Raw genomic sequence first — 207,509 nt, forward strand, 5'->3', positions numbered from 1 at the left:
CTCGTCCATGATCTCGCCGGCGGCAACTTCCTGGCTCATCAGCGCAATGTCGTCCTGGTCGGAGGCACCGGGACCGGCAAGACCCATCTTGCCATCGCGATCGCCCGGGCCTGCATACGTGCCGGCGCTCGCGGCCGCTTCTTCAACGTCGTCGATCTCGTCAACAAGCTCGAGGCCGAAGCCCGCGCCGGCCGCCAGGGCCGCATGGCCGACTATCTCGCCCGCATGGACTTCATCATCCTCGACGAACTCGGCTATCTGCCCTTCGCCCAGTCCGGCGGGCAACTGCTCTTCCACCTGGTCAGCAGGCTCTACGAGCAGAGCTCCGTCATCGTCACCACGAACCTCGCCTTCGGCGAATGGCCGTCCGTCTTCGGCGACGCCAAGATGACCACCGCGCTCCTCGACCGGCTGACCCATCACTGCGACATCGTCGAGACCGGCAACGAAAGCTGGCGCTTCAAGAACAGGCTCTGAGTTCCCCGCACACCACCGATCCGGAGCCGGCGCGGCTGCGCAATCCAGACCAGCTCCGCCGCGCCGCCTCCTCGCCGTGAAGCATACTCAAGGGGGCAACATTGGACGCCGATCGGGGGGCAACTTTGCGGGCCGTTTGACAATATGTCGAGTGAAGCGATTTCGGAAGAACCAGCCGAAGCTGCTTTGCCCGCATTTCACTTGTCTGGTTTTCCGAGATACCGGGCTCCAGCGTCAGCAAGTGCTTTTCGCGGATCCTGTGGGCTTCGGAAAGTACCTGACGCCAGCGATCCTTCAGCGTCGATTTCGACCCGAGCATGGTGAGGCGCGCAGACGGGAATGCCGGATTCCGGTACTCCTCCTGGCTGGGAAAAAGAAAGTCCGGCTTGTTGCGATTCTCCGTCTCGACCTCACGGTCGAAACGCACCGCGTGGGCAGAAAAGACCGCCTCAAGGTGATGTTCAAGCGCCAGGCCCGCACGCTTCTTGCGGCGGTTCTGGACGCTTTTCGAGAAGCCCATAAAACCGTCGACATCCGTGCCTTCGTCGGAATGAAAACCGCTCTTGATACGGTCCGCCACCACATGCCTTTCCAAGCGACGAAACAACTGTTCTTCCCTGTCAACCCAAGCCACCAAGGCGGTATCCGGATCATCCGCGGCCGAAACGTCAGGAAGTGAAGTCCGCGCGAGCTCTGACAGGACGCGGGTTGGCGGGAATACCAGCCCGAATTTTTCGATCAGCGTATCGAGGCGGTCAGCTTCCGGCTCCTCAACCTCGATCCCCAGCTCGTCGAGGATATATCGCGCGGTAAAATCCAGCTCGGCGGCATTGTCCTTGCTGATCTCCAGCGCTTCAAACTGTAAGGCCGGTTGCTCTTCAAGCCCGAACAGCCACAGCAACTGGTTCTGGATAGTGCTGTCCCCGGGGACGATGATGGCCATGAGCGTGTTATCGGTGCGTCTGGCGATAAACAGGACATCGCCTTCGGCTGCAGCCTCGCACACCGCATTTGTCGGAAAATAAAGCCTGTGCTCGCTTCTCGGAGGCTTCCGGGACTGGTACCAGGTCAGAAATCCTTCTTCGGAAAGCGCCTCCTGCTCGCCGCCGATCCAGATGAACATTGTCTGGTATTGCACCCGGGCGGGCGTCCCGAGCAGGCTCTTGAGCTGCTTCGAACTGTTGAATTCGTGCTGGTTCGAACGAAGGATGTTAGCCTCCACAGCGCTCAAGCGTTTGACCGCCACGCCGTCGAAATAATCTGAAAGCAGCCCCCGCCGCATAACCTATGCGCTTCCCCTGATTTCGAAAAAAGGAACATCAGATTGAAGCCAGGACGCGCATTCGGCAATCACGGTCTCAATCGGCAACCTAGCCTTACCTTTCAGTGCGCACTCCCAGACGATTCCCTGCCGCCAGCCTGCTTCCTGCAAGGCGGCCAAGGCAAGCGCATCGACCTCACGGTTCCGCTGAATCTTGGCTAGCCAGAAGTCTGGTCTACTGGAGGGCCATTTGAACAGATGGCAATCGTGCCCGTGCCAGAAGCATCCGTGAGCGAAGAGAGCAGCCCTGTATCTCGGAAAGACGATATCAGGCTTGCCCGGCAGGGCGCGATCATGCAGCCGGAACCGGAACCCGGCTGCATGCAAACCACGTCTCAGCATAAGCTCCGGTTTGGTGTTCTTACCCCGAATGCCGGCCATCATCCGGCTGCGCACTTCCGGGGTAACGATGTCAGGCATGGACTGCTGCCGCAGGCATATCTGGACGTGTGACCGCAGGAACCGGACCTGACAGCACGGGATACTGCCTGCCTTTCGAAAGCGCGGTCTCGATGTGGCTTTTCATGGCCTCCGCAACAAACTCGACGACCGGAACCACAACGGCATTGCCGAACTGACGATAGGCCTGGGTATCGGAAACCTCGATCCGAAAGCGTCTTTCGCCCCGGTCGAATCCCATCAGCCTGGCGCACTCAAGTGGCGTCAGCCGTCGCGGCCGCTTACCCGGCTGGTCGATCAACACTTCCGACCCGTCCTTGTAGTAACGGGCCGAAAGGGTACGGGCTACATCATCAGGACCGAACAGGCTGTATCCGAACCCATTGCCTTTCGCCTGATGCTTTTCCTTGTAGGCTTGCAGATACTCCCAGAGGCGCGGAGTGAGTGTATATTTCGGGTCAACCTCGTCATGTGGCTGGAGAATGCTCCCGAGCTTCGGGCCGCTTTTCGCAGACGGCAACTTCAGCCCCTTGAAATCGAACTGCGACGGCTCGCGGAACCCCACAATAAACACTCGTTCCCGCTTCTGCGGGACCCATGGTTCAGAGCTGATAACGCGGTGCTGGACATGATAGCCTAGCTCGTTCTGCAAAACGTTCATGATGGTCGCAAACGTGCGCCCCTGATCATGGCTTTCGAGATTTTTGACGTTCTCCAGAACGAATGCGGCTGGCTTGTGATGGGCAATGATCTGGGCCGTATCGAAGAACAGGGTCCCCTGCGTGTCGCAGAGGAAACCATGTGGTCGCCCGAGTGAGTTTTTCTTGGAGACCCCCGCCAGAGAAAACGGCTGGCATGGAAAGCCGGCGAGCAGGACGTCGTGTTTCGGGATCAGGCCCGGACTTTTCGAGAATTCCCGCACATCGCCGTTGACCCGATGGTTATCAGGGAAGTTCAGCGAATAGGTCTGCTGACTGTGTGGATCCCATTCAGAGGTGAAGACGCAGCGACCTCCGATACTTTCAAAGCCCAACCGTAGCCCACCTATCCCGGCGAAGAGGTCGATGAAGCGAAAATCTGCCTTACCTACGTCACGTACCTTGAGGCGACGATCGGCTACATCCTTGAGTGTCTTCAGGGCCAGGCGGGGGACCCGCGACGTTCCATCCTCGTATCGATAGGCAGTGCGAGGTGAAACCTCCAGAAGCGCGGCGGCCTCATCGAGCGTCAGGCCAGCCTGCTCCCTCAATCTGTTGAAATCAGTGCGTTTTCTGCTTCGCATGATACGGCTCGAATCATCGTCTGGGTCGATTTTTGTCAGATTGACATTATTGATCCTTACAGACAATGAATGTTCATCATATGTTCTGTTTTTTTCGCTTCCTTGCACAGCTTGTCCCGAGATCGCCGTGCCTTTAACCGAGCCAATGGGCCATCGACATGGCCGTCATGCGATCTGCCTCGCCAACGCCTTGTCGGCACCCCTGCCATCGCCATGCGCCGGAACGCACATGGCGTGAAGATGGGCCGATCGCCATCGCTCGGCTGAAGCCGCGCTAGCTCCACATCTTCTCTGCGAACATTCTTTCGTCCGGCCCGCTGACATCGCCATAGATCGCGGTGGTCCGCATCGAGGCGTGCCCCATCCACTTCTGCACCAGATGCGGCGGAACGCCGGCTTGGAATGCAGCGACCGCGAACCCGTGCCGCAGCGCCTTTGGCATAGCTCTCGCTCCCACCAGACCGCAGGCAATCAGGCTTTCGTGGACCTGCCGCCACGCGGTCGTGCGGCTGAACTCCCACAAAGGCGAAGCTGAATTCTCTGCCCTCTGGCAGGACGCCAAGCCGAAGAACGTGTCGAGAGCGACGATCAGATCCGTAGGAAGAGGAACTTCCCGGACAACTGGCCTTCGCCTCTTGAGAGTGACGAGCGAAACCAAACACCGATCGAGATCCAAAGCCACAGGCGTTACCGCAAGAGCCTCGGAAATGCGCGCGCCGCTGAGTGCCAGGAACCGGCAAAATAAGCTGATTTCGGTCGCGCGCGCATCCAGCGTGGCGAGATAGCGTTTCCGCTCCGCCCCGTTGAGGTACTTGCGGCCACCCTCTGCCGCGTGGAGCGGGCTTGAGGCCATGCGCAACGGTATTGCCGATATTGTTTCACGCTCGAAAAGCATCGTCAGGCCAGCGGGTTGGAGGTGAAGCGGCCAAGGAGCAACCGCAAACACAAGGCTTAAAAAGCACTTTTCGCCTTTAAATTCAAGCAACTTAACAATATCGGCAAAAGCGTTTCAAGAAATATGCCGTCGACGTGCAACAAAATACACCATAGCGATACTAATTGCACTCCCATGTACCGTCATGATCCTTGCCGCCGCTAACGATCCGCCGTCTGCACGCTCTCTCGCCGAAGGCGATCTCCGACGCGTGAACCAGGATCTGAGGGGGCAGACCGAACGGTTTGCGCTTGTACTAGGGGATTCCCATGCAGTCGGTCTCGCAGCCCATATGCCCTGCCAGCGCGTGAGCGCAGCGGTTGGAGGTTTGAAGGCTGCTGATGTTGCCGAGCAGGTCCGCCGTCTCGACATCCGAAAGCCGCCGGCTGCGGTTCTGCTGGCCGTGGGGACAAACGATATGTTGCGCAAGCACAGGCCGCTCCAGAGCCGCAGGGATTGGGTGTCGAGCTTGCAGAAAGCGGTCGCCCCATTTCGCGGCCTCGGAGCCCGGGTGATTGTCCTGGCCCTGCCGCCGATCGGTCGCGAACTGGATCGTGTTTTCGAACAGAGCGCGGTTGCTCCCTATTCCGAAGCCTTGGAGGAAATGTGCCGAGCCGATGGCTGCATCTATGCCGATCCCTGGACCGACGCGCGGTCGGACAAATTTGGCCAAGGCCGTCCCGAAGCCATGTCCGATAACCTGCACCTTGACGATTATCGCCCTGCGATGAAGGCGTTGGAGCCACTCGCTTGTGGTTGAGCCCGCGCTTGTGGGCGCAAAAGCCGGGCCCGCCGCTGGCGCGACGGGAACTTGTTCTGGGTGGCCCTCCGGCTCGGTACGGCGCGATGGGAGCGCGCGTTCGCCTCCGGGCCGACCGCGGCTATCGCCGCGGCGATAGCCGGTTCAACCCGCTATCGCATGTCCTTTACGCAGGTCAGGCCCTTTTCACGTGTATTTCAACGTGAAGTGCCTCTTTTGGTTAGATTTGCGCGGGAATCCCGGCTCGTGACGTATTTTTCTCGTATTGGGGCGCAGTAGTATGACCGAAGATGCATTTTCTGTTTCAGAAGCGCTGATTGATCGGGCTGGGCGCGCCGCGTCGAACCGGGATATCGATGCGCTTGCGGCTATCATGCCGCAGATCGCCTCAAGTCTCGTCCGGTTTCACATCCTAGTTGGCGACCCTGCGCAACTCAGTCCTTGCGAGCGCGCGGCCATCTTTCACCAATCTTCGATTGTCATAGCCAAATTACGAACGATCATACAATTGACCATCGAGAACATGTCGACGCTATCCGCCGAATTCAATGAGAAAATCAAATGCCTGCTCCTTCAAAGATCGAGAAGTTAGCGCTTATGATTGTATCGGCGTCGATTGTGTCTCGCTTCATTCTGAGGTTATTCGTGATTTCATGCTTGTCATGGCTGGCTCTTCGGCTGATTTTCAGCTTGTGACCCGGTGATAATTGCGTGTCTCCCTCGTTGCTGGAATCGGTTCAAGTCCGAGACATCGCCAATGAACATCTCTGCGAATGACGCGTACAGAGCTTATGGCTCCAGGCCACCTGCGATTGGCGGGATGACATTTGGCTTAGGCACCGGCTCTTGGTATGGCACCGCTACCCCCGGATTCTGGGATTATTGGCGTGCGGGCGCTGCCGAGCTCAGGAAGATCGGATTCCGCGTCACTCGCGTTGGCTCACAGAAGTATGGCCACTGGCAAGTCACGTTCGACGGCCACCGCGCGACCCAAGAGCAGATCGAGGCTGCTCTTGTTCGGGTCCGCGCGGCGATGGCCAAGGCCGGTTGAGATCACCTCTGCCAGGGGTTGGCCGAATATCGGCCAGCCCATTCATCGACGTCGAAATAACTCGCCTTGGACAAGAGGATTGGCCGCTTGCTGGTGGCCCCGCTCTCCCCGGTTACGACGGCCACAACGACGTCGTCGGGCAGCCGCGCCACCTCTTCCACGCGCAAGAGCCGGCGCGCCTGGTCCCGGGTCGACAATCCCTTGTTCCGCGATCCGGTTTCCAGGCCTCGGCTCGACCGGCTCTCTGATTCATCGTCGACGGTCACGGTGAACTCGCCCAGGATGGCGGAGACGTACTCCGCCGTCTCGCGGTCGAAGCTGCCAACATTCATGAAGGTGGTCACCGCTGCATTAGCCACCCAGAGCTTCAACCCGTCGCGACCATAGGCGCTCTCGAGCTGGCTGAGAGATTGGACGATCGCCCAGATCCGGATCCCCGCGGAACGGCCGAGCGTCAATGCCCCGACGCCGTCGCTGTCCGCAATGGCGTCGAGCTGGCCGAGGGCCGCCATCTCGTCGAGCAACAGCACAACGTCGCGAGGCGGCCTTCCGCCATCGATGATGTGTGCCGAGATCGCGGTGACGAAGACGCGGATAAGCGCCTTGTTCATCGACATGAACTGCTGGGGTACGCATAGAAAGACATCGATGGGCGAGCGATCATCGCGTAGATCGTCCAGCGAGAAGGTTGATTTCTCGCAGGCCCGGCGCACGCTGGCGTCGCCAAAGCAGCCCAGGAATCGCATGATCGTCGAGAACTGGCTGCCTTTTTCGTCGCTGCCGATTTTGGCCCAGGTCGTTGTCGCCGCCCGGGCCAAGCGATCGCCGGGCTCGCGTGGATCGGTCTCGATCGCTTTGAAATTCTGCTCCAACTGATCGGTGCCACCTGTGAAGAAATCGAAGACCCCCGGCAGGGAGGGAGCGACCTTCTGCACGGCATCGGGCCAGATGCCGCGCTTGTTTGCATCGACCACGAACGAAATCACGCCCGCGATGATCGAGATCGCCGACTCCTCGAAATGCGGGTTCGACTGGCCCGAACTCGATTTTTCGACCACCGCCCCCGCGACGCGCCTGCAATCCGCTGCGAACTTGTCGCTGCCATGCCTAACATAATCGAGCGGATTCAGCGCATCGGTATCCTCCCCGAGCTGCACGATCCCAAACGGATTGATGATCTTGACGCTGTGCCCGAGCAACCGTCGCGCCTTGGCCGCGACCGCTGCGTTCTCGCCCTTCGGGTCGTGGATGATGATCGGTCCCGGATAGTCGATCAGGGTCGGAATGACGATCGAAGAGGTTTTGCCTCCGCCCGGCGGGGCGAAGGTCAGCAGCGAACCTGCGCCGCGCCAGCGGATGATCGATCCATTTTTCCCTGTCGCGACACTCGGCTCGGCGCCAAGCTGAGCCGCGAGCCTCGCCGATTTTTTCGTCCAGCGGCCGAGAATGAAGCCGGGCTGATCACCACCGATCATATGCGTGACCTCGCGCCAGCGCGCGAACCGGGCGCCACCGAGGTGATCGCGCGATGACCGATCGACGCTGGGGCGGCGCCGTAGCGTGGTCGTCAAATGCAAGATTGCCAGCCAAATCAGCGCAATCATGCCGCCAGCTAGCAGCGCAAGAATCAGAGTTTCGGCTTTCGGATCGGGCAAACGATAGATCAGGACCGCGCGCCAGAAACCGCTGGTCGGCGCCCATGGGACGACATAGTAGAACGCCGCTGCCAGGCTTGCGGCGAGGCCGAGCAGTCCAAGCTTCGGCCAGTGCCGCCATGCCATGAGGAGGCTGAGAGCTTGGCAGAGCACCGCAGGCAGGAGCGGAATAAGTGCCGCGCTCCAGCCCATGCTTTGAAAACTCATTGTCCAATATCTCCGTCAATATAACGCAGCGCCATCGAAAGCGCGCCGATTGCAATCGCGGGCTCCAAGATGCTCGGATCAATTCCGGCTCTCAGGATGTGATAGCCGGCGGCTGCGAGCTGGTTGGTCTGGTAGTTTGATTTCGGCCGGGCCGGCCCTGCATTCAGAAGCGAAAACCCGACGCGCCTTGCCTGCCGTTCCGTCGCCGGAAGCAGGATGATGTCGAAGGCCTTGGACGCGATGCGCTCGACAAACAGGACGTCGGACAGATCGACGCCGGCAACAATCGCCACGCCAGCAGCTTCGATTTTCCGGCGAAGTTCCCGGTGCTTGCCGATCCGAGGCGCATCCTTGCGTCGCTTAATCCGCGACGATCGCGCCAGCCTGCTCACCTCCCGTCGCGCTCGGACCAGGCGCTTGAGGCTGCGGCCTCGACGGCCGGCCGCGCCGGCGCGACCTCCCGGCAGCCCCGGGAAATCGGACCAGGTAGTCGGCGGCGAGTGGCTTCAGTTCATCTCGATCGCGGGTGTAGCGATCGACTGCGCCGAGCAGGACGCCGCCGAGAATATCGTCGGGAATTGTCAATGCACCGACGCGCTCTGCGATTTCGGCGATCTCCGCGCGCCTCGCCGCGGTCGCGCTTTCGAGCTCGCTCCGAAGGGCATCCTTCTTGGCCTGCGCCTCAGCGTCGATCCTGGCTAATTCCGCCTCACCGTTCATGAGCGTTCGTATTGTTACAGTCATTGTGGCCTCTATATTTAGAATAGAGGTACATTTTACGCGTTTATGTCGCTTCTCTCAAACGAATTATTGCGCCATATCGACAGTGATATTTGCGGTTTCAGTAGTGCTCACATATAGCAAAATGATATTTTGCATCGTTCGGCCCTGCCGGCGGCTATTTCAGGCGCGCGACTAGCGCGAATTTCCATGGCGAATGACGTTCACAGATTGCACATGCGCACGGATTTCGTGTCGCGTTCAGGCGGCGCCGGAACCGTCGCAACCGCGGCGTATAACGATCGCACGGTGTACCAGGAGCAGGCGACGGGTCGCATTTTCGACTACGCCTCGGACGTGCCGCCGCTCGCGGCTGCCATCCTCGCACCGGACGAATTTTCGCTACCCAGGCTCAAGAGTGATCCGGCTGCGTTCTGGAATGCGGTGGAGGGCCACGAAACCGCCGCCCTGCTGCACCGCTACAGACGTGACCCGGTTCGCGCCATCGAGGCGGTCGAGAATGCGCAGACAGCGTTGAAGGGGCGCTTTACGTTATCCAACGCCCTGCCGCGCGAGATGCTGCCCGAGGTCGCGGAGAGCATTTTGCGGCGTGCGATTGTCGATGAGCTGCGCGGCGTGGTGCATTATTCGATCCACGCCGACGCCGGCAACTACCACGTCCATTTCATGATCGCCGGCCGCAAGGTGTCGGTCGATGGCGCCTTTGGATCGCGGATATTCCGACAGCCCCAGCAGATCAAATCTTGGACCCAAGGATTCCGTTCGATTGCGGCCGACGAGCAGAACCGGCGGCTAGCGGCCCTCAACCTGGCGAGCCATGTCGAGCACCGTTCCAATGCGAGCCTTGGAATTTCCCTGCGGGCCACCGTCCATGTCGATCACGCGACCGCGGCCACATCAACCAAATCCCCCGATCCCGACATCGGGATTTCAGGCCATAATGCCCGCGTCCAGGCAGAAAATGCCGAGGTGATCCTGTCGAACCCGCGCGATGTCGTTGAACTCCTTTTCGTAGGCCATCGGGATGAATGGGGCAGGAGCGAAGGCCAATTGTGCCGCGACAATGCCACGCTCACGGCGCGCGACATCAAATCGAAAATCGTCAAGCTGACGGGTGGACGCGACGACATCGCGGACATCGCCTTTGACCGGCTTTTACACGATAGGCGGCTCGTCGCACTCGGGCAGGATCTCCGAGGCAATGAACGCTACACGACGCGCGAGTATCTGGATCGCGAGGCCCGGCTGGTCGAAGCTGCAAAATCGCTCGACCGCCGGTCCTCATTTTCTGTTCGCGGCGAGCTGTGCGACGGCGTCATCGCCCAAAAGTTTGCCTGGCTGAATGCCGAGCAGAAGGCCGCCGTCAGGCATATGACGGGAGCAGCTGATATTGCACTGGTCCAGGGCCGGGCTGGTGTCGGAAAGACCACAATAATGCAGGCCTCCCGCGAGATTTGGGAAGCGTCCGGTTATCAGGTGCGCGGCGCAGCCATTGCTTGGAAAGCCGCGCGGCTGCTGGAGGCAGAGGCAAAAATTCCATCGGCCTCGATCGCCGCTATCGTCAATGCCGAGCGCCAGCAGCGTGACCATGGCACATGCGCGCGCCCGGAACTGTTGTTGAAGCGCGGCCAGGTGCTGGTGATCGACGAGGCCGGCATGGCCGATGTCCGATCCATGGAGATACTGGCAACGGCAGCGGACAGGGCGGGCGCTAAGATTGTCGCCATTGGCGATAGTGCGCAGTTCTCAGCCATCAGCGCAGGTCCCGCCTTTTCGATCTTGCAGGACACGGTTGGCGCGGCCCAGATCAACACCATCATGCGCCAGACTGCCGACGCCGAGGACATTTTCGTCGCCAAGGGGCAGGCGAGGCACGACGCGATATCGAGCCTTGCCGGCGTCTCGCTCGTCGAACGGCGCGCCGTCGTCAAACGGAATCTGGAGCTGGTGGCCGACATCAACCGGGGTGCGGGATCGATCTGGCGACGCGAGGCCGCGCAATTACTTGCGGCCGGCAACACTGCAGACGGCGTAGGCGAGTGGCAAAGGCGCGGTTTTGTCACCGCCTCGGAGAATCACGACGCGACGATCCGACAGGTCGTCACTCGCTATTTCGAGCTTCGCGACCAGGGCGAGGCAGCGCAGGCCATTTACGCCTCCACCAATCGCGACGTCGACCAGCTCAACCGGGGAATCCGGGCTGGCCTTCAGGAGCGCGGCGAACTGGTCGACGACACCGTCGGCATTCGGATCGGCGGAAAGTCGTTCGTCGCGGGCGACCGGATCTCGTTCACGGCGGGCGATGTGACTGGGCAGATCGTCGCTGGCGGCGTGGTCAACGGCGACGGCGGAATCGTTGTGATGGCCTCTCCGGAGCGCGTCACCATTTCGCTCGACGATAAGAGGGTTGTCGCATTCGATCCCAAGGCGTGGACCGATATCAATCACGCCTACGCGACGACACACTACAAGGCCCAAGGCCAAACCGTCGACGGCACCGTGCACGTCCTGGCTGATCGCTATCTGCGGAGCGATGGCGCCTATGTCGCGCTGACCCGGTCGAAGCAAGACACGTTCGTCTATTATTCGCGCGAGGAGTTCGCGAACTACAACGAGCTCGCCAAGTCGTTGTCGCGCGCGCCCGAGACCTTTGCGGCCCGGGACATCACCCGCGCTAGCGGCGAGGTGGCGGATTCCGTGCGTAATGTTGTGCTCGCCGGCCGGCGCATGGCTGACCTCTTGCATGCGGCCGACGCCAGGGACAGGGACTTGGGCGACGCAGAGCGCGACGAACTCGGCCGCCTGCGGGCCGACCGTTCGGCGGCAGCTCAACGACTGGTCACGGCGGCAGATCGTGCGGATGTCATCAAGACAGCGCGCCATGCCGGCCTCTCCTGGGCGCGCCTCGAGGAAATCGCCGGCGTCCGCGAGCCTGTCCGCTCACCCGCCCAGATGATCGTTGATGCTGTCGCCCGCGAGTGGCTGAAACTTCACGATCGCGCACGCGAGCTCTGGCATCGCATCCGGGGCGATGCACCCGGCCGGGAGCGCCAGCACCCCGATTATCCCGCCTACAGCCAGGAGCGAGACAGCCGAAACAAGCTCGCTCTGGCGCTGAACGCCCAGGCCGCTGTCGCGCGAGACTCCCTCCGCCACCTGGGCCGAAGGGGCGATTGGAAGGCGGCTCGAAGCCAGGCAGCGGCGGCCGAGCGCGAGATTGAGATGATCCTGCGCCAGACGGCAAAAGACCAGCAGGAGCGCCCGCAGCCGCTGAGCAAGATGCAAGCGTCGCTGGACAGGCACCTGGCGCCAATCATCGCCGAAAAGCTCCGGGCCGTCGGCGGCAACATCAAGCGCGCGGCCGAGGTCGGCCTCGCGACCCACCAGACCGCCGCCGGGCTGTTTCTGAGTGACGCCAGGACGCCGGAGCTTCGCACCTCGCTGCGCGCTATCTTGCACCAGATTCAAGCAGCGAGGGCAGTGCAGGCCCCGGTCGCAGCGGAGAAGGTCGCCGCGACTGAGCATGAAAAGGCTGGTCCGAAGCAGAAGCTCTGACCGAGGCGCTCCTACCGAACTCTGGCGGCAAGATTCTGCAGCGCCGCAAGCGCGGCGCCGCCCAAGCCGTTCCCGCCGTATCCGAGCCAATGCGTTGCCGCCTCCGACCATGCCTCGCAGCGCTTCATGATGAACAGCGCTAGGCACATCGCTCCGACCACAGTGATGAACATCTCCAGCGGAATCGCGCCGTCGTTGAACATCTTGCCAAAAACATCCGCGCCGGTAGCAAATCCGTAGGCGTCCATGACCTGCTTGATCGCCGCATTCAGGATGGTCGCCACCATCGTGATCAGGACCAGATGCACGGCCGGTTGTGCAATCATCTTCACCGACCACCAGGACATGGGACGCGACTTGCGAAACAGCGCGGCAGGCAAGGTCAGTGGCAGCGTCGCAGCGCCGATCGCCACCTGGAACATCGCGACGACAAACAGGATGCCCAGCACTAGCGTGTAGGCGATGTAGGCGAGGAAGATCACGATCGTCTGCAGGATGAGCGGTATGTTCGAAAATCCGCTCCACAGGCTGCTTTTCATGTTCTTCTTGACGCCCCACCACGCATTGGAGAGCAGGTTGTTCGGCTGCGCAATTGCTGCACGGATGCTGCAATCGGCCGCGGTCACGATTTGTGAAATAGCGCCGCTGCCGCCGGCGCCGACGTCCTCAGTCGCGCGGCCTGGTGCCACCGAGCCTTCTGAGCCGCCGAGCTGATCCGAGGCTTGGAGCCGGCGCGCGATGTCGTATGATGCTTCGTCCGGAAACCGAAACTCCGGCTGGCCATTGCCGGCTGGATTTACGTTGGTGCAGGCATAGCCGCCGGCTGACCCGCCGGGGCTTGCGACGAACTCGCTTCCGATTGCGATCGCCGCATTGAAAATCGGGGCACCGACGTTGCCCCATAGCCAGCCAGGGCTACTCAACAGCGCCGATATGACGGCCAGCCCGAGCAGCAGCTTGCCGAGCTCACGCCAGTTCGAAAGCACGCCAAGCATGGCGCCGCCGGCCAGGACCAGGGTGCCGAAGCCGGCGAGCATCGAGGCGATCCAGACGCCGTGAGTTTTGCCGATCTCGTTCCCGCGGGCCAGGAATGCATCGAGCGGTACTGCGATCGGCTGGAGTATCTTGCACGGCCAGCAGCCGATTTCCTCGACCGAGCCCTGATTGGCAGACCCGCCGGATTGAGCTGTGTTCAATCCGTTCGCATTTCCGCGGTCGGCGCTGTCCTGCGGCTTGAAGCCCTGCAGGCTCTCGGCCTGCTTCGTGAACTGGGAGACGTCGTATCCCGCACCCTTCTTCATGTATTCGGCAACACAGATGCCGTTGCCGTCATTGGTCGCCGTTCCTTTGCCCGGCATGCAGTTTCCGCCGTTCTCAAGATAAGCTTTGACCTTTCCGACACCGAATTGCGACGCAAAGATAAGGCCAGAATCCGTGACGACGGTGCCGTCGGACATTGTCTTTCCGGAAAATGACGTCAGGTTTAATCCTTGCATCGTCTTCCAGTTTTGCGCCTGGTATGACTCCCAAGCATTGTTCTGTGCGGAAGTGTTATTCAGATAATGATTTAGCGTGTAAACGCCATCCTTTCCGGTCCAGTTATATGGATTGTTCATGGCAGAGTTATCTTTGCTGGGCGTACCCTGCTTGATATACCCGGCGTCGATAAGCGCTGCCGTACCCATCTGATACAGACCGGCATATCCATACTGGTTCACGACCGTCGCATTATTGGCGCTTTCTCGCTGTGCCACGGCCTGTTTGAAGTCAGCCCAGCCGCCGCGCGATTGTGCAACGGCTGGGATGGAAGCTGCTGCCAGCGCGATCGCGACGACCACACATCCTCGTAATTGCAATGTCATGATGAAATCCCACGAAATATCAGTTCAGTTCAATATCCTGATCGCAAATACGGAGCTTGCCGCCATCGGATGAAATGGCCGCTCTATCGATCAGATCGCAGGCATCAACCGTAATGATATTCCGGTCCTTGCGGATGATCGCCCAGCTACATTGGTTTTGCGAACACGTCGCATGCGAATTGACCATGAAAACATAGGTCGGAGCACTGCGCGCCCCCAATGTCGCAAGCCAGACTCCATTTCCTGGCCGAGCCGGTTTGCTTCCGGCGACGCCTTCGACCGTGAACGGCGCGGCATAGCCGAGCCCGGCGATATCGAGCAGCTGCGCAGCGAACTCAGATTTTTGCTGGCCATATCCGATCTGCTCGAACCGGAGTGCCGCGTAGCCAGCCGGTGGCCAGGGCGCTTGCGGCTCCTGCGCTTTCGCCGAGATCACGCTCAGCGAGGCGGCAATTGTTAGAATAGAAAACGCTTTCATCGACAGAACTCACTTTGAATAGTCAATGGTCAGCGGGCACGGAACGGGTGCTCGCGATTGAAATGCTCGCTGCATGCAGTCCTTCAGCCGAACATTGTGGTTCAGCCAAAGGTAGACGGCCATGTTTCGCTCCTGGCCGTGCAGCCCAAAGCCGTATTCATTGACGGCGGCATATGTCGTCCCGCCGAAGAAGCCGATCAGCGGCAAAAGCACGGCGAAGATCGAGCCGGCGACTAGATTGCGGTTCGTCAGGGTCCGACGCTGTTGAGGGATGGCGGAATGTGAAATTACGTCCGCTAGTATCGATCGAATTTCTCTCAGCTCGCGCTCTACACGCTCCGGCTCGTTCGGTCTTGCCCCCGCCTCGATCCGCGATAGGGCTGTTTGGATCTGGCACGTCTGTGCCAGAAGATTGCCAACGCCATCCGCAATCGCGGTGACCTCGACCGCCAGCGCGTCCGTCAGCGCTGGCTGCTCATTGGATCCGTATTCCGTCATGTGGCTTTCACTCTGGCCGCCAATCGGCAGCGGGGAAGCGGGAGGGGCGCCACCAGCCGTCGCGTCCGGCATGGCGCGAGTGCTGGGGCATTCCCGGCTTTCCGGCGGTGCGATAGGCTCGATCCCAGGCGTCGAATTCGTCGGTTCCGACGGCGACAAAAACATTGTTGCCACCAGTTCGCAGTCCCGCTGCGCCGTCGTGCGAGATCGTGAAGTCGACAAAAAGCCGCTCGCGAAGGAACGATTTGAGATAGTTGCGCTTTCGGCCCGCGCGTGCCCGGCTCGCGATGTACTCGCCTGCGACGGCCAGCGCGTGGCGCTGGTCGACCGGGCTAAGCCGCTTGAACGCGGTCTCAGCCTGGGTCCGACTCTCGCCGGGCTCCCAGTTCCACTCGTTGGCCAGAGCCCGCCAGCGATCGCCTTCGGCTAACGAGCGTGCAGACGGCGGATCAGAGGGGAAGGGGGTGTGTAGTTCTTGTTCTGACTCAGTTCTTATTATGTCGTCCTGATTTGCCACCTCTGGCAAAGCCGCGTCTGGCAAATCAGGACGTGGCTCTTTCAACTCGTCGCAAGCCACGTCCCCGTTTTCATGACCTGGCGTTTGGCCTTGCGTGGTCGTGGAGGACGCCTCGTCGAGCACGACATACTCGATTCCAATGAACGCCTTGGTGACCGGGTTGCGCTGGCGCTCCCGCGTTACCCAGCCGGTCCCGACCAACTCGCGGACCAGGTTGTGGATCTTATTGCGTCCGATCTGGAAGCGTCGGCGCAGATGCTCGACTGAGAGCGCCCAGTTGTCCGGTCGCGAGCGCAGCCAAGCCAACAGGCCCATGGCCTCGAGCGAAAGCCGTTCGTCATCAAACAGTTCGTTGCTGATGATCGTGAAATTCCGCGTGACGCGGCGGCGAATGATCATGCCGCACCGTCAATTCTTGCGCTGCGTGTCGGCCGGATCTTCCATCCCGGCGGACACCCAATCAATGAGCGCTGTGCGCATGTAGTAGATTCGCCGGCCCCGCCGTGCGTACGGTGGGCAAGCGCCGCTCTGCCTGGCGCGGCGAAGCCTGAGCGCGGTCGGCGAGCAGCCTAGTAGTTCCGCAGCTTCGTTTTCGCTGAGGATTTCTCGTTGTGTTGAAAAAACAGACATTTGGCGCACCAACTCGTGCGGTCACCCTTCACGGTGACCGTCGAATTTGACGCCTCGCGCGTTTGCGCCCTGAACGCCGGGTGCTGCACTGGGTGGAGCTGACCGTTTCGCCCTTGAACGAAAGCGAAACATAGTCAATCTAGGTGACCTATTTCGATTGATCAAGATTGCTCACGATGGAAATCGTCATCCAGCCTCTCGCGCATGATCTCCTCCAATGGGCCGAGCTTTTGCCCATACTTGAGGGTAATCCCGGGACGTATTTCCAAACGAGATGGCCGTATGCCGAGCTCGAGAAGCCGCCTCGCCCTGAGGTGCTACCTCGGCACCCCACGCCAGACGAGCTGTCGTACAATGAACTCAAGCTCGCGTCGGCTCTCAATGCTGGTCAGCGACTTGATAAGAAACCGAGCGAGCGTGTCCGTGCCATCGCTCAGTTCATCAAATTCGGAGTGGCGCAGGTGGCCCAGGCCGAGCGCCAGCGCCAATATGATCGCGACCGTGAGAGTTTAAAAACAGGGATGGCGCTCGCACACGACATCCTTGCCGCGGCATGGGCTGATCCAGATCTTAAAGCCCTGGCCCGCGGTCAGATCTCTGACCATCTCAAAAAGCTCGAAAAATTGCAGCGCCGCGCAAAAATGGGATAATTCATGGGATTAAAAAGTTATCAACACATAAGATATTGAATTATAAAGAATTTGAGTTCCGCCCCTGGGCACCATTCCATCTCCCTGTCGTCGAGATGCTTGGCTTTTGATTTTCCCACCGGACACAACCGTCCTGGGAAAGTGGGAAACATCCGCTCAGGCTTCTTCACTCACCAACTTGCCCCGCCGCTCCGCGAGTTCGAAGTCTGGATGCCTCGCTTCCTGAACCGCTCTGCTCGCAACGGCATCACGGGTTCCGTCAGCGCTTTGCAAAGCAGCCAACGGCGATTGCGCCGACAGCCCGACGGCCGGCGGCGCGCTCATATCCGCTCCTCCGCAAGTTTTTGGGCGGCAGGCCACGCCCATGGGCGATGGACGCGACCTGCCGCCACCCGCGCTGTTTGATCAGCGGGACCTCGCCGATGGCTGACTCCGGCTGTCATGGGCCGCGGCTCGATGGGAGGACCGCGGCATGATGGTTCGGCCGTTGTCGTTATCCGCCCAGTAAGAGATCTGGTTGTCCAAATCGGCAATCTCGGCTTTCAGTTGCCTTCGTTTTTCTTTGAAACGCTTAAGCAACAGAGAAAGACGCAGGGCTTTTGCCTACCTAGACATGGCAGCCTCTAAAATTATTGTTGTCTTTTTGGGTGAACTTAGGCTTGGTGTCCCAGATTAAGACAGTTTTTGAGGCAATTTGCAACGATTTTGATTCGCACGACGTTGCGTCAAGCTAGAGACGAATTCCAACATCAAATGAAGCCCTTTCGGCGCTCATCGGGCCTCGGAATCCTGAACCGCCGTGATCTCGGCTGTGATCTGTTGCAGGCGAAGCGTAGCTTCGCTGAGCGCCGCATCATCGCCCCCGAGCGAACCCTTCTTTGGTAGTTCCAGGGCATCGATCGCAGCGATCGCGACCGACCGCGCCTCCCCGAAGAGTTCGCGCAGCTTTTCGTGCAGAGCCTGGTTCATGGCACCAGTGTAGGCCCCTCGCCCGGCACCGGCTCTGTCAAATCACGGTCTCTTGCCAACCGACTTCCCGGCCTGCGCTTTCCCGACGCGGCGCGCGCCGGTCACGCGGGGCAGCCTATGTCCCCACGCCAACGCCGGCGCGCCGCAAATCACGAAGGCGTCCGCCCGGGCCCAGAGGATGCCCGCGCCTCGCGAGAACGGGCAAAGCCCCTACCAGGCAGCACCTTCCAGCGCGTCCAGCGGTATCTTGAGGTAGCGGCGGCCATTCGCCTCCGGCTCAGGCAGCCGTCCGCCGCGGATGTTCACCTGGAGCGCGTGCAGGATCAGCTTCGGCATCGGCAGCGTCCGGTCGCGCACGTTGCGCAGTTCCACGAAACGCTCCTCGGTCATGCCGACGACATGCGGGTTGCTGCGCTTCTGCTCGGCGACCGTGCTTTCCCATTTCGCGGCGCGGCCGCCCGGCTCGTAGTCATGGCCGGTGAAGAGACGGGTCTCGTCAGGCAAGGCGAGGATCGCCTGGATCGAGGCCCACAGCGCCGTCGCGCTACCGCCCGGGAAATCGGCACGCGCAGTGCCTGAATCCGGCATGAAGAGCGTGTCGTGGACGAAGGCGGCATCACCGATGACATAGGTCACCGATGCCAGCGTATGGCCCGGCGACAGCATCACGCGCGCCTCGAGGTTTCCGATCTTGAAGCTGTCGCCATCGGCGAAGAGGCGGTCCCATTGCGAACCGTCCGTCTTCAACGCCGGCCAGTTGTAGATCGGCTGCCAAAGCTCCTGGACCGAGGTGACGCGCGCACCGATCGCCATCGGCGCGCCGGTCTTCTGCTTGAGATAATGCGCAGCGGAGAAATGGTCGGCATGGGGATGCGTGTCGAGGATCCACTCGACGACCAGCCCTTCCTTCGCGATGTAGGCGAGGATCGCATCGGCCTGCGTCGTGGCGGTCGCGCCGGACTTCTCGTCGAAGTCGTGGACGGGGTCGATGATCGCGCAGCGCTTCGTCGCCGGGTCGGACACGACATACTGGATGCTGCCGCTGCGCGGCTCGTAGAAGCCTTTCACCAGCGGTGCCTGCATGGCACGCCGGGAGAGCCAGCGCGCCGCCCCCGAGAGATCGAAGCCGAGGGAGCGGCCATAGGCCTCGACCGCCTCGGCCTTCATCCGTCCGTCCAGCACCTCGCCCAGGACATGCAGCGTCAGCGACCGCGTGCCGCTGCGGCAATGGGCGTAGACCGGTCCCTTCGTCCCGGACACCGCCTTCTGGAAGGCGCGGATATCGGCCTCCGTGATCGTAGCCATCGTCACGGGGATGAAGCTGTAGGCAAGGCCGGAATCCCGGGCGGCCTCCTTTTCAGCCGCGCCGGTGACCTGGCCCGGCTCCTCACCATCGGGCCGGTTGTTGACGATCGCGACAAAGCCCTGATCGGCGAGGCCGGCCAAGGCCTGCGCGCCCGGCTGGCCCGCGATCGTCAGTCGGTCATTGATTCTGGTGAAGCTCATCGGGATGTCTCCCAACGTGATGGGGGCCTGCACCGAAACACGTCTTGTGCACGGAGCCCCGTATTGGCGCGTTGCCAACTCCGCAGCAAGCAGGCGTCCCGCCGCACCGGAGGCGACGGGATCGCCGGACACCCTCAACCCGTCGAGCGGGCGCCACAAGGGCTCGTTGCGGCACCCACTCTTCGCCGCTGCGCTCGCGGGCCTTGCTCCAACCGATTGCCGGCTAGTTCACGGCAACGATGAAGAATGTCGCCAGGATCGCGGCAGACGCGGCCATGGCACCGAACAGCAGTGCCTGGAAAAACCCCGTGCTGAAGGCGCCGGCGGCAAGCGCCGCCACCAACGCCAGAGAGATGATCGTCAAAAAGGCCCTGGTGCGCGCGCTTTCAGTCAACATGAGCTGTTCCCTTTCGGCGGACAGCATTTAGCCGGCCGGCAGGGACCTTCTTTGCGCCAGGTCAAGCAGGGCGGCATTCGCCTGCGGCCGGGGCAGCCCGGCAACAAGTCGTCGGGCTTACGTCGCGAGACCGGGGCGCGACGGCGAGCCGGCTATCTCGCGGCGCGGCCGACGTCAGTCTCACGACATCGGCTTGCAACGCCGGCTCAGCGCGTCGATGGTCTCCGCGTTCGGGCAATAGCCGTCGTCAGGCAGGGCGCCCCCCTGATGGTCGAGGTCGCGTCGGCAGCGCCGCGTCATCAAGCATCCGGAGCAGATCACCGCCATGTCTCGCATGACGGCGGCTTCCTCATGGGCCAGTTGCTCGGGGGCGATTCCCTCGCGTCGGAGCCGCCGGCCCAGCAATGCGGGGTTGGTGTCGCCACGGAAGGCGAGGCTGTGGAAGTCTGCCTCCGCGATGGCGTTGTCCCGGGCCAGTTCGGCGATCGTCGCCCGGTCGAGCGCCTCGAACTCTCTCCGGGAGGACCGCACGCGCCACCATTGACGAACGGATTCAGCAAAATGCATGGCCACCTCCGCATCCCGGCGGGATTATCGGCTCATCGGCCGCGGCCTTCATTGCGCCAGCTCAACTTTGAAAGCGGAGGGATGTCCCCGTCGGAGCGACCTCCAGGCCGCGAGCCTGGCGTTACCGAGCCGGTGGAAGCTCGGACGCGCAGACACCGATATCTGTCGAGCGAGCGGCTACGGGCGGCCCTTGGGGCTACAGCACAGGCCGGCTCACCCCGTGAGGCAATGCCTGCCGGCCCTCTCGAAGCGCGCAGCGTGCAAGAAGGCGCCGACAGAGCGACGGCGCCTCCTGGCCGGCAATCAGGAAAGCCTACGGTCCCGCATGTCCGCGATGCGTTCGAGGATGCCGCGGTGCTCCGCCAGAAGCTCTTCCAGCGGGCCGATCGGCCGGAACGCACGCAGGTCGTGCTCTTCCTCGCCCGCCTGCCACCAGGCCTCGATCGCCGCGTCGGCGGCTGCGACTTGCGCCTCCGACAACCCGCCGCTCACCGGCGTGCCCGCCTCCTCGGCGAGCCGCTCGGCGATCCTGCGGCGCAGCGTCTGCTCGCAGGCGATTACCGCGTCGAGTTCGTCGGTATGACGCATCGCCGAGGCTTCAATGCACCGTCGCCAGATCGTCATCGTCCGGGTCGATCAGCTTCGCCAGGCCGAGCTGCTCGACGCCCTCGGTGAATTCCGCGAAGGCCTCGGCGTCGGTGGCGAAGGAATCCTGCCAGACGGTCGAGCCGCCCTCGGCATCGACGACCTCGAGCGTCCAGCCTTCCGTGCCGTCGACACGATAGATCTCGACTCGGACGGTGATGCCATCCTGCGTGACGTTCTGCGACAGGGGCGAGCGAATGATGTCGGGAAAGTCGGTCATGCCCTACCCTAGCAGGCTGTGGCCCCGCATGCAGCAGGGGATCGCGGAGAACCAGCCGTCCTCGCCTTTGCCAGGCTCTCGCCCCAAAACGGCCATGCGGTGCTTCATCCTGACGGCATGAGGATCGTCTTCGCATCAGCCATCAGCCTGGTTCTCAGCGCCTGCGCGAGCTCCCAGAACCCCATCGTCGAGGACCGGTCGCGCTGCGATGCCTATGGCTTCCAGCGCGGGACGGATGCTTTCGCCAACTGCGTCATGACCGCGGATCGCGACCGCGAGCGGCGCCATGAACGCCGCGTGGATCGCGACGGAGATCGCCAAGCCTATGGCTACGGCGCCGCGCAGGAATAGCGCGACGCCCGATTCGCCTCAGTCCTCGCGATCGCGCGGCGGCGGTGCCTCCTCCGCCTCGTCGACCGGCTCGCCCGGAATCACGTAGCCGCCCTTCAGCCAGCGGCCGAGGTCGATATCGGCGCAGCGTGAGGAACAGAACGGCTTGAAGCGCGCCACCGCGGGCTTGCCGCAGATCGGGCAGGGCCTGGCACTGGCTGCGGGCTTGTCGGTCTCAGTCATATTTGAGCGTGATGCCTCCATCGACGACGAGTTCGATGCCGGTGACATAGCGCGCCTCGTCGCTGGCGAGAAAGAGGGCCGCGTTGGCGACGTCCCAGGCCTCGCCCATATGCCCCATCGGCACCTGCGCCGCGCGCGCCGCCCACATCGCCTCGATATCGCCTTCGCCATAGGCCTGGGCGAGCCCGGCCGAGTGCTCGACCATCGGCGTCTTCATCAGCCCGGGGAGGATCGCGTTCACCCGAATCTTCTGGGGGGCGTACTGCACGGCGGTCGTGCGGGTGAGCTGGTTCAGCGCGGCCTTGGTCGCGGAATAGCTGGCATAGGGTACGCCGGTGTGGCGGATCGAGGCGATCGAGGAGATGTTGATGATCGAGCCGCCCTCGCCCGTCTCCTCGAACTGGCGCTGCATCACCGGGACGACGTGCTTCATCGCCAGGAAGGCGCCGGTGAGGTTGACCCGGAACACCCGGTCCCAGACCTCCTCCGGCAGATCCACCACGCTGCCGACCTCGGCGATGCCGACATTGTTGTCGAGGATGTCGATCCGGCCGTAGCGGCCGAGCGCATGCGCGACGAGCTCGGCGATCTGATCCGCCTTGGTGACGTCGGTGCGTATCGCGAAGGCTTCGCCGCCCTCGTTGCGGATGATGCCCGCCGTCTCCTCGGCCGCGTCGCGGTTGATGTCGGCGCAGACAACCCGGGCGCCCTCGCGCGCGAAGATCGTCGCCGTCGCCTTGCCATTGCCCCAACCCGGGCCGATCGACCCGGCGCCAGCCACGATCGCGACCTTGCCGCTCAGCCGTCCCGTCATGCCTGCCTCCTCCGTCAGCGCCGCAGCCCGGCGCGGCGGGAGGATCGGGCGCCCGCAACGAACAGGCAAGCCCTGCCGCTCAGACGGCGTTCATCCAGCCGAAGCGGATCGGGAAGCCTTCGCCGCCGAGCAGGCTGACCGTCTCGTAGAGCGGTAGGCCGACGACGCCGGTATAGGAGCCGACCAGCTTGATGACGAAGGAGCCGGCGATGCCCTGGACGGCGTAGCCGCCGGCCTTGCCGCGCCATTCGCCGGAGGCGAGGTAGTGCTCGATGTCCTCAGTGGAGAGGCGCTTGAAGCGCAGGCGCGTCTCGACGATGCGGTCGCGAATCGTGCCGGACGGCGTCACCACCGCGACACCGGTATAGACCCGATGGGCCCGGCCCGAGAGCAGACGCAGGCAGGCGGCGGCTTCATCGACGATCTCGGCCTTGGGCAGGATGCGCCGCCCGACCGCGACGACCGTGTCCGCCGCGACGACGTAGCAGCCCTCCAGATCGGTGCGCGCCTGGGCCCCTTCGCGCGCAGCCTCGGCCTTCTCCCGCGCCAGACGGCGGGCGAGATCGCGCGGGCGCTCGCTCTTGCGCGGGGTTTCATCGAGATCCGCCGGCAGCAGGGCATCCGGCTTCAGACCCGCCTGCTCGAGCAGAGCGAGACGGCGCGGCGAGGCCGAGGCCAGAACCAGCATCGGCCGCCAACCGGGATGCTTGGGGGAGGAGAAGAGACTCAACTGGACTGCCCGACGTCGTTTTCGAACGCCGAGAAGGCCGGCGCGCGTTCAGCCTTAGAGCATTTCGGCAGCCCGATAAATCCGCAACCGCAACGCGCAGAGCGCACGTCAACCATCTCCGACGGCTCCAGTTCTGCGTTTGATGCATGAAACTTGGGCGGGAGAACTGGTATACCACCAATTGAAAAGACCGGCCGACGACGGCAGACTTCGTCCCCCCACGGCATATTGCCGCATCATTCATATTCCTGGAGCTTGTCCATGCCGAATCCGCGCAGGTCATCGCGCGCTTCCGTCACGGCGGAAGCGGATGCTCAGCAGCTCGCTGCGCGCGTCCTGACCATGCAGGCCGAAGCCGGCTTCACCATCGCGATGCGCATGCCGATGCTGGTCAAGGGCGCCTTCGGCGACAGCCGCGGTCAGCGCGAGGCGGCCAAGGCCGTGCTGGAAAAGGTCTCTGCGGTGGTGGAGAGCAGCATGGCGGCGACGCAGGCGGCCACGACCCTCTGGTGGAGCCTGGCGCTGAACCCCGCCTGTCACTTCGATTTCGCGGCCGCCGCGGTCAAGGTCGCGGACAGCTCGCTCGAGCCCTTCGCCCGGCGTACCCGGGCGAATGCCGCCAGGCTGGGCGGTTCGCGGCGCTGAAGCCTACCGCCCGGCCAGGCGGGCTCAGACGGCGTTCGGCGGAACGTCCCCCGCCGGCGCGGGCAGGCTGTGGGCGCGCTCGAGTTTCCGATAGCGCGCGACGCTGACCGGGATGAGCGCGAGATAGGCCACGACCACGAAGGTCAGCACCTCGAAGGGGTAGGCGAAGAGCAGTCCCGCCACGACCACCACGGCGACGAAGATCGGCAGCACCCGATCGCGCGGCACACGCGTGCCGAGCGTCTTGCCGGCGTAGCAGGGGATGCGCGAGATCGTCAGGAAGGCGATGAACAGGATGTAGAGGCCGACGAAGAGCGCGCCATATTCCTGCACCGGCACGCCGATGATGTGCAGATAGACCGGCAGCATGGCGGTGATCGCGCCCGCCGGCGCCGGCATGCCGACGAAGAAGTCCTTCTGCCAGTCCGGCCGGTCCGGATCGTCGATCATGACGTTGAAGCGGGCCAGACGCAGCGCCATGGCGCAGGCCAGCGTCAGCACGATAATCCAGCCGAACGACTTGAGGTCGTGCAGCACGAAGATCCACAGCACATAGCCGGTGGCGACGCCGAAATTGACGAAGTCCGAGAGCGAATCAAGCTCGGCGCCGAAGCGCGAGGTGCCCTTGAGCAGGCGTGCCAGGCGCCCGTCGACGCCGTCGAGGCCCGCGGCAACGAGGATGCAGATCGTCGCCGTCTCGAGCTTGCCCTCGACGACGAGGCGCATCGCCGTCAGGCCGAGGCAGAGCGCCAGCAGCGTGATGACGTTCGGCGCCAGCAGCCGGAAGGGGATCGGCTTGAAGCGGGCGCGCTTGGACTCGACGCGCTCAGGCTCGAAGGGGGGAAACAGGTCGCTCATGCGAGCCGAAATACGCGGTTTCGCGGGCGGGCGCTAGCGGCGCCTGGGGAGAGTGATGCACGGGCCCGAGCCGTGCATCTCCTGCGGAGCATTCTCCCCCGCGAAGGCTCCGACGGGAGCACCCCCGGGCCACCTCGCGGGTACCCGGGAACGAGGCGCCCTGCTCTCAGATGCCGCGGAAGCTGCGCGCCACAGCCTCGTTGCCCGTCAGGTCGGCCAGCACGGTCTCGCCAGCGATCGCGGTCTGCCCCTCGCCGATCAGCGGCACGACATGGGCCGGCAGATAGACGTCGACGCGCGAGCCGAAGCGGATCAGTCCGAAGCGCTCGCCGGTCTCCAGCGTGTCGCCCTGCTTGACGAAGGGGACGATGCGGCGGGCGATCAGCCCGGCGATCTGGACGACGCCGACGGTGCCGGAAGCGGTCTCGATCGCCAGCGCGTTGCGCTCGTTGTCGTCGCTCGCCTTGTCGAGCTCGGCATTGAGGAACAGGCCCGGCGTATAGGCGATCTTGGAGATGCGCCCGGGAACCGGCGCACGATTCACGTGGCAGTCGAAGACGTTCATGAAGATCGAGATGCGCGTCATCGGCTCGGCCGGCAGCTCGAGTTCCGGCGGCGGAAGAGCCTGGGCGATCTGGCTGACGCGGCCATCGGCCGGCGAGATCACCAGCCCCTCCCGCTGCGGCGTGATGCGAACCGGGTCGCGGAAGAAATAGCAGATCCAGATGGTGATGATCGCGCCGATCCAGCCGAAGGGCGACCAGAGATTGGCGAGCACGATGGTCGCCACCAGACCGATCGCGATGAAGACATAGCCTTCCTTGTGGATCGGTACGATCACCTTGCGGACGGAGTCGACGAGAGACATGGGCGGGATCCGTTAGGCTCGGCGCGCCGGGCGCGCGTGAATGGCTTTGCCGCGGCTTCGATGCCGATCGCGGACGTCGCGCTGATTTAAGGGGTTCCGTGCTGCAGGAAAAGCCCGGAAAGTGCGACATTGCGGCCGATGCACCGCTCTCTGCATGCGAGACGGAACCCGCCCTCCCCGCGCCCGTTCACCAGCCAGCAACGGCAACCGAACGGAGACGACCATGGCCAAAGCGACAGCGAAGAGCGGAACGACGGGGCGGGTGGCCGCCGCCGTCAGGCAGCAGCGGCGCATCCAGAAGCAGGTGGCACAGGCCGAGCGCGCACGCCCGAGGGCTAAGACCGGCGCCATGCAGGCCGGCGCCCGCGCCTATCCCAGCCCGCCATTTCCGAAACAGCACCAGGCCAAGCCGGGCAGCGAGGCCAGGCTCGACCCGGCGCCGATGTATGACGCCCCCTTCTACAAGGGGTCGGGCAAGCTGGAAGGTCAGGTCGCGCTGATCACCGGCGGGGATTCCGGAATCGGCCGGGCCGTCGCGGTGCTGTTCGCGCGCGAGGGCGCCGATGTCGCGATCCTGCATCTCGACGAAACGCAGGATGCCGCCGAGACGGTGGAAGCCGTCGTCGCAGAAGGCCGCAACGCGATCGCCATGAAGGGCGATGTCCGCAATGCGGCCTTCTGCCGGAAGGCGGTGGCCGAGGTGGTCGAGCGGCTGGGCAGGCTCGACATCCTCGTCAACAACGCCGCCTTCCAGGTCCATGCCACGGATTTCGAGGAGCTGACCGAGGAGCATTTCGACACGACGCTGAAGACCAATCTCTACGGCTATTTCAACATGGCGAAGGCTGCGGTGGAGCATCTGCCGCATGGCGGCGCCATCGTGAACACCGGCTCCGTCACCGGGCTCGACGGCAGCAAGGACCTGATCGACTACGCTACGACCAAGGGCGGCATCCATGCGTTCACGCGCTCGCTGGCGGCACATCTGGTACCGCGCGGCATCCGGGTGAACGCGGTGGCGCCCGGGCCGGTCTGGACCCCGCTCAACCCGTCGGACAAGACGGCCGAGGATGTCTCGCAGTTCGGCGCGAAGGTGCCGATGAAGCGGCCCGCGCAGCCGGAGGAGATCGCGCCGGCCTTCGTCTTCCTCGCCTCGCGCCAATGCTCCAGCTACATCACCGGAGAGGTGCTGCCCATCATCGGCGGGTACTGAGCGGAGAGGCCAGCCGCCTCCTGTTTAGGCGGTGAGCCTCGGCATCTGGACGAAGCGCACGGCCGCCTTCCAGGTTAGGAAACCGAAGACGAAGAGCACGAAGGTTTCGGCGATGGCGAAGGGCGGCTCCGACTGGGTCGGCGCCAGCGCCCGCAGGGCGGGAATCTTGCCGAACATTTGCGCCACCAGCACGAACATCAGCAGGTAGAAAGACAGCATCGCGGTGATCGCGTAGGTGCGGCGCCAGCCACCCTCCAGCCGCCGGCCATAGAGCGCAAACGCCGCGATCGCGACCAGCACGATGTGGATCCCCCCGATGATATGGGACGGCAGGACGCCGTTGAAGGGGAAGCCGAAGCCCGTGGCGCTGGTGGCGAAAGCTGTGGACAGGAACACCCCGGTCCAGCGCGGCCGCGTATGCCCGTGCAGCAGCCCCGCTGCCACCGGAAACCCGGCGACGATGGCGATCAGGCTGAGCCAGGTGTGAAAGCCTACGAATGTCGTCGGATCGAACATGGCAGCCCCCCATGGCGTGGCCCTGCCTGAAGAGCATGCAGGAAACGCACCGAAGTTGCGAGGGATTTCAAACTGGCTGGAAGGCCAGGCGACGACTGCCCTTGTCGTCATGGTCGGGCTTGTCCCGACCATCCACGTCTTCGTCAGCGGTCGTGTTCGAGACGTGGATGCTTGCCACAGCGGCGAGCATGACGGGCGAGGCTAATCCCGCCTTATGACAACGTCACCCTGACGCTCTCGCCCTCCGCCTCGGTCGCGCGCTGGAGCGTGGCCTTGGCCTCGTCGACCTCGCGCTGGCGGTTCCACATGGCGGCGTAGGTGCCGCCCGCCGCGAGCAGATCGAGATGATGACCGCGCTCGACGATGATGCCCTTGTCGAGCACGATAATCTCGTCGGCGTTGACGACGGTGGAAAGCCGGTGCGCGATGACCAGCGTGGTGCGGCCTTCGCTCACCCGGTCGAGCGCGTCCTGGATCTCCTTCTCGGTGAAGGAATCGAGCGCCGAAGTCGCCTCGTCGAGCACGAGGATCGGCGGGCCCTTCAGGATGGTGCGGGCGATGGCGACGCGCTGCTTCTCGCCGCCGGAAAGCTTCAAGCCACGCTCGCCGACAGAGGTGTCGTAGCCTTCCGGCAGCGTACGGATGAAGCGGTCGATCTGGGCGAGCCGCGCCGCCTCCTCGACCTCCTCCATCGTCGCCTCGGGGCGGCCGTAGAGGATGTTGTATTCGATGGTGTCGTTGAACAGCACCGTGTCCTGCGGGACCATGCCGATGGCGGCACGCAGGGAGACCTGCTGGACATCGGCGATCGGCTGGCCGTCGATGAGGATGCGGCCGCCCTGAGGCTCGTAGAAGCGGAAGAGCAGGCGCGAGATCGTCGACTTGCCCGCGCCCGAGGGGCCGACGATGGCGACTGTCTTGCCCGGCCCCACCTTGAACGAGACGCCGCGCAGGATCGGCCGCTCCGGGACATAGGCGAACTGGACGTCCTCGAAGGCGACCTCGCCGGCGGGGACCTGCAGTGGCCTGGCGCCGGGCTTGTCCTGGATCTCGGGGTCGCGGCCGATCAGCGAGAACATCTGGGCGATGTCGAGCGTCGCCTGCTTGATCTCGCGATAGACCGTGCCCATGAAGTTCAGCGGCAGATAGAGCTGGATCAGCATCGCGTTGATCAGGATGAGATCGCCGACCGTGTTGGTGCCGGCCTGGAAGCCCCGCACCGCCATCACCATCGACAGCGTCAGCCCAACGGCGAAGATCGCGGCCTGCCCGAAGTTGAGCCAGGCGAGCGAGGTGTAGGACTTGACCGAATTGCGCTCGTAGAGCGCCATCGAGCGGTCGTAGCGGGCGGTCTCGCGCGCCTCGGCGCCAAAATACTTCACCGTCTCGTAGTTGAGCAGCGAGTCGATCGCCTTGGCATTGGCGTCGGTATCGGACTCGTTCATCGCCGAGCGGATGGCGATGCGCCACTCCGTCGCCTTGATGGTGTAGGTCATGTAGGTCGTGACCATCGCGACCAGGACGACGACGTAGCGCCAGTCGAACAGGTAGAGCAGCACCGCGATGATCAGCACGACCTCGATGATCACCGGCACAAGCTGGTTGAGACCGAGGCGGACCATCTCCTCGATGCCGTTGCGGCCGCGCTCCAGCACGCGGGTGAGGCCGCCGGTCTTGCGCTCCAGGTGGAAGCGCAGCGAGAGATGGTGCAGGTGGCCGAAGGTCTGCAGGGCGAGCGTGCGCACCGCATGCATGAAGACCGGCGCGAAGATGGCATCGCGCATCTGCACGAAGGCGGCCGAGCCGACGCGGGCGAAACCATAGAGCACCGTCAGCGCCAGCGGTGCCCCGACCAGCCAGGGCAGCCAGTTCTCGAGGTTCGAATAGGTCCCGGCGAGAGCGTCGGTCACCCATTTGAAGGTGAACGGAACCCCCATCAGCACGAGCCGCCCCGCCACCATCAGCGCGAAGGCGGCGACGACGCGCCCGCGCAGATCCGCACGCGCCGTCGGCCAGAGATAGGGCCAGAGCGCGCGGAAGGTGGCGAAGAAGCCGGAGCCCGGCTGGATCACGGTGGAGCGGGAGAAGCTCGGCGCCGCGGGCGGCGCTGACGGCACGGACATGTTTCGAACGATTCCAGTTGGTGCGCTCATATAGGCCGAATCGCGCGCCATTGCATGGGAGTGTCGTTGCATGGAGGGCATGTGACCGGGCTGCCCGAAAGCTGCCTTGCTCTCGTCCCAAGCCGAGTATCTCATCCGTGGCGGAGCGCGAGACGCTCGTCATCGGGGAAAGAGACCATCATGAGAGCTCAGTACCTTGTCGCGATGGGTGTCGGCGCCTCGCTCGTGCTCGCGGCCTTGCCCGCGGCAGCGCAGGGCAAGCCGCACGCGCAGATCACCATCAGCAACCAGCGCAGCGTCCCGCTGAACAGCTTCGAGATCGCGACCGCCGGCGAACAACCCCGCCTCGTCGCCAAGCTCGCCAAGCCGCTGGCGCCGGGCAAGAGCGTCGCGCTCAAGCTCAACAAGCCGCAGGGCTGCTCCTATACGGTGCAGGGAATGTTCGAGGACGAGGCCGCGAGCGACGCCGATATGGATCTGTGCCGGGACCGCGTCATCCGCCTGACGGAGTGAGCTCCGTCATTCTCGGGCGGAGCGAAGCGCAGACCCGAGAATCTCAGGACGATAGAGGCTCCTGCGCCTCCCCCTTCACAAGATGCTCGGGTCAAGCCCGAGCATGACGGCGCGGGGCCTCACGCTGTCGCGCCGGCCTTCACCAGCTTGTAGGTGATCGAGTCGACCAGCGCCTGGAACGAGGCGTCGATGATGTTGGCGCTGACGCCGACCGTGGTCCAGCGGTCACCGGTCTCGTCGCCCGACTCGATCAGCACGCGCGTCACCGCATCGGTGCCACCCTGGAAGATGCGGACCTTGTAGTCGACGAGGCGCAAGCCCCCGATCAGCGACTGGTAGCGGCCGAGATCCTTGCGCAAGGCGATATCGAGCGCGTTGACCGGGCCGCTGTCTCCCTCGGCCGCCGAGATCAGCAGTTCCTCGCCGACCTTCACCTTCACGATCGCCTCCGAAAAGGTGACGAGCTCGCCCAGCGCGTTGTAGCGGCGCTCGACATTCACGGCGAAGCGCTCGACCGAGAAGTACTCCGGCACCTCGCCGAGGATGCGCTTGACCAGCAAGAAGAAGGAGGCGTCGGCGCCCTCGAAGGCATAGCCCTGCGCTTCCTTGTCCTTGACCTCCTGCAGCACCCGGTTGAGGCGCGGATCGTCGCGCCCGAGCGTGACGCCGATGCGCTCCAGCTCGGCGACGAGGTTCGACTTGCCGCCCTGGTCGGAAATCAGCACCTTGCGGGTGTTGCCGGTCGCCTCCGGCGCGACATGCTCGTAGGTGCGCGGGTCCTTGAGCACGGCCGAGGCGTGGATGCCGGCCTTGGTCGCGAAGGCGGAAGCGCCGACGAAGGGCGCATGACGGTCCGGTGCGCGGTTCAACACCTCGTCGAGCGCACGCGAGACATGGGTCAGCTCGCCGAGCTGGTCCTCGCTGACGCCGAGCTCGAAGCGGTCGCGATAGCGCTCCTTCAGCTTCAGCGCGCCGATCAGCGTCACGAGATTGGCGTTGCCGCAGCGCTCACCCAGCCCGTTCAGCGTCCCCTGGATCTGGCGCGCGCCGGCCTCCACCGCCGCCAGCGAATTGGCAACGGCGCAGCCGCAATCATCATGGGCATGGATGCCGAGATGCTCACCGGGCACCACCTTCGCGACCTCGCGCACGATGGCGCCGATCTCGTCCGGCAGCGTGCCGCCATTGGTGTCGCAGAGCACAATCCAGCGGGCGCCGGCCTCATAGGCGGTGCGGGCGCAGGCGAGCGCATAGTCCGGATTGGCCTTGTAGCCGTCGAAGAAGTGCTCGCAATCGAGCATCACCTCGCGGCCGGCGACCTTCGCCGCCGCCACGCTCTCGGCGATGCCGGCGAGATTCTCCTCGAGCGAGGTCTCGAGCGCGACATGGACATGGTAGTCCCAGCTCTTGGCGACGAAGACGATGGTGTCGGCCTTCGCCTCCAGCAGTGCCGCGATGCCGGGGTCGTTGGCGGCCGAGCGCCCTGCCCGCTTGGTCATGCCGAAGGCGGCGAACTTCGCCTGCCGCGTCGCCTTCTGCTCGAAGAAGGCGGTGTCGAGCGGGTTGGCGCCAGGATAGCCGCCCTCGACATAGTCGACGCCGAGCCGGTCGAGCAGCGCCGCCACGGCGCGCTTGTCGTCGAGCGAGAAATCGACGCCGGTCGTCTGGGCGCCGTCGCGCAGCGTCGTGTCGAAGAGATGGATGCGGGCCGCGGTCATGGCTCGCGCCGGAGCTTGAAGCGGACGACGCGCGGCACGACCATCGCCAGCATGACCAGCTTGATGGCGAAGGAGAGCGAGCCCGCCGGGCGGATCTTCGGGCTCATCGCTTCATCTCCCAGCTGGTCGTCGGCTCGCCGGTGGCGGGGTCCTTGCCGTCCTTGAGGGCGATGCCCATGGCGGCGAGTTCGTCGCGGATGCGGTCGGATTCGGCGAAGTTCCTGGCGCGACGAGCGTCCAGGCGCGCGGCGATCAGGCGCTCGACCGCCGGATCGACGGCGACGGGCGCAGCGACTTCCGGCAACCCGATCCCGAGCAGGTCGAGGCCTGCCAGAAGCGCCGGCAAGTCGCCGGACTTGCGCAGCGCATGGAGCTCGGCCAGCACGCGGGCGGTGTTGAGATCGTCAGCCAGCGCATCGAGCAGTTCGTCGGAAGGCCGCGAAGCCGTCGCACCCTGGGCAGCATCGGCCCAGTCCTGCAGCGTCTTCTCCGCCTCCTCCAGCGCCTTCACCGTCCAGTCGATCGGCTGGCGGTAATGCGTCTTCAGCATCGCGAGGCGCAACACCTCGCCCGGCCATATCCGGCCGCCGAAGGCATCGGTCGCCAAGAGCTCGTTGATGGTGACGAAGTTGCCGAGCGACTTCGACATCTTCTCGCCTTCGACCTGCAGGAAGCCGTTATGCATCCAGATATTGGCCATGAGCGGCTGCCCTTCCGCCCCGCCGAAGGCGCAGCAGGACTGGGTGATCTCGTTCTCGTGGTGCGGGAAGACGAGATCGATGCCGCCGCCATGGATGTCGAAGACGTTCTTCATGGGATCGTCGCAGGAGAGACCGCCGCCGAAGGGCGAGAGCAGCTTCGCCATCGACATGGCCGAGCATTCGATATGCCAGCCGGGACGGCCGGGCGTGGCGATGCCGGCCGGAGACGGCCAGCCCGGATCGATACCCTCGCGGCTCGGCTTCCAGAGCACGAAATCCATCGCGTCGCGCTTGTAGGGCGCCACGTCGACACGGGCGCCGGCCAGCATCTCGTCGAGCGAACGGCGCGCGAGCGTGCCGTATTTCGGCGCCTTCACGAGATGGGCGACGGCCGGAACGTGGAAGAGCACATGCTCTTCGGCGACATAGGCGACGCCGCGCGCGATCAGGCGCTCGATGATCGCCTTCATCTCCTCGATATGCTCGGTGGCGCGCGGCTCGGTCGTGGGCCTCAAGCAGCCGAGCGCATCGACATCGTGGTGGAATTGCGCCGTCGTCGTCTCAGTGACCTTGGCGATCGCCTCGTTCAGCGGCAGGCCGGGAAAGTCGCGCGCCGCGCGGGCGTTGATCTTATCGTCGACGTCGGTGAGGTTGCGCGCATAGGTGACGTGCTCCGCACCGTAGATGTGTCGCAGCAGCCGGTAGAGCACGTCGAAGACGATGACCGGGCGGGCATTGCCGATATGGGCGTAGTCGTAGACCGTCGGCCCGCAGACATACATGCGCACATTCGACGGGTCGATCGGCGCGAAGTCCTGCTTCGTCCGCGTCAGCGTATTGTAGAGCCTCAGGGTCGGCGACATAGGGGCTAAATCCTGGAACGAACGAAACGGAGAGACGTGCAACAACGACCTGGCCGCTGGCCGGGGCGCTTTTGTCGGTTCGTTTTCAGGACGAGGACGTGAGCAGCCGGCCAGCGAAAGCTAGCGGCAAATAATGCAAATCCGGTTGTTGATGGCGGCTCGCGTCATGACAGAAAGTGATTGCCTGTCCACAGCGCCTGCGTCAAGAGGGCGCTCCGTTTGCTGCACCGCAACATTTCGGCCGCAATTCACTCAAATTTAACCGGCCGGAACCATCCTCCCGATTCACGGGTTCTCCGCCCGCCCCCCCTCAGGAACCTTCCCCATGCGCCGCGCCGTGGCCTTCGTCGGACTGCTCGGGATCGCCGCTGCAGGTATCTCGCTTTCGATCATGCCGACCAGCCGCTCGGCCGCGGCTGCCAGTGAAGCGCGCACCTTCCTGATCCCGGCGAGCGACGGCTACGGCGTCGCCGACTGCATCTCCTCCAGGGCCGAATGCGGCCAGATCGTCGCGAATGCCTGGTGCGAATCGCAGGGCTTCGGCAAGGCCGTCGCCTTCGGCGTCGCGAACCGCGAGGATTTCACCGGCACCGTCGCGCGGCCGACACCCGCCCAGCTCGCGGAGCAGCCGCTCAGCATCACCTGCGGCGAGTGATCGCCACCCCGATCAGCGAATCCACTCCGAACATTTCGGCGTCTCGCCCGAAGCGCCCCAGGGCATGATCGGCACGGTCGAGGTCGAATTCTGCGGCGAACCGTCGATCAGCTTGTCGGTATAGACGAGATAGACCAGCACGTTGCGCTTGGCGTCGCAGCCGCGGACGATCTGCATCTTCTTCCAGATCAGCGAACGGCGCTCGCGGAAGACCACGTCGCCCTGCCCCGCCTTCTCCTTGAACTTGATCGGCCCGATCTGGCGGCAGGCCAGCGAGACCTCCGAGACCTCCTCGGCCACGCCGAACATGCCGGAGACGCCGCCCTTCTCGGGCACGGTGTAGTGGCAGGCGACGCCCTCGACGATCGGATCGTCGACGCCGTAGACGGCGAGCTTGTCGTTCGGGGTCAGCATCTTCCAGACCGTCGACTTCCGGAAGATCAGGTCCTCCTGCGCCGCCGCCGGCGACAGCAGGCCTCCTGACAGGGTGAGGGCCAGCGCGGCCAGGACCCAACGACGAAGCGGCATTCCCATTCTCCCCGGCGCATTCCAGCTCGGCGCCCGGCACGATATGGGAAACAGGCAGCCGTTGCACCAGAGTTTTGCAGTGCAACAGCCGCGAACCGGAGAGATCGGATGGCCCTGCCTGAACTGGAAAGCGCAAGATTGCTGCTGCGGCCGCGCCGCCCCGTCGATCTCGACGCCATCGTCCGGATGAACGCCGACCCGCAGGTGATGCTCCACATCGCGGCCGTCGGAGATCCTGCGATGGGGCGGGAGGCCGTCGCCTCGCGCAGCTTCAGCCATATCGCACGCGGGCTCGGCTATTGGTCGGTCTTCGCCAGGGAGGCGCCGGCGGATTTCACCGGCTATGTCGGCCTGATCCCCGATGGCGACGCGGTGGACGAGATCCAGCTCAGCTACCGCTTCGAGGCGCGCCATTGGGGCAAGGGCTATGCCGGGGAGGCTGCCGCCTGCCTGCTGCGCCACGGCTTCGGCACGCTCCGCTTCGCGAAGATCGGCGTCACCACCCACCCGCTCAACGCAGCCTCGCTGCGTCTCGCCGAACGGCTCGGCTTCGAGGCCGCGCCGACCGATCCGGACATCCTGATCGGCGATCCGCCTGTGCCGGCCTCGCGCCTCCAGCTGACGCGCGACGCGTGGCTGCGGCTCACGCTGCCAGAGGCCTGAAGACGAGATAGGCCGCGACGAGCGCGCCGGCGACGCCCAGGGCGAACAGGACGAGCTTCAGCCGGGTCATCGTGCTGGCGAAGGCGACATTGCCGCCATCGACCTGCGGATAGCGATCGAGCAGCCGGGCCACCGCGAAATTCTCGGCGACGTCGCAGAGCCCGCCCAGCAGCCAGCCGCCGCCGCAGAGCGCCGCGACCCACCAGGGCTGGCCGCGCATGGCGAGGCCCGCGATCAGCAGCGCGCCGACGATGGCATAGGTGAAGGCGCAGGCGACGTCGGCCGGAAGGACGCGGTTACGATAACGTGCCCGCCGCTCGTCGCCATAGAGCGTGAACAGCTTCTCGACATCGGCGACGTTGTAGCCGTCCCAGTCGCTCTCCAGCATGCGCGGCACGCCCTGCCGGCTCGACCAGAAGCCGACCGCCCAGAACAACACCACGACCAGCACCGGCCCCCAGATGAAGAAGGCGAGCGGGATGGTCGTCGAATAGAACGGCACGGTCTCGGTCATGGCGGCTCGACTCTCAGGGCAGGCATCGGCGCTGCATAGTGAGGTTATCCGGCGTGCGGGCCGCCGCCAAGCACGGGAAACCCGGCTTCGATGGCACAGACCGTCAGGAACCTCCAGCCCTCATCCTGAGGAGCGCCTTGAGGCGCGTCTCGAAGGGTGACCCAGATCTCTCCGGAGCCTCCTAGAACATCCTTCGAGACGCCATTCCCGACGGAATGGCTCCTCAGGATGAGGGCTCAGTGCACGTTCAAACGATCACTCACAGCAGTTCCTCCGGCGGCAGCAGGTCGAGCCGGCGCAGCTCGACGCGCGTCTGCTGCGAATCGTGCAGCAGGAAATACTCGTCGAGCTGCGGCGGAGCGACCGCGGTGCCGGCGAGCATCGCATGCGCCTGGCCGCGGTGATGGATCTGGTGCTGGAAGAGATGCGCCAGCAGATCGTCGATCCGTTCCTCGACGGCGCCATGCTCGCCGCGATCGGTGGTGACGGTGGCTTCGAGGGCGGCGTCCGACAGCCCGTCGCAAACCGCGATCAGCCGGCGGTCGGCCGCAGCCTGGGCCTGGAACAGCTCCGCCATGCCGAAGGGCCGGAAGCGCGCGAACACCTGCCGGCCGAGCCCGCCGCGCTCGAGCGCGTCGATATAATAGAGATCGACCATTAGATTATGGTTCAGCGTCTCGTGCAGCGAGGGGAAGAAGCTCGTGCGCGCAGCGCGAAAAGCCTCTTCGTCCAGCTGCCTGCAGGCCGAGAGCAGCCGCCAGTTCGCCCAGGCGTTGTTATGCGCCATCTTGCGGAAATGGGCGCTCAGCGGCCCGCGGTGGCCGGCTCCGTCAGGCATAAGAGATTTCAGACATGGGGCAGGATCTCCTGTTCGATCGCGCCGAAGATGGAATGCCCCGTCGCATCCTTCATCTCGATGCGGACGGTGTCGCCGAAACGCAGGAAGGGCGTCTTCGGTTCGCGCCGCTGAATGGTCTCGACCACGCGCTGCTCGGCGATGCAGCCATAGCCCAGGCCGCCCTCCGCGACCGGCCGGCCGGGCCCGCCGCCGGCATCCCGATTCGAGACCGTGCCGGAACCGACGATCGTCCCGGCCGAGAGCCGACGGGTCGCCGCGGCATGGGCGATCAGCGTGCCGAAATCGAAGGTCATGTCGGTGCCGGCATCGGGCTTGCCGAACAGGTTGCCGTTGACCTGCACCAGCAGCGGCAGATGGAGCTTTCCGTCCCGCCAGGCGGGGCCGAGCTCCTCGGGCGTGACGGCGACCGGCGAAAAGGCGGAAGAGGGCTTCGACTGAACGAATCCAAAGCCTTTCGCCAATTCGCTCGCAATCCGATTCCGCAGGCTCACGTCGTTTGCGAGCATGACGAAGCGGATCGCGGCGAGCGCCTCCTCCCGGCTTGCCCCCATCGGTACGTCGTCGATCACCACCGCGATCTCGGCCTCGAAATCGATGCCGTCCTCCTCGCTGCGGGCGAGGACCGGCTGGCGCGGGCCGAGCGGGGCGTCGCTGCCGCCCTGGTACATCAGCGGATCGGTCCAGAAGCTCTCCGGCATGGGGGCGCCGCGCGCCTTCCGAACGAGATCGACATGGTTCACGTAAGCCGAGCCGTCGAGCCACTGACAGGCGCGCGGCAGCGGCGCGGCGCAATCATGCTCGTGGAAGCGGAAGGAAGGCACCGCGCCGTGCTCCAGCCCCTCGGCGAGGTCGGCGAGGCGCGGCCCATGACGCGGCCAGTCGTCGAGCGCGGCCTGCAGGGTCGCGACCACGGGGAAGGCGTCGGTGGCCCGCGTCAGGTCGCGCGAGACGACGACGAGCCGGCCATCACGGCCATGCGCGAGAGAGGCAAGCTTCATCTCTTTTCATTCCTCCCTGGAAGCGCCAATAAGGACGCAACGAGCCTTCGGGAGGAGACCATATGGAACGTCGCAGCTTTTTGAAATCGGGCGCTCTCGCCGCGGCCGCGACCGGCATCGCGATGCCGGCCGTCGCGCAGACGCAGCCCGAGGTGAAATGGCGCCTGACCTCGAGCTTCCCGAAGTCCCTCGACACGATCTTCGGCACGGCGCAACAGTTCTCGAAATACGTCTCCGAGGCGACCGACGGCAAGTTCGAGATCCAGGTCTTCGCGCCGGGCGAGATCGTCCCCGGCCTGCAGGCGCTCGACGCGGTGTCCTCCGGCACGGTCGAATGCGCGCATTCGCCGACCTATTTCTACATCGGCAAGGACCCGACGCTCGGGCTCGGCACCGGCATCCCCTTCGGCCTGAACGCCCGCCAGCAGCATAGCTGGTGGTATTTCGGCGGCGGCGAGCAGGTCGTGAACGGGGTGCTCGACCGCTTCAACGCCTATTCGATCCCCTGCGGCAATTCCGGCTGCCAGATGGGCGGCTTCTTCCGCAACGAGCTGAAGAGCATCGACGACCTGAAGGGGCTGAAGTTCCGCATCGGCGGCATGGGCGGCGCCGTGCTCGCCAAGCTCGGCGTCGTGCCGACGCAGATCGCGCCGGGCGACGTCTATCCCGCGCTGGAGCGCGGCACCATCGACGCGGCCGAATTCGTCGGCCCCTATGACGACGAGAAGCTCGGCTTCATCCGCGTCGCGAAATACTACTACTATCCCGGCTGGTGGGAGGGCGGCGCGATGCTGCATCTCATCATCGGCAAGGACGCCTGGAACAAGCTACCGAAGCACTATCAGGCGATCGTCCAGAACGCCTGCGAGGCGGCCAACAACTGGATGCTGGCGAAGTACGACTTCGTGAATCCGGGCGGCCTGCGCCGGCTGGTGGCGCAGGGCGCGCAGTTGCGCGGCTTCCCGCTGCCGGTGATGGAGGCGGCGCTCAAGGCGGCCGAGGAGTACTACGCCGAGACCGCGGCGAAGAGCCCGGACTTCAAGAAGGGCTACGATTCGATGGTGGCGTTCCGCGGCGAGAACCTGCTCTGGTGGCAGATCGCGGAGCTCTCCTACGATACCTTCATGAACCGGCTGAAGGCGCGCTGAGGCGGCCGCCGCGGGCGCTTTTCGCCCGCCATCGCCACCGGATCCGGATCAGGCCAGCCTGGTCCGCGGGGGCGGATTGCACTCCATTGCGGTGCGCAGGTGGGCGCCGGCGCTCCTGGGGCGGCGATCGAGGAGGCGGTCGGCCAGGCGGGCCGCCTTCTGCCGCCGCTTGCCGATCTCGCGCTCGATCCTGTGCAGCACCCGTGCATCGTCCTCGCCCGCCGGCGCGCCGGCCAGATAATTGCGGGCGAGGTCGAGATCGAAAACGTGACCGAGATGAGTGCGCAATCGCTCCGCCGCCTCCGCCTGCTTCCGCAGCCGCGCGGAGCCGGACGACTGGAAGAAGCCGCACTGATACCCCAGATCGACGACCGCACTGCGCCAGCGATGTAGCCGCTTCAGGCCCATCCGGCGTGGATCGCGGCGGGCGCCTCGCCGCGCGCGCCGGTAGCTGCGCCGGTAGGCAAGCACCAGGAAATCGCCGGTCTCGCCCGCGACCGACCATTGCTCCATCGCCGCCGATAGCCGTCGCAGTTCGGCACGAACGGCGTCGCCCTGCTCGCGCAGCAGCTTGCCGGCCTCGACCGCCGCCTCCTCCGCGGGCGGGATGCGCTCGAATCCGACGCGCTTCAGCGCCGCGGCAATGACCGTGGCGTCACGGGCCGCGCCAAAGGCGCGACGCAGGCGTCCGATATCGGCCCGGACCTCCCCCGCCCCCTCCGCGAGCCTCGCCGGAGCCAGCCGCAACAAGGCTCGCCACGCCTTCATCAGGCGGCGGAACTCGTGGACACGCTTCTCGAGCGACGGCGCACCGCGGTCGAGCACCGCCAAGGCGCGAACCGGCATCTGGCGGCAGGAGCGCAGCCAGTGCCGCGCCCAACGCCGCATCATCGCCGCTTCGGCGGCCGGTTCGCTCGCATCTGCCTTGGCCATGCTGGGCTCCGCTTCGCATCGGCACTCGATCGGCATTCTACCACGCGTCCGGCTTCGTCGGATCGAAGCGCTTCCTGAGTCCGTCCCAGCAGGCGACATAATCGGGCTGGCGATGGGGAGAGCGTGCCGCATAGCCGGTCAACCTCTGCGCGAAACGCGTCTCGAACATGAAGGCCATGGTGCCGGTCAGCTTGACCGGCTTCTGCTCGCTCGTGGAGGCATGCTCATAGGCCGAGGCATCCGGGCCGTGCGGCAGCATCATGTTGTGCAGGCTGAAGCCGCCCGGCGTGAAGCCCTCCGGCTTGGCGTCGTAGACGCCGTAGATCAGCCCCATGAACTCCGACATGATGTTGCGGTGATACCAGGGCGGCCGGAAGGTGTTCTCGGCCACGGCCCAGCGCTCCGGGAAGATGACGAAGTCGACATTGGCCGTACCGGCCGTCTCCGAGGGCGCCGTCAGCACCGTGAAGATCGACGGGTCGGGATGATCGAAGGAGATCGCCCCCACCGGCGAATAGTGCCGCAGATCGTATTTGTAGGGTGCGTAGTTGCCATGCCAGGCGACCACGTCGAGCGGAGACTGGTCGATCGGCGTGGCGTACAGTTCGCCGCCCCATTTGGCATGGAGGGTCGAGGGCTCCTCGCGGTCCTCATAGGCCGCCACCGGCGTCAGGAAGTCGCGTGGATTGGCCAGGCAATTGGCGCCGATCGGCCCGCGGTCCGGCAAGGTGAAGGAGCCGCCATAGTTCTCGCAGACATAGGCCCGGGCCGGCCCACCGAGGAGTTCGACGCGGAAGACGACGCCGCGCGGGATGACGCAGATCTCGCCCGGCTCGATCTCGATGATGCCGAACTCCGTGAAGAAGCGCAGCCTCCCCTCCTGCATCACGACCAGATACTCGCCATCGGCGTTGAACATGTATTCGCGCTGCATCGAGGCCGTGACGAAGAGCAGATGCGCCGCCATGCCGGCCTGGCTGTCGGCGTCGCCGGCGGTGGTGACGGTGTGCAGGCCGGTGACGAAGGTCAGCACCTCATGCGGGATCGGGACCGGGCTCCAGCGCAGCTGGCCGATCGGCAGATCGGCCTCGTCGCGGCACGGGGCGGTGCGGATCAGCCCCCGGTCGACCTTGCTCCAACGGCCGCCATGCTTGACGCTCGGGCGGATGCGATAGAGCCAGGAGCGCTCGTTGGAGGACCGCGGCGCGGTGAAGGGCGAGCCCGAGAGTTGTTCGGCATAGAGCCCATAGGCTGGCCGCTGCGGCGAGTTGCGGCCGACGGGCAACGCGCCCGGCAAAGCTTCCGTCTCGAAGGAATTGCCGAATCCTGACATGTAGCCCGGTGTCACGCCGACGCCCTGGCGCGCGACAGCATCGGTTTTCGGCTGTATGGTCATCGCTCTCTCCCGCAGATGGCCGCCGATCGCGTCGGAGGTAGGCGACTGCGATCCAGACGTTGCCCCGGGCCGAGAATTAGTTACAAGCGCAACCAATGTCAACGAAACCCCTGCCTCAAAACCAGAACGAGACGCTCCAGCTCGAGCGCTTCCTGCCCTATCGGCTCAACGTCGTCGGCACCCTCGCAAGCCGCGCGCTCGGGCGCATTTACAGCGAGCAATTCGGGATCGGCATTCCGGAATGGCGCGTGGTCGCGCAGCTGGGCGAATTCGGCAAGCTCACCTCGCGCGACATCGGCGAGCTCGCCCAGATGCACAAGACCAAGGTCTCGCGCGCCGTCTCCGAGCTCGAGAAGCGCGGCTTCGTCTCGCGCGCCGAGAACCGGCAGGACCGGCGCGAGGCCTTCGTGACGCTGACGGCGGCCGGGCGCCGGGTCTATGAGCAGATCGTGCCGCTCGCGCTCGGCTTCGAGGCGCGCTGGGTCGAGGGCATCTCCCCCGACGAGCTCAAGCTGTTCGAGCGCGTGCTCTCGATCCTGACCGAGCGCGGCCGCCACCTTGCCGGCGGCTATCGCGGCGAAGACGGCGCCTGAGGCGGGAGCGCCTGGCGCGCCCGTCATTGCGAGCATAGCCAAGCAATACGGAGCGAACCGGGGCGAACGCTTCGCCCGGTCCTTCCTGGATTGCTTCGTCGCTTCGCTCCTCGCAATGACGCGGAGGCTGAGTCCTCGTCAGAAATACCGCGCGAGATTGCGCCGGATGCGCTGCAGCGGGTCCTCGCCCTTCGGAGGATAGGCGAAAGCCGTGCCGGTGATGGCCTCGAAGGCGCGGACATAGACCGCCGAGGTCTGGTCGACCAGCTCCTGCGGGATCGGCGGCAGCGCCTCCTTGTAGGGGTCGCAGCGCGCCACCACCCAGTTGCGCACGAAATCCTTGTCGAAGGATTCCGGCTTGCCGCCGGCCGCGAAGCGGGCCGGATAGCTCTCGGCAAACCAGTAGCGGCTCGAATCCGGCGTATGGATCTCGTCGGCCAGCAGGATGCGGCCCTCGGCGTCGGTGCCGAACTCGTATTTGGTGTCGGCGAGGATGAGGCCGCGTTCGCGGGCGAGCTTCTGGCCCCGCGCGAAGAGCGCGAGCGCATAACCGGAGACCGTGTCCCACTGCGCCTGCGTCAGCAGCCCGCCTTTGACGATCTCGCGCTCGGACAGCGGCTCGTCATGGCCGCCGTCGAAGGCCTTGCTGGTCGGCGTGATGATCGCCCGCGGCAGCTCCTGGTTGTCGCGCAAGCCGTCAGGCAGGGTGATGCCGTACATCTCGCGCCGGCCCTGCTTGTAAAGCGTCAGGGCCGAGGTGCCGGTCGTGCCGGCGAGATAGCCGCGCACCACGATCTCGACCGGCAGGATCTCGAGCCGCCTGCCGACGACGACGTTCGGATCGGGATATTCGAGGACGTGGTTGGGGCAGATGTCGGCCGTCTGCTCGAACCAGTAGCGCGCGGTCTGGGTCAGCACCTGGCCCTTGAGCGGGATCGAGGCGATCGCCCGGTCGAAGGCGGAGAGCCGGTCGGTCGAGATCAGGATGCGCCGACCGTCCGGCAGATCGTAATTCTCGCGTACCTTGCCCCGATAATAGTTCGGCAGCTCGGGGATAACGGCTTCGTGAAGAGGCAGGAAATCGGACATGGCGGGGCTTGCCTCTCTGGTGATCGCGACGACCGGCGATGCTGCGCCGTCCCAGGCTTCTAGAACATGTTCTGCCGGAGGGGGAGTTTTCCACCACGGCCGCAACCGAGTCTTCCCCCGGATTGCTGCGATTGCCCGAATATGGCATGCGGAAGCGCGTGCTTGGAGCGGAGCCCCACCCGTGGGAACGCAGGCCGCTCCATAGTTCCGTCGTGTTTGGCGGGTGTTCTTGGCAGATGTTCTTAAAGGCAGGGCCGCTGGCCGACCCGCCTTTCGACACCGGATGACGTGACCCGACCTGCGATGATCCTGCGAATTTCCCGACGGTTCGGCATGGCCCTGCTTGTGCTGGCGGCCCTGAGTGGCGCGGCCGCCGCGCAATCGCCGGCCTGCAACGCCTGGCGGGCCGAGCTCGAAAGTCTGCAAGGGCGCAGCGGCGGCGATCCCCGCGCCGCGCAGGCCGCGCAACGCGTCGGTGGACAACTCGCCCAGCTCAGCAACCAGTACCGTGCCATGGGCTGTGATCGCGGCTTCGGCTTCTTCGACTCGGCGCCGCCGCAATGCGGCGCCATCCGCGGGCAGCTCGGCCAGCTCCAGGCGCAGTACGACAACCTGCAGCGCCAGGCCCAGGGCGGCGGCGTCGAGCAGCGCCGCGCCCAGCTCGCCGCGGCGATCAACAACAACTGCAGGGCCCAGCCGCGCGGCTTCTTCGAGACGATCTTCGGCCTCGATCCGCGCCGCGGCGAGATCGACTCCACCCTGCCCGAGCTCGACCCGGAGGAGCCGACCGAGCCGGCGAAGCCGCGGCTCGGCGGCCCGCAGACCGTCTGCGTCAGGACCTGCGACGGCTATTTCTTCCCGCTCTCCAACAACAGCGGCAATGCGGACGAGATGTGCCAGGCGCTCTGCCCGGGCACCGAGACCCTCGCCTATGGCATGAGCAGCGGCGGCGACATCCAGAACGCCGCCTCCCGCTCGACCGGCCAGCCCTATGCCTCGCTGCCGAACGCCCTGAAATACACGCGCAGCTTCGACGCGGCCTGCACCTGTCGCGGCCAGGGCGAAAGCTGGTCGGCGGCCCTGCGCAATGCCGAGTACCTGCTCGACAAGCGCAAGGGCGACGTCATCCTGACCGAGCAGCGCGCGGCCGAGCTCTCGCGCCCGAAACCCGACCCGAAGCGCAAGGCCACGGCGCCGCAGCCGACGCCGGCCGCCCCCTCCACCCCCGACATCGCCGAAGAAAAGCCGATGCCCTCGGAGAATTCGCCAACGTCGGGAACTGAATCCGCAGGCGTCGGCCCCGACACGGTCGGCGAGAAGGTGCTCGACAAGCAGGACGGCCTGAAGAGCGAGTCGCGCAGCGTCACCGGCGAGCGCCGCTCAGTCAGGATCGTCGCCCCCAATCTCGCCCCGAACCTGAGCCCCCAGCTCGTCAGGCCCTGATGCGGAAAAGTTCCATGCGACATCGGCATGGAGGACGGGACGCGATGACTGAGACAGGCCATGGACGCATGGCCTGATCTGACGCATAAGAAGTGATCTAGCCGCCCTCCGGGAGGCCGCCAGACCCGCCCTCGCGACGCTACGTGCCGCGCTCGCCTCTGACGCTCCCCAGTCTCAGCAGGCCGCCATGTCCGACACCGCCGCCGCCCATACTCCGCATCCGATCGAGCTTTCCGACGCGAAGCGCCGCATCAAGGCGATCTTCATCGGCTCCGTCGGCAATCTGGTGGAGTGGTACGATTTCTACGCCTACACCGCCTTCGCCCTCTATTTCGCCCCCCACTTCTTTCCCTCGCACGATCCCGTCGTGCAGCAGCTCAATGCCGCGACGCTGTTCGCGGCCGGCTTCATCGTGCGTCCGGTCGGCGGCTGGCTCTTCGGCCAATTGGCAGACCGGTATGGCCGGCGCCTGTCGCTGATGGTGTCGGTGCTGATGATGTGCTTCGGCTCGCTGATCATCGCCTTCACGCCGACCTATGAGACGATCGGCTTCGCCGCCCCGGCGCTGCTGGCACTGGCGCGGATCATCGAGGGCCTGAGCCTCGGCGGCGAATACGGGGCGAGCGCGACCTACCTCACCGAAATCGCCGATCCGGAGCATCGCGGCTTCTATTCGAGCTTCCAGTACGTGACGCTGATCGGCGGCCAGCTCACCGCCATCCTGGTCCTGCTGCTGCTCCAGAACGTCTTCCTGACGCATGAGCAGCTCGTCGCCTGGGGCTGGCGCATTCCCTTCGTCATCGGGGCCCTGCTCGCCATCACCGCCATGTTCATGCGGCGGCATATGCAGGAGACCGAGGCCTTCGAGGCGGCAAAGGGCACGATGAAGCGCGAGAGCTCGCTGAAGGGCCTGCTGCGCTATCCGCGCGAGGTCGCGATCGTGGTCGGCCTCACCGCCGGCGGCACCGCGGCCTTCTACACCTTCACCACCTATATGCAGACCTTCGTGAAGCAGACAGTCGGGCTTTCCGACATCGTCACGACCTATGTCATCGCCGGCTCGCTGATCTTCGCCTCGATCCTGCAGCCGATCTACGGGCTGATCTCCGACAAGATCGGCCGCAAGCCCGTCCTGATGTTCTTCGGCATCGCCGGCACGCTGCTCACCGTGCCGATCCTGACCACGCTCGCCGGGACGAAATCGGCCTGGATGGCGTTCCTGCTGATCTGCGGCGCCTGGATCTTCACCGCCGGCTACACCTCGATCAACGCGGTCGTGAAGGCCGAGCTGTTCCCGACCGCGGTCCGGGCGACCGGCGTCGCCGTACCCTATGCCGTGACGGTCTCGATCTTCGGCGGCACGGCGCCGGCGATCGCGCTGTTCTTCAAGCAGCAGGGCCACGAGCAGTGGTTCTTCTACTACCTCGCCGGCATGATCTTCATCTCGTTCCTGGTCTATGCGCTCATGCGCGACACCAAGCACGCCTCGGCGATGAACCGGCACGAGTGAGGGCACGGCTTCCTCTCGTCATGGCCGGGCTTGTCCCGGCCATCCACGTCTGCCTTCATCGAGACCCGTGTTCAGGACGTGGATGCTCGCCACAAGGGCGAGCATGACGGTGTGCGCATCTTCAGGCGCTCTCGCCGGCCAGCCGCTTCAGCGCCTTGTCGCGCCCGATGAGCGGCAGCAGCGCCGCCAGCTCCGGGCCGTGATCCAGCCCCGTCAGGGCCTGGCGCAGCGGCATGAACAGCGCCTTGCCCTTGGTTCCGGTCGCCGCCGCGACGGCCTGCGTCCAGTTCTTCCAGGTCGTGGCGTCGAAAGGCTCCGGAGGCAGCAGGTCGGCCGCCGTAGCGGCGAAGGATACGTCCGCGATCACCGGCGCGGCCGGTCCCTGAACGACCTGCCACCACAGCGCCGCCTCATCCAGCCTCGCAAGGTTGCCGCGCACCGCCAGCCAGAACGCCTCGCCACCGCCCACGCCCAGCGCCGCCAGCCGGTCGGCGACCGCCTCGAACGGGAAATGATGGAGGGTGCGGGCGCTCAGCGTCTCCAGCTCATGCTCGTCGAATTTGGCCGGCGCCCGCGAGACATGGGCAAGCTCGACCAGCCCGGCGAGCTCGTCGAGGCTCGAGACGGGGCGCACGGCATCGGAGGTGCCGACGAGCGTCGCCAGCGCCGCGACCGCGAGCGGCTCGACGCCGCTCTCGCGCAGGCCGCGCAGCGAGAGATGCCCGAGGCGCTTGGAGAGTCCCTCACCGCTCGCCGTGGTCAGCAAATTGTGGTGGCCGAAGGCCGGCAGGCTCGCGCCCAGCGCCACGAAGATCTGCGCCTGCACGGCCGTGTTGGTGACGTGATCCTCGCCCCGGATGACATGGGTCACGCCCGTCTCGATGTCGTCGACCACCGAGGGCAGCGTGTAGAGATAGCTGCCGTCCTCGCGCACCAGCACCGGGTCCGAGAGCGAGGCGCAATCGACATGGGAGGGGCCGCGAACCAGATCGTCCCAGGTGATCTGGCCGGGCTCGAGGAGGAAGCGCCAATGGGGCTTGCGCCCCTCCGCCTCGAAGGCCGCCTTCTGCTCGGCCGTGAGCTTGAGCGCGGCCCGGTCGTAGATCGGCGGCAGGCCGCGGGCGAGCTGGCGCTTGCGGCGCCGGTCGAGTTCGTCGGCCGTCTCGTAGCAGGCATAGAGGCGCCCCGCCCCGCGCAGGCGCTCCGCCGCCGCATCGTAGATCGCGAGCCGCTCGGACTGCTTGATGACCAGATCGGGCGCGATGCCGAGCCAGCCGAGATCCTCGGCGATCGCCTCGGCATATTCGGCCTTCGAGCGCGCGAGATCCGTGTCGTCGTAGCGCAGCAGGAACCGCCCGCCATGGCGGCGGGCAAACAGCCAGTTGAACAACGCCGGCCGGGCATTGCCGATATGGAGGTAGCCGGTGGGCGACGGCGCGAAGCGAACCAGGGGCGATGTCATGGCGCGGCTTATCGCGCGTTTGCGGCCGGCCGACAATCGCGTCCTTGACCGCGTTTCCCCATCGTTAACCGCGTATCAGCGTAGAAGCCGCCAAGCAATTGGCGCTGTTTCACTCGCGTTTGCAGCGTCAACCAGAACGGGCGCGTACGAAGCGAGAACCGGCAAGAACGCTGAAAACCAGACTCAACCCCTCTCCTTCCCCAACCGGACCTCCTCCCATGGGTGAGCGGGCGCACACTCCGGGGCGGGGGCGGCCCATCCTGTTCAGCGCGCCGATGGTGCGCGCTCTGCTGGCCGGCACGAAGACGCAGACGCGGCGGGTTTTCGTTCCGCCTGCGCCTTATGCGCCGACCGATGACATCAGCGTCGGGGTCGCTGTCGGCAGCATTGCGCCGAAGATCAAGGTCGGCGACCGCCTGTGGGTGCGCGAGGCTTGGCGCACAACCGGTTGCGATGGCCGATCGGACTATCTGCCTCCGCGCGATCTTCAGCCTCACCCGGCTTGGTACGAGGCTAACGGCACCGCCCCGGCTGGTGAACTAGTCGGCAAGCTCAGGCCCTCGATGTTCATGCCCCGCTGGGCCTCCCGCCTGACGCTGACCGTCACCGATGCCCGCGTGCAGCGGCTTCAGGATATCAGCGAGGAGGATGCCGAAGCCGAGGGCTATCCGTCGAAAGAGCAGCGCGCGACCAGCGGTGTTGCCGAGATCCGCGATGCCTATCCGATCGCTTGGTACTCGTGGCTTTGGGAGCAGATCAACGGCGTCGGCTCATGGGAAGCAAACCCTTGGGTCGCGGCCTACAGCTTCACCGTCGAGCGCCGGAACATCGACGCCCCCGCTACCGCCGCCAAGACTGGAGGCGAATGATGGGGGAGAGACGGACCAAACGGACCGTGCCTGAGACTGGGTTAACATCCTCCCCCGGCTTCAGCCTGGGGATTTTCGGGGAGAGGAAACTCCCTTCCAGTTCGCACTTCGCCGGGGGGCTTATGCCCTTCCTCCATGCGCATAGACGCCGTGTTCCGGCGCAGAATATTGATCGCAGCGTTATGGTCGGCATGGGCGCGGAATCCGCAATGCTGACAGACAAAGGCCGCTTGGCTTTCGCGGCTCTGACTCTCCACGGCTCCGCATTCCGAACATGTCTGCGAGGTGAAGGCGGGGGAGACCTTCAGAAGGCGTCCCCCGCGTTCGTCGAGCTTGTAGGCGAGGATGGTTTCGAAACCGAACCAACCCTGGTTAAGGATGGAGCGGTTGAGCCCGCTTTTCTGCCGAACCATGCGGCCCGGCTCCTCGATCGTTCCTCGTGCCGAGGCGGTCATATTGCGGATGTTCAGGTCTTCGAGAACTACGCAGCCGAAGCTCCTGCTGATGTCGAGTGCGGCCTTGTGCTGCCAGTCGCGACGGATGCGGGCGCGGCGGGCGGCCAGTCTCGCGCAACGTTGAAGCTGCCGAAGTCTGCGCGCCGATCCTTTCTTTCGACGCGCCAGTGTGCGCTGAGCAACACGCTGTCGCCGCTCGATAGCTTGGAGGCTTGCCGGGACGGACATCCGTTCACCGGTCGAGAGCGCGAGCGTGTTCGCTACGCCGCGGTCGATGCCGACGGGCGGGCAAGTATTGGCCGGGGCAAAGTGCTCAATTTCGCAGGCGAAGCTGGCGTGCCAGCCGAGTGCGTCGAGCGAGACGGTAACGTTTTTGACCGCGCCGCGCAGCGGGCGCGTGTCGCGGAATTTCACCCAGCCGATCTTGGGCAACCGAACAGCCGACCATTTGGCACTGACCTTCTCGACCTCGACTTCCCGCCCCTGAAAACGGAACGCGTCATTGATGCCCTTCTTCCGCGGGGTCGGATAGCGAGAACGGCCCCTAAGGAAATTGCTGAAGGCCTTGTCGAGGTCACGCAAGGCCTGCTGCTGGCAGGTTTGTGTGACGGCGGCGATCCAGTCGTATTCAGCGCGGAGCCGTGTCAGCTCTCGGCATTGGGATGCATAATTGAAATGCCGCCCAGTCTCGCTGTTGTATTGCCGCCACCAGTCGCGACGCTGCTCAAGGGCGAGATTGTAGACCAATCGGCAGACGCCAGCGAACTGGCGGAACAGAGCCTCCTGTTCGGAGCTGGGAGACAGCTTGTAGCGGAGGCCACGATTGATCACTCGCCGATTCTAGCAAGCCTTTCAGAATCTTCAACTTGGCGCAGGGCGACAACCTACCCCCATCAGGAGGTTGGACATGTTTGATCGTGCCTCATTGGTCGAGAGGACGGCCCGCGAAAGCGACCCTCAGACCATCGCCAAGCAGGCCGTCCTCGACGCCCTCTCGGCCAAGGACCGCGAGCTGGCGGAGGCGCGGGCGACCAAGGACGGCGCCTACGCCGAGCGAAACCAGTGTGTTGCGCTGATCGCCAAGTTCGCTTGGGCGCACGGTTGCCGCGTCGGTATCGCGAAGACGGCCATCGAAGGATGGGACGAGGCTTGGCACGGCTGCGTCTACATCGACCTGCCGACCGGGCAGGTGTCATGGCACTATCACGATAGCGACGCGCACCTCTTCGACTTCCTGGCACCGTATCAGGGCGAATGGGACGGCCACTCGACGCCCGAGAAATACGCTCGCGTCAATGCCGCCTATCCGATCCGGCCAACCGTCCTTGAAACCGAACTGGCGGAGGCGCGGGAAGAAATCGAGAGGCTGAAGGGTCTTCTGAATGCGAACGGCAAGCCGCGCTTCAATGAAGCGATGCGCCGTCTCGAAAAGGCCGAACGCGAGCGCGACGAAGCCATGGCCGCGCTGCGGGAGAAGGAGGAGGCGCATCTGTCAGGGCTCGCGTCGGACATCGCTCGCGAGATTGAAGCGCACGACCTGTTCGATTGCCCGGAGGGAACGACCTACGTCCGCGCCGCGCAAGCTATCGCTGACCGCTTAGTCGAGCGGTTCGGCCGCGCCATCTCCGTCCCACCTGTTTCCGGCTCGCGTGAACAGCGCGGGAACGAGGAGGGGTGAGGATGGCTGACATCCCAGCCGAAGACCTCAAAGTCGAGGCGTGGCCTTACGGGAAGAGCCCCGGCGGCCAGCGGTGCGGCACGCATCCTGGCGTGAGGGTCACGCACATTCCGACCAACACCACCGCGACCGTCGAGTGCGCCGGTTCGCAGTTCCGCAACAAGGAGATCGCGCTGGAGATGATCCTGGCGGCGGTCACGCACCTGAGGTTCCGCCCATGACGTCTCCCAACCCGGCGCGCGATGGCTGGAAGCTGGTGCCCGTCGAGGCGACGCTTGACATGCAGCACGCCTATTTCGACGAGATCGACCGCAACATGAAGCGCGTCGAGACTGACGCTACGTTTGGCCGATACAGCAACCACCGTCTGGCCTATGCAAAAATGCTCGCCGCTGCTCCCGCCGCCAAGCCCCCTGCGAGCGGGGTGGATGCGGTGGCGGTGAAGGCCATCGCTTGGCTCCGCGCCCGAAGTGAAAACATCTCCTACAAGGCGACCGTCCGCGACATCGACGAAGCAATTGCAGCTGTTTCCCTCTCCCCGGCCGCGACGAGCGGGTCGGAGGCTGGGGGCGAGATGCGAGCGCAGATCACGCCATTCTCAAGCGTCGTGGGGCAGTCTGTCTTGCTGACCGATGAGACTGGCGCGGCGCTGGCGCAGCTCAGCATCTCCATTCCCGACCCGAACAAGCCTTATCGCGAAACGGCGGAGGAGATCGCCCGCGTCATCGAACTGGCGATCAACCAGCCGCCATCGGAGGAGGTTAAGCGCCTGCGAGTTCGTCTGGGCGATCTGATGATTGAGGACGCCAAGCGGATGGCAGCCCTCGCCAAGCCCGCCTCCTCGCCTGCGGGCGGGGATGTGGACGATCTGCGCAGGTCGCTCGACCAACTCATCAGCTACTGCAAGCCGGTCTCTGAGGCCCACGTCCAACGGGTCTCGAAATGCATCGATCGCATTTGTGCCCTGTCTCCGCCCACCTCTGCCGCTGAGCCGGTGGCGTGGATCGCGAACTGCTGCCATTGCGGGCGGATCGTCGATACCCGCGAGGAGAAGGAAGGCGGCGACAAGTTCGGCTGCGAGCTGACCGATGGGCGCTGGACCTGCTCGCCGGAATGCTGGGATGCCGTCGTTGAACCCGACGCCACCCCACCCGCTCCCGCTGCGGTGGACGGGCAGAGGGTGAAGGCTCCGCTGGACGCAGAAGACGAGATGGACCCCGCTGGCCGCATCCGCGCCTGTCTCGCCACCGATAAGGAGGGGGGCGATGTCTGACCTCGCGAAGTTCGACGAGGCCGTGCTTGCTGCCATCAGCAAGGCACCGGGCCGGGCCACCTACGTCCTGCGCAACATGATGACTTGGCCAAACGATCACTGGAAGGTCGGCTTTTGGCCGGCGCTCGAAACGTCCGCGGTCCTCCGTGCCTGTCGCCGCCTCCAAAAACGCGGGCTGATCGAGGAATCCCCAACTGCCTATGCCGTCATGAAGTGCTGGCGTCCGACCCACCCCCGCCAGGAGAGCGGCCATGGCTGAGAAGATGAAACTCCCGGACTTTGACCGAATGCTGTACGGCGGGCTCACATTTCTTCGTCAGCCGGATAGCCTGCTGATGACCGACGCGATGCGCGGAAAGCTGCAGGCCGCTGCAGAACCGATTCTGGTCAGCAAGTCTGAGGAAGCCGCATTTCGATACGCGGGAATGGAAATCCTCGCCTACCCGGTTGGCACCGTTGTTCTGCACAAGCGGACAGGCCAGAAGATGGTCATTGAAGAGAATTCGGTGCTGACCGCCATCCGAGAAGATGTCGTGATCGCGTTGCCCGAAAGCCGCGCCGCCCTTCAACAGGAGCCCCGACATGACCGCGATTGATGAGAGGGCGCTGGCGGCGGCTTTCGATATCCTCTGGCCAGCTCAGGAGTGGAACGGCGAGGAGCGCGTTTGCAGGGCGGCTACACGCGCTACCATAACCGCCTACCTCCAAGCCCTCCGCCCCGGCTCTACCGGAGAGACGGAGGGGTGGGTGCTTGTGCCGAAGGAGCCGACGATGAAGATGCTCGAATCCGGCATGGCTGCAATGAGGGTAGCACTATCCGACGGCCTGCCGCGCGATCAACGTCAGGCGGCCGGCTACCGCGCCATGCTCGCTGCGGCGGGAGGGCGCGATGAGTGACTGGGCTCAGATCAGAAGCGCTCCGAAAGACGGGCGAGATATCGAGGTCCTGACATCAGGCGGCTTTGAGATGAAAGCCCGTTGGGAAAGCCGCGGCTTCATCAACGAAGCTGGCGAGGATTGCGGGGCCTGGGTCGCCAGTGAGGAGGGCAAGCACCCGCCATGCTGGTCCGAAGGTGCCTGCTGGGAATCCAATGAGGACGAAATGCCCTCAGACCCGCCTATCATGTGGAGGCCCTCCCCATGACCCGCCCCACCGGCTTCACCATAGCGACCACCTTCCTCGCGCTTCTCGCTATGGCTGCATGGGGATGGTGGAGCGGGGAATGGCGGTAGGATGCGCGTACACCCGACCCTCATCCTGACAGCCGCCATGATGGCGCTAGGATTCGTGCTGATCTACGGGTGGCTGACAGGGGCTTGGCGCTAGGTCCAAGCTCCGTTTCAAAGCATGACGGCTGTTAGACCTTCGGGGGCAGGCTCCCACGGTCAAAGACCGGGACAGATTCCGTGGGCACTCCGGGACGACTGCCTACTGGAATATCCTCTGCGGCCTTACGCACGGCTTCTTCGGATTCGGTCAGACCATCGGGAGTATCGTTTGCATCGCTCCCTTCGTCGTGAACATTGGTGCGCTCGCTTTTTCGCCGGCCGGTTTGCACTGGATCCGAAGCAAGCGGGCTCTCCGTTGGTGTGACGACCTGCCTCTCATCTTCAAGCAGTGCTGGATTTTCTCGCTGCTTTGGCATGGCGCTCTCCTTCATTGGAGTAAGCCATGTAGCTCGCGGTTTGTTCCTTGGCGGTTAGAGTAAGGCAGCCTGTGCCGGGAGCTCGTCTTCGCCGTTGTCCCCATCCTTCTTGCCGCCGCGAGCAACGATATCGAGAGAGCCGTCGGGCAGAGGTCGTTGTAACGCCCTCGCCTGCTCCCATGGCGCCGTCATCCAGGTCTCGCATTCTTCGGGCGTCGTCAGTATCACCGGCATCGCCTTGGGGTGGATTGCACCAACTTCGGCATTCGGTTCCGTCGTCAGGAAGGCGTAGAGGTCGATCGTCTCTTCGCCTGTCTTGATCTTGCGCACGCTGGTCCACTGAGGAGCCCAGATCCCGGCGAAGAACGCCGTCGGCCGCTCCTCACCGAACGCAAACCAGTGGTTCCCACCCGGGCCCGGTTCAGCGAATGAATTGAACGGCACCAGACACCGGCTCTCGACACCGAGCCAGCGCTTCCAATGCGAGCTCGAGGTGTTGCGCACGTTCGTCGTCCCGCCATCGGGTTCCATGCGCAGAAGCTGATCGAAGTCGACCTCTTGGCCCTTCGCCCGCAGCTTGTCGGCCCGCTTGGTCGCCGCGTCGAGAAGCGCCTTCTTAGACGAAGGCATGCCCCAGCGTGTCATAGCGAGGCGGGGGCCACCGGCATCATTCCGGACGATGGGCGCAGCGTAGTCCGGGAAGATGCCCGGCTGCGGCGGCATGTTCACACCCGCTGCGTCGAACTTCGCGAAGAGCTTTCTGATCGCCTCGACGTTGCGGGTATGGCTGTAGAGGTTGCACATGGTGTTCGCCTCTGGCTCTGATCGATGATGTTCTGCGGCAAACGCGCGCCAATGAACAGTCGGGCCGTCTCATCGGCTGTCAGGATCATGCCGCCGTGCTCGTCGACGAACGCCACGGCAAGGCCGAAATCCGTGGTCCGGATGTGGATCGCACCGAGATCAAGGTACTCCTCGACGCGAAAGCCCGTCCCCGTCTCGTCGAGCCAGGACGAGAACTCGCGCGCCGCCGTCCTCACCTCCGAAGGAGCCAGCGAAACCACAACGCCGTAAGGCCATTCCGGCAGGATCAGCGCCTCCTCGATCAGATAGTAGTTGCCATCGTCGCTCGCTCCGTTGAACGGTCCCGAGACCTCACAGCCATAGCTTCCGGCGGTCTCCCTCAACAGATCGAATGGCAGATTGAGCTCGAGCATCGCGCTCTCGGCGATGACGCAGGGCTGTCCGGTTTTGATCGCTTCGGCCGCCAAGGCGGCGACCAGTTCAATCCCCTCCGACACGGCGCCGGCGCGGCTCTTGTGAAGGCGCGGCTGGGAGTTGGTCATCCTTCCCTCCTTCGATCAGGGTGAGTTCCGACAGCGATGGCGGCAGATCAGGCGGATCGGTCCGCCGCAGATCCGGGCAATAGGCCCCGCATTTGGCGCCGTATTTCTGGGGCTTCCGGGCCGGGTTCCACGGTGAATAGGCGCAGGTCCCGATGAAGGCGATCACTATCCCGCCAACCGAAATCCGGCTGCCGTGTTTCGCCGCGATGTCCGCGACCCGATAGCTCCCGCCCCGCCGGCAGTAGTGGCAACTCAGGTGCAGGACGGTCCACGGGAAGTCCCGCAGCTCGGTCGCTTCTGTCGGCCTGAATGTTCGATTTTCCTGTCCCATGGTGCTTCATCGCTCAGGCTCCCGTATCGGCCTGGCGCCCCGCGAAAACAGGCCACGCACGAAGCCGAACGATACCGAGCGATCAGCATCGCTCAAGGCCGCCGTGTAAGCGGCATTGGCCTCCTTCAAGGCGCGGTAGGTCGCGCGCAGCGCGGCTCTGTCGGTTCCAAATTCGTCGACAAGCTCAACGATTTCCCATTCGAATTCGTCGGCTTCCGGCGGCTTCTGTAGCGGCTCGGCTGACATGGTTCTCGTCCTCGGATATGAGAACAATATGAGAACAAAACAGAGCTTCGAGTCAATGCCCTGGATTCGCCCGGGGGATGTGGCTGGGGGCGCAAGGACCATCGGGCAGCATCTTTCGAGGGGGTTCTGCCTCGTCGAAATCTGGTGCCTCGAATGCATGTCCATGGGCGAGATCATGGTCCACGACCTGCCGCCCGGCATGGCAATCGCCAAGGTCTGGAAGCGCTACCGCTGCAGCGACTGCGGCGGAAAAAACCTGTGGTCCGGCGTGAGTTGTGCTGAGATCGTAGCGCGCGATCAGGCGGGCCTGTTGGGCCGGCTCTGACCAGCGCAGGTGGAGGTCTCGAATGCAGATCGCTACGCAGGCAGAATACGACGCAGCCATCGACCGGATCCAGGCCCTGACCGGAGCGCCGGAAGGTAGTCCCGAAGAGAAGGAACTCTTGAAGCTCGTCCTGGCTGTCGAGATCTGGGAAACGAAGCACCGGATCGGCTAAGCCGGGATCTCATAGACTGCTGCCTCATCGGCCTCCTCACGCAGGCCTTTGAAAGAGGCGTGCCGGAGCTTGCCATCGTCGGTCCAGGCGCGAAATGCGATCTCGGCGACCAGGGCCGGCGCGATCCAGCGATAGGTTTGGCGCCGGCCTTGCATCGAAACGGCAGGCTTTGGAGTGGCGAGACTGTCCATCTGATTGCGGAGCGCGGTGGCGCTGGCCTGGGTGAAGCCCGTGCCTACGCCGCCGACATAGACCAGCCCGTCGCCCTTGCGCGCGGCAAGCGCCAATCGCCCAATGCCGCCAAGGGCCACGGTCGAAGGCTCATAGCCAATGATGACGAAGCTCTCGGACTGAACGCATTTGATCTTGAGCCATTCACCGCCCCGGCCAGACCGGTAAGGCGCCCTGCGGCTCTTGGCGATGATGCCTTCCAGGCCCATCTCGCAGGCCGTATCGAGCAACTCGGCGCCAGTGGCCGCGATGTCCTCGCTGAAGCGGATCGGACCACCCAAACCAGAAAGGAGATGGCTCAGCAGCGCGCGGCGCTCGACCTGCTCCATGCGGCGAAGGTCATGGCCGTCGAGATAGAGGAGGTCGAATGCATAAAGCATTGCCTCACCCGCGTTGCGCTTACCGCCTCGGCCGCCCAGAGCACGTTGCAAAGCGCCAAAGTCAGCGCGGCCCATTTCGTCGAGGACGACTGCTTCACCGTCGAGGATTGCGGTGTCGACGCCCAGGCGCTTGGCGCCGGCCACGATCGATGGGAAGCGATGCGTCCAATCATGGCCGCCGCGGGTTACGACGCGGACGTTCGCGCCGAGCTCGACGTGGACAGCCAGCCGGTAGCCATCCCACTTGACCTCATAGGCCCAATCCGGTCCCGCCGGGACCTTGCTCGCCAGCAGAGCCAGGCACGGCTCGACGCGATCAGGCATAGGATCGTGGAAGAGATCCGGGAGCGCGTCATTCGGCCGGGTGAGCGCCCCCTTGACCGTATCGCCGCCCAGCCCGGCCCTCAGAACCCGACGCACCATAGACGCAACTCCCGGACGGCACCGAGTTGCAAACGGGCCGCAGCGCGATTCGTTCCCCCTTGCCGAAGCTGGATCGTGGCGCTTTAATGGCGAAAGGGGGAGCTACGCCCCTTCCCGCGATCATCAATTTCGGCTTCTCAATGGCTTTGAGGAGGCGGTCATGCATACCGGAAAAGGGTCCCTGATCCTTCGCGGTGGGCGCAGGATCCCTGTGATCTATCGCTTTGGCAGCAACCACGGTGATACACGGGAGGGCTTTCTTGATTGCGACGTCTCGGAGATCGATCCAGGCGTTTTGCTCGATCGTCTCACCGTCATCTGCGACGATGGAACTAGCGTCATCATCGCCGTGATGCATTCCAGCGACCGGTATTTGGCGGTGATTGGACGGCTCGGAGGCCCGTAGACTTCGCCTTGCGACACTATCAGAAAGCCGGATTGCAGCGCCTTCTTCTCCGTTGCCCCGATCGGCGTAACGAGTTGCTGCAGGCCGCCTCAATGCCAGAAATGGCCAAGCTCTGCGAATCCTACGAGCAGGCCTGGCAGGCCGCTCTCTACTGGGCCGGTGTTCCGGGGTGGGATGCCGCCGAAATCGCTGCCGATTTTCGGCGGCTGATCACAGCGCTCGAAGAGGAAGCCTTGAGGATTACCGAATTGCGCGTGAAGCGGCTGGCGTAACGCTGAACAAAGCCGCGCCCCTTCTTCGCTCGCTTGTGTCGATCCGGAACAGGCAATGCAGCAAGCCGGTTGTCCCAGCGGAGGGACGTCTTTGGCAAGCGGTGAGACATGCACCCCGTTCTGCATCAGAAGCTGCGTGAGCTATTCAGTGAGGCAAGCACGGCGGTGGCCGCCGCGCAGCACGCGCTTGGTCCGGAAGAAAGCGACTTGATCGCGGTCGATGACCAAGCCTTAGTCGAGGCAACGCTTCGCCTGCAGCAGATCATCGCTGAGGTCACAGCAATCCAGGATTCCGAGGCGAGGTGAGCGCATTTCTGCCCTGCTGTCGCTAGTTCGGCGGCGGGCCTGAGCTGATATCTCAGAATGAGGGTTTGGATTTCATATTGAGTCTTCTTTGCGCTCAATCCAAGCTTCCAACTCGGCCATGGACACGAGAAGCATATGACAATTGCGGCGATTCTCCCGCTAGCTCCCTCTATCGATCAAATTGGACGTATCATTGCGACCGTTGCTGCTCCGGCCTTTCTGCTCGGGGCGGTCGCAGCGTTTATTTCCGTGATCATGGTCAGGATAAATCGAGTTATCGATCGATCGCATTACATACATGGCATCTCTGAGCACGACACCAGAGCTTACCTCAGAGGCGATCTTCCGCGATTGCGGCATCGCGCGTCCCTTTTAAACAGAGCATTGTTTAGTGCTGTTATGGCTGCAATTATGACGTCCTTGATAATCATTATAGCTTTCGTTAGCGCTCTGTTTCATTTTGCGCATGAGTATGGCGCCGCGATTCTGTTTGTGGCGGCGCTTATTTTATTTTGTGCAGCGCTGATTGATCTCGCGCGAGAGACGCGTATCGCGCTTCATCAAAACGATCTTCATGGGTAGCCGACCGTTCCTCGATCGCAGCCGTGCAAGCGGATCGCGGCGCCTTGCCTTGGCTTTTGCGTGAAATCAAAGACCAAGGAACAATCTATCGCGCAAAGGCGAATTCAGCTTCAATAGCTGTGGTGTATGTGTTCCGGGGGGAGTCATGCAGTTAGAAGTTGATGATTCTTACGCCAACAAAATATTAACCTCACTCAAACTCATGCTTCCCGACTGCCTTATTTGTGGCGCCCCAACGCTACTCGACATTGCCAACATGACGGGAACTAGCGCGCGAAGCCTCCAACGGAAGCTTTTGATCGTCGGAATGACATACTCAAAGTTGCTCGAGCTCGCTCGATACGAGAATGCCTCCGCTCTCCTGAGCAACAGCGATATGAAACTGATCGAGGTGGCTTTTGCGGCGGGTTACACGGATCCGGCGCATTTTTCTCGTGCTTTTCGCCGCATGAGCGGGATGACACCCCGCAGCTTCCGAAGCGAGCGACGCAGCGGCAAGAACGGCCCGGCCCGTTTTCCCGGAGCCGGGCCAATACGACCGGCATCGCGCACTGACGATCGGCATCGAATCGCGACAGAAGGGAGCCGTTGATCGGCTTTTCGCGGAAGGTCTGACCAAGCTGAAAGCGTTCATCGCCCAGGCGAATGTAGAGATTGCGAAGCACCAGCTAACGCACTGAGACACCGTTTCGAAGTCCCACATAGGAAAGGAGCCGCCGTCGCGAGAGCGGCTCCCTTCCGGCGACGTCCTTGGGACGATCGCCGCCACGGTCCCCTTGGTATTGGGCTGACCTATGCGGGACCGTAGCGTCGAGACAACCCCCGGCAACCAACGCGGTTCCTCAAATTGCTCGGCAGGCACATCCTCGTCCGGACCTGCAGTGAGGATCGAAGCTCGGCCGCGGGCAAGACATTCGATCGCCGTCCAACGAAAAAGCCCCGCGAGCAGGAGCCAGCGGGGCAAGTCATGTGGGTAAAGGAACAGACGCGGAGGACTGCTCCGGTGCCTCGGTCCGCTAAGGCGGCTTGAGGTCGCCCTGCAGACGCGGCTGAAGCTGCCGGGCCTCGATCACGCGGTCAAGGTGTTCATTGACACTGCCGACGTCACTGCCGGTCAAGGCGAAAGAGCTAGCGGTCTTTGAACGCCAGCCTCAGGAATGCGAGCGCGCCAGCCAAAAGACAAGCAGTCAGAGCTCCGGTGAACAGGTCGAATATGATCCACGCGACGACGCCTAGCGTCGCGGCAAAGCCCAAATGCAGAGCAGCCAAACCCAACGCCCCCCAAGCAGCCGCTTCGGGACAGTAATTTCGTATGGGCTGGAACGCAAAAAGCCGCACAGCCCAGAAGGGCTGAGCGGGCCGAGTCTTCCCTAGATTCCGAGTTCGAGATGATCAGGAGTGGTTCACCTCCGTCCATGTTGGACGCCGGCAGCCGTTGCCCGTCGGCATTTCTGTCAACGGGCGATGCTGAAGCCTTTCGCGATGGCGGCCAGCACAGCGGCGACGATGGCGGTCACGATGACCTTGCCGACAATGCCCGAGGTCTTGTCGATGGCGAGGCGCAGGCGCCGCACGAACCGGAAGTCCTCCCTCGCCTCGCTGACGTGATCGGCCTCTTCGACCATCAGGCCGATATGGTCGAGCTCCGCGCGAACAGCAGTGCGGATGATCTGAGAAAGCTCGTCTCGCGTCATGGAGATCGTGACCTGATCGCCGCCGCTCATGGACGTCGCCCCGCGTAGTGCGCGCTGAACCATTCTTTAGCGGTGTGGCCGCCCATGTAGAGGGTAAGGTAAAGGCCGGTGAAGGCGACCAGATCGGCCATAGGCACCGTGATGCGGAAGAACGGGGCCAGGATCACGGCAAACGGCCACATCGCCAGAACGAGCCACATCCCGGCCGGGCGCCAGGCCGTGTAGAACCATCCGCGCACGGCATCCTGCGAGATGATGGCCGCGTAGTTCTCAGCCTCTTTCGCGAGGAGCGAATAGAGCTCCGGCCCCTTGACCGCCTCGACCTGCTTGACAATCTCGATCGCGCCCGGCTTCGTCTCGATGGCCTGCTTGACGGCTTCCGGGGTGGCGGGCGTGCCCAGCGCTTCCGCCAGAGCACCGATTGCGGCGCCGGCCAGCGTACCAACAGGGCCACCAATGACGGTCCCCAGCAACGGGCCGCCCGCCTTGATGACGGCTTTGATCAGATCGTTCATGCGGCACCTTTCAGACGGCGGAAGAGAGCGGAGAGGAAGCGGGCGAAGAACCCGGGCTCGCCGGTGGTCGGATGTTCTTCGGTAAGCGTGGGTTCCGGCTTGGACGGCGCTACGGGGGCGGCCGGTAGCGGCTCAAAGGTCCACGGCGTGTCGGGGATGTTTCGCCACCAGTTGAAGCGCTCGGACAGCTTCGTGTGGTATCCGTTCTTCTCGTAGCCGCCGCCGTTGTAGCCCTTGGCAAAGGACCGCCAATCGTTCGGCATCGAGCGCGTCATCCGGTCGACCGCGCGTAGCGTGCCGTCCAGTTTGTTCGCCGCGGCGAAGCGCACGATCGCTTCAATCTGCGCCGCTTCGCTCGCCATGAACGCCGAGACCATGGCGTCTACACTGTCGAACCCAACCATCTTGTGGTTGAAGCCCATGATCTGTCCGCGCCCCCAGGAGCAGGATCGCAGCGCCGCCGCGCAGTCGATTTCGATGGCCCGCGCAAGCTTATCGTATTGGCCACCCTCGGAGCCGTAGGCGCCAGATTTCCAGTTCCGATAGGCCAGCCCTTCGCGCACGGCGCGATCACGCTTCGGCCCCGGCCCGAGTTCGCGGTAGAAGATGTGCGGCTCGAACAGGATGCGCGGCCGGCCCTGAGCATCAAAGCCGCTCTTCGGCGCTTCAACATCCATGACGGCGTGAAGCACGTCCTCACCGACGCCGATGATCGCGCCGATGCGAGGCAAGTCGGTATCGGTCAGGCGCCTCGCGGCCCCCTTGAACGAGCTCGTCATGTTTTCTCCGGGCATGAAAAACCCGCCGGTCAGGGCGGGTTGCGAAAGCTCAGATTGTTGACGTCGCGTCGGGGGCCCCGTGGTCCCGAAGCAGCGATCGAGGCACTGCCGGCCGCTTGCCAGGCCCCCCGGTTAGCGGCCGGCAGACTGGCTCATGCCGCGCCGCGGCAATCAGACCGCAAAGGCCGCATTGATTTCCGCTGTCGTGGTGATCGTTCCCGCCTCGATATCGGCCTTGACCGCTGCGAAAGTCGCAAAGCCGATATTCACATGTGCCTGCACTTCGTCGCTGATCGCGATCATGGCAGCGGCATCGACCGGGTATGTATTTCCATCGGCGCCGTGCCAGACGGTCGACCACTGAGGATCGACTGTGGCGGCGACGCGGGCCCCGGTGATCATCACCTTGGCGCGGTCATCGGTCGCCACGGGAACGCCCGCGACGGTGATGCCACCGACCTCCTTTCGCCACCGCAAATCGGCCGCATAGGCCAGCAACACCGACTTGCGGGCCGAAGGCAGGTCAGCCGCGAGCGCTTGCACTTCGGGAGCAAACTCTTCCGCGACATGGATCAGCGCGCGTGCCGCGCCATCTGGAGGCTGGTAGAACGCGGACATGCGCGCTGGCTCGGTCAGAGCCTGCATGACGAGGATGGCGTCATCCGCCGAGGTGAAGGGAATCTCGATCATGCTCAGGCTCCGAGGCGAACAGCATTGAGGCGGCCGGAGATCACCTGGCTCGCACCGACGATCTGCCTGGCGGTGAAGCGCATGTTGTCGCCGGCGACGAAGCGCTTGACCGTAATAGCCGTGCCGGACGGGGCCGATTGCGAGGTCTGCGCCGTGGCGGCGCCGAGCGATCCGGAGTTGTTGAAAATATTGGAGAGAAAGAGGTCGGTCGTCGCGCTCACGGAAACGCCCGAGAACGAGATGAGCCAGAGCCCGGCCGTCTGCGCGCCGAACGTGAGAATACCGCCACTGAAGGTCGAGTCTCCCAGATTGGCCGCGCCTTCGCCCCCGTAGGCGCTGCCGGTCAACGTCGTGATGACGTTGTTGGCGAGGTTTTGCGACCAGATCCAGTTGCCGCCGACCGGCGCGGCAGCGGCAACCGCGGCAACCGCATCGCTCGGCAGCGGCGTCAGGATGCGGATGTTCGTGCCATCGTCGATGGTAGCGTACACGCGGCCCGCAACGAGATCGCCAACAGCAGGATCACTGCCATCCGACTTCTTGACCCGTCGGTTCCCGAGGCCGCTGATGTCCGCATTCACGGTTGTCGACGTGTTGGTCGCAGGCGCGATGACGTTGAGCACGCGGCCGGCGGCGTAGGCCGGCACGGCGAGACTTGGCGCAACCACCCAGGCATTCGCGGTGCCGGTTGCGACAGCATAGGTCGATTTGCCGGACTGGATGGCCTGCGCGAGCCGCGGTAGGAGCGCGCTGTCGACGGTCAGACCGCCCTCGGTGATGGCCGTCGCGATCTGACCCGTCAGCCACCATTCAAGCCAATCGAAAAGCTGCTTGTCGGCGTCGCCGCAGGGAAATCCGTTCGCGAGCTCGTCCGCATTGGGCGCGCGCTTCGTCGCGCTCGCCGCGAAGGGCAAGTTGATGGCGGCCATGGAGGCTCCTCAGATCAGGCGCAGGTGTAGGTGTTGGGATCGGTAGGGCAGATGAATTCCGCGCTTTCGCAGAATCCTCCCCACCCCGCTCCGAAGCCGAAGATCGGGCCGGTCCCGTAGTGAATCAGGCCTTTGATGCCCGGAGCAATTGGCAGGACACGGAAGGCCACCGGGACGAGCATGGTCTCGAAATCGCTCAGTGCACGGCCCGGCGCGAGCGTGACACTGCCGACTTTGCTCGAAACGACGGACGCCGCGTTCCCCCAGATATGTCGCGCCGCCGCCTGCAGCGATGCGATGTCGTAGAGGCCGAGCGCCTGATACCGGCGCGCCTTGACGAAGCCGCGGAAGATCTCGTCATCCGAGATGCAGATTTCGCCATTGCCGAGCGATGGGCAGGAAGACCAGGTCGTTCCGTGCTCGCAGAAGCCGGCGATACGATCGGATGAAGCGAAATCACCGCATCGGAAGCCGAAGACCATCGGCGCTTCGCAGACGCAATGGCAGCGCTGGAGGCCGAGCCATTTCCCGATGATGGTCAGCTGGTCGCCGACGGCGCTGTCGATGTCGAAAAAATCCGGCAAGGCGCAGAGCTTGATCGCCGCATCCTCGGTTTGCGCGAGGTAGGCGCGAACCATGCCGAGGAATTTGGCCGCTTCGCGATACTCGGTCGCGACCTTATCGATCTCCTCCTCGACAAGCTCTCCACCGGTTGGGCAAGCGCGCTCGGTCACTGCGGGATTACCGTGATGCGATCAGCCGAAACGGCCATGATCTCGAAGAAGTCGATGGCGACCGGGACCGCTCCGACCGCCGCCGGCGTCCTGCTCGCGCGGACGGCCACGACGCGGATGTTCGGGTATCGGCTCTCAATCGCCTGACGGGCCAGGAACTCGGTAACATCCTGCCCGTTGCGCGGCCGGCTGGTCCCAGTGAGCGACTGCGCCAGGCCTGAGGCAATCGCCAGGGCCGAAGGAGGCGGGCAGCCGTTCCGATCCGGCTGAGCCTCGACGTCGACCTCGATCGTGACGTTAACGACGGCAGGGCGGATGATCTTGATCGATCGACAGAACCCCTCGATCGTCGTCTCGAGCGTCGTGTTCCCATAGGTGCCGATCCCGGGCACCACATAGGCGCGCACTGTCTTGGCAATCTCGTCGTCATCCCCGCCGAGGATGGCGACCGCAACGCTATGGGCATTGATCCCGTCGGCGTCCGCTGCATCGCCATCGTTCACGTAGGTCTGGACCCAGGTCACGCCCGGCAGCGCAGAGAGGGCCTGCGACAGATCGCTCATATCGATGCGGGCACGGCCGGCGTTCGTGATCGCCTGCCGGAAATCGATGTCGCTCTCGCCAGGCGCGCGCGTCAGCAACCGCAGCTTCGCGACCTGATCGAGGCGAGCGCCCTCAGCCTGATCGGGGTCGAGGCTCTGATAGACAGAAAGCGCGAGCTCCCAAAGCGAAGCCGCGAGGTCGGCATGCAAGCCGTTGAGCTGGCCCAGAGGAGACTGATCCGTCTGGATCACGCCGGGCCCAAAGGTAGCGATGTTCGCCGCCTGGATATCGGCAAGGATCTCCGGCAGCCGCTTCAGATCGAAGCCGCTTGGAACGACGCCATAGGCCATCGGAACCTCAGAACTGGATGTCGACGATATCGTCGAAGACGGTTGCGACCTGACAGCGCTCAATGCGCAGGCCGCGCGATGCACGGTCATAGACCGCGCTGAATTCGAGGATCTCGGTCACGCCGGGCGTCGCCGCGATCTCGGCTTTGATGATGCTCTCGGCAAGCGGGAGCTCTGAGGGTGGCCGGCCGAGGACGTACTTCGTCCATTCGACGCCAGCGTCCTCGTTCAGGAACCATTCCCGGCGCCAAAACATGACACGCTGCCGGATGTGCTCGCCGATCGCCTCCGCGTCGAAGACGAGAAGCGGTGAGCCGGTCTCATCGAGGCGAAGATCGTTGTGAGGCTGGATCGACAGCCCGACGAACTCAGCCATGGATGGCATCCAATCTGGCGATGATGGCGTCGGCCGCAGCGACGTAGGGGCTGTCGAGCGGGTCGCCGGCATTGGTGTGGTTGCGGAACACTTCGGCCAAATCGCGGATGATCTGGAAGAGGCTGTCGCCGTTCTCGCCTTTCAAGTCGATCTTGCCAGCGGCAGAGACGGTCAGCTTGTCGGAGCCACTCGGCCCGCCGACGATCGCCGAAGAGCCCCCTGCCCGCGTCTGCAACCCGCTCTTGCCGTCCTTGGAGCCGAAGTGAGCCCCGCCGGCCGGCATGTTGTCCATCTTGACCGTATCAGCGCCGCCGCCCGGGAAGGCGATGCTATCGGAAAGGTCGTGCATTCGGCCCGGCGCGGCGTTGGAGTCGGAACCGTCACCCTGGCTGGTGTCGGTACTGCGCATGCGCGCATGGCCCACGACGGGGTCGCCGGGCTGCATATCGTAATGCACGCCAAAGCCGCCGCCGGCCGGCATCGAGATGCGGACCTTCTCCAACGGGGGAGCAGTCAACTCCTTGTCGCCGAACTTGCGTTTCAGTTTCGGCTGGATCGTCGCGAGCTGCGTCGTGCGATCATAGCTGACGATCGTCGCGTCATAGGTCGTGTTGACCTCGCGAATGCCCGCTTCGACGGAGCCAGCAATGAACTCCATGAAGTCCTTGCGGGTCGCGTTGCCTTGATAGCCGGCCATCACTTCACCGCCTTGCCGCCTTCGACACGGCTCGCCTCGGCTTCGACATAGAATTCTTCGCCCAGGTTGCTGCCGCTGAACGTGACCTCGGAAACGCGGAAAAGCCCGCCGCCGTCGTCCGTCGCCCGCTTGTCTCGGGCGCTTTCCTCGTCGAGGAAGTCCGAGCGGACGTCGATCTGCCGGCCCGGCGCGATATTCGGATTGAGCAGAGCCTTCACACGGACGCCCTTGTCGGTGACGGTCGGAATGCCGATCATGCCGGTCTCGCTCGAAATAACCGTCGTTCCCGGTAGAACCTCGTCGTTGCGGACGGCCTGAACTTCACCGCTCTGGATGCTCCAATAGAGCTTGTGCTCTCGGCCGATCTTGTCGAGCTCCGATGCTGCCCACCCGTAGACCGTCACAGGCCGCTTGTAGGCCGGGAGGTCGTCGACGCCCTTGAACTCGCCCTTGGTTACGCCCGGCATTTCGCCGATGACATATTCCATGATCTCCTTCGGCTTCGTGCCGGCCGGAAACGTGCGGCTAACCGCGCCTTTCTGGGTCGCCTCGTTTCCGTCTCCGCAGGTCATCTCGGACTTGACGTCGGCGCCTTCCTTGGAATGCTCGACGTCTTCGATGGTGCCTTTGAAGATGGTGGACACGGGACCACCCTTGTAGCCGGCCTTCAGCTCGATCTTGTCGAACTCCTCGCCGAGTTGCCGGCGATGGCTCTTGGTCAGGTTCCAGATCGAGATCGTCGCGGAGTTGTTCTTCGAGCCGATCGTCTTGGTGATGCTGAAGTCGATCTTGAGGTCGCGGATCGTGAGCGTTCCGGCCTTTCCCGATACGGTCAACTCAACGTCTCGAAGCCACTGACGAACGCTCATGCCACCTCGATGTGGAAAAGACGGACGCGGCCGGAGGGGAGCTCCGTGCGGCCGGGCTCGGCCTCGTCGTCACCCCAAGAGGCTGCGACTAAGCTGCCGATGCCGAGATTGAACGGAGCGATCAGGTCGACACCAAGCACGATCTTCCGCCCAGAGAGAACGCGGACACCGTCGACGTCGAGGTCGAAGCTCCAACGGTTCGCCCAGGCGCTGAAGTTCACGACGAAGTCGCAGCGCTTGCTGGCAAGCGTCGTCGTGAACGCCTGGGACGGAGCGTCGAGGATGGTCAATTCTCTGGTGATCACTGCGCAACCGCCGCCTCGATCGTGGACATGGTCTTAGGCGGCGGGCTCGAGCTCCGGGCCGCGACCTGACCGCGGCGTGTCGTCCCCTGGGCCTTATCGTCCGAGCTGGAACCGCCGCCGGCGCTGGCCTCGGTATTGACGATTTTGACTTCGCTGCACTCGGCCTCAAATTTGAGGACGCGCGAATATTCCTTGTCGCGGCTGACCGTAATCCGCTCGATCAGCATGTTCTCGTAGACCTTCAGCCCGGTTACGAGGCTGAATGGCTCGGCCTCTTCCTGGACGGCGAGCAACTGCTCATAGGCCGACACCGATCGGGATTGATCTACGACGCCCTCGAGGATCACTCGTCGGCGCTCTCGCCAGGCATGGTCGCTGATCTTCGCGCCGCGCTCCACAGGGTGCTCTGCGATCGTCAATGACGACTCGTGCTCTTCAGAAATGACGACGTCGACAAAGACACCGCCAATCGCGCGGCTGACAAGGACGCAGCTCATGAGATTCGACTCTTCCGCAGCGGAATGCCAGCGTCAGCCGGCGACCTCGGGAGACTGTGAATGTTCAATAAGGCCGAGCTCACCGTTCCGTGCCCAGACTGCGGCCAAAAGCACACGAAGACGATCGGATGGATTCAGACGCACGATCAGTTCACCTGCGAGCGGTGCGGTGAGCGGATCCATCTCGACCACGATCATTTGCTCGCCGGCCTCGAAAAGCTCGACAAGACCATCGCCGATCTCCGGAAATCGCTCGGCAGCTTCGGCAAGAAGCGCTAGATCGCGCTCGAACTCCGACGCATCAAAGCTAACGGCCACCTTCATGGCGTCCCTGCCCCCGCAGTGGCGGTATTCATCCGGATATTGCCAGCCGCGGCCTTCACGCCGCGCTCGGCAGCCGCAGCGACCCCTTCAAGGCCCGAGGCGTTGACCGTCACGCCGCCGAAGTTGTTGTTCTGCTCATAGCTCTGGTTGTTGACCGTCGACGCAGCGCGATCCGCCGCCACCTTCGGCGCAACGGAGTTGATCGAAATCTCGGCCTGCTTCTTGATCAAGCCCTGGATCATCTCGCCGGCCTTGCGGCCGCCTTCCTTGGCGGAAACCGGGACCTGCTGCTGGCCCAGGAAGTTGAATCCGGGGATCGACTTGAGCGCTTCGGCGAGGCCGACAACGGCCTCCTTCGCGGTGTTGGCCGCGGAGGCGATGGAGCTGAAGAAGCCGCCGAGAGGGCTCTCCTCGCCGCTATTCCAGCGCTGGAGCTCCGCGAGGAGCGCCAACAGCCCGGTGATCGCGGCCGAGATGACGACGAGGGGGTGGCTTGAGGCGAGCACAGCCGTGCCAACCGCTGCCATGATTGCTGCGAGTCCGATCGCCAGAGTCTTCAGCCGGCCACCAGTAGCCTCATCGATCTGAGCAGCCGCGGAAACGATAGCCGAAATCGCATCGCCGACCTTGCTGAGCACAATGAACCCGCCTTCGCGAACTCGAACCAGGAAGTTCGCGATAGTGCCGGCAAATGAGCGCAGCCGATCTCGGTTCTCGTCGGTCGCCACGCTCGCGACGGCGTCACCGAGCTTGCGGAACTCGGAGGCGAACGCCGCCATCAAGCCGGAGCCGATTGCGTCGGTGAAGCCCTTCAGAGCCACCCCGAGACGCCCCAACGCATCGGTGATATCGCCGGCATTGAGGATATCGCCGGGCGACAGGTTGCCGCCACTCTTGCGGGTGTCGGCGACGAGCTTCTGCCAGGTCTTGAAAGCGCTCGTGGCCTGGAGGAGCTTGGCGATCAGCTCATCGGGCGCCCCCTCAAGAGCTTCGGTCAGAAACTCACGCCGCTTGTCGCTGTCCTTGATCTTGTCTGCGGCCTTCAGAACGTCATCGATCACCTGGGAATACGACTTCGCCCGGCCCTTGGCATCCTTCAGGCGAACGCCCTGTTTTGCGAGAGCATCCGACCAGTCTCCGCCCTCGCGAACGCCATCGCGGACCTTCTGAGCAAACTCCCCGATCCACTTCTGTGCATCCTTAGCGCCGGCGCCGACCCGCACCATCAGGTTCTCGATCAGGGCAAGCTGCCGCGGATCGATTCCGTTGACGAACGCTTGGTCGATGCTCGCCTGCCGCGCTTTCGCGAAGCCGGCCGCCAGCTTCATCAGTGCAGCCTGGGCAGCCGTCGCAGCGCCAGTGATCAGCGCCGACCGTGCGATGAACGACGCACCGAACTTCGCCAACCTGCCGGTGACGCGCGCCAAGATGACGGCCACGCGACCGAGCCGCTTGGCGATCGCCATCGCGAATGCGGCAATGGCTCTTTGAAGCCTCTGGAACATCTGCGCAGCACGGCGCAGCTTTTCGAGCCCCTCGACCGAAAAGCCGAGGCGCGCGACAAGTTCCTCAACGATCATTCGAACCCCTTTTGGGTGGCTATTTCTTTGAGAGAAGGCCTTTGCGGACTATCCCGTCCGGGCCGAATGCATCCCAGAGCTGACCGCAGCGGCCCTGTAGGGCCGCTTTTCCTTCCGACGTTGTCTGCGCTGCGGCGTTGGCGCCTTGCCAGACCATGCTATGCAGCGCGAAGTCTCGATCAAGCGCGCCAGAATGCGTTGGATCGTCCCTTTTGAAGCCGCTGGCTGCCAGATGAGCATCGATCTGAGAGCGATCGACGGTGAAGCCGCAAAAGCTGGCGCCCGCGGTAATGTCAGCGACGGAGCCGATTACGGCGTCGCGAGCCCATTTTTCCTGCCCGCAGGCCACCCCAGCGACCACCATCATCCCCGCAACCACGATCGCGCGCATGCTCACCTCCCGTTTGCGGCAGGATGCGGCGACGGGGCGGATTCGGGAAGGGGATCAGCCCGTCGGTCGTCCCGTCCTCTCCGCCGCCTTCGCCGCCAGGTGCTCTTTCAGGTCGAGCACCTCATGCAGGTCGGCGATGTCGTCAATCGTCAGGATGGTCTTGATCTCTGCCAGGGAGCAGAGCGGCGGGTCGGCCATGACCGGACGGAGGAGCCAGGACCGCTCGACCAGGTTGGGAGCGACGCGCTTGAACTGGCTCGGCGTCAGACCTTGACCAGGGACGGCCGGCCGCCCGACTTGGCCAAGCTCGCGCCCAAAAAATCGCGAAACTGGACCTCCAGAACCCAGTAGGCCACCTGGAAGATCTCGCCGATGTCCTGCGGGGTCACACCGAACACGGCCGGCTCCCCATTGCAGCGGCACATACCGATCAGGTCTTTGACGTAGGCGATCGCGTCGTCCTCGTCGAGCTTGCCGATGAACTCCGCGATGGCGCTCATCGACATGCTTTCGGCTTTCGCCTTGTCCTTCTCCGTCAGCGCGATCATCACCGCCGAAGCCGGGCCGAACATCTTCGACGTCCTGATCAGGAGACGGATGCCGGTTTCCGCGTCGACCTTGTCACAGCGATAGGTGTCGCTGCCGAACTTCTTCTCGGCCATGAGGCTCCCTGCGGGTTATGGCGCGGATGCGATCGCTCTCGCGCGCGTGGTCGATGGCTTCGCGGACGGATGAAGCCGCGGTCCGGATCTGGCCGCGAGCGGCCTTGACGGCAGCGTCTTTCAGCGCTTGGCGCGCAGCTAGGCAGCGGGAACAGGCCACGGGACGACTTCTCCGAATGTCCCGTTGCGAAATCCCGAGAGATCCGCTTCGATGACCTAGGGGAATTTCAATAATGGGTTCTGGGGCACAGGATGGGGAAAGACGACGATGTCCGCTGGCTGGCGGTCCAATCGATACTCGCCGCATTGCTACACGAGTTGGATAAGACCGGGCAGCTCGGAGTCGGACGGAACGAGATCCTGAGGAGGTCGAAGGCTCTTGTGAAAACCTGCTTGAACCCACGCATGGACCGCGCAGCGGCCGATAAATTCATCTCAGGCGTCAACGAGGTAATGCATCAAATCCGATGACTGACGACACGACCGAACGGCTCGACCGCCTCCAGCAGGAGGTCTCGCAGCTCCGCGAATTCGCCATCATGCAGACGGCGATCATTCAATGCATCGCCGTCAAGCTGGGGATCGCGCCCCAGCAGATGAGCGGCCTCAGCCCGATCCCGATACCGACGCCGTTCGACCTGATGGCAAGCCTGAAGCCGAAGGATTAGGCCGCCGGGTTGTAGGAGATGTCATTCTCCTGCCAGCAGTTGCAGAAGATCTGCCACTCGCGTTCGGTCGCGGCAGCGCCCCACGACTTCGACGGTTCGCGGATGACGACTGCCGCCGAGCAGCCGCCGCCCTCGCCCGTCGAAGTATCGCGGATGGCGATGTTCAGCAGGCGCTGCGAGCCCATGCGGACCAGCTTCACAGCCTGCTCGAGATAGGCGTTCATCGCCGAGTTCGGCTGCAGCTTCAGCGTGACGGTGGCGGACTGGTCCGCAGTGATCGAGACCACTGAGGCGCCGTCGGCCCCGGTCAGGGCTGAGCCCAGGTCCGTCGGGCGCTCGACGACGACGGCGTCGTCCCCCTCCCACAGGCCGATGACCTGGCGACCGTCGATCGTGACGACCACGTTGCGGAAATCATAGAGCGTCAGGGGCGCGCAGTTCACGGCCATGGGTCAGGCTCCCTTCAGAACCGAAGCGTGATCGAGGCCGAGGCGTAATGGATCGCGCCGGCGTAGCGGAAATCAACCTTGATGTCGGGGGCGATGCGGTTGCGCCGCTGCGAGGCCGGGATGTTCTCGACCCGATCGACGCTGATCGTGTACTCAGGAACGATCTCGGTCGCGTCCTCACCGAAGTCCGATGCGACGACCCCGGCGGCGACCGCCCGGCGCATGACGCCGTCGACCGTGTTCGTCAGGATGCCGACACCGGGATTCGTGTACGGAACGCGGGGGTTGTTCGCGAGCGTGGAGAGCAGCGCTTCCTGCATGCGGGCCACGATCCAGTCGGAAGCATGGATCTCGTCGATGAAGGCACCGGAACCAACCGAGCCCTCGACGACCATCGGCAGGCCGCCGATGTCGACATAGGTGTTGGCGAAATGTCCCTGCGCCGGGTTTAGGCCGAGGCCGGGCACGAAGCCAGTGATCGCTTGCGCGACCGCCGAGCTCTTGTTCAGCGGCGTGATGCCGGCGAGCTTCTTGAACTTGGCGGTGTAGGCGTTGCCGCTGTTGATGTCGCCGCGCTGGGCGGCCTGCAGGTTGCCGCGATCGAGGTCGCGGGTCGAGCAGAAGGCGGTGAGCGCCAGGGCCGGATAGAGCGTCGCGTCGGTATGGTAGAAGACGTGCGAGCGGTCGTACCCCTTCGACTTGATGTATTCGGCGATCGAGCCGCCGTACTGGGGCGAGGTCGCGGTGTGAACGCCGCTCTGGCTGCCGGTCGTGTTGATCGCCGAGCCGCCGGGCGTGGCGGAAAGCTGGAAGGTGCCCGGCAACGCGTTGACGACGTAGTAGCTCGTTCCAGCCGTGAGCCCGCTCGGCAACGCGCCGGTCGTGGTGAGGATGACCTGGTCGCCATCCTGCAGTGTGTGCGCCGCCCAGGAGACGACGCCCGGCGTTGCGATGGTGATCGTGACCGTCGCCGTCTTGTCGGGCTCCGCCGCAGGCGTCTCGGTGCTGACGTCGTTCGATTCCAGCCCCATCAAAACCGGCTTGCCTTCGGCCCAGTCGGCGGCGAGTTGCTGGTCGATCGTGTCGCGGATCTCCGCGGTGAAGCCCATCCAGTAGAAGTCCGGATCGGCCGCATAGATCGCATTGAGCTCGGAGGTGATCGAGTTGGCCGGGTTGCGATAGCCGATCTTGATCTGCCGAGGCCGCGGATTCTGCGCGAACATGGCCGCAGCCGCCTTGTAGGCGTCGTCGCTGTCCGCGAAGTCGGCCGCCACCTCAAGCAAGGTCGAATAGAGCTTGGTCCGGTGCGTCGCATCCAGGATGCCCGCAACCTCATCGGTCTGCACGATCAGCGAGACCGAGAAGCCGGTCGCAACGGCAAAGCGGTCCTGCCGCGTCAGCGTGACATCGACGACGCGGGAATACGGCAAGCGCGCCATGTGCGGCTCCTACGGCTTGGTGAAGGTGAGCGAGCGAGTGACGGTTGCCCCGCCCTGCCCTTCGAAGGTGACCTCGCCGGTCTCGATGACGTCGACGAGCAGTTGATCGGTGGCGATGGTGCCGACGGTGACGTCGAACTGGGCGCGCCCCTCTGGTGTCTGCTGGACCATTTCAGGTGCGCGGGTGGCCTCGCCGACCTCGCGCACCAGGAACGGAGCCATCCAGACGGCCGCCTCGCCGCTGCGCAGGCCCGCCAAGAGCAGGCCGGCATAGTCAACCGGGCGCGGGGCGTAGACGTGCACCCGGAAGAGAAGCTCAACGCCGCGGTGCTTGGACAAAACGACGCGATCTTCGCCGCCGATCTGCCGGTTCTCGTAACACTCGCCGTCGATCTCGCCGGTGTCGCGATCCGTCAGGAACTGGATCATCGCATACGGGCCCTTCGGCCGCGGCGCGTTCTGGTTGTCTCGGATGATGTCGACGAGCTTCTCGCGGGTCGGAGTGATCAGCGAGGCGTTGTCGTCGACCCGCTTAAGGTAGGTGCGGAGGCTCCGGTACGCTTCGTCCTCGATCATATTTGGTCAGCCTCGCGATCGCTCTGTAGAAGCCGGCCTCGGTACGGTGCAGGACGCGGACGATGCGAAAGGCCTCGCCTGCAGTGTTGATGATCTCGTCTGTCCGGGTGGCGTCGTCCTCATCGGCCGTGTTCAGCGGCGATCGGGACCAGACCGTCACGAGGCCCTCGGTCCGCTCGCCTTCCGGCAGGCTTTCGAGATCCCGGGCGGACGGAGCCTGCATCGCGGCGCGGATCGGCGTCTCGACGACCGCGCCCTGCGTCCACTCGCCCTCGACGTAGGTGCCCGGCGGGTTGGTCCGAAGCGTGTGGGGCGTTGCCGCGAGATCGACCGCCAGGCCCGCAAGCGCGAACAGGCTCACTTGTCGATCTCCCAGGTCACGCTCTGGCGCATCCGGCCGGTATCGATCAGCGTGGCGGTCGAACCCTTTTGCCGGATCGTCGAAGGCGCGTTCGGGGGCGGCGTGTTCGCGGCGATCTGGTCTTGGATCTTGCCGGCACCGAGCGCCCCCAGCTTGGGCATCTGGACCGCAAGCGGCGTGCGGTTCTCGACGGCGCCCTTCGCGATCTTGCGCAGAGCGGCGCGGATCTCGCGTCGGTTCTTGAACATGGCGATCGTGATGAAGGGCCGCGGCGGGATTCCGCGCGAGGTTCCGAAGTGGTTCCAGATCGCTATCGAGACGACGTCGGCGTCGGCCTTACCCTTCGGGAAGCCGACCTTGACCGCCTTCGGCCCCTCGACGCCCTTCTCGATCTTGGCGATGTGGTTCGCCAGGTTGCCGCGCCGGCGCAGTGTCACCTTCGTCCTGATCTGAACCATGACTCACACAAGTGCGACGGCAGGCTGGTTGCGGCGGAGGAGATCCCGGTAGCGGAGGCCGTAGGGCGTGCTCGCCAGCCCCGAACCGCTGCCAGCTCCGGAGCCGCCGGACGCTGATCCGGCCAGCTTCACCTGTGCATCGCCAACCTTGGCTTCGGAGACGAGCCCGGCGCCGATGACGCCGCCAATCGACCCGAGATCGCCATACAGCGCGCCGTCGACCGTCAGGATATGCGCGGCGAGATAGAGGATCGCCGGCCGATAGTCGGCCTCGATCCAGGATTGATCGACCGAAGCCGACGCCTCCTGGATCGCCGCAGTGATGGTGTCATCCGCGACGCCCGCGAAGGTCGGGAACTTCGTCCGGAACTGATCGAGCGTCGGGAGCGCGTAGGACATCAGTCGGCCTTGGCCTTCTTGCCGGCGACGGCCTTGCCGTCGGGATCGGTGACCTTGAAGCCCTGCCCAACCAGCGCCAGCGCGGTCTCGGCGCTGATCGCGAGTTCCTTGGACAGCCCGGCGTCGATCGGCTCCTTGCGGACGCCGATCATCGCGAACCGGGGCTCCTTGGCCGGGTTGGTCACGGTGTAGAGCGGAGCCTTGGGCATGGCTCAGTCCTTCTTGAGGAAGGCGGCCTTGTCCTCGTCGGACAGGGCATTGAAGGCTTCGGCGTCGTCCTTCGACATGGCTTCGCCGAGGGGAACGTCGCCATCCATCACGAAGTAGCGGCCGCCGCCGCGGTGCTGAGCCACCGGGCCGCTGGGCGCCGCGGGCTTGGCGTCGCCTTCGGAGACTTCGACGCCATCCCGCTCAAGCGCCGCCAGCATTTCGTCGCTGAGCGGATCGAGCGTCTCGACAGTGCCCTGGTCTCCGGCACGCACGATCTCGTGCCCGCCGTAGACCTTGAAGGCCTTGTCGACGTGCGAGCCGTTCTTGATGAGATAGACCGGCATGATCAGGTCCTCGTCGCCTTGCGGAGCACATCCGGCCGCTGGCAGAAATACAGCGGATAGGAATAGAGCTCGCCGCGGGTCCAGGCCTGACGGTCGCGATCGGGAATGTTGATCGCGTAGGTGTCGAGACCGAGCGTGTTGATGTAGGGGCCGAACTCTGCCGGCGCCTGCGCCTTCTTGAAGACGTCTCGAGCTCCGACCGGGAAGAACTTCGCCTCGTCGGTCGGGATGGCGACCGTCGAGTTGTCGTCAGTCCCGCGGTAGTTGTGCCAGGCGATCCCGCCATAGACGAAGGTCTGCCACGACCGATCCTGGCGGAGGTCGGCAGCCGCCGCCCAGTTCAGGTAGGTCTTCTCGACCTCGGGGTGCGAAATCAGCCCATCATAGAAGCCGTCACCCGCCAGCGCGTGCACGGTGGTGGACGGCGTGAAGGCACCGCCCGCCGAACGAGCCATCGAGCGGATGACCGACGCACACTTCAGCCGAACTGCCCCAGGCGCGGGGTTCGCGTTGTCGAGATCGAAATCGATCGCGGCCGGGGCGCTGACGCCGAATTCGGTGAAGTAGTTGTAGATCACCGTCGTGCCGTCAGCGTCGAGAAGCAGACCCTGGAGCGCACCGAGGCGGTGGTACTCGTGGGTGAGGTCCATGTCGTCGCGCACCTTCGCCATTCGACGGAGGTACTCGGCCTGGACCTGAGCGAACTCCGACTCGGAGCCGAAGGCGCGAATGCCCTGGATCTCCTCGGCGTAGAGCGTGAAACCTTCGGCGAGGCGCACCGTCTTCAGGGGCACGGCATTGCGGGGATCGACGACCAGCTCCTTCGGCGGAGCGCCGACCGGGCTGGAGGGGATCAGAACCAGCTTGTTCTCGCGCCGGTCGACGAACACCGACCGAGTGCGAACCGGCATGGGTTCGAAGATGCCGAGCTGACCGAGCAGCTGCGGCTTGTAGCCGATCTTCTCGACCGCGCCGGTCAGCGAGGTCATGGAGAAGGCCGACGAATTGAAGATGTCCATGGATGCCATGTCGTCGGCTCCTTCAGCGAACGATGATGCCAAGGGCCTTCAGGGCCGCATTGGCGGTCGCTTTCGCAGCGTCGTTGGCGCCGGCCTGATAGACCAGGTGAGCGCCGTTGACCTCGCAATCGCGGGTGATGATGGTGCGTTTGACGGTGCCGACCGCCGCCTCGAAGAGGATGCCGGCGATATCTTCCGCGCCCGTCGTTACGGCCGGGTCGTAGGCGACGTAGTTGCCGCCGCTGTCGAGCTTGCCGAGGATGGTGCCCGGCTGAAGACCAGGCGCTGCGCCCGCGGCCACGGTCCCGACGTCGCGGGAGCGATACATGCCGTTCGCCTCGGAAACGAGGAAGTTGGCGGTGCCCCGGTTCTCGTTGAGCTGTGCCATCGTTCACGCCCCCTTCTTCATGGTGACGCCGGCCGCGGCGAAAGCGTTGTCGCCCCAGGCGTCGTTGGCGTTGACCTTGATGCCGTCCTTGATGACGCCGCGAACCGGATCGGCATCGCCGAGAGACGCGCGCAGGGCCTTGAAGGCGCCGTCGATGGCGGCGTCATCCATGCCCTTCGCAGCATCGCCGAGCTTGGCCTCGACGGTGGCACGGCGGATGTCGACGTCGGTCTTGCCGTCGGCGGTGATGTCGGCGCCGGTGATGGCCTTGGCGTCGGCGATGACCGCCTGGCGCGCCTGGACGGCCGCGTCGATCTGGGCCGGCGTCATCTTGCCGTCCTCGACCTGCTTCTTGAGCACGGCGATCTCGCCGTCCTTGGTCGAAACGGCGGTGTTGAGCTCGCCGATCTTCTTGTCCTGCGCATCGACCGTCGCCTTGGCGTCGGACAGCTGCTGCAGGACCTTCGACACGACCTGAACAGCCGTATCGGACATCTCGACGGTGATCCCGTCGACCATGAGCGTCTTCATGCTCAAGGGCTCCTTGGTTGGTGAGAGGTCCGCCCAGCTGTCGCCGATGCGGCATTGAGGACCGGCGCGGCCGGCATCGACAATCGCGAGATGGTTCCCGCGAATGTTCTTCTGAATGGCGTCGTAGGCTTCGCCGGCCGGGGTGGTGCCGGCTGTGAAATCGAGGTCGCAGGCGTAGCCCATGGAGAGCTCGCGCTTGCCGGCCTCGACGGCGTCGATCGCCGCCTGGTCCATGACGGTCATCGGCACGCGGACGAACTCGCCGTCGCGGGCGATATCGCCGCCCGTCATGCCGACGCTGTGCTGCTTCCAATTGCGGGCGCCGACAGCTTCGGCGGGGTGGTCATTCGTGACGGGCCGATGTGCGAACGAGGCGAGCGCCTTGTCGCTGAACACCTCGGCCTCGGGCCGGAACACTCGGACCTGCTCCATCTCAGGCTTCCCGACCTCGCGGCCGAGATAGATCTGGATGCCTGTGCGGGCGACGCGGGCATCGGCCACAAGGTAGCCGTCCCCGGTCCGGCGCGTGCCGGATAGGGCGATCTTGTCGGTGAAGAGCATGGATGCCTCTCGGGCGAAACTCGGAGGGGCCGACGAGGACAAGGCCGCCCGTTGTCCCTCGTCGGCAGGGCCCTGCCTTGCGACCTTCCCCGGTTGTCGAACGGGAGGTTCGCTCAGCGCCCCTGCGCGTCTCAGAACTCGATGACCGCCCGCGCGGTGCAGCGGCAGTTGATCGGCTGCCCGGGATGGCCGTCAGACGGCGGCTTATCCCAGCGGAACGTCTTGCCCTCGCGCGCCCAGTGGGACGGGCGAGCGTTCGGATATTTGCCCTCAGGATTGCCGCGGACGCGCTCGTCAAGGGATGTCGACCAGACGTATTCCGTGACGCCCATGGCGGTCTGCCGAATCCGGTTCAGATCGCCGTTGAAGCTGCCAGCCTGATCTCGGGCGATAAGCTTGGCGCGCCGGCGGGCGATGCCGAACTCGGTCGTGATGATCTTCTCGATCTCGCGGTTGTTGAGGCCGCGGGTCAGACCGTCGAGCAGCTTGGCCGAGAGCCGCTTGGCAACGTCCTGAGACAGACCGCGCACCAGGGAGACGTTGCGGAGCACCGCCGCGTCGATCGTGCCGCCGATGCCTTCAGCTTGAAGCACGGCGCCGAGGTCGATGCCGATCGCAGACCGGACAGCCTCGTTCCACTTCCTGCGGTTGCGCCCTTCCTCCGTGTCGAAGGCGTCGCGCCATTCGGAGCGGAGCCCATCGACGAAGCCGTCTGCGAAATCCCGCAGCGCCCGCATGGCGCGCTCGAACCAGTTCAGGTCATCACGCATCATCTGGCGCTTGGCCGAGATCGTCGCCGGCAGGACATCCTGGGCGACCTGGGCGGCCATCCGCTTCAGGATTTTGTTCGTCGGCGCCAGCAAGGCAGCCTCGAACGCGTAGGTGGCCGAGATCGGGCGGAGGACGACCCGCTTGCGCTTCGTCGTCGTCGCCTCGCGGATCCAGTTCTGGACGTTCATTCGCTCGCGCCCTGCTGCTCGGCATTGAGGCGCTCAGCTTCCTCGTCGGCGTCTTTGTCGTCCGGCTCGTCGCCGAACTCGTCGAGCGCCGCGTCAAGGCCTGGAAATGTCCCATCCTCGACGAACATGTTCTGCACGCCGCGGGCGAAGGCCGGATCCGGGATCAGGCCGGTATCGGCGACGTCCTTCACACCCTTCGCCTTCTTGGCGAAGACGTCGGCCTTCTCGGGTTCCGTCATCTGCCAGAGCGGCGCCCATGTGTAGTGGACGTCCGCTGGCCGGCTGCCGAGGGCTGATCGGATCAGGACCTCGTCGAGGCGGGACAGCGCCGGCCGCAACTCGAGGTTCTGCCCCGCGCTGATCCGGTCATAGTAATTCCGGATATCGCTCTGCCCGGTCGACTGAAGCCCGCCAGGCGTCTGGCCAAGCAACCGCGTAGCCGGGATGTCGGCGGCGCCAGAAGCGATCTGCAGATAGGTGTTCAGCACCTCCGGCAGCGTCGCAAAGCTGATCTGCTTGGACGACCATTCTTCGTCGCCATCGAGCATCAGCGTGTTGGTGATCGACTTGCCGGTGTTCGCCAGCTGATAGCGCTGGAGGATGCGGCTCCGGTATTCCTCGGTCGCCAGGCTCTCCATGAAGCCGGGAACCTTGACGATATCGACCTTGGCCTCTTGCAGCATGGCTGCGATGGCGGCGGCCGCGCTGCCGGCCTGCATCACGGCGTCATAGACAGCTTGCAGGACCGTATCGCCCCAGCCGTCATAGGCCATGACGCGATCGGGCAGCTCAGCCCCGACAAAGCGGACCACCCGCGAGGGATGGACATCGACCATGCTGGTCTTGCCCGCCAGCGTGTACTTGATCGGCTCTCCGTAGAAGGGGGAGAGCGGATCCTGATCGAGCTCGCCGGCGATCATCTCGTGCCGGCTGAAGACATGCAGGTATTTCAGCCCACCAGCCTTCACCCGTTCCGGAACGAGCGGCTGCATCGGGTCGGCATCGCCGGTTCCAATGAACAGAACCGCGCCGCCGTAGAGCCGCGCCAACTTGCGGGCCCGAGCAACCTTGGACTGCACGCCGAGCCGCGCTTCCTCCGCCTCGAGCTTCTCGATCTGCGGCTTCTTCGCCTGCCAGTCGCGCCACTCCCGCGTCTCGTCAAAGGCCGGGACGTCGACGATCTTCCGAGCGATCCAGTCGCCACGGTAGGCGTTGTCGACCTGGCCCTTGTCGAGCAACGGCAGCGTGAACATGCTGCCGGTAACCTTGTCGCGGATGGTGCCAAGGCCGGACGTCAGATTCATTAGCGTGTCTGACGTCAGGGCCATGCATCAACTCACATTCGCCAGCGTGAAGCGCGAGCGGTCGAGCAGCGCGTTGAACGCCCTGCTGGTGCTGTCCGCGTCGTCGTCATGGGCGGCCTCTGGGAAGCCCTCCAGCGCTGAGAACCAACGCTCATTCCATTGCCCGCGCAGGACCAGGACGTTTCCGGCTTCTGCCTGTGCGGAAAACGGCCGGAACCGCATTTCCTTGTCGCCCGATTCCGGCGTGGCGCGCGCCGTGTAGCCAGCGAGCAGCTTGACCAGGTTCTGAACCTGCGACTTGCCGGCCTGGCCTGGGTCCTGCGGCAGCGAGATATGAACCTCGCGGCCGTCCGCCGAAGCGGTGTTCTTGATCAGTGTCTCGACGCCGGATGGCGAGAGGAAATTCGAGACATGGTCCGCGACGATGTAGCGGCCATCCGCTAGCAGCCCGATCTTCGTTCCGGCGGTCGCGTCGGGGTCGTTCCCCTCGGTCTTCGGGGTTCCCGCCAAATCCCATCCGCGCATCCAGCGGACGATCTTGGCCGGGACCGCGTCGACGACCTCGCACCATCCCCGCTTGAATAGAAGTCCAGCTGCCGGCCGAATCTTCCAGTTGCCGCCGAGAAGGCGCTCGCGCTCGACCGTTGGCAGCGCCATCAGGTTGGCGACGTAGCCGGGGTCGGCAGCCATCAGAGCGCGATTGTCGCTCAGCTTGGCCGGGATGAACGTGACCGACTTCGGCGGGATCGGCTTCTCGTCGCCGTTCTCATCCGGCGCCGTGTAGCCAGCGAGTTCCTCAGGGCGATCAGCCCAGATGATCTTGTCGCCGATGCGGACGAACCAACGAAGGACGCCGGCTCGCTCGGGGATGGCGAACCCCGTATCGGGATTGATCCACCACGCGATGAACTCGGCGACCCAGCTATCCGCATCAGGGTTGCAGGTAGCCCGAATATACGGCCGAACGCCGCTCATCGAGCGGTTGCGGCTGACCATGTACCAGAACTGTTTCGCGCTGAAATGCGTCAGCTCATCGAAGCAGAGCAGCGGGATCTGCGAGCCCTGCCAGTTCAGGACGGTCTTGTCGTGCTCGAGGTGAGCGAAGCTGACCGTGCACCCACTCGGAAATTTCCACTGCAGGTCCGGCGCGCTGCGAGGCGAGGCCCTGAGGTCGGGATAAAGCTTCTCGCTTTCGTCCCAGAGGCCACCCTCGTTGCGGACCTGGACCAACGTGCGGCGAAAGAACACCGCGCCAAACTCTGGATTCGCGACATGGCGCAGCGGTTCCATGAGCAGCGCCCAGGTCTTACCGCCACCAGCCGCGCCGCCGTAGATCGCGATATCCGCCGGGCTGGCGAGGAACTGCGTCTGCGGTCCCGGCTGAGGCCGAATGATCTTCGGGGCGCCCTGCCCCTTCTCAGCCTCTGCCATTGTCGGGAAGCTGGAAGATCGTAACCGGCGTGACCGGCAGGTCCTTTCCATCCTTGCCGGTCAATTCGACCTTGTCCTTGAACATGCCGAGATGCTTTCCGAGCTTCTCCAGGGCACCGAGCTTGTCGTGGAGCTTGAATTTGATGCGCCGGACGTCACGGGCATCTTCGCCGCGGCCTTCCTTGAAATCTTCGACCGTCACCTCAGCGAGAGCAGCCTTCTGCTCGTCGGTCAGCTCGGCATAGACGAAGAACGGATCGCCGGAGGTCGTGGCCTTGAGGAAGTCGCCCATGTTGGCAAAGCCGACCTTGGCCAGCTCGGCGACGATGCGCTCGATCGTCACACCGGCCTTCTCAGCGCCCTCCCCGAGCAACTCCTCAACGCGCGAACGAACCTTCTCATTCCCGCTCAGGCGCGATGCGTTGCTGTCGCTCTTGGCGTATCCTGCTGCGACATATGCGGCAGACGCGCTGGACCCCTTAGCCAGTTCCTGAGCGAACCGCTCATGTTTTGGATTCGAGAGGACAGGCACCAACTCTACTCGCGACAAGGAATGAGGGGGCGGTGATGAGCGACGAGCGAACCGAAATTGCAGTCGAGGCTGCGGCTAAGGCCTTTCATGAAACCAGCCGTGAGAAGCGGCAGTTTCGATGGGAGCAGTCCAGCGAGGAATGGCGCCGAGACGTCAGGGCGTTTGTCAGACCGATAGTTGAAGCGGCGCTTACTGCGTCCGACGCCTACATGGCAGCGCTGGCAGCTGTTCTGCCGACACCGCGGAAATGATGGCTCCAAAGATCGCGCTTGAGATCAGCGTGGCCGCTGTCACAGCATAACTAACCCTTGCAATTCGAACACAATCGGCGCTTATACAGGCGCATCGGTCGGGCTCAGTAGCCCGCTTCAGGCGCAGTGAAGCGCCTCGCACGTCTTTCGAACCGTATCGAATGCTGAAACGCCGCGCGACAGCGCCAGGCGCAGCCTCGCCTCTCCCCTTACTACCGCGGCTTCGTCGCGGAAGAATGGAAACCAATGAACGATCAGACACTGTTGGACGAGTCCGCCCTTTCGACGGCGGCCCCCCAATTTGATATTAATCTCCCCAAGGCGGATCCGAACTGGAAGCCGCAATCTTGCGGGCACTCGCGGGAAGAGCTGCGCGCCATCCTCGATGAGGTGATGGCGTGACGGCATGCCCGCCTCGTTCGCCGATCCAACAGTGATATCGTTTTTCCAGCGATTGGCGGCTTCGCTGAAGCTTGCCGGCCGCGGGGGATTTGATTTGCAAAGTCGATCGGGCGAGCGCGACGAGCCTGCTTCTCTGAATGAGATGCAATCGGTCTTTGATCAAGCTTGGGAAATGCTCCAGACGACTGGGGCCGCCATGCCTGAAAATTATACATCACAGCGGGAAGAACTCGCGGGAATTGTGATAAAGCTGATGCGAGACGGGCAGAACGAAAGCGCCAACCTAGCGCAAGACGCCGTTGACGTATTCATGTCCGCGCATCGGCGCGCCAACTAATCGACCCTGTGCCTGCGCCAGTGTGCGAGAAAGCCCGACCTCTCGGCCGGGCTCCTGTTACCCTTGGCGCTGGTACATCCGCAGTCGCCGGGCAAAGCTTCGCTTGAGGCCGCTTGTTAAGCGGCACGGGGGTCGGGGAGCATCAGCACAAGGCGAGCACACACGCCGAACAAACCATGAATATCGTATTGCACGGATCGTTGAGCAGTGCAAGCCCACCTGAATAACTCACGCGACGCCGCGATAGGCTGATGCCGTTTCATCGAAACGTGTCCAGCCTTCCTCGCGATACTGGGCCAGGCGGGCGTCGCGATCGATCGGCGTCCCGCCGTCCATAATCGCTTCAACCTCTCCGGCATGGACGTCCTCGGCTCGCACCGAGACGACTGTCCCGCCGCGGCGCACCGTTTCGGCATAGTAGTGCGCGTCCTCTTCGCTGACGCCCGCGCTCGTAAACGAGCCGATCAGGCCGCCTGCCGCTGCACCGGCGACAGCGCCTGCGGCAGTCGTTGCGAGCCAGCCCGCGGCGACGACAGGGCCGATGCCTGGAATTGCCATGATGCCAAGGCCAGCGAGAAGCCCCGCGGCACCACCAAGGCCGGCTCCGATACCAGCCCCCTCGGCCGCATTGCTCTCCTCTGTGGCGCGGGGATCCCGCCCGATGATGCTGATGGCAGAATCGGACACGCCAGCGTCCTCGAGACGTTCGACGACGGCACGAGCGGTGTCATAATTCTCGTAGCTGCGGGTGATGGTGATGGTCATGTGCCCTCTCCTGAATGCGATTTCGTGATGCACCGGTCAGTTGCGGGTGATGTTTCCTCGATAATCGACCGACACGTTCACCTGCTTCCCAGAATGGGTTGCCTTGCCCTTCCAGACGCCGTTATCGTCCTTGGTCAGCTTGCCGACGTTGGAATAACCATTGCTCTCGAGGCGGCTCTTGGCTTGCCCCTCAGTGAAGCTGTTGGCGCCGGGAAGCGGGGCGTTCTTGTCGGCATCGGCCTTCGGGGCCGGCATCGGGGAGGTCGTAGAAGTCTGAGCCCCCGCACTGAGGGTGGTGGCGCAAACGATGGCTGCGGCGAGCATCAAGCGTTTCATGGAGCGTCTCCCGATTTGCAGGATGTGAGTGCCCATGCAAACGGCAGCGCGGGGAGTTAGTTCCTGCTTCGGGGGGATTTTCCTATGCCGCCTGGAGGGCAGCGACGCTCATCGTCGCCGGGATCTCGTTTCCAAACGACCGGATCAGCACCTTGGCACTGTGCAGGCCGATCGCTTCGACGACCGTCGCCTGGAATGCCATAAACGGTCCGTCGATGATGGTCGCTTCGTCGCCGGGCGCGAACTTGGGCTTCGGCACCTTCGGCCTTTCGGGCGCGACTTGGTTCTGAAAGTCGGCAATTGCCTTGATCGCGGCGTTCGGCACCCTCACCCAGCCGCGGCTGTTGCTGAAGACGTCCTGGATGCCGTCGATGTCGAACACGCTGCTGATGGGCTTCCCCTTCACGACGAATTCCTGCGGCTCGCCTTCGCCGGTCAGGAGCGGACCGCTTGCGAACAGGTAGCGCGTGAAGGTCGCGATATCGCCATCGAAGGTCGTCCGCTTGCCGACGGTGACGACCTTGTGGCTGCTCGGCCAGAAGGTCTGGCAACCCGCTTCCTCGAGGCCTGCAGAGGCGCGGGCTTCCCCTCGCGGCGACGTGTAGATCAGAAACCACTTCCGCTTCGGGCTGAGATCGAGATCCGCTGGCGCCGGATTGAGCGTGATGACCTCGCGCCGCTCCTTCGGGCCCGGCGGCTTGGCCGCGGCTTTCACCGTCGCCTTCTTGGCCTTGTCCTGTCGACGGTTTCGCTTGCTCATGCGGCTTTCTCGATCGATGGCGGGAGGAGCGTCGGGAAGTACCAGCCCTCCGCACGGTGCTCCGGATAGAACTTGGACAGGGGCTCCTTACCGCGGTGACGGGCCCAGGCGTCCCATTCCTCGCTGCCTCGGGCGACGAAGACCGAGGCCGGCTGCTGATCAGAGGGCGCCGGCTGGTAGTCATGCCAGCGGTCCTGGTTGAGCCAGGTCACGGCCTGGGCGCACTTCTCGGTGCCGGCTCGCCCTGCCCTGAGCTCTATCTCGGCGAAGCGCTTGGCGCCGGCAATGATGGCTTCCGGATCGGCGCCACGCTTCACGGCTCGGTCGAATTTCTCCCGCGCCGGCTTCTTCGGATCCGAGGCCTCGCCACGGTGGGGATAGGCCTTCCAAAATTCCTCGAACTTCTCATCCGCCGCTGGTCGCGTCGGCTTGCCGACCGACCGAACGTTGGTCGTAGAGCTCTTGGATTCAGGACTATCCTTCTTCCCTTCCCTATCCTCTCCTAATAGCTCGACGTCCGCTGAGCGATCGTTGAGCGTTCGTTCAGCGTTCGCTTGCCGGGCTGCGACCGATGCGCGAGCGGACGCTTTCGCCTTGGCGGATTTCTGCTGAGCGACCGATAGCTCCTGGTCGATGCGGGCATGGCGCCACTCACCGTCCTGCTCCTCGAAGAACTCCGAGAGGTTCAGTTTGGCGTCCGACCACTCGACATCGGTCATGCGCGCGATCCGGGCGAGCTTGCGGTCGTCCGCCGGCAGAGGCTTCTCCCGCTGCCAGTAGTTCATGATGAGCAATAGATAGGCGCCATGCTCGGCCGCGCTGAGGTGCGCGGTGTCCGCGAGATAGTCCGCAACGAATAATGGCATGTAGGGCGCGCTCATGCCGCCCTCGCAAAACTGTGGAGGCGCGACGCGGCTGGCTTGCCGTGCGACCGACGTATCGGCAGCGTCCCACCATGAAGCAAGACAATTCCCTTGCGGTAGCTTTCTTTGCCCTCGTCATGGGCGGCACCGTGGCGTGGGCAATCGCGAGCGACGTAGCAGCGCCGATTTGCTCGGCCTTCAAGCTCGCCTCTCAGAAGGCTGACAAGCCTTACCTTGGGTGCCTCGAATTTTGGTTCGAGCGATACCAAGCAAGCATCGCGGCGATTATCGGCGCTGGGGTCGCCTTGGCTGTTCTCAGACCAGCGTTTCTGCAGATTCAGTTTCTCAAACGGGAATCGGCCGCGCGAATGAAAGAGATCGTCGAGCAGTCGGCTCGATCTCTTGAAGGCGAGCGGCCGATGATCCGAGACATTCGCGACCTGATGCGTGAGGCGAAATCCTTGCTCTACATTTATCGAGAGACAGATTGGGCCCAAAGCTATCGATCGTGGGACGATCCGGAGGAGCGGTTCCGTAGCGGCATAGACAGAGTTCTCCTCGCGCTGTTGGAGAACGAGGCGAAGTTCGGCTCCGATGGCCAGGTGGGAGAACTGCGATCGAAAATGGCTGATGGCCTCAACCGGCTCAGGGCAGCAATTGGGCAACTCACCCTTGCATTCATATCCGGCACGACTGGCCTCGACCCCGAATATTTCGAGGACTTTACCGGCCCGCAAATGGATGCGGCTCGCGACGAAGCGGTGGCGAGTTTCGAAGGCCTCGAGGACATAATTAGCTCGTTCGTTATCAAGCACGACGCCGAAATTCGAGAGAGCTGGAGGAGAGCCCGCGATCTCGCCAAGCTGGCTTATGACTGAGCGGACCGCCGTCATGTCAGCACCTCGACATCCTCAGGCTTGAGGCTCGCGACGCTCCAGCCGGGGAGGCAGCCGTCGAGCTCGATCATCACCCGATCAGCCGTGGCGATGCGCTGACGGAAGGAGTTGACCGCCCTGCCCTCGCGACCGGCCATGGGGCCACGGAGGACGCGGACGCGACGTCCGACGATGGGGTCGCGGGATTCGACTGGCTTGGCGGTGGGGCGGCTCATGCTGCCACCTGCAAGGCATAGTCCCCCGGCCGCTCCAGCTTGCGGCGGCAGGGCGGGATCCAGACCATCGCCGGCACGTCGTTGGCGTCGGGCTTGTGCGGTCGGCAGCGCCAGATGATCCAGCAGTAGGATGTGGCCGTGCTGCCGTGCTCCTCGACTCGGCCCTTGTGCATCGGGACACGCTCGGTGAACTGCAGGATGGCGGCGGGCTTGCGCTGAGAGAATAGGCTCTTGTAGCGGCCAACGCCTTCCAGGAAGCTCGTGCGAACAAGGATCGCGCAGCCCTCGACGGCGCGGTCGATCATCGTATGCGCGAATCGCTCAGCGAGGCGGAACGGCGGGTTTGTGATCAGCCAGTCGAAGGACGGCTCGTCGCCCGGGAACAGGAAGTCGCGGACCGCGCCCGCCCCGTAGTCGTGGGCATCGGAGGAGTAGACCAGCCCGAAATACTCCGACAGCGCGCGCGCCATATGGCCCTGCCCGCAGGCCGGCTCCCAAACGCGCTTGGTCGAGAGCTTCGGGTCGGCCTGTAGGATGAACTCGCACAGCGCTCGAGTTGCCCAGAGTGGGGTCGGGAAGAAGTCGAGGGAATCGGCGGCCTCGATCCGCTGCGCCATGACCGCGTGCGAAGTGTTCTGGCTCACGCTGCCGCCCTCCGCTCTGCATTGCGAGCGCGAGCGATGCCATTCGCCGCTGCGGCGGGAGTGCAGCCGAGTTCCCAGGCGATGGCGACATTGTCGAGGCCGGAACGGAACAGGCGGAGCGCTGCGGCCACGCCAAGCTCGTCGAGCTCGTCGTCTCGGAGCGGCGTCCCCGTGCCGATGATCAGCACCGGCCGGCCGTGCGTGCGCACGGGCAGCGGGCGCAGGCTGAGGTTGACGGCGGCGACGCTCATGCAGCCCTCTTGAAGATGAAGGAGCGGGTCTTGCGGTCGAGGCTATCGGTCCGACGGGGTTCATAAGCGAGCGTCGAGCAGTGGTCGCAGAAGACCTTGCCGGGAGCGGTTTCGGAGCCGCAGTAGCGCTTTTCCGAATAGGGCGTGGCCTTGGACCAGAGCGGCCAACGGCACAGACCGTCGCGCAGGTCCATGATGGTAACGTTGTGCGGGTCGTAGGGCAGCGGCGGCCGGGTATCGACGATCTCGATCGGCTCGGCGGCCGCCAGCTTCCCGCGCTTGGCGGCATAGCTCTGGCGGGCGGCGGCGCGCCGGTTGGCGGCTCGCTGGATCGGCTCGACACGCGGGACGATGTAGGAGCTCAGGCTGATGCCGCGCCGGGCGCAGCGGCCGATGACAGCGTTGCGGGAGCAACCGAGCTTGCTGGCGATCTGCGCGGCGGTGAACTCGGCCGCCATCTGCGCGAGGCTATGGTCGCTCACCTTCGACCAGTCGAACCCGGCCTTCATGCGCGCCACTCCGAAATGAGATCGCGGCCGGGGATCTTGCCCTGGCGGATCATGCGCTGATGGATTTCACGGATGCGGGCGACGCCTGGGGCTTCGGCCCGGTAGCGAATGCGGGCACTGATGCGCCGCAGCGGGGCCGGCTCGTCGGCCGGAGCCGGCGGGAGGTTCAGCAGTGGCAGCGTGATCGTCTTGAGAAGCGCGGGGGCTTCCGGCTCCTCAACCACAGCGCGCGGAGCGGAGCGAGGGGGAATTACCCGCTTGCCCATCGCAATGCGCTTCGCATTGTGGCGGTCCAGCGCGCCGTTGATGTTCAGGTTGATCCTGATGGCGTGCTCGCTTTTACCGATCTCGCGGGAGACGCTGTTCACGGACATGCCGGATGCGATCAGCTCGCGGGCGGTGTCTCGCCAGTCGCTCATGCCTGCTCTCCGAAGGAAGGATGGTTGCCGCCGTTGGTCCGGCGGAGGAATGCGGGGATCTCGATGTCGATCTCGGCGCGATCGGCCTTGGGCGCGGACGGCTGAGCGGCGCGGGCGGCGATGGCGTTGGCAGCCGCGAGGCCCTTGATCGGTGCATCCGCCGCCGGCGAGGGATCGGCAGGCGTTGCGGCGCCCTCCCCCTCACCGGACGACGTGACGAATTGAGCGGATTGCGCGGCAATGACTTCACCATTCCCCGACGCGCGTTCATCCGCCCCTTGTTCCGGAATCGAACCGGCCGCCGCTTCGCTCTGCGCTGCGGTTTGAAACTCGGGGGTGGCATCCTTGGAATCTTGGGCGGCCTCTCGCGTACGCGCACCCGCGTCCCGCGCCACGTGCGCACGTGAGGGCCGATCAGCAGAGAGGTACGACTGGAGGTACAGATCAAAGATCGCGTCGAACTCGGCGGCCTCGTTCTGATCCTTGCCGAGGTGCTTAACGACGGCGCGCAGAACCTTGACGTCGTAGCCATTGCCACGAGCCTCCGCGTAGACCTCCTTGATGTCGTCTTCGATCGTGCGCTTCTCCTCCTGGAGGCGCTGGACGCGGTCGATGATCGACTTGACCTGGCCGTCGTCGCTCATGACGCCCTCCGCAATTCATCGACAGAGCGAAGGCGGGCACTGGTGCCCTGCATTTGGTTGGCGCGCTGAATGAGCTGGGAGAGTTCGTCGCAGATCGCGGCATGATCGTTCGGCGAGATGCTGCCGTCCTCGATTGCCTCACCTACACGGGAGGCGACATCCGCGAATTCATCGCTGAGCTTGCCGAAAGCTGTGACCATGCATTTCGGCGGCGTCGAGCCGTCCGAGCGGACGAGATGGTTCCCGCATTGCGCGGCCATGACCTCAGTGATGCAGGGCAGCCCGCATTCCGCCTCGAGCTTCATCGCCGCTGAGAGCGTGATCAGATCTGCATGCGAGGGATCAGCCCAGCGATGCATCTGCGATTTGGCGACGCCGGCAATCAGACCGGCCGCCTCATGCGTGCCGATCATTTTCACCAGCGCTCTGGTCGCTGTCTTGATCCGGAAGAACCATTCGTCTTTTGCCATCGGAGCCTCGAAATCAGGGGATCGGGCCTGGAACTGTCCCGTCGCGGGAAGGCGGCGAACGCGCGACTGCTCAGGCACAGTGGCGTTGCAGGAGTGGCGTTCGGTGGAGTGGGAGTTGATCGGAGTAGCGGGTCGCCGGCTGATGGAGAGGCTGGCGACCCGCGTCGGGCCGAGAGCCGCAGCTAACGACAACGTCGAGGTTCAGCTCGACATGTTCAGCCGAGCCGAGGATGAGCTTCGTGAGATCGCCGGAAAGCGCCGGCCCAATCGGCGGAAGCGTCGAGCGAGATCGAAGGGTTGAGGCCATCAGGCGGCCCTCACTGCTTGCCGTGGGATTTCGCCCGGCCAAGCCAACGCCTCGGGCCAGTTGTCATCGAACCAACCGACAGCTCGGTCGTAAGTCCGCAAGGTGATGGTGCTCTCGGAACGAAGACGTTCCTGGAAGGCTGGATCGTTGATCGCCTGTCGCCAGACGGTCGTTACGCCGATGCCAAGCGCACCAGCATAAGCCTCGACGAGGGACAGTAGGTGTCGCTTGAGTTCCGCTTCCATGTCTGTGAGGATAGTTGGAGAAATCCAACTTCACAAGAGGAAATTTCCAACTCGCAGCGACGTGGCGACATGTGGGATATTTCCAACATGTCCGGCCTCAAGGAATTCACTCAGGAACGGCTGCGCGTCACCGGCCGCAACCCCTTCGAAGCCGCCAAGATCGGCGGCCTCGAACGATCATTCGTGAACGACATTCTGATCGGGAAAAAGCAGTCCGTCAGGGGTGCAAAGATCACCCAACTCGCGGAGGCGTTGGACACCTCTGTCGAGGCAGTAATTGTTGCGATGGTCAGACACCCATCGAACTCTTCCGGAACGGCAAGGAACGAATTGCCTTCAGAGGTGGGCGCACGCATTCCCCTAACTGCTCACCCTCAAAAGGGAGGCAGGCCCGACTTGGCAGTTCGCGGCATTGCGCTGGGCGGGAAGGAAGGCGACGGCGATTTTCAACTCAACGGCGATGCCCTTGATTACATCCCTCGCCCGGCCGGACTGATCGGACGGCCCGAAGCTTTCGCTGTCATCATTCGCAACACCAGCATGGAGCCGGTCTACAAGCATGGCTGGCCGATCTTCGTGGATCCGAAGGGCCGAAAGCCCGTCGAAGGTGAGGACGTTCTGATTGAGCTACTTGGCGAGGGCGGCGAGAACGGTCCCGCCTTCATCAAAACCCTGGTCGCGCGCCGAGGCGGCCAGCACGTCCTGAGCCAATATAATCCACCACCCGAGGAGCTTCGCTTCGACTCTGCGCGTGTGAAGAACCTCTACCGCGTCATCCCCTACCCCGAGGCCATGGGACTGGCGGTGTAGTCGAGCCAACGCGCCGAGCAGAAGAGGCCGGCAGCAGCAGGAGACACAGCATGAGAAAGTTGCTTGTAGCCACTTGTTGCGTGTTTCTGTCGGGATGCGCCGGCTATGTCCCGCCGGAGGAAGCCACGGTGCCGAGGCTAAGCTACCGCGAAAGCATGCGGTACTATCGACCGCTGCCGCGCCCCGAGCGCCTAGTGTCCATATGCGATATGAATGAGACGACCAAAATCGTCACATGCCGTTAGGCCGCAAGGCGCTCGATGATGGACAAGATCGACCACGTCGCCGCATCGGAAATGGTTTCAGCTTCGATGCTCGCTGCGCTGGTCGCAAGGCTGCGGCGGATCGGCGTCCTCTCCGCGGAGGACGAACGCGAGCCTTATGAGCACGCGCTGCTGCTGTTGGAAGAGCAGTCCGCGATCGCGCCACCTGAGATGCAGCCCATCCTGAAGGCTACCCGCGAGGTCGTCGAGGAGGATGTTGATATCGAGTGGGTGGCGCCCGTTAGAATGCTGGTTCCGCCGTAGTCTGGATGCAGCGGCGGAATGCTGCAAAGGCAAATCACGGGGCGCAGGGGCGCCCTTTTTTATTAGCATTGCGCCATTTTCTTTCCTAGCATATGCTCGATTCAGCATCGAGCATATGCTAGGGAGTCCCCACGATGGAAGACGAAGTCAGCCCGGCCTCTGAAAAAGCCCGGAAAGCCGCAGAGGCGCGTTGGGCCAAACGAGCCGAGGACCGACCAGAGGAATCCACCTTGACGGCCGAAGAGGCCGCTGAAGTCGATATCGAAGTGATTTCGGAGGCCGGGGGGCTCCCGGTCGCTGTTCACCGAGGCGAACTCGACATCATCGGGATGGCCGTCCCGTGCTACGTGCTCAACAACGGAGTCCGCGTTATCGGGAGGACCTCCGCCACTGAAGTTCTAACTGGGATTAAGGGCGGCGGGGCGCTCGAGAAATACATCGCGGTGAGAGCGCTTGAGCCCTTTATTCCCAAAGACTTAGTTCTCGAGAGAATGGTCCCGTTCCGCCTCCCTGAGGTCGATGGCCTCGAGAAGGCAGTTAAGGGCTTGCCGGCAGACCTCTTTATCGATGTCTGCCAAGGCTTCGTCAGCGCGCTCGAGCACCATTTTCGAAGGGATTCGCCTCACCCGAAGCTTACTGCTCGGCAGCAACAGATGGCGATGCAAGCCAGTCTGTTTCTCTCAGCTTGCGCCAAGATCGGCTTGGAAGCACTTATCGATGAGGCGACCGGCTATCAGTATGAGCGCGAGGCCGATGCCCTGCAGGTCAAACTCGCTGCATTCCTGGATGGCGAAATGCGTAAATGGGAAAAGACGTTCCCAGATGAGCTATGGCAGGAGTTCGGCAGGCTGACAGGTTGGAAGGGCCAACTTTCGAAGCGCCCGAAATACTGGGGGAAGCTCGTAATGGATCTCATTTACGAGAAGCTCGACCCCGATGTCGCGAAATGGCTTAAGGAACACGCTCCAACGCCACGGTATGGTCAGAACTATCATCAGTGGCTGAGCGGCCAATATGGCTTGAAGAAGCTCACCGAGCACATCTGGATGGTCATTGGCATGGCCCGGACATGCGAGACGATGCGGGATCTGCGCGACAAGGTGAACGCGCTCTACGGGTCCGAACCCGTCCAATTGAGATTGTATCTTCCTAGGCCGGATCGGCAAAGCTGACAGTCGAAGACCCCGCCCCACCAGGCGGGGTTTTCGTTTGCTGTCACTCAGCGGCCCGGCTTCCACTTTCGCGAAATGCGCCGGATATAGGCCACGAGCCCATCAGTCTCGTACGAGAGCAACTGGAATTCTGGCATGCCCGGATGTCGAACGACAGTTCCATCGATCAAGACAGGAGCGGGGTTCCCGCCTGGATAGCGCTCGGCGATTAATGGGAAGCGGGGGGACTTCGGATTTGGACTGTGACCAGTCGCCCCGATGGCATGGCAACCGCTGCAGTAGCGCTGCGCCACTCCACGCCCCACCTCGGCACTTTCAACGTTATCGGGGCGCTGAGCATCGGCCGGCATCGCGAAGCTCACGCGGGCTCCCGCAGTGATGGCCACGATTGACGCGGCTACGAAAATGGCTTGAGCAGATCTGATCATGACCAATCGGTACGTGAGAACCGAATAGCAGCAATGATCTGGGTCAAACTCCGGTTGGCCTTCCAGGCGGCAACCCTCGATCCACCCAGGGAGTTTCAGTTGCCTGCTACGACAGCCCCGTTCTGCCGAAGTCGAAGTCTTCCAAGACGGTCTCGATCTCGCGGATCTTGAACTCTGACGGTGGCGCGAACATCCGACTGGTCGGGCCACCGACCGTCCCACACATGGGCATGACGCTCGCCCCCTCGTAGAGCCCCGTATCCGCCAGCTCGAACTCGAGCCCGGGGAACACCTGCCGCAGATGGGCGCCGATCCGCTCTTTTGAGGCCTTGAAGGCGAGTTCCTGGCCAAGCGGCGGGAACACGACGAACTGCTTCGTCTCCGGCAGGCCATGGTGCCAGGGCTTCATCACTCACCTCGCTTAATTGGATAGACGCTGACGTTCTTGCCGAGGCCGCCACGGTCACGGCAGACGGCGCAGTGCAGTTTGTCGTGCAGCCCGACGAGGCTGTAGACGCCCTTCGCAACCTGCGCCCGGATCTCCGCGGGTTGCATCCGCTTACCACGGCCGCAGTCATCACACCTGATGTCGATCGCTCGAAACAGCGACAATTCCGGCCGCCAGATTCCCTCGGTGAAGGCTAAGCTCATTTCAACGCCACCCAGCTATTGTTCTCGTTACGTTCCTATCGATTCCAGAGAACGGGTGGCCTGTCGAGTCGGGGATGTCCGCATCCACTGCCGCGGTATGTCAGTAGGAGATTTCCAACTTTCTCATTGACAGTTGGAAATCTCCAACTCATATTCTCTCCAACAACGGAGAGACGCCATGTCCCGCCACACCCACAGCCACTTCATCGAAATCGGCCGCGAAGAGGTCGAGGCCCGCATCAGCTTTACTGTCGACAAGGGCTATGCCGGCGATCGGATCGATCCGCCCTGCCCGCCTTCGGCTGAGATCCAGTCCGTCGAGATCGTCGTCAAAGGCCAGAAGCACGACTGCCCCAAGTGGCTGTCGGATCTGCTGAGCGCCGACGAGGGCATTCACAACGACCTTCTGTTGGAAGCCGGCGAGGACGAGGCCGCATGGGCTGACGAGCGCGACGAGATGCGCCGGGAGGCCGCGTGATGAAGCGATCCGCCACCCGCTTGCGCCAGGAGCGCTTCGCCAAGTCCTTCAATGGCGTCCAGGGCCTCGACTGGTCCGCTGCCCTTGATCGCCTGCTCGCCGAGCGCGGCCTCTCATTCTTCACCGACGAGCAGATGGACGAGCTCGCGTCCGAGATGGTCCGGCGCGCCCGGTTCTCCCAGCGGATCCGCGTCCGCAACCGCATCGCTCTCCGGAGGGCTGCCTGATGACGATCTATTACATCCCGACCGCCTCCGAGGACGCCGCCCGGGCTGTGGTCGCCGGGATCGTGTCGAAGCGCATTCCCTGCCTGCCGGAATACACCGACGCCGAACTGGCTGCGGCGAACTTCGACAGCTACCCGCGCGGGTTCAAGCATGGGCTGCGCCTCTGGGCGATCGAGCAGCGCACGGTTGACGACGGCCGGATCTTCAACGTCTGGCCGGTCGGCGATGTCGCCGCTGCACTGCTGATCGTTTTCGGCGGCTGCTGGCTGGTGGGCTGGGGGACGCTGCTGTGACCCGTTTCCTCGCCAGCCGCGCCATCGCTGCCTTCATGTCGGTCCTCGCCAAGCGGCGAGAAGCGAAGGCCGCCGCCCGCATCGATCGCCGTCTCCGCGTCGCCAACCCGGAGATCGTGATCCTCCGCGAGAAGCTCGCCCAGGAATCCCGCCGTCACCGGAAGGTCGAGCCCCTGCGCGCCCAGCTCCAGAACCTCGTCAACGCCCAGCTCGCCAAGGAGCAGGGCCGTTCCCTCCCCGAAAGGATCTCGTCATGAGCGAAGCCGCTCTCATCATCCGCGACGAGGAGCACACCCCGGCACCCCAGAACGCCGGGTCCTCAAACGCCCTCACCCCCATGGCGATGCTCAGCCAAGCCGTCGAGCGCGGCGCCAGCATGGAAATGCTTGAGAAGCTGATGGCCCTCCAGGAGCGCTGGGAGGCGAACCAGGCGCGCAAGGCGTTCGACGCTGCGCTCGCTGCCGCCAAGGCGGAGATCCCGGTCATCACTAAGAACCGCCAGGTCGGCTACGAGACGAAGAGCGGCGGCAAGACCAGCTATCAGCATGAGGATCTGGGTGAGATCGCTCGCACGGTCGACCCGATCCTCGCCAAGCATGGCCTGTCCTATCGGTTCCGTACCATCTCGGAACTGAACCAGCCTGTTCAGGTCACCTGCATCGTCGCGCACCGTGACGGGCACAGCGAGACGAACACGCTGACGGCCGGCCGGGATGAAAGCGGGCAGAAGAACCTGATCCAGCAGATCGGCAGCACCATCACCTACCTGTAGCGCTACACGCTCAAGGCCGCGCTGGGGCTCGCCGCAGCGGCTGACGACGACGGCCGCTCGGCGGGCGCGGAGCCGGCGGAGTTCATCACCGAAGATCAGGTCCTGGAGCTGCGCGACCTCATCGCGAGCGTGGATGGGCAGGAGGCGTTCTTCCTCAAGATCATGAAGGTCGAGAGCCTCGGCGCGATCTACGCGACCAAGTTCAAGGACGCCGTCGCCCTGATCAAGTCCAAGGGAGGGCGCCAGTGATGGAGCAAGGCACCGCAGAATGGAAGGCTGCGCGCCGCGGCAAGCTGACCGCCTCGCGCATCGCTGACGCAACGGACCTGCTCAAGAGCGGCAAGCCGGGCGCCAAGCGCACGTCCTATCTCGGCGAACTGATCGCCGAGCGCCTCACCGGCCTCGCGGTCGACAAGTACCTGAACGACCTGATGCGTTGGGGCACTCTGCAGGAGCCCGAGGCGCGCGCCATGTACGAGTTCTTCAACGGCGTCGAGGTGCAGGCCGTCGGGCTGATCGACCACCCGTCGATTGCCATGGCTGGTGCGAGCCCTGATGGACTGGTCGGCGCCGACGGGCTGATCGAGATCAAGTGCCCGAGCACCAGCACCCACGTCGATACCCTGCTCGCCCAGGCGATCCCCGAGGAGTACGTCAAGCAGATCGACTGGCAGATGGCCTGCACCGGCCGGCGCTGGTGCGACTTCGTCAGCTACGACCCGCGCCTGCCGCCGCACATGGCGATGTTCGTCTGCCGGCGCGAGCGCGACGAAGAAGCGATTGCCGCCCTAGAATCGGACGCCCGCGCCTTCCTCGCCGAGATCGACGCGAAGGTTGAGGCGCTGAACGCGATCTATTCGCGGAAGGAGGCGGCGTGAAAGCCGTCATCCCCTTCCGCTGGAACGGCGACACGATGGTCCCCCTACCAGGCTTCCAGCGGCGCTGCGATGCCGAGTTCGTCTGTGGCGAGGTCTACAATCTTGAGGCCATCGAGCAGCGCTCGGCGAAGTCGCACGCCCACTTCTTCGCCTCGGTCAACGAGGCGTGGCAGACCCTGCCGGAGAACCTCGTCGAGCAGTTTCCCACGAGCGAGCACCTCCGCAAGTGGAGCCTGATCCGCGCCGGCTATGCCGAGCATCGGAACATCGTCGCGGCCAGCAAGGCAGAGGCTCAGCGTCTGGCAGCCTTCGTCAAGCCCATGGACAGCTATGCGGTCGTCACCGTCCGCGACAGCGTCGTCACCGTCTACACGGCCGAGAGCCAGTCGATGAAGGCGATGGGCAAGCAGCGCTTCCAGGAATCGAAGGACGCGGTCCTAAGCTTGCTCGCCGCGATGATCGGGACGGACCCGGTCGAGCTCGGGAGGGCCGCGGCGTGAAGAAGTCGGCCTTTAATCTCGATGCCTTCAAAGCATGGCTGACGGACTGCGGCGCTGTTCTCATTGCCCCGACCAGCCAGTGGGAAATCCTCCGCGTCCAGACATGCGACGGGGTTCAGGTCGTCTATCGCAACGCCAAGGACGTTCAGACTTGGCCGGAACCGCTGGTCGTGGCTCGCGAGGCGTTCGAGCGCGGCAACCGCATGAGCCTTTCGCCCGACATGCGGGCGCGGAAAAAACTGCGGCATCTGGTCGAAGAGATCGCTGCGCGAGACGGCCTGTGGTGCTGGTTCTGCGAAGCCGGATTTCTTGGGCCAGACAGCGGCGAGGTGACCATCGAGCACTTAGTCGCGAAATCCCACGGCGGCCCAGATCACCTCTCGAATCTCGTGATCGCCTGCAAGGGCTGTAACGGGCTCGTCGGACACATGTCAGTGTCGGAGAAGGTCGCTATTCGTGATCGGAAGCGCGGCTACGCGGCGGTGGCGGCATGATCCGACGCCACATCCCCACGACCGAGCGTACGCGCATCTGGGAGCGGTTCAACAGGACCTGCCAGATGTGCTTCCAGCCGACCGACATCACCGGCGTCGACTTCGATCATCACATCCCGCTCGAAATCGGCGGCGATGACACCGAGTCCAATCTGCGCCCGCTCTGCCGGCCGTGCCATCGCCTGAAGACGAAGGGAGACGTGAAGGACATTGCGCGGGCCAAGCGGCGGGAGGCTGCCCATCGTGGCCTCAAAGCTCCCTCGTCCCGCCCCCTGCCCGGCTCCCGCGCCTCCGGCTGGAAACAGAAGCTCTCTGGCGAATGGGTGAGACGATGAGCGCAACCACAGCATGGAAGCGGCAGCGCACCAGCCGGACGGCCTGCGTCGACGTCGACCTTTCCGACTTCGACACGGAACAGTTGCTGCAGGCTCTGATCGACGATGGCTCCATAACTGAGGGCGAGGCGTCAGCGATCAAGGCGCGGGGCGGCGTGCGAGAGCTCGACAAGCCATCAGTCATCGGCGTCCAGCCCGACTATGTCGAAGACGCTTGGAACGAGATCATCCGCGGCCGGAAGGGCGAGGCTCTGCACTGCATTGAGCGCGCGCTGGGCAACCAGTGGCTGGGGCGGCTGTCATGACCGACTACGACCACATCGCCGCGGCGCTCATCGTCCTCATCGGAATCGTCTCGCTGATCTGGCGAGCTCTCGATCGCCGGATCTACGGGCCCGACCCGCAGGCAAAGCCGCACGGCGACTGGCCGCACATCGACAGGAGGAGGTGATGGCGCGCGCGCAGATTCATCCCGTCTTCGTCGACCGCAAGACCGCGGCCGAGCTGCTGATGATCAGCGTCGAGACCTTTGATGTGTGGGTTCGCGCCGGCTTCCTGCCGCAGGCCCACATTGACCGCGGACAGATCATGCGGTGGCATTGGCCATCGCTCGAGGCAATGTTGGCTCACCTCGACGGAGAGCCGGCGCACTCAGACCCGTTCATGGAAAACATCGCCGATGTCTTCGGGAAAAAAGCGAAGGGCCGCAATCGTGCCGCTGCCTGAAGGGGTGTTCCGCATCAAGAAGCCGTCCGGGAAGGTGTATTTCTATCACCAGACTGGGAGGCACTTGGAGAAGGCCCTTCGCGGTACGCTGACGCGCATCCCCTATGAGCCGCGTGAGGCGGAATTCTGGAGCTTTTGCGCGTCCCTGAACGGGAAGAGCGCTGCCCCGAAGAAGGGCACGTTCAAAGCGATCATCGAGCTCTACAAGGCGTCCTCCAAATGGGCGGGGTTCAGCCCGAAGACACAGGACGTCTACGACTACTATCTCGGCCTGATCGAAAAGGCGTGGGGCAACCAGATCGCTGACGATCTGACGCAGGCGGCCATTTCCGCCGCGCGTGACGCGCTGGCCGCTACTGCTCCCGTCTCTGCCAATCTGCTGGTGCGTGTGCTTCGCGCGATGTGCGCCTGGGCGATTGGCGATGGGCATATGACGCGCAACCCGGCGCGGGATGTGCCGCAGGTCGAGACCCAAGTCGAGACGACTGAACCGTGGCCTGAGGCCGTATGGGCAGCCGTCGTCAGGCACGGGCCCGCTGATCTCTCGCGCCTGGCCTATCTCGGCCGCGCCACCGGCCAGCGTGTCGGCGATCTGGTCAAGTTCTGGCCGGCGATGCGGCGCGGCGACGGCCTCGACATCAAGATCAGCAAGCTCCGCGGCAAGAAGCACTTCCTGCCGCTCTCTCCGGCCCACCTCAAAGAGATCGATGGCTGGAATGTCGGCGAAATGACGCCCTACCTGACGAAGCCAGACGGCAAGCGTCACACCGAGGCTTCTATCCGATACCGGCTCCGCACTTGGCTTGGGGAGAGCGCCCCGGAGAGTATCCGCGGGGCCGACGTGAGCCCCCATGGCTTACGCGCCCTCGCCTGCTGCGATGCTCGCCTTGCAGGCAGGACGCATCAGGAGATCGCCGCCCTCTTCGGCATGTCGATCCAGATGGTCGAGCGCTACACGAGGCACATCGACCAGGAGACTCTAGCCCGCAAAGCCCGCTCTGGGATGGACTAGAAACGGAACACCCCTGCAAACTTTCTCTAATCAATCTGCAAACCAGACCGCGAAAACACCGACAGAATAGGGCCTGACAGCGATGGAAACGTTAACCGCGTATTAGGGTTACCGAGGCATGAATATTCCCGGAGCAGGACGATACGGGTGGGACCGCAGCGCTGCTCGGGGAGATCAGGATGCGCATCCGTTCCATCGTGCCAGCGCTCGGAGCCGCGGCCCTCGCGACAAGCCTCATGGCCGTCCCTGCCTCGGCGGCGGACTATCCCGTTCTGCGCGGCTCACAGATCGAGGACGCGCCGCCGCCTCCGGATATCAACATCAACTGGTCGGGCTTCTATTTCGGCGCCTTCGCCGGCGGAACACAGACGCGCTTCGAGAGCGACAACGGTGTCCGGGAGCTCGCCGATTTCGCGATGCTCAACACGACGATCGCCACCCGGGTCAACATTCGGGACATGACGGCGACTCGGCCACGCCGCGACAGCGGCACCGTCTTCGGCGGTTATGCCGGCTACAACTGGGCCTTCGGCGACGTCGTGATGGGCCTCGAGGCGGACTATACCCGGATCGACCAAGAAGCCCCCTCCTCCCGGGTGGAAAGCCGCCGCATCGGCAACGAGTTCATCACCATCGGCTCGACCCAGGGCGCGCGGATCAACGACTATCTCTCACTGCGTGCCCGCTTCGGCTACGCCTATGGCCGCCTGATGCCCTATTTCACCATCGGTGCCGCCGCCGGCCGCTTCGACACCAACGTCTCCGTCTATACCGATTGGGGCCCGACCGATGCCAATGGTGTCGCCCTCGGCAGCTATGTCGGCTGGCCGCGCATGGTCGGCGGGGCGAAGAAGGATGTCTGGGGCTATGGCGCCGTGATCGGCGGCGGCCTGGAAGCCGCGCTCGCGGACAACCTCATCCTGCGCGCCGAATACCTCTTCACCCGCTTCAACGATGTCGAAGGCGTGACCGCCAGCCTGAACACGGCGCGCGTCGGCGCCGCGCTGAAATTCTGACCACGGCTGCACGCGCAGAAACGAAAAGGCCGGGGCATTGCCCCGGCCTTTCTGTTTGATCGATCGATCTGGCGAGCCCTTACTCGGCCGCCTCGACCTCGGGCCGCGCCCGGCCAGAGCGCTGGCGCTTGACCAGCTCGGCGACGATGAAGGCGAGCTCCAGCGCCTGCTCCGCGTTGAGGCGGGGGTCACAGAAGGTGTGGTAGCGGTCGTTGAGGTCCGCATCCGTCATGCCGCGCGCGCCACCGGTGCATTCGGTGACGTTCTTGCCGGTCATCTCCAGATGCAGGCCGCCGGCATGGGTGCCCTCGGCCTCATGGACGGCGAAGAAGTTCTTCACCTCGCCCAGGATCAGGTCGAAGGGCCGGGTCTTGTAGCCGCTGGCGGCCTTGACCGTGTTGCCGTGCATCGGGTCGCAGGACCAGACGACATTGCGGCCTTCGCGCTTCGTCGCCCGCACCAGCGCCGGCAGATGGTCGAAGACCTTGTCGGCGCCGAAGCGCGCGATCAGCGTCAGGCGCCCGGCCTGATTCTGCGGATCGAGCACATCGATCAGCTTGAGCAGGCCGTCGACCGTGGTCGAGGGGCCGCATTTCAAGCCGATCGGGTTCTTGATGCCGCGGAAGAACTCGACATGGGCATGGTCGATCTGGCGCGTGCGATCGCCGATCCAGAGCATGTGCCCGGAGGTGTCGTACCACTCGCCGGTCGTCGAATCCGTGCGCGTCATCGCCTGCTCGTAACCGAGCAGCAGCGCCTCGTGGCTGGTGTAGAAGTCGGTCGTGCGCATCTCCGGATGAGTCTCCGGGTCGATGCCGATGGCGCGCATAAACTCCAGCGCCTCGGTGATGCGCTCGGCCACCTCCTGGTAGCGATGCGACTGCGGGCTATCCTTGACGAAGCCGAGCATCCAGCGATGCGCGTTGTCGAGATTGGCATAGCCGCCGGTCGCGAAGGCGCGGATCAGGTTCAGCGTCGCCGCCGACTGACGATAGCCCTCGAGCTGGCGGCGCGGATCGGGAATGCGCGCCTCGGCCGTGAACTCGTTGTCGTTGACGATGTCGCCCTTGTAGCTCGGCAGCTCGACGCCGCCGATCGTCTCGGTCGGGGCCGAGCGCGGCTTGGCGAACTGGCCGGCGATGCGGCCGACCTTCACCACCGGCGAGCCGCCGGCGAAGGTCAGGACGACCGCCATCTGCAGGAACAGCCGGAAGAAGTCGCGGATGTTGTCGGCCGAATGCTCGGCGAAGCTCTCGGCGCAATCGCCTCCCTGCAGCAGGAAGGCCTCACCGGCGGCGACCTTGCTCAACGCCCGTTTGAGCTTGCGCGCCTCGCCTGCAAAAACGAGCGGCGGAAAGCCGGCGAGCTGCTGCTCGACCGCCTTCAAGGCTGCCTGGTCCGGATATTCCGGAATCTGCTGGACGGGCTTGGCCCTCCAGCTCTCTGGCGTCCACCGCTCGGACATGGGACTTCTTGCTCCTGACTGTGAGATCGCGCGTCGTTAACCTCTTGGTAGCGCGAAGGGGCGGCTATACACCCATGCTCGCGGAATGGCCACCATCTGGCTGACCGTCCGTCACGGCGGGGCCGGGCGGACCGCCTCCGCCTCAGCGCATGGCTGGGATTGCCGCCCCGCTCAGCCGGCGCGGGGCGTGCGCATCGTCACGAGTTCCTCGGCGGCGCTCGGATGCAGGGCGACGGTGCGGTCGAAATCCGCCTTGGTCGCCCCCATCGTCACCGCGATGGCGACCGCCTGCACGATCTCGCCGGCATCGTGTCCGAGGATATGGACGCCGAGCACCTTGTCCGTCTCCGCGTGGACGACGAGCTTCATATAGGTACGCTCATGGCGGCCGGAGATCGTCGCCTTCATCGGGCGGAAGCCGGACTCGAAGATCTTGACGGCATGGCCTGCGGCCACCGCCTGCGCTTCCGAGAAGCCGACCGTGCCGATCTCGGGGGTGGTGAAGACGGCCGAGGCAATCGTGGCGTGATCCACCGTCCAGTTCCTGCTGCCGAAGGTGCTGTCGGCGAAGGCTTGGCCCTCGCGGATCGCGACGGGGGTCAGGTTGACGCGGTTGGTGACGTCGCCGACGGCATGGATCGAGGGCACGCTGCTGGTCGACGCCGCATCGACAATGACCTCGCCGAGCGGGCCGAGTTCGACGCCGGCCCTGTCGAGACCAAGGCCCTTCGTGTTCGGCCGGCGGCCGGTGGCGACGAGGACGACATCGGCCTCGATCGGATCGCCGCTGGCGCAATGGGCGCGGCGCGAGCCGTCCTCAAGCTGCTCGATGCGCTCGACCGTGCAGCCGAGCCGGAAGGTGATGCCGGCATGGGCCAGCGCATCGCGCAGGCGGGTGCGAAGGTCCTCATCGAAGCCGCGCAGGATGTTGTCGCCGCGGTGCAGCACCGTGACCGCGACGCCGAGGCGCGCGAACAGGCTCGCGAACTCCAGCGCGATATAGCCGCCGCCGACCACCAGCATCCGCTTCGGCAAAGCTGGCAGATGGAAGATCTCGTTGGAGGAGATTGCGAGATCGCCGCCGGGGATGGGCGGATCGAAGGACGGCCAGCCGCCGGTCGCGACCAGGATGTGCCGGGCGCGGACGAGATGCCCGCTCTTCTGCAAGCGAACCTCATGCGGGCCTTCGACGACGGCCCGCTCCTCGCGGATCTGCGCCTTCACGCCTTCGAGCCCCTTGCGATAGAGGCCCGAGAGGCGCGTGACCTCGTTCGCCACGGCGTCGCGCAGCGTCGGCCAGTCGAAGCTGGGCTTGGCGCCCAGCGTCCAGCCGAAGCCCGCCGCATCCTCGAAATCCTCGGCGAAGCGGCTGGCATAGACGAAGAGCTTCTTCGGCACGCAGCCGCGGATCACGCAGGTGCCGCCGATCCGGTCCTCTTCCGCGATCATCACGCGAGCGCCGTGGCCGGCCGCGATCCGCGCCGCGCGCGTGCCGCCCGAGCCTGCCCCGATGACGAAAAGATCGACGTCGAACTCAGCCATGGTCTTCTCCTTGTGGCGCCGCCGCGCCGGGACCGAACCAGAGGATCGCGGCCCCCAGAACGGCAATCCACCAGCCTTGCCAGGCGCCGTGCCCGACGACGGAGATCGCGAAGGCCCCGGCGAACAATGCAAGGCGCGGCGCCATCTCACGTGCCGGCAAATGGCGCAGCCGCCTCAGCAGAAGCAGGCCCGCCAGGACGAGGATGCCCGCCCCGATCATCCCGGTCTCGGCCCAGGCCTGCAGCGGCATGTCGTGCGGATGGCCGACGCCGAGCAACGTCCTGTGCTCCGGCGCAACCGCCGCCGCCACGGGATGCCGCTCCATGGAGGCCGAGGCCCCGAAGCCGGCACCGGCGACCGGCCGCACCCACACCACCTCGCCGAAGCTCCGCCAGATATCGATGCGGGCCTGGCCCGTCATGGCGGAGAAACGATTCAGGATAAGCGAAGGCAGCCAGTTCTGGGCGGCAACGCCGAGCACCGGCGCCATCGTGAAAGTCAGGACGAAGGCGCAGCCGACGGCCGCCAGCGTCAGGCGCGGCCAATAGACCGCCAACAGCCAGCCAATCGCGCAGACGGCGACGCCCAGCCGTGCCGACGCGCTCTCCGAGCGCAGTGCACAGGTGGCGACTGCCAGCGCGAGGATCACGGCCAGGATCCGGTCGGACCGGCGCCCCGCCGGGAGGTTCCAGAGGCCATGGATCGTCGGCATGGCCAGCACGAGCGCGGTGATCGCCGGGCGGTTGAAGACGAAGCTCATCAGCTTGCCGATGCCGAGCGTGGCGCGTTGCGACATGCCGGAGACGAGCTCGATGATCACCAGGACGCACGCAAGGATGATCGCCAGCGCCAGCGCCCTCAGCCAGGCCGGCCGCGGCCGGAACCAGCCGGAGGCGGCGATGAGGAGACCGCATGCAAGCGGGATCGCCAGTTCGCCCCACATGACGAGGCTGGCGATGGGTCGGTGGCTCCACAGGATGGAGACCAGCGACCAGAGCAGGAAGGCGCCGAGCGCCAGGCCTATCGGAGTCAGCGCCAGATCGCGCAGACGCCGCAGGAAGGCCGGCGCGCCCTGGTCCGCAAGGGCCGCGCCCAGGAAGCAGAGCGCCGCCAGCCCCAGCATGAGCGGCGCCGAGCGATTGGCGAGCCACATCGCCAGTGGCAGCAGCACGAGCAGGAGATTTCCCGCCCGGGCGAGGCGCAGCGAAAGGGCCGAGGCGGCCGGCATCGCTTGGCTGGAAGCGATCGATTGGCTCATGGCCTGCGCTTACGCGATCAAGCCGATGCCCGCCAGAGCCTTCTCGCAACCCGCCCGGGTGGTCGTAGACCAAAAGATGCAGAAGATGTCGCGGAAGGCGCCGGCGACCGAAAATTCTTGACTTCCGATTATGCAATCAGGCGCAATTGACGACCGGCGCGGCGAGGTGCCACAGGCGGAGCCGCCTTGAAAAAACCCGCGGCAATGCCCGCAAGCGGAGGAATTCATGCTCACATCCATCCTGAAGCGCGCAGCCGTGACCGCCGTGGCGCTCGCCGCCCTCTCCACCGCGGCCTTCGCGCAGCTGAACGAATTGAAGATCATGGCCCCCGCGGCGCCCGGCGGCGGCTGGGACGGCACGGCACGCTCGATGCAGCAGGCGCTGACGGCCGCCGGCATCGTCAAGAGCGTGCAGGTCACCAACGTCACCGGCGCGGGCGGCACCATCGGTCTCGCCCAGCTCATCGGCGCCAAGGGCGACGGCCACCAGCTGATGGTCAACGGCTTCGTCATGGTCGGCGCGATCCTGCTCAACAAGTCGCCGGTCAACCTGACCCAGGTGACGCCGATCGCACGCCTCACCGCCGAGGCCGAGGTCATCGTCGTGCCGGCGGATTCCCCGCTCAAGACCGCCAAGGACCTGGCCGAGCGCCTGAAGGCCGATCCGGCCAAGGTGACCTGGGCCGGCGGCTCGGCCGGCGGCACCGATCACATCCTCGCCGCGCTCTTCGCCCAGGCCGTCGGCGCCGACGCCAAGAAGATCAACTACATCCCGTTCTCGGGCGGCGGCGAGGCCCTCGCGGCGATGCTCGGCGGCCGCGTCACGGCCGGCGTCTCGGGCTATGGCGAGTTCGAGGGCCAGATCAAGGCCGGCAAGCTGCGCGTGCTCGCCGTCTCCTCGCCCAAGCGCCTGCCGAACGCCCCGGACGCTCCGACGCTGAAGGAGCAGGGCATCGATCTCGAGCTGCTGAACTGGCGCTCGGTCGTCGCCCCTCCCGGCCTCTCGGCCGAGCAGACCAAGGCCCTGACCGACACCGTCGAGAAGATGGTCAAGTCCAAGGAGTGGCAGGAGATCCTCCAGGCCCGCGGCTGGGATGACTCCTTCCTTGCCGGCGCCGCCTTCGAGACGTTCCTGAAGAACGAGATCGAGCGCGTCTCCAAGGTCATGACCGAAGTCGGCCTGGTGAAGTAAGCCAGACGCCACTGCCAGAAGCGACGGGGGCCGGGAGACCGGCCCCCTTTTCTCACCTCAAGAAGCGCCTCGAAGGCGCCAGCCTCACCGCAGGAACGCCATGACGAACGAGTCTCACAGGCACGGAGCCAACAAGCCTGCCCTGATCGTGGGCGTGCTGCTGCTGATCGTGGCCGCTCTGGTCGGCTACGACGCCTCGCAGCAGACCATCACCTCCACCTACGGCGTCGGCCCGACGGCCATGCCCTATGTGGTGGCGACCGGGCTCGTCGTCCTCGGCCTCGCTCATTTCGTCGTCGCCTTCCGTGAGGGGTTGCCGGAGCCGGAAGAGGCGGACAGCAAGGCCCTGCTGTGGATCGCCGGCGGCCTGATCTTCCTGATCGCCTGCATCGGCCTGGGCGGCGGCTTCATCATCGCCATCGCTGTCGTCTTCGCCTGCACGGCGCGCGGCATGGGCCGGCAGGCGCTGCTGGTCGACGCCGCGATCGGCTTCGTGCTCGGCCTCGCCATCTTCCTCGTCTTCGCCAAGGTCCTGACGCTGATCCTGCCGTCCGGCCCGCTCGAACGCCTCTTCCTGTGAGCGAGGGCTGAAACCATGGACACCCTGCTCTCCCTGCTGCACGGCTTCTCCGTCGCGATCGAGCCCTCCAAGCTGCTGTTCTGCCTGGTCGGCGTCTTCCTCGGCACCGCCGTCGGCGTGCTGCCCGGCATCGGCCCGGCTCTGACGGTCGCGCTGCTGCTGCCGGTCACCTTCAAGCTCGACCCGGCCGGCTCGCTGATCATGTTCGCCGGCATCTACTATGGCGGCATGTATGGCGGCTCGACCACCGCCATCCTGCTCAACGCGCCGGGCGAAAGCGCCTCGCTCGCCACCGCGCTCGAAGGCTCCAAGATGGCCAAGGCCGGCCGCGGCGGCCCGGCGCTGGCGACCTCGGCGATCGGCTCCTTCGTCGCCGGCCTGATCGCCACGATCGGGCTCGCCTTCCTGGCGCCCTGGCTGGTCGAGCTCGCCGTCAAGTTCGGCCCCTGGGACTATTTCGCGCTGATGATCGTCGCCTTCGTCACGGTATCTGCGACCTTCGGCGACTCGCCGCTGCGCGGCCTCACCAGCCTGTTCATCGGCATCACGCTCGGGCTCGTCGGCATCGACAAGCTGACGGGCCAGGCGCGGCTGACCTTCGGCGTGCCGGAGCTGCTCAACGGCGTCGAGGTCACCACACTCGCCGTCGGCCTCTTCGCGGTGGGCGAGGCCTTCTACGTCGCCTCGAAGCGCTTCCGCGACCCAGAGGAGATCATCCCGATCAAGGGCTCGCTGTGGATGACCAAGCAGGACTGGAAGCGCTCCTGGGCGCCCTGGCTGCGCGGCACCGCCTTCGGCTTCCCGATCGGCGCCCTGCCGGCCGGCGGCGCCGAGGTCCCGACCTTTCTGAGCTACTCGACCGAGAAGAAGCTCTGCAAGTACCCTGACGAGTTCGGCAAGGGCGCGATCGAGGGCGTCGCCGGGCCGGAGGCCGCCAACAACGCCTCGGCCGCCGGCACGCTGGTGCCGCTGCTGACACTCGGCCTGCCGACTTCGGCGACGGCGGCGATCATGCTCGCCGGCTTCCAGCAATACGGGCTCAACCCCGGCCCGCTGCTCTTCGCCGAGAAGCCGGACCTGGTCTGGGGCCTGATCGCCTCGCTCTTCATCGCCAACGTCATGCTGGTGATCCTGAACCTGCCGCTGATCGGGCTCTGGGTCCGGCTGCTCGCAATCCCGCAGCCCTGGCTCTATGCCGGCATCCTCGTCTTCGCGACGATGGGGACGCTCGCGGTCAACAGCTCGCCGGTCGAGCTCGCCATGCTCTTCCTGTTCGGCTTCGTCGGCTATCTGATGCGCCGCTACGACTATCCCGTGGCGCCGATGGTGGTCGGCCTCATCCTCGGGCCGATGGCGGAGCAACAGCTGCGCCGCGCGCTGCAGATCAGCCTCGGCGACCCGATGATCCTGCTGGAGAATCCCGGCTCGGCAACGCTGCTCGGCATCGCCTTCCTGGCGCTGGTGGCGCCCTTCGTGATGAAGGGGTTGAACCGCTTCAAGGCCTCGGAGGACTGACGAGGCCAAGCGCAAACAGGCTCTCGCCGGTCGCGACGAGGGCCTGCGCCGCCGGGCGCGGCTGCCAGCCCAGCATGGCGATCGCCTTGGCGCTGGTCGCATTCTTCAGGCGGCCGAGCTCCGGCGTCGCCGCCTGCCGCGCCGTCGCGCTGAAGCGGGCGGCGAAGCGCACCAGCCAATCCGGCAGAACGCGCGTCGAAACACCGGCGGCGCGCGCGCCGAGGCCGTCCTTCAGCACCTGGGCAATGGCCTGCATCGTCATGAAATCGCCGGCCGTGGCGAGGAAGCGCTCGCCCGCCGCCGCCGGGTCCACCATGGCGCGCAGATGCAGATCGGCGACGTCCCGGACATCGACGACGCCGAACATCAGCCGCGGCACGGCCCAGAGCCTGCCCTCCAGCATGGTCTTCAGCAGCAGGATCGAGGCCGAGAGGTCCGGCCCCAGCAGCGGGCCGAAGATGCCGACCGGATTGACGACGGCAAGCTCCAGCCCCTGGCCCTCGCCGTCGACGAAATCCCAGGCGGCGCGCTCGGCCAGCGTCTTCGATTTCGGGTAGGCGGCAAGGCCGGGCGCGTCCGCCTTGGTCCAGTCCCGCTCGTCATAGGGGCGCTTCAGCACGCGCCCATAGCCGATCGCCGCGAAGGACGAGGTCAGGACCACGCGCTTCGCGCCGGCCCGCTGCGCCGCCCGCAGCACGCGCAGCGTGCCCTCGCGCGCCGGGCGGATCAGCTCGTCCTCGTCCTTCGGCGCGGCCGCGGCCAGCGGCGAGGCGACGTGGAGGACATGCGAACAGCCCTTGGCCGCCTCGTCCCAGCCATCGTCCCGCATCAGATCGGCGATGGCGACCTCGAGGCGCGAGCCGGCATCGACGCCCGCCTTCGCCAGGGCGGCCCTCAAAGCGGCCTCGCGCGCCGGCGCACGCAGCGTGACGCGGACATCGTGGCCGGCCCGCAGCAGCTGCAGGATGCAGTGCCCGGCAAGGAAGCCGGAGCCTCCGGTCACGAGAACGGGTTCGCTGGTCATGATCCGGGCTCCGGAGCTGCGGCTTGGACGCCCGCACATAGGGCGAGTTTTCTGCGGATGCCAGCGCCGCCAAACCCACCGCGCACCCGGCAAGGGCTGAACAAATACGGCGGAAACCTGTTGTCCCAGAGCCGGCATCGCCTTCGATGCCGCGGCAGAGGGAGACTATCGATGAGCGATACCACGCTTGGCGAGCAGGCCGGGACGACCGGCCAGCCCGCCACCGAGCCCAGCCTGCACCGCGTCATGGGGCCGTGGCTGCTGCTGCTCTTCATCGTCGGCGACATTCTCGGCACCGGCATCTACGCCCTGACCGGCCAGGTGGCCAACCAGGTCGGCGGCGTGGTCTGGCTGCCCTTCCTCGTGGCCTTCGCGGTCGCGATGATGACAGCCTTCAGCTATCTCGAACTCGTCACGAAATACCCCAGGGCCGCCGGCGCCGCGCTCTACACGCATAAGGCCTTCGGCATCCATTTCGTCACCTTCATCGTCGCCTTCGCGGTGATGTGCTCCGGCATCACCTCGGCCTCGACGGCCTCGCGCGCCTTCGCCGCCAACCTGTCGAACGCCTTCGAGCTCGGGCTCTCAGGTGTCGGCATCACGGCGATCGGCCTCGCCTTCATGGCGCTAGTCGCGATCGTCAACTTGCGCGGCGTCGGCGAGAGCGTGAAGGCCAATGTGGTGCTGACCTGCGTCGAGCTCACCGGCCTGCTGATCATCATCACCATCGGCATGATGGCGATCGCCGCCGGCCAGGGGGACGTCTCGCGCGTCATGCAGTTCAAGACCACGGCCGATGGCGGGATGTTCTGGCCGGTGATCGCGGCGACGACGCTCGCCTTCTTCGCGATGGTCGGCTTCGAGGACTCGGTCAACATGGCCGAGGAGACCAAGGACCCGACCCGCATCTTCCCCAGGATCCTGCTCGCCGGCCTCGCCATCACCGGCGTCATCTACGTGCTGGTCTCGATCTCGTCGATCACGCTGGTCCCGCCCGAGCAGCTCGGCGAAGGCGAGACGCCGCTGCTCAAGGTCGTCCAGGCCGGAGCGCCGAATTTCCCGCTCTGGATCTTCGGCTTCATCACCATGTTCGCGGTGGCCAACAGCGCGCTGATCAACATGCTGATGGCAAGCCGGCTCGTCTACGGCATGAGCCGGGAGCACGTGCTGCCGCCGTTTCTCGGCAAAGTGCACGAGACCCGGCGCACGCCCTATGTCGCGATCGGCTTCACCAGCCTGCTCGCCTTCGCGCTGATCACCTTCGTCGGCGAGGTGCCGGCTCTCGGCGGCACGACGGCGCTGCTGCTTCTCTGCGTGTTCACGGTCGTCAACGTGGCCGTGCTCGTCCTGCGCAAGGACAAGGTCGAGCACGAGCATTTCCGCACGCCGACCTTCCTGCCGGTGATCGGCGGGCTCTCCTGCGCCTTCCTGGCCGGCCCGTGGACCGGCCGTGCCTCGGTCCAGTACTCGATCGCCGGTGTGCTGATCGGCGTCGGCATCGTGCTCTGGGTCGTCACGGTCCTGATCAATCGCAGGACCGGGACCCGGGTCAGCGACCCGCTGATGGAGGACATCGGCGGCACGGGCCCGGTGAACTGACCCGCGCAAACGAAGACGCCTCCCCGCTTGCGGCGGGGAGGCGTCTTCGATGCAGTACCCGACCTGGCGCAGCGCGGCGTCAGAGCGCGTGGCCGCGCTTGCGCATTTCCTGCGAGAAGCGATCGAAGAGATAGTTGCTGGTCTGCACGCTCCAGGGCTGCAGCACGGTGAGAAGGTCGTCCATGGCGTCGCGGCGCAGAGCGTTGTAGCGCTGGCCGACAGGCGACTTGAAGAAGGCCGCAACCTCCTTGAGGTCGGCCTCGGTCATCTTGCTGGCGAAGACCGTCGCCGCCGTCGCGGTCATCTCTTCGGCGCGCTTGTCGGACTCCGGCTTGAGCGCGGCGACGACCTCCTCCATGTCCTTGAGCAGCTCAGGCCGCGTCGGCCCGATGAGCTCCTTCGCGTTGTCCTTGAATTCCTTGTAGATGTTGTCGATGCTCTGCGACACGCCGGTCAGCTCCACGACCTCGCGCGCAGCCTGCAGATGGGCCGGCGTCGGCGCCTGTCCCTGAGCGAGAGCCGGCGCGGCGCAGAGGAGCGCCAGACCGAGGATAGCGCCGGCGAGAGAACGACGGATCATACGTTGAAACCCCTTCATCGTTGAACGAACCGGCCGGAGGGACCCGGCTACGCCGCCGGCCGCGCCGGGCCGGCTTTCATGGCGCGTTCCTTAGCGTGGATCCGGCCGAAATGGAATCACTCGATCCCGCCGAGGATGGTCAGCCCGCCCTCCCCGGCCAGGATGGCTCCGGCCGCGAGCCCGATGAACAGGCCGTGCTCGACGACCCCCGGCACCACGTTGAGCGCCTGGGCCAGCAGTTCCGGCCGCTCGATCGCGCCGAGATGGGCGTCGAGGATGTGATGGCCGCCGTCGGTGACGAGAATGGCGCCGTCCGGGCGCCGGCGCAGCACCAATTCGCCCGCCGCCCCCGCCGCCTCCACCGCCTGCGCCACCGCGCGGCGCGTGGCCTCGAGGCCGAACGGAACCACCTCGATGGGCAGCGGAAAGCGACCGAGCTTCTGCACCAGCTTGCCGTCGTCGGCGATCACGATCATGCGCGCCGAGGCGGCGGCGACGATCTTCTCGCGCAGCAGCGCCGCGCCGCCGCCCTTGATCAGGCGCAGCTGCGGATCGACCTCGTCGGCGCCGTCGACGGTGAGATCGAGCTCCGGGGTTTCGTCGAGGGTCGACATGGGGATGCCGAGGGACAGGGCCTGGGCCTGGGTCGCCTCCGAGGTGGCGACGCAGATCACCGAGAGCCCGGCCGCGACCTTGGCGCCGAGCAGGTCGACGAAATGCTTCGCCGTCGAGCCCGTGCCGAGGCCGAGCCGCATGCCCGGGCGCACGAGCTCGAGGGCGCGGGCGGCAGCCTGCTTCTTCAGATCGTCGGCGTTCATGGTCCTGCCCGGTTCGGTCGCGGAGATTAGGCCGCTATCCACCGCGGATAGCGGCGCAGTCCTGCCGCGACCGGGCTTCGGAGTCCAGCGCCGCGCCGCCGCCAGGCGTCATTTCACCTGCGGCGTGCACACAGTCTTGTCGTCGAAGACGTAGCAGATGCTCATTTCGCCGGTACGCAGGTTGACGCGGAAGATGCCGCCTTCGCGCTCGTGCCGCGACGGCATCAGCGAATAGTCGGAGGGCGTCTGCGGGCCCGCCCCCTCGCCGGATGGGAAGCAGACCGTCAGGCCGACGCCGCCCTCCTTGAGCTGGAACTGGCAGGCCCCGACCTCGCCGGTCGCCCGGTCGACGCGATAGACGCGGTTGAGGTCGGTCTGCGGCGACGGCGCGAACTCGAAGGGTCCCGCCAGGACCGGAGCCGCAGCCAGCAGCCCGAAGCCCGCCCCCATCGCAGCGCCCAGCACGCGGCCCCGTCTTCCCAGGATCTTCACCATGATTGTCTTCCCTGTCGCCCCGCGTACGGCGAATCGTGCAGACGATACCATCATGCGCGGCGAATTTGCGGCCATGACGGCGGAAGGCTTGCCGCCCGCGCAGGAACACCTTTAACCAAGACTCCTGTAACCAAGACTCCTGTTCCTCTCCGGATGCCCCGCCATGAGCCTGCTTCCCATCGTCGTCTTCGATCTCGACGGAACGCTCGCCGAGACGGCACCGGACATCATGCGCGTGCTCAACGTCATCCTGGTCCGCGAGGGCCTCGCGGCCCTGCCATTGGAGCGGGCGCGCGAGCTCGTCGGGGCCGGGGCGCGGGCGCTGATCGAGCGCGGCTTCAAGGTTTCCGGCCGGCCGCTCAATGCGGCGACGCTGGAACGGCTGTTCGAGGATTTCCTCACGATCTACGCCGAGGACGTCGCCTCGCAGAGCCATCTGTTCGACGGCGTGACGGATGCGCTCGACAGCCTTGCCGAGGAGGGCTACGCGCTCGCGGTCTGCACCAACAAGCCGATCCTGCACACCCGCCTGATCCTCGACCATTTCGGTATCGCCGGGCGCTTCGCCGCGGTGGCCGGGCGCGACAGCTTCCCGTGGTTCAAGCCGGACCCGCGCCACCTCACCCTGACGATCGAAGCCGCACAGGCCGATCCGCAGCGCGCCGTGATGATCGGCGATTCGCGCACCGACATCGCCACGGCCCGCGCCGCCGGAATCCCCTCGATCTGCGTGCCCTTCGGCTATACCGACGTGCCGATCGAGACGCTGGAGCCGAATTTCGTCATCCAGCATTTCGGCGAATTGCCGGCGGCGGTCGCCCGCGCGCTCGATCCGGTGCCAGCACGTCCTTGACGGCATGAAGCGCGCCGACTAGGAGAGGGCCGGTCCGGGCGGCTAGCTCAGCGGTAGAGCACTCCCTTCACACGGGAGGGGTCACAGGTTCGATCCCTGTGCCGCCCACCAAACACTCATGCAATTTACGAGTGTTTGCCTTCGTTTGCGATAGCGGCCTGATCTCAAAGGGTTGCCGACCACAAGCTTGTGGAGCCCCGTCTCCGCCCGATTCGTGCCGGCCGTTTCGGCCTCGTTCTCCAGCCCGTCTCCGTGACGCTGATTTCTTTTTCCGCGCGTTTGTCTGTATCGCCCGGCTGAGACCGGTTCGATCGGCAGCAGAGACGCCGTTCGCTTCCGCCTTGCCCGGCCTCGCGGCTACGCCGGATATCGCCGGCTCGCTGCACAGCGAGAACGGCACCGGATGGCTCCGGTGCCGTTTCGTGAGTTGTCGTTCGGGAGGAGTGTCAGTTTGCGGCTATCGTATCCCGGATACCGAGGGCGCGTCGCTGCGCGGCCCAGTCCATGGGGAGGTCGCTGAGGCGGGTGAGGCCGAGCGCCCGCGGCAGGAGCCCGGCGATGGCGGCCTCGACGATGTCGGGAGCAAGGAAGGCGAGCGAGAGCCGCATCCGCACCGCCCGCTCGCTGCAGCCCTCGCGACGAGCGATGCCCGCCGTGTCGATCGCTTCCCCCCGGGTCAGCTCGGCCAGCCAGGCACGGGCCTGCGCGAGCGCCCGGATCAGCTTCTGCCGGTTCTCCGCCTTCATCGGTGCTGCCGCCCGGCCTTCGCCCAGCCCCGCGACGGCGATGACCTCGCGGCGGCGCGTCGCCGATGGCGGCGTCCAGGGGATGCTCAGAGCCCGGGGCTGGCCAGCGGGACCGGCTTCGGCTCGGAGACGGATGCTGATCTCGCTACTGCCAAGGACGACCTGCTCGACGAGCTCCTCGATGAGCCCGGCATCGGAGCGCGGCGGTTGCTGATCCGCCGGCGGCCGCATCGTCGCCAGTGGCCTGAGGTGCTGGAGCACGATGCTCTCGATCGGCTCGGCGGCGATGCGCGGACGCGAGCCGGCTTCGGCCTTGCGCCCCTGCAGAAGGGCCTGCGAGACATAATAGCGATAGCGTGCCCCCTTCTTGAGCGCATGGCTCGGGCTCATGGCATGGCCGCGATCGTCCTTCAGGAGGCCCGTCAGCAGGGCCTGCGAGGTGACGCGCAGGCTGCGGCGCTTGACCGTGTTTGCCGCCATGATCGCCTGCACCGCAGCGAACTGCTCGGTTGTGACGATCGCCTCGTGTTCGCCCGGGTAGCTGTTGCCGCGATGGTTGATCTCGCCGAGATAGATCCGGTTCCTGAGGATATGGCCGAGTGGCCCGTTGGTCAGCGGCACCCCGCCGATGCTCGTTCCAGCAGTCCGCATCCGCACTCGCGAGCGGATGCCCTGAAGCCGCAGCGCCTGCTGCAGAGCAGGGATCGAGCGCAGTTCCTGATACTGCGTGAAGATGGACCGGACGGTCTGCGCCTCCTGTGGATCGATCACCAGCTTGCGCGCCTCAACCCGGTAACCGTGCGGCACCGGCCCGCCCATCCACAGGCCCTTGCGCTTGGAGGCGGCGATCTTGTCGCGGATGCGTTCACCGGTGACCTCGCGCTCGAACTGGGCGAAGGAGAGCAGCACGTTCAGCGTCAGCCGACCCATGCTGCTGGTGGTGTTGAAGGCCTGGGTTACCGAGACGAATGAGGCCCCCCGCGCATCGAAGCGCTCGACCAGCCTGGCGAAGTCGGTGAGCGAGCGGGTCAGCCGGTCAACCTTGTAGACGACGATGATGTCGATGCGTCCCGCCTCGACCTCACCGAGCAGGCGCTGCAGAGCCGGCCGCTCCAGCGAACCGCCCGAGAAGCCGCCATCGTCATAGGACTGGGGCAACAATCGCCAGCCCTCGTGAGCCTGGCTCCTGATGAAGGCTTCGGCCGCCTCGCGCTGAGCGTCGAGCGAGTTGAAATCCTGTTCCAGGCCATGATCGGTAGAGACGCGGGTGTAGATCGCGCAGCGCAGGGGAGTGGGAGCAGACCGGGTCATGAGCGCCCTGCGCGGTCGAGCCCGAAAAAGCGTGGCCCGTTCCAACGGGTGCCGGTGATCGCCAGAGCGACCCGTGACAGGCTGGCATAGCTCTCGCCGCGCCAGGCAAAGCCATCGGCCATGACCGTGACCTGGTGCATCACCCCGTCATGCTCGCGCACCAGCAGTGTGCCGGGCTTCAGCACACGCTGTGCAGCCACAGACGCCGCTGCCGTTGCGCCAGCCCCGCTCCGATCCTCGCCCTTCCCTGCCTTCGCCTGCTGGTCGAGCAGTCTTTGGCTCCGGCGGCTGAGATCGCCCTGCCGCTTCGCCTGCTGCTGATAAGCCAGAATGCGCAGCAGCAGGCTGTTCGGCATATGCCCTGGGATCGGCTTGCCGACTGTCCGCCGCCAGGCCGCCCGCAGCCCGTCGGGGCCGAGAGCGGCCAGTTCGGCATCGATGCCCCCCGACGCGATGGCACCTTCGGATTGTACGGTCTTTACCATGGCGCGCGGCCTCACGCCGCCGGCGCAGTGGTCGTGGTCTCGGCAGCCCCGGAGCTGTTGAGACGGTAGCGGCTCACGCCATCGGCCCCACGATCGCGCTCGATCGCATGTCCCTTCTGGCGCAGGCGCACCACTGCGGCCCGCACCGTATGCGGTTGCCAGCCCGTCGCTGCCGTCAATGTCGCGAGCGTGGCGCCCTGCATGCAGGACATCTGCTCAAGCAGCAGCGCCAGCTTGGTTGCAGGACGCGCCGCCTGGGCCGCGGGCTCAGCCGCTGTGCGATCCGCCTCGCGCTCGATAGCGACGACGTTCCGGCCGGCCGGCGTCAGCACCAGCCCATAGCAGGTTCCATCCGCACCCTTGCGCCAGGGCCTGACGCTGGCGCCATCGACCACGACCTCCTGGGCCCAGCCCTTCACGAGCAGCCTGGCGTTGAAGGCCCGAACGGCAGCGCCACGCCAGCTCGCCGGCAGGACGATCGCCCCATCGGAACGCTCGCAGGCGGCACTCAACGCAGCAGCCTGCATCTCGGTCAGATCAATCATCATCGCTCTCCATCGCGCTCGCGACGGCCCATCGCCGTCACCAGCGCAAGCCCTGGCCGGGATCACCCGGCAGGGCTGCTGGAGAGGCTCAGGCGCGTATCCAGCGCCCGGCCGACAGCAGGTTTGCTCCGTTCCACAGCTAAGTCCAGTCGACTGAGCGGAACCTGAAACGCCCGCTTACCGAGCGCTGAAGCGCATTGCTGCGCGGCGCCACGCCGACCGAGTGCGTTCCCTTCTTCGGGAGCGCCGTGTCATCGACGATGAGCCAGGCGTCTTCCCCGCCGATCATCCTGCCGGCCTCGGTGAGCAAGATCTTCTCGCGCGGGGCGGCGTCCCAAACACCGCTTGCGATGAATGATGAAGCTGGTCATAGCCAACCCCATTGGCGCGCGCCGCCATCGGCTGGACGATGTTGCTACCGCCAGCACCGATCAAGCAGGCGGCGTCACAGTCAGGTCGAGGCGATCCAGCGGGCTTTGCGTCCTAGCCCGGATCATTCACCGGGGCGGCTCATTGAGCTGGCGGATGCAGCGTAAGCTTTTGATGTAACGTAGGATTCGGTTGTTGAAGCCAATCCTTCCCGTCCCTCCTCGGCTGCCACATCCGCCATGACCGACGATACAGTTTCGCCGTTCTCGTTTCCAGTCGTGGGGCGCAAGAAGATCACAGCTGCCTTCGACGGCGGACGCCTGTCGTCGGATGGCGGCGTGATGCTGCTGGCCCAGGCTGAACGCCGGCTCGGCATTGCCAGCCGGCTCGCCGCGCTGATGCCCGACCGGCGAGCCCCGGCACGGGTGACGCACGCGATGGCCGACATGATCCGCGCCCGCATTTTCGCGATCGCCTGCGGGTATGAGGACTGCAACGACTTCGGGCCGCTGCGGGCTGATCCGGCCTTCAAGCTCGCCTACGGTCAGCTACCCGAGAGTGACCCGGACCTGGCGTCGCAGCCAACCCTATAGCGCCTGGAGAACGCGCCCACGGTGCGCGACGCCATCCGGCTGACCTATGCCCTCGTCGATCAGTGGATGGCCAGCTACGATCGGACGCCGGCCGGCGTCACCCTCGACATCGACGACACCTGCGACGTCGTCCATGGTCATCAGCAGTTGTCGCTGTTCAACGCCCATTACGACGAGCGCTGCTTCCTGCCGATCCACGTCTACGACACCGCGACGGGCCGTCCTGTCGCCATCGTGCTCAGAGCCGGCAAGACGCCGTCGGGCGTCGAGGTCCGCGCCCACATCCGCCGCTTGGTGCGGCACATCCGCGGACGGTGGCCGACGACCCGCGTCACCTTCCGCTGCGACGGACACTATGCCCGATCCGAAGCCATGGACTGGTGCGAAGACAACGGCGTTACCTACCTCTTCGGGCTCACCGGCACGCGACTCCTCACCGCCAAGATCGAGGCGACCGCCGATGCCGTGCGCACCCGACGCGTGGTCGAGAACGCCGATCGGGTGAGAGACTTCGCCGAGGCCCGTCACAAGGCCAAAAGCTGGCGCCGCGAGCGCCGGGCCGTCGCGCGCATCGAAGCGACCGGACGCGGGCTCGACATCCGCTTCGTCGTCACCAACCTCGCGGCCACCAGCCCGCGGATCGTCTATGAGACCCTCTACAGCGCCCGCGGCCAAGCCGAGAACCTGATCAAGGCGCACAAGGCCCATCTCGCCTCGGATCGCACGTCGTGCCGAAGGGCGGTCGCCAACCAGGTTCGGCTCGTCCTTCACACCGCCGCCTACTGGCTCCTGCTCGCCGTCCACGACGCCGTCCCGGCCGCCCGCGATCTGGCGAAGGCTGAGTTCTCGACCCTACGACTGCGCCTCGTGAAGATCGCCGTCCGGGCCCAGGAAACCATCAGTCGCATTCGGCTCTCCTATGCGACCTGTCATCCCGAGGCCGATCTGTTCCAGGGGCTCGTCACCGCGCTCGCGCCACGGCCACGTGGCGCCGCCCCATAATCGGCGTCGGCGGGGCCGTGAGCGCCCCGACGAACTGAAGCCCAATCCTCCAACGCATTCTTCAAGTTCACTCCGCCGATGCGGTGAAAAACACGCAACGGCTTGCCGCGCCGTCGCCCCAGATGCTCATGCAGACAAGCCTTCATGAATACGATGGGCTAGCGCACCGATAAGCTATCAGCGATACTGGTGAGGGCATGCTCAAAAACGGTGCATCGACCCGACGGACTACAGCTCTTCGATGATACGGCCTTGAGGGCTAGATGCGCAGCTTGCTGATTTTGGTTTGGTGCGCTTTCGCCGCCTGGGGAACAGCCGGTGCCCATGCGCAGGAACAGGATGCAAGCCTCCCTGCCCAAGCCAAGGAGCTGTTACGACTGCTCGAAGATCCGAGCGTGCGACGCTGGATCCAGCAGGCCGGCAAGACCGAGCCAGCCCCGGCTTCCACAGAGGCCGCAACTCTGGAGCCTCCGCTTTCCAATCGACTTGCGGCCCGGCTCACCAGCGTACGCGACCACATCGCTTCAACCGCTACAGCAGTTCCGCAGTTGCCGACGCAGCTCGCGCGGGCCGCCCGCTTGCTGGGTGATGAGCTGGGGACAACCAGCACGGCTCGGCTGACGCTTTTGCTTTCGACCTTTCTGATCCTCGGTCTCGGTGCCGAGCGACTGTGCTGGGCCTTGAGCGCCCACTATCGGGCCTCACTCGGGAACAGGCCAGTCCTTTCGGTCAAGGAGCGTTTCCGCACCGCGGGGCTGCGGCTGGCGACACTCATTGCCGGCATCGCGATCTTTGCCGCGGGCAGCCTGGGCGCCTTCCTGCTGTTCGCCTGGCCACCGCTGCTGAAGCAGATCATGCTCGCGCTTCTCGTCGCCGTTCTCATCACGCGGGGCGCGCTGGCCCTGCTGGATTTCGCGATGTTTCCGCCGAAGCCCGTGGCAAGCGATTGGTCTGATCAACAGATCGTTCCGGTCAAGCCTGACCACGCCACCTATTGGCGGCGGCGTATCGGGCTGTTCGTTGGCTACTTCGCATTCGGGTGGTCGATCGTCGGCATCCTGGTTGATCTGGGCTTTCCCAGCAATTTTCGATTCGCCGCGGCCTATCTTCTAGGTCTCGGCCTTCTGGTCATTGGTTTGGAAGCAATCTGGAGCAGACCGAACGACAGTGCTGACATCACTCCGGGTTTCTCCAGGATTGTGAAGAGCATCGGCTTGTCCGCCTATGGGGTCGCCTTGTGGTTCCTTTGGGCAGCCGGGCTGCTCGGCATGTTCTGGATTGCCGTTTTCGTGACCTCACTGCCCAAGGCTATCTCGATCGGAAAGGCAGCTGTCGGCCATCTCCTGAGACCGATCGAGGGTGCCGCGTCGGCGCCGATTAGGCACAACATCGCGGAGGTTTGCCTCGAGCGCGGGGTGCGGCTGGTCATCCTTATCGCCGCGACTTTCTGGTTGGCCCATATTTGGCATGTCGACCTGGTCGGGCTGACGAACCGGGACAACCTGCTGATGCGGCTGTTGCGCGGTGCCCTGGCCAGCGTCGTCATCCTCCTGCTGGCCGACTTCGTGTGGCAGATCATCACGGCCGCCGTCGACGGTACCCTGGCGGACCCAGTGGAGAACACCGCTCCCGGTTCCAACGAAGCTATCCGCCGGGCGCGGCTTCGCACCCTGCTGCCGATCTTCCGAAACGTTCTTTTCGTGGCCATCGCGGTGATCGCAGGCCTGACGGCACTCGCTGCGCTCGGTTTCGAGATCGGCCCGCTCATCGCCGGGGCCGGTGTCCTAGGAGTCGCCATCGGCTTTGGCGCTCAATCCCTGGTCAGGGACATTATCAGCGGCATGTTTTACCTCCTGGATGATGCATTTCGTGTCGGCGAATACATCCAGAGCGGTAGCTTCAAGGGGACAGTCGAGTCGTTCTCGCTCCGGTCCGTTCGCCTACGCCATCATCGAGGCCCAGTCTTCACCGTGCCCTTCGGGCAACTCGGCGCCATTCAAAACATGAGTCGCGACTGGGTCATCGATAAATTCATGATCAATGTCACCTACGACAGCGACTTGGAAAAGGCGCGGAAGATCTCCAAGAAAGTCGGTCAAGAGCTTCTGGCGGATCCCGAATTGGCGCCTGACATCATCGAGCCGATGAAGATGCAGGGCGTCGAGCAGTTCGGCGATTATGCCATACAGCTTCGCTTCAAGATGACGACTCGGCCCGGCCAGCAGGCGGGCGTCCGTCGGAAGGCGATGTTGCGCCTCAAGACGGCGTTCGACGATGCCGGTATCAAGTTCGCCCATCCGACAGTGCATGTCGAAGGCCGCGGAGAGGACGCCGCTGCCGCGCAGCAGATCATAACCGCGGCCAAGGTCGAAGCGGCGAAAGCCGAAGCGGCCGACACGGCGGGCAAGTAGCGCGCGCCAGTAACGCTGATGTGCGTCGCCGGCGCCGCAGCATTGTCCGGCGCCCCACAACACAGTGGAAGCCCTGGCCGCAATCGGCGATGGCCGCTTGGTCAGTCAGGCTGACGACCATGGCAACCTGACCAGCCCGGGCCGGGATGGCCTACGCCCTCTGGCGGGGGGCAAGAATATGCGGTGGGAAGGGCCTGACCACTGGATCTCGTTCGCCATCGACTTCAACAATGTGGAGACCGCCTTGACACAACAATACGTACGTACTTATTTAGCGCCATGCCAAAGCTATCGAACAGAGATGCCATCAAGGCGGCCGGCCTCCGAGTGATGTTCCGGCAGGGGTATCACGGCTCCGGCGTCCGCGACGTGGTGGCCGAGGCCGGGGTGCCTCAGGGCTCATTCACCAACCACTTCCGCTCGAAGGAGACCTTTGCGGCGGAGGTGTTGGACGACTACTTCGCCCACACGACGAAGCTGGTCGAGCAGGCCCTCGGCGATGCGAGCCTTGCCCCGCGCGAGCGCCTGCTGCGCTATCTGGAAATCATCACCGCGCGGCTCGCGGCGGACGATTTCACCCGCGGCTGCCTGATCGGCGACTTCAGCCTCGAAACCGCCCAGGCGAGCGAGTTGTTGCGCCAGCGCCTGGCCGAGATCTTCGCCGACTGGCTCAAACCTTTTGCCGCCTGCATCGCCGCGGCCCAGCAGGCCGGCACCATTCCGGCCCGCTTTGCCCCGGATGACCTCGCCGAATTCCTGCTCGCTTCGTGGCAGGGCGCGATTCTTCGCATGAAGGTAGAGCGCAGCCGCGCTCCGCTCGACCGCTTCCGCCGCATCGCCTTCGAAACAACCTTCCGGGAGACGCCGCATGACTGAAGATACACGTTTGCCGACTGTCGAAGTGCTGGGTTCCAGCATGGCCTACCGCAGCGCCGGAGAGTCGGGCGGTCCCGTCGCCCTGTTCCTCCACGGCAATCCGACCTCGTCCTACATCTGGCGCGACATTATCCCCGGCGTCGCCTCCACCGCCCACTGTATTGCCCCCGACCTCATCGGCTTCGGCCAGTCAGGCAAGCCGCCGATCTCTTACCGCTTCGCCGATCAGGCCCGCTATCTCGACGCTTTCATCGACGCGATGGAAATCGAGCAGGCCTATCTGGTGGCGCAGGACTGGGGTACGGCCCTTGCCTTCGATCTGGCGGCTCGCCGTCCCAATCTGGTGACCGGGCTTGCCTTCATGGAATTCATCCGGCCGATGGAACGCTGGGCCGACTTTCACCAGAGCGAAGCAGCCCGTGACACTTTCCGTAAGTTCCGGACGCCCGGCATCGGCGAGGAACTCATCCTCGACGGCAATGTCTTCGTGGAGCGTATCCTGCCGGGCTCGATTGTCCGCCCGCTCGCTCCCGAAGAAATGGCGACCTATCGCGCGCCATTTCCGACCCGCGAGAGTCGCGTGCCGATGTGGCGCCTGCCGAACGAGTTGCCTATCGAGCGGCAACCCGCCGATGTCTGGGACCGGCTGACCCGGGCCCATCAAGCGCTCGCAGCCTCCACCTATCGCAAGATGCTCTTCGCAGGCGATCCCGGCGCACTGGTTTCGCCGGCATTCGGCGCCGCCTTCGCCGCCGGGCTGACGAACTGCGACTTCGTCCTGCTCGGCGAAGGCCGGCACTACCTGCAGGAAGACCACCCCAAGGCCATCGCCGACAGGGTTGCCCACGAGATCCGCGCCATCGCGACGAATGCCAAATCCCTGGCCGACATCGACGCCTGAGAGATATCGAGGCGGGCAGGCGGAGCGACTGCCCGCCTCGCCCAGCGCGACTTCAACGGATTATCGGTACCCGGAGTGTTTGCGGCGCGGCATCGTGAGCTCAATCGACGATGTGATATCCGCCGTCGATATAGAGCACCTGGCCTGTGATGAGCCGGGCCGCATCATGCGCGAGAAAGGCGGTTGCGGCGCCGACATCGTCGATGGCGACGAGCTCGCGGGCTGGCGCCTTGCGCTTGGCCTTCTCCAGCAGGGCGTCGAATTCGGGGATGCCCGAAGCGGCGCGCGTCGCCAGCGGCCCAGGTGAAATCGCGTGCACGCGGATTCCCTTCGGCCCCAGCTCGGCGGCCATGTAGCGGACGGCGGATTCAAGCGCCGCCTTTGCCACCCCCATGATGTTGTAGTTCTCCACGACCATCTGCGAGCCGTAATAGGTCATGGTGAAGAGCGTCCCGCCGTTCTTCATCAGCGGCTCCGCCAGCTGCGCCATGCGGATGAAGGACCAGCACGAGACCTCCATCGTCTTCAGGAAACCTTCGAGCGGCGCATCGGTGACGCGCCCGGCCAGCGTGTCGCGCGGCGCGAAGGCGATGGAATGGACGACGAAGTCGAGTTCGCCCCAGGTCTCAGCGATCTGCTCGAAGACGTGCTCCAGCTGCCCGGGAACGGCAACGTCCAGCGGCAGCACGATCGGGGCTTCGAGCTGCCGGGCCAGCGGCTCGACATAGGGGCGCGCCTTCTCGTTGAGATAGGTCACGGCCAGCTCGGCGCCGAAAGCGCGGAACGCCCGGGCGCAGCCCCAGGCGATGGAATTCTCGTTGGCGATACCAACGATCAGGCCCCTTTTGCCCTCCAGCAGTTTCGCCTTCACGGTCGGAATGGTCATGACGGCCTCGGCTCAATGAGTGGCGGTGATCAGTCTCAGGGTATGCCCGGCGATCATCAGCTCCTCGTCGGTCGGAACGACGTAGAGAGCCACGCGACTTGTGGGCGTCGAGATCAGCGACGAACCGGCTCTGTTGGCTTCCGGATCGAGCGCCGCTCCCAGCCATTCCATGCGGTGAACGATGCGCTCCCGCAGCTCGGGCGCATTTTCGCCGATACCTGCCGTGAAGACGAAAGCGTCGAGCCCGCCAAGCGCCGCGGTCAGAGAGCCGATGTTGAGGGCGCAGCGATAGACGAAGTGATCGATCGCGAAGGCCGCGCGCGGATCCTTGCTCGCGAGCAGATCGCGCATGTCGTTGGAGATGCCCGACAGCCCCTTCAGGCCGGCCTCGTGATAGAGCAGCTTTGAGACGGCCTCCGCTGGCATCCCCTTCTGCATGATCAGGTGCAGCACGACACCGGGGTCGAGCTGCCCGGGGCGGGTCCCCATCGGCAAGCCATCGAGCGCCGTGAACCCCATCGTGCTTTCGACGCTGTGTCCGTCGAGCAAGGCGCACATCGAGGCGCCGCTGCCGAGATGGGCGATGATCACCCGCCCGGCGGCATGCTGCGGCGCGATCTGACGGAGGCGACCGGCGACATACTCATATGACAGCCCATGGAAGCCGTAGCGCCGTATGCCCTCGCGGTGAAACGCGAGAGGGAGAGCGTAGAAATCGGCCAGATCCGGGTGATCGCGATGGAAGGCCGTGTCGAAGCAGGCGACCTGCGGCACATCCGGGTTGATCTCCATCGCGAGCCGGATCGGCAGCAGATTGTTGGGCTGGTGCAGAGGCGCCAGCTCGGCATAGGTCGCGAGCTTGTCGAGAAGAGCGTGGTCGATGATGGTCGGCGCGGCGTAGTCGGGGCCGCCATGCACGACGCGATGACCGATAGCCAAGAGGTTGAAGCCCTCCAGGCTGCGCAGCCAGGTTCGTGTCCTGTCGATCGCCGCCGGGAGGTCGGGTACCTCCTCGCGCTGGAAGGTCAGGTCGAAAAGGGACGTACCCTTGGCGTCGAAAGCGCGCAGACGCGGCCGCTGCCCGATGCCGTCGAGCTGCCCCCGAATCTGGCGCGTCAGTTTCCCTTGGGAGACGGTGAAGATCTGGAACTTGAGGCTCGATGAGCCTGCATTCACCACAAGGATCGCATCCATCGACTCAGACCGCCGCCACGGAAGAGGCCCTTCGCCGGGCGGCCGCATAGAGCGCTGCCACGGCGCATGATGCCAGGCGCGTCCGGACCGTATCGGCCCGCGAGGTCAGGACGATCGGCACGCGCGCGCCCAGGACGATGCCGGCTGCGTCGGCATGTGAGAGGAAGGTCAGGTTCTTGGCGAGCATGTTGCCGGCCTCGAGGTCGGGGACGACGAGGATCTGCGCCCGCCCGGCCACGGGCGATTTGATGCCTTTGATTTCGGCGGCCTCCGGGGAAATGGCGTTGTCGAAGGCGAGCGGGCCATCGACCAGGGCGCCGGTGATCTGGCCGCGATCGGCCATCTTGCACAGCGCCGCTGCCTCCATCGTCGATGGAATCTTGGTCGTCACGGTCTCGACGGCGGACAGTATTGCGACGCGCGGGACGCCGAGGCCGATCCCGGCCCAGAGATCGACGGCGTTCTGGACGATATCCCGCTTTGCGTCGACGTCGGGGAAGATGTTGATCGCCGCATCGGTGATGAAGAGCGTCTCGGCATGGCCGGGCACGTCCATGATGAAGACGTGGCTGATGCGCCTTTCCGTGCGCAGCCCGGTGGCGGAGGCGGCAACCTCCCGCATCAGCTCGTCGGTGTGCAGGCTTCCCTTCATCAAGAGTTCGCCGCGCCCTTCCCGGACGAGCTTCACGGCTTCAGCCGCCGAGGCGTGGCTGTGCGGCGTGTCGACGATCTCGATGCCTCCGAGATCCAGCCCTTCGGCCTTGGCGACTTCGATGATCCTGTGCCGCGGCCCCACCAGAACTGGCGCTATCAGCCTCTCGTCACGCGCTTCGAGCGCGCCGCGAAGCGAGGTGGCGTCGCAAGGGTGGGCGATGACCGTCAGAGCCGGAGGATTGCTGCGCGCCGCCGCGATCAGCCTGTCGTATTTGGAGCCCGGTTGCATGGAGCCTGCATCCGATCTGCTGTCGTCGGCGGAGTGCATCCTCAAGCCCTCTGTCGCGTGGCGATGTGCAGCTTGCCGGGCGGGTTGGACCCCACCGGCGCGGCCACATCGAACAGGCTCCGGATTTCTTCGAGCTGCTCCGCCGCCTCGCCCGAGAGCGGGCCGCGCGCCGTCGCCACTTGCTCGACGAGCTTGAGCGCGTCCGCCCGGCTCCCATGGTCGGACGGCAACAGGCCGGGCAGCGTCCGCAAGGCCTCGGCCTGATCGATCAGCAACATGAAAAACTGTTCGCGCGTCAGCGCTTTGAATTCGCTCAACGTCAGGCGCCGGGCATCCTCGCCCTGCCTTCGCAACCGCCGGATCGCCTCGAAACTGCGTTCGTCGGCGCTCTCCCGCGCCATGCCGACATAGAGCAGCGCCCGCACGCAGGCGTGGAGCATGTCACCGGATGCCATGCCGGCGCGCAGCTCCTCGATGCGCTTCGCCAGGAGTTCGGCGTGTAATTTGCTCTTGGGCGCGCTTCGCGGACGGTGTTGCGAACGCGTGTCGATCCCGACGGCCGATTGCAGCAAGGGCGATCCATAGACGCCGCGGAACACCTGCTCGGACAGCTGCTCGACCATCTGGCGCCAGCTGTCGAGCGCGCCGACGATCTGCTCAGAAGCGGCTTCCTGCATCTTGAGGAAGACGTTGTCGTCGGCAACCGGCTGCCGCTCCAGGCGCGCCTGCGGTGCCACCAGGTCGAGCCAGGACAGGAACGGATTCCGCGCGCCGAACACCTCGTATTGCAAGCGCAGCGGATGCAGGGCCCGCATCGCCTGCGCCATGACGGGATTGGCGGTTGCCTGGATCCACGGCTGAACCAGCGCCCGGTAGAGCGACAGATTGACCTCCGACACGCGGGCGGCGGTCGCAAAGCGGCGCTCGTCGTCGAGGTTGTTCCCGCCGAGTGCGCGGATGTCGTCGAGAGTTCGCGCTTCGCAGCGCATCACCCATTCGCCGCCGACCAGATCCGGGTTTGCCTCGGCCCCGGCTTTCGGTTCGAAGACCGCCTCGTAAAGGCCGGGCGGCAGGACATCGATGAAGTCGATATTGGAGGCGAACTCGTCATGCTCCTTCCGCGCCACCCCCGCCGATACGAAGATGCCGAGATGCCCGATCTTGTCGTGGATGGCGTAGACGATCGTCTGCCCATAGGAGCGGATCTCGTCGACGCTGCCGTAGAGGTCGAGGATCCAGTCCAGCGCCTGCTGGGGCGGAGTGATATTGTCGCCCTTGGAGCAGAAGACGACGATCGGCGAGCGGATGTTGCGCAGATCGATGGCCGTGCCGTCGGAGGCCCGGATCTCGCCGCAGGCCAGCCGGTTGCCGATGAAGAGCTCATCGACGATGAACTGGATTTCCTCTGCGTTCAGCGTGACATGACCGCCCCACCATTTCTCGAAGCCGAGATAGCGCTCCACCTCCGTGTCGATCTTCGCATAGAGGTTGTACTGCTTGCTCCAGAGCGTGTTGGCCGGGTTCTGGTTCTCAAAGTTCTGGACCAGCCAGGCGCCGTCGAAGGTGCCCGCACCGAGGTCGCTGGTGAGGGCCGTCAGCCAGCTCCCGCCCAGCAGGCCGCCGGCGTAGCGCATCGGGTTCTGGCCCTTCACGCCCGCCCAGTAGGACAGGGGCGAGCCAGCCAGGATGATCGGCCCGAACAGCTCGGGCCTGAGAGCCGCCAGGATCATGACCGCCCAGCCGGCCTGGCAGTTCCCGACCACGCATGGCTTGCCGTCCGCCTCCGGATGGCGCGCGATGACGGTCTCGAGAAAAACCGCCTCGGCGAGCGCGATATCCTCGATGGTCTGCCCGGGCACAGCTTCGGGCAGGAAGCCGATGAAGTAGCAGGGATGTCCGGCCTTCATCGCCACGCCGATCTCGCTATCGGCCTTGAAGCCGCCGATGCCAGGTCCGTGGCCCGCGCGCGGATCGACGATGACGAAGGGGCGCTTGGTCTTGTCGATGACCGTGCCCTGAGGCGGCACAATTCGCACCAGGACGTAGTTCACCGGCCGGAGAAACTGGCGCCCGTCGCAAACCAGCTCCGCGTCGTAGTCCAGGACATTTGGAGCGAGCTGAGACAGGTGCTCTTCATACTGGAGGCCGCGCTGGCGCAAGGCGTCCAGGAACAACACCATGCGCTGCCCGGCGTCGGTCGCGTAGGAGAGCGCGTCGGCGAAGGCGTCCGAGGGGTTTTTGGCCATAACGGCACTCCGGAGTTCAGGTTTGAGCGGGCTTTCGACGTCGCCGCGAGGGATCCTGCGATCCATCAAACACGACGCTGGAGCATGGCCCAACACCGTGTCGCTGTTCATGCGTAGCCCAGCGCGCATTTCCTCCGACGTGTGGTGCTGCCTCTGTCAGGCATCTCCACCGCGTACGGCACCCACACCACCATATTGGGCGGCGTTGGCGTATTGCCCTTAGGGACAACTTGCATCGCCGAATGCGCTGTCGGACCGCATCGCCCCGCAAATTCTCGTTCGCCCTGTGGAGGTCGTCAGATGAACGCTGCCGGTGGGGAGCAGACCTGCCAAGCGCAGCGACGAGATGACACGAGGATCAGATCGCGTATCTCTATCTCAGCAATCGCGACCTGACGCGCTCAAGGAAGTCGTCGCCAAGCCGCTCTCCCCTGCGGGTGAACCGAGCTTCCGCGTGCGTAGCCAACTGTAACTTACTATTCCCGACCGCGTCCGCTGCTTTGAATGTCCTCAGAAGAAAGCACTGCTGCGTCCGACACTTGGCGGCATGGTCGCCTCGGTTGCCGCTTAGGAGGCTCGATGATCGCCGAGGCTGCACGATCTCTATTTCTCGTCTTCGCCATTGCAGTGCTCGCAGCACCGGGCGCGTGGGCGCGGACGGCAAGTTTTCAGGGAGCCTGGCTCGAAGAGGGACAGGTCTGCGCCAATGTCTTCGTCGTGGCGGGGAAGGCACTCGGCTTCAAGCGACCGGCGAACGCCTTTGCCGCAGCCTTCATCATAAGGGGCCAGCAACTGTCCACTCCTCTGGCAACCTGCCGGATCGGCCGCATCAGCCCGCAGGGCGAGCGACAGGTCATGCATCTCAGCTGCACGACCACCATCGCGACCGACACTGCGCGGGCCGTGTTCGCGCCGGCGCAGGATGGCGGCCTTTATCGCTACAGCACTGCCGAAGGAGGCACTGCAACCCGATATCGGCGCTGCACAGCGGATGCGCTGAAGACGCATTGAATCCTCATAGCCGCCCGCCTCCCTGCCGAAGGGCGCAGCATTGGCGGCAAGACCAAGGGATTGGCCATGTCAGCTCTCGTGCACATCGTCGATGGTGATGCGGCATCGCAGGCCGGAATCGATCGCATGCTTCGCGCCTGCGGCTATGAAACCAGGGCCTATGTCCGCGCCGACGACATCCTGAAGCACCGGCCGGACGGCGAAAGCGCGAGCTGCGTCGTCATCGACACATCGGCACCAGATGAATCGATCCCTGATGTCGTGAGCCTGTTCAGCAAAGCCGGCCTGAATCTTCCGGTGATCTTCCTGACAGATCGAGGCGACGCACGGGTCGGCGTGAGGGCGATCAAGGCCGGCGCCGAGGATTTCTTCACCAAGCCAATCGAACGCGACGAATTCATCGGAGCGATCGACCGCGCGATCTCGCGCCACCGTCTGGCCAGCGAGCAGGAAAGCTGGGTTCGCACCCGCCTTGCGCGCCTCCAGCGACTGACAAGGCGGGAACGAGAGGTCTTCGAGCTCGTAGTCCGCGGCAAGATGAACAAACAGGTCGCCTTCACGCTCGGAACGACCGAGCGGACGATCAAGGCGCATCGTCACAAAGTCATGGAGAAGATGCAGGTCTGCTCGGTCGTCGAGCTCGTGACCTGCGCCGAGCGACTCGGCCTGCTCCGGCCCAGCGCTCCGTAAGAAGCTGTGATCGGCAGAGCGCCAAGCGCTCTGCTCGCCGAATCCGCGCAGGTCTCCGAACCGAGGATCGCACCGTGCCGCCTCCTCAACATGCGTCGGATGAGCTGAAGACACCCAGGGCAGCCGCCGTCGCCGGCATCCTGTTTTCGGTCCTGCTCCTGTCCGCCCTGGTGCTGGTGCTGCAGACGTTGCGCCTCCATCCCCAGGATCCGGGCGACTGGGTGGGGGCGCAATCCTGGAAGGTTGCGCTGGCGCTCAACCTGATTCCCTTCGCCGGCATCGCCTTTCTCTGGTTCATGGGTGTGCTGCGCGACCGACTGGGCGCTCAGGAAAACAGGCTGTTCGCGACCGTCTTCCTCGGCAGCGGCATTCTTTTCATCGGCATGCTGTTCGTCGCGGCCTCGGCGATCGGGGCCATCCTGCTCACGCACACAGCCCGACCTGGCGAGCTCGCAGGCTCGCTGACTTTCACCCTGGCCCGTTCCTTCGCCTACAACGTAGCCAGCATCTACGCGATGAAAGTGTCGAGTGTTTTCCTGATCACCGCCTCGACCATCGTGCTCCGTACCGGGATCACCGCGCGCTGGACGGCGTTCATCGGCTATGCGGCCGCAGCGGTCATCCTGTTCGGCAGCCATATGGTGGACTGGACGTTCCTGGTCTTCCCGGTCTGGGTCCTCATCGTCAGCTGCGACATCCTCGCCCGCGAGTACCGTCACACCGAACCGCCAGAATAGCGCAGCGAACCGGGTTACCGGGATGACCTCTCCCCGAGAATACGGACTGCGTCCTCGAGGTCCTCGAAGACCGTCGTTGCAGCGGCCCCTTCGAAGAGCCCTGCCCGCTCCAGAATCTCCCGCGGTTCCTTGTGCAGTTCCGCGATGGCGAAGGTCAGCCCCATGGCAGCCAGGTCTGTGCGCCATTGCAGCAGCATGGCGGCCGCCGTCATGTCGATCTGTGCGACGGCGCTCGCATCGAGCACGAACTACGACGTGCCGGGCGCGGCCTCCTTCGCAACACTCTCGAACCGGGAGCGGACATAGTCGGCATTGAAGAACAGAATGCTGCCCTGAAGCATGAACAGCACCATCCCCGGCGGTGGCTCCGCGCGCTCCATCCGGTGCAGCTTGTAGAAGCCCGGTCGGCCGGGGACGAGCCCGAGCAGGGCGTCGCGCGGCCGCATTTCCTTCAGCAGCACGTAGAGCAGCGTGCCGGCGATGGCGATCACCACACCGCTGAGCACGCCAAGGCTGATGGCTCCCCACATGGCGATGAGGGCAAAGCCGAACTCCATCGGGCTGATCCGCCAGGTCTCCCGCAACCCCTTGAGGTCGATCAGGCTCAGCGCGGCAAAGGCGAGGATCGCCCCGAGCGCGGCATGAGGCAGGACGCGCAGGACATGGTTCAGATAGATGAGCAGAACCGCCAGCGCGGCGGCGGAGATCAGCCCCGACAGTTGCGAGCGACCGCTTGCGGCCAGATTGATCGCGGTCCGCGAATCCGAGACCGTCACGGGGAATCCGCTGAACAGGCCGGAGCAGATGTTGGCGCCTCCCAGTCCGGTCAGCTCCCGGTCGGCATCGACCTTGAAGCCGTCCTTCGCGCCGAAGCTGCGCGCCCCGACGAGGCCGGAACTGACACTGACCAGCCAGATCGCCGCGCCCCCCAGCACAAGGTCCGTGATCGGCAGATGGGCGACATCCGGAAGAGCCAGTGTCGGCAGGCCGCCCGGCAAGCTCCCGATGACCTTCATGCCCTTGCCTTCGAAGTCGAAGATCGCCGATGCCAGCACGGCCACGACGACCACGACCAGTGGCCCGGGGATCGGGGAGCGCAGGCGCGCCAGCAGAACGAGCAGCCCGAACATGGCTGCACCGAACCAGACCGTGAGCCAATGGATCTGCGGAGCCTTCCGGATGATCTCGAGCAGCGGCATCACCAGCCCGTCGGACTCGATGCGCACGCCGGTCAGCCGCCCGATCTGCCCGACGAGGATCGAGATCGAGATGCCGCTGATGAACCCGACCAGGATCGGTCGGGACAGAAAGGAAGCGACGACGCCAAGCTTCAGGGCGCTCGCGAGGATGCAGAATACTCCGACCATCACAGCAAGCGCGCTGGCCGCAGCGACGCGCCCCGCCGGATCGTCGAGCGGCAAGGTAGCGAGCGTGGCCGCCAGGACCGTCATCGTCGCGGCGTCGGGTCCGACGATCAGCTTGCGCGACGGGCCAAGAAGCGCATAGCCGACAAGAGACAGGATGCTGGCGTAGAACCCGACTTCGACCGGAAGCCCCGCGATGGCAGGGTAGGCAACGGCGCTCGGAATGGCGACGGCGGCTATGGCGAGCCCAGCCGTAACGTCGAAGCGCAGCCATTCCCACTTGTAGGGAAGAAGCCCCTCCGCGATTGGGAGCATTCGCGTCATCTACGTCCACCGTTTCGAACTGCGTCAGTCACAGCGGAAGAAGGGGCGGCCCACCAGCGGGCACGCTCCCTGCGTGGAAGGTTCAGTGACCGCTGAAGACCAGCGTCTGGATCGGCAGCACGATCGCCTGGATCCTCAGTAGCAGGGCATGGACCAAGCCCACGGTATCCACAGCGTGCAGCATAATCTTCCGCCCAGTCGAGAGCTTGCCGGACGCGATCAGCTCATGGTTGCTCGAATAAGCGTTGGCGATGCAAGTGCTCCCTGGAACCACCCCCTCAAAGCCTCCCTTGTAAAGAGGCTCGAGGAAGACCAGCAAGGTCCCGGGCTTGGAGGTCTGCTGGACGTCGAGCAGTTGTTCCCCGCCGCGGACTTGTCCTGCGGCGATGAAATCCTGAACGCCGGTCACCACCATCGGGATCACAACCCACGGCTTTGACAGGCAGGCGGCCTCGGCGACCATGCCCACCTTCATCACCTGTCCCTCGATCTGCGAGAAGCCCGCTTGAAGAATGTTCCGCCCCGCCTCTTCCGGGATCAGAACGCCCGCGGGTCGCATGAAGGGATTAACGATGTCGCCGACGCGCAGCGTGAACTGCTCAACGCGGCCACTGACGCCGGCCCGTATCACGGTCTTGTCGAGATCGGCCTGCGCCTGCGCCAGTGCAGCCTCGGCGCTCGCCCTCTCGGCCGGCAGCAAGGTCGAGATCCGCGTTTCCGCCGTGGCCTTTCCCGCCACGGCTGCAGCGACAGCTGCTTCACGCCCGGCAACTAGGTTCTCGAGCCGCTCGATTTCGCGCCGGGCGACGATGTCGTCATTCCGCCGCCTGAGCTCCACTTTCGTCTCCAGTTCGTCGAGAGCCTGCTTGTGAGCGCTGCGCGTTTCGTCGATCTTGCTCTCGTCAGCTAGGATCTCGGCCTTGGCGACGACGAGGGAGGCCTCGACCTCGGCGACCTTGCGCCGGGCCGTCTCGACCGCGGCTTCCTGCTTTGAGCTGTCGAGCCGGAAGATCGGATCGCCCCTGGCGACGGTGCCGCTCACGCCGAGATAGACTTGCGCCACGCGCCCATTCGTCTCGGGAACGATGGGGACGGTGCGGAACATCACGGTCGCGTTCGTCGTCGAGGGGTGATTGTAGAAGATCACCGTGATCAGGCCGACCGTCAGCATCAGGCAGGAGATGATGCCCCATCTCAGCTCAAACCAGACCGAGTAGAAGGTGATTTCCTTGCCGAGACGCTTTCCTTGCTGGTACCGCCGGTAGAGGTAGTCCGGAACGATCGTCAGCAGCGAGCAGATCAGAAGCTCAAGCATGGCTGCCCCCTTCCGGCTTCGAGGCAGGGAGATCGGCCGCGTCGGCTCCGCGGGCTTCCGTTACCGTGGCCTCCCCTTCGGCAGTTCGCCGCGGCGTGATGCCGGCGATGCGCTCGAGCGCATGCGCCATCCGGCCGAACTGCCCCGAGAAATCGGGGACGTCGATCAGCGCCAGAAGCAGCCCCGCGACCCAGAACAGATGCACATGGGTGAACAGGGCGAGCAGGCCGAGCACGGCGACGATCTCGAACTGGATCTTCTGGGATTTGTGCGCCATGCGCTCGGGCATCGCGTGCAGCCGCAGATACAACAGGCCGACGCCGAGCACCGCCATAAGCAGGATAGCGGCCGTGACGACCATGAGCACGTCCGTCTCGCCCGGTGCCGTGATAAATGCTGGTAGATGATCTGGGGCCAATGGGTGGGCGCCGGCTGCCATGAACGCACTCCAGTCTCAGCAAACGACGGTAGGCATTATACGATCGGGCGCGCCCGGCAAGCGGCTCGTCATCCGATCCAGTTCCGCGCGAAATCGGCCTCCTCGTAGCCATTCGACTTCTGCCGTTTCGGCAACTTGATCTTCTCCCGTGGCGGCGCCTCATAGGGGACGGAACTGAGGATGTGGGTGATGATGTTGAGCCGCGCCTGGCGCTTGTCGTCGGAGTGGACAGCTTACCACGGCGCCCAGGCGGTATCGCTGGCGCGGAACATCTCGTCGCGGGCGCGCGAGTAGTCGTGCCAGCGCGAATATGACTTCAGGTCCATCGGCGACAGCTTCCAGATCTTGCGCAGATCGCTGATACGCTCCTGCATTCGGCGGGTCTGCTCTTCCTGGCCGACCTCCAGCCAGTACTTCAGCAGGATGGTGCCGGAATCGACGATCGCTTTTTCGACGCCCGGCACGACCTGCAAAAAGCCCTTGGCCTGATCCTCGGTACAGAAACCCATGACCCGTTCGACGCCGGCCCGGTTGTACCAGCTGCGATCGAAGATCACGATCTCGCCCGCCGCCGGCAGGTGCGGCAGGTAGCGCTGGACGTACATCTGCGAACGTTCGCGCTCCGTCGGTGGCGGCAGGGCGACGACCCGAAAGACCCGGGGGCTGACGCGCTCCGTGATCGCCTTGATGACGCCGCCCTTGCCGGCGCCGTCCCGCCCCTCGAAAACGATGCAGACCTTTCCGCCCGCATGCTTCGCCCACTCCTGGAGCTTGACCAACTCCTCATGGAGGCCGCGCAGCTTTCGCTCGTAGGCCTTTCGTTTCAGGGGCTCGTTGCTGTGGTTCTTCATCGCCCGCTCCGTCCCGTCAGGACCAGCTCAGGAAGAAGGCGACGTCGCCCGGCAAGCCCCCCGGCCAGTCGATGATCATGGCGCGAAGCTTGTACTTGGCCGGCTGGAGATGCTCCTTCCAGAACTGATAGGCCTGCTTCGGCCGGCCGGTGAGCGTCGTCGGCCAGTCCGCTTCGGCATTGTTGATGGCCCGGCCCCGGTCCATGCAGAGCTGGCTCGGGAAGCGCATGACGAGGACCTCGGTCTCGCCCCGGCCTGCCGCGGCGCGGGTCTTCGTCGCGAGGCTTTGCTTGATTTCCTCGATCTTCTCCGGCGTTACCGCAATTTCCTCGCTCAGCGTGGCGGTAAGCTTGCGCTGCGCTTCCTCGGCTTTGTCCATTGCGCCGGCCAGCTTGGAGGCCCGGGCCATTTCGAGGTCGGTCATGTAGGACCGAAGGTCGTCGGCCGACATGAAACTCTCATCGGCAAGCGTTCCGGCGTGGGGGTTTGGAGTGCTCGGCATCGGTTCAATCCCCTTCAAGAAACTTCTCTGCGCACGGTCGGATTCCGATCCTTCCGCCCGCAGCAGCCCTGCGAAAAATCAGAGCTTCTGGATATAGACGGCCTCGGCCAGGGTGAGATCGACCATGTCTCCGGAACGGATGTGCGACAGATCTTCCTTGACCGCTGGGGTAACGACCTTGAGGCTGTTCGGGCCAGCCGGACCCACATAGCTGACGACGCCGGTAACTGGGTCGAAGGCTTGGAAGCGTGCTGTGATTCTAAGAGAGCGAGCGACAAACTTTTCCGGCAGGTTTTGGAAGAGGGTCTCGCTGACCGCTTCTGTGTATGCAATGCCGGGACGAGCCCCTTTCTTCGTGCGCCTCGCGCCGAGCGCGACCCCCTCGACACGGCTGACCCGAAGTCTGTCACCCGCCTGCACGCGCCGCAGATCACCGAAGGGTTCTGGAACAAAGACATCCCATACGAAGCGGCCCTGCCGAACCGTCGCCAAGCGAAATGCTGGCGCGACGGCAACGACCTCGACCTCGATCTGCTCTACTGCGACAGGACCGACGCCGGACACGATCACTGTTTGGCTTGCTATCGTAGGCGCACAGCCAGCGCCGCCGATGCCCAGCATCAGAGCAGAAGCAAGTATGATTAATCTAGACATTGAGTTTTCCTATCTTGGTGGCAGGGACACACCGCTTCAGTTGCTGCCTAAATTAGATGCAATTCGCTTATCGTGAATGAATTTTTGAATTTCATCCTCCAAGTTTTTTAACAGACCACGATATTCTTCTATTATCTTATTTGAGTTCGGAGATTTGAGCCCGACATGATACAAGATGACATTCTCAACATCGGCCAAATCTTTACACAGGCCGCGAAACTCCTCACTGGCCAAAGCCAGTTCGGCGATCTCCTTCTTGTGCCGGGGGAAAAGCTTTTTTACCGCCAGAACGCTGGAATCCATCGAAAGCGCGCTCCTCGTCGAAGAACACAGTTTGTTTTCCTACGCCGCCTGTTGAGAGGCAGAATCAGAGCGGGTGCCCCTAAGGAGATGTCTTGGGGTTGACTTTCTCCCATCCGCTTCCCGGGTCGAAGCTGTTCATGCGCGACGCGATGAGACGGGTGTTAGGGCCCAGATCCTTCTGGTAGACGGTGCCTGCATGGTTGACGAGGAAGCTCGTGATCCCCGACCTGGCATAGGTCGCAGGATAGGCGAGCACACCGAAGCCGCCGATCATGTTGCCACCAGCGACGTAGTCGAGCGCCCCGCCTGAAGCTGCCGCCCCCTGCTTCCGAAGGATCTTGAAATAGTAGCCGTGATAGGGCTGTCGCGTTTGGCCTGGCACATAGCCTTGCCCTGCCGCCCGTGCGGCGAACTCACCCAGCGGGCTCGGTTCTTCGCCGGGAGCGGTCGGCCAGTACAGGCCGTCGTGCTTGTCTGGCTGGCTGACGATTCTCTGGGCGTAAATACCGGAGCTGCGGCCGTTATGACCTTTCGCGGCGTATTCGAACTGCGCGTCGAGGATCGCAAGGCTCGTCTGGATGGCGTCGAGTTCGTTCCGCCCGATCCGGCGGGCGAGAAGCTCCCGACGCCCCGCCTCCACCATGAACTTCCAGCCGCCGCGCGAATGGAAGATCGGGATCGGGAACGGGAATGCCTCCTCCCCCAACAGCAGCGTCGCCGTTCGACCGGTTTCGACGATCGAATGGCGGGCCTCATAGGCCGCAACGAAACGCTGACGATTTTCTTCGTCGCGCTTCTCGTCCCCCGAGAACAGGATGTCCCGCCCAGCCATGCCAAAGATCGAATAGAGCCGCGTGGACTGGTTCTCGCGCACGGCGGCCAGTAGTGCAGCCGCCGCCGCCTGCGGTGACCCGAATATCTCCTGTGCGCGCGCCACCGTCGAAGCCGCACACATTCCCGCCGCGACCCCGCAAAGCAGGCGAATGAGCAGATGCACGGTCGGCCATGTCATGGTCATGGAACTGCATCCCCGTAGCTGAACGTGCCGCGAAGGAGCGGCGTCTTTTTTTAATGCGAGATGATCCCTTTCGGGATCTGCGAGCCCGATGCCTTCCACCGCTCGAAGGTCTCGAACGGGACGCCAATCTGGCGGTAGTCGACCCGCAGATAACCGTCCGCACCACGATGTACAGCCCAGGGCGCCATGCCCTGCACTTCCTGGGCGATCAGGCCGACATAGGTGGTCGCCGAGCCGGTATAGGCGAAGCGATAGAAGCCCAGGCCGTTCTCCATGCGCCCAAGCAGCATAACGTCATGCTTGAGGGCGATGTCAGAGCGTCGTCCGCCACCGCCACCGCCACCGCGCCCGCCCCCTCCGCCCATGCGTGCGCCACCGCCATATCCGCCGCCGCCCATCCGGCCGCCGCCGGCCGGCATGCGAGCCATGCTGGCATGGCCGCGCTGCGACTGAAGGCTCGCGGCGCGGCCCGGCTGCGTGTTGAAGGCATTATCACGCGCAGGGCCGGCACGACCCGCGCCCGGGTTGGGGCGCTTCGGCTGGGGAGTGGCACGCGGCGGGGCGGAACCGCGGGCGCGATCAGCTCCCGCACCACCGCCAGGACGGGCACGATCCCCACCCGGCCGATCCGGCCGGGTTCCAGCCACTGCGCGATCGCCGTCGCCCGGACGGTCGGTTCTGGCTCCAGCTCCAGGACGATCTCCCGGTCTTTGTTCCGGTCGAGCCGCCGCGCCTGCTCCCGGCCCGTCGCGGCCGCCTTCGGGGCGCAGGACCTGATCGCCGCTGCGTCCGCGGAAATCCATCCTGCCTTCGCTGCCGGCCCGGATATTGTTGTTGGAGAATTTCTGCCTGACCGCATCGTTGCGATATTGTACGCCTTGGCGATGCTGGGGGTTGTGCTCCCAATGCGCCACACGATTGCGGTCGATATTGATGTTGTTGTTGTTCCAGTTGACGTTGCCGCCCCAATACCCGCCCGAGGTCCAGCGCCCGAGCGCATAGGCCGTGCCGAATGCGAGCCCCGTCGCGAGGACGCCGGTGGCGATATAGCCCGGCGCAGGAAAGTAATAGGGCGGATAGGCGGGATCGGGCCAGGTGCCATAGACCACAGCCGGATCGTAATAGGGCACGTACACCGTGTCCGGGCTGGTCGGCTCGATCAGGATGGTCTGCTTGCTGCTGCCGCTGGCCGGCTGGACGGTGACCTTCTGCTGCGGGCTGGATGACAGCTTTTTGGTGTCATAGGCCCGGGCCCGCATCCGCTGGATACCGTCCATAATGTCGGGCTGCTGAGCGAGGACCGCATCGCCAAGCTTCTGCGTCCAGTCGAGGTTCTTGCTCATCATCTCCAGCACGGAAGGCGTCGCGACCAGCGATTTCACGCTCGCATCCCAGGGCTGCTTGTCGGCAGCGGCCTTCAGCTGGTCGCCCTTGAGCGCCTTGTTGGCAGTGACCCATCGATCCGCCTGCACCACTTCCAGCGGATAGGTCGAAGCCATCAGGACCTGCGCCAGCAGGGTGTCGGGATAGAGTGCGATCGGCGCAACGAGCGCATCGAGCTGGGCGCTGGAGAGAATTGCTTCGGCCTGCGCTGTCTGGGTGGCGGGTGGCGCGGGCGGTTGCGGCGAGGGGGCCGTCGTCTGGGCCAGCGCCTGGGAGGCGAGCCCACTGACGACGACGCTGGCAAGCACAATCCGCAAATGCATGGCATGACCTCGCAACGAGGCGGCGCGGAGTTTCCCGCATCGCGTTAAGTGGAATTCACTAACGTCCTGCGACAGGCCGCTTCGCCGCTTGCTCGGCCGCCTGCAGCTTCCGGAAAGCCTCAATGTTCTCGCGGCCTTCACGCATGCCCTGGTCCATGCGTCCGTCCTGTTTCATATTATAGCTTTCCCGCTGAACCTGCGGCACACAACCATCGATTCGGTTGCAGGACGCCGCTGGCTGGGAGGCGACAGAGAGGCAAATGGCCGCGCCAACCAGGGCCCCTCCAGCACGAATGATTACGCTTCTATTCATGCGATGCACCCCGCGCCGAAGAGCCGAACAACGTCAAATGCGACCCAAGTAAAGGTGTATTTCCCAAATCCACCGCCGGTTAGGCAATGGATTTGGCTGCCTCCTGCGATGAGGTGCGGCTGAACAAGCGATTACTACCTTACTGGGAAGCCGACACCTGTACCCAAGGACAATACGTCGCTTCCTCGCGCTGTGCTGAGTTTGGATGCCGGTTGGCGCCACACAGATCTAGCAGCCCGAGAATAAGGATTCGCGATGGCTTCTCCAGCTCAGGAACCGCGCAGCATCGATCATTTCTTCTCGGCTCCCTCCGGCCGAACCGATCGCTGGCGCGATCTTCACGCCGCAGCGCGGTCCTGGTCGACGGGAGACAAAAGCCGACGGGTCGTCGAAGTCGCGCTCAATGAACTCGGCGTCATCGAGGAATTTCACGCCTTCCCGGGGGTGGAGCTCCTCGCGACGCTGCGGGGCTTCCTGCAGAACGACGACGCAAACGGCTTCCTGTCGCTCGCCAAGCGCATCTCGCTCGCAATCATCACAGGCAATTACAAGCACGATCCGAAGGAGTGGCAGTCAGCCGACCTGTCGCTGGCGGAGCCGGTCGATGTCGTTCCATCAGCGCTGGGGGACAACGCGACGCACCGTCCCTATTTCGAGATGCTGCTGGTTACGCCCGCACCCGCCGGGCGCTGGCCGCATATCGCAGCCGAGTTTCGCCGGCTGCGCCGCCCCGAGGACGCGTTCATCTACGAAGTCGTGCCGGTCGGCAGCCTGGAGGACGCGATCTGCGCCGCCGTTCTCAACCCGAACATCGCAGCCGTCGCGATCTATGAAGGCTTTGCGCTGAGGTCACGGCACGATGCCTCGATCCTGCGCAGCGTGCTCGCCGCCCAGCAACCGCTCCTCGACAAGGCGGACGAGGCGGACATGGCCTTGCGGCTCTCCGCGGGGTTGAAGGCGATCCGGCCCGAGCTCGACATCTATCTGCTCTCCGACCGGCGCGTCGAGAAGCTGGCGGGCGACCCGCGCGCGGCGATGATCCGCCGGGTGATGTACCAGGTCGAGGAGCCGCTCGAACTGCATCTTTCGGTGCTGGAGGGCATCAAGGCGCGCTACGACACGCCGTTCTTCGACAATCTCAAGCTCTATGCGCAAAGGCCGGTCGCCACCTTCCACGCGCTTCCGATCGCGCGCGGCAAATCGGTGTTCCGCTCGCCCTGGATCCGCGACATGGGCCAGTTCTACGGCATCAATCTCTTCCTGGCGGAGAGCAGCGCCACCACCGGCGGCCTGGACAGCCTGCTGGAGCCGACCGGCAACATCAAGCGCGCCCAGGAGATGGCGGCGCGCGCTTTCGGCGCCGATCACGTCTTCTTCGTGACCAATGGCACCAGCACCTCGAACAAGATGGTGCTGCAGGCGCTGATCGCGCCCGGCGACATCGTCATCCTCGATCGCAACTGCCACAAGTCGCACCATTACGGCCTGGTGCTGAGCGGCGCGCAGCCCGTCTATGTCGAGGCCTTCCCGATGACGGAATACTCGATGTACGGGGCGGTGCCGCTGCGCACCATCAAGAAGGCCCTGCTCGACCTGAAGGCCGAGGACCGCCTCGATCGCGTCAAGATGGTCGACCTGACCAACTGCACCTTCGACGGTCACATCTACAACACCCGGCGCGTGATGGAGGAATGCCTCGCGATCAAGCCGGACCTGATCTTTCTCTGGGACGAGGCCTGGTTCGGCTTCGCGCGCTGGTCGCCCTTCCTGCGGCCGCGAACTGCGATGGGCGCGGCGACCGACATCGAAGCCTGGATGGAGAGCCCGGACGCTCTCGCCGCTTACGAACGGCAGCGCAAGGAGCTCGGCGCGAGCCCGTCCGCTCAAACCCTGCTGGATACGCGGCTGATCCCCGACCCGCGCGCCGTCCGGCTGCGCGTCTACCAGACCAACTCGACCCACAAATCGATGTCCGCGATCCGGCAGGGATCGATGGTGCTGGTCAGGGATGTCGACTTCCACAAGGTCGAGGCGCAGTTCCACGAAGCGGTCTTCACCCATGCCTCGACCAGCCCGAACCAGCAGCTCATCGCCAGCCTGGATGTCGCGCGCCGGCAGATGGAGATCGAAGGCTACGGGCTGGTGATGAACGCCATCGAAGTGGCGCTCGACATCCGGCGGGAGATCGCCATCCACCCGCTGATCTCGAAATACTTCAAGGTCGTCGGCGCCGACGGGATGGTGCCCGCTCAATACCGCACCAGCGGCTTCGTCGATTTCCTCGCACCCGAGACGCGCTGGGACGACCAGCTGCGCAGCATGCGCGAGGACGAGTTCTGCCTCGACCCGACCCGCATGACGCTGGTCTGCGGCACGGCTGGCTTCGACGGCACCTCGTTCAAGGGCCTTCTGGCCTCGCAATACGGCATCCAGGTCAACAAGACCTCGCGCAACTCGGTTCTCCTCCAGTCCAACATCAACAACACGCGAAGCGACGTGGCTCTGCTGATCAGCGTCCTGTTCAAGATCAGCAATGAGATCGAGGATCGCCTGCGCCAGGGCGGCGACGGCGTGCGCCGGACTTTCGAAGCGCGAGTGCGCAGCCTCATGACCGATGTGCCCGAGCTTCCCGACTTCAGCCATTTCCATGAAGCGTTTCGGGGCGATGCCGGCAAAAACACGCCGGAAGGCGATATCCGCACGGCGTTCTTCTCCGCCTATGCGGAGGACAAGTGTGAATACCTGCCGATCGACAGTCCCGAATGCGATCGCCGCATCGACAAGGGGCCGGCGCTCATCTCGGCGAATTTCGTCATCCCCTACCCGCCCGGCTTCCCGATCCTGGTGCCCGGCCAGGTCGTGACGCATGAAACGATCACCTTCATGCGCAAGCTCGATGTGAAGGAAATCCACGGCTACGAGAAAGCCAAAGGGCTCAAATTGCTGAGACCCGACGCCTTGACCACCAAGAAGAAGTGAAGCCAGGCAACAGATAAACTCGTCCATGCGGGCGTTCGACGTCAGGTGGACAGAAACAGGGGATCGGAATGTTTGACTGGTTCGCGACAACGCTGCGCACCTATCCCGAGATCGCGCTCTTTCTCTCGCTGGCGATCGGATACTATGTCGGTGGCTTTTCCTATAAGGGTTTCAGCCTCGGCGCGGTGACCTCGACCCTGATTGCTGCCGTGATGATCGGGCAGCTCGGCATCACGATCTCGCCGAATGTGAAGTCGACCTTCTTCCTGATGTTCCTGTTCGCCGTGGGCTACGGCGTCGGGCCGCAATTCGTCCGCGGCATCGCCAAGGACGGCGCGCCGCAGGCGATCTTTGCGGTCGTCGTCACCGTGTTCTGCCTCGCGGTCCCGGTCATCATCGCCAAGATCGCCGGCTATCATCCGGGCTACGCCGCCGGCCTCTACGCCGGATCGCAGACGATCTCGGCCTCAATGGGTCTCGCGACGGACGCGATCAACCGCCTCGGGCTCTCGGCCGAACAGACCAAGGAATATCTCGATGCCATGCCGGTCGCCTATGCGGTGACCTATATCTTCGGCACGGTCGGTTCCGCCATGGTTCTGGCCCTGTGGGGACCGAAGCTCCTCGGCATCGACCTCGCCAAGGCCTGCGCGGACTACGAGGCCAGGCTCGGCGGCGGCAAGGAGATCGGCGGCCCCGGCTCGGTCTGGCGGCGCTTCGAGCTGCGCGCCTTCCGGTTGCGCGAAGGCGCCAAGGTCGCGGGCATGCGCGCGGCGGAAGCCGAGGCCCTCGTTCCCGATGCCCGTGTCTTCGTCGAACGCATCCGCCGCAACGGCGTCATCGAGGATGCGACGGCCGATACGGTTCTGCGGGAGGGCGACGTGATCGCTCTTGCCGGTCCGCGCGAGACACTGGTCAGTCTGATCGGCCAGAATGCCGAGGAGGTCGAGGACCCCGAACTGCTCGACCTCAAGGCTGAGGGCGTCGATGTTTACGTCACGAGCAAAGCCGCCGACGGCAAGACGCTGACCGAACTGTCGAAGATGCCGACGGCTCGCGGCGTCTTCCTGCGCAAGATCGTACGCGGCGCCACTGCGGTGAGCATCCCGATCCTGCCGGAGACGATCATTCATCGCGGCGACATCCTGACTGTCGTCGGCCGGACCCAGGATATTGCCGCCGTCGCCAAGACGCTCGGCCACGCCGATCGGCCGAGCGATGTCGCCGACGTCGCCTTTATGTGTGGTGCGATTGTGCTTGGAGCGCTCATCGGCGCGCTGGTGTTCAAGGTCGGCGGCGCCCCGCTGACGCTGTCGACAGCGGGCGGCGCGCTGATCTCCGGCCTCGTCTTCGGCTGGCTGCGTTCGGTGCACCCGACCTTTGGCCGCATTCCGAGCTCGACCGTCTGGTTCATGAATTCGGTCGGCCTCAACATGTTCATCGCGGTGGTCGGCATCTCGGCCGGGCCCGGCTTCGTAAAAGGGCTACAGACGCAGGGCATCGGCCTCTTCCTCTGGGGCGCACTCGCCACCACGATCCCGCTGATCCTCGCCATGTTCGCCGGCAAATACATCTTCCGCTTCGATCCCGCGATCCTGCTGGGGGCCTGCGCCGGCGCGCGCACCACGACGGCCGCGCTCGGTATGGTCTGCGAGACCGCCAAGAGCCAGGTTCCAGCGCTCGGCTATACCGTGACCTATGCGGTCGGGAACACGCTTCTGACCATCTGGGGCATGGTGATCATCATGCTGATGACCTAGCGCGGTGCCGCAATTTCATTGGTTCTCATTCTGATTGGGAGAGTGTCATGGATCCTGTCACCCTGCGGAGCTTCGAGAAACTCAGCCCCTTCGAGATCAAGGACGAGCTCATCCGTCTCGCCAAGCTGACGGCGCAGAACTCCTCGATCGCGATGCTCAATGCCGGCCGCGGCAACCCGAACTGGGTGGCGATGACGCCGCGCGAAGGCTTCTTCCTGCTCGGGCAGTTCGCGATCACCGAAAGCCGGCGCGTGATGAACAAGCCCGCCGGCATCGGCGGCATGCCCAAGGCCGACGGCATCGCGGGGCGGCTGGAGGAATGGCTGGCCACGCACAAGGATGCACCCGGCGCCACCTTCCTGCGCGACATGGTCGCCTTCGCGGTCAAGAAGTTCGATTTCAAGCCCGATGCCTTCGTGCATGAGCTGGTCGACTCGATCATCGGCGACAACTACCCGGTGCCGGACCGCATGCTCGTCCATAACGAGCGCATCGTGCATGAATACCTGATGTGGGCGATGTGCGGCGAGCCGCGGCCCTCCGGGCAGTTCGACCTCTATGCCGTCGAGGGCGGCACGGCGGCGATGTGCTACATCTTCAAGTCGCTGAAGGCCAACCGGCTGCTGAACCCCGGCGACACGATCGCCCTGGCGACGCCGATCTTCACGCCCTATCTCGAAATGCCGCATCTCGAGGATTACGGCCTCAACGTCGTCACCGTCGCGGCGCCGCAGGAGAACCGCTTCCAGTTCACCGACGAGGAGTTGAAGAAACTGGAGGACCCGAAGGTCAAGGCCTTCTTCGTGGTCAATCCCGGCAATCCCTATGCCGTCGCCCTGAGCGAGGAGACGATCGGCAAGATCGTCAAGCTGGTCGAGACCAAGCGCCCGGACCTGCTGCTGCTGACCGATGACGTCTACGGAACCTTCGTGAAGGGCTTCCGCGGCCTGCTCGGGGCCCTCCCGCGCAATACGATCGGCGTCTACTCCTATTCCAAGTATTTCGGCTGCACCGGCTGGCGGCTCGGTGTCATCGCCATCCACCGCGACAACATCTTCGACAAGGCGATCGCGAGCCATCCGGAGAAGATCCTGACGGTGCTCGATACGCGCTACGGGCCGCTCACGCTGAAGCCGCGCGAGATGAGGTTGATCGATCGCATCGTCGCAGACAGCCGCGATATCGCGCTCAACCACACTGCCGGCCTGTCACTGCCGCAGCAGGTGATGATGTCGCTGTTCTCGCTGTCCGAGATGATGGACGAGGCCAAGCTCTATCAGAAGACCTGCATGGAAATCGTGCATTCCCGCGCCCAAAGGATGATCGAGGGGCTGGGGATCGACGTGCCCGACAATCCGCTTCACGACCGCTACTACGGCCTGGTCGATTTCGAGTTCTGGGCCAACAAATATGTCGGCCCAGAGGTCGTGGCCTATATGAAGCAGCACATCCACCCGCTCGACATCGTGTTCCGGCTGGCCGAGGACCATGGCATCGTGCTGCTGAACGGCGGGGGCTTCCACGCGCCGGACTGGTCGGTGCGCGTCTCCTTCGCCAATCTCGATGACGAGGTCTACAGCCAGATCGGCCGGGCGACGCGCGCGGTCGCGCGTGGCTACCGGCAGGCCTTCGACGCCTACACGCTTGCGCTCAAACAGAAGCCCTGAAGGCGCCAGCGGCGCTGTTGCGAAGGTCTGGCGACCGAGCCGGCATCATTGGCCCGTCGCCGCCTAATGCCTGACTAGATTTGCGAGGCGGGGGGATGGGTTTCGTCGTCGACGCATTGCGCGGCAATCCCGAGCTCGCGGTCTTCCTGACGATCGCCCTCGGCTTCCTGATCGGCCGGCTGAAGTTCGGCAGCTTCAGCCTCGGGATCGTCGTTGGTTGCCTGCTGGCCGGTGTCCTGATCGGCCAGCTCGACATCAAGGTGCCCGCCGCCGTGAAGGCGGTGTTCTTCGACCTGTTCCTGTTCACGACCGGCTACAAGGTCGGGCCCCAGTTCTTTCGCGCCCTGAAACGCGATGCGATCCCACAGGTCGCCCTGACCGTGGTGCTCTGCGTCGCCTGCCTGCTCACGGCCCTGGGCTTCGCAAAAATACTCAACTACGACATCGGCACCGCCGCCGGCCTGCTCGCGGGGGCCTTCTCGGAATCGACCGTGATCGGGACCGCGGGCGAAGCGATCCAGCGCCTCGATCTCCCTCAGTCCGAACGCACGGCGCTGATCAACAACATCCCCGTCGCCTATGCGGTCACCTACCTCATCGGCACCGCTTCGCTGGTCTGGTTCCTGCCGAAGATCGGTCCCAGGCTGATGGGCATCGATCTGAAGGAGACTGCTGCCCGCGCAGCCGCGCAATCGACGGGGTCGGTCAGCGAGGTCGAAGGCGTGGTCTCGGCCGCGCGCCTGTTCGACGTGCGAACCTACCGCGTCGCCAATGAGCCATTCGTCGGCAGGACGGTCGCCGAAATCGAGGCGCTTCCCCGCGAGGCCCGCGCCTATCTGCTGCGCGTTCGGTCGGGCGGTGTCGTGCGGGAGCCCGAGGCCGGTCTCGTGATCCGCGCCGGCGATATCGTTGCCGTCATGGCCCGGCAGGAGGTTCATGCCCAGCGCGGTGACCTGATCGGGCCAGAGGTCAGCGACCCCGGCCTTCTCGACATCCCCATCGAGTCGCTCGATGTGGTCCTGACCAATCGTGCGCTCGACGGGCGGACCTTGACCGCGCTTGCCGGTGAGGAGTTTGCCCGCGGCGTCTTCCTGTCCCGATTGATGCGATCCGGCCTCGCCATGCCGATTCAACCGGAAAGCCGGGTGAATCGCGGTGACGTCCTCTCCCTCATCGGGCGGGTATCGGCCGTGGAGCGGGCGGCGGCGGAACTCGGTTACCCCGACCGGCGGACATCGGCGACGGACATGGTCTTCGTCGGCCTCGGCATCTTCCTGGGCGGTCTGGTCGGGCTTCTCTCCGTCGTCGTCGCGGGCATCCCGCTGACGCTCACCGCCAGCGGCGGCGCACTCATCATGGGGCTGGTCTTCGGCTGGCTGCGGTCGGCCTATCCCTATTTCGGCCGCATACCGGAGCCGGCGATCTGGATCTTCGATACGCTCGGCCTGTGCGTGTTCATCGGCATCGTCGGCCTGGGCGCAGGGCCGAGCTTCATCTCCGGGCTGAAGGAAACCGGCCTCAGTCTGATCGGCGTCGGCCTCGTCGCGGCGCTGCTGCCGCACACGCTGGGCATCCTCTTCGGCCGCTATATCCTGAAGATGGATCCCCTGATCGTGCTTGGTGCCTGCGCCGGCGCGGGCACGATCACCGCCGCCCTCAGGGCCATCCAGGATGAGGCGCAGAGCAGCATTCCGGCTTTGGGCTACACGGTGCCCTATGCGATCGGGAACATTCTCCTCACCGCCTGGGGGCCGATCCTGGTGGCGCTGATGGCCGGATAGCGTTACGGAATAGACGACCTGGCAGACACGCCGCAGATAAAATGGGGAATGATTTGGACAAACGGCGATCACACTCGACGTACCTCTCCGGGCGGATCTCGCACCACGTTGTGAAGTCGAGGCGGTTAATCATCTTGTTTTCCGCTCTTCCCCTATCGGGATGCACAGCTACCAGCACAGGATCAACCCCCGATGGGCCCCGCTATATGCAACCGAATGTCGGAAAATCGCCTCAGCAAACAGATTTCTTTGGCAACGGCCTACGCCCTTGAAATCGGCTTGCAGATTCTATTTGGGCTTTGCCTGCGCCATTGTGGGGCCGGAGCTCAGTGGGCTGATACCCTGACGGCCGATTAAGCTGGCGCACTGCTGATGCAGAGCGCGTGGTTGGCTCTTTTTCGCTCAAGGCATGGACAAGCCCAACCAACTCCATATCCTCCTTTCTCGATCTCTAATCTGGCGACGGCGCGATTTGTGACCGCCCGCACGCGAAAGGACGAGAGATGACGACCGAGACCGCAGGGGCGAGCGGACCGGAAGCCGCTCCCGAAAAGCCGTCGAGGCGAGCCGAGCTCCTGGCTTTCCTGACGCTGGCGGTCCTGATCTGGCCGATCGTCGCGGTCGGGATCGTCGGTGGCTACGGCTTCCTGGTCTGGATGTTCCAGATCATCCTCGGTCCGCCCGGGCCTCCACATTGAGGCCGGGCCATGAAACCCACCGCCATCAATCCCGGGCGCCGCAATTTCCTGACCGGTCGTCGCCTCTCGTCGCCTGACAGGGTTCGTCCACCGTGGACGCGTGCCGCATCTGTCGACGCGGCCTGCAGCGGTTGCGGCGCCTGCGTCCCGGCCTGCCCGCAGCACATCATCGCGCTCGACGAGTCCGGCCGGCCTGCGCTGGATTTCACGGCCGGGGAATGCAGCTTCTGCGGCGCTTGTGCCGATACATGCCCCGAGCCGGTGTTCGACCGCGCCATTACCGCCTTTGAGCATGTGGCCGTGATCGGCTCGTCGTGCTTCGCCGCTCGCGGCATCGTCTGCCAGAGCTGTGGCGATGCCTGTCCGGAGAGCGCGATCCGCTTTCGTCCGCGGCTCGGCGGGCCGGCCGTGCCGGAACTGGCGGCGGATCGCTGCAATGGCTGCGGCGCCTGCATCGCGGTCTGTCCGGCTGGGGCCGTCAGCGCAAGCACACGACCGCTGGAGGCCGCCCATGGCTGAGCCCTCGCGTCCGCGCTTCCACCACATATCGAGCGCCGTCGTCTCGGCCCTGCCGGCGCGCGTCTGGCCTGCCCCCTGAAAAGTGGCCCTCCCTGAAGTAGGCTTTTTGAGCCTTTGGAGGATGCCGCGATGCCGCAGAAGAAGCACAAGCCTGAAGAGATCGTCGCGAAGCTGCGGCAGGTCGACGTGCTGTTGTCCCAGGGGCGCTCGGTCGCGGAGGCGATCCGGGCCATCAGCGTGACAGCGTTCACGTATTATCGCTGGCGCAAGGAGTTTGGCGGGCTGAAGTCCGACCAGGTGAAGCGCCTGAAGGATCTGGAGAAAGAGAACGAGCGGCTGCGCAAAGCCGTCTCGGATCTGACGTTGGAGAAGCTGATCCTCAAAGAGGCCGCCTCGGGAAACTACTGAGCCCCGCCCGTCGCCGTCGCTGCATCGGCCACGTCATCGCGAAGTTCGACGTGTCGGAGCGGTTGGCGTGCCGGGTTCTGGGGCAACACCGTTCGACGCAGAGGAAGGTGCCGAAGGGGCGTGCCGATGATGCGGCGCTGACCGCCGACATTGTCGCGCTCGCCACGCAGTATGGCCGTTACGGCTACCGCCGGATCGCGGCCATGCTGGAGATCGCTGGCTGGGCGGTGAACGTCAAACGCGTTGAGCGGATCTGGCGTCAGGAGGGGCTGAAGGTGCCGGCCAGGCAACCGAAGAAAGGCCGTCTCTGGCTCAATGACGGATCATGCATCCGGCTTCGGCCGGAATATCCCAATCATGTCTGGTCCTACGACTTCGTCGAGGGGCGCACCCATAATGGCCGGAAGTTCCGCATGCTGAACGTCATTGATGAGTTCACCCGGGAATGCATTGCGATCCGGATCGACCGGAAGCTCAGATCCACCGACGTCATCGACGTGCTATCCGATCTCTTCATCCTACGCGGCGTGCCCGGGCATGTTCGTTCGGACAACGGTCCCGAGTTCGTCGCCAAGGCCGTGCGGGAGTGGATCGTGGCGGTCGGCGCGAAAACGGCGTTTATCGAGCCTGGCAGCCCTTGGGAGAACGGCTACTGCGAGAGCTTCAACTCCAAGCTGCGCGACGAACTCCTGAACGGCGAGCTGTTCTACAGCCTCGCCGAGGCTCGGATCGTCATCGAGGGCTGGCGTCAGCACTACAATACCCGCCGCCCGCACTCCTCGCTCGGCTACAAGCCGCCAGCACCGCCCGCCGTGCTTTGCGGCGGTGGCTTCGGTTTCGGTCATTGGGTTGATGCTGGGTGCCTATTTCGGCGCTGCGGCGGCGGTTTTCGCCGCTCTCGCCGTCATGCGGACGCAGTTCGCCGCTCGTGCCAGACGAAGCGAGTGAGGTTGTAGGCAAGATTGGCCATGCCGATCTTCGTCATGGCGCGGGCGATGCCGATCGAGCGGATGAACAGACCCATCCTGGATTTCTGCTGCGCGAAGACATGCTCGACGAAGGCGCGGATCTTTGAGCGCCGACCATTGGCCCGCGACGTCGCTTCACTCATCGGCCGACCCTTTGGCTTCTTCTGGTGGATGTCGGAGACGTAACCGTTGTTCTCCAGCCACCCCTCGTTCTTCTTCGAGCGATAGGCCGTGTCGGCCCAGACCGTCGAACTGGTGTTGTTCTTGTCGAGCGCATTGCGCAGTTGAGCACCATCATAAGCCGCCGCGCTGGTGACGTTCCAGCCGCGGATGAAGCCGTGCCGGCGATCGATCGCGGCATGGTTCTTGTAGCCGAAAGTGGGAATGGCGATATCGTGCTGCTGCGGCTTTCCATCCTCCGCCGCCCTGGCCTTTGAGAACTTCACCGTCCAACGCGCGTCACGATCCTTCTGGCGCAGCTTGGCCGGCTTGTCCTTCCACTCGTCGGGTATCTTACCCGCCTTGATGTCGGCCTTTTCGGCATCGGTATTGGGCTGCTTCGGCGCCGGCACGATGGTGGCGTCGACAATCTGACCGCCCATGGCGAGATAGCCCGCCCTGGCGAGGTGCTTGTCGAAGCGGGCGAACAGGTTCTCCACCGCGCCGGCCTGGGTGAGGTGCTCGCGGAACAGCCAGATCGTCTTGGCGTCCGGCACCCTGTCGCCGGCATCCAAAAGACCAAGGAACCGGCCAAAGGTGCGCCGATCCATTATCTGGAATTCGGCCTGATCGTCCGAAAGGCTGTACAGCGCCTGCAGCACCAGGATTTTGAACATCAGCACCGGATCGTAGGGCGGCCGGCCGCCCTTGGCGCCGTCCGAGCGCTTCAGCGCCTTGACGAGCGGCTTGCGGAAAACCTCCCATGGCACCACCGCGTTCAACTTTTCCAGAGGATCGCCGGCCTCGCTCAGCCGGGCATAGCACTCGTCAACGTCCCAGAACCCGGCCTGTCCCCGCATCCACAGCTTCCGCCCAAATCACAGAGGTGATGGAATCAAATCCCGCCCGAAAATGCGAGGTAATTCGAGATGTCCAGCTGCGCGTGATCCGCCCCCGCCGAGAGGTCCAGTTTGATTGTTAGCCCGGATCATTCACCGGGGCGGCTCATTGAGCTGGCGGATGCAGCGTAAGCTTTTGATGTGACGTAGGATTCGGTTGCTGAAGCCAATTCTTCCCGCCCCTCCTCGGCTGCCACATCCGCCATGACCGACGATACAGTTCCGCCGTTCTCGTTTCCAGCCGTGGGGCGCAAGAAGATCACAGCTGCCTTCGACGGCGGACGCCTGTCGTCGGATGGCGGCGTGATGCTGCTGGCCCAGGCTGAACGCCGGCTCGGCATTGCCAGCCGGCTCGCCGCACTGATGCCCGACCGGCGAGCCTCGGCACGGGTGACGCACGCGATGGCCGACATGATCCGCGCCCGCATTTTCGCGATCGCCTGAGGGTATAAGGACTGCAACGACTTCGGGCCGCTGCGGGCTGATCCGGCCTTCAAGCTCGCCTGCGAAGGCTGAGTTCTCGACCCTACGACTGCGCCTCGTGAAGATCGCCGTCCGGGTCCAGGAAACCATCAGCCGCATTCGGCTCTCCTATGCGGCCTGTCATCCCGAGGCCGATCTGTTCCAGGGGCTCGTCACCGCGCTCGCGCCACAGCCACGTGGCGCCGCCCCACAATCGGCGTCGGCGGGGCCGTGAGCGCCCCGACGAACTGAAGCCCAACCTCAACCGGGCGGCATCACCGTCAATGGCAATCGGTCGAGAGGGCTGGCGGTGGCGGCGATGACCGGCGTGGCGACCCGGGTGTAGACACGCAGGCCATCAGCCAACCGGAACATTGCAACGCCCCAGCGCTTCGATCATCGCCGACAGAATCTGCGCATCCGCGCCTTCAAGCTCAAGCTGTACCCCGTTCGGCAGCGACGCCTTCAACCGCACCCGTGGGGATCGCGGCCGAGCCGACGGAGACGGTGACCGCGCGACCGGCCCGGCCTCGACCACCGGAACGAAACCCGATGGCGCCATCTTCGGCATAACCATCAACGCGCTCTTCGCCTGCCGGTCCCAGCGAAGCCTGATCCAGTTACGCAACTGATTGGCATTGATCCCGTGCGCCAGCGCCAGACCGGCAATCGAAACCCCGGGCTCAAGCGCCGCATCGATCAAGCGATCCTTCTCGGCCGGGTCATAATAACGCTTCCCGTTCCCGAGGACCTTCGTCACTCGAAGCCCAGAACCGCCCGCTCCATTCAACGTCATCGTGTCCACAGTCCCCATTGTGGACACAGACTCCATCAACCCCGCAGCGATCAACAGGTGCAGGGATTTCGGCGCTTACCATGACTGCACCCGACCCGCGTCAGCCGCCAAAAATCCTTGCACCGCCGAGCCACAACTGGAGTAAAATTAGGCCACTTGCATCGTGGAGCGGCGGATATGGCAGGGCTCCCGATCGGGGGCCCTGCCATATCGCGCTGCCGATGTTGATAAGGGCGTGATCTGGCCGGTATCGGGATCGACTTCGTTGGTGGTGTCCTAGTTTTGTTCCGCCCCGTGGCGGCGCGCCGGCGGCCAGCGGATTGAGACGACATTCGATCGCGGCGCATCCCTCTCGGTACGAGCCACCGCCTCAAGCAGAAGCTCAAGAGCTCGGCGCAGGCGGTCATCTTCCGGGCTGTCCTCATCGAGCGTGAGGAATGTGCGGATCAAGAAAGCTCGGCATTGTGGGTAGTTGGTCATGATGTGGATCGGCACCAATCCCCATGCAGATTTACCAGCGTGCTGATCTGGACCAAAGTGATCGTCCCGTCTTTTCGTCGAATCTCCCATCGTCACGCGCGCCGTTGCGGTCGATTGATCCGCAGAGGACGGCCGGTCACAGGATGCCGCTCGATGAGGCTGCCGGTCGTCCGAGGTGAAGCAGACCATTCGACAAACTGAACCAGGCTGTCGACCTGATCGTCATATTTGCCCATCGGGAAAGCCATCAGCTCACGGCGGAACTCGGGCAGCCAGGGGGCTTCGGTCGGAAGGAGGTAATGTCCGGTTTCCAGCCGTGCCGTTTGCGCTTCGAGGCGTGTCGCCTTGTCGAGGCGAGGCTTGGCCCCATGATAACGCCAGGGCCGGTTTTCCTCCTGCCGAAGCTGCTGCAGCAGCGAGATCCCTGAACCGGCATATTCGATCAGGACGTGATCGGCATTCCACCGATGGGCCATGGCCGCAACGCGCCGCTTCAGGTCGGGGAAGTCGAGCCGTTCTCGGCTCACATCCAGCAGATGCCAGCGCTTGTCGCGAAACCCCCAGGTTGTCCCGACCGAGAAGTCGCTGGTCGGTTCGGCTGTGAGCGCAGTGTCCCAGCTCTGGACGATCCACTGGAATTCCTCGCGGCGGACCGGGCCAGAGTAGCTTCCGAACCATTCCAGCCGGACACGGTTGCCGCCGGGGGGCGTCGGGTCCTGCTGGTACTGCGCCGAGAAGACATGGGCGCCCATTTCGATGCGCAGTTGCTCGAGCGTCTCCAGCGGCTCGCGCTCGGGACACAGGGCTGTGCCGGGCTGACGGTGTTTGACCTTGCTGAACGCCAGCGGGATGACTTCGTGCTCGCGTGCAATAGCCGGCAGGTTGAGATGTTCGAACTGGCCTGTCTGCATGAGGTATCCTGGCAGATCGTCCTCGTGCAGCCGCTGCTGGATCACGATGATGCGTCCGTCGACCTTGTTGTTGAGGCGCGAGAGAAGGGTCTGCTCGTAATAGTCGCGCACCCTCTGCCGTTCGGCAGCCGAGCTGGCATCAGCAGCCTTCATCAGGTCATCGACGATGATCAGATCGGCGCCGAAGCCGGTGACGGCGCCGCCAAGCGATACCGCCTTGCGCCCGCCCTGCGCCTGCGTGATCTGCTCGTCCAAGCGGTTGCCACCAACCTCGAGGCGGGTGTGCGGGAACAGGCTGGCATACCAGCTCGATGCGATGACCGACCGAAAGTCACGGGCGTGCTTGACCGCCAGATCGTTGCCATAGCTGGCAACCATGACCTTGAGGGCAGGGTGGCGTCCGAGCATCCATGCGGGCAAGGCTACTGCAGCACAGATCGACTTGCCATGCCGTGGCGGGACCGTGATGATCAGGCGCCTGGTTTCTCCGGATGCGACCTTTTCGAGAGCATGGCAGATCGCATTGACATGCCAAGAGGGCAGGAACCGCTGCGCGGGATGCAGCTGTTCGAAGGCGCGCCAGACAAAGGGGAAGAGATGCTTGCGTCGCAGCGCGCGGATGGCGTCTGGCCGTCTCATGGCTCTTCTCCTCGACCCGGGATGTGCTGCTCCAGGAACCATTGCAGGGCCTCTGCGTCCGATGCGTGCTCCTCCGGCGATGGCGATGCTCCGGGGAGCGCAGCTGCCTGGCTTCCCACATTGTCGCCCTCGAGCAACCTGACCAGAGCGGTGTAGAGCTTGGCGTCGCCGGACTCGGCAAAGCGGTTGACGAGCTTGGTGACCCCGATCTCACCTTTGGACATCCGTCGTTCACGTCCGCCTTCGCGAACCACCACCTTGGCCAGCAGCTTCTCGCGGGTCAGGGTGCTCAGGTTCTTCGCGCTTTTGGGCCGCCCCTTCGGATTGCCGGACTGGCCGGCCCGGAAGCGCGACGCGAGAGGAGGGCGGCCATAGCCGACCTCGTATGCGGGAGCGTCGTCACCGTCCGCCGAACTGGCAGCGGCAGGCGAGGCGCATTCGGGCCCCGCCGGCGGATTGCCTTCGAGCGGCTGATCCGGTGCGAGAGCGCTGCGATCGACGCTGGAGAGCTGCCTAGGCATGGCTTGTCTCCTCCGTCGGTGCAGCGGTATCGAGCGAGGCCGGAGGCATCGGCAGGCGCAAAGCCTGCCGCGCCGCGAAGGTCTCGCCGGTCGCGGCATTCACGGCGTCCTTGCCGGTCAGTGTCTGCCAGCGCCGGATCGCGACATCGACATAGACCGGGTCGATCTCGATGCCGTACCCGATCCGGCGGATCTTTTCGGCCGCGATCAGGGTCGTGCCGGAGCCGCAGAAGCAGTCGAGGACGCTGTCGCCGGCATGGGTGCAGTCCTTGATCGCATCGGCGACGAGCGCCCAGGGCTTCACTGTCGGATGGGCACCGAGATCCTCCATGCGCCCTTTCCGGAAGGTGTTGACCCCGGCATAGGTCCAGAGCGTGGTGCGCGAGCGGCCATATTTGCCGAGCTGGACGTTGTTGACATGCCGGTCCTCGTCGCCGCCATGCTTGAAGACATGCACGAACTCAGTCTGCTGTCGGTAGAGGCTGCCCATCCCCGCATTGGTCTTCGCCCAGGTGCAGGTCACCTTGAAGCGGAGATCGGCGTTGCGCGCCGCGCCCAGCAATTCGAAGGCATGTGCCCCATCCATGCAGACATAGTGCAGCGCCCCGGGCACCGAGTACTGTCGTGCCAGCGAGAGGTATGTGGTCAGGAAGGTCGTGAACTCGCCCTCGCTCATCTCGCCGGAGGCCATGGCGAACTCGCGGTGCTGCACTTTGCCGAGCCCGCAGACATGGCCCGAGACGGGCACGTTGTATGGCGGATCCGACCAGACCGTTCGGGCACGCTCGGCACCGAGCAGGCGGGCGTAGCTCCCGGGCTCGAGGGCGGAGCCGCACAGCAACCGATGCTTGCCGAGCAGCCAGAGATCACCTGGCTGTGTCACCGTCGGACCGGAACGGGGCTCCGGCAGGAGATCGGCCTTGTCGGGACTGGTATCGGCGTCGTCGAGGCTCTCGATGATCAGGTCGACCTCGGCGGTCTCAAAGCCCGTCAGCTCGGGAATATCGGGATCGATCTCGATCGCGACGAGGTCCTTGAGCTCGAGCGCGAGTGCGGTCTTGTTCCAGCTCGACAGTTCGCCTAGGCGGTTGTCGGCAATCCGGAAGGCCTGCACCTGCTGGGCGCTGAGATGCCCGGCGCGGATCACCGGCACGGTGCGCAGCCCGAGCTCCTTTGCTGCAGCCAGCCGGCCATGGCCGGCAATGATGGTATCCGCGTGGTCGATGATGATCGGCACCAGGAAGCCGACCTGCCGGATTATCCCGGCAAGCTTGATGATCTGATGCTCATCGTGATCGCGCGGATTGCGCTCATAGGCCCTTACCGTACCGATGGGCAGGTGCTCGATCACGTTGGCGAGCAAGGTGTTGCCGTTGCCGCTAGGCCTATCACCCTGGCGCCCGCTGGCCCGGCGACCGGTGGGGCGGGCCGCCGCGGCCCGAATCCTCGAAGACATGATGTGATCCTCTCATGCAGCCCGGACGCACCGGAACTGGTCGGGTGAGGATCTCACTATTGGAATCGAGGAGGCGACGACGCGCGGGAACCGGGCAAAAATCGACACTCCCCGATCTCCATCAAGGAGATCCGGTGATGTCGTCTGCTGCTCCGGTTGTGCTACCCCTCGCACGTGGGGAGGATATTGGGTGCTGCTGACGCTGAAGCCCAAAACCGAGGATGCCCCGGCTCTGCTTCGACCCCGCAGCTATGGGTCGCACTGCTCAATGTCAATAGGCTGAAGTCAAGGCGAGCTTCGCTGTTTGCGCTGAAAGCGCTCCCTGTTCCTGCCAGATCATTCCCTGTTATCGAGCCTAGGGAATTTGACCGCAAACCGCTGATAAGGCGAACGAAATTCAACTCGATCCAATGCCGAACGCTGTTTTCGCGCGAAGATTCGCTGTTTTTCCGGGTAGAACAGGGAATTCAGCCATGAGACTGGTTCGATCGAAAACGCATGCACCACCATTTCCCCTACTTCTCAAAGCACGCCGGCGCACCAGCGCGCGAACCTGCGCCCCATGCTGGGGGATATCCGGGGAGCCTGTTTCCCCCGCGCCCCGCGAATCTCCCCTCCTCCACTAAGCCGGTGTTGCCCGGCCTCGACGCCGGCAGACCACGCCCCTCAAATGGGGGATGCGCTGACTTGACGGGATGTTGCTGAATGGGCGCCGGGGGTGGCGTCATGGTTCAGGACGAGCAAATCGTTGGCATCGTTGCCGAGGCAACACCGCATTGGATGCTGACGGCGATCAACCTTCTCGGAGCCTTGACCGTCGTGCTGCTCAACGCGGCCTGAGCGCGCCGCCCCCCTTCACACCGTCAGCGGATCACCCGCGCCGCGCCATCCGCGAAGGGTTCGCCGCCTTTCGCGATCGCCGCCAGTTCCTCGCCGAACCGGGCTGCGATCGGCAGGCGGAAATGCAGCGGGTCCCAGTAATTCGCATCCTGCGTGGTGATCGGCGAAGCATGCGCGTAATCGACCGTAATCGCGCCGCGGCGGCTGGCCAGGGCGGCGATCTCGGCCTTGCAGGCGGCATAGCGCTGCCAGGCGGCCGAGCCCTCGCGGGGGTAGGCCATCAGATGGGCCGGCGGCAGCACGAGCATCACCTCGGTCTGGTTCGGGAAGGCGCCGATCGCCTCCTCGAGCCAGGCCAGGGCCGGGAAGCGCCAGCCGGCGCGCTCGGCGGCGGACACGGCCTCCGGCGGCGTGACCGGCGACGCATCGAGCGGCCTGCCGCCGCTGCCGGCATAGATGTGGCTGCGCGCACGGGCGAGATCGTAGCTCGCCTCCGGCGGCGTGAAGACCTCGTAGCCGTCGCCGCGGATGCGTTCGCGCGCCCAGCCGAGACGATAGGCCATCAGCCGGCCCGCGATCTCGAGATTGGTCAGGTTCAGCAGCTTCGGCCAGTCGCTCCAGCGCACCTCGCGCGACAGCCAGTCCGGCACCGGCCGCGGCGTCAGGCGCTTGGCCGGATCCGTGGCGTCCGGCTCGCACCAGGTGGTATCGAACCCCCAGACGATCCGCTTCGGCGCGGCGACATGGCTGCGGAACAGCCCGGCCATCTGAAGCTGTTCCCAGGGGGTCGCGGCGTTCATCGCAAGGTTGACGAAGCGGGCGTCGAGCCCCTGTGACAGCAGTTGCGGATCGAGGAGCCGCATGGTCGAGGTTCCGAGGATCGCCGCATCGAAGCGGCCGGAACGCACCAGCTGCGGATACATGTAGCGCTGGTTGATATCCATGATCGGCCGCGCCGGCTGCCCGGCCCCGACGCGCAAGCCGAACGGATCGAGCCCGGCGATGAAGGCGAAGAGCAGCCCGGCGCAGCTGGCAGCCGCCAGCACGAACCATCGCGACCATGCGATCCAGGCCTTCGCCATTCCGGGTTTCCGCTCCGCCGCCGGACAGTTTCGTCACGCGGGACCGCCCCGAGACCGGGGTCCGACCGCGCGGCTCTCTTCGCACAGGCGCCGGCAACGCCACAACGCGAAACACCGCCCCATATGGCTATGCCCGGGCGGACATGCGAGAGAAAAGCCGATGATCGCGCGCGCCTTCCGCCATTCGCCAGGTAGTCTGCGACGGCTCGCCGCGGTACCGGCCTTGCTCGCGCTGCTGGCCTGCGCGGCCTGGGCCGAGGAGACCTCGCCCCCCTCCTCAGGCATCCAGGACGCTCTCTGCCGGCTGATCGACGATGCGGCGCGGCAACACGACGTCCCGCCCGCCTTCCTGACCCGGCTGATCTTCCAGGAATCGAGCTTCCGCCCGCATGTCACCAGCCCGGCCGGCGCCCAGGGCGTGGCGCAGTTCATGCCGGGCACGGCGCGCGAGCGCGGCCTCGCCAACCCCTTCGATCCGGAACAGGCCGTACCCAAGGCCGCGCATTTCCTGGCCGAACTGCGCGAGCGCTTCGGCAATTGGGGGCTCGCGGCCGCCGCCTATAATGGCGGACCGAACCGCCTCGCCGGCTGGCTCGCCGCCCGCGCCGCGGGACAGTCGCGCTTCCTGCCGATGGAAACCGAGAACTACGTCCTGCTGATCACCGGCGCCGCCGTCGAGGATTGGGCCCAGGACGCCGCCGGTGCCGCGAATGGCGACGGCCGCTCTCCTCCGGCGCGCCCGGCGACGCGGGATCCCCAGGCCGCCTGCGCACCGACCCTCGTCGCGATCCGGCGTTCGCAGCCCGCCTTACCCGCCATTGCAGAGGCGCCTTTCGCTCCCTGGGGCGTGCAGCTCGCCGGGAACTTCTCCAAGGCGCGCGCGCTGGCGTCCTTCCAGCGCGCCGGCGCCCGCCATCGCGCCATCATCGGCGAGCTGCAGCCAATGATCATCGGCACCCGCCTGCGCAGCCGCGGCACGCGCGCCTTCTACCGCGTCAGGCTGCCTGCCGCGACACGGGCGGAGGCTGCCGCCCTGTGCCGGCGCATTCAGGCGGATCGCGGCGCCTGCGTCGTGCTGCGCAGCTGAAACCCGCGCCGATGTTGCACGCCCGCAACGCAGAACGGCAAAGCTCGAACGCTCTCCTGGATGTGATGGAAGCGCGATTGCGGGGCGCCGGGGAAGCTGACAGGACGTTGAGGAGACGTTGACTTTTCCGTGTCAACTTCGTGTCCCCGATGCCGCCCTGTCCGTCCGAGGTTATCCGATGATTCGCTCCACCCGTCTGGCCGCGCTCGCCGGCCTTGGCCTGCTTGCCCTCGGCTCCACCGCCCGGGCCGAGATCGATCCGCTGACCCGCCAGCCGCTGGTCCAGTATGTCGACCCTGCCAAGGCGCAGGCCACCGCGATTCCGCGCGAGGTCGTCGACTATCCGACCAGGTACGCACCGGGCACGATCGTGATCGATTCGACCGAACGGCGCCTCTATTTCGTGATGCCGAACGGCAAGGCGATGCGCTACGGCGTCGGCGTCGGCCGCCCCGGCTTCGACTGGGCCGGCAGCCAGACCATCACCCGCAAGCAGGAATGGCCGACCTGGACCCCGCCGGCGCAGATGCTGAAGCGCCGCCCCGACCTGCCGCGCTTCATGCCGGGCGGCCCCGACAACCCGATGGGCGCGCGCGCCCTCTATCTCGGCTCGACGCTCTATCGCATCCACGGCTCGAACGAGCCGGAGACGATCGGCCAGGCGGTCTCCTCGGGCTGCATCCGCATGCTGAACGAGGACGTGATCGACCTCTACGAGCGCACCAGGGTCGGCACCCGCGTCGTCGTCGCGCGCTGAGCGGCCCGCAGCTTCATCGATCGGGAAGGCCGGCGGAAACGCCGGCTTTTTTCTTTGCCGCGCGGCTCGCCAGGATCGCCCTGACCAGCCGGTAGAGCGCGAAGGCCGCGGCAACGGCATAGGCAAAGCCGCCGATGAAGAGGATGCCGTAGACACCGGCGAAGAGCTCGCGGTCCTGCTTGTAGGGTTCCGCCGGCAGCCCGGAATAGACATAGGCCGCGATCCCCTGCCCGACGGCATAGCCGCCCAGGACGCAGATCGGGGCGAGCACGGCGAGGGTGGCGACGAAGACGACGACAGCCTTGAGCATCGCTAGCGCCCGAAATCCGTCAGCCGGTCGAGCTCGAACCGGTCGGAATCGGCGCCGCAGCGATGCCAGTCCTTCTCGGCGTTGGCTTCGTTCTCCCGGCCATAGCACCAGCCTCGTTCATTGAGGGCGATGCCGTAGATCGTCATCGCCTTGCAGGCGACCGCGACACGCACATCGCGGCTCGGATTCCGCAGGCACAGATCGCCCTCGCCGTCATAGAGCTGCTTGAGCTGGTCGTCGGTCTCCGTCGCATCGGGAAAGAGCCTTTCGGCCGCAGCGGCCTGGCAGGCGAACCCCATCACAGCAACGAATACAGAAGCAGCAAGTCGCATCCGGCGCATCGGCTCCTCCCTTCCCCGGCTGAAGGCAGGCTCACAAAGCAATGTGGCGACAGCTGGGTTCGGGAACTCCACCCGGAGCCGGGCGTCCAGCGCCGATCCCGGGAACGGCCCCGCGAGACGCAGAGGAAGCGTGTCGCGCTTCCTAGCTGTAGAAGATGTGCCTGCCGATCACGTCCATCTTCTTCAGCTTCTTCGCCCAGGTGGGCTGGACGTAGTCGGCGTGGTAATGCGTGGCGTCGCCGACCTCCACGAGGTAGATCTTGCCCTCATAGACGTCGCGCGCGATGCGCATGGCGGCCTTCCAGGCCTCGGGCTCGGTGACGCGCAGGGCCTTGCCTTCGCAGGCGAAGGTGAATTGGCAGGCGAGCTTGCGGTGGCGGTTCTGGAAGACCACCCCGCAGACCGTGGTCGGATAGACACCGCTCTTGACCCGGTTGAGCACGACCTGGGCGACGGCTGCCCGTCCCTCCTCCCCCTCGGAACGGGCCTCGAAATAGACGGCCTGGGCCAGGCAGCGTTCCTCGCGCTCCAGATGCGCCGGCTCGATCAACCCGGCATAGATCTGTCGGGCCTCTGCCCCCAGTCCGGGCGGGACGATGAAGCCGGTCGGCGTCACCCAGGCGATCGTCGTGCTCTCGCTCGTCGGCGTCACCAGGCTTTGGGCAACGCTGGCGGCGACGCGCGGTGTCGTTCCATCGTCTTTGCCGCGGGTTTCGCCGGGGCGCGGCGCATCGTCGGGCCGGGCGGCTTCCTCGTCGCCGCGCGACGGGAGCGCGGGAGCGTCGCGCTGGTCATCCTGCGGCGTGCGCGCGGTCACGGGAGCCTGCAGGATCGACGGGCTTTCCTCGCTATCGAGGCGGCTGGAGCGAAGCGGCTTCGGGGCGAGGCCGAGCACGTCGGGGGCGACGCCGACGGGAATGCGCGACGAGGCGGGCGAGGTCGTCGGCAGGGTCTTGGTAGGCAGCACGACGAGAGCCGCGAGCGCGAGCAGCGCCGGCGGAACGATGCGCTTCATGGAGATTGCTCCGGAGGTATAGGGTCAAGCCGAGCCGGCGCAGCACCGATCGATCGGCGGCGGGGTCAGCAGCTCGTTTGACGTGGACTTGCTGGGGGACTGGGCAGAGGCGAGCTAGCGTTCCGCCGCTGGGGGAATCGGGCGGGGCTGGATTGTGACGCTAGCCGAAGGCTTCTCTCGGCTAATTCTCGGGATAGCCGCGGGGCTGCGGCGGTTCACAGGCCATTTGCCACGGCAGGGGAACACCGGGGACACGCTCTGCCCCGTCGGCATCTTTCAACATCATCGCGGCGCGGGGAGCCATGATCGCGCGCAGAGCAGCACGGCGCGAAAGCTCCATGAAAGAAATGTCTACCTGCACGAGCGCACGACTCGCCAGAACATGAACATAATCCTATCTTCTGCACAGAGCACTGTGCCGGAGTTACTTCCCTTCAACGGCCCCTTATCTCCATATTAACCGAACTACGTATCGCTCGACCTGCGCTATGGAGAGAGACTTCGGCAGCTTTGTGACCTGATCTATGCACTGACGAAGCGACCGTTCGTCACACGCCGCAGGGGCGCCCGCAATGCGGGGACGGTCAAGCCGCCAAGAGGAAGGCGGCGCGAAGACATCGCATCGACAGGCAAGCAACCGAGCCGCGACAAAAAGCCGGCGCGCCGGCCGCGCATCGGCGCGGGCGGCGGCCCATGCCCGCGGCTGCGACCCACCGTCGCGCCTGGCAGGACCTAGCGCTTCCGCTCGCGGGAGAGCCCCTTCTCCGCCAGCGCCATCTCATAGGCCTTCATCTTCTCCTGCGCCTGCTCTCCGAGCTCGCGCAGATAGTCCCAGGCGTAGATGCCGGTCTCATGCATGTCGTCGAAACCGAGCCTGACGGCATAGTTGCCGACGGGCTCGACCCTGAGAATCTCGACCGCGGCCTTGCCGGCGACGATGGTCTTCTGGCTGGGGTGGTGGCCCTGGACCTCGGCCGAGGGGCTTTCGACGCGCAGGAGCTCGGCCGGCAGGGCGAAGCTCGCCCCATCCTCGAAGGCGACGTGCAGGGTGCGGCGGTCCTTCGACAGGCGGATCTCGGTCGGCCAGGATGACATGATCGTGTGCGTCCTTCGCAGCGGGCAGGCCGGCGTTTGATCTTGCGCGCTTGACCTTGGCCGCATCGGTGCCAATGTCTTCCTATAGCAATGTGAAAACCTGTCCGCATCCTGGGCGGAACGGACAGGGCGTTCGGAGTTGAGGCAGACGTGCTGCTCGACGACATGAAGCCGCTGACGCGGCCCCCGCTGGTCGACCCGTTCGGCCGCAAGATCTCCTATCTGCGCATCTCGGTGACGGATCGCTGCGATTTCCGCTGCGTCTATTGCATGGCCGAGAACATGCAGTTCCTGCCGCGCAAGGAGCTGCTGACGCTCGAGGAACTCGACCGGATCGCGACCGCCTTCGTCGCGCGCGGCACGCGCAAGCTGCGACTCACCGGCGGCGAGCCGCTGGTGCGCCGCGACATCATGAGCCTGTTCCGCTCGCTGTCGCGCCATCTCACCTCGGGCGCGCTGGACGAGCTGACCCTGACGACCAACGGCTCGCTGCTCTCGCGCTATGCCGACGAGCTCGCCGGCTATGGCGTGCGCCGCATCAACGTCTCGCTCGACACGCTCGACGCCGACAAGTTCCGCGAGATCACGCGCCGGGGCGACCTCAAGGTCGTGCTCGCCGGCATCGAGGCGGCCCGCAAGGCCGGCATGCGTGTCAAGATCAACGCCGTCGCGCTGAAAGGCGTCAACGACGACGAGATCGAGGAGCTGATGCTCTGGTCGCACGGCCTCGGCATGGACCTCACCCTGATCGAGGTCATGCCGATGGGCGAGATCGAGGTCGGCCGCATCGATCAGTATCTGCCGCTCTCCGTGGTGCGCGGGCGGCTGATGGACAAGTACACGCTGGTCGACGACCCCTACCGCACCGGCGGGCCGGCGCGCTATGTCCGCGTCAAGGAGACGGGCGGGCTCGTCGGCTTCATCACGCCGCTCACCCATAATTTCTGCGAGAGCTGCAACCGCGTTCGGCTGACCTGCACGGGCACGCTCTACATGTGCCTCGGCCAGGAGGACGCCGCCGATTTGCGCGCCGCCGTCCGTTCCTCCCAGGACGACGCCCTGCTCTACCGCGCCATGGACGAGGCGATCGCCCGCAAGCCGAAGGGCCACGACTTCATCATCGACCGGCGCCATTCGCGTCCGGCCGTCGGCCGGCATATGAGCGTCACCGGCGGCTGAGCGCACCAAACCGATGCAGCCCCTCGCTTGACCGGCCGGGCGAATACCGGCACCGTCAGGCGACGGGTGGAGTTGCTTCGGGTGATGTTCAAGGCGATCGCAAGCCGCGTGAGAGCGGCGGCAAGCGCAATCGACGACGCCGTGAGGCAGACCCATGCGGCACGGCTCGCCATCATGGCGGCGCGGCTCCGGCGCCCCCTGCCCCTCCTCGCCATCCTGACCGCAGCCACCCTGCTCTTCTGCCTGTTCCTCGGCTGGTCGACCGGGCGCAGCGTCTTCGACCTGCTCTCGCCGGCATCGCCGACCGGCATCGGCGCCGGGATCGCGGGCGTCCTCGCCGGGCTCGCCGTCCTCGAGCTCTGCGCCGCCTTCGCCGTCACGCTGATCACAGGGGCGCTGCAACTCGCCTATGACACCGGCCGCCACCGCGTTCGCGCGCTGCTGGTCATCGCCTGCGCCATCGTGCTGGCCGGGCTGGCCTGGCGGCTTTCGGAACTCGACCCCGCATCGCTCTCATTCGCCACCATTCTGCCGATACTGGGTGGCGGCAGTCTCCTCGCGCTGACGATCTGGTTCGAGCGCGCCTATCTGCGCCCGGCCTATCCCGGCTTCCGCGACTTCTGGGTCGATGTCGTCGATGCCCGCCGCTTCCTGACGCGAGCCGCCCATGGCGAATGAGATCGGCAGTGCGGCCAGTCGACGCGGCGCCATCCCCGCGATGACGGCGCATCACCTGGCGGAATCGGTCAGGGCCGGCCATAACGGCGCGAGCGATGCGGTCGACAACCTGCCGCCGGCCGATGCATCCATGCTGTCACAGACCGAGCAGACGCTGATCGCCCGGGCCCGCGAGCATTTCGCCACGCTGCGCCAGGAAGCGGCGGCGAGCCTCAACGCGATCCAGGCCGAAATCACGAGCCGGCGCGAGCTCTTCACGCAGCAGCGCTTCGAGGGCCGCGTGCGCAGCGTCGAGGCGACGATGCGGGCGCTGCTCAACAAGCATGGCAGCGAGCTGGAGCAGCGCGTCTACGACGCGCTCAGGGCCAAGCGCGAATATGCCTTCTTCAATTACGAAAACAGGCGCCGTGCCGACCCCAAGCTCGACAAATGGCAGTTCATCCTGTTCTTCCTGGTCGTGCCGCTGGTGCTGGAAAGCCTGCTCAACGGCAATTTCTTCGCCGAGGCGAGCGATTTCGGCCTGGTGGGCGGCGCCGCGACCGCCGTCATCATCTCGGCGCTCAACATCGCGCTCGGCTTCAGCATGGGCATCGGCCCGGCGCGCTATTGCCAGCATGCGAAGAGCTCGCATCTGTTCTGGGCCCTGCCGGCCTATGCCGGGATGATCGCGCTGATCGTGCTGTTCAACCTCGCGGTCGGGCATTACCGGGAGATGCTGATCGCCAATCCGGATGCGCGCTCCTTCCAGGTGATGCCGCGCATGATGGAGAGCCCCTTCGCGATCTATGACATCAAATCGGTCGCGCTCGTCATCATCGGCTGCCTCGTGGCGGCCGTCGCGGCGACGAAGGGCTACACCGCCTTCGGCACCTATCCCGGTCACGCCGCCGCCTACAAGCGCTGGCGCCAGCGCTGGAGCGCGGTGGAAGAAGAGCGGCGCCGGCTCGATGTCGAGCTCCTGCCGGAGCTGGAGGCGATCCGCACCCAGATCGACGGCTTCCGCGCCGATTGCCGCGACGAGCTCGGCAAGTTGCAGGGCACGAAGGCCGCCGCCGACGAGGCGCGCGACCTCTATCTCTCGCGCCTCGGGCAGCTGCGCGCGGCCAAGGACGCGGCGATGATGCAGTATCGCGAGGCCAATCTCCGGGTCCGGACCGACTCAGCCCCGGCCTATTTCACCCAGTCGCTCAACCTGGCCGAGATCGACCAGCCGGGAGAGCTGCCGGAATATGTCGCGGCGCGGCGGCAGATCGAGGATTTCGAGCAGCAGCTCGCCGGCATGCCGGCGCTGATCGAGGCCAAGCTCAAGGACCGGCTGATGCTGCTGCGCGGCGTCGATCTCGCCGGGGAGATCGAGCAGGTGAAGCTGCGCGCGGCGCAGGCCGGGCGCGAGGCCTTCGAACGCGACGAGGCCGCCCAGAAGCAGGCGGCGGAGGAGTTCGCCGCCACGCCGCGCTAGAGACTGTGATCGTCGCCCCCCTTCGTCATGCTCGCCCTTGTGGCAAGCATCCACATCTTGAACACCGCAGGCGATCGACGAGCGAAGACGTGGATGGTCGGGACAAGCCCGACCATGACGGCAAATGTCCCGTTCATCGGGTCCGGGATCGGCCCTGCGGCCGCCCCGGAATGACGGGCGCGGTTCCTTGCCCGCGCAAGGCAGGTTAGGTTCACCGGCATGAAGACCGAGAACTGGGCCATCGTCGCCTCCGTGCTTGCCGGCATCTCGCTCGTCGGCTTCTTCGCCGCCCCTTCCCTGCTGCGCGGCCCGCCGCGCGACCAGGAGACGCTCTGCGCGAAGACCGGACCGGTCGGGCATACGCTGATCCTCGTCGACAAGAGCGACCCGTGGAGCGAGGTGCAGGCCGGGCGGCTGAAGAAGCTCGTCAAGCAGATCGGCGACGAGCTGCCGGCCGAGCGCATGCTCTCGATCTACGTCTTCAACGACGTGTTCGAGCCCGGCTTCCCCGCGCTGATCTCGCTGTGCAACCCGGGCAAGACCGCGAGCGAGCTGATCGGCAACCCGCGCCGCGAATACGTGAAATGGGTCGAGAAGTTCGGCCGCCCGCTCGACGAGGCGCTGACCGTGCTGACCCAGCCGGCGAAGGGCAACCAGTCGCCGATCGTCGAGGCCATCGGCGATGTCGTCTCGCGCCGCGAGAACCGCGTGCCGAGCGGCGACCGCTCGCTCGTCCTCGTCTCCGACATGCTCCAGAATTCCGGCCAGTTCACCGTCTTCGGCAATGGCGCCGGCGCGCGCGATCCGGAACGGCTGCGGCGGCTGCTCGACAAGGTCTGGCAGGATTCGGGCGCGAAGAGCTGGGTGCTCAGCGTGCACCAGGTCCAGGGCGTCTATGAGCCGGCCCGGCTGGAGCAGGCCGCGACGCTGTGGAAGCAGGCGCTCCAGAAACTCAACATCACCGCGAGTTGGGACAGGCTCTAGGCGTCAGAGCCGGTAGGCCATCCGCACTCCGCCCCAGTGGCGGCCGCGCACCCTGAGGGGCGCATTGATCTCGTTCAGCGTCTCGATCCGTCCGTCGCCGAGATCGTGGTGGCAGAGCTGGACCAGGAAGGGGCGCACCGAGCGGCCGGCGCTGATCTCGGCGCGGCTGTCGAGGATGCGCCGGTTGCGGGAGCGCGTGACGTTCCAGACCGGATCGCCGCTGCGCTGCGGCTGCGACGTCTCGGCATGATGGACCGGCACATAGCCGTTGCGGTCGCTCGGCACGGCGAAGACGAGGCGCGGATCGGCGGCGAGCGTCTGCGCGAGCAGCGGCGGCAGCACCGCCTCCAGCGCCGGCAGGCTCGCGCTGAGATATTGCGGCGGCTCGCTCTCCGGAACCGGCGTGTAGTTCGCCTCGAACAGCTCCGTCTCGGTCACCAGCCCGCGGTCGAGCGCAGCCTCCATCGCGGCCGCGATCTCGCGCGCGAAATCCTGCGCGCGCTCGATCAGCGGGCGATAGGAGCGCTCGATCTCCTCGACCAGCGAAGCGAGATCGCCGCTGCCGGCGACGGCGTCCGCAGAGAAGGCGAGATGGAGGCCCAACTCGCTGACCGCCGCCATCCGGCAGGCCAGAGGAGGCAGGCCGTCGATCATGATCGTGCCGGCGCCGGAGAGGCGCTGCTGCGGCGCGTCCGCCAGCAGCACTCCGCCGCGCCCGAGATCGAGGACGCGGCCCGACAGGTCGACGCCGCCGAGGCTGAGCTGCGCCCGCCGGGTCGTCGGAAAACGGTCGAAGCGCCGCCGGTCGGCGAAGGCCGAATGGCGCAGCACCGGCTTGAAGCGCCTCAGCATGCGCCCGACCAGCCGCCCGCCCTTCTCGGAAGCCCGGCGCGCCCGGGCGCTCTCCGCGACGGTCGCATGGGCGATACGGTCGATCTCGTCGGCGCGGCGCGCCACACCCTCGACGAACAGCGCGGTCTCGCGCGCATTGCGCGAAAGCTCGGCCGTCGAGGCCGCCTGCTCGCGGGATGCGTCACCGATCGTCGCCATGATCGGATTGACGTCCTGCACGATCCGCAGCGCGTCATTGACGATGTTGGTCGAGCCCTGGGCCGCCTGCGTCAACCGGTCGACCCGCTCGCGGATATGGCCGACGGCCTCGCTGACCTCGACCGACAGGGATTTGACTTCATGGGCGACCACGCCGAAACCGCGGCCGGCCTCGCCGGCCCGCGCCGCCTCGATCGCCGCATTGAGCGCCAGCAGATTGGTCTGGCGCGCGATCTCGGCGATCGAATCGACGATGCCGCGGATCTCCCCGGTCGCGGCGGCCAGGCCGTCGAGCATGACGGTCGCCTCGCCGGCGCGGGCGGTGGCGGCATCGAGCCTGTCGCGCACGCTCGCCATCGCCTCGTCGACCTGCTCGGCCGCCTGCGAGACCTGTTGCGTCGCAGCCGCCAGCGCCGTGGCGTTCTCGCTGGCGGCACCGACCGCCACGCGCATGCTGCCGGCACTTTCCATGATGGTGCGGGAGCCGTTTTCGAACTCGGCCGAGACTTGCTCGACATCGCCGAGTTCCCGCGTCAGGCGGTTCATGGCGGAGAGGATGTCGCGCTCGATGTCGTCGACTGCGTCGCGGACCGCGATGTCGATACCGGGCTCGGGCGGGATCGCCGGCACGGCGGGCGGCGGCGGCAGCTTGCCGGCCTCGTCCTCCGCGGGATCGCGGCCGCTCAACCAGCGTCGAATCCTGCCCTGCATCCCCAGCCCAGTCTCACCATAGGTCAGCCCCGCCCCCGGTTATGGTCGGGGGCCGTTAACAAATGCTTCCCCGCCATCGCACGGCGCTCCTGCCCCTGACGCATTGGACCCGCCCGACCGGGGCCTGTATGGCTTGGCTTTCCGCGTCGCGTGGGCACGAGCATGAGCCAGCACAGCTATGACGTCATCGTTGCCGGGGTCGGCGCCATGGGGTCGGCCGCCTGCTGGCACCTGGCCCAACGCGGACTGAAGGTCCTGGGCCTCGAGCGCTTCGATCTCGGCCATGCGATGGGCTCGTCCCACGGCCTCACCCGGATCATCCGCCTCGCCTATTTCGAAGGCTCACACTACGTCCCGATCGTGCGCCGGGCGCATGAGCTCTGGGCCGAGACCGGCAGGCAGGCGGGGCTGAAGCTGCTCCACGTCACCGGCTCGCTCGATCTCGCTCCCAAGGGCGGCGGACCGGTCGAATCCTCGCTGCAATCCTGCCTCGACCATGGGCTCACGCATGAGATGCTGGAGGGCGCCGAGGTGATGCGCCGCTTCCCCGGCTTCCAGCTGCCGGCCGGGCATATCGGCCTGTGGCAGCCGGATGGCGGCTTCGTCGCCTCGGAGAAGGCGATCTACGCCCATGTCGGCCTGGCCCAGTCGCGCGGCGCCGATATCCGCACCAACGAGCCCCTGCTGGACTGGACACCGACGGCACAGGGCGGCGTGGTCGTGCGGACCGAGCGCGGAACCTATTCCGCCGGCCGCCTGGTCATCACTTCGGGCGGCTGGATCGCTGACGCGGTGCCGGCACTGGCGCAGCGGGTCAACACCGTGAAGCAGGCGATCGGCTGGTTCACGACGCGCCGGCCGGAGCTCTTCCGGGAAGGCGCCTTCCCGGTGTTCATCCTCAGCGTCGAGGAAGGCAATTTCTACGGCTTCCCGCTCTACGAGCACCCCGGCTTCAAGCTGGGCGGGCCGCATTTCGGACGCGAGCCGATGGATCCGCGCGAGCCGGACCGGACGCCGAGCGAGAACCAGGTTGCCCGTATCCGCGAGTGTCTGGCGCGCTACATCCCCGACGCAGCGGGCGAGCCGCTGACGATCAAGGGCTGCGTCTACACCGTCTCGCCGGACGAGGACTTCATCATCGACACGGTGCCGGGCGTACCGCAGGCGGTCTTCGCCTCGGCCTGCTCGGGGCACGGCTTCAAATTCGCCAGCGCGATCGGCGAAATCCTGGCCGATCTCTCGACCTCCGGCCAATCGCCCTTCGACCTGACGCCGTTCTCGCTTTCCCGCTTCGCGGCCTAACCTCTCCCGACAGGATCTCCATCTTGGCCAGCGCAGCCGAAAATCGCCGCGGCATCGTCTTCATGCTCGCGGCCATGTCTCTCTTCGTCATCAACGACGTGTTCATGAAGCTGGCGCGCGAAACCTACCCTGCCGGGCAGGCCATCGCGCTGCGGACAGCCTTCGCCGTCGTGGTCGGCTTCGCGCTCGTCTTCGCCGCCCGCGAGAGCGGCCGGCTCGTGATGGCCTTCCGGCCGCGCGTGCTCCTGCGCGGCTCGCTGGAAGCCTTCGGCGCGCTGACCTTCATCTGGTCGCTCGGCCTGATGCCGCTCGCCAACATCACCGCGATCAACATGGCCTCGCCCCTGCTCATCGTGGCGCTCGCGGTCGTGCTCGGGATGGAGCGCGTCGGCTGGCGGCGCACGGTGGCGCTGACCGTCGGCTTCGTCGGGGTGCTGTTCGTGGTGCGGCCGGGCGCCGATTCCTTCAACGCCGCCGCGATCGTCGCCGTGCTCAGCACCTTCCTCGTCGCCTGCCGCGACCTCGCGACCCGCACCATCGGCGACGACGTTCCCTCGACGGTGGTCTCGCTGACCACGACCATCCTCGTCGGCATCGTCGCGGTGAGCTACGGCCTGACCGAGGAATGGCTGCCGATCTGGCGGCTGGAGACCGTCTATGTGGCGCTCGCCGCCGTGCTGGTCACGGTCGGCACCTTCTTCATCATCAGCGCCTTCCGCCGCACAGATGTCGGCGTGATCTCGCAATATCGCTACGCGATCATCGTCTTCGCCACGCTGCTCGGCTATCTGGTCTGGGGCGACGTCCCGGACCTGTTCGCCGCCCTCGGCGTCGCGCTCATCGTCGGCAGCGGGCTCTACACCATGCACCGGCAGCGCGTGCGGCCCGATTCGAATCTCAAGCTCGCCCGGAAGCCCGCCGCGTGACGGCGCTCCGGGCCAAGCCGACGCTGACGATCCTGGTCGCGATCTCGGCGCTGCAGCCGATCGCGCTCAACCTGCTGGCTCCGGCGACGCCGGCACTGACCCGGCATTTCGCCTCCAACTACGCCACGATCCAGCTGACGCTGACGCTGTTCCTGGTCGCGGTCGCGCTCACGCAGCTCGTCATCGGGCCGCTGTCGGACCGCCTCGGCCGTCGTCCCTGCGTCAACGCCGGCGTGGCGCTGTTCGTGGCGGGCTCGATCCTGGGCGCCTTCGCGCCGTCGACCCATGTTCTGCTGGTCGCCCGTGTGCTGGAAGGCGCCGGGGCTGGCTCTGTCTTCGCCCTGTCGCGGGCGATCATCCGGGACAGCGCCAGCCGCGACCAGGCGGCGAGCCAGATCGCCAGCGTCACGATGGTGATGGTGGTGGCGCCGATGCTCGCCCCCTGGCTCGGCGGCCAGATCGAAACCGCCTTCGGCTGGCGCGCCATCTTCTGGTTCATGACGCTGTTCGGCGTCGGCGTGCTCGCCCTCACGGTCGCGCGCCTGCCCGAGACGGCGCCCCATGTCGGCAAGCAAAGCTCGCTGCTCGGTGTCTTCCGCGCCTTTCCCGACCTCGTGCGCGACCGGGGGTTCGTGCTCAACGTCGCGGCGGGGACGAGCGCGTCCGCGGCCTTCTTCGTCTTCATCGCCGCGACGCCCTTCATCGTCGTCGAGACGATGGGGCGCGGCTCCGACGTCTATGGCAGCTATTTCATCCTCAACGCGCTCGGCTACATGGTCGGCAACTTCACCATGTCGCGGCTGGCGGTGCGTGTCGGCACGCGCCGGATGGTGCGGCGCGGCCTGGTGATCTCGTTCATAGGGACCGGGGCGGCGCTGGCCCTGTCCTTCTCGCCCTGGTGGTCGCCGCTCACCCTGTTCCTGCCGCTGGCCGTGAACGCCATGGGCAATGGCCTGACGATACCGGGCGCCACGGCCGAGGCGCTCTCGGCGCGGCCTGATCTCGCGGGTTCCGCCGCCGGACTGCTCGGCGCCACCCAGCTCGGCATCAGCGCCGCCCTGACCGTGCTGATCAGCTGGCTGGTGACGCTGTGGCCGCAGGCGATGAACCTGCTGGTCTGGCTGCTGATCGCGAGCGGGCTGGTGGCAGTCCAGCTCGCCCGCCGGGGACGTAGCCCGGCTGCCTGAGCCGGGCCGGATCCGGCCTCAGTCTTCGAGGCGGGCGATCAGGCTGGAGGTATCCCAGCGATTGCCGCCCATCTTCTGCACCTCGGCATAGAACTGGTCGACCAGTGCCGTGACCGGCAGCTGCGCGCCGTTGCGGCGGGCCTCGTCGAGCACGATGCCGAGGTCCTTGCGCATCCAGTCGACGGCGAAGCCGAAGTCGAACTTGTTCTGGTTCATCGTCTTGCCGCGGTTCTCCATCTGCCAGGAGCCGGCGGCCCCCTTGGAGATCACCTCCAGCATGGTCTCGACATCGAGCCCGGCGCGCTTGGCGAAATGGACGCCTTCCGAGAGCCCCTGAACGAGGCCGGCGATGCAGATTTGGTTGACCATCTTGGTGAGCTGGCCGGAGCCGGCCGGGCCCATCAGCTTGCACATGCGCGCGAAGCTCGCGATCACCGGCTCGACGCGGGCATAGGTCTCGGGCTCGCCACCGCACATCACGGTGAGCACGCCGTTCTCGGCACCGGCCTGGCCACCCGAGACGGGCGCGTCGACGAAGCCGAAGCCGCCCCGCTTCGCCGCCTCGGCGAGCTCGCGCGCGACATTGGCGGAAGCCGTGGTGTGGTCGACGAAGACCGCGCCCTTCTCCATGCCGGCGAAGGCGCCAGTCTCGCCCGTGGTCACCGAGCGCAGGTCGTCGTCATTGCCGACGCAGGCGAAGACGATCTCCTGGCCCCTCGCCGCATCGGCCGGGGTGGCGGCCGAGACGCCGCCATGCTGGGCGACCCATCCTTGCGCCTTCGTCGGGTTGCGGTTGTAGACGGTGACGTCATGGCCCTTGGCCTTGAGATGGCCGGCCATGGGATACCCCATCACGCCGAGACCGATGAACGCGACTTTGGCCATGTTGAGCTCCCGCTTTCTCTCCGAAGACTGTTCCCGCTTTAGCGTGCGGCGACCGGGCCGGAAAGGCGGATGCGCGCCAGCCGCCCATGCGGCTTTTCCCGTTGCGGCCGGGCGGCGGGCGGCTTAGCTCAAGATCCATGACCATATCGAACGACGACGACCTGCAGGCGCTCAAGGACATCGGCGGCATCGTGGCCCGCGCGCTGGCCGCCATGGGCAAGGCGCTGGAGCCCGGCATGACCACGGCGGAACTCGATGCGATCGGGCGCGATTTCCTCGAACGGCACGGCGCACGCCCGGCGCCTGAACTCGCCTATGATTTCCCGGGCGCGACCTGCATCAGCGTCAACGAGGAGATCGCCCACGGCATCCCCGGCGAGCGGCGCATCCTGGCGGGCGACCTCGTCAATATCGACGTCTCGGCGGAGAAGGACGGCTTCTTCGCCGACACCGGCGCCTCCTTCGCCGTGCCGCCGGTCCAGCCCCGGATCGAGCGCCTGTGCCGCGACGGGCGGCGGGCGCTCTGGGCCGGCATCGGGCAGGTCGGCGCAGGCAAGCCGCTGGCCGGCATCGGCCAGGCCGTGGGGCGCTTCGCCGAGAAGAACCGCTATACGCTCGTGCGAAATCTGGCGAGCCACGGCGTCGGCCGTTCGCTCCATGAGGAGCCGACCGAGATCGCGACCTGGCCCGACCGAGGCGAGCGCCGGACCATGACGAACGGGCTCGTCTTCACCGTCGAGCCGTTTCTGTCGCTGGGGGCGGACTGGGCCGAGAATGGCGACCGCGATCGCTGGACGCTCTACAGCGAGCCGCGCGCGCCCACCGTCCAGTACGAGCACACCGTCGTCGCGACCCCGCGCGGCGCCGTCGTCCTGACCCTGCCATAGGGGTCGAGCGAAGCGACCTGCGGTCAAGCTGAACCGTCATTGCGAGCAAGCGAAGCAATCCAGGAGGGCTGGGAGAAACGCCCAACCTTACGCCCCGTAGATTGCTTCGCTTCGCTCCTCGTGATGACGGGCCCCCGCTTCAGCCCAATCGAAAACCGCTCCGTCCGGCTCAGCGCAGCGCCATATGGCGGCTGAGCCTGAGTTCGAGCCTGTCCCAGACGCGACGGATGATCTCGACGAGCACGAGATAGATCAGCGCGGCATAGAGATAGATCGACAGGTCGAAGGAACGCGCGAAGGCGAGCCGCGTCGCGCCCATCAGGTCGAACAGGGTCACCAGCGAGGTGATGGCGCTCGACTTGATCATCACGATCAGCTCGTTGCCGAGCGGGCGCAGCGCCAGGATCATCGCCTGCGGCATGACGACGAGGCGAAGCGTCGCCCAGCGATGCAGGCCGAGCGAGGAGGCCCCCTCGAACTGCCCGCGCGGGATCGATTGGATCGCGCCGCGCAGGATCTCGGCCTGGTAGGCAGCAGTGTTGATGGTGAAGGTGAAGAGCGCGCAGTAGAACGGCTCGCGGAAGAACCACCACAGGCCGATGTCCTGCCAGAAGCCGCGGAACTGGCCGAAGCCGTAATAGACCAGGAAGAGCTGGCAGAGCAGCGGCGTGCCGCGGAAGAAAGTGGTGTAGCCCTGGATCGCGAGCTTCGCCCAGCGCGGTCCGTAGAGTCTGGCGACGGCGAGGCCCAGCGCCAGCAGGAAGCCGAGTGCGACCGAGATCACCACCAGCTCGAAGGTGATCCAAAGGCCGCTCGCCATTCGGCAGCCATAGTTCTGCAGGACCTCGCTGCCGATCCAGTAGCCGGGATATTCGCACCAGTTCATCGCGTCGCTCCGCCGAAGGCGGCGAAGCCGCGATTGGTGCGCTCCTCGAGCTTGCCGATGCCCCAGGCGGAGACCAGCGAGAAGAAGAAGTAGAGCAGCATCGCTGTGCCGAAGAAGAGGAACGGCTCCTTGGTCACGACATTGGCCCGCGTCGCGATGAACATGATGTCCTGAAGCGTGATCACCGAGATCAGCGAGGTCTCCTTCAGCAGCACCATCCAGTTGTTGCCGAGGCCGGGCAGCGCCACGCGGATCAACTGCGGGAAGACGACGAGCCGGAAGGCCTGCGCCTTCGACAGGCCGAGCGCAGCGGCAGCCTCGCGCTGACCCTTCTGGATCGAGTTCAGGGCGCCGACCCAGACCTCGCTGGAGAAGGCCGCTAGCACCAGGCCGAGCGCGACCATGCCGGCTCCGAAGGGCGGAATCGAGAAGCCGCTCCAGACCTGCTGAACCAGGACCTGGATGCCGAAATAGATGATGTAGAGCGTCAGCAGCTCGGGCACGCCGCGGAACACGGTGGTGTAGATCGTCGCCAGCGCCCGCAGCATCACGCTGTCGGAGCGCTTCCACAGGGCGATGACGAGGCCGAGCGCCAGGCCGAAGGGCAGTGTCGCGAGCGCGACCGAGATGGTGTTGGCGGCGCCTTGCAGCAGGGCCCAGCCCCAGCCACCGGGGCCGAAGCCGAGCAGTGCGATTTTGTCGAACATGGGAGGGCCGGCGCGCGAGGGACCGAAACCCGCCGGCCTGAAGCGGCCGGCGGGGGAGCGTCAGATCACTCGAACTTGAACCACTTGTCCTCGAGCTTCTTCAGCGAGCCGTCGGCGACGGTCTCGGCGATCGCCTTGTCGACCAGCGCCTTCAGCGCGGTGTCGGACTTGCGGACGGCGCCGGCGACGCCCGCGCCATGGATCGCGTCGTCGCGCTTCACCTCGGCGATCCGCTTGCAGCAGTCCTTGCCCTGCCCCTTGAGGAAGTCGGCGAGCGCGAGCGCGTCGGCGACGATGTAGTCGAGGCGGCCGTTGAGCAGGTCGAGATTGGCCTCCTCCTGCGTCGGATAGAGGCGCGCCGTCGAATCCTTGTAGAACTTCTCGACATAGTTCGCGTGGATCGTCGAGCCCTGCGCGCCGATCGACTTGCCCTTCAGGGCCGCCGGCGAGATGTCGTCCGACTTCGTGCTCTTGGGGCCGATCATCCAGATCGGCGTCTTGCTGTAGGGCGTGGTGAAGTCGACCTGCTTGCGGCGCTCCTCGGTGGCGTTCATGCCGGCGAGGATGATGTCGTACTTGTTCGCCTGCAGCGCCGGGATGATGCCGTCCCAGTCCTGCACCACCCAGGTGCACTTCACCTTCATCTTCTCGCAGAGAAGGTTGCCGTAATCGATCTCGAAGCCCTCGAGCTCCTTCTTGGCGTTCAGGTTGTTGTAGGGCGGATAGGCACCTTCCGTGCCGATCCGGATCTCCTTCCACTCCTTGGCCTGGGCGAGTGCGCCTGTCGCGCCGGCCAGCGTCAGCGCCGCAGCAGCGGCGAAACGAACGAAACCTTTCATGGGACCTCCCGCAGTTTCGGAGCCGCCGGCCTTGCTCTTGTTCCGGTCCGGCACCGTTGCGACAGATTGGGCGCAGTTTCGCGCCACCCGCAAGAGGGACCGACGCAGCTTTTCACGGCTGCCCCGCCCAAAGGGCCGGCAGCAGCGGTCAATACTGCCAAAGGAGAAGACAGGCCCTGCCCGCGCCCTGTCCGCGCCGGGGCCTCAGCGGCGCGAATCGAGCACCGCGACGATCCAGATCGCCAGGCCGCCCAGCGCCAGCGCCGCGCCAACCCAGCCGGTCGAGGTCCAGCCGAAGCCCGCGGCGATCGCCATCCCGCCGAGCCAGGGGCCAAGCGCGTTGGCCATGTTGAAAGCGCTGTGATTGAGCGCGGCGGCGAGAGTCTGCGCATCCTCGGCGACGTCCATCAGGCGGGTCTGCAGCATGGCGCCGAGGCCGCCGCCGCTGCCGATCATGAAGACCACCAGCGACACCGTCCAGATGTTCCCCGCCGCGAAGGGGAACGCCGCGAGCCAGAAGGCGCTCCAGAGCAGCAGCCCGGCCGTGGCAGGAACCAGCGCCCGATCGGCGGCCCAGCCGGCGAAGAGCGTGCCGAGCGTCAGCCCGAGCCCGAACACGGCGAGCACGACCGGGACCAGCGCCGGCGAGGCGCCGGTCACCGCCATCAGCGTCGAGGCCAGATAGGCATAGACCGCGAAAAGACCGCCGAAGCCGATCGCGCCCGTCCCCAGCGTCAGCCAGACTTGGCGACGCTTGAGCGCGCCGAGTTCCCGCAGCGGGCTCGCGCCAGGCCGGACCGTGTCGCGCGGCGCGAAGAGCGTGATCAGCAGCACCGTCAGCAGCGCCAGCGCGGCGACGATGGCGAAGCCGGAGCGCCAGCCGAGCACCTGTCCCATCCAACTGGCCGCCGGGACACCGAGAATCGTCGCGATCGTCAGGCCCAGCATGACCCGCGCCACCGACTGTGCCCGCCGGTTCGGCGGCGAGAGCGAGGCCGCGACCAGCGCCGCCACGCCGAAATAGGCGCCGTGCGGCAGGCCGCTCAGGAAGCGGAAGGCCAGCATCCAGTGATAGTCCGGAGCCAGCGCGCTGAGACCGTTGCCGAGCGCGAAGACGCTCATCAGGCCGATCAGCAGCGTGCGGCGCGGCACGCGGGCCGCCAGCACGGCGATCAGCGGCGCGCCGACGACGACGCCGAGCGCATAGATGCTGATGACATGCCCGGCCGTCGGCTCGTCGATGTCGAGACCGGCCGAGAAATAGGGCAGCAGGCTCATCGCCGCGAATTCGGTCGTGCCGATCGCGAAGCCACCCATGGCGAGCGCGAACAGCACGAGCCCGACGGGCGTCGGACGAAGGGCGGATTCGGCCGGGTTCAGGCTGCGGTCATTCGCGGCGAGGGTCATGCTGGGCTTTCGGAAGGGTGGCGGCGCGATGCTGCACCGCAGCACGACATAGCCATTCACCCGACGCCGCAACACCCGCAATCATTACCGGAATTCATGCGCTCGGTGCATATCGCAGTGCTTCCCCGGACGGCGGCCTCGCTTTCGGCTACAAGCGGCCGTTCCGGATACAGACGAGCGCAACGTGATTCCTTGGACTGTCCTCGATACCGCCCCCCTGCCCGACGGCAGTGGCACCCTGCGCCTGAAGCAGCGCGGCAGCGAGTTCTCGATCATGCTCGGCAGCAACGAGCTGATGAACAGCCGGCTGAGCGGCTCCGAGGAGGCGCTGGCCAAGCTCGTCTGCGACCGCCTGGGACCGCGGCCGGGCCTGAAGATGCTGATCGGCGGGCTCGGGATGGGCTTCACGCTGCGGGCCGCCCTCGCCTGCCTGCCGACCGATGCCACGGCGGAAGTGGCGGAGCTGATCCCGGCCGTCGTGACATGGGCGCGCGGCCCCATGGAGGCCCTCTTCGCCGGCAGCCTCGACGATCCCCGCGTCGTGCTGAACGTCGCCGATGTCGCCGCCGTGATCGGGGCCGGGAAGCAGCGCTACGACGCCATCCTGCTCGATGTCGACAACGGCCCGGAAGGGCTGACGGTGGCCGGCAACGACCAGCTCTATGCCGCCCGCGGCCTGCACGAGGCCAAGGCAGCCCTGCGGCCGGGTGGCATCATGGCGGTCTGGTCATCGGGACCGGATCACGGCTTCACGAGGCGCCTGCGCGGCGCCGGCTTCGCCGTGGAGGAGGTCACGGTGCGGGCGCGCCGCACAGGCGGCGGCGCACGGCATGTGATCTGGCTGGCGCGGGCGCCCTGACGGCGGCGCGACCCGAGCGCCTCAATCGAGCTTGCAGAGCCCCTCGCAAGGCGCGGCCGAGAAGGCGGTGACGAACTCGGCGATCGCCTTCTGTGCGTCCGGCTTGAGGTTCGGCTTGGCCGCCTGCAACGCCCCGACCAGCGCCTGCCGGTCCGGCTGCTCCAGCCCCGCGGCGATGCCGGCCGCATTCTCGGCGAAGCCGCGCGCGAGCAGCAGCCGGTTGCCATCGCGCAGCCCGGGGCTGCGCAGCGCCAGGGCGGAGCCGACCACGATCTCCTGGAGGCCGACGCGCATTTCCCGCAATCCGCGGATGCGGGCGTCCGTCTTCTCCTCCGGCTTCAGATTGGTCGCGAAATCGTTGATCGCGGGCAGCGCCGCGCCGACCGCCTTGAGGAGGAAGGAGCGGCTGCGGGTCAGCTCGTCCTGGAACTCCACCGCGTTGGCCGCCTGGTCGGGCTCCTTCCGGCCGGGCTCCGGCGTGAACAGGGCGTAGATCTGCAGGACACGCGTCTGCTTCTGGATGATGTCGAGCAGGGCCGTGATGTCGGGCGCCGCATAGGGCCCCTTCCCGAGGATCGCCGGCGCGTTCCAGAGATCGGCCAGCACCTTGCCGTCGACGGGATCGGCAAGGCGCGGCAGGACCGGCTTGAGGGTCTGGGAGGCCTTGATCAGCGATTCGACCGAGGTGAAGGCGGCGTCCATATAGGCTTGGCCGTTGGCAGGCACCTCGGCCCGCGCGCCCCAGACGAAAAGGCAGAGTCCCGCCGTCGTCGCGATCCGTGCGATCGATCGATTGATGGTCATGGCCGTCCTTTTCCTGCGGCGCGGGCTTCCGCGAGCAGGCAGAGCTCGGTGAAGAGCACCTGCGCTGCGCATTGCGCCGTGTTGCTGGTCGCGTCGTATTGCGGCGCCACCTCTACGACATCCGCCGCGACGATGTCTCGTCCCTTGAGCGCGCGCAGGATCGCCAGCGCCTCGCGCGGACTGAGGCCGCCGACTTCGGGCGTGCCGGTGCCCGGCGCGAAGCCGGGATCGAGGGAATCGACGTCGAAGGAGACATAGGTCGGGCCGTCGCCGATCACCGCCAGCGCCTTTGCGATCACCGCCTCGAGGCCGAGATCGTCGACCTCGTTCGCATGGATCACGGTCATGCCGGAGTCGTAGGAGAACTCCCACAGATACTCCGCCCCGCCGCGGATGCCGATCTGGATGACGCGCTCAGGGTCCAGCACGCCGTCGAGTACCGCCTGCCGGAAGGGCCCGCCATGGTGGAACTTCGAACCCTCATAGGGGCCCGACGTGTCGCAATGGGCGTCGATATGGACCATGCCGACGGGGCGTTTGGCACCGACCGCCTTCAGGATCGAGTAGGTGATGGAATGATCGCCACCGACAGCCAGCGGCGAAACACCGGCCTCGACGATCGTCCTGAAGGTCGCCTCGATGTCCTCGTGGCAGCTTTCGAGCGAATAGCGCGAGCGGAACGGCACGTCGCCGATATCGGCCGCCTTGAGCATGGTGAAGGGCGCGGTGCCCAGCGCATGGTCCATCGGCCCCATGCGCTCGATGGCGCGCACCGCGCGCGGCCCGAGGCGGGCGCCCGCCCGGTTGGTGACGCCGAGATCCATCGGCACGCCGATGATGGCGACGTCGAGCCCGCCGAGATCGGGCTTGGCCAGGGCATCCGGCCGATAGGGCGCACCGACGAAGGTCGCGACGTCGGCGAAGGGCCATTTGCGCTTGTCGCCGGTGAACTGGGCGGCCGCGACCTTGGCGAAGCGCGGGTCGTGAATGTCGCCGCCCCCGGCGCCGACATAGCGCTGTCGCAACCTGGCGAGCTTTTCCTGGTCCATGCCTGTCTCCCTGGCCTTGCGAGCCGTCAGTCGGGGATGCGTTCGAGCATCGTCACCGGCCCGCCCTGATAGTCGACCTGTCCGAAGCTCTTGTAGCCGAGCTTCTGCGCGACGCGTAGGGAGGCGAGATTGTCGGGAGCGATGATGCAGACGCTGCGCTGTTCGCCATGGGTCTGCGCGAACCAGCGATGGGCAGCGGCCGCCGCCTCGCTCGCATAGCCCTTGCCATGCGCCTGCGCGGCGAGGATCCAACCGGCCTCCGGAGCTCTGTCGAAAGCCGGGGACAGCCCCCGGCAGCCGTCGAACAAGCCGACCTCGCCGACGACCGCACCGCTGCCCTTCTCGACGATGACGAACATGCCGTAGCCGCGCAGGGTCCAGTGCCCGACGAGGCGCGTCAGCCGGTGCCAGGCTTCCTCGCGGGTGAGCGCCCGGCCGCCGAGGTGGCGCATGATATCCAGGTCGCTGCGCATGGCGTGGATGGCGTCCAGATCGCACTCTAGCGGGCGGCGCAGATGCAGGTTCTCGGTCTCGATCATGGTTGCTTAAAGCACCGCAGCGGAGACCGGCCAAGTCACCGGCGAAAACTAGCCGAAAGTCGCAAGAAACGGCGATGAAATCGCTCGCGATTCGAAAATCCATTCGCTACAACGCGCGTCTGAACGCCGAGCGACAGAACCGGTTTCGCAACGCTCGCACCCGCCAAACCTCCGAGGAGAGTTCCGAATGAAGCGTCGTCAGTTTATGCAGACTGCTGCGGCTGGGGCGGCCGCGAGCACCGCTATCGCCATGCCGGCGATCGCGCAGTCGAATCCCGAGGTGAAGTGGCGCATGACGTCGAGCTTCCCGAAGTCGCTCGACACCATCTATGGCGGCGGCGAGACGCTGGCCAAGACCGTTTCCGACCTGACCGACGGCAAGTTCCAGATCCAGGTCTTCGCGGCGGGCGAGATCGTCCCCGGCCTGCAGGCGCTCGACGCCGTCTCGAACAACACCGTCGAGATGTGCCACACCGTCGCCTACTACTATGTCGGCAAGGATCCGACCTTCGCGATCCCGTCCTGCGTGCCGTTCGGCCTGAACACGCGCCAGCAGAACGCCTGGCTCAGCAATGGCGGCGGCGGCGAGCTCTTCGCCGACTTCTTCAAGAAGTACAATGTCCACGCGATCCAGGCGGGCTGCACCGGCGCCCAGATGGGCGGCTGGTTCCGCAAGGAGATCAAGTCCGTTGCCGATCTGCAGGGCATGAAGATGCGCATCGCCGGCATCGCAGGCGCGGTGCTGCAGAAGCTCGGCGTGGTGCCGCAGCAGCTGGCCGGCGGCGACATCTACCCGGCGCTGGAGAAGGGCACGATCGACGGCGCCGAATGGGTCGGCCCCTATGACGACGAGAAGCTCGGCTTCTCCAAGGTCGCGCCCTACTACTACTATCCCGGCTTCTGGGAAGGCGGCCCGGCCGTCCACGCCTTCATCAACATCGAGAAGTGGAACGCGCTGCCGAAGGCCTATCAGGCCGCGCTCGCCGCTGCCGGCGCCGTCGCCACCAACTCGATGACGGCGAAGTACGACGTGCAGAACCCGCCCGCCCTCAAGCGCCTGGTCGCGGCCGGCACGCAGCTGCGCCCGTTCCCGCAGGACGTGATGGAGGCCTGCCTCAAGGCCTCCAACGAGGTCTATGCCGAGATCTCTGCGAAGAACCCCGACTTCAAGAAGGCGATCGAGGCCATGGCCGCCTTCCGTTCGGACCAGTACCTCTGGTGGCAGGTCGCGGAGCTCAGCTTCGACGTCTTCCAGGTGCGCACCCGCGCGCGCTGATCGCTGCCCGCAGCGGCTTCGGCTTCCATTTCAGAGGCCCGGCGCAAGCCGGGCCTTTTTCATGCCGGCAGCGCCATTTGCTCGACGCACCGCCGACCGGCTCCGGGGCAGGCGACACATTGCCGCAACACATGAATTAAATGCATGATCGCCATGCAAATACCTCTTGTATCAACCGACAAACCTGCTTTGCTTTCTCCCGTCAGCGACGACCGGAACACCGGCGCGCATTGCCTTTGAGGGAGGGCATTTGATGAAGCGACGTCAGTTTTTGAGGGCAGCGGGGGTTGGAGCAGCCGCGGGGGCGATCGCAAGTCCGGCCATTGCGCAGCCGATGCCGGAGATAAAATGGCGGATCACCTCGTCCTTCCCGAAATCGCTCGACACGATCTACGGCGCCTCGGAAGTGCTGGCGAAGGCCGTCTCCGAAGCGACCGATGGCAACTTCCAGATCCAGGTCTTCGCCGCCGGTGAAATCGTGCCGGCGCTGCAAGCGGCGGACGCGGTCACGAACGGCACCGTCGAGATGTGCCACACCGCCTCCTACTACTATGTCGGCAAGGACCCGACCTTCGCCTTCGGCACCGCCGTGCCGTTCGGGCTCAACTCGCGCCAGCAGAACGCATGGTTCTACCATGGCGGCGGCAACGAGCTGCTGAACGAGTTCTACAAGAAGTCGAACATCTACGCCCTGCCCGGCGGCAATACCGGCTGCCAGATGGGCGGCTGGTTCCGCAAGGAGATCAAGACCGCGGCCGACCTGCAAGGCATCAAGATGCGGGTCGGCGGCTTCGCCGGGCAGGTGATGAGCAAGCTCGGCGTCGTGCCGCAGCAGATCGGCGGCGGCGACATCTACCCGGCGCTGGAAAAGGGCACGATCGACGCGGCCGAATGGGTCGGTCCGGCCGACGACGAGAAGCTCGGCTTCAACAAGGTCGCGCCGTTCTACTATTACCCCGGCTGGTGGGAAGGCGGCGCCTCGCTGCATTTCTTCATCAATACGAAGAAATGGGAAGAGCTGCCGAAGACCTACAAGTCGCTGCTGACGACGGCGGCCGCCCAGGCCAATATCGACATGCAGGCGAAATACGACGCGCGCAACCCGACCGCGCTGAAGCGCCTCGTCGCGAGCGGCGCGCAGCTGCGCCCGTTCTCGCAGGAGATTCTCGAAGCCTGCCTGAAAGCGTCGAAGGAGGTCTATGCCGAAACCTCCGCCAAGAATCCGGACTTCAAGAAGATCTACGATTCGATGTCGGCCTTCCGGAGCGACGAATATCTCTGGTTCCAGATCGCCGAATACACCTTCGACAATTTCCTGATCCGCTCGCGCGTTTCAAATCAGCTCTGATTCAACGGAGCTTGAGCGCGAGACCCACTCCCCCGGCGCAAGCCGGGGGTTTTTCATGGCCGGACACGGGATCGTGCAGCCTCTGCGGTTGCCACAACCGCGCCTTGCTGGCTCAGTATGCCAAGCCATCGCTTCGGAACCTGCCATGCGCCGCATCGCCCTCGCCCTGTTTCTGACCTCGCTCGCGACAGCCGCCGGCGCGCAGTCGATCGGCCAGCCCCTGCCCGGCCGGGCCGAGCCGCGCGCCGCCTACAGCAAGCCCACGCCCGCCCCGGCAAAGGGCATCCGCCCCTGCCCCGAATACGGTGCCGGCTTCGTCAGGATGGAGGGTTCGAGCTTCTGCGTGCGGGCCGGCGGCGGGGTCCGCGCCGAATTCGGCAAGAGTTCGCGCAACGGCTATGGCAGCCGGACGGACGGGATGGTCTATCTCGAGAGCCGCGGCCAGACGAACCTCGGCCCCGTGCGCTCGGTGGTGAGCGTCCGCGGCCAGGTGAATCGCGGGCTCGATTCCGGCCCCTTCCGCTACTGAGGCTCGTCCGGCAGGGCGAGCAGCTGCGCCACCTCGGCGCGAAGAGCCGGCACCAGCTCCGCTTCGAACCAGGGATTGCGCCTGAGCCAGGCATTGTTGCGCCAGGACGGGTGCGGCAGCGGCAGGATTCGCGGCCGGACCGGCCGGTCCAGGATTTCGCGCCAGCGCGCCACGGTCGCGGACAGATTGGCGGCCTCGCCGGCCCCGAGATGCCAGTTCTGGGCATAGCGCCCGACCGCCAGCACGAGCTCGATCCGCGGCATAGCCGCGAAGACGCGCGCCCGCCAGGTCGGCGCGCATTCCCGTCGCGGCGGCTTGTCGCCGCCCTTGGCGTCGAGACCGGGGAAGCAATGGCCCATCGGCACGATGGCGACCTTCGCGGCATCGTAGAAGGCGGCCTCGTCGATGCCGAGCCAACTGCGCAGCCGCACGCCAGACGGGTCGGTGAACGGACGGCCGCTGGCATGGACCCGTGTCCCGGGCGCCTGGCCGGCGATGCACAGCCGGGCCGTGGCCGAGGCCTGGATGACCGGCCGGGGCTGATGCGGCAGCGGCGGCAGGTAGAGCGGGGCGTCGCGGCAGATCCGGCAGGCGCGCAGCTCGGCCAGCACTTCGTCCAGCGTTTCCGCCTCGCTCATCGCCGCGCCAACCTGGAGCGCCCCGGCGCTTGCGAGATCAGCCCGTCGCAGGCCCAATCGGACCGCTTGGCGGCATAGCCGTGCGGGTCGCCCTTCTCGATGCGGGCAAGGCCGTTGATGCGCCCGCTCGGACGGCTGCGGATGACATAGAGATCGCCGCTGGTCTCGATGGTGAAGCAATAGGTGCGGCGCTTCTCCTGCGGACCGTAGTAATAGCAGACCGCATCGGCGGTCGTGATCCAGCAGGCGTCATTGTTCGGCACGCCGCGGTTATGGCCGCTCGCCCGGCTATCGGGGTGATGATACTCGCTGAACGGCAGGTTGCTGCCGGTATAGAGGCCGGTGACGGTATTGCCCTCGAAGATGCGCCGGATCTGCTCGCCGTTCAGCCGCTCGGCAGCGGTTGCGGCGGTCGCCGCCAAAAGGCCGATGACGCCGACCGCGATACAGGTTCTTCGTCGCATCAGCGTTGCGCCAGCCTGCGGCTCATCGGCGCTTGCGGCGCGCGCGAGATCAAGCCGTCGCAATACCAGGGCGTGCCGTTGTCGCCGTGATTGCGCGGATTGCCGAGCTCGACCCTGGCGAGCGCGTTGATCATGCCGTTGCCGACATTGCGCAGCACGTAGAGATCGCCGCTCATCTCGACCGTGAAGCAATGCACGGTGCGGTCGCTCGGCGGACCGTAATAGTAGCAGATGCGATCCGGCTTGGTGATCCAGCAGGCATCGGTATTGGGCTGCCAGCCATTATGGCCGAGCGCCCGCCCGTCCGGATCGTGATATTCGGTGAAGAAGCCGCCATTGGTGTATCGGCCCGATACGGTATTGCCGCGGAAGGCGCGTTCGATCGCCTCTCCGCTCAGCCGCTCGGCCGCCTGCGACGCGAGCGTCGATGCCAGCAGCGCCAGCAAGGCCAGAACGGGCAGCCGCATCATGCCTTCCAGCTCGGCCGCGCCGAGAGCTCGCCATGCCAGCGGCGGATCTGAGCGAACTCCTCCGGCAGCGGAATGCGTGAGGGCTTCATGAAGTCGATCGCGATGCCGGCGGTGATGTCGGCCACCGTCAGGACTTCCCCGCACAGGAAGGGGCTTCCGGCCAGTTGCAGTTCGAGCAGCCAGAGATGGTCGTCGACCTGGTCGCGACTGGCCTCGGCCCATTCCGGGATCTGCGTCTCGAGTTCCGCCATCGCAGGGTGGCTGTGGCGGAAGACGGCGGCCACGCTCGCGAACAGGCCGAGTTCCACGCGCCGGTTCCACATCTCGATCGTCGCCTGCTCCTTCGCATCGCTCCCGAAGAGCGCGGGCTGCGGGTGCAGGGCCTCGAGATAACGGCAGATCGCCATGGTCTCTGCCAGCGCCGTGCCGTCGTCGAGCTCGAGCACCGGCAGGCGCTGCAGCGGGTTCAGCCGGGTGAAGGCCTCCGTCCTGTGCTCCTTCTTTGCGATGTCGACCGGGACCAGCTCCGGCAACGGAATGCCCTTCTCCGCGAAGAAGATGCGGACCCGCCGCGGATTCGGCGCCCGCCCGCCGTCATAGAGCTTCATCGATCCCTCTCCGTCTCCGGCGCACCGGATCACGGCCCGCGCCGGCAGGTCAACCACATGCTGCCGCTTCGTGACGCGAGCATGGCGCCGCCGGAGCATATGGACGTTCTCGGCTCTCCTCCGCCCGCATGCAGGCTTCAGCGCGGATGAGCGCGCCGCCAGGCTTCCGGCCGTTCGAAGCGCAGCGCCCAGAGGCCGCGCCCGGCGGCCCGGGCCGCCGCCTCTTCCGCCTGATAGGCGCCATAGGACACAGCGTGCCCCTCGCGCACGAGCCAGGCGTTGATATCGGTCTCGCCCTGCCGGCAGCGGGCGAGACCGCGGCCGTAGCGGTCGGCCTTGCCGATCTCGCAGGAGACGTTTGCCCTCGCCAGCATGGCCTGCAGCGCGCGGCGCGCTTCGCGGCCGCAGGCGAGCTGCCGGCCGTCGGGCGCTGTGCAGCTCTGGCGGTATTCCGGCGCATCGATCCCCTCCAGCCGAAGCTCCTCGCCGAGCAGCCGGAGCGAATCGCCGTCGATCGCCTGCGCCGGCCCGACCAGCTCCCGGGCCGGGCCGAGGCGATGCTGCAGGATCGCGCCCGCCAGTGCCAGAAAGCCGAGCAGGCCGAGCGCCACGACCAGGTCGGTCATGCGACCGACCCGGCGCCAGCCGAAGGGTCCAGAGCGGGAGCGACCAAATCCGAAAGGTGCCATCAGGAAGAGCTTAACGATTTGGTGTCCATGATGGCGAGCCGGCCGTGCATGCCGCACGGCCGAACGAGGATACACGCTCCCGACCATGGCGGAAGTGACGGCCGAACAGCTGCAGCGCGGGCGCGGACCCGACCCTTCGGCCGTGGCGCGGCGCAAGCTGGTCACCCGCGAGGTCAAATCCGTGCGCGAGCGGCTGACCTCCTCGACCGGTCTCGAACGTGCCTTCGACAACGAGTTGCTGCGCGTCTTCGCGCAATACCGGCTGGCCGGCTCGGTCGGCACGCTGGTGCTGGTGGTCGGCGTCGCCGCCGGCGCCTGCCTCTGGCTGCCGACGCGCCTGGTCGCATTGTGGAGCAGCACCGTCCTGCTCAGCGCGCTCGTCATCGTGGCGCTGGCGCGACGCTATCTCAGCGCCCCGGCGGAAACGGTCCGGCTCGCGCTCTGGCGGCGGCTGTTCGCGGCGGCGGAGGGCTTCCATGGGCTGTCCTGGTCGGCCCTGCTCCTGCTGTTCGCCACGGTCGATGCGCCCGGCGCCAAGGTCTTCGTCACGACGGCGCTGCTGATCGTCAGCGCGCTCACGGTCATGCTTTCGGCCACGATCCCGATGGCCGTCTATGCGGGGCTGCTCCCGATCATCGCCGGCATCTCCGCATTCTTCTGGGAACGACGGGACATCGACAGCGTCACCATGGCGCTGATGGCTGCGGCGGCGCAGCTCTTCTTCATCTTCCTCGCCAACCGGCTCTATGCCAGCTCCGTCGCCTCGATCGGCTTCAGGGCGGAAAAGGACGCGCTGATCGCCGAGCTCGAGACCGCCAACGCCAATTCCGACGAGGCCCGGCGCAAGGCGGAGGAGGCCAACCTCGCCAAGTCACGCTTCCTGGCGACGATGAGCCACGAGCTGCGCACCCCGCTGAACGCCATCCTCGGCTTTTCCGAGGTGATGAAGAACGAGATCTTCGGCGAGCACGCCAACGCCGCCTACAGGGAATATTCCGCGGATATCCACGGCTCGGGCCAGCATCTGCTCAACCTGATCAACGAGATCCTCGACCTCTCGCGCATCGAGGCCGGCAAATACGAGCTGAACGAGGAGGCCCTGTCGCTCTCCGACATCGTCGACGACTGCCAGCACATGCTGGCGTTGCGCGCCAAGGCCAAGGGCCAGTCCATCCGCGCGCTCGCCGAGCCCGACCTGCCGCGCGTCTGGGCCGACGAAAGGGCGATCCGGCAGGTCGTCCTCAACGTGCTCTCGAACGCGATCAAGTTCACGCCGCAGGGCGGCGAGATCACCATCAAGGTCGGCTGGACGGCGGCGGGCGGCCAGTATGTGTCGGTCGCCGATACCGGCCCCGGCATCCCCGAGAACGAGATCCCGATCGTGATGCAGAGCTTCGGGCGCGGCTCGCTGGCGATCAAGACCGCCGAACAGGGCTCCGGCCTCGGCCTGCCGATCGTCAAGGGCCTGATCGAGCTGCATGGCGGCGGCTTCAAGCTGAAATCGAAGCCGCGGGCCGGCACTGAAGTCACGATCACGCTGCCGGCCGAGCGCGTCATGGACACGCTTGCCGCGCTGCCCGAGCCGAAGACCCGAGCAGCCTGAGCGCCCTCGCCCGAATCTCGCCCCACAGTTACGAAACATCGTAGCCGTTCCCTCCCGGCGGCTCCCGCCTCTCCCATCTGGATCTCGAAGCATGAACCGGAAAACGCGCGTCGCCGTGCTCTATGGCGGGAAGTCGGGCGAGCATGAGGTCTCGCTGAAATCCGCGGCCTCCGTGCTGCGCCATCTCGACCGCGAGCGGTTCGAGCCCGTGCCGATCAGCATCGACAAGCAGGGACGCTGGCAGTGCCATGACCTGCGCAGCATCGACGCGACCAATGGCGAGAGCCTGCCGATTCCGTCGGATTCCCCCGCGGTCCGGCTCGAGGCGCTGGGCAGCCGCACCGCCGTCCTGCCCGCCGACAATGCGGCCCCGGCGATCGAGCCGGTCGACGTCGTGTTTCCGGTGATGCACGGGCCGCTTTGCGAGGACGGCGCGGTGCAGGGCCTGCTGGAGCTCTCTGGCGCGGCCTATGTCGGCTCCGGCGTGCTCGCCTCTTCGGTCGGCATGCACAAGGACATCGCCAAGCGCCTCGCCGCGCTCGCCGGCCTGCCGGTCGCGCCCTATCTCGCCTTGTCGCGGCGCGGCTGGCGCCGCGATCCGGAAGGCTCGGCCCAGGCGGCACGCGCGCAGCTGACGTTGCCGGTCTTCGTCAAGCCCTGCAACATGGGCTCCAGCGTCGGCGTCCATAAGGTCAAAAGCTGGGAGGAGCTCGACGCCGCGCTGACGGACGCCTTCCTGTACGACACCAAGGTGCTGGTCGAGCAGGGCATCGATGCGCGCGAGATCGAGGTCGCGGTGCTCGACGGCGATCCGCCGGCGGCAAGCGTCGCGAGCGAACTCAACGCCGGGCCCCAGCACGAATTCTACTCTTATGAAGCGAAATACATCGACCAGGACGGCGCCAGCGTCGACCTGCCGGCAAAGCTCGACGCCACGCAGATGGAGCGCGTGCGCAAGCTCGCGGTCGACGCCTTCCTCGCGCTGGAATGCAGCGGGCTCGCGCGCGTCGACTTCTTCCTCGACCGCAAGAGCGGCGCCTTCTACTTCAACGAGATCAACACGCTGCCCGGCTTCACCGCGATCAGCATGTATCCGAAGATGATGGAGGCCTCCGGGCTGCCCTACTCCGCGCTCATCACCCGCCTGATCGAGCTGGCGCAGGAACATCACGCCGAACGCGCCGGGCTGAAGACGGATTACGCCTCCTGAGCGGCGATCACACACGGGAAGGGCTGGCGGATCAGGCCGCCCGGGCGGAGGAAGCCGGCTCGAAGATCGCGCGCCCGACCCGCTCTGCCGCCGCCACCATCTCCGCGGCATCGCGGGCCTCGCCCGGCACCAGCAGTTCGGACCGGCGCACAGGCGCGCCGCAATAGCCGAAGATGCCGTGCTCGATCTGCGTTCTCATCGCGCCGAAATAGCCGTGGCGCGCATAGGTTCGCAGATCGGCACCGCCGATGGCGACGAGATGAATCGGCAGGTGGCCGAGTTTCCGCACGACCGTACCGTCCGGTGTTTCCTCATAGGCCCAACCATTGACGAAGACCCGGTCGATCCAGCCCTTCAGCAGGGCTGGGAAAGACCACCAATAGACCGGATACACGAGGACGAGCGCATCGGCTCGCTCGACCCGCGCCTGCTCGGCGGCAACGACGGGGTCGACGACAGTTTGCCTGAGGTGAACCGCGACATCGTTGGGGTTGAAGCGGGGATCGAAGCCCTCGGCCGCGAGATCGGCCAGCTCGAAGCTATGGCCGGCCTGCTCGAGGCCGGCGGCGACCTGTCTGGCGACCGCACCGGTCAACGAACCGGGCAGCGGATGGGAAACCACGATGAGGCCGTGCATGGTTGATGATCCTCGGTGGATTGCGCAGCATTCGGCAACGCTATATACTTTTAGTAAGTTACTAATGGTATATTGAATGTCAAGCCGAGCTGCCTCCCCTGCCCCCGCGACGACGGGCACCATGCCGCTACGCCGCCGCCTGACGCGCGAGGAGCGTTACCGGCAGCTGCTGGAAACGGCGTGGAGCCTGATCCGCCGCGAAGGCACGGACGCGCTGAGTCTCGGCCGGCTGGCCGAGGAAGCCGGCGTGACCAAACCGGTGGTCTACGACCATTTCGGCACGCGTGCCGGCCTGCTCGCGGCGCTCTATCGCGAGTATGATGCGCGCCAGACCGCGCTGATGGACGAAATGCTCGCGAGCTCCGCGCCGGAACTCGACGCGCGCGCCGGCGTGATTGCCGCCTGCTATCTCGACTGCGTGCTGACCCAGGGAAGCGAGATCCCCGGGGTGACGGCCGCGCTTGCCGGCTCACCGGAACTGGAACAGCTGAGGCGCGGCTACAACGCAGCCTTCATCGCGAAGTGCCGCACCGTGTTTCAGCCCTTTGCGGAACAGCCTATCCCGCCCGCCGCATTCTGGGGCGTGCTCGGTGCGGCCGAAGCTTTGTCGGGAGCGGCCGTGACCGGCGACATATCGCGCGACGAAGCACAGATGGAGCTGCGCCAGCTCATCCTTGCAGCGATCGAGCGACACGCAGGCGCAGGACGTTAGTCCTCCAGAAGCGCGCGCCGGGCGCGGCGGATCAGTGCCGAATCGCCCCGTCGTCCTTGCGCGCCACCTGGGCCTGCTCGAAGGTCGCCATGCCGGAATGGACCGCCGCCGCCGCCTTGACGAGGCCGGCGGCGAGCGCCGCCCCCGTGCCTTCGCCCAGGCGCATGTCGAGGGCGAGCAGCGGCACCTTGCCGAGGCGGGCCAGCACGTCGGCATGCGCGCCCTCGGCCGAGAGATGGCCGGCGATGCAGTGGCCGATCGTGGAAGGCTCGATCGCATGCAGGATCGCGGCAGCGGCCGTCACGACATAGCCGTCGAGGATCACCGGGATGCGCTGCAAGCGGGCGGCGATGATGGCGCCGCAGATCGCCGCGACCTCGCGCCCGCCGAGCCGGCGCAGCACCTCGAGCGGGTCCTTGAGATGGGCGCGATGCAGCGCGAGCCCCGCCTCCACCGCCGCCACCTTGCGGCCGAGCCCGGCATCGTCGAGACCGGTGCCGCGCCCGCACCAATGCGCAGCGTCGCCGCCATAGAGCGCGGCGTAGATCGCCGCCGCCGAGGTGGTGTTGCCGATGCCCATCTCGCCGAGGCAGAGCAGGTCGGTCCCGCCGACGAGTGCTTCCATGCCGAAGGCCATGGTGGCGACGCAGGCGCGCTCGTCGAGCGCGTCAGTTTGCGTGAAATCTCCCGTCGGCAAGTCGAGCGCGAGGTCGAAGACCTTGAAGCCGAGGTCGTAGGCCGCGCAGATCTGGTTGATCGCCGCGCCGCCAGCCGCAAAATTCTCCAGCATCTGGCGAGTCACCGTCTGCGGATAGGCCGAGACGCCCTGTGCCACCACGCCGTGATTGCCGGCGAAGACGCAGACCAGCGGGCGATCGACACGCGGCGGCGCCTTGCCCTGCCAGGCGGCGAGCCATTCGGCGATCTCCTCCATGCGGCCGAGGCTGCCGGCCGGCTTGGTCAGGTTGGCGTCGCGGGCGCGCACCGTGTTGGCCGCGGCCATGTCGGGGCCGGGCATCGCGGCGATGAGTTCGCGGATATCGTCGAAGGGCAATCCGGAGGCGGCCATGGCTGTTCCGTCGGGCAAGGGCTTCTCGCCGACGCAGGAGGCGTGGCAGCGAGGTCTGCGCTGCTGCTATAGCCTCACAGGCATGAAGACAATCGAGCGGAGCGACGCAGCCAGCATGGCGGACGCCGAAACCACGACGGAAACGACCCCGCCGGACTGGCCGGGCTGGACGATCGCGACCGCGATCTGCCTGCGCTTCTGGTCGCGCCTGCCGGTGCCGTCGCTGCCGGGCGAGACCGACAGCCATGCGCTTCCCGATTTCCGCGCGGTGCCGCGCGCCCTGCCCTTCGCCGCGCTGGTCATCGCCTTGCCGGCGGCGGCCGTGACCCTGGGCGCAGGCCTGGCGGGCCTCGGCGGCCTCGTCGTCGCCGTCCTGGCGCTGACGGCGCTGGCGCTCACCACCGGCGCCTTCCACGAGGACGGGCTCGCCGACAGCGCCGACGGACTCTTCGGCGGACACACGCCCGAGCGCCGGCTCGAGATCATGAAGGACAGCCGCATCGGCTCCTATGGCGCGCTGGCGCTCGGCCTCTCCCTGCTGCTGCGGGCGAGCCTGATCGCGATGATCCTCGATCGCTCGGGAGCGGTCGCGGCGGCGGCGGCGGTGCTCGCGGCGGCGCCCTGGTCCCGCGCCGAGGGGCTCTTCCTGCTCGCGACGCAGCCGGCCGCACGCAGCACCGGCGCGGCCGCTTCGGTCGGCCAGCCGACGGTTGTCACGGCGCGGATCGCGCTGGCACTGAGCCTGTTCCTCGCGACCGGGATCGCACTGGCGGCGCAGCTGCCGGTGGCGGGGCTGCTCATCGGCTTCGCGCTGGCGCATGGGGCAACGGCCGTGCTGTCCCGGCTGGCGCGGCGGCTGATCGGCGGGCAGACCGGCGACATCCTCGGCGCGGCGCAGCAGCTCGCCGAGATCGTGATCTATCTGGGCCTAGCGCTGGCGCTGGTTTGGGGCATGCGATGACCGGCGTCTCCACGCCCTGCATCAGGATCTGCGTCATCAATCCGGTGAGCGGGCGCTGCGAGGGCTGTGGACGGACGCTTGCCGAAATCGCGCAATGGAGCCGTTTGAGCGAGGCCGAACGGCTCGCGATCATGGCCGCGTTGCCCGAGCGATTGGCCGAGCCGAATGCCGCGCAAACCGTCATTGCGAGCGAAGCGAAGCAATCCAGAGGGACCGGTTGAAATCTTGCACCCGATCCCTCTGGATTGCTTCGTCGCTATGCTCCTCGCAACGACGAAACCAGAGGGCTCCCATCCTGAGTTTCCCGGTTCGAAGCTGCGCTTCGCCCGGGAATGACGGTTAGCGGCCCGCCAGATCGGCCAGCGCGTCGCCGGTCAGGCGATAGAACACCTTCTTCGGAGAAGCGGCCGCGCCAAGACCGTCATAGAAACGCAGCAGCGCGGCATCGTCGGCGTCGGCCGTCCAGTCGATGCGACGATGGCCGCGCTCCAAAGCGAGCTCAGCCAGCGCCGTCATGAGCTTCCGGCCGAGGCCCGCGCCGCGCGCCGCATCCGCGACGTAGATCTCCTTGAGGAAGAAGCCCGATTTCAGCCCCGGGCCCGGATAGAGATTGCAGGCCGAGGCAAAGCCCAGCACCGCCTCGGCCTTGACCGCGACGAGGATGTCGACTCCCGCCGGCAGGTCGGCGAGACCGGCCAGAATCTCGGCGACCGGCGGGCACGGCACCGCATAATGCCCCTGCATCTCGACCATCAGCGCCGCGAGCGGCTGATGATCGGCGGGCTGCAGCAGCCGGATGACGGTTTCGCTCATCGGCACTGACCGATCAGTGCAGCAGCGACCAGACGAAGCGGCTCGCGACGACGAGCAGGAACAGGCCGAAGGCGACCTCGAGGCGCCGCTTCGACAGGCGATGCGCCAGCCGCGCACCGATCGGGGCGGTCCAGATCGAGGTCGGGATGAACAGGATCATCCCGATCAGCGAGACATAGCCCAGCGAGAGCGGCGGCAGCGTCCCCAAGGCCATCTGCGGCCAGCCGGCATAGATGAAGCCGATCGCGCCGGGGATCGAGATCAGGACGCCGAGGCCGGAGGAGGTCGCGACCGCCTGGTGGATCGGGCGGCCGTAGAAGGTCATGAACAGGCTGGAGAGCTGACCGCCGCCGATACCCATCAGGGCCGAGAGCACGCCGATGATGCCGCCATAGACGACCATCAGCGGCTTGCCGGGCATGTCCTCGCCGAATTTCCAGCGATCGGCCGCGAAGAGCAAGCGCAGCGCCGAAACCGTCGCCACCGCGACGAAGACGATCTTGAACAGGTCGGCGGGGGCGTAGCGGGCGATCCAGCTGCCGGCCAACACGCCGGCGACCACCGGAATGGCCCAGACCTTGAGGATCGAGAGATCGACCAGCCCCTTGGCCCGGTGCGCGTTGAAGGAGCGGATCGAGGTCGGGATGATGATCGCGAGCGAGGTGCCGACGCTGAGCGGCATGCGCACCTCCTCCGCCACGCCGATCACGCGGAAGATCTCGTAGAGCACCGGCACGATCACCGCGCCGCCGCCGACGCCGAAGACGCCGGCGAGAAGCCCCGTCACCGCGCCCGCCAGCACGAGGGAGACGGCGAGAAAGGCGAGATCGCCGAGAGGAATGCCTGCGAGCATGAAGATTCGATCCGGATCCGATGAGGCCGCCCGATCTCTCGGCCATTTGCCCGGCCGGGGCAAGATGCCGCCCCGGCATGGCCGCCGTGAGATTCCGGCCGCGGGGCGGGGATTGCCGGCTTGACGCCCCGCGCCTCGCGCGGGATCGTCCCGCAGCCACGAGCTCGACCGCACCGGCCGCGCCTCGCGAACCCGCCACTTCCTGGAAAGGAGACCTCAGCGACCGAACGCTTCGACCTTTCTGCAAATTTAAATCGTTTCAACCAGCAAAATGCCAAGGAGGACACGATGTCAGAGGGCCATCATTCGACGCATGACGACGCTATCCCATCGCCCGCCCAGCTCTCGCGCCGCCGGTTGATCCAGGCCGCAGGCGCCACGGCCTTCGCCGCAGCAGCGGCGCCGGCTCTCGCGCAAGCTCCGGCCAATCGCCCCAGCCCGCCCACGACGATCACGACGCCACCGCGCGACTTCAGCCGCCGCGGCGCGCCAACCACCTATTTCTGGGATCCGGACGTCATCGCCGTGGACCCGTCCTTCAACAACCTCGCCCAGCCCAATGCGGCGATCCAGCGGCTCTGGACCGGCGGTCTCTGGCTGGAAGGGCCGGCCTGGAACGCGCAGGGCCGCTATCTCGTCTGGAGCGATATTCCCCGCAACCGCCAGATGCGCTGGATCGAGGATGACGGGAATGTCAGCGTCTTCCGCATGCCGTCCGGCTACAGCAACGGAAACAGCTTCGACTTCCAGGGCCGACAACTCTCCTGCGAGCACCTGAACCGCCGCGTCGTGCGCTACGAGCTCGACGGCTCGGCGACCGTGCTGGCGGATTCCTTCGAGGGCAAGAAGCTCAATTCGCCCAACGACATCGTGGCGCACCCCGACGGCAGCTACTGGTTCACCGACCCGCCCTATGGCGGGCAGCTCTACGAAGGCGCGCCCGATGCGGCGGGCGGCCCGAGCAATGCCAGCGGCAAGATCAATCCGCGCCTTGGCCAGCCGCCCGGCATCGGCCTCGCCAAGCGCGAGCTGCCGACGAATGTCTACCGGCTCGACCCGGGCGGCCGGCTCGACCTCGTCATCCGCGAGGAGCAGGTGCCGGATCCCAACGGGCTGTGCTTCTCGCCGGACCACAAGAAGCTTTACGTCGCCTCGACCGGCAAGGGACCGGGCGATACCGGCCCCGGCGGCAAGGGCGACATCCATGTCTTCGATGTCGGCGCCGACAACAAGCCGACCAACGGCAAGCTGTTCTCGGACTGCATGATCGACGGCATCAATTGCGGGCCGGACGGGTTGCGCTGCGATGTCGAGGGCAATCTCTGGGCCTCGAGCAATGCCGGCCGGAACGTCGGCTATAACGGCGTCACCGTGTTCAACCCGGCTGGCAAGGTGATCGGCCGCATCAGGCTGCCGGAGGTCTGCGGCAATATCTGCTTCGGCGGCCCGAAGCGGAACCGCCTGTTCATGGCTGCAAGCCAGTCGATCTATGCGCTCTACCTGGCGACGCAGGGAGCCGGGCCGGCCTGACGCCCCTCATCATCCCCCTCATTCCGGCATGCGCCGGAACGAGGGGCTTTTCGTCAGGCGTGCTTACACATCCAGCAGCGGCGCGAAGCCGCCATAGACGACGCGCTTGCCGTCGAAGGGCATCTTCATTTCGCCCATCCGCGGGTCCGCCATCAGCTTCGCCCAGGCGGCGTCGCGTTCCCGCCTGGAGGGCCACTCGACCCAGCTGAAGACGACGGTCTCGCCGGCTTCAGCCTTCACCGCGCCCTTGAAGTCGGTGACCTTGCCGTCGGGGACGTCGTCGCCCCAGGCATCGACCACGCGGCGGGCGCCATGCTCCTTGAACAGCGCCGCGTGCCCGGCGGCGAAGCTGCGATAATCGGCCTTGCGGTCGTCGGGCACCGCGAGCAGGACGCCGTCCAGATAGCCCATCGCGCCGCCCGTCCCCTCGTCCAGGATCGAGGCGAAGCCGCCATAGATCATGCGCTTGCCGTCGAAGGGCATGGCCTCGCCCATCTGCTTCATGCGCGGGTCGCTCATGATCTTCTCATTGGCGGCATCGCGCGTCGCGCGGTCGGGATACTCGAACCAGGAGAAGACCACGACCTCGTCGGGCGTCGCCTTCACGGCGCCCTTGAAATCCGTGATCTTCCCGTCCGGGACATCGTCGCCCCAGGCCTCGACATGGCGCCTGACGCCGAACTCCTTGAACAGCGGCGCCGCATCGGCCGCTTGCTTGCGATACGCATCCTTGTTCGCAGCCGGGACTGCGACGATGAAACCTTCGACATAAGCCATCATGCTCTCCCTGATCGAGGGTTGCGGGGCAACCCTTCCGATAAAACGTTGATATCAACCTTATGGGCCTCTGCGAAAACCGGAAACCGCCCGTTCAGCCGCAGTAGGAGCTGACGGCCAGCGCCGGCTGGAAGCTCGCCGCGCCCTTCGACATGTCCTCATAGCGATCATGGTAGCGAACCCAGTCCATGATCGTTCCCTCGTTGCGACCCTTCGGGGTCATGTCGAGGAAGTTGTGCGTCCCGATCAGCAGGTCGCCGCCGCGCGCATAGGTCGAGTAGGTGTGGAAGATCCCGCCCGCCTCGTCGCGGTAGAAGACGCTGAAGCCCGGCATCTCGCCGCCCTCGCCGTCATGCATCTCGTAATTGTACTCGTAGCGGCCGGCCGCTTTCTCGGCCGGGCTCGGCGAGACGTGGAAGTCGTAGTTGAAGTCGCTTCCGGCCGAGGAAACCCAGGCGAAATCCCAGCCCATGCGACGCCGGAACGGCTGGAAGGCGACATAGGGCGCCCGCGAGACCGCGACCAGGCTGACATCGTGATGCTTCAGATGCCGGTTCGCGCCGTCGAAGTGATCGGCGAGGAAGGAGCAGCTCGGGCAGCCTTCGCTGGCGCCGGGCGCGAACATGAAGTGGTAGACGATCAGCTGGCTCTTGCCGGCGAACAGGTCGGCCAGCGACAGCTCTCCGTCCCAGCCCTCGAACGTGTAGTCCTTCTCGATCCTGACCCAGGGCAGCGCGCGCCGCTCGGCCGAGAGCGCGTCCCGCCGGCGGGTCAGTTCCTTCTCGTTGGCGAGGTGCGCCTTGCGGGCGGCAAGCCACTCCTCACGGGATACGATCCTGTGTTCCATCGTCTCCTCTCCTGTGCTTCCGCCGGCCGGGGCCGGCGGCCCTTCCATGCGCTGCCGGACAGGGCAGCGCTTCGCTCCGTCTCAGGCGAAGTAAGCCTCGAGCTTCTCCATGCTCCCGGTCCAGCCATGGGTGTGGCCACGCACGGCCGCATCGTCGAACAGCTTCTCGTGCAGCAGAGTGAGGATCGTGCCCTCGCCATCAGGCTTCAATGTGACGGTGACGCGCGACACACGCTCCGGCGTCGTCACCCAGGCCCAGCTGAAGACGAGCCGCTCGTTCTCGACGACCTCGATATAGCGTCCGGACACCTCATGGCGCTCGCCATTGTCCTCCCGCATCACGACGCGATAGGCGCCATCGACGCGCGGGTCGAGCTCGGCCTCCTGCGCCACGACGTTCTCGGGCCCGAACCAGCGCACGAGCAGTTCCGGATCGGTCCAGGCCTTGTAGACCTCGGCTGGCGACGCGTTGAGGCGGCGCTTCAGCGTGAGGCTCGGTGTCACCTGTTGGTGCATGCGCCCTTCCCTCCTCAGCTTTCGCCCTTGCGCCGCGCCTCGAGCAACGCCTCCAGCGCGTCGAGCCGCTCGGTCCAGAAGCGTTGATAGCGCGCCAGCCAACCCATCGCTTCCTCCATCGGCTCGGCGTTCAGATGGCAGGACACAGTGCGCCCCGTCTTCGTCCGCGTGACCAGCCCGGCATCCGAAAGGACGTCGAGATGCTTCATGATCGCCGGCAGCGACACCGGAAAGGGCTTCGCCAGCTCACTGACGGAAAGCCCGTCCTCCCCCTCCAGCCGCGCGAGCAGGGCCCGCCGCGTCGGATCCGCCAACGCGGAGAAGGTCCTGTCGAGCTGCGCCTCCTGAAACTTAACCATCGAGTTAAGTGTAGGCATCGTTTCCGCGCCCCGTCAAGCCCGCGGGGGCGAGGGGCCGCGCAATGTTCCAGCAAGCCGCAGCAACGACCACTCCTGGCGATTCTCCATGGAGGGCGGATGATGCGTCCCAGATCAGCCCAATCGGCGGCGCTCGCCGGCCGCGCGCTGCATGCCTATATCGCGTTCGTGCAGCGAACGACGCGCTTCAAGCCGGTCATTCCGGGCGGCCGCCCCTGGGAGCGCAGCCGCGAGCCCTTCATCGCCCTGACCTGGCACGGCCAGCAGATGCTGAGCCTGGCCGCGCTCGAAGGCGCGGCGCAGGTGGCCATCCTGACCTCGCTGCATTTCGACGGCACCGTCGTCACCTCCATCGTCGAGCGGGCCGGCTTCCGGACCATACGCGGGTCGGGAACGCAGAGCCGCCCGAAGATCCAGGCCAAGCGGGCGGTTCCGGCCTTCTTCCAGATGCGCGACGCGCTACGCGACGGCACCAGCATCCTGCTGACCGCCGACGTCCCGAAGGTGCCGCGCGTCGCCGGCAAGGGCGCGGTGCAGCTCGCCCGGGCGTCCGGCCGGCCGATCTATCTCTTCGCCGCCGTCACCAGCGCCCGCCTCGATCTCGACAACTGGGACCGGGCCAGCATCCCCCTGCCCTTCGGCCGCGGCTGCATCCTCTGGTCGGAGCCGCTCTATGTCCGCAAGGCGGCCGATGATCGCGAGATCGGCCTGATCGCGATGGATATCTCGGCGCGTCTCGACGAGCTCCATGCCACGGCCCATCAGTCGCTCGGCCGCGCCCGCTGAGCGCGCGCCGCCGTCAGGGGCGGGCGGGCGGCGGGCAATCGGCCGGGCTGCCGCAGATCTTGCCGGGCGGGCGCAGGATCTCGGGCTCGCCCGCAGGCTCGATGCGGATGCGGCTGAGATCACCGGAGAAGCGCAGACCGAGGCCCGAGGATATCAGCACGATCCGGGCGCGCGACGAGGCCAGGATCGTGGCATTGGCGCCGGCCAGGAAATGGGCGCTGCCGCCGAGGCTGGCATAGGTGCCGAACACGTCCTCGCGGCGGTCCAGGCCGTAGACCAGCATGATCACCCGGCCATAATCGGCGCCGAGCCCGATGCCGACCGACAAGGCCGACCAGATCACCGGCTCCGGCGCCCCCTCCGAGAAGCGCAGCTCGCCGCTGCCATGCCGCCCGCCGATCACGAAGGAGCCGCTCAGCTCGCCGCCGACGATATAGGCGTTGGGCTCTCCGAACAGGGCGAGCGAACGCTCGATGGGAATGCTGACCGTCTTAGAGGCCGCGTCGAACGCGCCCTCGACAAAGCGCAGAATATCGTTTCGGGACGTCGTCGGCAGCTGGCCCGGCCGAATCTGCTCCTTCGCCGGAGGCGTGCCCTGCGCCAGGGCCAGGACGCAGAGCGGCGGGGCGGCCAGCAGCGCCGCCAGCAGCAAGGCTCGACGCCCCACTCTCCCCACGGCGCGCAAGGCAGGCATCAGGCCGGCAGATTCATGGAAGAGTTGAACGGCAACGGCAATACGGTCCATGCAGGGCAAGACAGGGCGGCGCGCCCTGTCCTCAAAGCCATACCCGCACAGAGGCTCCGTGACGACCCACGACGTTGAACCGATTTGCGCCTGGCCGACGGCGCCCCTGCCGGCCGCCCCCTGCTCGACCGGCACCCGCATGCACGGAGCAAAACGGTGACCTCGCTGTCGCGCGCCCTCACCATCCGGCTGGGCCTGCTGGGCATCGTCCTGCTCGCGGCCCTCATCGCCGCCGTTCTGGCCTTCACCTTCATCACCGAGGATCCCGGCGCCCTACGCAACGATGTCACCTCACAGATCATCCAGCAAAGCATACGCCAATCGTCAGAGAGCGGGCTGCAGGTCGAGAAGACCGCCGGGCTCGCACAGATCGAGCGCGCCAGCCCCCGCCTCTGGTACCTCGTCTCCGACGGACGATCGGTCGTCGAGTATGCGCCAGCGTTGCGTCCGGGCCTGCCGATCGACATCCGGCTGGATGGCCCGACCATCGCCGCGCAGATGCGCGTCGGCGGCGACAATGCGCTTGCCTTCGACGTCATCGAGAAGGATGGCAGCCGCGTCATCGTGGCGACCGGCGGCGGCGCGCCCGGCTGGGACCTGATCCTGGGTTACTTCCTGCGCGCCATCGTCGTCCCCGCGCTGATCGTCTCCGTGGTCTTCGGCATCATCATCGCGGCCGCGATCGCGATGTCGGTATCCTATATCAGCGCGCGGCTGCGCAGCGCCGCCGAAGCGGCGGCCCGTATCGATCCGCGCGCGCCACGCGGATTGCTGCCGACCGAGGAGACCCCGGTCGAGCTGATGCCGCTGACCACGGTACTCAACTCGGCGCTCGACCAGATCGCGGGCAATATGGACGTGCAGCGGCGCTTCATGAACAACGTCGCGCACGAGCTGCGCACGCCGCTGGCCGTGATGCGCAGCCGGGTCGACGCGCTGCCCGACCAGCCGGCGCGTCTCCAGCTGACGACCGATCTGAGCCGCCTGACCACCATCGTCTCCTCGATGCTGCAGCTCGCCCGGCTCCACGCGACCGAGCTGCCGTTCGAGCCGATCCAGCTCAATGCGCTCGCGCGCTCGGTGCTGGCCGACCTCGCGCCGCTGATCCTGACCCATGGCGTCGATGTCGCGCTCGAAGAGGAAGGCGATCTGCACGCGACGATCGAGGCCAACGAGCCGACGGTCCGGGCGGCGCTCGCCAACCTCGTCGACAATGCCCTGCGACACGCCAGGACAAGGTCGACCATCCTGGTCCGCGTGCTCGACGGGGCCGTGCTGGAGGTCATCGACGACGGCGTCGGGATCGCCAGCGGCAAGCGCAACCAGGCGCTGGAGCCGTTCAACCGCATGTCGCAGAGCTCGACCGGCGCCGGCCTCGGCTTGACGATCGTGCGCGACATCATGGCCGCCCATGGCGGCTCCATCGCCATTCTCGGCAATGACGGCGGCGGCACCATCGTACGCCTGGCCTTCCCGCCGGACGGCACCAGCCGCGACTGATACGGGAGCCCCCATCGCTTTGTCGCTAGGATTGCTCTCGCGCCTCGTCCCGATCGAAAGCGGCGCTAGAGCACCGGCTCGGTCGCCTTGAGCATGTAACCGATGCCGCGCAGCGAGGTGATCTCGACCTGCGCCCCGGCATCGCGGAGCTTGCGGCGCAGCCGCGAGATCTGCGCTTCGAGCGTGTTGGATTCGATCAGATCGTCGAAGCCATAGACCGCCTCGATCAGCACGTCGCGCGTGACGACGCGCCCGGCGCGCTGCACGAGAGCTTCCAGGATGAGCGCCTCGCGCCGGCGCAGATCGAGCGGTTCGCTCCCGACGCAGGCGCTGCGCCCCTCGAGGTCGAGCGAGAGGTTGCCGGCGGCGATGACCAGTGAGCGCCTCGGGTGACGGCGGCGCAGGATCACCCGCAGGCGGGCGAGCAGCTCGTCTGGCTCGAAGGGCTTGACCAGATAGTCGTCCGCACCGCCGTTGAGCCCCTCGATGACGTCAGACTTCGCGTCCCGCGCCGTCAGGATCAGGAAGGCCGGGCGCTTTTCCTCGGCGCTGAGCGCCTTCACGATCGACAGGCCGTCGCCGTCCGGCAACCGCCGGTCGACGATGGCAAGGTCGAAGGGCGCCGTCCGCAACGCGGCCAGCGCGGCATCGATCGTCGTGGTGCGATCCACGATCAGCCCCGCATTCGTGAGAAGCGAGGAGAGGAAGCCCATCAGGTCCGGCTCGTCCTCGACGATCAATGCGCGCATGTCTGGCCTGTGAGGGTGCGGGGATGGAACGTGATGCCGGATCGGGGCGATGGATTCCAGTATCCCACCCCATCCCCACCTGGAAACGGCCGAAAGGCCGTGGATCGGGAGGCCGGCCCTCGAAGGCCGGCCTCGATGATCGATCAGAAGCGGTAGTTGAGGCCCGCCTTGACGAGATGCTCGGTGACGCCGACGCGGCTGCGCGTATTGCCGAGCTGGAAGTTCTGCTTGCCGAGCGAGACGTAGTTGTATTCGAGCTTGGCGGAGAGGTGGTCGGTGATGCCGTATTCGGCGCCGGCGCCGACGACATAACCCAGCTTGCTCTTCGTCTTCGACACGAGACCGTCGGTCGCCTTCAGGCTGCCATAGGCCAGACCGCCGGTGCCGTAGACCAACAGGCGATCGAAAGCGACACCGGCGCGCGCCTTCAGGGTTCCGAGATAGCGCATGTCGGCGCCGACGCCGCCGTGCTTGGTGCCCTTGCCCATGCCGTTCATCGACATGTCGCCTTCCCAGCCGAAGACCATGTTGCCGAGCTGCAGGTTGGAGCCGATCTGGCCGCCGAGCAGCAGCTCGTTGCGGCTCTTCTTCGCGGTCGTGCCGGTAAAGCGATCGAACGCTCCGCCGGCATGGATACCGGCATAGACGCCGGTCCAGTTATAGGCGCGCGGAGCGGTGTAGACCGGCCACTCCTGAGCGCGCGGCAAGGAACGGTCCGCCGCCGCCACGGGCACCGAGAACAGGGCCAGCAGGCCCAGGCCCGCCAGGGAAATGGTGCGAAACATCAAGGACTCCTTGCGGCGGCTCTGATCGCCGCCGACGCATCTGCCGGCATCCCGCCTCCGCGGATCGGAGCGGGTCAGCAGGGCGCAGATTGCGAGCGAAGATTACGGCAAGGTTGCCCATCGAAGAGGCAGCCGCAGGGGCCGCGCGATCAGGCCCGGCTCCTCGCTGCGGAGCATGATGCAGGGCGCCGCCTCAGGCCGCGGCGGCGGCCTCGTGGCGGGAGACATGCGCCACGGCGGCACGCAGGTCGGCCAAGGTCGCCTCCGCGCCGACGCAGCGCTCGGCGAGATGGCGCCGGAAGAGGCGTGCGCCGGGCCGACCGGGAAAAAGGCCGACCAGATGGCGGGTGAAGGCGTGCAGCCGCCCGCCTCGCTCGAGATGCGCCGCGATATGCGGCTCCAGCGCCTCCAGCATGGCGAAGGCATCCGGCACCGGCGCCGCGACGCCGAAGAGCAGCGGATCGGCCTGAAGCAGGATCTCCGGGTTCTGATAAGCCTCGCGGCCGATCATCACGCCGTCGAGCCTCTCCAGATGCGGCAGCCATTCGGACGGCGCCTTGATACCACCGTTGACGGCGGTGGGCAGATCGGGATTCGCCGCCTTGAGGCGATAGGCGCGCTCGTAGTCGAGCGGCGGGATCTCGCGGTTCTCCTTGGGCGAGAGGCCCTGCAGCCAAGCCTTGCGCGCATGGACGATCAAGGCATCGACGCCGGCCGCGCGCACCGAAGCCGCCAGCGCATCGAGCGCCGCCTCGGGGTCCTGATCGTCGACGCCGATGCGGCATTTCACCGTGAGGGGGATTGAAACCACCGCCTTCATCGCCGCGACGCAATCGCCGACCAACGCCGGCTCGCGCATCAGGCAGGCACCGAAGGCGCCGCCCTGCACCCGGTCGGAGGGGCAGCCGCAATTCAGGTTGATCTCGTCATAGCCGAAATCGGCGCCGATCCGTGCCGCCTCGGCGAGGAGCTTCGGGTCATTGCCGCCGAGCTGGAGCGCGACGGGATGCTCCACCGCATCGAAGCCGATCAGCCGCTCGCGATCGCCGCGGATCACCGCCTGCGCGGTCACCATCTCGGTGTAGAGCAGCGCATGGCGCGACATAAGACGATGGATGAGCCGGCAATGACGATCGGTCCAGTCCATCATGGGGGCGACCGAGAAGCGCCAGGGGCTGATCGCACCGTCAGCTGCGTTGGTCTGAATCTCTCTGCTCAACTCGCTGGACCTGCCGATGCCTTGCTTTGCGACGACGCCCGCCGTCGCGGGCGGCGCCAGCGAGGGCTTGCCCGCAAGGGCGAGCCTGTTCGTCAAACCTGCCGATAGGGCGGAACTTCCGCCTATATGGCGCAAATCGCCCGCGAGCGCGAGGGCTTCCGTTCCCGGCGTGCCACGCGAATCTGTCCCGATGGCCCCCTGCAGGCGATCGCAGTCATGGAACTGCGCGGCCCGCCTGCCGTTTGAGGAGGTGGCCGGAGGGACATCCACGCACGGGGCGAGGCCGGCCTGGTCACCGGGACATGCCGGGAGAGGACATGGCACAGACTCCGCTTGTCTCGCGACGCTCCCGCATGCGGCAGTTCTTCCGCATCGCACTGCGCTACTGGGGCGGGGAAACCCGTTGGCACGCCTGGGCGCTAACTGCCGCTGTCCTGCTGTTCGTCGCAGCGCAAACCGCCGCCGCCGTCGGCATCAACCGCTGGAACCGCTGGTTCTTCGACGCCCTTGAAAAGCGCGATGTCGACGCGGTCTGGGCGACGACAGGCTGGCTGCCTTTTCTTCTGGGAGCCGCGGCGCTGTCGATGTCGGGCCTCGTCGTCAGCCGGATGCTGTTGCAGGTGCGCTGGCGCGAGAACCTGACGCGCCGCCTAGCCGGCTGGTGGATCGCCGACCAGCGCTATTATCGCCTGGGTTTCCTGACCAAGGAGATGACCGCGCCGGAATACCGGATCGCCGAGGATGCCCGCCTCGCCATCGAGCCACTCGTCGAGCTGGCAATCGGGCTGATCACCGCCTTCGTCACCGCGGCGACCTTTGCAGCGATCCTCTGGCAGGTCGCCGGTGCGGCCGAATTCACCCTGGGCGGAAACGCGATCGTGATCCCCAGCTACATGGCGGTCGCGGCGGTCATCTATGCGGTGATCGCCTCACTCGGGGCCTATTTCACCGGCCGCCCGCTGGTCGCGCGGGTCGCGCGCAAGAACGAGATGGAGGCGCAATTCCGGGCCGAGATGACGCGGCTGCGCGAGAACGCCGAGAGCATCGCGCTGATCCGGGGCGATGCGGACGAGCGCAGCTCGGTCGGCGAAAGCTATGGGCGCGTGGTGGCGGCCTGGCTCAGGATCGTCCGCCAGCAGGGCATCATCGCGCTGGTGCTCAACACGAACGGAGCCCTGTTCCCGATCGTACCGCTGCTGCTGATCGCGCCCAAATTCCTCGCCGGCACGGTCACGCTCGGCGCGGTCGTGCAGGTCGTCGCCGCCTTCAGCGCCGTCCAGGCCGCCCTGATCTGGTTCGTCGACAACTTCATCAGGCTGGCCGAATGGTTCGCTTCCGTCACCCGGGTGGACGAGCTGGTCGAGGAGCTCGAGGCGCTGGACATCGGCACCATCATGGAAGGAGACACCCGGATCGCGCTCGAGCGGAGCGACGACGGCGCGATCCATATCGACAACCTGTCCATCGCCCACAGCAACGGCCGCATCGTCGTGGCGGACGCCACCGTGACCGTCGAACGAGGTGCGAAAGTGCTGCTCGCGGGCGAGAGCGGCTCCGGGAAGAGCACGCTGATCCGCGCGCTCGCCGGGCTGTGGCCCTGGGGCTCCGGCTCGATCCGCGTGCCGCCTGGACAGTCGATCGCCTTCGTCCCGCAGAAGCCCTATCTGCCCCGCGGCACCCTGCGTGCGATCCTGCTCTACCCCGACTCCGACCGTTCCGTCGCCGACGAGACCATCGTCGAAGCCTTGCAGCGCTGCGGCCTGGGCTATCTGGCGCGGCGGCTCGACGAGGAGGAGGAAGACTGGGACCGTGTCCTGTCGGGCGGCGAGCGCCAGCGCGTCGCCTTCGCCCGCCTCCTGCTGCTGCAACCCGACATCATCGTGATGGACGAGGCGACCTCGGCGCTCGACGAGGAGAGCCAGGCCGCGCTGCTCAGCCTGTTCGACAACGAGCTGGCCGACGCCACGCTGATCAGCGTCGGCCACAGGCCCGGCCTCGAGGACTATCATGACCAGAAGATCACGCTCGAGCGCCGCCCCGCCGGCGCCCATGTCACTTCCAGGCGCCTGCGGAAATCGCTCTGGCGGCTGTTCCGGAGCCGCAGCGCGGCCAATGAGGACAACCGCCCGGAGGCCGAGTGACCCGGCCTGTCGCGCGGCGGCGCTCGCGCGGAGCGCCGCCGGCCAGCGTCACTTCTTGGCGCGAGCGACGATCTGTGTGGGGTTGACGAAGCGCAGGGCGATGACGAGCCAGATCAGGGTGGTGACCATGTAGATCACGGCCATGGCGTCGATCGACTGCACCGCGCGCACGCCGGCGGCGAAGACCGCGTAGTAGAGCGCGACGACGAGCGTCTGGCTGGTCGGGCCGGCGGTGAGGAAGGTCAGCTCGAACATGGCGAGCGTCCGGACCAGCACCAGGAGCAGCGCCGCCAGGATGCCCGGCATGAGCAGCGGCAGCAGCACATGCACGAAGAGCTTGAAGGTGTTGGCGCCGAAGACGCGCGCCGCCGACTCGATCTTGGTGTCGATCTGCTCGATGAACGGGATCATCACCAGGATGACGAAGGGTACGGTCGGCACCAGGTTCGCCAGCACCACGCCCGACATCGAGCCGGCGAAGCCGGTCTGGTAGAGCACGGTCGCGAGCGGAATGCCGAAGGTGATCGGCGGCACCAGGAGCGGCAGCAGGAAGAGCAGCATCACGAGCTTCTTGCCCGGGAAATCCCGCCGCGCCAGCGCATAGGCCGCCGGCACGCCGATGAGCCCGGAGAGCGCCACCACCAGGAA

At 65.5% G+C, this 207,509-nt stretch carries 237 protein-coding genes, 1 tRNA gene and 7 pseudogenes; 97 read left to right on the forward strand and 148 right to left on the reverse strand.

Annotated elements, in window-relative coordinates:
- On the forward strand, positions 1 to 477 hold a 477-nt coding region (gene istB, locus B5Y19_RS16085; RefSeq protein ID WP_079591704.1), incomplete at its 5' end, for an IS21-like element helper ATPase IstB.
- On the opposite strand, the gene B5Y19_RS16090 is transcribed toward istB, so the two are convergent.
- The 4 genes from B5Y19_RS16090 to B5Y19_RS16105 all read right to left on the reverse strand — a co-directional run bounded on the left by B5Y19_RS16090 (position 461) and on the right by B5Y19_RS16105 (position 4,464).
- Entirely contained in the window at positions 461 to 1,759 is a 1,299-nt protein-coding gene (locus B5Y19_RS16090; RefSeq protein ID WP_079591705.1) for a type II restriction endonuclease, read from the reverse strand. The two genes, istB and B5Y19_RS16090, sit on opposite strands and share 17 nt — an antisense overlap.
- A 3-nt stretch (positions 1,760 to 1,762) precedes the next feature.
- Positions 1,763 to 2,218, reverse strand: a complete 456-nt coding sequence (locus B5Y19_RS16095; RefSeq protein WP_079591706.1) for a very short patch repair endonuclease — start codon at positions 2,216 to 2,218, stop codon at positions 1,763 to 1,765.
- Positions 2,211 to 3,479 (reverse strand): DNA (cytosine-5-)-methyltransferase, encoded by a 1,269-nt coding sequence (gene dcm, locus B5Y19_RS16100; RefSeq protein ID WP_079591707.1) that lies wholly within the window; start codon positions 3,477 to 3,479, stop codon positions 2,211 to 2,213. The genes B5Y19_RS16095 and dcm overlap by 8 nt, the downstream gene beginning before the upstream one ends.
- Positions 3,480 to 3,753: 274 nt before the next feature.
- Positions 3,754 to 4,464 (reverse strand): tyrosine-type recombinase/integrase, encoded by a 711-nt coding sequence (locus tag B5Y19_RS16105; RefSeq protein ID WP_139384422.1) that lies wholly within the window; start codon positions 4,462 to 4,464, stop codon positions 3,754 to 3,756.
- 94 nt (positions 4,465 to 4,558) lie between these two features.
- Here B5Y19_RS16105 and B5Y19_RS16110 point away from each other — a divergent pair, with 94 nt between their 5' ends.
- The 3 genes from B5Y19_RS16110 to B5Y19_RS16115 all read left to right on the forward strand — a co-directional run bounded on the left by B5Y19_RS16110 (position 4,559) and on the right by B5Y19_RS16115 (position 6,224).
- A complete protein-coding gene (locus B5Y19_RS16110; RefSeq protein ID WP_079591709.1) occupies positions 4,559 to 5,173 on the forward strand; it encodes an SGNH/GDSL hydrolase family protein in 615 nt (204 codons plus the stop codon).
- Positions 5,174 to 5,453: 280 nt separating this feature from the next.
- On the forward strand, positions 5,454 to 5,765 hold the full coding sequence (locus B5Y19_RS25725) for a hypothetical protein (RefSeq protein WP_139384423.1): 312 nt from the start codon (positions 5,454 to 5,456) through the stop codon (positions 5,763 to 5,765).
- A 165-nt stretch (positions 5,766 to 5,930) separates the two neighbouring features.
- Entirely contained in the window at positions 5,931 to 6,224 is a 294-nt protein-coding gene (locus B5Y19_RS16115) for a hypothetical protein (RefSeq protein ID WP_139384424.1), read from the forward strand.
- A gap of 2 nt (positions 6,225 to 6,226) precedes the next feature.
- Here the strand turns inward: B5Y19_RS16115 and B5Y19_RS16120 are convergent, their stop codons facing one another.
- Genes B5Y19_RS16120 through B5Y19_RS16130 form a run of 3 tightly spaced genes read right to left on the reverse strand, consistent with a single transcriptional unit; the run spans position 6,227 to position 8,806 of the window.
- Positions 6,227 to 8,086, reverse strand: a complete 1,860-nt coding sequence (locus tag B5Y19_RS16120; RefSeq protein ID WP_079591711.1) for a type IV secretory system conjugative DNA transfer family protein — start codon at positions 8,084 to 8,086, stop codon at positions 6,227 to 6,229.
- Complete coding sequence (locus tag B5Y19_RS16125; RefSeq protein WP_176168634.1) at positions 8,083 to 8,478, reverse strand: hypothetical protein; 396 nt, start codon at positions 8,476 to 8,478, stop codon at positions 8,083 to 8,085. The genes B5Y19_RS16120 and B5Y19_RS16125 overlap by 4 nt, the downstream gene beginning before the upstream one ends.
- Positions 8,447 to 8,806 carry a hypothetical protein gene (locus tag B5Y19_RS16130; protein WP_079591713.1) on the reverse strand — a complete coding sequence of 120 codons (360 nt, stop codon included), beginning with the start codon at positions 8,804 to 8,806 and terminating at the stop codon, positions 8,447 to 8,449. The genes B5Y19_RS16125 and B5Y19_RS16130 overlap by 32 nt, the downstream gene beginning before the upstream one ends.
- A gap of 237 nt (positions 8,807 to 9,043) precedes the next feature.
- Here B5Y19_RS16130 and B5Y19_RS16135 point away from each other — a divergent pair, with 237 nt between their 5' ends.
- Positions 9,044 to 12,382, forward strand: coding sequence for an AAA family ATPase (locus B5Y19_RS16135; RefSeq protein ID WP_176168635.1), 3,339 nt, complete (start codon positions 9,044 to 9,046; stop codon positions 12,380 to 12,382).
- 11 nt (positions 12,383 to 12,393) lie between these two features.
- On the opposite strand, the gene B5Y19_RS16140 is transcribed toward B5Y19_RS16135, so the two are convergent.
- The 5 genes from B5Y19_RS16140 to B5Y19_RS26735 are packed head-to-tail and all read right to left on the reverse strand — an operon-like array spanning position 12,394 to position 16,367.
- Positions 12,394 to 14,244, reverse strand: coding sequence for a type IV secretion system protein (locus B5Y19_RS16140; protein ID WP_079591715.1), 1,851 nt, complete (start codon positions 14,242 to 14,244; stop codon positions 12,394 to 12,396).
- Between the two features lie 19 nt (positions 14,245 to 14,263).
- Complete coding sequence (locus B5Y19_RS16145; protein WP_079591716.1) at positions 14,264 to 14,722, reverse strand: hypothetical protein; 459 nt, start codon at positions 14,720 to 14,722, stop codon at positions 14,264 to 14,266.
- Positions 14,723 to 14,731: 9 nt separating this feature from the next.
- Complete coding sequence (locus B5Y19_RS16150) at positions 14,732 to 15,220, reverse strand: hypothetical protein (protein ID WP_079591717.1); 489 nt, start codon at positions 15,218 to 15,220, stop codon at positions 14,732 to 14,734.
- A 7-nt stretch (positions 15,221 to 15,227) separates the two neighbouring features.
- Positions 15,228 to 16,136 (reverse strand): helix-turn-helix domain-containing protein, encoded by a 909-nt coding sequence (locus B5Y19_RS16155; RefSeq protein WP_079591718.1) that lies wholly within the window; start codon positions 16,134 to 16,136, stop codon positions 15,228 to 15,230.
- Positions 16,137 to 16,145: 9 nt separating this feature from the next.
- Entirely contained in the window at positions 16,146 to 16,367 is a 222-nt protein-coding gene (locus B5Y19_RS26735) for a helix-turn-helix domain-containing protein (protein WP_079591719.1), read from the reverse strand.
- 176 nt (positions 16,368 to 16,543) lie between these two features.
- On the opposite strand from B5Y19_RS26735, the gene B5Y19_RS16165 reads away from it, so the two are divergent.
- Positions 16,544 to 17,017 (forward strand): hypothetical protein, encoded by a 474-nt coding sequence (locus B5Y19_RS16165; RefSeq protein WP_079591720.1) that lies wholly within the window; start codon positions 16,544 to 16,546, stop codon positions 17,015 to 17,017.
- 771 nt (positions 17,018 to 17,788) lie between these two features.
- On the opposite strand, the gene B5Y19_RS16170 is transcribed toward B5Y19_RS16165, so the two are convergent.
- From B5Y19_RS16170 to B5Y19_RS16195, 6 genes are all read right to left on the reverse strand, one after another.
- Entirely contained in the window at positions 17,789 to 17,986 is a 198-nt protein-coding gene (locus B5Y19_RS16170; protein ID WP_055726441.1) for a hypothetical protein, read from the reverse strand.
- A gap of 210 nt (positions 17,987 to 18,196) precedes the next feature.
- On the reverse strand, positions 18,197 to 19,492 hold the full coding sequence (gene blh / locus B5Y19_RS16175; protein WP_055726440.1) for a bifunctional sulfur transferase/dioxygenase Blh: 1,296 nt from the start codon (positions 19,490 to 19,492) through the stop codon (positions 18,197 to 18,199).
- Positions 19,493 to 19,715: 223 nt separating this feature from the next.
- Entirely contained in the window at positions 19,716 to 19,916 is a 201-nt protein-coding gene (locus tag B5Y19_RS16180; protein WP_055726439.1) for a hypothetical protein, read from the reverse strand.
- Positions 19,917 to 20,069: 153 nt separating this feature from the next.
- Positions 20,070 to 20,456, reverse strand: coding sequence for a hypothetical protein (locus tag B5Y19_RS16185; protein ID WP_055726438.1), 387 nt, complete (start codon positions 20,454 to 20,456; stop codon positions 20,070 to 20,072).
- Positions 20,457 to 20,759: 303 nt separating this feature from the next.
- Positions 20,760 to 21,080, reverse strand: coding sequence for a hypothetical protein (locus B5Y19_RS16190; RefSeq protein WP_139384425.1), 321 nt, complete (start codon positions 21,078 to 21,080; stop codon positions 20,760 to 20,762).
- Positions 21,055 to 21,321, reverse strand: a complete 267-nt coding sequence (locus tag B5Y19_RS16195; protein ID WP_055726436.1) for a hypothetical protein — start codon at positions 21,319 to 21,321, stop codon at positions 21,055 to 21,057. Before B5Y19_RS16195 ends, B5Y19_RS16190 begins: the two co-directional genes overlap by 26 nt.
- Positions 21,322 to 21,339: 18 nt before the next feature.
- Here B5Y19_RS16195 and B5Y19_RS16200 point away from each other — a divergent pair, with 18 nt between their 5' ends.
- Positions 21,340 to 21,672: a hypothetical protein gene (locus B5Y19_RS16200; protein ID WP_139384426.1), complete on the forward strand. Its 333-nt coding sequence runs from the start codon at positions 21,340 to 21,342 to the stop codon at positions 21,670 to 21,672.
- An 18-nt stretch (positions 21,673 to 21,690) separates the two neighbouring features.
- Here the strand turns inward: B5Y19_RS16200 and yacG are convergent, their stop codons facing one another.
- The 3 genes from yacG to B5Y19_RS16215 form a co-directional block, all read right to left on the reverse strand.
- Positions 21,691 to 21,894, reverse strand: a complete 204-nt coding sequence (yacG, locus tag B5Y19_RS16205; RefSeq protein WP_055726434.1) for a DNA gyrase inhibitor YacG — start codon at positions 21,892 to 21,894, stop codon at positions 21,691 to 21,693.
- The gene (locus B5Y19_RS16210) at positions 21,887 to 22,708 is read right to left on the reverse strand and encodes an SDR family NAD(P)-dependent oxidoreductase (protein WP_055726433.1); all 822 of its coding nucleotides are present in this window, start codon (positions 22,706 to 22,708) and stop codon (positions 21,887 to 21,889) included. The genes yacG and B5Y19_RS16210 overlap by 8 nt, the downstream gene beginning before the upstream one ends.
- Positions 22,709 to 22,787: 79 nt before the next feature.
- Entirely contained in the window at positions 22,788 to 23,396 is a 609-nt protein-coding gene (locus B5Y19_RS16215) for a Maf-like protein (RefSeq protein ID WP_055726432.1), read from the reverse strand.
- Positions 23,397 to 23,699: 303 nt separating this feature from the next.
- On the opposite strand from B5Y19_RS16215, the gene B5Y19_RS16220 reads away from it, so the two are divergent.
- Positions 23,700 to 24,083, forward strand: coding sequence for a hypothetical protein (locus B5Y19_RS16220; protein ID WP_055726431.1), 384 nt, complete (start codon positions 23,700 to 23,702; stop codon positions 24,081 to 24,083).
- 24 nt (positions 24,084 to 24,107) lie between these two features.
- On the opposite strand, the gene B5Y19_RS16225 is transcribed toward B5Y19_RS16220, so the two are convergent.
- Both B5Y19_RS16225 and B5Y19_RS16230 read right to left on the reverse strand, forming a co-directional pair.
- On the reverse strand, positions 24,108 to 24,941 hold the full coding sequence (locus B5Y19_RS16225) for a CDP-alcohol phosphatidyltransferase family protein (RefSeq protein WP_055726430.1): 834 nt from the start codon (positions 24,939 to 24,941) through the stop codon (positions 24,108 to 24,110).
- Between the two features lie 166 nt (positions 24,942 to 25,107).
- Positions 25,108 to 25,809 (reverse strand): phosphatidylserine decarboxylase, encoded by a 702-nt coding sequence (locus B5Y19_RS16230; protein WP_055726429.1) that lies wholly within the window; start codon positions 25,807 to 25,809, stop codon positions 25,108 to 25,110.
- Positions 25,810 to 26,032: 223 nt separating this feature from the next.
- On the opposite strand from B5Y19_RS16230, the gene B5Y19_RS16235 reads away from it, so the two are divergent.
- A complete protein-coding gene (locus B5Y19_RS16235; RefSeq protein WP_055726428.1) occupies positions 26,033 to 27,022 on the forward strand; it encodes an SDR family oxidoreductase in 990 nt (329 codons plus the stop codon).
- A gap of 24 nt (positions 27,023 to 27,046) precedes the next feature.
- Here the strand turns inward: B5Y19_RS16235 and B5Y19_RS16240 are convergent, their stop codons facing one another.
- Positions 27,047 to 27,538 (reverse strand): hypothetical protein, encoded by a 492-nt coding sequence (locus B5Y19_RS16240; RefSeq protein WP_139384427.1) that lies wholly within the window; start codon positions 27,536 to 27,538, stop codon positions 27,047 to 27,049.
- 212 nt (positions 27,539 to 27,750) lie between these two features.
- A complete protein-coding gene (locus B5Y19_RS16245) occupies positions 27,751 to 29,661 on the reverse strand; it encodes an ABCB family ABC transporter ATP-binding protein/permease (protein WP_079591721.1) in 1,911 nt (636 codons plus the stop codon).
- Between the two features lie 180 nt (positions 29,662 to 29,841).
- On the opposite strand from B5Y19_RS16245, the gene B5Y19_RS16250 reads away from it, so the two are divergent.
- Complete coding sequence (locus tag B5Y19_RS16250; protein WP_139384429.1) at positions 29,842 to 30,174, forward strand: hypothetical protein; 333 nt, start codon at positions 29,842 to 29,844, stop codon at positions 30,172 to 30,174.
- A gap of 119 nt (positions 30,175 to 30,293) precedes the next feature.
- Here B5Y19_RS16250 and cimA read toward each other — a convergent pair whose 3' ends face one another.
- The gene (gene cimA, locus B5Y19_RS16255) at positions 30,294 to 31,892 is read right to left on the reverse strand and encodes a citramalate synthase (RefSeq protein WP_055726426.1); all 1,599 of its coding nucleotides are present in this window, start codon (positions 31,890 to 31,892) and stop codon (positions 30,294 to 30,296) included.
- Between the two features lie 103 nt (positions 31,893 to 31,995).
- Positions 31,996 to 33,456 (reverse strand): cysteine--tRNA ligase, encoded by a 1,461-nt coding sequence (gene cysS, locus B5Y19_RS16260; RefSeq protein ID WP_055726425.1) that lies wholly within the window; start codon positions 33,454 to 33,456, stop codon positions 31,996 to 31,998.
- Positions 33,457 to 33,781: 325 nt separating this feature from the next.
- On the opposite strand from cysS, the gene B5Y19_RS16265 reads away from it, so the two are divergent.
- A complete protein-coding gene (locus B5Y19_RS16265) occupies positions 33,782 to 34,111 on the forward strand; it encodes a hypothetical protein (RefSeq protein ID WP_055726424.1) in 330 nt (109 codons plus the stop codon).
- Positions 34,112 to 34,123: 12 nt separating this feature from the next.
- Here the strand turns inward: B5Y19_RS16265 and B5Y19_RS16270 are convergent, their stop codons facing one another.
- Positions 34,124 to 34,645 carry a CreA family protein gene (locus B5Y19_RS16270; protein ID WP_055726423.1) on the reverse strand — a complete coding sequence of 174 codons (522 nt, stop codon included), beginning with the start codon at positions 34,643 to 34,645 and terminating at the stop codon, positions 34,124 to 34,126.
- 102 nt (positions 34,646 to 34,747) lie between these two features.
- Between B5Y19_RS16270 and B5Y19_RS16275 the strand changes: the two genes are divergently transcribed.
- Positions 34,748 to 35,302 (forward strand): GNAT family N-acetyltransferase, encoded by a 555-nt coding sequence (locus B5Y19_RS16275; RefSeq protein WP_079591722.1) that lies wholly within the window; start codon positions 34,748 to 34,750, stop codon positions 35,300 to 35,302.
- Here the strand turns inward: B5Y19_RS16275 and B5Y19_RS16280 are convergent.
- From B5Y19_RS16280 to B5Y19_RS16290, 3 genes are all read right to left on the reverse strand, one after another.
- Positions 35,283 to 35,816, reverse strand: coding sequence for a hypothetical protein (locus tag B5Y19_RS16280; protein ID WP_055726421.1), 534 nt, complete (start codon positions 35,814 to 35,816; stop codon positions 35,283 to 35,285). The genes B5Y19_RS16275 and B5Y19_RS16280 overlap by 20 nt on opposite strands.
- Before the next feature lie 259 nt (positions 35,817 to 36,075).
- Positions 36,076 to 36,654 carry a DinB family protein gene (locus tag B5Y19_RS16285; RefSeq protein ID WP_055726420.1) on the reverse strand — a complete coding sequence of 193 codons (579 nt, stop codon included), beginning with the start codon at positions 36,652 to 36,654 and terminating at the stop codon, positions 36,076 to 36,078.
- An 8-nt stretch (positions 36,655 to 36,662) separates the two neighbouring features.
- On the reverse strand, positions 36,663 to 37,673 hold the full coding sequence (locus B5Y19_RS16290) for a fumarylacetoacetate hydrolase family protein (protein ID WP_055726419.1): 1,011 nt from the start codon (positions 37,671 to 37,673) through the stop codon (positions 36,663 to 36,665).
- 62 nt (positions 37,674 to 37,735) lie between these two features.
- Between B5Y19_RS16290 and B5Y19_RS16295 the strand changes: the two genes are divergently transcribed.
- Positions 37,736 to 38,821 carry a TRAP transporter substrate-binding protein gene (locus B5Y19_RS16295; protein ID WP_055726418.1) on the forward strand — a complete coding sequence of 362 codons (1,086 nt, stop codon included), beginning with the start codon at positions 37,736 to 37,738 and terminating at the stop codon, positions 38,819 to 38,821.
- 48 nt (positions 38,822 to 38,869) lie between these two features.
- Here B5Y19_RS16295 and B5Y19_RS16300 read toward each other — a convergent pair whose 3' ends face one another.
- Together B5Y19_RS16300 and hmgA are read right to left on the reverse strand one after the other, a co-directional pair.
- Entirely contained in the window at positions 38,870 to 39,754 is an 885-nt protein-coding gene (locus B5Y19_RS16300; protein WP_176168636.1) for a CHAD domain-containing protein, read from the reverse strand.
- A gap of 37 nt (positions 39,755 to 39,791) precedes the next feature.
- Positions 39,792 to 41,150, reverse strand: coding sequence for a homogentisate 1,2-dioxygenase (gene hmgA / locus B5Y19_RS16305; protein ID WP_055726416.1), 1,359 nt, complete (start codon positions 41,148 to 41,150; stop codon positions 39,792 to 39,794).
- Between the two features lie 95 nt (positions 41,151 to 41,245).
- Here hmgA and B5Y19_RS16310 point away from each other — a divergent pair, with 95 nt between their 5' ends.
- Positions 41,246 to 41,743 carry a MarR family winged helix-turn-helix transcriptional regulator gene (locus B5Y19_RS16310; protein ID WP_055726415.1) on the forward strand — a complete coding sequence of 166 codons (498 nt, stop codon included), beginning with the start codon at positions 41,246 to 41,248 and terminating at the stop codon, positions 41,741 to 41,743.
- 138 nt (positions 41,744 to 41,881) lie between these two features.
- Here B5Y19_RS16310 and B5Y19_RS16315 read toward each other — a convergent pair whose 3' ends face one another.
- Complete coding sequence (locus B5Y19_RS16315) at positions 41,882 to 42,832, reverse strand: phosphoribosylaminoimidazolesuccinocarboxamide synthase (protein ID WP_055726414.1); 951 nt, start codon at positions 42,830 to 42,832, stop codon at positions 41,882 to 41,884.
- A 333-nt stretch (positions 42,833 to 43,165) separates the two neighbouring features.
- Between B5Y19_RS16315 and B5Y19_RS16320 the strand changes: the two genes are divergently transcribed.
- Entirely contained in the window at positions 43,166 to 44,275 is a 1,110-nt protein-coding gene (locus B5Y19_RS16320; RefSeq protein WP_055726413.1) for a DUF2865 domain-containing protein, read from the forward strand.
- Positions 44,276 to 44,462: 187 nt separating this feature from the next.
- Positions 44,463 to 45,785, forward strand: coding sequence for an MFS transporter (locus B5Y19_RS16325; protein WP_079591725.1), 1,323 nt, complete (start codon positions 44,463 to 44,465; stop codon positions 45,783 to 45,785).
- Between the two features lie 121 nt (positions 45,786 to 45,906).
- Here the strand turns inward: B5Y19_RS16325 and gltX are convergent, their stop codons facing one another.
- Positions 45,907 to 47,247, reverse strand: a complete 1,341-nt coding sequence (gltX, locus tag B5Y19_RS16330) for a glutamate--tRNA ligase (RefSeq protein ID WP_055726411.1) — start codon at positions 47,245 to 47,247, stop codon at positions 45,907 to 45,909.
- 218 nt (positions 47,248 to 47,465) lie between these two features.
- Here gltX and B5Y19_RS16335 point away from each other — a divergent pair, with 218 nt between their 5' ends.
- The gene (locus B5Y19_RS16335) at positions 47,466 to 48,116 is read left to right on the forward strand and encodes an ASCH domain-containing protein (protein WP_079591726.1); all 651 of its coding nucleotides are present in this window, start codon (positions 47,466 to 47,468) and stop codon (positions 48,114 to 48,116) included.
- Between the two features lie 41 nt (positions 48,117 to 48,157).
- On the opposite strand, the gene B5Y19_RS16340 is transcribed toward B5Y19_RS16335, so the two are convergent.
- Positions 48,158 to 49,402 (reverse strand): RNA-guided endonuclease InsQ/TnpB family protein, encoded by a 1,245-nt coding sequence (locus B5Y19_RS16340; protein WP_079591727.1) that lies wholly within the window; start codon positions 49,400 to 49,402, stop codon positions 48,158 to 48,160.
- A 76-nt stretch (positions 49,403 to 49,478) separates the two neighbouring features.
- Between B5Y19_RS16340 and B5Y19_RS16345 the strand changes: the two genes are divergently transcribed.
- The 6 genes from B5Y19_RS16345 to B5Y19_RS16370 are packed head-to-tail and all read left to right on the forward strand — an operon-like array spanning position 49,479 to position 52,419.
- Positions 49,479 to 50,249, forward strand: a complete 771-nt coding sequence (locus B5Y19_RS16345) for a WDGH domain-containing protein (RefSeq protein ID WP_139384430.1) — start codon at positions 49,479 to 49,481, stop codon at positions 50,247 to 50,249.
- Positions 50,250 to 50,251: 2 nt separating this feature from the next.
- Entirely contained in the window at positions 50,252 to 50,470 is a 219-nt protein-coding gene (locus B5Y19_RS16350; protein WP_079591729.1) for a PCRF domain-containing protein, read from the forward strand.
- Positions 50,467 to 51,522, forward strand: coding sequence for a hypothetical protein (locus B5Y19_RS16355; RefSeq protein WP_079591730.1), 1,056 nt, complete (start codon positions 50,467 to 50,469; stop codon positions 51,520 to 51,522). Before B5Y19_RS16350 ends, B5Y19_RS16355 begins: the two co-directional genes overlap by 4 nt.
- Positions 51,515 to 51,781 (forward strand): hypothetical protein, encoded by a 267-nt coding sequence (locus B5Y19_RS16360; protein WP_079591731.1) that lies wholly within the window; start codon positions 51,515 to 51,517, stop codon positions 51,779 to 51,781. The genes B5Y19_RS16355 and B5Y19_RS16360 overlap by 8 nt, the downstream gene beginning before the upstream one ends.
- Positions 51,774 to 52,118 (forward strand): hypothetical protein, encoded by a 345-nt coding sequence (locus B5Y19_RS16365; RefSeq protein ID WP_079591732.1) that lies wholly within the window; start codon positions 51,774 to 51,776, stop codon positions 52,116 to 52,118. Before B5Y19_RS16360 ends, B5Y19_RS16365 begins: the two co-directional genes overlap by 8 nt.
- A complete protein-coding gene (locus B5Y19_RS16370; protein WP_079591733.1) occupies positions 52,105 to 52,419 on the forward strand; it encodes a hypothetical protein in 315 nt (104 codons plus the stop codon). Before B5Y19_RS16365 ends, B5Y19_RS16370 begins: the two co-directional genes overlap by 14 nt.
- 803 nt (positions 52,420 to 53,222) lie before the next feature.
- On the opposite strand, the gene B5Y19_RS16375 is transcribed toward B5Y19_RS16370, so the two are convergent.
- The 3 genes from B5Y19_RS16375 to B5Y19_RS16385 form a co-directional block, all read right to left on the reverse strand.
- On the reverse strand, positions 53,223 to 53,972 hold the full coding sequence (locus B5Y19_RS16375) for an SOS response-associated peptidase (RefSeq protein WP_079591734.1): 750 nt from the start codon (positions 53,970 to 53,972) through the stop codon (positions 53,223 to 53,225).
- Complete coding sequence (locus B5Y19_RS16380; RefSeq protein WP_079591735.1) at positions 53,894 to 54,514, reverse strand: hypothetical protein; 621 nt, start codon at positions 54,512 to 54,514, stop codon at positions 53,894 to 53,896. Before B5Y19_RS16380 ends, B5Y19_RS16375 begins: the two co-directional genes overlap by 79 nt.
- A 337-nt stretch (positions 54,515 to 54,851) precedes the next feature.
- Positions 54,852 to 55,091, reverse strand: coding sequence for a hypothetical protein (locus B5Y19_RS16385; protein ID WP_079591736.1), 240 nt, complete (start codon positions 55,089 to 55,091; stop codon positions 54,852 to 54,854).
- A 163-nt stretch (positions 55,092 to 55,254) separates the two neighbouring features.
- On the opposite strand from B5Y19_RS16385, the gene B5Y19_RS26125 reads away from it, so the two are divergent.
- Together B5Y19_RS26125 and B5Y19_RS26130 are read left to right on the forward strand one after the other, a co-directional pair.
- Positions 55,255 to 55,416, forward strand: coding sequence for a hypothetical protein (locus tag B5Y19_RS26125; RefSeq protein WP_176168637.1), 162 nt, complete (start codon positions 55,255 to 55,257; stop codon positions 55,414 to 55,416).
- Between the two features lie 22 nt (positions 55,417 to 55,438).
- On the forward strand, positions 55,439 to 55,588 hold the full coding sequence (locus B5Y19_RS26130) for a hypothetical protein (protein ID WP_176168638.1): 150 nt from the start codon (positions 55,439 to 55,441) through the stop codon (positions 55,586 to 55,588).
- Here the strand turns inward: B5Y19_RS26130 and ligD are convergent.
- Positions 55,585 to 56,622: a non-homologous end-joining DNA ligase gene (gene ligD / locus B5Y19_RS16395; protein ID WP_079591738.1), complete on the reverse strand. Its 1,038-nt coding sequence runs from the start codon at positions 56,620 to 56,622 to the stop codon at positions 55,585 to 55,587. The two genes, B5Y19_RS26130 and ligD, sit on opposite strands and share 4 nt — an antisense overlap.
- Positions 56,623 to 56,782: 160 nt before the next feature.
- Between ligD and B5Y19_RS16400 the strand changes: the two genes are divergently transcribed.
- From B5Y19_RS16400 to B5Y19_RS26740, 5 genes are all read left to right on the forward strand, one after another.
- Positions 56,783 to 57,028, forward strand: coding sequence for a hypothetical protein (locus B5Y19_RS16400; RefSeq protein ID WP_079591739.1), 246 nt, complete (start codon positions 56,783 to 56,785; stop codon positions 57,026 to 57,028).
- A gap of 74 nt (positions 57,029 to 57,102) precedes the next feature.
- Entirely contained in the window at positions 57,103 to 57,300 is a 198-nt protein-coding gene (locus tag B5Y19_RS25735) for a hypothetical protein (protein WP_139384431.1), read from the forward strand.
- Between the two features lie 108 nt (positions 57,301 to 57,408).
- A complete protein-coding gene (locus tag B5Y19_RS16405; protein WP_079591740.1) occupies positions 57,409 to 57,606 on the forward strand; it encodes a hypothetical protein in 198 nt (65 codons plus the stop codon).
- 135 nt (positions 57,607 to 57,741) lie between these two features.
- On the forward strand, positions 57,742 to 58,188 hold the full coding sequence (locus B5Y19_RS16410; protein ID WP_079591741.1) for a DUF2721 domain-containing protein: 447 nt from the start codon (positions 57,742 to 57,744) through the stop codon (positions 58,186 to 58,188).
- A gap of 256 nt (positions 58,189 to 58,444) precedes the next feature.
- The gene (locus tag B5Y19_RS26740) at positions 58,445 to 58,780 is read left to right on the forward strand and encodes a helix-turn-helix transcriptional regulator (RefSeq protein ID WP_411914161.1); all 336 of its coding nucleotides are present in this window, start codon (positions 58,445 to 58,447) and stop codon (positions 58,778 to 58,780) included.
- An 862-nt stretch (positions 58,781 to 59,642) separates the two neighbouring features.
- Here B5Y19_RS26740 and B5Y19_RS16420 read toward each other — a convergent pair.
- The 17 genes from B5Y19_RS16420 to B5Y19_RS16495 all read right to left on the reverse strand — a co-directional run bounded on the left by B5Y19_RS16420 (position 59,643) and on the right by B5Y19_RS16495 (position 70,123).
- Positions 59,643 to 59,912 carry a hypothetical protein gene (locus B5Y19_RS16420; protein WP_079591743.1) on the reverse strand — a complete coding sequence of 90 codons (270 nt, stop codon included), beginning with the start codon at positions 59,910 to 59,912 and terminating at the stop codon, positions 59,643 to 59,645.
- Positions 59,909 to 60,397: a hypothetical protein gene (locus B5Y19_RS16425; RefSeq protein WP_079591744.1), complete on the reverse strand. Its 489-nt coding sequence runs from the start codon at positions 60,395 to 60,397 to the stop codon at positions 59,909 to 59,911. The genes B5Y19_RS16420 and B5Y19_RS16425 overlap by 4 nt, the downstream gene beginning before the upstream one ends.
- Positions 60,394 to 61,176 (reverse strand): N-acetylmuramidase family protein, encoded by a 783-nt coding sequence (locus B5Y19_RS16430; RefSeq protein WP_079591745.1) that lies wholly within the window; start codon positions 61,174 to 61,176, stop codon positions 60,394 to 60,396. Before B5Y19_RS16430 ends, B5Y19_RS16425 begins: the two co-directional genes overlap by 4 nt.
- Before the next feature lie 171 nt (positions 61,177 to 61,347).
- Positions 61,348 to 61,866, reverse strand: coding sequence for a DUF4376 domain-containing protein (locus B5Y19_RS16435; protein WP_244555614.1), 519 nt, complete (start codon positions 61,864 to 61,866; stop codon positions 61,348 to 61,350).
- 2 nt (positions 61,867 to 61,868) lie between these two features.
- Positions 61,869 to 62,795 (reverse strand): hypothetical protein, encoded by a 927-nt coding sequence (locus B5Y19_RS16440; RefSeq protein ID WP_079591746.1) that lies wholly within the window; start codon positions 62,793 to 62,795, stop codon positions 61,869 to 61,871.
- Positions 62,796 to 62,809: 14 nt separating this feature from the next.
- Positions 62,810 to 63,529 (reverse strand): baseplate wedge 1 family protein, encoded by a 720-nt coding sequence (locus B5Y19_RS16445; RefSeq protein WP_079591747.1) that lies wholly within the window; start codon positions 63,527 to 63,529, stop codon positions 62,810 to 62,812.
- Positions 63,526 to 64,422, reverse strand: a complete 897-nt coding sequence (locus B5Y19_RS16450; RefSeq protein WP_079591748.1) for a hypothetical protein — start codon at positions 64,420 to 64,422, stop codon at positions 63,526 to 63,528. Before B5Y19_RS16450 ends, B5Y19_RS16445 begins: the two co-directional genes overlap by 4 nt.
- Positions 64,423 to 64,429: 7 nt before the next feature.
- Positions 64,430 to 64,798: a contractile injection system sheath initiator gene (locus tag B5Y19_RS16455; protein ID WP_079591749.1), complete on the reverse strand. Its 369-nt coding sequence runs from the start codon at positions 64,796 to 64,798 to the stop codon at positions 64,430 to 64,432.
- A complete protein-coding gene (locus tag B5Y19_RS16460) occupies positions 64,791 to 65,495 on the reverse strand; it encodes a Gp138 family membrane-puncturing spike protein (RefSeq protein ID WP_079591750.1) in 705 nt (234 codons plus the stop codon). Before B5Y19_RS16460 ends, B5Y19_RS16455 begins: the two co-directional genes overlap by 8 nt.
- On the reverse strand, positions 65,495 to 66,364 hold the full coding sequence (locus B5Y19_RS16465) for a phage protein (RefSeq protein ID WP_411914156.1): 870 nt from the start codon (positions 66,362 to 66,364) through the stop codon (positions 65,495 to 65,497). Before B5Y19_RS16465 ends, B5Y19_RS16460 begins: the two co-directional genes overlap by 1 nt.
- Complete coding sequence (locus tag B5Y19_RS16470) at positions 66,361 to 66,654, reverse strand: phage baseplate plug family protein (RefSeq protein WP_139384432.1); 294 nt, start codon at positions 66,652 to 66,654, stop codon at positions 66,361 to 66,363. Before B5Y19_RS16470 ends, B5Y19_RS16465 begins: the two co-directional genes overlap by 4 nt.
- Positions 66,655 to 66,665: 11 nt before the next feature.
- Complete coding sequence (locus tag B5Y19_RS16475) at positions 66,666 to 67,166, reverse strand: phage baseplate protein (RefSeq protein ID WP_079591753.1); 501 nt, start codon at positions 67,164 to 67,166, stop codon at positions 66,666 to 66,668.
- A gap of 33 nt (positions 67,167 to 67,199) precedes the next feature.
- Positions 67,200 to 67,490, reverse strand: coding sequence for a hypothetical protein (locus B5Y19_RS25740; protein WP_139384433.1), 291 nt, complete (start codon positions 67,488 to 67,490; stop codon positions 67,200 to 67,202).
- Positions 67,487 to 69,070: a hypothetical protein gene (locus tag B5Y19_RS16485; protein WP_079591755.1), complete on the reverse strand. Its 1,584-nt coding sequence runs from the start codon at positions 69,068 to 69,070 to the stop codon at positions 67,487 to 67,489. The genes B5Y19_RS25740 and B5Y19_RS16485 overlap by 4 nt, the downstream gene beginning before the upstream one ends.
- Before the next feature lie 19 nt (positions 69,071 to 69,089).
- Positions 69,090 to 69,461 carry a hypothetical protein gene (locus B5Y19_RS16490; RefSeq protein ID WP_079591756.1) on the reverse strand — a complete coding sequence of 124 codons (372 nt, stop codon included), beginning with the start codon at positions 69,459 to 69,461 and terminating at the stop codon, positions 69,090 to 69,092.
- Positions 69,462 to 69,515: 54 nt separating this feature from the next.
- Positions 69,516 to 69,659, reverse strand: a complete 144-nt coding sequence (locus B5Y19_RS26135; protein ID WP_176168639.1) for a hypothetical protein — start codon at positions 69,657 to 69,659, stop codon at positions 69,516 to 69,518.
- Between the two features lie 65 nt (positions 69,660 to 69,724).
- The gene (locus B5Y19_RS16495; protein WP_079591757.1) at positions 69,725 to 70,123 is read right to left on the reverse strand and encodes a phage tail assembly chaperone; all 399 of its coding nucleotides are present in this window, start codon (positions 70,121 to 70,123) and stop codon (positions 69,725 to 69,727) included.
- A 467-nt stretch (positions 70,124 to 70,590) separates the two neighbouring features.
- Here B5Y19_RS16495 and B5Y19_RS16505 point away from each other — a divergent pair, with 467 nt between their 5' ends.
- Positions 70,591 to 70,791 carry a hypothetical protein gene (locus B5Y19_RS16505; RefSeq protein WP_079591759.1) on the forward strand — a complete coding sequence of 67 codons (201 nt, stop codon included), beginning with the start codon at positions 70,591 to 70,593 and terminating at the stop codon, positions 70,789 to 70,791.
- Here the strand turns inward: B5Y19_RS16505 and B5Y19_RS16510 are convergent.
- The 15 genes from B5Y19_RS16510 to B5Y19_RS16580 form a co-directional block, all read right to left on the reverse strand.
- Entirely contained in the window at positions 70,788 to 71,240 is a 453-nt protein-coding gene (locus B5Y19_RS16510) for a phage structural protein (RefSeq protein ID WP_079591760.1), read from the reverse strand. The two genes, B5Y19_RS16505 and B5Y19_RS16510, sit on opposite strands and share 4 nt — an antisense overlap.
- 14 nt (positions 71,241 to 71,254) lie before the next feature.
- The gene (locus B5Y19_RS16515; RefSeq protein ID WP_079591761.1) at positions 71,255 to 72,679 is read right to left on the reverse strand and encodes a DUF3383 family protein; all 1,425 of its coding nucleotides are present in this window, start codon (positions 72,677 to 72,679) and stop codon (positions 71,255 to 71,257) included.
- Between the two features lie 9 nt (positions 72,680 to 72,688).
- A complete protein-coding gene (locus B5Y19_RS16520; protein ID WP_079591762.1) occupies positions 72,689 to 73,255 on the reverse strand; it encodes a phage neck terminator protein in 567 nt (188 codons plus the stop codon).
- Positions 73,212 to 73,616 (reverse strand): hypothetical protein, encoded by a 405-nt coding sequence (locus B5Y19_RS16525; protein WP_079591763.1) that lies wholly within the window; start codon positions 73,614 to 73,616, stop codon positions 73,212 to 73,214. The genes B5Y19_RS16520 and B5Y19_RS16525 overlap by 44 nt, the downstream gene beginning before the upstream one ends.
- Complete coding sequence (locus B5Y19_RS16530; RefSeq protein WP_079591764.1) at positions 73,613 to 74,074, reverse strand: phage virion morphogenesis protein; 462 nt, start codon at positions 74,072 to 74,074, stop codon at positions 73,613 to 73,615. The genes B5Y19_RS16525 and B5Y19_RS16530 overlap by 4 nt, the downstream gene beginning before the upstream one ends.
- Before the next feature lie 3 nt (positions 74,075 to 74,077).
- Positions 74,078 to 74,473 (reverse strand): DUF4054 domain-containing protein, encoded by a 396-nt coding sequence (locus tag B5Y19_RS16535; protein ID WP_079591765.1) that lies wholly within the window; start codon positions 74,471 to 74,473, stop codon positions 74,078 to 74,080.
- On the reverse strand, positions 74,473 to 74,682 hold the full coding sequence (locus tag B5Y19_RS16540) for a hypothetical protein (protein WP_079591766.1): 210 nt from the start codon (positions 74,680 to 74,682) through the stop codon (positions 74,473 to 74,475). Before B5Y19_RS16540 ends, B5Y19_RS16535 begins: the two co-directional genes overlap by 1 nt.
- A 3-nt stretch (positions 74,683 to 74,685) precedes the next feature.
- On the reverse strand, positions 74,686 to 75,027 hold the full coding sequence (locus tag B5Y19_RS16545) for a hypothetical protein (protein ID WP_079591767.1): 342 nt from the start codon (positions 75,025 to 75,027) through the stop codon (positions 74,686 to 74,688).
- Positions 75,028 to 75,029: 2 nt separating this feature from the next.
- Positions 75,030 to 76,055, reverse strand: coding sequence for a major capsid protein (locus B5Y19_RS16550; RefSeq protein ID WP_079591768.1), 1,026 nt, complete (start codon positions 76,053 to 76,055; stop codon positions 75,030 to 75,032).
- Positions 76,056 to 76,068: 13 nt separating this feature from the next.
- The gene (locus B5Y19_RS16555; protein WP_079591769.1) at positions 76,069 to 76,434 is read right to left on the reverse strand and encodes a head decoration protein; all 366 of its coding nucleotides are present in this window, start codon (positions 76,432 to 76,434) and stop codon (positions 76,069 to 76,071) included.
- A gap of 3 nt (positions 76,435 to 76,437) precedes the next feature.
- Positions 76,438 to 77,526 (reverse strand): DUF2213 domain-containing protein, encoded by a 1,089-nt coding sequence (locus B5Y19_RS16560; RefSeq protein ID WP_079591770.1) that lies wholly within the window; start codon positions 77,524 to 77,526, stop codon positions 76,438 to 76,440.
- Positions 77,527 to 77,657: 131 nt separating this feature from the next.
- Complete coding sequence (locus B5Y19_RS16565) at positions 77,658 to 78,485, reverse strand: phage head morphogenesis protein (RefSeq protein WP_079591771.1); 828 nt, start codon at positions 78,483 to 78,485, stop codon at positions 77,658 to 77,660.
- Positions 78,482 to 79,789 (reverse strand): DUF1073 domain-containing protein, encoded by a 1,308-nt coding sequence (locus B5Y19_RS16570; RefSeq protein ID WP_176168640.1) that lies wholly within the window; start codon positions 79,787 to 79,789, stop codon positions 78,482 to 78,484. Before B5Y19_RS16570 ends, B5Y19_RS16565 begins: the two co-directional genes overlap by 4 nt.
- A gap of 27 nt (positions 79,790 to 79,816) precedes the next feature.
- On the reverse strand, positions 79,817 to 81,220 hold the full coding sequence (terL, locus tag B5Y19_RS16575) for a phage terminase large subunit (RefSeq protein ID WP_079591773.1): 1,404 nt from the start codon (positions 81,218 to 81,220) through the stop codon (positions 79,817 to 79,819).
- Positions 81,207 to 81,755 (reverse strand): terminase small subunit, encoded by a 549-nt coding sequence (locus B5Y19_RS16580; RefSeq protein ID WP_411914157.1) that lies wholly within the window; start codon positions 81,753 to 81,755, stop codon positions 81,207 to 81,209. Before B5Y19_RS16580 ends, terL (B5Y19_RS16575) begins: the two co-directional genes overlap by 14 nt.
- A gap of 494 nt (positions 81,756 to 82,249) precedes the next feature.
- Between B5Y19_RS16580 and B5Y19_RS26140 the strand changes: the two genes are divergently transcribed.
- Positions 82,250 to 82,405: a hypothetical protein gene (locus B5Y19_RS26140; RefSeq protein WP_176168641.1), complete on the forward strand. Its 156-nt coding sequence runs from the start codon at positions 82,250 to 82,252 to the stop codon at positions 82,403 to 82,405.
- A gap of 4 nt (positions 82,406 to 82,409) precedes the next feature.
- Positions 82,410 to 82,742: a hypothetical protein gene (locus tag B5Y19_RS16590; protein WP_079591775.1), complete on the forward strand. Its 333-nt coding sequence runs from the start codon at positions 82,410 to 82,412 to the stop codon at positions 82,740 to 82,742.
- Positions 82,743 to 82,970: 228 nt separating this feature from the next.
- Here B5Y19_RS16590 and B5Y19_RS16595 read toward each other — a convergent pair whose 3' ends face one another.
- The 4 genes from B5Y19_RS16595 to B5Y19_RS16610 form a co-directional block, all read right to left on the reverse strand.
- Positions 82,971 to 83,507, reverse strand: a complete 537-nt coding sequence (locus B5Y19_RS16595; RefSeq protein WP_079591776.1) for a general stress protein — start codon at positions 83,505 to 83,507, stop codon at positions 82,971 to 82,973.
- Between the two features lie 36 nt (positions 83,508 to 83,543).
- Entirely contained in the window at positions 83,544 to 83,843 is a 300-nt protein-coding gene (locus tag B5Y19_RS16600; protein WP_079591777.1) for a PepSY domain-containing protein, read from the reverse strand.
- A gap of 82 nt (positions 83,844 to 83,925) precedes the next feature.
- Positions 83,926 to 84,558: a transcription termination/antitermination protein NusG gene (gene nusG / locus B5Y19_RS16605; protein ID WP_139384434.1), complete on the reverse strand. Its 633-nt coding sequence runs from the start codon at positions 84,556 to 84,558 to the stop codon at positions 83,926 to 83,928.
- Between the two features lie 41 nt (positions 84,559 to 84,599).
- Entirely contained in the window at positions 84,600 to 85,484 is an 885-nt protein-coding gene (locus tag B5Y19_RS16610; RefSeq protein WP_079591779.1) for a YdaU family protein, read from the reverse strand.
- Positions 85,485 to 85,558: 74 nt separating this feature from the next.
- Between B5Y19_RS16610 and B5Y19_RS16615 the strand changes: the two genes are divergently transcribed.
- Positions 85,559 to 86,344 (forward strand): hypothetical protein, encoded by a 786-nt coding sequence (locus tag B5Y19_RS16615; RefSeq protein ID WP_079591780.1) that lies wholly within the window; start codon positions 85,559 to 85,561, stop codon positions 86,342 to 86,344.
- A gap of 11 nt (positions 86,345 to 86,355) precedes the next feature.
- Here B5Y19_RS16615 and B5Y19_RS16620 read toward each other — a convergent pair whose 3' ends face one another.
- The 7 genes and pseudogenes from B5Y19_RS16620 to B5Y19_RS16650 all read right to left on the reverse strand — a co-directional run bounded on the left by B5Y19_RS16620 (position 86,356) and on the right by B5Y19_RS16650 (position 89,514).
- Positions 86,356 to 86,577, reverse strand: coding sequence for a hypothetical protein (locus tag B5Y19_RS16620; RefSeq protein ID WP_079591781.1), 222 nt, complete (start codon positions 86,575 to 86,577; stop codon positions 86,356 to 86,358).
- Positions 86,574 to 87,221: a methyltransferase gene (locus B5Y19_RS16625; protein ID WP_176168642.1), complete on the reverse strand. Its 648-nt coding sequence runs from the start codon at positions 87,219 to 87,221 to the stop codon at positions 86,574 to 86,576. The genes B5Y19_RS16620 and B5Y19_RS16625 overlap by 4 nt, the downstream gene beginning before the upstream one ends.
- Complete coding sequence (locus tag B5Y19_RS16630; protein ID WP_079591782.1) at positions 87,218 to 87,472, reverse strand: hypothetical protein; 255 nt, start codon at positions 87,470 to 87,472, stop codon at positions 87,218 to 87,220. The genes B5Y19_RS16625 and B5Y19_RS16630 overlap by 4 nt, the downstream gene beginning before the upstream one ends.
- Complete coding sequence (locus tag B5Y19_RS16635; protein WP_079591783.1) at positions 87,469 to 87,981, reverse strand: GcrA family cell cycle regulator; 513 nt, start codon at positions 87,979 to 87,981, stop codon at positions 87,469 to 87,471. Before B5Y19_RS16635 ends, B5Y19_RS16630 begins: the two co-directional genes overlap by 4 nt.
- The gene (locus B5Y19_RS16640) at positions 87,978 to 88,400 is read right to left on the reverse strand and encodes a hypothetical protein (protein WP_079591784.1); all 423 of its coding nucleotides are present in this window, start codon (positions 88,398 to 88,400) and stop codon (positions 87,978 to 87,980) included. Before B5Y19_RS16640 ends, B5Y19_RS16635 begins: the two co-directional genes overlap by 4 nt.
- Positions 88,401 to 88,828: 428 nt before the next feature.
- Positions 88,829 to 89,044 (reverse strand): annotated as a pseudogene (locus tag B5Y19_RS26485) (DUF2312 domain-containing protein); the annotation flags it as partial.
- Positions 89,041 to 89,514: a phage regulatory CII family protein gene (locus B5Y19_RS16650; protein WP_079591786.1), complete on the reverse strand. Its 474-nt coding sequence runs from the start codon at positions 89,512 to 89,514 to the stop codon at positions 89,041 to 89,043. The pseudogene B5Y19_RS26485 and the gene B5Y19_RS16650, both read right to left, overlap by 4 nt.
- Positions 89,515 to 90,153: 639 nt before the next feature.
- On the opposite strand from B5Y19_RS16650, the gene B5Y19_RS16665 reads away from it, so the two are divergent.
- From B5Y19_RS16665 to B5Y19_RS16675, 3 genes are all read left to right on the forward strand, one after another.
- Positions 90,154 to 90,876 (forward strand): S24 family peptidase, encoded by a 723-nt coding sequence (locus B5Y19_RS16665; protein WP_176168643.1) that lies wholly within the window; start codon positions 90,154 to 90,156, stop codon positions 90,874 to 90,876.
- Positions 90,877 to 91,139: 263 nt separating this feature from the next.
- Positions 91,140 to 91,403 (forward strand): hypothetical protein, encoded by a 264-nt coding sequence (locus B5Y19_RS16670; protein ID WP_176168644.1) that lies wholly within the window; start codon positions 91,140 to 91,142, stop codon positions 91,401 to 91,403.
- Between the two features lie 134 nt (positions 91,404 to 91,537).
- Positions 91,538 to 92,575, forward strand: coding sequence for a P63C domain-containing protein (locus tag B5Y19_RS16675; RefSeq protein WP_244555615.1), 1,038 nt, complete (start codon positions 91,538 to 91,540; stop codon positions 92,573 to 92,575).
- Between the two features lie 534 nt (positions 92,576 to 93,109).
- Here B5Y19_RS16675 and B5Y19_RS16680 read toward each other — a convergent pair.
- Both B5Y19_RS16680 and B5Y19_RS16685 read right to left on the reverse strand, forming a co-directional pair.
- Positions 93,110 to 93,412: a hypothetical protein gene (locus B5Y19_RS16680; protein ID WP_079591791.1), complete on the reverse strand. Its 303-nt coding sequence runs from the start codon at positions 93,410 to 93,412 to the stop codon at positions 93,110 to 93,112.
- The gene (locus tag B5Y19_RS16685) at positions 93,412 to 93,654 is read right to left on the reverse strand and encodes a hypothetical protein (RefSeq protein ID WP_079591792.1); all 243 of its coding nucleotides are present in this window, start codon (positions 93,652 to 93,654) and stop codon (positions 93,412 to 93,414) included. The genes B5Y19_RS16680 and B5Y19_RS16685 overlap by 1 nt, the downstream gene beginning before the upstream one ends.
- Before the next feature lie 178 nt (positions 93,655 to 93,832).
- Between B5Y19_RS16685 and B5Y19_RS16690 the strand changes: the two genes are divergently transcribed.
- The 14 genes from B5Y19_RS16690 to B5Y19_RS16750 all read left to right on the forward strand — a co-directional run bounded on the left by B5Y19_RS16690 (position 93,833) and on the right by B5Y19_RS16750 (position 100,385).
- A complete protein-coding gene (locus B5Y19_RS16690) occupies positions 93,833 to 94,132 on the forward strand; it encodes a hypothetical protein (RefSeq protein WP_079591793.1) in 300 nt (99 codons plus the stop codon).
- Positions 94,132 to 94,359, forward strand: coding sequence for a hypothetical protein (locus B5Y19_RS16695; RefSeq protein WP_079591794.1), 228 nt, complete (start codon positions 94,132 to 94,134; stop codon positions 94,357 to 94,359). Before B5Y19_RS16690 ends, B5Y19_RS16695 begins: the two co-directional genes overlap by 1 nt.
- Positions 94,359 to 94,652 carry a hypothetical protein gene (locus tag B5Y19_RS16700; RefSeq protein ID WP_079591795.1) on the forward strand — a complete coding sequence of 98 codons (294 nt, stop codon included), beginning with the start codon at positions 94,359 to 94,361 and terminating at the stop codon, positions 94,650 to 94,652. Before B5Y19_RS16695 ends, B5Y19_RS16700 begins: the two co-directional genes overlap by 1 nt.
- Positions 94,649 to 94,909 (forward strand): hypothetical protein, encoded by a 261-nt coding sequence (locus B5Y19_RS16705; protein ID WP_079591796.1) that lies wholly within the window; start codon positions 94,649 to 94,651, stop codon positions 94,907 to 94,909. The genes B5Y19_RS16700 and B5Y19_RS16705 overlap by 4 nt, the downstream gene beginning before the upstream one ends.
- Positions 94,906 to 95,424 carry an ERF family protein gene (locus B5Y19_RS26490; protein ID WP_079591797.1) on the forward strand — a complete coding sequence of 173 codons (519 nt, stop codon included), beginning with the start codon at positions 94,906 to 94,908 and terminating at the stop codon, positions 95,422 to 95,424. Before B5Y19_RS16705 ends, B5Y19_RS26490 begins: the two co-directional genes overlap by 4 nt.
- Positions 95,425 to 95,672: 248 nt before the next feature.
- Complete coding sequence (locus B5Y19_RS16715) at positions 95,673 to 96,302, forward strand: lambda exonuclease family protein (RefSeq protein WP_079591798.1); 630 nt, start codon at positions 95,673 to 95,675, stop codon at positions 96,300 to 96,302.
- Positions 96,299 to 96,802, forward strand: a complete 504-nt coding sequence (locus B5Y19_RS16720; RefSeq protein ID WP_139384436.1) for a hypothetical protein — start codon at positions 96,299 to 96,301, stop codon at positions 96,800 to 96,802. Before B5Y19_RS16715 ends, B5Y19_RS16720 begins: the two co-directional genes overlap by 4 nt.
- Positions 96,799 to 97,296: an HNH endonuclease gene (locus B5Y19_RS16725; protein WP_079591799.1), complete on the forward strand. Its 498-nt coding sequence runs from the start codon at positions 96,799 to 96,801 to the stop codon at positions 97,294 to 97,296. Before B5Y19_RS16720 ends, B5Y19_RS16725 begins: the two co-directional genes overlap by 4 nt.
- On the forward strand, positions 97,293 to 97,631 hold the full coding sequence (locus B5Y19_RS16730; RefSeq protein ID WP_079591800.1) for an HNH endonuclease: 339 nt from the start codon (positions 97,293 to 97,295) through the stop codon (positions 97,629 to 97,631). The genes B5Y19_RS16725 and B5Y19_RS16730 overlap by 4 nt, the downstream gene beginning before the upstream one ends.
- Positions 97,628 to 97,936, forward strand: a complete 309-nt coding sequence (locus B5Y19_RS16735) for a hypothetical protein (protein WP_079591801.1) — start codon at positions 97,628 to 97,630, stop codon at positions 97,934 to 97,936. The genes B5Y19_RS16730 and B5Y19_RS16735 overlap by 4 nt, the downstream gene beginning before the upstream one ends.
- Complete coding sequence (locus tag B5Y19_RS26145; protein ID WP_176168645.1) at positions 97,933 to 98,082, forward strand: hypothetical protein; 150 nt, start codon at positions 97,933 to 97,935, stop codon at positions 98,080 to 98,082. The genes B5Y19_RS16735 and B5Y19_RS26145 overlap by 4 nt, the downstream gene beginning before the upstream one ends.
- On the forward strand, positions 98,082 to 98,357 hold the full coding sequence (locus B5Y19_RS16740) for a hypothetical protein (protein ID WP_079591802.1): 276 nt from the start codon (positions 98,082 to 98,084) through the stop codon (positions 98,355 to 98,357). Before B5Y19_RS26145 ends, B5Y19_RS16740 begins: the two co-directional genes overlap by 1 nt.
- Positions 98,344 to 99,369 carry a site-specific integrase gene (locus B5Y19_RS16745; RefSeq protein WP_079591803.1) on the forward strand — a complete coding sequence of 342 codons (1,026 nt, stop codon included), beginning with the start codon at positions 98,344 to 98,346 and terminating at the stop codon, positions 99,367 to 99,369. The genes B5Y19_RS16740 and B5Y19_RS16745 overlap by 14 nt, the downstream gene beginning before the upstream one ends.
- A 179-nt stretch (positions 99,370 to 99,548) precedes the next feature.
- Entirely contained in the window at positions 99,549 to 100,385 is an 837-nt protein-coding gene (locus B5Y19_RS16750; RefSeq protein WP_055726410.1) for an outer membrane protein, read from the forward strand.
- 79 nt (positions 100,386 to 100,464) lie between these two features.
- Here the strand turns inward: B5Y19_RS16750 and B5Y19_RS16755 are convergent, their stop codons facing one another.
- The 3 genes from B5Y19_RS16755 to B5Y19_RS16765 all read right to left on the reverse strand — a co-directional run bounded on the left by B5Y19_RS16755 (position 100,465) and on the right by B5Y19_RS16765 (position 104,650).
- Positions 100,465 to 101,850: a class II 3-deoxy-7-phosphoheptulonate synthase gene (locus tag B5Y19_RS16755; RefSeq protein WP_055726409.1), complete on the reverse strand. Its 1,386-nt coding sequence runs from the start codon at positions 101,848 to 101,850 to the stop codon at positions 100,465 to 100,467.
- Positions 101,851 to 102,021: 171 nt separating this feature from the next.
- Positions 102,022 to 103,392: a glutathione-disulfide reductase gene (gene gor, locus B5Y19_RS16760; protein ID WP_055726408.1), complete on the reverse strand. Its 1,371-nt coding sequence runs from the start codon at positions 103,390 to 103,392 to the stop codon at positions 102,022 to 102,024.
- Complete coding sequence (locus B5Y19_RS16765; RefSeq protein WP_055726407.1) at positions 103,385 to 104,650, reverse strand: O-antigen ligase family protein; 1,266 nt, start codon at positions 104,648 to 104,650, stop codon at positions 103,385 to 103,387. Before B5Y19_RS16765 ends, gor begins: the two co-directional genes overlap by 8 nt.
- A gap of 226 nt (positions 104,651 to 104,876) precedes the next feature.
- Here B5Y19_RS16765 and B5Y19_RS16770 point away from each other — a divergent pair, with 226 nt between their 5' ends.
- The 3 genes from B5Y19_RS16770 (at position 104,877) to B5Y19_RS16780 (ending at position 107,937) form a co-directional block, all read left to right on the forward strand.
- Positions 104,877 to 105,842: a Bug family tripartite tricarboxylate transporter substrate binding protein gene (locus B5Y19_RS16770; protein ID WP_055726406.1), complete on the forward strand. Its 966-nt coding sequence runs from the start codon at positions 104,877 to 104,879 to the stop codon at positions 105,840 to 105,842.
- A gap of 100 nt (positions 105,843 to 105,942) precedes the next feature.
- Complete coding sequence (locus B5Y19_RS16775) at positions 105,943 to 106,422, forward strand: tripartite tricarboxylate transporter TctB family protein (protein WP_055726405.1); 480 nt, start codon at positions 105,943 to 105,945, stop codon at positions 106,420 to 106,422.
- Positions 106,423 to 106,437: 15 nt separating this feature from the next.
- Entirely contained in the window at positions 106,438 to 107,937 is a 1,500-nt protein-coding gene (locus B5Y19_RS16780; RefSeq protein WP_055726404.1) for a tripartite tricarboxylate transporter permease, read from the forward strand.
- Here B5Y19_RS16780 and B5Y19_RS16785 read toward each other — a convergent pair.
- On the reverse strand, positions 107,918 to 108,961 hold the full coding sequence (locus B5Y19_RS16785) for an SDR family oxidoreductase (protein WP_055726403.1): 1,044 nt from the start codon (positions 108,959 to 108,961) through the stop codon (positions 107,918 to 107,920). The genes B5Y19_RS16780 and B5Y19_RS16785 overlap by 20 nt on opposite strands.
- A gap of 171 nt (positions 108,962 to 109,132) precedes the next feature.
- Here B5Y19_RS16785 and B5Y19_RS16790 point away from each other — a divergent pair, with 171 nt between their 5' ends.
- Entirely contained in the window at positions 109,133 to 110,560 is a 1,428-nt protein-coding gene (locus B5Y19_RS16790; protein WP_055726402.1) for an APC family permease, read from the forward strand.
- A gap of 79 nt (positions 110,561 to 110,639) precedes the next feature.
- Here the strand turns inward: B5Y19_RS16790 and B5Y19_RS16795 are convergent, their stop codons facing one another.
- The 3 genes from B5Y19_RS16795 to B5Y19_RS16805 form a co-directional block, all read right to left on the reverse strand.
- Entirely contained in the window at positions 110,640 to 111,140 is a 501-nt protein-coding gene (locus B5Y19_RS16795; RefSeq protein ID WP_055726401.1) for a DUF2059 domain-containing protein, read from the reverse strand.
- A 116-nt stretch (positions 111,141 to 111,256) separates the two neighbouring features.
- Positions 111,257 to 111,958, reverse strand: coding sequence for a ribose-5-phosphate isomerase RpiA (rpiA, locus tag B5Y19_RS16800; RefSeq protein ID WP_055726400.1), 702 nt, complete (start codon positions 111,956 to 111,958; stop codon positions 111,257 to 111,259).
- Positions 111,959 to 112,066: 108 nt separating this feature from the next.
- Complete coding sequence (locus tag B5Y19_RS16805; RefSeq protein WP_055726399.1) at positions 112,067 to 112,453, reverse strand: hypothetical protein; 387 nt, start codon at positions 112,451 to 112,453, stop codon at positions 112,067 to 112,069.
- A 163-nt stretch (positions 112,454 to 112,616) separates the two neighbouring features.
- Here B5Y19_RS16805 and gph point away from each other — a divergent pair, with 163 nt between their 5' ends.
- Positions 112,617 to 113,306 carry a phosphoglycolate phosphatase gene (gph, locus tag B5Y19_RS16810; protein WP_079591805.1) on the forward strand — a complete coding sequence of 230 codons (690 nt, stop codon included), beginning with the start codon at positions 112,617 to 112,619 and terminating at the stop codon, positions 113,304 to 113,306.
- Between the two features lie 36 nt (positions 113,307 to 113,342).
- Positions 113,343 to 113,417: transfer RNA gene (locus B5Y19_RS16815), tRNA-Val, on the forward strand.
- A 335-nt stretch (positions 113,418 to 113,752) separates the two neighbouring features.
- Here the strand turns inward: B5Y19_RS16815 and B5Y19_RS16820 are convergent.
- From B5Y19_RS16820 to B5Y19_RS16835, 4 genes and pseudogenes are all read right to left on the reverse strand, one after another.
- The gene (locus tag B5Y19_RS16820; RefSeq protein WP_079591806.1) at positions 113,753 to 115,363 is read right to left on the reverse strand and encodes a recombinase family protein; all 1,611 of its coding nucleotides are present in this window, start codon (positions 115,361 to 115,363) and stop codon (positions 113,753 to 113,755) included.
- The gene (locus tag B5Y19_RS16825; protein ID WP_079591807.1) at positions 115,360 to 115,848 is read right to left on the reverse strand and encodes a DUF2924 domain-containing protein; all 489 of its coding nucleotides are present in this window, start codon (positions 115,846 to 115,848) and stop codon (positions 115,360 to 115,362) included. The genes B5Y19_RS16820 and B5Y19_RS16825 overlap by 4 nt, the downstream gene beginning before the upstream one ends.
- 11 nt (positions 115,849 to 115,859) lie before the next feature.
- The gene (locus tag B5Y19_RS16830; protein ID WP_176168646.1) at positions 115,860 to 116,393 is read right to left on the reverse strand and encodes a DUF3489 domain-containing protein; all 534 of its coding nucleotides are present in this window, start codon (positions 116,391 to 116,393) and stop codon (positions 115,860 to 115,862) included.
- 202 nt (positions 116,394 to 116,595) lie between these two features.
- A pseudogene (locus tag B5Y19_RS16835) lies at positions 116,596 to 116,828 on the reverse strand (transposase); the annotation flags it as partial.
- 173 nt (positions 116,829 to 117,001) lie between these two features.
- Here B5Y19_RS16835 and B5Y19_RS16840 point away from each other — a divergent pair.
- From B5Y19_RS16840 to B5Y19_RS16855, 4 genes and pseudogenes are all read left to right on the forward strand, one after another.
- Positions 117,002 to 118,357 (forward strand): annotated as a pseudogene (locus B5Y19_RS16840) (IS1380 family transposase).
- A 263-nt stretch (positions 118,358 to 118,620) separates the two neighbouring features.
- Positions 118,621 to 120,768 (forward strand): mechanosensitive ion channel family protein, encoded by a 2,148-nt coding sequence (locus B5Y19_RS16845; protein WP_079591809.1) that lies wholly within the window; start codon positions 118,621 to 118,623, stop codon positions 120,766 to 120,768.
- A 279-nt stretch (positions 120,769 to 121,047) separates the two neighbouring features.
- Positions 121,048 to 121,644 carry a TetR/AcrR family transcriptional regulator gene (locus B5Y19_RS16850; protein ID WP_079591810.1) on the forward strand — a complete coding sequence of 199 codons (597 nt, stop codon included), beginning with the start codon at positions 121,048 to 121,050 and terminating at the stop codon, positions 121,642 to 121,644.
- Positions 121,637 to 122,545 carry a haloalkane dehalogenase gene (locus tag B5Y19_RS16855; protein ID WP_079591811.1) on the forward strand — a complete coding sequence of 303 codons (909 nt, stop codon included), beginning with the start codon at positions 121,637 to 121,639 and terminating at the stop codon, positions 122,543 to 122,545. Before B5Y19_RS16850 ends, B5Y19_RS16855 begins: the two co-directional genes overlap by 8 nt.
- Positions 122,546 to 122,645: 100 nt before the next feature.
- Here B5Y19_RS16855 and fabI read toward each other — a convergent pair whose 3' ends face one another.
- The 4 genes from fabI to B5Y19_RS16875 are packed head-to-tail and all read right to left on the reverse strand — an operon-like array spanning position 122,646 to position 127,814.
- Positions 122,646 to 123,431 carry an enoyl-ACP reductase FabI gene (gene fabI / locus B5Y19_RS16860; RefSeq protein WP_079591812.1) on the reverse strand — a complete coding sequence of 262 codons (786 nt, stop codon included), beginning with the start codon at positions 123,429 to 123,431 and terminating at the stop codon, positions 122,646 to 122,648.
- A gap of 12 nt (positions 123,432 to 123,443) precedes the next feature.
- Complete coding sequence (locus tag B5Y19_RS16865; protein WP_079591813.1) at positions 123,444 to 124,625, reverse strand: acetate/propionate family kinase; 1,182 nt, start codon at positions 124,623 to 124,625, stop codon at positions 123,444 to 123,446.
- A gap of 4 nt (positions 124,626 to 124,629) precedes the next feature.
- A complete protein-coding gene (locus tag B5Y19_RS16870) occupies positions 124,630 to 125,568 on the reverse strand; it encodes a phosphate acetyltransferase (RefSeq protein WP_411914158.1) in 939 nt (312 codons plus the stop codon).
- Positions 125,569 to 125,609: 41 nt separating this feature from the next.
- The gene (locus tag B5Y19_RS16875) at positions 125,610 to 127,814 is read right to left on the reverse strand and encodes a DUF3141 domain-containing protein (RefSeq protein WP_079591815.1); all 2,205 of its coding nucleotides are present in this window, start codon (positions 127,812 to 127,814) and stop codon (positions 125,610 to 125,612) included.
- 579 nt (positions 127,815 to 128,393) lie between these two features.
- Between B5Y19_RS16875 and B5Y19_RS16880 the strand changes: the two genes are divergently transcribed.
- The 3 genes from B5Y19_RS16880 to B5Y19_RS16890 all read left to right on the forward strand — a co-directional run bounded on the left by B5Y19_RS16880 (position 128,394) and on the right by B5Y19_RS16890 (position 130,252).
- Entirely contained in the window at positions 128,394 to 128,825 is a 432-nt protein-coding gene (locus tag B5Y19_RS16880) for a hypothetical protein (RefSeq protein WP_079591816.1), read from the forward strand.
- Between the two features lie 78 nt (positions 128,826 to 128,903).
- Positions 128,904 to 129,515, forward strand: a complete 612-nt coding sequence (locus tag B5Y19_RS16885; RefSeq protein WP_176168647.1) for a response regulator transcription factor — start codon at positions 128,904 to 128,906, stop codon at positions 129,513 to 129,515.
- A 74-nt stretch (positions 129,516 to 129,589) separates the two neighbouring features.
- A complete protein-coding gene (locus B5Y19_RS16890; protein ID WP_079591818.1) occupies positions 129,590 to 130,252 on the forward strand; it encodes a hypothetical protein in 663 nt (220 codons plus the stop codon).
- 14 nt (positions 130,253 to 130,266) lie between these two features.
- On the opposite strand, the gene B5Y19_RS26745 is transcribed toward B5Y19_RS16890, so the two are convergent.
- The 10 genes and pseudogenes from B5Y19_RS26745 to B5Y19_RS16930 form a co-directional block, all read right to left on the reverse strand.
- Positions 130,267 to 130,497 (reverse strand): STAS domain-containing protein, encoded by a 231-nt coding sequence (locus B5Y19_RS26745; protein ID WP_411914159.1) that lies wholly within the window; start codon positions 130,495 to 130,497, stop codon positions 130,267 to 130,269.
- A gap of 3 nt (positions 130,498 to 130,500) precedes the next feature.
- Positions 130,501 to 131,931 carry a SulP family inorganic anion transporter gene (locus B5Y19_RS16895; protein WP_411914160.1) on the reverse strand — a complete coding sequence of 477 codons (1,431 nt, stop codon included), beginning with the start codon at positions 131,929 to 131,931 and terminating at the stop codon, positions 130,501 to 130,503.
- 91 nt (positions 131,932 to 132,022) lie between these two features.
- The gene (locus tag B5Y19_RS16900; protein WP_079591819.1) at positions 132,023 to 133,255 is read right to left on the reverse strand and encodes an HlyD family secretion protein; all 1,233 of its coding nucleotides are present in this window, start codon (positions 133,253 to 133,255) and stop codon (positions 132,023 to 132,025) included.
- Positions 133,248 to 133,694: a hypothetical protein gene (locus tag B5Y19_RS26495; RefSeq protein ID WP_079591820.1), complete on the reverse strand. Its 447-nt coding sequence runs from the start codon at positions 133,692 to 133,694 to the stop codon at positions 133,248 to 133,250. The genes B5Y19_RS16900 and B5Y19_RS26495 overlap by 8 nt, the downstream gene beginning before the upstream one ends.
- Before the next feature lie 68 nt (positions 133,695 to 133,762).
- Positions 133,763 to 134,545, reverse strand: a pseudogene (gene ppk2, locus B5Y19_RS16910) (polyphosphate kinase 2).
- 16 nt (positions 134,546 to 134,561) lie between these two features.
- Positions 134,562 to 134,996, reverse strand: coding sequence for a hypothetical protein (locus B5Y19_RS16915; RefSeq protein ID WP_244555616.1), 435 nt, complete (start codon positions 134,994 to 134,996; stop codon positions 134,562 to 134,564).
- 129 nt (positions 134,997 to 135,125) lie between these two features.
- Positions 135,126 to 135,701 carry a hypothetical protein gene (locus B5Y19_RS16920; protein WP_079591822.1) on the reverse strand — a complete coding sequence of 192 codons (576 nt, stop codon included), beginning with the start codon at positions 135,699 to 135,701 and terminating at the stop codon, positions 135,126 to 135,128.
- A 36-nt stretch (positions 135,702 to 135,737) separates the two neighbouring features.
- Positions 135,738 to 136,004: a hypothetical protein gene (locus tag B5Y19_RS25755; RefSeq protein WP_139384438.1), complete on the reverse strand. Its 267-nt coding sequence runs from the start codon at positions 136,002 to 136,004 to the stop codon at positions 135,738 to 135,740.
- Between the two features lie 79 nt (positions 136,005 to 136,083).
- Positions 136,084 to 137,022, reverse strand: a complete 939-nt coding sequence (locus tag B5Y19_RS16925; protein WP_244555617.1) for a DUF2950 domain-containing protein — start codon at positions 137,020 to 137,022, stop codon at positions 136,084 to 136,086.
- A 50-nt stretch (positions 137,023 to 137,072) separates the two neighbouring features.
- Positions 137,073 to 138,869 carry a DUF3300 domain-containing protein gene (locus tag B5Y19_RS16930; RefSeq protein WP_342060158.1) on the reverse strand — a complete coding sequence of 599 codons (1,797 nt, stop codon included), beginning with the start codon at positions 138,867 to 138,869 and terminating at the stop codon, positions 137,073 to 137,075.
- A gap of 427 nt (positions 138,870 to 139,296) precedes the next feature.
- Between B5Y19_RS16930 and B5Y19_RS16935 the strand changes: the two genes are divergently transcribed.
- The 8 genes and pseudogenes from B5Y19_RS16935 to B5Y19_RS16965 all read left to right on the forward strand — a co-directional run bounded on the left by B5Y19_RS16935 (position 139,297) and on the right by B5Y19_RS16965 (position 149,809).
- Positions 139,297 to 142,020: an aminotransferase class I/II-fold pyridoxal phosphate-dependent enzyme gene (locus B5Y19_RS16935; protein WP_079591824.1), complete on the forward strand. Its 2,724-nt coding sequence runs from the start codon at positions 139,297 to 139,299 to the stop codon at positions 142,018 to 142,020.
- A 68-nt stretch (positions 142,021 to 142,088) separates the two neighbouring features.
- Positions 142,089 to 143,780 (forward strand): aspartate-alanine antiporter, encoded by a 1,692-nt coding sequence (gene aspT, locus B5Y19_RS16940; protein ID WP_079591825.1) that lies wholly within the window; start codon positions 142,089 to 142,091, stop codon positions 143,778 to 143,780.
- 47 nt (positions 143,781 to 143,827) lie between these two features.
- Entirely contained in the window at positions 143,828 to 145,447 is a 1,620-nt protein-coding gene (locus B5Y19_RS16945) for a bifunctional aspartate transaminase/aspartate 4-decarboxylase (protein ID WP_079591826.1), read from the forward strand.
- 95 nt (positions 145,448 to 145,542) lie between these two features.
- Positions 145,543 to 147,228 carry an aspartate-alanine antiporter gene (gene aspT, locus B5Y19_RS16950; RefSeq protein ID WP_079591827.1) on the forward strand — a complete coding sequence of 562 codons (1,686 nt, stop codon included), beginning with the start codon at positions 145,543 to 145,545 and terminating at the stop codon, positions 147,226 to 147,228.
- 503 nt (positions 147,229 to 147,731) lie between these two features.
- The gene (gene napE / locus B5Y19_RS16955; RefSeq protein ID WP_079591828.1) at positions 147,732 to 147,926 is read left to right on the forward strand and encodes a periplasmic nitrate reductase, NapE protein; all 195 of its coding nucleotides are present in this window, start codon (positions 147,732 to 147,734) and stop codon (positions 147,924 to 147,926) included.
- Positions 147,927 to 147,935: 9 nt separating this feature from the next.
- Complete coding sequence (napF, locus tag B5Y19_RS16960) at positions 147,936 to 148,445, forward strand: ferredoxin-type protein NapF (protein ID WP_079591829.1); 510 nt, start codon at positions 147,936 to 147,938, stop codon at positions 148,443 to 148,445.
- Positions 148,446 to 148,574: 129 nt separating this feature from the next.
- Positions 148,575 to 148,736, forward strand: a pseudogene (locus B5Y19_RS26500) (transposase); the annotation flags it as partial.
- Entirely contained in the window at positions 148,706 to 149,809 is a 1,104-nt protein-coding gene (locus tag B5Y19_RS16965; protein WP_244555623.1) for an IS3 family transposase, read from the forward strand. The pseudogene B5Y19_RS26500 and the gene B5Y19_RS16965, both read left to right, overlap by 31 nt.
- Here the strand turns inward: B5Y19_RS16965 and B5Y19_RS16970 are convergent.
- Positions 149,758 to 150,840: an IS5 family transposase gene (locus B5Y19_RS16970; RefSeq protein WP_079591830.1), complete on the reverse strand. Its 1,083-nt coding sequence runs from the start codon at positions 150,838 to 150,840 to the stop codon at positions 149,758 to 149,760. The genes B5Y19_RS16965 and B5Y19_RS16970 overlap by 52 nt on opposite strands.
- Positions 150,841 to 151,083: 243 nt before the next feature.
- On the opposite strand from B5Y19_RS16970, the pseudogene B5Y19_RS16975 reads away from it, so the two are divergent.
- Positions 151,084 to 151,386: pseudogene (locus tag B5Y19_RS16975) on the forward strand (transposase); the annotation flags it as partial.
- Between the two features lie 34 nt (positions 151,387 to 151,420).
- Positions 151,421 to 151,576, forward strand: a complete 156-nt coding sequence (locus B5Y19_RS26505) for a transposase (RefSeq protein WP_244555618.1) — start codon at positions 151,421 to 151,423, stop codon at positions 151,574 to 151,576.
- Between the two features lie 123 nt (positions 151,577 to 151,699).
- Here the strand turns inward: B5Y19_RS26505 and tnpA are convergent, their stop codons facing one another.
- The 6 genes from tnpA to B5Y19_RS17000 all read right to left on the reverse strand — a co-directional run bounded on the left by tnpA (position 151,700) and on the right by B5Y19_RS17000 (position 158,066).
- Positions 151,700 to 152,101, reverse strand: a complete 402-nt coding sequence (tnpA, locus tag B5Y19_RS16980; protein ID WP_342060159.1) for an IS66-like element accessory protein TnpA — start codon at positions 152,099 to 152,101, stop codon at positions 151,700 to 151,702.
- Positions 152,102 to 152,413: 312 nt separating this feature from the next.
- Positions 152,414 to 152,617 carry a hypothetical protein gene (locus B5Y19_RS25765; protein WP_139384441.1) on the reverse strand — a complete coding sequence of 68 codons (204 nt, stop codon included), beginning with the start codon at positions 152,615 to 152,617 and terminating at the stop codon, positions 152,414 to 152,416.
- A 92-nt stretch (positions 152,618 to 152,709) separates the two neighbouring features.
- Positions 152,710 to 154,167, reverse strand: coding sequence for a phage terminase large subunit (gene terL / locus B5Y19_RS16985; RefSeq protein WP_079591832.1), 1,458 nt, complete (start codon positions 154,165 to 154,167; stop codon positions 152,710 to 152,712).
- A complete protein-coding gene (locus B5Y19_RS16990; protein ID WP_079591833.1) occupies positions 154,164 to 154,688 on the reverse strand; it encodes a DUF5681 domain-containing protein in 525 nt (174 codons plus the stop codon). Before B5Y19_RS16990 ends, terL (B5Y19_RS16985) begins: the two co-directional genes overlap by 4 nt.
- A complete protein-coding gene (locus tag B5Y19_RS16995; protein WP_079591834.1) occupies positions 154,681 to 156,144 on the reverse strand; it encodes a site-specific DNA-methyltransferase in 1,464 nt (487 codons plus the stop codon). Before B5Y19_RS16995 ends, B5Y19_RS16990 begins: the two co-directional genes overlap by 8 nt.
- A gap of 863 nt (positions 156,145 to 157,007) precedes the next feature.
- Positions 157,008 to 158,066 carry a hypothetical protein gene (locus tag B5Y19_RS17000; protein WP_055726397.1) on the reverse strand — a complete coding sequence of 353 codons (1,059 nt, stop codon included), beginning with the start codon at positions 158,064 to 158,066 and terminating at the stop codon, positions 157,008 to 157,010.
- A 160-nt stretch (positions 158,067 to 158,226) separates the two neighbouring features.
- Between B5Y19_RS17000 and B5Y19_RS17005 the strand changes: the two genes are divergently transcribed.
- Together B5Y19_RS17005 and B5Y19_RS17010 are read left to right on the forward strand one after the other, a co-directional pair.
- Positions 158,227 to 159,153, forward strand: a complete 927-nt coding sequence (locus B5Y19_RS17005) for a lytic transglycosylase domain-containing protein (protein WP_055726396.1) — start codon at positions 158,227 to 158,229, stop codon at positions 159,151 to 159,153.
- Positions 159,154 to 159,331: 178 nt separating this feature from the next.
- Positions 159,332 to 159,910 carry a L,D-transpeptidase gene (locus tag B5Y19_RS17010; RefSeq protein ID WP_055726395.1) on the forward strand — a complete coding sequence of 193 codons (579 nt, stop codon included), beginning with the start codon at positions 159,332 to 159,334 and terminating at the stop codon, positions 159,908 to 159,910.
- A gap of 13 nt (positions 159,911 to 159,923) precedes the next feature.
- Here the strand turns inward: B5Y19_RS17010 and B5Y19_RS17015 are convergent, their stop codons facing one another.
- The 4 genes from B5Y19_RS17015 to B5Y19_RS17030 all read right to left on the reverse strand — a co-directional run bounded on the left by B5Y19_RS17015 (position 159,924) and on the right by B5Y19_RS17030 (position 162,671).
- Positions 159,924 to 160,220: a hypothetical protein gene (locus tag B5Y19_RS17015; protein ID WP_055726394.1), complete on the reverse strand. Its 297-nt coding sequence runs from the start codon at positions 160,218 to 160,220 to the stop codon at positions 159,924 to 159,926.
- A gap of 2 nt (positions 160,221 to 160,222) precedes the next feature.
- Positions 160,223 to 160,519 (reverse strand): hypothetical protein, encoded by a 297-nt coding sequence (locus B5Y19_RS17020; RefSeq protein WP_055726393.1) that lies wholly within the window; start codon positions 160,517 to 160,519, stop codon positions 160,223 to 160,225.
- A gap of 184 nt (positions 160,520 to 160,703) precedes the next feature.
- A complete protein-coding gene (locus B5Y19_RS17025; protein ID WP_055726392.1) occupies positions 160,704 to 161,576 on the reverse strand; it encodes a cell wall hydrolase in 873 nt (290 codons plus the stop codon).
- A gap of 732 nt (positions 161,577 to 162,308) precedes the next feature.
- Positions 162,309 to 162,671 (reverse strand): gamma-butyrobetaine hydroxylase family protein, encoded by a 363-nt coding sequence (locus tag B5Y19_RS17030; protein ID WP_055726391.1) that lies wholly within the window; start codon positions 162,669 to 162,671, stop codon positions 162,309 to 162,311.
- Positions 162,672 to 162,836: 165 nt separating this feature from the next.
- Between B5Y19_RS17030 and moaA the strand changes: the two genes are divergently transcribed.
- The 4 genes from moaA (at position 162,837) to B5Y19_RS17055 (ending at position 166,971) form a co-directional block, all read left to right on the forward strand.
- The gene (gene moaA / locus B5Y19_RS17035) at positions 162,837 to 163,850 is read left to right on the forward strand and encodes a GTP 3',8-cyclase MoaA (protein WP_055726490.1); all 1,014 of its coding nucleotides are present in this window, start codon (positions 162,837 to 162,839) and stop codon (positions 163,848 to 163,850) included.
- A 141-nt stretch (positions 163,851 to 163,991) separates the two neighbouring features.
- The gene (locus B5Y19_RS17040) at positions 163,992 to 164,528 is read left to right on the forward strand and encodes a hypothetical protein (RefSeq protein WP_156366986.1); all 537 of its coding nucleotides are present in this window, start codon (positions 163,992 to 163,994) and stop codon (positions 164,526 to 164,528) included.
- Positions 164,518 to 165,987, forward strand: coding sequence for a hypothetical protein (locus B5Y19_RS17045; RefSeq protein WP_079591835.1), 1,470 nt, complete (start codon positions 164,518 to 164,520; stop codon positions 165,985 to 165,987). The genes B5Y19_RS17040 and B5Y19_RS17045 overlap by 11 nt, the downstream gene beginning before the upstream one ends.
- Positions 165,988 to 166,206: 219 nt before the next feature.
- Positions 166,207 to 166,971, forward strand: coding sequence for a hypothetical protein (locus B5Y19_RS17055; RefSeq protein ID WP_055726387.1), 765 nt, complete (start codon positions 166,207 to 166,209; stop codon positions 166,969 to 166,971).
- 3 nt (positions 166,972 to 166,974) lie between these two features.
- On the opposite strand, the gene B5Y19_RS17060 is transcribed toward B5Y19_RS17055, so the two are convergent.
- Entirely contained in the window at positions 166,975 to 168,708 is a 1,734-nt protein-coding gene (locus B5Y19_RS17060; protein WP_055726386.1) for a methyl-accepting chemotaxis protein, read from the reverse strand.
- A gap of 186 nt (positions 168,709 to 168,894) precedes the next feature.
- Between B5Y19_RS17060 and solA the strand changes: the two genes are divergently transcribed.
- Genes solA through B5Y19_RS17075 form a run of 3 tightly spaced genes read left to right on the forward strand, consistent with a single transcriptional unit; the run spans position 168,895 to position 172,147 of the window.
- Entirely contained in the window at positions 168,895 to 170,034 is a 1,140-nt protein-coding gene (gene solA / locus B5Y19_RS17065) for an N-methyl-L-tryptophan oxidase (protein ID WP_055726385.1), read from the forward strand.
- 23 nt (positions 170,035 to 170,057) lie between these two features.
- Positions 170,058 to 170,960, forward strand: a complete 903-nt coding sequence (locus tag B5Y19_RS17070; RefSeq protein ID WP_055726384.1) for a DMT family transporter — start codon at positions 170,058 to 170,060, stop codon at positions 170,958 to 170,960.
- On the forward strand, positions 170,957 to 172,147 hold the full coding sequence (locus tag B5Y19_RS17075; RefSeq protein ID WP_176168648.1) for a multidrug effflux MFS transporter: 1,191 nt from the start codon (positions 170,957 to 170,959) through the stop codon (positions 172,145 to 172,147). The genes B5Y19_RS17070 and B5Y19_RS17075 overlap by 4 nt, the downstream gene beginning before the upstream one ends.
- A gap of 18 nt (positions 172,148 to 172,165) precedes the next feature.
- Here the strand turns inward: B5Y19_RS17075 and B5Y19_RS17080 are convergent.
- A pseudogene (locus tag B5Y19_RS17080) lies at positions 172,166 to 173,056 on the reverse strand (NAD(P)-dependent oxidoreductase); the annotation flags it as partial.
- A 113-nt stretch (positions 173,057 to 173,169) separates the two neighbouring features.
- Here B5Y19_RS17080 and map point away from each other — a divergent pair.
- Positions 173,170 to 173,919, forward strand: coding sequence for a type I methionyl aminopeptidase (map, locus tag B5Y19_RS17085; protein ID WP_055726382.1), 750 nt, complete (start codon positions 173,170 to 173,172; stop codon positions 173,917 to 173,919).
- Positions 173,920 to 174,088: 169 nt separating this feature from the next.
- Here the strand turns inward: map and B5Y19_RS17090 are convergent, their stop codons facing one another.
- The 4 genes from B5Y19_RS17090 to B5Y19_RS17105 form a co-directional block, all read right to left on the reverse strand.
- Entirely contained in the window at positions 174,089 to 174,805 is a 717-nt protein-coding gene (locus B5Y19_RS17090; protein WP_055726381.1) for an ABC transporter permease, read from the reverse strand.
- Complete coding sequence (locus tag B5Y19_RS17095) at positions 174,802 to 175,512, reverse strand: ABC transporter permease (RefSeq protein WP_055726380.1); 711 nt, start codon at positions 175,510 to 175,512, stop codon at positions 174,802 to 174,804. The genes B5Y19_RS17090 and B5Y19_RS17095 overlap by 4 nt, the downstream gene beginning before the upstream one ends.
- 65 nt (positions 175,513 to 175,577) lie before the next feature.
- Positions 175,578 to 176,351 (reverse strand): transporter substrate-binding domain-containing protein, encoded by a 774-nt coding sequence (locus tag B5Y19_RS17100; protein ID WP_055726379.1) that lies wholly within the window; start codon positions 176,349 to 176,351, stop codon positions 175,578 to 175,580.
- A gap of 204 nt (positions 176,352 to 176,555) precedes the next feature.
- Positions 176,556 to 177,758, reverse strand: a complete 1,203-nt coding sequence (locus B5Y19_RS17105) for an MFS transporter (protein ID WP_055726378.1) — start codon at positions 177,756 to 177,758, stop codon at positions 176,556 to 176,558.
- A 184-nt stretch (positions 177,759 to 177,942) separates the two neighbouring features.
- Between B5Y19_RS17105 and B5Y19_RS17110 the strand changes: the two genes are divergently transcribed.
- Positions 177,943 to 178,617, forward strand: coding sequence for a spermidine synthase (locus B5Y19_RS17110; protein ID WP_055726377.1), 675 nt, complete (start codon positions 177,943 to 177,945; stop codon positions 178,615 to 178,617).
- Between the two features lie 21 nt (positions 178,618 to 178,638).
- Here B5Y19_RS17110 and B5Y19_RS17115 read toward each other — a convergent pair whose 3' ends face one another.
- The 3 genes from B5Y19_RS17115 to B5Y19_RS17125 are packed head-to-tail and all read right to left on the reverse strand — an operon-like array spanning position 178,639 to position 181,009.
- Positions 178,639 to 179,421: a hypothetical protein gene (locus B5Y19_RS17115; protein ID WP_055726376.1), complete on the reverse strand. Its 783-nt coding sequence runs from the start codon at positions 179,419 to 179,421 to the stop codon at positions 178,639 to 178,641.
- Entirely contained in the window at positions 179,418 to 180,470 is a 1,053-nt protein-coding gene (gene speB / locus B5Y19_RS17120) for an agmatinase (protein ID WP_055726375.1), read from the reverse strand. The genes B5Y19_RS17115 and speB overlap by 4 nt, the downstream gene beginning before the upstream one ends.
- A gap of 26 nt (positions 180,471 to 180,496) precedes the next feature.
- Positions 180,497 to 181,009 (reverse strand): GNAT family N-acetyltransferase, encoded by a 513-nt coding sequence (locus B5Y19_RS17125; RefSeq protein WP_055726374.1) that lies wholly within the window; start codon positions 181,007 to 181,009, stop codon positions 180,497 to 180,499.
- A 187-nt stretch (positions 181,010 to 181,196) separates the two neighbouring features.
- On the opposite strand from B5Y19_RS17125, the gene B5Y19_RS17130 reads away from it, so the two are divergent.
- The 3 genes from B5Y19_RS17130 (at position 181,197) to B5Y19_RS17140 (ending at position 184,162) form a co-directional block, all read left to right on the forward strand.
- Positions 181,197 to 182,285 (forward strand): TRAP transporter substrate-binding protein, encoded by a 1,089-nt coding sequence (locus tag B5Y19_RS17130; protein ID WP_055726373.1) that lies wholly within the window; start codon positions 181,197 to 181,199, stop codon positions 182,283 to 182,285.
- Between the two features lie 253 nt (positions 182,286 to 182,538).
- A complete protein-coding gene (locus B5Y19_RS17135) occupies positions 182,539 to 183,633 on the forward strand; it encodes a TRAP transporter substrate-binding protein (protein WP_055726372.1) in 1,095 nt (364 codons plus the stop codon).
- 145 nt (positions 183,634 to 183,778) lie between these two features.
- Positions 183,779 to 184,162 (forward strand): porin, encoded by a 384-nt coding sequence (locus B5Y19_RS17140; protein ID WP_055726371.1) that lies wholly within the window; start codon positions 183,779 to 183,781, stop codon positions 184,160 to 184,162.
- Here B5Y19_RS17140 and B5Y19_RS17145 read toward each other — a convergent pair.
- The 5 genes from B5Y19_RS17145 to B5Y19_RS17165 all read right to left on the reverse strand — a co-directional run bounded on the left by B5Y19_RS17145 (position 184,156) and on the right by B5Y19_RS17165 (position 186,968).
- A complete protein-coding gene (locus B5Y19_RS17145) occupies positions 184,156 to 184,800 on the reverse strand; it encodes a uracil-DNA glycosylase family protein (protein ID WP_055726370.1) in 645 nt (214 codons plus the stop codon). The genes B5Y19_RS17140 and B5Y19_RS17145 overlap by 7 nt on opposite strands.
- On the reverse strand, positions 184,797 to 185,264 hold the full coding sequence (locus B5Y19_RS17150) for a hypothetical protein (protein WP_139384443.1): 468 nt from the start codon (positions 185,262 to 185,264) through the stop codon (positions 184,797 to 184,799). The genes B5Y19_RS17145 and B5Y19_RS17150 overlap by 4 nt, the downstream gene beginning before the upstream one ends.
- Complete coding sequence (locus B5Y19_RS17155) at positions 185,264 to 185,731, reverse strand: hypothetical protein (RefSeq protein ID WP_055726368.1); 468 nt, start codon at positions 185,729 to 185,731, stop codon at positions 185,264 to 185,266. The genes B5Y19_RS17150 and B5Y19_RS17155 overlap by 1 nt, the downstream gene beginning before the upstream one ends.
- Positions 185,731 to 186,342, reverse strand: coding sequence for a glutathione S-transferase family protein (locus tag B5Y19_RS17160; RefSeq protein WP_055726367.1), 612 nt, complete (start codon positions 186,340 to 186,342; stop codon positions 185,731 to 185,733). The genes B5Y19_RS17155 and B5Y19_RS17160 overlap by 1 nt, the downstream gene beginning before the upstream one ends.
- Positions 186,343 to 186,479: 137 nt before the next feature.
- The gene (locus B5Y19_RS17165) at positions 186,480 to 186,968 is read right to left on the reverse strand and encodes a thermonuclease family protein (RefSeq protein ID WP_055726366.1); all 489 of its coding nucleotides are present in this window, start codon (positions 186,966 to 186,968) and stop codon (positions 186,480 to 186,482) included.
- A gap of 148 nt (positions 186,969 to 187,116) precedes the next feature.
- Between B5Y19_RS17165 and B5Y19_RS17170 the strand changes: the two genes are divergently transcribed.
- Together B5Y19_RS17170 and B5Y19_RS17175 are read left to right on the forward strand one after the other, a co-directional pair.
- Positions 187,117 to 188,634 (forward strand): sensor histidine kinase, encoded by a 1,518-nt coding sequence (locus B5Y19_RS17170; RefSeq protein WP_055726365.1) that lies wholly within the window; start codon positions 187,117 to 187,119, stop codon positions 188,632 to 188,634.
- A 91-nt stretch (positions 188,635 to 188,725) separates the two neighbouring features.
- Positions 188,726 to 189,844 (forward strand): D-alanine--D-alanine ligase family protein, encoded by a 1,119-nt coding sequence (locus tag B5Y19_RS17175; protein ID WP_055726364.1) that lies wholly within the window; start codon positions 188,726 to 188,728, stop codon positions 189,842 to 189,844.
- Positions 189,845 to 189,875: 31 nt separating this feature from the next.
- Here B5Y19_RS17175 and B5Y19_RS17180 read toward each other — a convergent pair whose 3' ends face one another.
- A complete protein-coding gene (locus tag B5Y19_RS17180) occupies positions 189,876 to 190,481 on the reverse strand; it encodes an NAD(P)H-dependent oxidoreductase (protein ID WP_055726363.1) in 606 nt (201 codons plus the stop codon).
- Between the two features lie 76 nt (positions 190,482 to 190,557).
- On the opposite strand from B5Y19_RS17180, the gene B5Y19_RS17185 reads away from it, so the two are divergent.
- Positions 190,558 to 191,193, forward strand: a complete 636-nt coding sequence (locus B5Y19_RS17185; RefSeq protein ID WP_055726362.1) for a TetR/AcrR family transcriptional regulator — start codon at positions 190,558 to 190,560, stop codon at positions 191,191 to 191,193.
- Between the two features lie 31 nt (positions 191,194 to 191,224).
- On the opposite strand, the gene cobT is transcribed toward B5Y19_RS17185, so the two are convergent.
- Positions 191,225 to 192,262, reverse strand: coding sequence for a nicotinate-nucleotide--dimethylbenzimidazole phosphoribosyltransferase (gene cobT / locus B5Y19_RS17190; protein ID WP_079591838.1), 1,038 nt, complete (start codon positions 192,260 to 192,262; stop codon positions 191,225 to 191,227).
- Between cobT and B5Y19_RS17195 the strand changes: the two genes are divergently transcribed.
- Together B5Y19_RS17195 and B5Y19_RS17200 are read left to right on the forward strand one after the other, a co-directional pair.
- Positions 192,261 to 193,223 carry an adenosylcobinamide-GDP ribazoletransferase gene (locus B5Y19_RS17195; RefSeq protein ID WP_244555620.1) on the forward strand — a complete coding sequence of 321 codons (963 nt, stop codon included), beginning with the start codon at positions 192,261 to 192,263 and terminating at the stop codon, positions 193,221 to 193,223. The genes cobT and B5Y19_RS17195 overlap by 2 nt on opposite strands.
- On the forward strand, positions 193,220 to 193,444 hold the full coding sequence (locus B5Y19_RS17200) for a DUF1289 domain-containing protein (RefSeq protein ID WP_079591839.1): 225 nt from the start codon (positions 193,220 to 193,222) through the stop codon (positions 193,442 to 193,444). The genes B5Y19_RS17195 and B5Y19_RS17200 overlap by 4 nt, the downstream gene beginning before the upstream one ends.
- Before the next feature lie 118 nt (positions 193,445 to 193,562).
- On the opposite strand, the gene B5Y19_RS17205 is transcribed toward B5Y19_RS17200, so the two are convergent.
- Positions 193,563 to 194,036, reverse strand: coding sequence for a GNAT family N-acetyltransferase (locus tag B5Y19_RS17205; protein WP_055726360.1), 474 nt, complete (start codon positions 194,034 to 194,036; stop codon positions 193,563 to 193,565).
- A gap of 13 nt (positions 194,037 to 194,049) precedes the next feature.
- Positions 194,050 to 194,889: a sulfite exporter TauE/SafE family protein gene (locus B5Y19_RS17210; RefSeq protein WP_055726359.1), complete on the reverse strand. Its 840-nt coding sequence runs from the start codon at positions 194,887 to 194,889 to the stop codon at positions 194,050 to 194,052.
- A gap of 288 nt (positions 194,890 to 195,177) precedes the next feature.
- Between B5Y19_RS17210 and B5Y19_RS17215 the strand changes: the two genes are divergently transcribed.
- A complete protein-coding gene (locus B5Y19_RS17215) occupies positions 195,178 to 196,419 on the forward strand; it encodes an SMP-30/gluconolactonase/LRE family protein (protein ID WP_055726358.1) in 1,242 nt (413 codons plus the stop codon).
- A gap of 63 nt (positions 196,420 to 196,482) precedes the next feature.
- On the opposite strand, the gene B5Y19_RS17220 is transcribed toward B5Y19_RS17215, so the two are convergent.
- The 4 genes from B5Y19_RS17220 to B5Y19_RS17235 form a co-directional block, all read right to left on the reverse strand.
- Complete coding sequence (locus B5Y19_RS17220) at positions 196,483 to 197,196, reverse strand: DUF1428 domain-containing protein (protein ID WP_055726357.1); 714 nt, start codon at positions 197,194 to 197,196, stop codon at positions 196,483 to 196,485.
- Positions 197,197 to 197,290: 94 nt separating this feature from the next.
- Positions 197,291 to 198,043, reverse strand: a complete 753-nt coding sequence (locus tag B5Y19_RS17225) for a DUF899 domain-containing protein (RefSeq protein ID WP_055726356.1) — start codon at positions 198,041 to 198,043, stop codon at positions 197,291 to 197,293.
- A gap of 81 nt (positions 198,044 to 198,124) precedes the next feature.
- Entirely contained in the window at positions 198,125 to 198,559 is a 435-nt protein-coding gene (locus tag B5Y19_RS17230) for an SRPBCC family protein (RefSeq protein ID WP_079591840.1), read from the reverse strand.
- Positions 198,560 to 198,573: 14 nt separating this feature from the next.
- The gene (locus B5Y19_RS17235; RefSeq protein ID WP_244555621.1) at positions 198,574 to 198,936 is read right to left on the reverse strand and encodes an ArsR/SmtB family transcription factor; all 363 of its coding nucleotides are present in this window, start codon (positions 198,934 to 198,936) and stop codon (positions 198,574 to 198,576) included.
- 102 nt (positions 198,937 to 199,038) lie between these two features.
- Between B5Y19_RS17235 and B5Y19_RS17240 the strand changes: the two genes are divergently transcribed.
- Positions 199,039 to 199,722: a lysophospholipid acyltransferase family protein gene (locus B5Y19_RS17240; protein ID WP_176168649.1), complete on the forward strand. Its 684-nt coding sequence runs from the start codon at positions 199,039 to 199,041 to the stop codon at positions 199,720 to 199,722.
- Between the two features lie 13 nt (positions 199,723 to 199,735).
- Here the strand turns inward: B5Y19_RS17240 and B5Y19_RS17245 are convergent, their stop codons facing one another.
- A complete protein-coding gene (locus tag B5Y19_RS17245; RefSeq protein ID WP_079591841.1) occupies positions 199,736 to 200,608 on the reverse strand; it encodes an EipA family protein in 873 nt (290 codons plus the stop codon).
- A 15-nt stretch (positions 200,609 to 200,623) separates the two neighbouring features.
- On the opposite strand from B5Y19_RS17245, the gene B5Y19_RS17250 reads away from it, so the two are divergent.
- The gene (locus B5Y19_RS17250; protein ID WP_079591842.1) at positions 200,624 to 201,967 is read left to right on the forward strand and encodes a sensor histidine kinase; all 1,344 of its coding nucleotides are present in this window, start codon (positions 200,624 to 200,626) and stop codon (positions 201,965 to 201,967) included.
- A gap of 65 nt (positions 201,968 to 202,032) precedes the next feature.
- Here the strand turns inward: B5Y19_RS17250 and B5Y19_RS17255 are convergent, their stop codons facing one another.
- The 3 genes from B5Y19_RS17255 to dusA form a co-directional block, all read right to left on the reverse strand.
- Entirely contained in the window at positions 202,033 to 202,716 is a 684-nt protein-coding gene (locus B5Y19_RS17255; RefSeq protein ID WP_055726350.1) for a response regulator transcription factor, read from the reverse strand.
- Positions 202,717 to 202,859: 143 nt separating this feature from the next.
- On the reverse strand, positions 202,860 to 203,501 hold the full coding sequence (locus B5Y19_RS17260; protein WP_055726349.1) for an outer membrane protein: 642 nt from the start codon (positions 203,499 to 203,501) through the stop codon (positions 202,860 to 202,862).
- A 193-nt stretch (positions 203,502 to 203,694) separates the two neighbouring features.
- Positions 203,695 to 204,720, reverse strand: coding sequence for a tRNA dihydrouridine(20/20a) synthase DusA (gene dusA, locus B5Y19_RS17265; protein ID WP_280174386.1), 1,026 nt, complete (start codon positions 204,718 to 204,720; stop codon positions 203,695 to 203,697).
- A gap of 317 nt (positions 204,721 to 205,037) precedes the next feature.
- On the opposite strand from dusA, the gene B5Y19_RS17270 reads away from it, so the two are divergent.
- Complete coding sequence (locus B5Y19_RS17270) at positions 205,038 to 206,861, forward strand: ABC transporter ATP-binding protein/permease (protein WP_055726348.1); 1,824 nt, start codon at positions 205,038 to 205,040, stop codon at positions 206,859 to 206,861.
- Positions 206,862 to 206,909: 48 nt separating this feature from the next.
- Here B5Y19_RS17270 and B5Y19_RS17275 read toward each other — a convergent pair.
- On the reverse strand, positions 206,910 to 207,509 hold a 600-nt coding region (locus tag B5Y19_RS17275; RefSeq protein ID WP_079591853.1), incomplete at its 5' end, for an ABC transporter permease.

Source organism: Allobosea thiooxidans (assembly GCF_900168195.1).
Classification (GTDB): Bacteria; Pseudomonadota; Alphaproteobacteria; order Rhizobiales; family Beijerinckiaceae; genus Allobosea; species Allobosea thiooxidans.

Bases quoted from the DNA above. Each gene is read 5' to 3' on its own strand.
- B5Y19_RS16090 (WP_079591705.1), bottom strand. From the start codon at position 1,759: ATGCGGCGGGGGCTGCTTTCAGATTATTTCGACGGCGTGGCGGTCAAA.
- B5Y19_RS16095 (WP_079591706.1), bottom strand. From the start codon at position 2,218: ATGCCTGACATCGTTACCCCGGAAGTGCGCAGCCGGATGATGGCCGGC.
- dcm (WP_079591707.1), bottom strand. From the start codon at position 3,479: ATGCGAAGCAGAAAACGCACTGATTTCAACAGATTGAGGGAGCAGGCT.
- B5Y19_RS16110 (WP_079591709.1), top strand. From the start codon at position 4,559: ATGATCCTTGCCGCCGCTAACGATCCGCCGTCTGCACGCTCTCTCGCC.
- B5Y19_RS25725 (WP_139384423.1), top strand. From the start codon at position 5,454: ATGACCGAAGATGCATTTTCTGTTTCAGAAGCGCTGATTGATCGGGCT.
- B5Y19_RS16115 (WP_139384424.1), top strand. From the start codon at position 5,931: ATGAACATCTCTGCGAATGACGCGTACAGAGCTTATGGCTCCAGGCCA.
- B5Y19_RS16120 (WP_079591711.1), bottom strand. From the start codon at position 8,086: ATGAGTTTTCAAAGCATGGGCTGGAGCGCGGCACTTATTCCGCTCCTG.
- B5Y19_RS16130 (WP_079591713.1), bottom strand. From the start codon at position 8,806: ATGAACGGTGAGGCGGAATTAGCCAGGATCGACGCTGAGGCGCAGGCC.
- B5Y19_RS16135 (WP_176168635.1), top strand. From the start codon at position 9,044: ATGCGCACGGATTTCGTGTCGCGTTCAGGCGGCGCCGGAACCGTCGCA.
- B5Y19_RS16140 (WP_079591715.1), bottom strand. From the start codon at position 14,244: ATGACATTGCAATTACGAGGATGTGTGGTCGTCGCGATCGCGCTGGCA.
- B5Y19_RS16145 (WP_079591716.1), bottom strand. From the start codon at position 14,722: ATGAAAGCGTTTTCTATTCTAACAATTGCCGCCTCGCTGAGCGTGATC.
- B5Y19_RS16150 (WP_079591717.1), bottom strand. From the start codon at position 15,220: ATGACGGAATACGGATCCAATGAGCAGCCAGCGCTGACGGACGCGCTG.
- B5Y19_RS16155 (WP_079591718.1), bottom strand. From the start codon at position 16,136: ATGATCATTCGCCGCCGCGTCACGCGGAATTTCACGATCATCAGCAAC.
- B5Y19_RS26735 (WP_079591719.1), bottom strand. From the start codon at position 16,367: ATGTCTGTTTTTTCAACACAACGAGAAATCCTCAGCGAAAACGAAGCT.
- B5Y19_RS16165 (WP_079591720.1), top strand. From the start codon at position 16,544: ATGGAAATCGTCATCCAGCCTCTCGCGCATGATCTCCTCCAATGGGCC.
- B5Y19_RS16170 (WP_055726441.1), bottom strand. From the start codon at position 17,986: ATGAACCAGGCTCTGCACGAAAAGCTGCGCGAACTCTTCGGGGAGGCG.
- blh (WP_055726440.1), bottom strand. From the start codon at position 19,492: ATGAGCTTCACCAGAATCAATGACCGACTGACGATCGCGGGCCAGCCG.
- B5Y19_RS16180 (WP_055726439.1), bottom strand. From the start codon at position 19,916: ATGCTGTCCGCCGAAAGGGAACAGCTCATGTTGACTGAAAGCGCGCGC.
- B5Y19_RS16185 (WP_055726438.1), bottom strand. From the start codon at position 20,456: ATGCATTTTGCTGAATCCGTTCGTCAATGGTGGCGCGTGCGGTCCTCC.
- B5Y19_RS16190 (WP_139384425.1), bottom strand. From the start codon at position 21,080: ATGACGATCTGGCGACGGTGCATTGAAGCCTCGGCGATGCGTCATACC.
- B5Y19_RS16195 (WP_055726436.1), bottom strand. From the start codon at position 21,321: ATGACCGACTTTCCCGACATCATTCGCTCGCCCCTGTCGCAGAACGTC.
- yacG (WP_055726434.1), bottom strand. From the start codon at position 21,894: ATGACTGAGACCGACAAGCCCGCAGCCAGTGCCAGGCCCTGCCCGATC.
- B5Y19_RS16210 (WP_055726433.1), bottom strand. From the start codon at position 22,708: ATGACGGGACGGCTGAGCGGCAAGGTCGCGATCGTGGCTGGCGCCGGG.
- B5Y19_RS16215 (WP_055726432.1), bottom strand. From the start codon at position 23,396: ATGCTGGTTCTGGCCTCGGCCTCGCCGCGCCGTCTCGCTCTGCTCGAG.
- B5Y19_RS16220 (WP_055726431.1), top strand. From the start codon at position 23,700: ATGCCGAATCCGCGCAGGTCATCGCGCGCTTCCGTCACGGCGGAAGCG.
- B5Y19_RS16225 (WP_055726430.1), bottom strand. From the start codon at position 24,941: ATGAGCGACCTGTTTCCCCCCTTCGAGCCTGAGCGCGTCGAGTCCAAG.
- B5Y19_RS16230 (WP_055726429.1), bottom strand. From the start codon at position 25,809: ATGTCTCTCGTCGACTCCGTCCGCAAGGTGATCGTACCGATCCACAAG.
- B5Y19_RS16235 (WP_055726428.1), top strand. From the start codon at position 26,033: ATGGCCAAAGCGACAGCGAAGAGCGGAACGACGGGGCGGGTGGCCGCC.
- B5Y19_RS16240 (WP_139384427.1), bottom strand. From the start codon at position 27,538: ATGTTCGATCCGACGACATTCGTAGGCTTTCACACCTGGCTCAGCCTG.
- B5Y19_RS16245 (WP_079591721.1), bottom strand. From the start codon at position 29,661: ATGTCCGTGCCGTCAGCGCCGCCCGCGGCGCCGAGCTTCTCCCGCTCC.
- B5Y19_RS16250 (WP_139384429.1), top strand. From the start codon at position 29,842: ATGAGAGCTCAGTACCTTGTCGCGATGGGTGTCGGCGCCTCGCTCGTG.
- cimA (WP_055726426.1), bottom strand. From the start codon at position 31,892: ATGACCGCGGCCCGCATCCATCTCTTCGACACGACGCTGCGCGACGGC.
- cysS (WP_055726425.1), bottom strand. From the start codon at position 33,456: ATGTCGCCGACCCTGAGGCTCTACAATACGCTGACGCGGACGAAGCAG.
- B5Y19_RS16265 (WP_055726424.1), top strand. From the start codon at position 33,782: ATGCGCCGCGCCGTGGCCTTCGTCGGACTGCTCGGGATCGCCGCTGCA.
- B5Y19_RS16270 (WP_055726423.1), bottom strand. From the start codon at position 34,645: ATGGGAATGCCGCTTCGTCGTTGGGTCCTGGCCGCGCTGGCCCTCACC.
- B5Y19_RS16275 (WP_079591722.1), top strand. From the start codon at position 34,748: ATGGCCCTGCCTGAACTGGAAAGCGCAAGATTGCTGCTGCGGCCGCGC.
- B5Y19_RS16280 (WP_055726421.1), bottom strand. From the start codon at position 35,816: ATGACCGAGACCGTGCCGTTCTATTCGACGACCATCCCGCTCGCCTTC.
- B5Y19_RS16285 (WP_055726420.1), bottom strand. From the start codon at position 36,654: ATGCCTGACGGAGCCGGCCACCGCGGGCCGCTGAGCGCCCATTTCCGC.
- B5Y19_RS16290 (WP_055726419.1), bottom strand. From the start codon at position 37,673: ATGAAGCTTGCCTCTCTCGCGCATGGCCGTGATGGCCGGCTCGTCGTC.
- B5Y19_RS16295 (WP_055726418.1), top strand. From the start codon at position 37,736: ATGGAACGTCGCAGCTTTTTGAAATCGGGCGCTCTCGCCGCGGCCGCG.
- B5Y19_RS16300 (WP_176168636.1), bottom strand. From the start codon at position 39,754: ATGGCCAAGGCAGATGCGAGCGAACCGGCCGCCGAAGCGGCGATGATG.
- hmgA (WP_055726416.1), bottom strand. From the start codon at position 41,150: ATGACCATACAGCCGAAAACCGATGCTGTCGCGCGCCAGGGCGTCGGC.
- B5Y19_RS16310 (WP_055726415.1), top strand. From the start codon at position 41,246: ATGTCAACGAAACCCCTGCCTCAAAACCAGAACGAGACGCTCCAGCTC.
- B5Y19_RS16315 (WP_055726414.1), bottom strand. From the start codon at position 42,832: ATGTCCGATTTCCTGCCTCTTCACGAAGCCGTTATCCCCGAGCTGCCG.
- B5Y19_RS16320 (WP_055726413.1), top strand. From the start codon at position 43,166: ATGGCCCTGCTTGTGCTGGCGGCCCTGAGTGGCGCGGCCGCCGCGCAA.
- B5Y19_RS16325 (WP_079591725.1), top strand. From the start codon at position 44,463: ATGTCCGACACCGCCGCCGCCCATACTCCGCATCCGATCGAGCTTTCC.
- gltX (WP_055726411.1), bottom strand. From the start codon at position 47,247: ATGACATCGCCCCTGGTTCGCTTCGCGCCGTCGCCCACCGGCTACCTC.
- B5Y19_RS16335 (WP_079591726.1), top strand. From the start codon at position 47,466: ATGGGTGAGCGGGCGCACACTCCGGGGCGGGGGCGGCCCATCCTGTTC.
- B5Y19_RS16345 (WP_139384430.1), top strand. From the start codon at position 49,479: ATGTTTGATCGTGCCTCATTGGTCGAGAGGACGGCCCGCGAAAGCGAC.
- B5Y19_RS16350 (WP_079591729.1), top strand. From the start codon at position 50,252: ATGGCTGACATCCCAGCCGAAGACCTCAAAGTCGAGGCGTGGCCTTAC.
- B5Y19_RS16355 (WP_079591730.1), top strand. From the start codon at position 50,467: ATGACGTCTCCCAACCCGGCGCGCGATGGCTGGAAGCTGGTGCCCGTC.
- B5Y19_RS16360 (WP_079591731.1), top strand. From the start codon at position 51,515: ATGTCTGACCTCGCGAAGTTCGACGAGGCCGTGCTTGCTGCCATCAGC.
- B5Y19_RS16365 (WP_079591732.1), top strand. From the start codon at position 51,774: ATGGCTGAGAAGATGAAACTCCCGGACTTTGACCGAATGCTGTACGGC.
- B5Y19_RS16370 (WP_079591733.1), top strand. From the start codon at position 52,105: ATGACCGCGATTGATGAGAGGGCGCTGGCGGCGGCTTTCGATATCCTC.
- B5Y19_RS16375 (WP_079591734.1), bottom strand. From the start codon at position 53,972: ATGTGCAACCTCTACAGCCATACCCGCAACGTCGAGGCGATCAGAAAG.
- B5Y19_RS16380 (WP_079591735.1), bottom strand. From the start codon at position 54,514: ATGACCAACTCCCAGCCGCGCCTTCACAAGAGCCGCGCCGGCGCCGTG.
- B5Y19_RS16385 (WP_079591736.1), bottom strand. From the start codon at position 55,091: ATGTCAGCCGAGCCGCTACAGAAGCCGCCGGAAGCCGACGAATTCGAA.
- B5Y19_RS26125 (WP_176168637.1), top strand. From the start codon at position 55,255: ATGGGCGAGATCATGGTCCACGACCTGCCGCCCGGCATGGCAATCGCC.
- B5Y19_RS26130 (WP_176168638.1), top strand. From the start codon at position 55,439: ATGCAGATCGCTACGCAGGCAGAATACGACGCAGCCATCGACCGGATC.
- ligD (WP_079591738.1), bottom strand. From the start codon at position 56,622: ATGGTGCGTCGGGTTCTGAGGGCCGGGCTGGGCGGCGATACGGTCAAG.
- B5Y19_RS16400 (WP_079591739.1), top strand. From the start codon at position 56,783: ATGCATACCGGAAAAGGGTCCCTGATCCTTCGCGGTGGGCGCAGGATC.
- B5Y19_RS16405 (WP_079591740.1), top strand. From the start codon at position 57,409: ATGCACCCCGTTCTGCATCAGAAGCTGCGTGAGCTATTCAGTGAGGCA.
- B5Y19_RS16410 (WP_079591741.1), top strand. From the start codon at position 57,742: ATGACAATTGCGGCGATTCTCCCGCTAGCTCCCTCTATCGATCAAATT.
- B5Y19_RS26740 (WP_411914161.1), top strand. From the start codon at position 58,445: ATGACGGGAACTAGCGCGCGAAGCCTCCAACGGAAGCTTTTGATCGTC.
- B5Y19_RS16420 (WP_079591743.1), bottom strand. From the start codon at position 59,912: ATGAGCGGCGGCGATCAGGTCACGATCTCCATGACGCGAGACGAGCTT.
- B5Y19_RS16425 (WP_079591744.1), bottom strand. From the start codon at position 60,397: ATGAACGATCTGATCAAAGCCGTCATCAAGGCGGGCGGCCCGTTGCTG.
- B5Y19_RS16430 (WP_079591745.1), bottom strand. From the start codon at position 61,176: ATGACGAGCTCGTTCAAGGGGGCCGCGAGGCGCCTGACCGATACCGAC.
- B5Y19_RS16435 (WP_244555614.1), bottom strand. From the start codon at position 61,866: ATGATCGAGATTCCCTTCACCTCGGCGGATGACGCCATCCTCGTCATG.
- B5Y19_RS16440 (WP_079591746.1), bottom strand. From the start codon at position 62,795: ATGGCCGCCATCAACTTGCCCTTCGCGGCGAGCGCGACGAAGCGCGCG.
- B5Y19_RS16450 (WP_079591748.1), bottom strand. From the start codon at position 64,422: ATGGCCTATGGCGTCGTTCCAAGCGGCTTCGATCTGAAGCGGCTGCCG.
- B5Y19_RS16455 (WP_079591749.1), bottom strand. From the start codon at position 64,798: ATGGCTGAGTTCGTCGGGCTGTCGATCCAGCCTCACAACGATCTTCGC.
- B5Y19_RS16460 (WP_079591750.1), bottom strand. From the start codon at position 65,495: ATGGCCGGCTATCAAGGCAACGCGACCCGCAAGGACTTCATGGAGTTC.
- B5Y19_RS16465 (WP_411914156.1), bottom strand. From the start codon at position 66,364: ATGAGCGTTCGTCAGTGGCTTCGAGACGTTGAGTTGACCGTATCGGGA.
- B5Y19_RS16475 (WP_079591753.1), bottom strand. From the start codon at position 67,166: ATGAGCTGCGTCCTTGTCAGCCGCGCGATTGGCGGTGTCTTTGTCGAC.
- B5Y19_RS25740 (WP_139384433.1), bottom strand. From the start codon at position 67,490: ATGAAGGTGGCCGTTAGCTTTGATGCGTCGGAGTTCGAGCGCGATCTA.
- B5Y19_RS16485 (WP_079591755.1), bottom strand. From the start codon at position 69,070: ATGATCGTTGAGGAACTTGTCGCGCGCCTCGGCTTTTCGGTCGAGGGG.
- B5Y19_RS16490 (WP_079591756.1), bottom strand. From the start codon at position 69,461: ATGCGCGCGATCGTGGTTGCGGGGATGATGGTGGTCGCTGGGGTGGCC.
- B5Y19_RS26135 (WP_176168639.1), bottom strand. From the start codon at position 69,659: ATGGCCGACCCGCCGCTCTGCTCCCTGGCAGAGATCAAGACCATCCTG.
- B5Y19_RS16495 (WP_079591757.1), bottom strand. From the start codon at position 70,123: ATGGCCGAGAAGAAGTTCGGCAGCGACACCTATCGCTGTGACAAGGTC.
- B5Y19_RS16505 (WP_079591759.1), top strand. From the start codon at position 70,591: ATGACTGACGACACGACCGAACGGCTCGACCGCCTCCAGCAGGAGGTC.
- B5Y19_RS16510 (WP_079591760.1), bottom strand. From the start codon at position 71,240: ATGGCCGTGAACTGCGCGCCCCTGACGCTCTATGATTTCCGCAACGTG.
- B5Y19_RS16515 (WP_079591761.1), bottom strand. From the start codon at position 72,679: ATGGCGCGCTTGCCGTATTCCCGCGTCGTCGATGTCACGCTGACGCGG.
- B5Y19_RS16520 (WP_079591762.1), bottom strand. From the start codon at position 73,255: ATGATCGAGGACGAAGCGTACCGGAGCCTCCGCACCTACCTTAAGCGG.
- B5Y19_RS16530 (WP_079591764.1), bottom strand. From the start codon at position 74,074: ATGGTTCAGATCAGGACGAAGGTGACACTGCGCCGGCGCGGCAACCTG.
- B5Y19_RS16535 (WP_079591765.1), bottom strand. From the start codon at position 74,473: ATGTCCTACGCGCTCCCGACGCTCGATCAGTTCCGGACGAAGTTCCCG.
- B5Y19_RS16540 (WP_079591766.1), bottom strand. From the start codon at position 74,682: ATGCCCAAGGCTCCGCTCTACACCGTGACCAACCCGGCCAAGGAGCCC.
- B5Y19_RS16545 (WP_079591767.1), bottom strand. From the start codon at position 75,027: ATGCCGGTCTATCTCATCAAGAACGGCTCGCACGTCGACAAGGCCTTC.
- B5Y19_RS16550 (WP_079591768.1), bottom strand. From the start codon at position 76,055: ATGGCATCCATGGACATCTTCAATTCGTCGGCCTTCTCCATGACCTCG.
- B5Y19_RS16555 (WP_079591769.1), bottom strand. From the start codon at position 76,434: ATGGCACAGCTCAACGAGAACCGGGGCACCGCCAACTTCCTCGTTTCC.
- B5Y19_RS16560 (WP_079591770.1), bottom strand. From the start codon at position 77,526: ATGCTCTTCACCGACAAGATCGCCCTATCCGGCACGCGCCGGACCGGG.
- B5Y19_RS16565 (WP_079591771.1), bottom strand. From the start codon at position 78,485: ATGAACGTCCAGAACTGGATCCGCGAGGCGACGACGACGAAGCGCAAG.
- B5Y19_RS16570 (WP_176168640.1), bottom strand. From the start codon at position 79,789: ATGAATCTGACGTCCGGCCTTGGCACCATCCGCGACAAGGTTACCGGC.
- terL (WP_079591773.1), bottom strand. From the start codon at position 81,220: ATGGCAGAGGCTGAGAAGGGGCAGGGCGCCCCGAAGATCATTCGGCCT.
- B5Y19_RS26140 (WP_176168641.1), top strand. From the start codon at position 82,250: ATGAACGATCAGACACTGTTGGACGAGTCCGCCCTTTCGACGGCGGCC.
- B5Y19_RS16590 (WP_079591775.1), top strand. From the start codon at position 82,410: ATGCCCGCCTCGTTCGCCGATCCAACAGTGATATCGTTTTTCCAGCGA.
- B5Y19_RS16595 (WP_079591776.1), bottom strand. From the start codon at position 83,507: ATGACCATCACCATCACCCGCAGCTACGAGAATTATGACACCGCTCGT.
- B5Y19_RS16600 (WP_079591777.1), bottom strand. From the start codon at position 83,843: ATGAAACGCTTGATGCTCGCCGCAGCCATCGTTTGCGCCACCACCCTC.
- B5Y19_RS16610 (WP_079591779.1), bottom strand. From the start codon at position 85,484: ATGAGCGCGCCCTACATGCCATTATTCGTTGCGGACTATCTCGCGGAC.
- B5Y19_RS16615 (WP_079591780.1), top strand. From the start codon at position 85,559: ATGAAGCAAGACAATTCCCTTGCGGTAGCTTTCTTTGCCCTCGTCATG.
- B5Y19_RS16620 (WP_079591781.1), bottom strand. From the start codon at position 86,577: ATGAGCCGCCCCACCGCCAAGCCAGTCGAATCCCGCGACCCCATCGTC.
- B5Y19_RS16630 (WP_079591782.1), bottom strand. From the start codon at position 87,472: ATGAGCGTCGCCGCCGTCAACCTCAGCCTGCGCCCGCTGCCCGTGCGC.
- B5Y19_RS16635 (WP_079591783.1), bottom strand. From the start codon at position 87,981: ATGAAGGCCGGGTTCGACTGGTCGAAGGTGAGCGACCATAGCCTCGCG.
- B5Y19_RS16640 (WP_079591784.1), bottom strand. From the start codon at position 88,400: ATGAGCGACTGGCGAGACACCGCCCGCGAGCTGATCGCATCCGGCATG.
- B5Y19_RS16650 (WP_079591786.1), bottom strand. From the start codon at position 89,514: ATGGCAAAAGACGAATGGTTCTTCCGGATCAAGACAGCGACCAGAGCG.
- B5Y19_RS16665 (WP_176168643.1), top strand. From the start codon at position 90,154: ATGTCCGGCCTCAAGGAATTCACTCAGGAACGGCTGCGCGTCACCGGC.
- B5Y19_RS16670 (WP_176168644.1), top strand. From the start codon at position 91,140: ATGGACAAGATCGACCACGTCGCCGCATCGGAAATGGTTTCAGCTTCG.
- B5Y19_RS16675 (WP_244555615.1), top strand. From the start codon at position 91,538: ATGGAAGACGAAGTCAGCCCGGCCTCTGAAAAAGCCCGGAAAGCCGCA.
- B5Y19_RS16680 (WP_079591791.1), bottom strand. From the start codon at position 93,412: ATGAAGCCCTGGCACCATGGCCTGCCGGAGACGAAGCAGTTCGTCGTG.
- B5Y19_RS16685 (WP_079591792.1), bottom strand. From the start codon at position 93,654: ATGAGCTTAGCCTTCACCGAGGGAATCTGGCGGCCGGAATTGTCGCTG.
- B5Y19_RS16690 (WP_079591793.1), top strand. From the start codon at position 93,833: ATGTCCCGCCACACCCACAGCCACTTCATCGAAATCGGCCGCGAAGAG.
- B5Y19_RS16695 (WP_079591794.1), top strand. From the start codon at position 94,132: ATGAAGCGATCCGCCACCCGCTTGCGCCAGGAGCGCTTCGCCAAGTCC.
- B5Y19_RS16700 (WP_079591795.1), top strand. From the start codon at position 94,359: ATGACGATCTATTACATCCCGACCGCCTCCGAGGACGCCGCCCGGGCT.
- B5Y19_RS26490 (WP_079591797.1), top strand. From the start codon at position 94,906: ATGAGCGAAGCCGCTCTCATCATCCGCGACGAGGAGCACACCCCGGCA.
- B5Y19_RS16715 (WP_079591798.1), top strand. From the start codon at position 95,673: ATGGAGCAAGGCACCGCAGAATGGAAGGCTGCGCGCCGCGGCAAGCTG.
- B5Y19_RS16730 (WP_079591800.1), top strand. From the start codon at position 97,293: ATGATCCGACGCCACATCCCCACGACCGAGCGTACGCGCATCTGGGAG.
- B5Y19_RS16735 (WP_079591801.1), top strand. From the start codon at position 97,628: ATGAGCGCAACCACAGCATGGAAGCGGCAGCGCACCAGCCGGACGGCC.
- B5Y19_RS26145 (WP_176168645.1), top strand. From the start codon at position 97,933: ATGACCGACTACGACCACATCGCCGCGGCGCTCATCGTCCTCATCGGA.
- B5Y19_RS16740 (WP_079591802.1), top strand. From the start codon at position 98,082: ATGGCGCGCGCGCAGATTCATCCCGTCTTCGTCGACCGCAAGACCGCG.
- B5Y19_RS16750 (WP_055726410.1), top strand. From the start codon at position 99,549: ATGCGCATCCGTTCCATCGTGCCAGCGCTCGGAGCCGCGGCCCTCGCG.
- B5Y19_RS16755 (WP_055726409.1), bottom strand. From the start codon at position 101,850: ATGTCCGAGCGGTGGACGCCAGAGAGCTGGAGGGCCAAGCCCGTCCAG.
- gor (WP_055726408.1), bottom strand. From the start codon at position 103,392: ATGGCTGAGTTCGACGTCGATCTTTTCGTCATCGGGGCAGGCTCGGGC.
- B5Y19_RS16765 (WP_055726407.1), bottom strand. From the start codon at position 104,650: ATGAGCCAATCGATCGCTTCCAGCCAAGCGATGCCGGCCGCCTCGGCC.
- B5Y19_RS16770 (WP_055726406.1), top strand. From the start codon at position 104,877: ATGCTCACATCCATCCTGAAGCGCGCAGCCGTGACCGCCGTGGCGCTC.
- B5Y19_RS16775 (WP_055726405.1), top strand. From the start codon at position 105,943: ATGACGAACGAGTCTCACAGGCACGGAGCCAACAAGCCTGCCCTGATC.
- B5Y19_RS16780 (WP_055726404.1), top strand. From the start codon at position 106,438: ATGGACACCCTGCTCTCCCTGCTGCACGGCTTCTCCGTCGCGATCGAG.
- B5Y19_RS16785 (WP_055726403.1), bottom strand. From the start codon at position 108,961: ATGACCAGCGAACCCGTTCTCGTGACCGGAGGCTCCGGCTTCCTTGCC.
- B5Y19_RS16790 (WP_055726402.1), top strand. From the start codon at position 109,133: ATGAGCGATACCACGCTTGGCGAGCAGGCCGGGACGACCGGCCAGCCC.
- B5Y19_RS16795 (WP_055726401.1), bottom strand. From the start codon at position 111,140: ATGATCCGTCGTTCTCTCGCCGGCGCTATCCTCGGTCTGGCGCTCCTC.
- rpiA (WP_055726400.1), bottom strand. From the start codon at position 111,958: ATGAACGCCGACGATCTGAAGAAGCAGGCTGCCGCCCGCGCCCTCGAG.
- B5Y19_RS16805 (WP_055726399.1), bottom strand. From the start codon at position 112,453: ATGGTGAAGATCCTGGGAAGACGGGGCCGCGTGCTGGGCGCTGCGATG.
- gph (WP_079591805.1), top strand. From the start codon at position 112,617: ATGAGCCTGCTTCCCATCGTCGTCTTCGATCTCGACGGAACGCTCGCC.
- B5Y19_RS16820 (WP_079591806.1), bottom strand. From the start codon at position 115,363: ATGACCCGGTCTGCTCCCACTCCCCTGCGCTGCGCGATCTACACCCGC.
- B5Y19_RS16825 (WP_079591807.1), bottom strand. From the start codon at position 115,848: ATGGTAAAGACCGTACAATCCGAAGGTGCCATCGCGTCGGGGGGCATC.
- B5Y19_RS16830 (WP_176168646.1), bottom strand. From the start codon at position 116,393: ATGATTGATCTGACCGAGATGCAGGCTGCTGCGTTGAGTGCCGCCTGC.
- B5Y19_RS16845 (WP_079591809.1), top strand. From the start codon at position 118,621: ATGCGCAGCTTGCTGATTTTGGTTTGGTGCGCTTTCGCCGCCTGGGGA.
- B5Y19_RS16850 (WP_079591810.1), top strand. From the start codon at position 121,048: ATGCCAAAGCTATCGAACAGAGATGCCATCAAGGCGGCCGGCCTCCGA.
- B5Y19_RS16855 (WP_079591811.1), top strand. From the start codon at position 121,637: ATGACTGAAGATACACGTTTGCCGACTGTCGAAGTGCTGGGTTCCAGC.
- fabI (WP_079591812.1), bottom strand. From the start codon at position 123,431: ATGACCATTCCGACCGTGAAGGCGAAACTGCTGGAGGGCAAAAGGGGC.
- B5Y19_RS16865 (WP_079591813.1), bottom strand. From the start codon at position 124,625: ATGGATGCGATCCTTGTGGTGAATGCAGGCTCATCGAGCCTCAAGTTC.
- B5Y19_RS16870 (WP_411914158.1), bottom strand. From the start codon at position 125,568: ATGCAACCGGGCTCCAAATACGACAGGCTGATCGCGGCGGCGCGCAGC.
- B5Y19_RS16875 (WP_079591815.1), bottom strand. From the start codon at position 127,814: ATGGCCAAAAACCCCTCGGACGCCTTCGCCGACGCGCTCTCCTACGCG.
- B5Y19_RS16880 (WP_079591816.1), top strand. From the start codon at position 128,394: ATGATCGCCGAGGCTGCACGATCTCTATTTCTCGTCTTCGCCATTGCA.
- B5Y19_RS16895 (WP_411914160.1), bottom strand. From the start codon at position 131,931: ATGCTCCCAATCGCGGAGGGGCTTCTTCCCTACAAGTGGGAATGGCTG.
- B5Y19_RS16900 (WP_079591819.1), bottom strand. From the start codon at position 133,255: ATGCTTGAGCTTCTGATCTGCTCGCTGCTGACGATCGTTCCGGACTAC.
- B5Y19_RS26495 (WP_079591820.1), bottom strand. From the start codon at position 133,694: ATGGCAGCCGGCGCCCACCCATTGGCCCCAGATCATCTACCAGCATTT.
- B5Y19_RS16915 (WP_244555616.1), bottom strand. From the start codon at position 134,996: ATGTCGGCCGACGACCTTCGGTCCTACATGACCGACCTCGAAATGGCC.
- B5Y19_RS16920 (WP_079591822.1), bottom strand. From the start codon at position 135,701: ATGTCTAGATTAATCATACTTGCTTCTGCTCTGATGCTGGGCATCGGC.
- B5Y19_RS25755 (WP_139384438.1), bottom strand. From the start codon at position 136,004: ATGGATTCCAGCGTTCTGGCGGTAAAAAAGCTTTTCCCCCGGCACAAG.
- B5Y19_RS16925 (WP_244555617.1), bottom strand. From the start codon at position 137,022: ATGACCATGACATGGCCGACCGTGCATCTGCTCATTCGCCTGCTTTGC.
- B5Y19_RS16935 (WP_079591824.1), top strand. From the start codon at position 139,297: ATGGCTTCTCCAGCTCAGGAACCGCGCAGCATCGATCATTTCTTCTCG.
- aspT (WP_079591825.1), top strand. From the start codon at position 142,089: ATGTTTGACTGGTTCGCGACAACGCTGCGCACCTATCCCGAGATCGCG.
- B5Y19_RS16945 (WP_079591826.1), top strand. From the start codon at position 143,828: ATGGATCCTGTCACCCTGCGGAGCTTCGAGAAACTCAGCCCCTTCGAG.
- aspT (WP_079591827.1), top strand. From the start codon at position 145,543: ATGGGTTTCGTCGTCGACGCATTGCGCGGCAATCCCGAGCTCGCGGTC.
- napE (WP_079591828.1), top strand. From the start codon at position 147,732: ATGACGACCGAGACCGCAGGGGCGAGCGGACCGGAAGCCGCTCCCGAA.
- napF (WP_079591829.1), top strand. From the start codon at position 147,936: ATGAAACCCACCGCCATCAATCCCGGGCGCCGCAATTTCCTGACCGGT.
- B5Y19_RS16970 (WP_079591830.1), bottom strand. From the start codon at position 150,840: ATGCGGGGACAGGCCGGGTTCTGGGACGTTGACGAGTGCTATGCCCGG.
- B5Y19_RS25765 (WP_139384441.1), bottom strand. From the start codon at position 152,617: ATGACCAACTACCCACAATGCCGAGCTTTCTTGATCCGCACATTCCTC.
- terL (WP_079591832.1), bottom strand. From the start codon at position 154,167: ATGAGACGGCCAGACGCCATCCGCGCGCTGCGACGCAAGCATCTCTTC.
- B5Y19_RS16990 (WP_079591833.1), bottom strand. From the start codon at position 154,688: ATGCCTAGGCAGCTCTCCAGCGTCGATCGCAGCGCTCTCGCACCGGAT.
- B5Y19_RS16995 (WP_079591834.1), bottom strand. From the start codon at position 156,144: ATGTCTTCGAGGATTCGGGCCGCGGCGGCCCGCCCCACCGGTCGCCGG.
- B5Y19_RS17000 (WP_055726397.1), bottom strand. From the start codon at position 158,066: ATGGCGAAGGCCTGGATCGCATGGTCGCGATGGTTCGTGCTGGCGGCT.
- B5Y19_RS17005 (WP_055726396.1), top strand. From the start codon at position 158,227: ATGATCGCGCGCGCCTTCCGCCATTCGCCAGGTAGTCTGCGACGGCTC.
- B5Y19_RS17010 (WP_055726395.1), top strand. From the start codon at position 159,332: ATGATTCGCTCCACCCGTCTGGCCGCGCTCGCCGGCCTTGGCCTGCTT.
- B5Y19_RS17015 (WP_055726394.1), bottom strand. From the start codon at position 160,220: ATGCTCAAGGCTGTCGTCGTCTTCGTCGCCACCCTCGCCGTGCTCGCC.
- B5Y19_RS17020 (WP_055726393.1), bottom strand. From the start codon at position 160,519: ATGGGGTTCGCCTGCCAGGCCGCTGCGGCCGAAAGGCTCTTTCCCGAT.
- B5Y19_RS17025 (WP_055726392.1), bottom strand. From the start codon at position 161,576: ATGAAGCGCATCGTTCCGCCGGCGCTGCTCGCGCTCGCGGCTCTCGTC.
- B5Y19_RS17030 (WP_055726391.1), bottom strand. From the start codon at position 162,671: ATGTCATCCTGGCCGACCGAGATCCGCCTGTCGAAGGACCGCCGCACC.
- moaA (WP_055726490.1), top strand. From the start codon at position 162,837: ATGAAGCCGCTGACGCGGCCCCCGCTGGTCGACCCGTTCGGCCGCAAG.
- B5Y19_RS17045 (WP_079591835.1), top strand. From the start codon at position 164,518: ATGGCGAATGAGATCGGCAGTGCGGCCAGTCGACGCGGCGCCATCCCC.
- B5Y19_RS17055 (WP_055726387.1), top strand. From the start codon at position 166,207: ATGAAGACCGAGAACTGGGCCATCGTCGCCTCCGTGCTTGCCGGCATC.
- solA (WP_055726385.1), top strand. From the start codon at position 168,895: ATGAGCCAGCACAGCTATGACGTCATCGTTGCCGGGGTCGGCGCCATG.
- map (WP_055726382.1), top strand. From the start codon at position 173,170: ATGACCATATCGAACGACGACGACCTGCAGGCGCTCAAGGACATCGGC.
- B5Y19_RS17090 (WP_055726381.1), bottom strand. From the start codon at position 174,805: ATGAACTGGTGCGAATATCCCGGCTACTGGATCGGCAGCGAGGTCCTG.
- B5Y19_RS17095 (WP_055726380.1), bottom strand. From the start codon at position 175,512: ATGTTCGACAAAATCGCACTGCTCGGCTTCGGCCCCGGTGGCTGGGGC.
- B5Y19_RS17100 (WP_055726379.1), bottom strand. From the start codon at position 176,351: ATGAAAGGTTTCGTTCGTTTCGCCGCTGCTGCGGCGCTGACGCTGGCC.
- B5Y19_RS17105 (WP_055726378.1), bottom strand. From the start codon at position 177,758: ATGACCCTCGCCGCGAATGACCGCAGCCTGAACCCGGCCGAATCCGCC.
- B5Y19_RS17115 (WP_055726376.1), bottom strand. From the start codon at position 179,421: ATGACCATCAATCGATCGATCGCACGGATCGCGACGACGGCGGGACTC.
- speB (WP_055726375.1), bottom strand. From the start codon at position 180,470: ATGGACCAGGAAAAGCTCGCCAGGTTGCGACAGCGCTATGTCGGCGCC.
- B5Y19_RS17125 (WP_055726374.1), bottom strand. From the start codon at position 181,009: ATGATCGAGACCGAGAACCTGCATCTGCGCCGCCCGCTAGAGTGCGAT.
- B5Y19_RS17130 (WP_055726373.1), top strand. From the start codon at position 181,197: ATGAAGCGTCGTCAGTTTATGCAGACTGCTGCGGCTGGGGCGGCCGCG.
- B5Y19_RS17135 (WP_055726372.1), top strand. From the start codon at position 182,539: ATGAAGCGACGTCAGTTTTTGAGGGCAGCGGGGGTTGGAGCAGCCGCG.
- B5Y19_RS17140 (WP_055726371.1), top strand. From the start codon at position 183,779: ATGCGCCGCATCGCCCTCGCCCTGTTTCTGACCTCGCTCGCGACAGCC.
- B5Y19_RS17145 (WP_055726370.1), bottom strand. From the start codon at position 184,800: ATGAGCGAGGCGGAAACGCTGGACGAAGTGCTGGCCGAGCTGCGCGCC.
- B5Y19_RS17150 (WP_139384443.1), bottom strand. From the start codon at position 185,264: ATGCGACGAAGAACCTGTATCGCGGTCGGCGTCATCGGCCTTTTGGCG.
- B5Y19_RS17155 (WP_055726368.1), bottom strand. From the start codon at position 185,731: ATGCGGCTGCCCGTTCTGGCCTTGCTGGCGCTGCTGGCATCGACGCTC.
- B5Y19_RS17160 (WP_055726367.1), bottom strand. From the start codon at position 186,342: ATGAAGCTCTATGACGGCGGGCGGGCGCCGAATCCGCGGCGGGTCCGC.
- B5Y19_RS17165 (WP_055726366.1), bottom strand. From the start codon at position 186,968: ATGACCGACCTGGTCGTGGCGCTCGGCCTGCTCGGCTTTCTGGCACTG.
- B5Y19_RS17170 (WP_055726365.1), top strand. From the start codon at position 187,117: ATGGCGGAAGTGACGGCCGAACAGCTGCAGCGCGGGCGCGGACCCGAC.
- B5Y19_RS17175 (WP_055726364.1), top strand. From the start codon at position 188,726: ATGAACCGGAAAACGCGCGTCGCCGTGCTCTATGGCGGGAAGTCGGGC.
- B5Y19_RS17180 (WP_055726363.1), bottom strand. From the start codon at position 190,481: ATGCACGGCCTCATCGTGGTTTCCCATCCGCTGCCCGGTTCGTTGACC.
- B5Y19_RS17185 (WP_055726362.1), top strand. From the start codon at position 190,558: ATGTCAAGCCGAGCTGCCTCCCCTGCCCCCGCGACGACGGGCACCATG.
- B5Y19_RS17195 (WP_244555620.1), top strand. From the start codon at position 192,261: ATGGCTGTTCCGTCGGGCAAGGGCTTCTCGCCGACGCAGGAGGCGTGG.
- cobT (WP_079591838.1), bottom strand. From the start codon at position 192,262: ATGGCCGCCTCCGGATTGCCCTTCGACGATATCCGCGAACTCATCGCC.
- B5Y19_RS17200 (WP_079591839.1), top strand. From the start codon at position 193,220: ATGACCGGCGTCTCCACGCCCTGCATCAGGATCTGCGTCATCAATCCG.
- B5Y19_RS17205 (WP_055726360.1), bottom strand. From the start codon at position 194,036: ATGAGCGAAACCGTCATCCGGCTGCTGCAGCCCGCCGATCATCAGCCG.
- B5Y19_RS17210 (WP_055726359.1), bottom strand. From the start codon at position 194,889: ATGCTCGCAGGCATTCCTCTCGGCGATCTCGCCTTTCTCGCCGTCTCC.
- B5Y19_RS17215 (WP_055726358.1), top strand. From the start codon at position 195,178: ATGTCAGAGGGCCATCATTCGACGCATGACGACGCTATCCCATCGCCC.
- B5Y19_RS17220 (WP_055726357.1), bottom strand. From the start codon at position 197,196: ATGGCTTATGTCGAAGGTTTCATCGTCGCAGTCCCGGCTGCGAACAAG.
- B5Y19_RS17225 (WP_055726356.1), bottom strand. From the start codon at position 198,043: ATGGAACACAGGATCGTATCCCGTGAGGAGTGGCTTGCCGCCCGCAAG.
- B5Y19_RS17230 (WP_079591840.1), bottom strand. From the start codon at position 198,559: ATGCACCAACAGGTGACACCGAGCCTCACGCTGAAGCGCCGCCTCAAC.
- B5Y19_RS17235 (WP_244555621.1), bottom strand. From the start codon at position 198,936: ATGCCTACACTTAACTCGATGGTTAAGTTTCAGGAGGCGCAGCTCGAC.
- B5Y19_RS17240 (WP_176168649.1), top strand. From the start codon at position 199,039: ATGCGTCCCAGATCAGCCCAATCGGCGGCGCTCGCCGGCCGCGCGCTG.
- B5Y19_RS17245 (WP_079591841.1), bottom strand. From the start codon at position 200,608: ATGCGGGTGCCGGTCGAGCAGGGGGCGGCCGGCAGGGGCGCCGTCGGC.
- B5Y19_RS17255 (WP_055726350.1), bottom strand. From the start codon at position 202,716: ATGCGCGCATTGATCGTCGAGGACGAGCCGGACCTGATGGGCTTCCTC.
- B5Y19_RS17260 (WP_055726349.1), bottom strand. From the start codon at position 203,501: ATGTTTCGCACCATTTCCCTGGCGGGCCTGGGCCTGCTGGCCCTGTTC.
- B5Y19_RS17270 (WP_055726348.1), top strand. From the start codon at position 205,038: ATGGCACAGACTCCGCTTGTCTCGCGACGCTCCCGCATGCGGCAGTTC.